The sequence below is a fragment of the Pseudomonas sp. 65/3-MNA-CIBAN-0223 genome, assembly GCF_040310425.1.
Taxonomy (GTDB): Bacteria; Pseudomonadota; Gammaproteobacteria; order Pseudomonadales; family Pseudomonadaceae; genus Aquipseudomonas; species Aquipseudomonas gregormendelii.
In genome coordinates, this window is record NZ_JBEOPV010000004.1 from 168,450 (window position 1) to 352,577 (window position 184,128).

Consider the following 184,128-nt stretch of genomic DNA (forward strand, 5'->3'; position numbering starts at 1 on the left):
ACGCCGTGACTTCGTTCCTGGTGGATCGCGACACCCCGGGCATGACCATTCGCCGCGGCCCCAAGTGCGTGAGCAACCGCGGTTACCACACCTTCGAAATGTTCTTTGACGACTGCCGGGTGCCGGCCAACAAAGTGCTCGGCGAAGTCGGCAAGGGTTGGGAAGTGGCCAACGCCTGGCTTACGGCCGGCCGGGTGATGGTCGCCGCCAACTGCGTCGGCCAGGCCCAGCGCGCACTCGACGTATCGCTGCAATGGGCGGCGGATCGCAAGCAGTTCGGCCAGCCGATCGGCACGTATCAGGGCATCTCGTTCAAGCTTGCCGATATGGCCACGCAGATCCGCGCGGCGGAACTGCTGACCTTGCATACCGCGTGGAAAATGGACCAGGGCACCATGACCGATGGCGAAGCCGGCATGGCAAAACTGTTCGCCAGCGAAGTGCTCGGACGCACCGCCGATGAGGCGGTGCAGATATTCGGCGGCATGGGCCTGATGGATGAAGGACCGGTGGAGCGCATCTGGCGTAACGCGCGGATCGAGCGCATCTGGGAAGGCACCTCGGAAATCCAGCGGCACATCATTTCCCGTGAACTGCTGCGGCCGCTGTTGCGCTGATCGTCCTGGAGAATTGCCATGTCGCAGACTATTCGTGACAACCTCAAGCGCCTGCTTGCCCCACGCCATTTGGCATTCGTCGGCGGTCGCAGCATGGCCCGTGCGCTCAAGCGCTGTGCCGAAGGCGGCTACCAGGGGCAGATGTGGCTGGTGAACCCGCAACATGAAAGCCTCGAAGGTGTGCCCTGTGTGCGCAGCATTGCCGAGCTGCCCTGTGGCCCGGACGCGGTGTTCATCGCGACCAATCGTGAGCTGACCCTCACCGCCGTGGCGCAGTTGGCCGCGAAGGACGCGGGTGGCGCGATCTGCTACGCCTCCGGGTTCGCCGAGACCGGGGCGCAAGGCCAGGCCTTGCAGCAACAGCTGCTGCAGGCAGCCGGCCAGATGGCCTTGCTCGGTCCCAATTGCTACGGCCTGCTCGACTACTTGCACAGCTCGGCCCTGTGGCCGGTGGCTCATGGCGGCAAGCCAGTGGAGAAGGGCGTCGCCGTGCTGACCCAGAGCGGCAACTTCGCCTACAACCTGTCCATGAGCGACCGTTCACTGCCGGTGGCCTACATGGCATCGGTGGGTAACCAGGCGCAACTGGGCGTCGCCGAATTGATGGACGTATTACTCGATGAGCCGCGGGTCACGGCCATCGGCCTGCACCTTGAAGGGCTGAAGAACGTGCCGGGTTTCGCCCGCGCCGCGCACAAGGCGCTCGAAAAGGGCATTCCGATCATCGCGCTGAAAACCGGCGTGTCGCAGATCGGTGCCGAACTGGCCCTCAGTCACACCAGTTCGCTGTCAGGTTCCGATGCGCTCTACGACAGCCTGTTTGCACGCTTGGGCGTCATCCGGGTCAGCGGGCCGGTGAGCTTCGTCGAAACCCTCAAGGCCGCCGCTTGCGGAAAACTCCCCGCAGGCGACAGCCTGATCGCCCTGGCCTGTTCCGGTGGTGACGCTGGCCTGATTGCCGACTACGCCGAACGCAATGACCTGACGTTGCCCAAGCTCGACGACACCCAGCGTGAAGAACTCGCGCAGGTGCTGCCCAGTTACGCCAACCTGGTCAATCCGCTGGATTTCACCACTGCGATCTGGGGTGACGGCGAAGCCTTGAACCGCATGCTCGACAGCGCCCTGCGGACCGAGGCCGACGCGGCCATGCTGGTGCTCGATTATCCGGCGGAATCGACCGGTGAACGCAAGGAATGCGACCTGTTGCTTGAGCTTTATTGTGCCGCGCTGGTGCGTCACGGCAAGACCGGTTTTGTCACCTCGGCGTTCCCCGAGCTGCTGCCGGCCAGCGCCCGCGAGCGCCTGCATGCCCAGGACGTGGCGGCGCTGCAAGGGGTCGAAGATGGCCTGGCCGCCTGGGGCCGCATTGCCGGTTATCAGCGTAATCGCCAGGCACTGCTGGCGCTCGGCGAGTCGGCACTGGTACCGCTGTGCCCTCGAGCTTTGACGGGTGAAGGTCGCCTGCTCAACGAGTGGGATTCGAAACAGGCGTTGCGCGCATTTGGCCTGCCGACGCCCAACGGTGTGCTGAGCACGCCGGCGAATGCACTGGTCGATGCCAATGGGTTGGGTTACCCGCTGGTGCTCAAAGCCGTCAGTGCACAACTGCCCCACAAAACCGAGGCCGGTGCGGTCGCGCTCAATCTGAAGGACGCCGCCGCCCTGAGCGCCGCGTTGCAAAAAATGCACGCGAGCATCGCCGATTACGCTCCGCACGTGCCCTTCGATCAGGTGCTGCTGGAACCCATGGCCACGCCGCCCCTGGCTGAACTGATTGTCGGCATCAAGCGCGAAAATGACTTTTGCCTCGCGTTGGTTATCGGCGCCGGGGGCATTTTGGTGGAGCTGCTCAAGGACAGTCGCAGCCTGCTGCTGCCGACCACCGACGGCGCCATTCGCCGCGCGGTGCTGAGCCTGCGCAGCGCCGGTTTGCTGCAAGGTTTTCGCGGCCGTGAAGCGGCCGACCTGGACGCGCTGGTGGCGGCGATCCGCGCCGTGGCGGACTACGCCTGCGAAAACGCCGACGCCCTGCTGGAACTCGATGTGAACCCATTGTTGGTCGGCGCCCACGGCACGACTGCGGTCGATGCGTTGATTCGCCTCGGCCACGAGTGAGGATATGAACATGCAAACCAAGACATTGACCGGTGGCCAGGCCCTGGTGCGACTGCTGGCCAACTACGGCGTCGACACCGTGTTCGGCATTCCCGGCGTGCATACCCTGGAGCTGTATCGGGGCCTGCCGGGCAGCGGCATTCGCCATGTGCTGACCCGACACGAACAGGGTGCCAGCTTCATGGCTGACGGTTATGCCCGGGTCAGCGGCAAACCGGGCGTGTGCTTCATCATCACCGGGCCGGGCGTGACCAACGCGGCGACCGGCATCGGCCAGGCGTACGCCGACTCGATTCCGATGCTGGTGATCTCCAGCGTCAACCACACGGCCAGCCTCGGCAAGGGCTGGGGCTGTCTGCACGAAACCCAGGATCAGCGCGCCATGACTGCGCCGATTACCGCGTTCTCGGCGGTGGCGTTGAGTGCCGAGGACCTGCCCGAATTGATCGCCCGCGCCTATGCCGTGTTCGACAGCGAACGCCCGCGCCCGGTACACATTTCGGTACCGCTGGACGTGCTGGCGGCGCCAGTGAATCGCGACTGGAGCAACGACGTGGTACGGCGTCCGGGACGCGGACCGGCCTCGAACACGGCCATGGAACACGCCGCGACCAAGCTGCAAAACGCCAAGCGACCGATGATCATTGCCGGTGGCGGCGCCCTTCACGCGACGCAGGAGCTGCAAACCATCAGCACCCGACTGGCCGCGCCGCTGTTCACCAGCGTCGCCGGCAAAGGGCTGTTGCCAACGGATGATCCGCTCAACGCCGGTTCGAGCCTGTGCATCGAGCCCGGCTGGAACCTGATCGCCGAAGCCGACGTGGTGTTGGCGGTCGGTACCGAAATGGCCGACACCGATTTCTGGCGCGAGCGCTTGCCGTTGACCGCCGAACTGCTGCGGGTGGACATCGATCCGCGAAAATTCAACGACTTCTATCCTTGTGCTGTGGCTCTGCAAGGCGACGCGCAACAGACGCTCGCCGGCCTGCTGGAGCGTCTGCCCGCCACCGACCGTGATGCCAACGCAGCAATCGCCAGCGTCGCGAAACTGCGTGATGCGGTGAAGAACAGCCACGGCCCGTTGCAGTCGATTCACCAGGGCATTCTTGAGCGCATTGCCGCCGAGCTGCCGGACAACGCCTTCATCAGCACCGACATGACCCAGTTGGCCTACACCGGCAACTACGCCTTCAACAGCCGCGCCCCGCGCAGCTGGTTGCACCCGACCGGCTACGGCACCTTGGGTTACGGCCTGCCGGCCGGCATCGGCGCCAAGTTTGGCGCGCCCAATCGGCCGGGGCTGGTGCTGGTCGGCGACGGTGGTTTCCTCTACACCGCGCAGGAACTGGCGACGGCGGTCGAGGAACTGGACAGCCCGCTGGTCGTGTTGCTGTGGAACAACGATGCCCTGGGGCAGATCCGCGACGACATGCTGGGCCTGGACATCGAACCCATCGGCGTGTTGCCGCGCAATCCGGATTTCGCCGCCCTCGGGCGCGCGTTCGGCTGCACCGTCACCCAGCCGCAAAGCCTGGCCGAGTTGCAGACCGATCTGCGCCATGGCTTCAAGCGTAACGGCGTCACCCTGATCGAGCTCAAGCATGCCTGCGCGCATTGATTTTCATTTTTTTGGGCTTTTTTAAAAGGAGCAGGCCATGCGTTTTTCCGATCTGACCCAACGAATCGCCGGTGACGGCGCCGCTGCCTGGGACATCCATTACCGCGCGCTGGCGCTGCAGGAACAGGGCGAAGACATTCTGCTGTTGTCCGTGGGCGATCCGGATTTCGACACCCCGGTGCCGATTGTCCAGGCGGCCATCGACAGCCTGCTTAATGGCAACACTCACTACGCCGACGTGCGCGGCAAACGCACCCTGCGCGAAGCCATTGCCAGGCGGCACCAGCAACGCAGCGGCCAGGCGGTGTCGGCCGACCAGGTCACGGTGCTTGCCGGTGCCCAGTGCGCGCTGTTTTGCGTGGCCCAGTGCGTGCTCAATCCAGGCGATGAAGTGATAGTCGCCGAGCCGATGTACGTGACCTACGAAGCGGTGTTCGGGGCCTGCGGTGCGGTGGTGATCCCGGTGCCGGTGCGGCCCGAGAATGGCTTCCGGGTATTACCCGAAGACGTTGCGGCGCGCATCACCCCGCGGACTCGCGCGCTGGCGCTGAACAGTCCGCACAATCCATCTGGCGCCAGCCTGCCGCGCACCACCTGGCAGGCACTGGCCGGGCTGTGCATCGACCATGACCTGTGGTTGATTTCCGATGAGGTCTACAGCGAATTGCTGTTCGAGGGCGAGCACGTCAGCCCGGCCAGTTTGCCGGGCATGGCCGAGCGCACCGCGACGCTCAACAGCCTGTCGAAATCCCACGCCATGACCGGCTGGCGAGTCGGCTGGACGGTGGCGCCGCCGGCGTTGGCGCAGCACCTGGAAAACCTTGCGCTGTGCATGTTGTATGGCTCCCCCGAATTCATTCAGGACGCTGCCGTGGTGGCGCTGCAAAGCAACCTGCCGGAGTTGCAGGCCATGCGCGATGCCTATCGCCAGCGACGCGATCTAGTCTGCGCCAGCCTTGCCGACTGCCCCGGCGTGCGCCCCCTGACGCCCGATGGCGGGATGTTCGTGATGGTCGACATACGCGAAACCGGGCTCAGCGCCCAGGCATTCGCCGACCGTCTGCTCGACCGCCATGGCGTCTCGGTCCTGGCCGGCGAAGCCTTCGGCCCCAGTGCCGCCGGGCATATACGCCTGGGCCTGGTGGTGGGGGCAGAACACCTGAGTGACGCCTGCCAGCGCATCGCCCGCTGCGCCAGTGAACTGATGGAGACCCGACACTATGCATGATTACACAGCGCTGTTTATCGATGGCCGCTGGCAGGCGCCGTCAGGGCAGGGCGTCGCCCAGGTGATCAACCCGGCAACCGAGACCGCCGCCGGTTCAGTGCCGCTGGGCGATGAACGGGATGTCGACAACGCGGTAGCCGCGGCTCGGCGTGCTTTCGGTTCATGGTCTCGCACACCTTCAAGCGTGCGCGCCGGCTACATCCGCGCGCTGGCCGGGCAACTGCGCGAGCGTGCCGACGAAATGGCCGCAGTGATCACTGCGGAACTGGGCATGCCGGTGCAGTGGTGCCGTGCGGTCCAAGTGGACGGGCCCATCGAGGGGCTTGAGCAATACATCGAACTGGCCGGCCTGATGGATGAAGTCCGCGAGGTCGGCAACTCATGGGTGGTGCGCGAGGCGGTGGGCGTTTGCGCGTTCATCAACCCTTGGAACTACCCGCTGCATCAGTTGATCGGCAAACTGGCACCGGCGCTGGCAGCCGGGTGCACCGTGGTGGTCAAGCCGAGCCAGGAAACACCGCTGCATGCGTTCTTCCTGGCGCAGATGATCGAGGAAATCGGCTTGCCTGCGGGGGTGTTCAACCTGGTCAGCGGGCCGGGTGCGAAAGTCGGAGAAGCGCTGGCCAGGCATCCGGACGTGGACATGGTGTCGTTCACTGGCTCCACCGGCGCTGGCGTTCGTGTGGCCCAGGCGGCGGCGCCGTCGGTCAAGCGCGTATGCCTGGAACTGGGCGGCAAGTCGCCGCTGCTGATCGCCGAGGATGCCGACCTGGCCGCAGCGGTGCGCTATGGCGTTCAGGACGTGATGATCAACTCTGGCCAGACCTGCACTGCACTGACCCGCATGCTGCTGCCGGCGAGCCGTTACGCCGAGGCTGTGGAAATCGCCATCGCCGAGGCCCAAAGCCTGCGCATGGGCGATCCGCTGGACCCGCAGAGCTTCCTTGGGCCGATGTGTTCTGCGGCCCAGCGGCGCACCGTGCGCGACTACATCCAGGTCGGCCAGCAGGAAGGCGCACGGCTGGTGCTCGGTGGCGAGACTGACGAATTCGAGCGCGGGTTCTACGTCAGTCCGACGCTGTTCGCTGACGTCGACAACCGCATGCGCATCGCCCAGGAAGAAATCTTCGGGCCGGTGCTGTGCCTGATTCCGTACGCCGATGAAGCGCAGGCGATCCAAATGGCCAACGACTCGCCTTTCGGCCTGTCCAGCGGCGTCTGGACCGGCAGCCGGGAGCGGGCCCTGGGATTGGCGCGGCAGCTGCGTGCCGGGCAGTGTTTTCTGAACGGCGCGGCGTTCAACTATCAGGCGCCATTCGGTGGCTACAAACAGTCAGGCAATGGTCGTGAATGGGGGGAGGAAGGACTTAACGAATTCGTCGAAGTGAAGGCGATCCAGGTATGACTCCCCCCAACGTGCCAGCATTCAAGGAATACCCATGAAAGTATTGATCGTTCACGCCCATCCCGAACCCAACTCGTTCACCGCAGCCCTGCGTGACCAGGCTGTCGCGACACTCCAGGCCCAGGGGCACGAGGTCAAGGTCAGCGATCTGTACGCGATGAACTGGAACCCGGTGGCCAGCGCCGATGATTTTTCCTCGCGGGACAATCCCGACTACCTGGTGTACGCCCTGGAGCAACGCCTGGGCGTCAAGAGCCAGTCCCTGGCGCCGGATATCCAGCAGGAACTCGACAAACTGCTGTGGGCTGACTTGCTGATCCTCAACTTCCCGATTTTCTGGTTCTCCGCACCGGCCATGCTCAAGGGCTGGATCGATCGGGTGCTGGTGTCCGGCGTGTGTTATGGCGGCAAGCGTTTTTACGACCAGGGCGGTTTGAGCGGCAAGAAGGCGCTGGTGACAGTCACCCTCGGCGGGCGCGAGCACATGTTCGGCGAGGGCGCGATTCACGGTCCGCTGCAAGACATGCTGCGTCCTATCCTGCGAGGCACCCTGGCCTACGTCGGCTTCGACGTTCTGCAACCCTTTGTCGCCTGGCACGTGCCTTACATCAGCGACGAGGCCCGCAAGGGTTTCCTGCACGATTACCAGCAGCGCCTGGAGCACCTGAGCGACGAGCAACCACTGACGTTCCCGCGCCTGGCGCAGTTCGATGAGGCCCTTTATCCGCTACCCGTGTGAGTGCAAGTCACGCCGCTGGCGTTCATGCCGATGGACGCCAGGCCCCAGGTCTTCCTACACTGCCCGCAGTTCAGGGGGACAAGGGGGCAATGGATGAATCGCAATGAGCTACGCAAGGCCGACATCAACCTGATGGTGGTGTTCGAGACATTGATGCTTGAACGCAACGTCACGCGGGTTGCCGAGAAGCTGTTTCTCGGTCAACCGACCATCAGTTCGGCGCTCAACCGCCTGCGCACGATGTTCAACGACCCATTGTTCATTCGGGTCGGCCATCGCATGGAACCCACCGCCCGCGCCGAAGAGTTAATCAAGTATCTTTCGCCGGCCCTGGATTCGCTGTCGATCGCCCTGAGCCTGACCCACGATTTCGATCCCGCAGTGAGCACCATGACCTTCCGCATCGGCCTGTCTGATGACGTCGAATTCGGCCTGCTGCCGCCGCTGTTGCGGGCCCTGCGCCAGGAAGCGCCGAAAGTGGTGTTCGTGGTGCAGCATGTCGACTACTGGCGCATTCCCGACTTGCTGGCGTCTGGCGACATCACCGTCGGCATCAGCCAGACCCGCGGCCTGCCGGCCAACGCCAAGCGCAAATTGCTGCGGCACATCCAGCCCAGCATCCTGCGCGCCGATGCGTCCGACACCCCGCTGACCCTGGACGAATACTGCGCGCGTCCCCACGTGCTGGTGTCCCACACCGCCAACGTCAGCGGCTACGCCGATGAATGGCTGGCAGAGATCGGCCGCACCCGCCAGGTCGTGCTGTCCGTGCCGCAATACAGCTCCTTGCCCGCGCTGTTGGCCGGCACCGACCTGATCGCCAGCCTGCCGGACTACGCGGCCGAAGCCATGGCCGCGTCCGGTGCACTGTTCAAAGAGCCATTCCCGTTCAAGACTCCGACCCTCGACCTGTCGATGGTCTGGCTCAGCCACGTCGACACCGACCCGGCCGAACGCTGGCTGCGCAAACGCCTGGAAACCTTCATGAGCGCGACCGATCTTATGCCCCCAGCGCCGTGAGCCCGTAAACTCTGTGCTATACGTACGACCCTCCCGCCACTCCAAAGAGCATTCGACATGCCCCACCTGCACATGGAATACACCGCCAACCTGCCAGGCCTGAACGCCGACGTCGCCTTGATCCGGCTGAACAACACCTTGGTGGGCTCCGGCCAGTTCGCTGCCGAATTCGACATCAAAAGCCGCGCGATCAAAGTCGAGACCTTCAAGGTCGGCACTGCCATGGCCGAGCGTGGCTTCGTGCATGTGAAGCTGGCGCTGCTCAGCGGGAGATCGCCGCAGATCAAGAAGCAACTGTCGGAGAGCCTGTTGGCGGTGGTGCAGGATTTGTGTGAATGGCCGGTGGGGGTGGACGTGCAGTTGTGCGTGGAGATTCTGGATATTGATCGGGAGTCTTATGCGAAGACGGCGGTTGGGCACTGATTGGGTTGGAGCTGTCAGCCAGTTATCTTCACTTGGGATTGGAACAGGCTCACCCATCACAGTGTGAGCCCTGGTCCTTGCGCTACTTGCTCTGCCGGTCACATGCCAGATCGATCTGCTCGCGTAACCAGGCATTAGCGCCATCTTTCTCCATTCCCTGATGCCACTGCATATCCAGGCAAAAACCTGGCAACCCAACCGGCGCTTCGCAACACCCAAACCCGCCATCGCCAGCAAGCGCCTGTTGAATACTCTTCGGCAACATCACCACGAACTCCGTCCCCTTGATCATCTTCAACGCCGCGCCATAACTGTTGGCCCGCGCTACGATCTGGCGACTGCGCCCCTGTTGCGCCAGCCAGCCGTCGACCATGTTGCTGCTGGAAGTCCACGGGGTGGGGAACACGTGGCGGCGTTCGACGAGTTCGTCCAGGCTCAACCGGGGCTCGCCGGGGGCGGCGGGTTTGTCGAAGACGCAGACCAGTTGATCTTCCAGCAGCGTCGCCGACTTGATGTCGCCGTGGCTGCGATGGAAGTTCGGGCCGAAGCAGATCACCAGGTCGAGGCTGCCGTCGCGCAGGGCTTGGGCCGGGATGTCGGATTCGAGTTTGTGCACGTTGACGGTCACCGGCCAGTCGGCAAACGCGAAGTGCTTGAGCAGGCGTGGCAGGATCAGTTGTTCGAAATATTCCGGGGCGCACAGGTTGAAGGTGGTTGGCCGCAGGGCGGGGTCGAAGGTCGTTGAGCCGGCTTGGCACAGGTTGATGTGTTCGAGGACTTTCAACACGTGCGGGTACATGCTGTCGGCTTTGTAAGTGGGCTGCATGCCGGAACGACTGTAGAGGAACAACTCATCGGCAAAAGCCGCGCGAAGTTTTTTCAGGCAGTAGCTCACAGTCGACTGGCTGACGCACAGGGCTTCGGACACGGCGGTGACGTTGTGTTGCTGGTACACGGCAACGAACACCATGAGGTCCTGCATGTCGAGCTTTCTAAGTACGTTGCTGTTGAGCATCCATTGCGTCTCGCAGTCCTTGTTGCGCAGGTGGGCGCAACGGTCTGCGAAGGATCCTAACGGATCGACGGATTCAGGAGAATCGTCCTTCAGTGAATGTGTCGAGCGTAGTGCCGGGGATCGAAGCGCAGGACCATCAGGATCATCAGTGCCACGACGGCAGTCAGGGCCCACCAGGCCCACTCGAAGCTGCCCAGATGATCGCGAATCATACCCGCGAGCAGCGGCGAGACACCGGCGATCAGGTAGCCGATGCCCTGCACGAACGCGGTCAGGCTTCCCGCACGTTGCGGGTTGTCCAAGTGATCCATGGACACGATCAGGCTCATTGGAAACAGCCCGCCAATGCCCAGCCCCAGCAGGCATGGCCACATCAGGCTCAGGTGCTGCGGGCTGAGGATCAGCCCGCAGAAACCCGCCATGATCAGTCCCAGCAACACCACCAGCACCAGGCGGCGGTCACGGCTGCGGTTGGCGATGGCCGGGGTGGCCAGGCCGGACAGCACTTCCATGGCTGTCAGGAAACCCAGAAGCAAGCCGGCGTCCTGTTCGCTCCAGCCTTTTTCCACATAGTACGGCGCCAACCAGGCCAGCACGCAAGTGTAGGACGCGGTGCCCAGGCCAAAGAAGATGGCGAGCAGCCAGGCGCGGGAATTGTTGAAAAAAGACTGCCTGGTGGCCGACTTTGATTCGATCAGCGATTGCTGCGCGGGCTGTGCCATCCAGAAAATCAGGGCGACCACCGCGAGCGCGGCCCAGACTGCCAGGCCGACTCGCCAGCTACCAGTGCGAATCATCACCAGCGGGGCAAAGGCGGCGGCGATGGCCGCGCCGCCCATGATCGAGGTGACATAGAGGCCCATGCACAGGGCGACGTTGTCCCTGAAGCGCGACTTGATCAGGGCTGGCATCAACGCCTGAATCAGGGCAATGCCCACGCCTGCCAGCACGGCGCTGAGAATCAGTTCGGCTGCGGAGTCGAGGAATAGTCGTGATGCGGTAGCCACACCGATGATCAGCAGGGAAAGGACCACGGTCCGTTGTTCGCCCAGGCGCTGGCTGACGCGGATGCCGAAGAACATCGCCACACCCATCGCCATCACCGGGAGCATGGTCAGCAGCGACGCCAGACTGAAACTCAGTTCAATGTCCCCACGAATCGCCGACAGCAACGGGCCGATGGCGGCCATGGAGGGGCGCAGGTTGAGCGCAACCAGGACGATGGCGAACATTAGTAGAAGGGCGGGGCGGGCGGTGGTGCGGACGGTTTCCATGGATCGGACCTTAAATGAGCAGGTGCCGATTAAGCAGGCGCGAGTTGGCGGGCGGCAAATCAGAAAGTCGGCTTTGGTATTTGGAAATTAAATAGTGCTGATTGTTTAGCCAACCCACACCCAAGGTTCTTCAAATGCCGATTTAATACCCCAACCACCCGTGTGACGCTGCTGTTATCTGTTTTGCACGGTTTGTCCTATGGACGGTTGCCCCGTCACACTTCCTTCCGAACTGGCCTTCTGGGCGCTGTGGCACTGCCGTCACGCGCGCCCGCCGGATTTCTGCGTTCTGCGTTGATTCATCAATAACCGGTCCCGGCTCGTTTCGGGATCAATCGGGCAGCGCGTGCGCGCTTGCCTGACACGCAAACAAGAGAAATCCCATGAGCAGTGCCACGACCGCCTTCGCCACACAGCAGGAAGCCCTGACCTTTCTGGAACAGAATCCGGACATCGAGATGTTCGAGCTGTTTATCCTCGACAACAATGGAGTACCGAGGGGCAAGTTGCTGCACCGCGATGAACTGCTGGCGGTGTACGCCACTGGCCGTCCGCTGCCGAGCACTATCCTTGGCCTGACCATCAATGGCGATGACGTGGAAAACTCCGGGCTGGTGTGGGACGTGGGTGACATCGATTGTCGCGCCTACCCGATCAGCGGCAGCCTGACGCGCATGCCGTGGCGCTTGATTCCGACGGCGGCGGTGCAGGTCAGCATGCACCCCACCGAAGGAATGCCGGCGACCATTGCCGACCCGCGGCATCTGCTGGCCAAAGTGATTGAGGGCTTGCAGGCCGACGGTTATTACCCGGTGATGGCGGCGGAACTGGAGTTTTATCTGCTGGATCAGCAGCGCGACGGTAACGGGCGCCCACAGCCGGCGCGGGACGTCGACGGCGGTCGCCCACGGGGTACTCAGGTCTATGGCCTGCGCGAGCTCGAGCAGATTGAGCCGTTCCTGGCCGATCTCTACAGCGCCTGTAAACTCCAGGGCATTCCGGCGCGTACGGCGATTTCCGAATACGCGCCCGGGCAGGTGGAAATCACCCTCGAACACCGCACCGATGCGCTGCAGGCCATGGACGAAGCGGTGCGCTACAAGCGGCTGGTCAAGGGTGTGGCGCACAAGCACGGGATGACGGCGTGTTTCATGGCCAAACCGTTCGATGACCTGGCGGGCACCGGGATGCACATGCACGTCAGCCTGGCGGACTGCGAGGGTAACAACCTGTTTGCCAGCGAAGCGGCGGACGGCACGCCGCTGCTCAGGCATGCGGTCGGCGGCATGCTAAGCACCTTGCTGGATTCGTTGCTGTTGTTTTGCCCGAATGCCAATTCCTATCGCCGCTTTCAGACCAACAGCTACGCGCCGCTGGCCGCTACCTGGGGCGTGGACAATCGTACGGTCAGCTTGCGCGTGCCCGGCGGCCCGGCGTTTTCCCGGCATATCGAGCATCGCATTTGTGGCGCTGATGCCAACCCGTACCTGGCGGCGGCGGCGATCCTGGCCGGTATCCATCGCGGCATTCTTGAACAACTCGACCCCGGGGCGCCGGTGGAAGGCAATGGCTATGCCCAGGCCAAGGAATTACTCCCCACTGACTGGCTGACCACCCTGCGCGCGCTGGAAGCGTCGAGTTGGGCGCGGGAGGCGTTCGGTCCTGAGTTCCTCGGGGTTTACCTGGCGGTTAAACGGGCCGAGTACCGGCAATTCATGGGCGAGGTCGGCGAACAGGACTGGCGCTGGTACTTGCACCAGGCCTGAATCATTCTCAAATACACTGCAAGTTTGACCCCTGTGCCATTAGCCAACTAATCGTTGGCTAATTTTTCACAAAAAATTGATGGTTGGCTGCCTAGAGTTAACGTCGCCGGGATAAATGATTTTTTCACATTTGTCCCAAGCGCCTCTCTTCAGGAACTGCCGAAATCATGTTGAAGTTAAAAGCCGTTCGCCCCGAGTGGGTGACACTTGCTGCCAGTGTCTTTTTATTAACAGGTTTTAATTTCGTACTGTGGCAGCACCTGGCCGAGATTACCGCCAACGACGGCCAGGGGCTGGCGATGCGGATCGCGTTCGGGGTGATGATCCTGGCGGCCTTCAACATCGTGCTGACGTTGCTGGCGTTTCGGCCTGTCCTGAAACCTGCACTGACGCTGATCTTCCTGTGCAGCGCCGGGGTGGCGTACTTCATGAGTCAATATGGCGTGCTGATGGACATTGGCATGCTGCGTAACTTTGCCCAGACCAACGCAACGGAAGTTCGCGATTTACTGTCAATTAAGTTGCTGGCTTATATATTGTTGCTTGGGGTTTTACCCTCCTGGTTGTTGTGGAAACTGCCTGTCAATTATCGGCGTTGGCACCGCGAGCTATTAAGCAAAGGTTTGGTAAGTGTGGCCTCGGCTGCGGTCATTGGAGCGATTGCGCTTATCAACTATCAAGGCCTGTCCTCCTTGTTTCGCAATCACCATGAATTGCGCCTGATGGTGGTGCCAAGTAATTACATTGCTGCCTCGCTTGGCTTTATTAAGGAGCAGGTGGTGACGGCACAGCGCCCCTTTGTGAAGATTGGCGAAGACGCCCAGCGCAACCCTGCCTGGCAAACCCACGGCCGCAAATCACTGACGGTGCTGGTGGTGGGCGAAAGTGCCCGGGCGGAAAACTTCGGCATTCTTGGGTACGGTCGCGATACCACGCCCAAACTTGGTAAGGAGGCGGGCCTGATCGCATTCACTGATGTGCATTCCTGCGGCACTGAAACGGCTGTCTCCGTGCCGTGCATGTTTTCCAACATGGGCCGCAAGGGTTACAACGCAAGCCAGGCAAAGAGCGAAGAGGGCCTGCTGGATGTGCTCAAGCGGGCAGGGCTGGACGTAATCTGGCGTGACAATCAGTCGGGATGCAAAGGCACCTGCGACCGCGTCACCTTTGAAGACGTCAGCAATCTGCAGACGCCCGGCTTATGCGCCAGCAGTGAATGCCGCGATGAAATCCTGCTGCAGGGCCTGCAGCATTTCATCGACTCCCTGGACAAGGACACCGTGCTGGTGTTGCACCAGATGGGCAGCCATGGCCCGGAATACTTCAAGCGTTACCCCAAGGAATACGAACACTTCACCCCTGTTTGCGAAAGTAATGCGCTGAACAATTGCAGTCGCGAAAGTATCATCAATGGCTACGACAACACCCTGGTGTATACCGACCATGTCCTGTCTTCGCTGATCGACGTATTGCGCAGCAATCAGGACAAAGTCGACACGGCGATGCTCTATCTGTCGGATCACGGCGAATCCCTGGGTGAGTACAACCTGTTCCTGCATGGCACGCCTTACATGCTCGCACCGGACCAGCAAAAGCATGTGGCGATGCTGGCCTGGTTCTCCGACAGTTATCAGAAGTCGTTTTCGGTGGACACTCACTGCCTGCAGCTAAGTCGTGACAAACCCCTGAGCCAGGACAACCTGTTTCACTCGATGCTGGGCCTGCTGCAGGTCAACAGCAAGGTCTACGACCAGGACCTGGATATGTTTGCCGGCTGTCGCGGTGCGGTGATCGATGGAGTGCTGGCTAAACAGTAGGGCAAGCGAAGCGGCCTGCACCCCGTAAACCTCCGCCCGTCAGACATTTCTTGCCGTCATGTACATCTTTTCGCTAAAGCTCTTGTTCAGTGGAGGCGCGGAAATCGCCGGGGGCGATATATACTGCGCGCCATTCTTCAAGGGAGAGCCGTGTGGCCATCGATATTCATTGGATTCGCGACAACGATAGCCTCGGTCGCTTTTGCGCCGAATGGCAGCAACTGCCCTACGTTGCCCTCGACACCGAATTCATGCGGGTCGACACCTTTTACCCGATTGCAGGCCTGCTGCAGATCGGCGATGGCGTACGCGCTTACCTGATTGATCCGTTGACCATCGACAACTGGCAGCCGCTGGCCGCATTGCTGGAAAACCCGGCGGTGGTCAAGGTGGTGCACGCGTGCAGCGAAGACCTCGAGGTGTTGCTGCGCCTGACCGGCAGTCTGCCGGCCCCGCTGTTCGACACTCAACTGGCGGCCGCGTACCTGAACCTGGGCTTCTCCATGGGTTATTCGCGGCTGGTGCAGGAAGTGCTGGGGATCGACCTGCCCAAGGGCGAGACTCGTTCGGACTGGCTGCAACGTCCACTTTCCGACACTCAGATCAGCTACGCCGCGGAAGACGCCCTGCATCTGGCGGAAGTTTTCGTACGGCTGCGTCCGAAGCTGTCTGAAGACAAATACAACTGGGTTCTGGAAGATGGTGCCGAACTGGTCGCCAACTTGCGTCGGGAGATCGATCCGTACGAGGTCTACCGCGAAGCCAAGCTGGCCTGGAAGCTGTCCCGTGCCCAACTGGCCGTGTTGCGTGAATTGTGCGCCTGGCGCGAGCGCGAAGCCCGCGCCCGTGATCTGCCGCGCAACCGTATCGTGCGCGAGCATTCCCTGTGGCCGCTGGCGCGTACCCAACCGGACAGCCTGGGCGCGCTGGGCAAGATCGAGGACATGCACCCGCGTACCGTGCGTCAGGACGGCGAGTTTCTGCTTGATCTGATCAAACGCTCAGGCAGTGTGTCGCCTGATCAATGGCCGCCTGCCGTGCCTGAGCCCTTGCCGGTGGACGCTGCCGTGCTGGTCAAGCAACTGCGTGCGATCGGCCAGGCCGAAGCCGAACGCCTGAACATTGCGCCGGAACTGATGCTGCGCAAGAAAACCCTGGAAGCCTTGCTCAAGAGCGGCTTTCCCAATGGTCCCTACCAATTGCCTGATTCGCTGCGTGGCTGGCGCCGCGAATTGATGGGCCAGGCGCTGCTCGACAGCCTGGCCACCGCCGGAGAACAGCCTTGAAACGTATTTGCTCCATTTATCGAAGCCTGAAAAAGAACGAGATGTATCTCTATGTGCTCAAGAGCGATGCCCTGGAGCGCGTTCCGGAAAGCCTGATGGCGGCGTTCGGCAAGCCGCACCACGCGTTCGACCTGGTGCTCACGCCTGAGCGCAAGCTGTCGCGCGAGGACATCACGGTGGTGCTGGAAAACCTCGACAAACAGGGTTACCACCTGCAAATGCCGCCCGCTGAAGACGAGTACATCGAGCACCTTCCGGAAGAGTTGCTGCGACGCAACGACCCGATGTAATCGGCCAAGGCTGCGAGCTTCCCTGAAACACTGGAATTGATATCTGGCGATGACCGCGCGATGGAGGCTGACTCCAGCGGCGGTTGTCCGCACTGTTTTCGAAAGGTTTGAACCATGCGCGTTCTGATTGCTGAACACGACCATCCTGTGTACGCCCAACTGTTGCGCCAGGCCGCGCCTGAGCTGGAAGTGCTGACCAGTGGTGACTCCGCCGAACTGGCCAGCCAGGCTGCCGACTGTCCGGTCTGGCTGGGCCAGCCGGATCTGCTGGCCAACCTGCTGCGTCAGGGCCACCAACCACAATGGCTGCAGTCGACCTGGGCGGGAATCACACCGCTGCTCGCCGACGGCTTGCCACGGCACTACCGTCTGACCCGGGCGGTGGGGATTTTTGGCCAGGTCATGGCCGAGTACGTACTGACCTATCTGCTGGGTCACGAGCGCGAGGTGCTGCCCCGCCTGGTCAGCCAGGTCGAGCGCAAGTGGGACAGTCGCCAGGGCCAGAGCCTGGCGGGTCGCAAGGTGTTGATCGTCGGCACTGGCGACATCGGCCAGACCGTTGCCCGTTTTCTGCAGCCCTTTGGCGTCGAGTTATACGGCATCGCCAGCGAAGCCCGCGAGCAGGCACCATTTGTCGAGGTCGGCACCCTGTCGGACCTGCCTCGGCTGGTGGGTGAAGTGGATTACGTGATCAACCTGTTGCCGAACACGCCTCACACCCACGATCTCTACGATGCTGCGCTGTTCAAGCAATTCAAGCCCACCGCGTTGTTCCTCAATGTGGGTCGTGGAGTCGCGGTAGTGGATGCCGATCTGGTGGAAGCCTTGAAGGAAGGGCATCTGGCCGGCGCGGTCATCGACGTCTGCCGCCAGGAGCCATTGCCGCAGCGGCATCCGTTCTGGACAGCGTGGGGCTTGCTGCTGACCGGCCACAGCTCGGCACCGACCTCACCTTCGATGATGGTGCAACTGTTCGTCGAGAATCTGCGGGCGTACCAGGCGGGCGAAGCGTTGCGCGGGGAAGTGGATTTCAGTCGCGGGTATTGAGTCGTCTCCAAAAAGGTCGCAGCCTGCGGCAACTCCTACAGGGCCATGTGTTGTCCACCTGTAGGAGCTGCCGCAGGCTGCGATCTTTTGCTTTTAGAGGGTGAAATCTCCCTCAGCCGCCAACTCGGCCAACGGCCGACGCGGGCTTGGCAACTCGCGTGCCTGCAGGTATTCCGCCAGGGTCGCCTTATCCCCCAACTTGCCCACAGCCACCGCCGCGTGCAGGGCATAACCCTCGGGGATGTTCAGTTCCTTGCGGGTCAGCGCCTGGTCAAACCCGGCCATGCCGTGAGTGTGCCAACCGCTGATGCTCGCTTGCAGGGCCAGATGCCCCCAGGCCGAACCGGTGTCGAACGTGTGCCACAGCGCCGGGGTTTCTTCACTGGCGCCCGGGGCGGTGAAGCTGGTCTTGGAGATCACAATGATCAGTGCTGAGGCGTGTTGCGCCCAGCTGCGGTTGAATTCGTTCAGCAGGCCGAGGTAACGCTCCCAGTTTGGCGTGTCGCGACGTGCGTACAGGAACCGCCACGGCTGCGAGTTGTAGGCCGAGGGCGCCCAGCGTGCGGCTTCGAAGAAGCTCAGCAGGGTTTCCTCGGGAATGGCTTCGCCGGTGAATGCGCGGGGCGACCAGCGGTCGGTGAACTGCGGGTGGATAGCGTAATCGGCAACACGCGGGTTGGCACTCATCGACAGATTCCTTGCTTGGTATGAAAGTGGGCGACGCAAAACCCTACGTGGCGGCGTCAAAACTGACAAGTGAGTTCTACCGGCAGTCGCCAATGCTTGGCCCGCAGGGCGTGTGGCACTAGACTGGCGGCCTTTTCACCACCTGATGTCGATGCTCGAACCATGGCCGCCAAAGTCGAACCGTTCTGGATAAGCAAAACCCTCGATCAACTCGATCAAGAGGAATGGGAATCGCTGTGCGACGGCTGCGGCCTGTGCTGCCTGCAAAAGCTCGAAGATGAAGATGACAACAGCGTCTATTACACGCGAATCGCCTGCAAGTTACTGGATTTGAAGACCTGCCAGTGCAGTGATTACCCGAACCGTCGAGCTTCGGTGCCAGACTGCATCCAGCTCACGCCTGGCAAGGCCGACGAGTTCAAATGGCTGCCGCCGACCTGCGGTTACCGCCTGGTCAGTGAGGGCAAGGACCTGCCGCTCTGGCACCATCTGGTCTGCGGTGATCGCGATGCGGTGCACCATGAACGCATTTCACAATCAGGGCGCATGCTGGCCGAAGGCAGCGTGGCCGAAGACGATTGGGAAGACCATCTGATTTTCCGCGCGGGTTGATTGTCCGCTCGCCACAAGGAGAGTGTATGGCTGTGGGATTGCGCCAGGCGTTGGCGGTGGGGCTGCTGGCCCTGAGTTCATCGGTGTGGGCGGCGAAGAAAGTCGATCTCGATTACCACGTGCGCCTGTTGCCGCAAAGTGACGAGGCCGAGGTGCGGCTGACACTCGCCCAGGGATCTACCGTCCGTAGCCTGGATTTCGACCTGGGCGATGGCAGCCATTACAGCGACTTCAAAACCGACGGCCAGTGGCAACTCGTGCCGGGCAAGCAAACGCGCGGCATTTGGCGACCGGCTGCCGACAAGTCCAGCCTGACCTATCGTGTGCGCATCAGTCATGGTCGCAAGGGCGGCAGCTTCGAGACGCGCATGACGCCCACCTGGGCGCTGATGCGCGGTGACGATCTGGTGCCCGCCGCCAGGCTCGATCAGCAGGATGGCATCGAGCTGGTGTCTCGCCTTGAGTTCGAGTTGCCGACGGGCTGGAACAGCGTGGAGACCGCCTGGCCGCGGATCGGCCGGAACAAATTCCGCATTGATAACATCTCCCGGCTGTTCGACCGACCCACAGGATGGATGCTCGCCGGCCACCTGGGGACTCGTCGCACACGACTTGGGGAAACCGAGGTCACGGTGGCGTCTCCCCAGGGGCAGGGCATGCGGCGTATGGATGTGCTGACGCTGCTGACATTCATCTGGCCCCAGGTCCAGGCGATGTACCCTCGGCATCCGACCAAACTGCTGATCGTCGGCGCCAGCGACCCTATGTGGCGCGGGAGTCTGGCCGCACGTGAATCCATATACCTCAACTCCCGGTTGCCGCTGGTCAGCGAAAGCGGCAGCAGTGCACTGGTGCGCGAATTGGCCCAGCTGTTTGCACGCATCAATGATAAGCAGCGCAGCGACTGGATCAGTGAGGGGTTCGCCGAGTACTACGCCATCGAACTGGTGCGCCGGGCTGGCGGCATGAGCGATGAGCGGTATGCCAGCTTGCACAAAAAATTGGCGCGAGAGGGCGAGAAGGTGAAGACCCTGCGCGGCGAGCAGGTCGATTCGGCGCAGATTGGCAGGGCGGTGTTACTGCTGGGGGAGCTGGACCAGGAGATACGCATCAAGACCCGCAACAAGCGCTCGCTGGACGATGTGCTGCGCGGGGCGATGCGATTGGAAAGTGTGGATACCAGGGAATTTGTGCAGTTGGCCGAGAGTGTGATTGGCGAGCCTTCCAAGGTTTTGGATACTGAGTTGCTCCAGTAGATCTAAAGATCGTCCGGACGCGGCCCGAGCCTTCGGACGATCTTTTGCTCTTAAACCCTTAAACCCCAGTCTTCGGCGAAACCAGCGAATCATTGCCAGTCACAGTAGCCGTACTGGTCGCTGCCTCGGCGTTCTTCTTCAACTGGGTCAATTCTGCCCCGGCGCGCTCGATCTTCGCCCGAACGTTGTTCATGTCCTGGCGACTCTTTTCCAGCAGGCTCTTGGCCGAACTGTGCCCGGTGATACCGCGGGCCAGGGCCACGCCGCCGATCGCCACCTGGATCAAACCAAAAATCCCGCCGCGACGCAGGCCTTTGCCCATCATCACCACGCCGCCGGCGAGTGAGCCGATGCGTTCCCAACCGTGAACGTTCTGCTCGGGGTAGGTTTGGAACGGGGTGGATTCAATGCGCTGTACGCGTTTGAGTTCGCTCATGATCTGTCTCCTGGCTGGATGGACTGCTTCAAGAATAGATAATTAAGCTGACTGCCATCGCGGGCGGCTTGTTCCATCGGATGTGCAGCAATTTAGCGAAATTTCGCCCCGGAGCGGGTGTTCAGGCCTTTGGCCATGCGGTCGTAGAGCACCACGTTAACGGTTGCTGCGAGGTTCATGCAGCCGGTTGTCGGGATGTAGACCACGTCTTCACACCAGTCACGTATCTCCTTGTCCAGCGAGCCGTCTTCCGGGCCGAAGATGTACAGGGCGCGATCGGGATGGGTGTACTCAGGCAGGGCGCGGGCACCTTCGACCAGTTCAACCGCCACCGGGACGCAACCCAGGGGCAGGATTTTTTTCAGGTCATCGATGCCAATCAGCGGGATATCGTAGTGGACCCGCTTGGTGTCGGTGACGAAATCAGCGGCGCGTTCATAGCGCTTGCCGGTGTAGAAAACCGAGGCCACGCCATAGCAGCCGGCGGCGCGCATGACCGAACCGACGTTTTCCGGTGACTTGGGGTTATACAAACCAATGCAGCTGTACCGTTTGTCTGCCACGAGCGGGGTGCCTTCGGGAAAAAACGGCGATTATACGGGGATTGGGGCAGGGGTGCTGGTTTGAAGCACTGTTGTGGACGGGCTTGCTCGCGAAGGGGCCAGCCCAGTCTATGACTACCTTCAGTCTTCCTTCTTCATCAACCCTGCCAGCGCCGCGAACGGGTTGTGCGTCGCCTTGGCAATCTTCGGCGAGCTCAACGAACCCTCGCTGAAATACTGCTGGTCGGTGTACCGCGAGTGCTCATTGTCATGGCAATACAGGCACAGCAGCTCCCAGTTCGAGCCGTCCTGGGGGTTGTTGTCGTGGTTATGGTCACGGTGATGCACGGTCAATTCGCTAAGGCGCTTACCGGAAAATTCTCGGGTGCAGCGGCCACACACGTGCGGGTACATCTTCAGGGCCTTGTCGCGGTACCCCATTTCCTTGTCGCGCTGGTTATCGGCGAGGATGCGGTCCAGCTTCGAGGTGTTGGTCGGGGTTGTTGACGAACTCATGGGTTCACCTTTGTAAAAAAGACTGATGACGGTTATGAACAGAGTTTAGCTCAGCCCTTGAGCTTCTCGGCAATCCAGATGGTGTGGCGGGTGCCTTTGTTGCCGTGGGCAAAGACCTGGACTTCCTCGGCCTTGAACCCGGCCTTCTTCAGTTTGTCGGAAAACTGCCGGTCGGCACTCGCCGACCATACGGCCAGCACGCCTTTGGGCCGCAGGGCCTTGGCGCATGCGCTCAAGCCGCCAGCGGAGTACAGCCAGCTGTTGGCCTTCTGGGTCAGGCCTTCGGGGCCGTTGTCGACGTCCAGCATGATCGCATCGAAGCCCTGAGGTTCGGCCTGCAGCACTTTGGCGACATCTTCCAGGCGAATCACCGTGCGCGGGTCGAGCAGCGGGTTACCGGATTTTTCGCCCAGCGGCCCACGGTTCCATTCGACCACGCCTGGCACCAGTTCGGCGACCACCACTTCAGCCGTCTTGCCCAGGTGCTTGAGCGCCGAGGCGAGGGTAAAGCCCATGCCCAGGCCGCCGATCAAGACCCGCGAATTCGGCCGTCCGGCGACTTTGCGGCAGGGGATTTCAGCCAGCGCATCCTCGGAGCCGTGCATGCGGGTGTTCATCAACTGGCCGCCGTCACCCCCCTGGATCTTGATGACGAAGTCCTCGCCGTACTCGAACAGGCACAGGGCACCGCCATTTTCAGGGATGGGGGTGGTGTCGAGCAGTACGAAACGTTTCATGTGGCTCTCTTGAAAAATTGGCTTGAGAAGAATTGGCATGGGGGAGGGCAAACGCGCGCAGTTGGGAGTAGCCTGAGACCAGACAACAAGGCTAACGGAGCCATTGATGAAGCGCACCATTCTAACGGTCATTGCCTTGGCCGCGCTCTCGATAACTGCAGTGCAGGCCCAGGAGCTGCAAACCATTCCCACCAGCCCTGCGCCAATGCCCGGCTCGCCGGGCACCGCGACACCGACTCCCTACCCACAGATCACCCCGACCAGCGTGCCCAAAGCGGGCCCTGGCAGCGGCAGCGCGCCGTTGTTGCCGCCGATCGAAATGCCCAACCCGCCCAAGGACCAGACGTTGCCGGGCCTTGAGCAAAACAGCACCAAAATCAAATCCCCCGGCGGATAACCAACGGTTGTAGCCGCTGGCCAACTGTGGGAGCCAAGCTTGCTCGCGATAGCGGGGTGACTGTCAGCATCAATGCTGGATGCGAAACCGTCATCGCGAGCACGCTGTGTTCCCACTTCGCCAGCGGCTACAGGAAAAAGCCAGGGGTGTCAGGCGATACCCAGCACCTTGAACACGAATGCGTATTCGAGTGCCACATCGCGCAAGCCCTGGTAACGCCCGCTCATCCCGCCATGCCCGGCTCCCAGCTCAGTCTTGAGCAGCAGTGGATTGGCGTCGGTCTTGGTGGCGCGCAACTTGGCCACCCACTTCGCAGCCTCCCAATACTGCACGCGGCTGTCGTTGTAGCCGGCAATCACCAGGGTGGCTGGATAAGCCTGGGCGGTAATGTTTTCGTAAGGTGCATAAGCCTTGATGCGTTCGTACACCTCGGGTTCTTCAGGGTTGCCCCACTCGTCGTACTCGGTGACGGTCAACGGCAGATCCGGGTCGAGCATGGTGTTAAGCACGTCGACGAACGGCACTTCGGCGATGGCCGCGCCAAACAGCTCGGGCCGCTGGTTGAGCACCGCGCCGATCAACAGGCCGCCGGCGCTGCCGCCGCTGATCGCCAACTGCGGGGCGGTGGTGTAGCCATTGGCAATCAAGTGCTCGGCGCAGGCGATGAAGTCGCTGAAGGTATTGTGCTTGTGCTCCTGCTTGCCTGCGCGGTACCAGGCTTCACCGAGTTCGCCGCCGCCGCGCACGTGGGCAATGGCGAACGCGACTCCGCGATCCAGCAGGCTCAGGCGCGCGTGGGAGAACCATGGGTCGAGGCTTTCGCCATATGCGCCGTAGCCGTACAAGTACAGTGGAGTCGGTTGGCCCAGGGCCTCACGCTTGACTACCAGGCTGATCGGCACCTGTGTGCCGTCGGGTGCCGTTGCCCACAGGCGCTGGCTGACGTAGGCATCGGCGTCGAACGGGCCGAGTACCGGGGTTTGCTTGAGCACCTGCTGCTCACCCGTGGCAAGGTCCAGCTGGCGGATCTGCGCCGGCCGGTTCAGTGCTTCGTAGCGCAGGCGGATCCGCTCGCTGGCGAACTCCAGGCTGTTCTGCACGTGAAGGCTGTAGGCCGCGTCGGGCAATTGCACGCGGTAGCTGGGCAGATCCTGTGGGTGCACTTCAATCACCGGCAGCCCGCCGACCCGCAGGCTCAAGGTCATGGCTGCGGCATTAAGGCTCATGCCATCGATCATGGTCAGGTGGCTGTGGGGAATCAGGTTCTGCCATTGTTCCTCGGTCGGGGCCACACCCGTGTCGTCAGCGTGGTACAGGGCGAAGTTGATGCCGTCGCGGTTGGTGCGGATAAACCAGCTCCACTGGCCATCAAGCGCGCCGTGGTCGACATCGTACTCATGGCCTTCCCGGCGCGGCGCCACGCAAGTGAAGCCTTGTTGTGGCTGCGCGGCATCCAGCACCCAGACTTCGCTCGTGGTCTTGCTGCCCAGCGCCAGGAGCAGTTGCAGCTCGGAACTGGAGCGGTAGCAATGCAGGAAGAATCGCCCGTCCGGTTCATGGAACACTTCTTCGGCCGCCGTGCCGTCGAGCCGGTAGCGGTATAGCTTGTGCGGGCGATGGGTGTCGTCAAGCTCGCCGAAGAACAGGGTCAGGCTGTCGTTGGCCCAGGTCATGCTGCCGTCACAGTCCTCGAACTCCAGTTCGCTGACGCGACCATTGGACAATTCCTTCACGAACAGCGTGTAGATCTCATCGCCCGTGGAGTCAATGCTGTAGGCCAGGCGCTGGTGGTCCGGGCTGATGCTGAACGCGCCCAGGGAAAAGAAGCCACCCTTGGCCAGTGCGTTGGGGTCGAGCAGCAGTTGTTCCTGGCTTTCGTCGAGCTGCAGGCTGTCATCGGCCGGGCGCGGGCAACGGTAATGACGCGCGTACTCGTCACCGGCAGTGGTGCGGGTGTAATACAGGTACGGGCCCCAGGGGGAGGGCAGGGACAGGTCGGTCTCGAGGATCCGGCCCTTGATCTCTTCGAACAGGCTTTCACGCAGCCCGGCCTGATCGGCGGTCTGTGCTTCCTGATAATGGTTTTCAGCCTTCAGATAGTCGAGCACCGGGCCGGTGTCGCGTTCCTGCAGCCAGGCATACGGGTCTGGACCTTCAGCCTTGTGGGCAATGGGTGCGTCTTGAATGTTGGCGGATGGCGGCATGAAGGGCTCTCGGACGATGTACGGAATAGGGCTGTGCAGGCACTGTCTGTTGGGTTGCAGCACTGTGGGAGCAAAGCTTGCTCGCGATTGTGCACCAGCATTCACAATCGATTTCGATTGGGCTGACGTCATCGCGAGCAAGCTTTGCTCCTACAGGAGACAAGCCGGACGGGCGAAAAGTCGTTACTATAAGCGCCTCTTTGCCTGCCTTGCCATGGACACCATGACCGAGAATGACTATCTGATCGCCTGGGGCCTCTACGCCTTTGCCGCTTTGGGCTGCCTGCTGGTATGGATGCGCATGACCCGCTGGATGTGGCGTTGGCTGCGCGAGCCGCTGCGGCTGCTGGTGGCTGTGTTGCTGTTCAGCCCGACCGTGGTCGATCCGGTGAAGGCCAAAGTGGCCCCAGCCGTCGCCATCACCGCTCTGGACCTGATGTTCAAGGTGGGTAACAACGCCTGGCGAGCAATCAGCGACCTGTTTATGTACGGGATGCTCGCCTTCGGCGTCTATCTGGTTTACGTGGCGATCCGTTTCGCCATGGAACGCTCAGCCCGGGCCCGCAAGGCACAGGCCGATGCTGCCAAGGCTGCCGCCCGGGCCGATGAGCCTGAAGACGAGCACCTGTTCGGTGGTGCCGGCGATGATCGCTATGGTCGGCCCCCGGTACCCGGCAACCCCCAGCGTTTGCGGGTCGAACCCCGTCTGTAGACGTGCCCCCGCCTTTCATCGAGAGTCCGAGCATGTGTGAGTTATTGGGCATGAGCGCCAATGTCCCGACCGATATCGTGTTCAGCTTTACCGGGCTGATGCAGCGCGGCGGGCGTACCGGCCCGCACCGTGACGGCTGGGGCATCGCTTTCTACGAAGGTCGTGGATTGAGGTTGTTCCAGGACCCGGCCGCGAGTTGCGAGTCTGAGGTCGCCAACCTGGTGCAGCGCTATCCGATCAAGAGCGAAGTAGTGATCGGGCACATCCGCCAGGCCAACGTCGGCAAGGTCTGCCTGTCCAATACTCATCCATTCGTCCGCGAACTGTGGGGACGCAACTGGTGCTTCGCGCACAACGGCCAGCTTGCCGATTTCCAGCCAATCACCAGCTTCTACCGCCCAGTGGGCGATACCGACAGCGAAGCGGCGTTCTGCGACCTGCTCAACCGGGTGCGCGCCGCGTTTCCGGAGCCGGTTGAAGTTAAAGCGTTGCTGCCCGACCTGGTCGCAGCCTGCGCCGAATACCGCAGCAAGGGCGTATTCAATTGCCTGCTCAGCGACGGCGACTGGTTGTTCTGCTATTGCTCGACCAAACTGGCCCAGATCACCCGCCGAGCCCCCTTTGGCCCGGCGCGGTTGAAGGATGTTGATGTGATCGTCGATTTCCAGGCGGAAACCACGCCCAATGACGTGGTCACGGTGATCGCCACCGAACCGCTGACCGAAAACGAAACCTGGACCCGCTACGAACCGGGCCAATGGAGCCTATGGCGACGCGGTGAATGCGTCAGCCAGGGCAAGACCGCATAAGGATCTTCCCGATGTTGCTCAGTTATCTAAGGCTGGTGTTGTTCGCGGCGGGCCTGTTGATCGGGGTGCAGGTGCCGGGGTTCATCAACGATTACGCCAAGCGGGTCGAGGCGCATCTGATTGAGGCGCAGACCGGCCTCAGCGGTTTCCAGGGCACGGCCAATCAGTTCTTCAAGGGCGACATGCAAGCGCTGGTGAACCACTACCGCGCCAGCGAAGACCCGATTTTCCGCAGCGATGCCGACAGCCTGAGCGCCATGCTCTCTCGCCAGCTGGCCCTCGATAAGCAATTCCAGGCCATGCAAGGCCCGTGGTACATCCGCGTACTGCAGGTCGCCCTGGCCGCTGATCCGGACATCCGCAAGGAAACCTGGAACGGCTACAGCTACCAGATTCTGCTGACGCCGGAAGCGATGATCTGGGGCATGAGCGGCGCGTTGTTGCTGTCGTTTGGTATCGAGTGCCTGTTCCGGCTGATTGATTGGGTGGTGCTGGGCGGCAAGCGTCTGCGCCAGAGCCGGCCGATTGAAGACCGGGATGTGCGCGGGCTCTGAGATCAAGAGCTAGGCCCGGCAGAAAGCATCGCGAGCAGCCTCGCTCCTACACTGGATCTGCGATGCAGCAGAAGTCCAGTGTGGGAGTGAGCCTGCTCGCGATAAGGCCCGTCCAGGCAACACAACTACTTGGACAAATACCGCATCCCTTCCTCCAGCCCGCGCAACGTCAGCGGGTACATCTGGTCGTCGATCAGGTCCCGCACAATATTGGTCGAAGACGTATAGCCCCAAGTGTCCTTCGGATACGGATTGATCCAGATGACCTTCTTGTACTTCTCCATGAAACGCTGCATCCACACGTAACCGGCTTCTTCGTTCCAGTGTTCGACGCTGCCCCCGGCCTGGGTGATCTCGTAGGGGGCCATCGCCGCATCCCCGATAAAAATCACTTTATAGTCGGCGCCGTACTTGTGCAGCAGGTCCTGGGTTGACGTGCGCTCGGACGTGCGACGCATGTTGTTTTTCCACACCGACTCATAAACGAAGTTATGGAAGTAGAAGTACTCCAGGTGTTTGAACTCGGTCTTGCAGGCCGAGAACAGTTCCTCGCAGATCTTCACGTGGGCGTCCATCGAACCGCCGATGTCGAACAGCAGCAACAGTTTGACCGTGTTGCGCCGCTCCGGACGCATCTGGATATTCAGCAACCCGGCATCGCGTGCGGTGTGGTCGATGGTGCCGTCGATGTCCAGCTCTTCGGCCGCACCCTGGCGGGCGAATTTGCGCAGCCGGCGCAGTGCGACCTTGATGTTGCGCGTGCCCAGTTCCACCGAATCATCGAGGTTCTTGTATTCGCGCTGGTCCCAGACCTTGACCGCCTTGCCTTGGCGCTTGCCCGCATCCCCGACGCGAATTCCTTCCGGGTTGAAACCGCCGGAACCGAACGGGCTGGTGCCGCCAGTGCCGATCCACTTGTTGCCACCGGCATGACGTTCTTTCTGTTCTTCGAGGCGCTTCTTGAATTCCTCGATCAGCTTGTCCAGGCCACCGAGGGACTGGATCGCCGCGCGCTCTTCGTCCGTCAGCGAGCGTTCGAACTCCTTGCGCAGCCAGTCCTCAGGAATCAATGCCTGCAGGTGGTCATCGAGCTTTTCCAGGCCGTTGAAGTACGCACCGAAAGCGCGGTCAAACTTGTCGAAATGCTTTTCGTCCTTCACCAGAATCGCCCGGGACAGGTAGTAGAACTCGTCCATGTCGGCGAAGGTCACCCGCTGTTTCAGCGCGTTGATCAGGTCCAGCAGCTCACGCACCGAGACCGGCACCTTGGCTGCGCGCATTTCATTGAACAGGTTGAGCAGCATGGCTATCGCCCTCTATCTTGTTAAAAGAGGGATCAGCGGGAGCCGCGACGGCTCATGAACGCCAGGCGTTCGAGCAGCTGTACGTCCTGTTCGTTCTTCACCAAAGCGCCGGCCAGGGGCGGAATGGCCTTGGTTGGATCGCGTTCGCGCAGCACGGCTTCGCCAATATTGTCGGCCATCAGCAGCTTCAGCCAGTCGACCAGTTCCGAGGTCGACGGCTTTTTCTTCAGGCCCGGCACCTTGCGCACATCGAAAAACACGTCCAGCGCCTCGCTGACCAGGTCCTTCTTGATGTCCGGGTAATGCACGTCGACGATCTTCTGCAGCGTGGTGCGATCCGGGAACGCGATGTAATGGAAGAAGCAGCGGCGCAGGAAGGCGTCCGGCAACTCTTTTTCATTGTTGGAGGTAATGATGATGATCGGGCGCTTCTTGGCCTTGATGGTCTCGTCGATTTCGTAGACGTAGAACTCCATCTTGTCGAGTTCCTGGAGCAGGTCGTTGGGGAACTCGATATCGGCCTTGTCGATCTCGTCGATCAGCAGGATCACCCGCTCATCGGACTCGAACGCCTCCCACAGCTTGCCCTTTTTCAGGTAGTTGCGCACGTCGTGAACCTTGTCGGTTCCCAGTTGCGAATCACGCAGGCGACTGACCGCGTCGTACTCGTACAGGCCCTGGTGGGCCTTGGTGGTGGACTTGATGTGCCAGGTGATCAGCTTGGCACCGAAGGATTCGGCCAGTTGCTCGGCAAGCATGGTCTTGCCAGTGCCCGGCTCGCCCTTGACCAGCAGTGGCCGCTCCAGGGTGATGGCGGCATTGACCGCCAGCTTCAGGTCATCGGTGGCGACATAAGCCTGGGTGCCTTCGAACTTCATCTACTAATCCTCGAACGGTGACGCCGGCCTGAGCTAAGCAGGGCGGGACGGGCGAATTAAATGTGATGCCCGACTATAACGCGCAGGCCGGTCGACTGTGAACGCAGACGGCTTATTCAGTCTCTGAATGGAGAGTCACCGGATGACTCAACCCGCATCCGGCTTCGGTCGCTCATAGCGGGCATTAAACGCCTGGACGAATCCGTTGCGCAAAATCTGCAAAAACGCCTGGAAGGCGTTGATATCTTGCCGATGCACGTTGCCGCTCAGCTCGACCCGGGTGGCGAACTGGTTCTTGACCTGGTTTTTCAGCACCGTCTCCGAGCCGCCGACGATGGCTTCCCAGACAGAGCGGAACAGGCCCTTGTCCTTGTTTTCAACGTCCTGTTGCCAGTTGAACACGTCGACATCCTTGAGCAGTGGCTTGATGTAACCCTTGAGTCGACCCTTGTTGGCTTCGGCTTCGATGACCACGTCGCCATGGCCTGCATTGAAGTCGAACTTGCCATAGGCAGAGGCGAAATCGTTCATGCGCTTGAGTTCGATGTCCCGCGCCCGCAAGCGGAAGTCGAAGTCTTCGAAGTTGCTCAACGGGTCGAAGGTCGCCGTGGTTTCCAGCGGTGCATGGCCGAGCAGCAGGGCCTTGCCCTCGAAGCGTGCGTCACGCCGGCCATCGGTATCTACCACGTTGGTCAGGTTATAGATGCTGGCATTGACCTGGGTGGCATTCATGTTCACCGGTGGCTTGGAATTGAAGTTGCGAAAGCTGATCTTGCCGTCGTTGATCTTTATTTCGTTAAAGGTGATGGGCGCCAATTTGCTCAGTTGAGCGCGCCAGTCAGTGCCCTGACCCGTCTGCGAGTTCTGTTTGTTGGCGCCGCCGTCGACGAAATTCACTTCGGGATTAAAGAACTGCACCTCGGCCACGACTGCGTGGTCGTACCACAACGAGTGCCAGCTGACGGACAGGTCGATCAGCGGCGCGTTGACGAACGGCACCGGAACCTTGCCGTCGACCTTGACGATTTTCAGCCCGTTGATCTTGTAGGCGCCGCGCCACAGCGCCAGGTCGACGTCGGTGATCTGGCCGCGGTAATCGCCCATGTCGGCCAGTTTCTCGTTCAGGTAGTCACGTACCATGTAGGGCAGGGCGATGTGCAGCGCAACCAGCAGCACCACGACCCCGGCAATGATCCATAGCGGCCAACTGTAACGACGTTTCATGAGGACAATTCTCCAGCGGTGTAAAGCCATTGACTACTGTTGCAGCAGGACGTTCGACCCGACTGGACGACCACGAGCAACAGGCTTACCTTGGAGCGCTATTTCAATGCTGTATAAGGACCCAGCCATGAGCCGTATCTTCGCTGACAACGCCCATTCCATCGGCAATACGCCCCTGGTACAGATCAACCGGATCGCCCCGCGCGGCGTGACCATCCTGGCCAAGATCGAAGGACGCAACCCCGGTTACTCGGTCAAGTGTCGGATTGGCGCCAACATGATCTGGGACGCCGAAAGCTCCGGAAAACTCAAGCCTGGCATGACCATCGTCGAACCCACCTCGGGCAACACCGGGATCGGCCTGGCGTTCGTTGCCGCGGCCCGGGGCTACAAACTGCTGCTGACGATGCCGGCCTCCATGAGCATCGAGCGACGCAAGGTGCTCAAGGCCCTGGGCGCTGAACTGGTCTTGACCGAACCGGCCAAGGGCATGAAAGGCGCGATCGAAAAGGCCGCCGAAATCGTCGCCGGCAATCCCTCCACTCACTTCATGCCTGCGCAGTTCGAGAATCCGGCGAACCCGGCGATTCATGAGAAGACAACCGGGCCGGAAATCTGGAATGACACCGACGGTGCGGTCGACGTGCTGGTAGCGGGAGTGGGAACCGGTGGAACTATCACCGGGGTTTCGCGGTATATCAAGAATACCCAGGGCAAACCGATTATCTCGGTGGCCGTGGAGCCGATGGTATCTCCAGTGATTACCCAGGCGCTGGCCGGTCAGGAGATCAAACCGAGCCCGCACAAGATCCAGGGAATCGGCGCCGGTTTTGTACCCAAAAATCTAGACCTGTCGATGGTCGACCGGGTCGAACTGGTGACCGATGAAGAATCCAAGGCCATGGCTTTGCGCCTGATGCAGGAGGAAGGCATCTTGTGTGGTATCTCCTGCGGAGCGGCGATGGCCGTCGCGGTGAGACTGGCCGAGACCCCGGAGATGCAGGGCAAGACCATTGTGGTAATCCTGCCTGATTCCGGTGAGCGTTATCTGTCGAGCATGTTGTTCAGTGATCTGTTCACCGAACAGGAAAACCAGGCGTAACAAGCATCATCACTATTTTTTTGGAATGTGCCTTTGTGGGAGTGAGCAGGCTCGCTCCCACAGGTTGCAGGTTGCAGGTTGCAGTGGGGTGCGGGGCTTGACCCAAGTCAGCCCCCGTTCAGCAACCCTGTGCTACTAAGTAATTTGTTACTGAATCCTTAACACTGAATGTCGAAATTTGCGGGTGTTTCCCGAGGCCGGTAGTGACTATCATGGCCGGCTGCCACGTCGGGTAAATGGCGTTGTGCAGAGTTGCCTATTATCAAGGAGTTGTTGATGACCTTTTCCTTTGCCGCGAAGGCATCTTTGTTGCTGCTGTTCCTGGGCAGTACCCTCTATGTGCATTTGCGCGGCAAGGCACGACTGCCGGTCCTGCGTCAGTTCGTCAATCATTCGGCATTGTTCGCCCCGTACAACGCCTTGATGTACCTGTTCTCCGCAGTGCCATCCAAACCTTACCTGGACCGCAGCAAGTTTCCAGAACTGGACGTGCTCAAGGACAACTGGCAAGTGATTCGCGAAGAGGCGATGCACCTGTTCGACGAGGGTTACATTCGCGCCGCCGAGAAGAACAACGATGCGGGTTTCGGCTCATTCTTCAAGAAGGGCTGGAAGCGTTTCTACCTCAAATGGTACGACAAACCCCTGCCTTCAGCCGAGACGCTGTGCCCTAGAACCGTGGCACTGGTCAGCAGCATTCCCAACGTCAAAGGGGCCATGTTCGCCTTGCTGCCCGGTGGCAGCCACCTGAATCCTCACCGTGATCCATTTGCAGGTTCGTTGCGCTATCACTTGGGACTGTCGACGCCCAATTCGGATGCATGCCGGATCTTCGTCGACGGCCAGGAGTACGCCTGGCGCGATGGCGAAGACGTGATGTTCGATGAGACTTACGTGCACTGGGTAAAGAACGAGACTGACCAGACTCGGGTAATCCTGTTCTGTGACATCGAGCGACCGCTGAGCAACCGCCTCATGACCCGGATCAACCGTTGGATCAGCGGCTTGCTGGGCCGTGCTACCGCGCCGCAGAACCTGGATGACGAGCGGGTGGGCGGGATCAACCAGGCCTATGCCTGGAGCAAGAATTCCAGCGATAGATTCAGTGGCGTGATCAAGCAGTGGAAGCGGCGTAATCCCAAGGCTTACAGGGTGCTGCGGCCGGTGTTGGCGGTGGTGGTGTTGGGGTTGCTGGGGTATTGGCTGTTCGGCTGAAGCCGTCCGTGAAGCCCCGAACACTTTCATTTTGCAATGATGACCGGTCCCACAGGTGGCTTCAGTGATCCACAGGTATGTGTTCACAGGAGAACCAATGTGGGAGCGGGCTTGCCCGCGATGGCATCATCAGCCTTGAACAAATCTACCGGCCAGCCCCCCTGGCCGGTTTCAACACCAGCCACAACGCCACGGCAATCAACATCCCGCCATAGATATGCGCCATCGACAACGGCTCATCGAGCAACAACGCCCCCCACAACACCCCGAACGGCGGGATCATGAAGGTCACCGTCATCGACTTCACCGGCCCGACTGAGGTCAGCAGGCGGAAGTAAATGATGTACGCGAAAGCCGTGCACCCCAGGCCCAATCCCAGCAGCGATAACCAGACATTCCAGCCGCCCCAGCTCACCGGTGGTTGGGTGATCACGCTGTAGCCGAACAGCGGCAACAGAAACAAGGTCGCCCCGAGCATGCTGCCCAGCGCCGACAGACGGCTGTCGAGGCCGCCGGCCTGATCCAGCCAGCGCCGCGCGAGAAACCCGGCGAAACCATAGCAGGTGGTGGCGAGCAGGCAGGCGAGGGCGCCCATCAGCAATTGCAGGTCGAACGCCACCGGCCCGGCACGGGTCAGGATGCCGACGCCGAACAGACCGAGAAACACTCCGCCCAATTTTGCCGAAGTGAGTTTTTCACTGAAGAACAGCCCGCCGATCAGCACGCCCATCAACGGCGTGGTGGCATTGAAAATCGCCGAGTAGCCCGCCGGCAGCACCTGCGCTGCAACCGAATAGAGGGTCGCCGGAATGCCGGAGTTGATCACCCCGAGCAGCATCACCGTCTTGAGTTTGCCCTTGAAATCCCAGCTGATGCGCATCAGTCCCAGAATCACCAACAGCCCGGCGGCGGCGATCGACACCCGCAAGAACCCGGTGGGCACGGTGCCGATGACCGGGGCGATGATGCGCATGAACAGAAAGCTCGCACCCCAAATGGCCGCCAACGACAGCATGCGAAAAATATCGACGGGGTTCACGGCACGTTCCTTCCTTGATTGGCGCGCAAGTGTCGCGCCAGTCGGGGCACAAGGCAATGGTTGCGTTGCCTAACTAAGGGCCACTAAGCTCAGGCTCCAATGACAAGAACAGCCGCCGAGGTTTTACCTATGCCGCAGCAATGGCCAGCCGCCGACATCGCCCGAATGATCCTCGATGGCTTTGACGATTACCGCGAGCATTTCCGCCAGATCACCGACGGCGCACGCGCGCGATTCGAACAGGCGCTGTGGCAGGAAACGCAATCGGCGTCCGCCGCGCGGATCAATCTCTACGAAGACAAAGTCGGTGAGACGGTGGAGCGCCTGCGCGCGTCTTTCCAGGTCGATACGTTGATGGACGTCAGCTGCTGGCCGCTGGTCAAGAGCGCCTACATCAGCCTGATCGACCTGCGCTTCGACGATGAACTGTCCGAGACCTGGTACAACTCGATCTTCTGCGGGCTGTTCAGCCATGACTTGATCAGCGACGGGTGCATGTTCATCCACACCACCCGGCCGAGCCTGCGCCGGGCCCGTGCTGCGCAAACGCGCACCTACAAGCCCCAAGGCAAGCTCTCCGGCATGCTCGCGAGCATTTTTGCCGACTACAGCTTCAGCGAAGCTTACGCCGATCTTCCTGGAGACCTGCGCCGCCTCGAGGTGCAACTGCGCGAGAACCTGCCGGACTGGGTCTGCAAGGACCCTGAACTGGCCGTCGAACTGTTTTCCTCGGTGCTGTACCGCAACAAGGGCGCGTACCTGGTTGGGCGCATCTACACCCGGGACGAGCAATGGCCGCTGGTGATACCGCTGCTGCACCGCGAAGGTCGCGGGATCCAGATCGATGCGCTGATCACCGACGAAGCCGACGTGTCGATCATTTTCTCGTTCACCCGCTCGTATTTCATGGTAGACGTGCCGGTGCCGGCGGAGTTTATCGGCTTCCTCAAGCGTATCCTGCCAGGCAAGCACATCGCCGAGCTGTACACCTCGATCGGCTTCTACAAGCATGGAAAATCCGAATTTTACCGGGCGCTTATCAACCACCTGGCTAACACCGACGACCAGTTCATCATGGCCCCCGGCGTGCGCGGCATGGTGATGAGCGTGTTCACCCTGCCGGGCTTCAACACGGTGTTCAAGATCATCAAGGACCGCTTCTCGCCGTCGAAGAACGTCGACCGTGCCACGGTGATCGAGAAGTATCGTCTGGTGAAGAGCGTCGACCGGGTAGGGCGCATGGCCGACACCCAGGAGTTCGCCGATTTTCGTTTTCCGTTGAGCAAGTTCGACCCGGCGTGCCTGGAGGAATTGCTTGAAGTGGCGGCCTCCACGGTGTCGGTGGAAGGCGACACGGTATTGATCCGCCACTGCTGGACCGAACGCCGGATGACCCCGCTCAATCTGTATCTGGAAAACGCCGATGACGACCAGGTCCGCGAAGCGCTGGAGGACTACGGACTGGCGATCAAGCAACTGGCGGCGGCGAACATCTTCCCTGGCGACATGCTGCTGAAGAACTTCGGCGTCACCCGCCACGGTCGCGTGGTGTTCTACGACTATGACGAGATCTGCTTCCTGACCGAAGCCAACTTTCGTCACATCCCGCAACCGCGTACGCCTGAAGATGAAATGGCCTCCGAGCCGTGGTATTCGATCGGGCCGTTGGATGTGTTCCCTGAAGAGTTTCCGCCGTTCCTGTTTGCCGACTCGGGGCAGAGGAAGCTGTTTGACCAGTTGCACGGCGAGTTGTACAACGCCGATTACTGGAAAAGCCTGCAGGAAGCGATTCGCGCCGGCAAAATCATCGACGTGTTCCCGTATCGCCGTAAGGGCCTCGATAACGAATAACCCCACAACCCTTGTAGGAGCTGCCGAAGGCTGCGATCTTTTGATTTTGTTTCTCAACAGCACCGAAAAAATCAAGATCAAAAGATCGCAGCCTTCGGCAGCTCCTACGCATGCCCCGCTTTGAACATCCGCAATCCATAGTAAATCTGCGACAATCGGCCCCCTGCGCCACTAGACGACCTTTGCGTACCTGATGACTGACGAATCGCCCTCCATCGACAAACTGCTGAAAAACCTCGATCACGCCATGCTCGCCGACCGCCACCGGCTGCGTCGGCAGCTGCTTGAACTGCGCAAGAAGCCAGACGAGGCCAAGCTCGCCCAATGGGTGACGCGCATGCAGGCATCCTGCGACCAGGTGCTGGCGCGGCGTGCCAGCCTGCCGGTGGTGCGATATGACGACAGCCTGCCCATTGCCGCCAAGCGCGATGAAATCAAGGCTGCGCTGCTCAAGCATCAGGTCCTGATCATCGCGGGCGAGACCGGCTCGGGCAAAACCACCCAGTTGCCGAAGATCTGCCTGGAAATTGGCCGTGGCCAGCATGGGCTGATCGGCCATACGCAACCCCGTCGGATCGCTGCGCGCAGCGTGGCGAGCCGGGTGGCTGAAGAACTGGGCACGCCGCTGGGGGCGCTGGTCGGTTATCAGGTGCGGTTCGAAGATCAAAGCGATTCCAATACGCTCATCAAGCTGATGACCGACGGCATCCTGCTGGCGGAAACCCAGAACGATCGCTACCTCGAACGCTACGACACGATCATCGTCGACGAAGCCCACGAACGCAGCCTCAACATCGACTTCCTGCTGGGTTACCTCAAAACCCTGCTGCCCCGCCGTCCGGACCTCAAGGTCATCATCACGTCGGCCACCATCGATCTGGAGCGTTTCTCCAAGCATTTCGATGATGCGCCGATCGTTGAAGTCTCGGGTCGCACCTTCCCGGTGGAAACCTGGTACCGCCCGCTGACCCTGGAGCAGGACGAAGAGGGCAATCGCGTCGAAGATGACTTGACCGTGGATCAGGCGATCCTCGCCGCCCTCGACGAAGTCGCCGCGTTCGAGCGTAGCGAGCGTAAAAGTCCCGGGGATGTGCTGGTGTTCCTGCCCGGCGAGCGGGAAATCCGCGACGCCGCCGACATGCTGCGCAAGGCCCAGCTCAAGCACACTGAAATCCTGCCGCTGTATGCACGGCTGTCACCGGCCGAACAGCAGCGCATTTTCCAGTCGCACCCGGGGCGCCGGGTGGTACTGGCTACCAACGTCGCGGAAACCTCGCTGACCGTGCCCGGCATCCGCTACGTGATCGACAGCGGCACCGCGCGCATCAGCCGCTACAGCTATCGGGCCAAGGTCCAGCGCCTGCCCATCGAAGCCATTTCCCAGGCCAGCGCCAACCAGCGTAAAGGCCGTTGCGGTCGCGTCGAACCAGGCATTTGCATCCGCCTGTACAGCGAAGAGGATTTCATCGGGCGCCCGGAATTCACCGACCCGGAAATCCTGCGTACCAACCTCGCGGCCGTGATCCTGCAGATGCTGCACCTGCGCCTGGGCGAGATCACCGATTTTCCGTTTATCGAACCGCCCGATGGCAAGGCCATCAGCGACGGTTTTAACCTGCTGCAAGAGCTCTCGGCGGTCGATCGCAACAGCCAGCTGACACCGCTCGGTCGCCAGCTGGCGCGGCTGCCCGTAGACCCGCGCATGGGCCGCATGCTGCTGGAAGCGGCCAAGCTGGGCAGCCTGCAGGAAGTGCTGATCGTCGCCAGTGCCATGTCGATCCAGGACCCGCGCGAGCGTCCACCCGAACGCCAGCAGGCTGCCGATCAGGCCCACGCGCAGTGGAAAGACGTGGACTCGGATTTCGCCGGGCTGGTCAATCTGTGGCGTGGTTTCGAGGAGCAGCGCCAGGCGCTGACCGCGAGCCCCTTGCGTAACTGGTGCCGCAAGAACTTTCTGAATTACCTGCGCCTGCGCGAATGGCGCGACTCCCATCGCCAGCTGAGCCTGATCTGCCGCGACATGCAGTTGAGCCTCAATAAAGAGCCGGCCGATTACCCGAAACTGCACAAGGCCGTGCTGTCCGGATTGCTCAGCCAGATCGGGCAGAAGACCGACGAAGGCGATTACCTTGGCGCGCGGCAGCGACGGTTCTGGATTCATCCATCGTCGGGCCTGGGCAAGAAACGTCCGCAATGGCTGATGACCGCCGAACTGGTGGAAACCACCAAGCTCTATGCGCGCATGGTCGCCAAGATCGACTCCGACTGGATCGAGCCGCTGGCCGGGCACCTGATCAAGAAAAACCACTTCGAACCCCATTGGGAGAAAAAGCGCGGACAGGTGGTGGCTTTCGAGCAAATCACCCTGTTCGGGCTGATCGTGGTCGGTCGCCGACCGGTGCACTATGGTCCGATCGATCCGGTGGTGTCGCGCGAGCTGTTCATCCGCGAAGGCCTGGTGCGCGGTGAGATCCAGTCCAAAGCCAAATGCCTGTCGGCCAATGCGCAGTTGCTGGAACAGCTCGACGAGCTGGAAGCCAAGGCCCGTCGTCGCGACATTCTGGCCGACGAAGAAACCCTGTTTGCGTTCTACGATGCGCGGTTGCCGGCGGAGATTCACCAGACCGCGACTTTCGACAGCTGGTATCGCGTCAACAGCCAGAAAGATCCGCAGTTGCTGATCATGCGCGAGGAAGACGTGCTGGCCCGGGAGGCCAGCGAAGTCACCGCACTCCATTACCCGGACACCCTGCACATTGGCGATCTGGAACTGGCCCTCAGTTACCATTTCGAACCGAACCATCCCCGGGACGGCGTGACCCTGCGGGTGCCGGCACCCTTGTTGCCGATGCTGCCACCGGAGCGTCTGGAATGGCTGGTGCCTGGCGTGATCGAGGCCAAGTGCATCGCCCTGGTGCGCAACCTGCCCAAGGCCCTGCGCAAGAACTTTGTACCGGTGCCGGACTTCGTCAAGGCCGCCCTGCAGCGCATGACCTTCGCCGAGGGCTCGTTGCCCCAGGCACTGGGTCGCGAATTGCTGCGCATGACTGGCGCGCGGGTCAGTGACGAAGCGTGGGCCGAAGCGGCGCAGCAGGTCGACAGTCATCTGCGCATGAACCTGGAAATCGTCGATGGCCAGGGCAAGTTCCTCGGCGAGGGTCGTGATCTGGCCGAGCTGACTGCGCGTTTTGCCGAGGCCAGCCAGGCCGCGCTGGCCGTACCGCAAACCGCCAAAAGCCAGCAGCCGGTAGAGGCGAAGGTGTTTGCCGCAGTGGCGGAGAAAACCCAACAGAAGATCGCCGGCCTGTCGATGACGGTGTACCCGGCATTGGTGGAGGAGGCCGGCACGGTCAAGGAAGGGCGTTTCTCGACCCCGGCCGAAGCCGAGTTCCAGCATCGTCGCGCTCTGCAGCGCCTGCTGATGCAGCAACTGGCGGAGCCGGCCAAATTCCTCCGTGGCAAGTTGCCGGGGCTGACCGAGCTGGGGTTGATGTACCGCGAAATGGGGCGCATCGACAGTCTGGTGGAAGACATCCTGTTGGCCAGCCTCGACAGTTGCATTCTCGAGGGCGAAGACCCGCTGCCGCGCGATGGCGCCGCACTCGCGGCATTGGCCGAGCGCAAACGTGGAGCCTGGACCGAACACGCCGAGCGCCTGGCGCGGTTGACCCTGGACATTCTCAAGCTCTGGCATGGTCTGCAGAAGCGCTTCAAGGGCAAGATCGACCTGGCGCAAGCCGTGGCCCTGAACGACATCAAGCAACAGCTCGGCAACCTGGTGTATCCGGGCTTTGTGCGTGAGACACCGATGCAGTGGCTCAAGGAGTTGCCGCGTTATCTGAAAGCCATCGAGCAGCGCTTCGAGAAACTAGGCGCCCAGGTGCAGAAGGATCGGGTCTGGAGTGGTGAACTGTCCGGCCTGTGGGCTCAGTACCAGACCCGCGCGAACAAGCACGCCCAGGAAGGCAAACGCGATCCGCAGCTGGAGTTGTATCGCTGGTGGCTGGAGGAATACCGGGTTTCGCTGTTTGCCCAGCAGTTGGGCACCAAGGTGCCCATCTCGGACAAGCGCCTGAACAAGCAATGGTCCCAGGTCGAGCCGTAGCCCCGGCAGCTCCTGCATGGGGCCGCCGAAGGCGATCTTTTGATCTTCCTGTGTCGCGACAAAAAATCAAAAGATCGCAGCCTGCGGCAGCTCCTACGTCGGGGCCGCGTAAAATCGTTGGGTCGTGCAATATAGGGCGAAAACTCGGTGTTTATGGCAAACTTCGCGCCTATAAACGCCGGCCCTGCGGTTTTGAGCCTTCGCGGCTACAGGCGGACCGGAATAAAGCGATGCCAGGTTTGCGTTCCACGGACGGGAATGAACCCTTTGTGTGTTGGTACGTCGGTGCCAATGCTTTCTGCCTGAACAGATTAGAGAAACGACCATGCATAATGTCGTCATCAGTGGCACCGGCCTGTACACCCCGGCCAACAGCATTTCCAACGAAGAGCTGGTGCAGTCTTTCAATGCTTACGTCGCGCTGTTCAACGCCGACAACGCCGAAGCCATCGCCCGCGGCGAAGTCGAAGCCTTGACCGAGTCCAGTGCCGCATTTATCGAAAAAGCCTCCGGCATCAAGAGCCGGTTTGTCATGGACAAGGATGGCATCCTCGATCCGCAGCGCATGGCGCCGCGCCTGCCGGAGCGTTCGAATGACGAGTGGTCGGTGCTGTGCCAGATGGCCATGGGAGCTGCCGAGCAGGCCCTGCAACGCGCCGGCAAGACCGCTGCAGACATCGACGGCGTGATCGTCGCCTGTTCCAACCTGCAACGTGCCTACCCGGCCATTGCCATCGAAGTCCAGGAAGCGCTGGGTATCCAGGGGTTCGGCTTTGACATGAACGTGGCTTGTTCTTCGGCGACCTTCGGCATCCAGGCGGCAGCCAACAGCGTACAACTGGGCCAGGCTCGGGCCATCCTGATGGTGAACCCGGAAGTTTGCACCGGCCACCTCAATTTCCGTGATCGTGACAGCCACTTCATCTTTGGTGACGCTGCCACAGCGGTGATCATCGAGCGTGCCGACCTCGCGACTTCCCAATACCAGTTTGACGTTGTTAGCACCAAGCTGCTGACCAAGTTCTCCAACAACATCCGCAACAACTTCGGCTTCCTCAACCGCGCGGCGGAAGAGGGCATTGGTGCCAGGGACAAACTGTTCGTGCAGGAAGGCCGCAAGGTATTCCGCGATGTCTGCCCGATGGTGGCCGAACTGATCGCCACTCACCTGGAAGAAAACCAGTTGAACGTGGCTGACGTGAAGCGCTTCTGGCTGCACCAGGCCAACCTCAGCATGAACCACCTGATCGTGAAGAAGCTGCTGGGCCGTGAGGCGACGGAAGAGGAAGCACCGGTGATTCTGGACACCTATGCCAACACCAGCTCGGCGGGTTCGGTGATTGCGTTTCACAAGAACCAGGATGACCTGGCGGCGGGCTCGCTGGCAGTGCTCAGCTCGTTCGGTGCGGGTTACTCGATTGGCAGCGTGATACTGCGCAAGCGCTAAACGCCCACTCCTGTAGGAGCGAGCTTGCTCGCGATGGTCGTCAACGATACCGCGGGGAGCCTGGCACCCCGCGGCGTCCTCACTACCATCGCGAGCAAGCTCGCTCCTACAGTGGGGCAGGGGAATGCGCGAGCGCAAAAAACCCGCTATGCACTATCGGACGGATGATGGGGACCGATAGCACAAAGCGGGTTTATAAACGCGACTCAGGCCTCCCTGCCCGAGCCGGACAGCGGGGTTATCAGAACTTGGCTTCAGCATCCAGTTGCAGGGTGTTGATTTTCGAGTCGCGCAAAGTGGCGTTGGTATAGTCGGATTTCGCCATCAGGTAAGTCGCGCCGAGGGAGAAGTTCTTGTCCAGCTCGTAGCTCACTTTCAACTTGCTGCCGCGCGAACCGGTGAAACCGTTGGCGAAGTCAGAGTCGGTGAAGGCGCCAACCACGGAGTTACGCTGTACATCGCGATAGTTGTAGTCCAGGCCGAAGCCGTAGACCTTGGTCTTTACACCCGCCAGCCAGCCCATGTCCTGGTCGTTGCTGGCATCCTGGTTATTGACCACCTGACCGTACAGCGACAGCGGCATCGGCAGGCCGCCGATGTCCAGCTGACCAAAGCCTTCGTACAGTTTGAACTGCTCGTTCGGGGTGTTGCCGTTGGTGGCCAGTACCGATGGGATGCTGGTGCCGCCGGCGGTGATGTCGTCGTCGTTGTCGTAGCCGTAGATGCTGCCGCCCAGGGTCAGCTTCAGGTTGTCGGTGAGGGCAAAACGCGCGCCCAACTGGCCTGCGTAAAGGCGCAGGTCGTGCTTGAATTGCACGCCTTCACCGTCGACGTTGTCCTTGAGGGTGTAGTGACCGGCGCTGCCGAACAGTTCGGTGCTCGCGCCCAACGGGTATTTGTAAGTGACGGCCAGGCCTTCGGGGCTGATATCGCTATCCCAGATGATGTCGCCCATGCTTACCCATTGCTGCGGCATCTTGCCGCCAACGATGTGCAGGTTCTTGATCGCATCGGGGTGGTAGTCGACGTAACCCTGATCCAGCCAGATCGATTTCTTGTCGAAGTAGTTGTCCAGGCTCTGGTTGGTGGAGCGCGCGTCGTCGTTGTTACCGGTAGCGATACGGATACCGGTGTCGACTTGCGGGTTGATCTCGGTGTAGGCACCCAGGCGGGCACGAACACGCTGACGATCGGAGTCGCGGTTGTTGGGAACGCCATCGTTCTTGATGGTTTCCTGGCGGAACCGCACATCACCCTTGAACTGGGTCTTGGCCGCCCAGGCCAGTTTTTGGTCGAAAGTACTCAGTGCGTCTGTTTTCTTCGCGGTGGCCGCGATCTGCTCGTTGGTCTCTTGCTGAGCCTGACGGGCAATCTGCTGGTCTTTCTGATCCCTGGCCAGCTCGGCTTGCAGTTCACTGTATTGGGCGGTGGTAATCGAGCCGTTTGCCTTGAGCATGTCGAGCAGTTTGGCGTCGACTGCGGCACTGGCCGGGACGCTCATGGCCAGCAACAGACCGCCACACAGGGCCGCCGCAGTTTTCGTGGAAGCAAGACGCATATCAATCTCCGAAGATGAGAGTGGATGACTGAGCCATCCAGGACACAACCGACCTTTGATGGACGGAAAACAGTGGCCGGGTAGAACCCGACGCTCTAAAAACAGGCGCCAGTATCGCGATCGTTTATGACAGAGCAGTGGCAAAGTGATGGCGATGCGATGACGATACGAATTCAACTGCAAGGCCCCGTCCAGAGCACTGCGGTCGGATAGGTCGTGTAGGTTGCGCCGCGATAAGCGATACTCGCGAAGCTTTCACGCATTCAGGTGAAGAGGAATTTATGCCCCTGCAGCGACTGGAAAATCTGTCCGACATTGCCCCGCGCACCTGGGATGCCCTGGTTCCGGAGGCCCAGCCGTTTTTGCGCCATGCCTTTCTCAGTGCCCTGGAAGACAGCGCCAGCATCGGCCCGCATTCGGGTTGGCAAGCCGAGCATCTGTTGCACGTAGAGGGCGACCGGCTAATCGCCGCGCTCCCCTGTTACCGCAAGTGGCACTCCTACGGCGAATACGTGTTCGATCACGCCTGGGCGGATGCCTGCGCACGGGCGGGCATCGACTATTACCCCAAGCTGTTGACAGCGGTGCCGTTCAGCCCGGTCAGCGGGCCGCGACTGCTGGCGGCCAGCGTGGAGGACGGCTTTGAATTGCTGCAGAGCCTGCCGGGTTACCTGGAAATCGAAGGCCTTTCCAGCGCCCACATCAACTTTACCGATCCCTTTACCGACGCCGCTCTGGCCCAGCAACCGGGCTGGCTGCAGCGAATCGGCTGTCAGTACCACTGGCAGAATCGCGGTTATCGGGACTTCCAGGATTTCCTCGACGCCCTCAGTTCACGCAAGCGCAAACAGATGCGCAAGGAACGCGAGCAGGTCGCGGGGCAGGGCATCGAGTTCGAGTGGCTGGAAGGGCGGCAACTGAGCGAAGCGCAGTGGGATTTTGTCTATGCCTGCTACGCCAACACGTACGCGGTGCGGCGCCAGGCGCCTTACCTGACGCGGGCGTTTTTCAGCTTGCTGGCCGAGCGCATGCCCGAGTCAATTCGGGTGGTCCTGGCCAAACAAGGTGCACGCCCGGTGGCAATGGCTTTCAGCCTGGTGGGCGGCGGCAGTTTTTACGGGCGCTACTGGGGCTGCCTGGCGGAATTTGACCGCCTGCACTTTGAGACCTGTTTCTACCAGGGCATGGATTACGCCATCGCCAATGGTTTTCAGCGCTTCGACGCTGGCGCCCAGGGCGAGCACAAGCTGATCCGCGGCTTTGAACCGGTGATCACTCATTCATGGCACTACTTGCGCCATCCCGGGCTGAAGGCTGCGGTCAAAGACTTCCTGCAACAGGAGCGTCTGGGCGTGCTGGCTTACGCCGAGGAAGCGAGGACCGCCCTGCCTTATCGACAGGAATGATCCTCGCTCCCGGTCTCAGCTGTCTTCCTTGCCCAGCCAGCGGTATGTCACCCCGCCGACCACCGCGCCGAGCAACGGCGCGACCCAGAACATCCACAGCTGTGCGATCGCCCAGCCGCCCACCAGCAGTGCCGGGCCGGTGCTGCGGGCCGGGTTGACCGAGGTATTGGTCACGGGGATCGAGATCAGGTGGATCAGCGTCAGGGCCAGGCCGATGGCGATCGGTGCGAGTCCTGCCGGCGCGCGCTTGTCGGTGGCACCGAGGATGATCAGCACGAACATCGCCGTCATCACCAGTTCGCAGACGAAGCCTGCCGCCATCGAGTACTTGCCGGGAGAGTGTTCGCCGTAGCCGTTGGAGGCCAGCCCCGTCGACAGATCGAACCCTTCCTTGCCGCTGGCGATGTAGTAGATCAACCCCGCAGCAATAATGGCGCCGACCACCTGGGCGATGATGTAGGCCGGCAATTCCCGGGCAGGGAATCGACCGCCGACGCATAAACCGACCGAAACGGCCGGGTTCAGATGACAACCGGAGATATGGCCAATGGCAAAGGCCATGGTCAGTACCGTGAGGCCAAACGCCAGGGCCACACCCAGTACCCCGATTCCCAGCGGAGAAGACGCGGCCAGGACCGCACTGCCGCAACCCCCCAACACCAGCCAGAATGTACCGAACAACTCAGTAACTGAACGTTTGAACAGAGACATGAGAGCGTCCTTGATAGGCTTGCTATCGAGACTGCATCGCGTGATGCATCCTGCAGATTTACGACAGGTTCGTCTCCAGAACCTTGGCTGAGTACAGCAGGGTTTTTGTGGAATGCCAATCTGGGAAAAACTGCCAGCGCCCGTGGTCTGGGGCCTGTGGCGGTTTAACAGGGTAGAGGGGGCCCTGTGGGAGCGAGCCTGCTCGCGATGGCGGAGTTTCAGTCAATGTAAATGCTGAACCTAAAACCGCTATCGCGAGCAGGCTCGCTCCCACAGGGGGATGGTGGCATTCAACTCAGTCGATCCCGACGAACCCACCCGTCTGGTGCTGCCACAACCGCGCATACAATCCGCCATGGGCGAGCAGTTCGGAATGGCTGCCGGTTTCGGCGATCCTGCCGTTTTCCAGGACCACCAGACGGTCCATACGTGCGATGGTCGAAAGCCTATGAGCGATGGCGATCACGGTCTTGCCCTGCATCAGGGTTTCCAGGCTTTCCTGGATCGCGGCTTCGACTTCTGAGTCCAGGGCCGAGGTGGCTTCGTCCATGATCAGGATCGGTGCGTCCTTGAGCAGCACCCGGGCAATGGCGATCCGCTGGCGCTGGCCGCCGGAGAGTTTCACCCCGCGTTCACCCACATGGGCATCAAAGCCGGTACGACCTTCAGAGTCCGACAGCAGCGGGATGAACTCATCGGCGCGGGCCTTGCGCGCCGCTTCCCAGAGTTCAGCATCGGTGGCGTCAGGTTTGCCGTAGAGCAGGTTGTCACGAATCGAACGGTGCAGCAGCGAAGTGTCCTGGGTGATCATGCCGATGCACTCGCGCAGGCTTTCCTGGCCGACTTCGGCGATGTTCTGGCCGTCGATGAGGATGCGCCCGCCTTGCACGTCATACAGGCGCAACAGCAGGTTGACCAGGGTCGACTTGCCGGCGCCGGATGGCCCGATCAGGCCGATCTTTTCCCCCGGCTTGATGGTCAGGCTGAGGTCGCCGATGATCCCGCTTTTCTTTCCGTAGTGAAAATCGACGTGCTCGAACCGCACCTCGCCATGGGGCACGGTCAGCGGCTTGGCCTGGTCGCGGTCGGTGACGCTGACCGGTTGCGCGATGGTCTGCAGACCGTCCTGGACCATGCCGATATTTTCAAAGATGCCGTTGACCACCCACATGATCCAGCCGGACATGTTGACGATTCGGATCACCAGGCCGGTCGCGAGGGCAATGGCGCCCACCGAGATCAGCGACTGGGTCCACAACCACAGCGCCAGGCCGGTGGTGCCGACGATCAGCAGGCCGTTCATGCTGGTGATGACCACGTCCATGCTGGTGACCACGCGCCCTGCGAGCTGGGCTTTTACCGTCTGTTCCTCGATGGCCTCCTTGGCGTATTGCTGTTCGAAGTTGGTGTGGGCGAACAGCTTCAGCGTGGTGATGTTGGTATAGCCGTCAACGATGCGCCCCATCAGTTTGGAACGGGCATCAGAGGACACCACCGAGCGTTCTTTGACCCGCGGCACGAAGTAGCAGAGCGCGCCAATGTAGGCCGCGATCCACGTCAGCAAGGGAATCATCAGGCGCCAGTCGGCTTCGGCGAACAGCACCAGGGAACTGATCGCATAGATCAGCACATGCCACAGCGCATCCACCGCTTGCACGGCGGAATCGCGCAGGGAGTTGCCGGTCTGCATGATGCGCTGGGCAATGCGGCCGGCGAAGTCGTTCTGGAAGAAATTCAGGCTCTGCTTGAGCACATAGCTGTGGTTCTGCCAGCGGATCAGGCTGGTCATGCCAGGGCTGAGGGTCTGGTGCACCAGCAGGTCATGCAGGCCGACGAAAATCGGCCGCAAGACCAGGGCGACCACCGCCATCCAGGCCAGCTCGATGCCGTGCTCCTGGAAAAAATTGACGTTGGGTGTGCCTTGGGTCAGGTCGATGATGCGGCTCAGATAACTGAACAGCGCCACTTCGATCAGCGCACCGATCAGGCCGACAATCAACAGGGCGGCGAAACTCGGCCAGACCTGCTTGAGGTAATAGGTGTAGAAGGGGAGAACCCGATCTGGCGGAGCCGCCGTCGGAGCATCGCGAAAAATGTCGATCAGTTGTTCAAAACGGCGATAAAGCATCGGTTCTCCGCCCGCGCACGGGCTCTCCTTTGACAGTGCGAACGGCGCCCTGAGGAGCGCCGCCCGGTACTTTCCTGCAGCTTAGTCGATGCGCTTGGCCGACTTGATGAACACAGGATCGGCAGGCACGTCTTTCATGCCGCCGCGCATGGTGGTTGGCGAGTTGACGATGATGTCGACCACGTCCATGCCCTTGACGACTTTCCCGAACACCGCATAGCCGTCGCCCTGGTCGAGGAAATCGTTGTCCTTGACGTTGATGAAGAACTGGCTGGTGGCCGAATCCGGTGCCGAGGTACGGGCCATGGAAAGGGTGCCGCGCACGTTGACCAGGCCGTTCTTGTGCTCGTTCTTGATGGACGCCTTGGTGTCTTTCTGCTGCATCTGTTGAGTGAACCCGCCGCCCTGGACCATGAAGCCGGGGATCACGCGGTGGAAAATCGTGTTGTTGTAGAAGCCGCTGTCGACGTACTCAAGAAAGTTCTTGGTACTGATCGGCGCCTTGACCGGGTCCAGTTCGATCTCGATCTGGCCATTGGTGGTTTCCAGCAGCACGTGCGGGGCCTTGGCAGGCGTGGCGGCCATCAGGTTGGCGGCAAACAGAACGGTGCCGGCGGCGAGGGCGATTTTTTTCAGCATGGGTCAGTGATCCTGAGTGTGGTGGTGTCGACTGCGGTGAGAAACTCGAGCAGGGTTTGATTGAAATGTTCGGGCTGGTCAAGCGGGGTGGCGTGGCGCGAATCGGCAATCACAACCAGCCGCGCATCAGGCAGCAGTTTTACATAGTTTTCTTTCAACGCGACCGGGGTGTAGTCACGGTCGGCGCTGATGATCAGCGTTGGACAGGAGACTCTGGAAAGTCGTTCCTGAACGCCCCAGCCGACGATGGCATCGAAGCTGGCGAGATAAGCATGTTTGTCGTTTGTTGCCCAGCGCAGGGCCATCTTCTCACGCAGGTTTGCCTGCTCCGGCTTGGGAAACAGTTTGGCGCCCAGGGCTTTGCCGATGGTGCCCAGGCTCAACGCGCGCATCAGGCTCCAGCGCTTGAACCACTGCCAGTAATCGTCGCGGCTGCGCAGCTTGACCTCTGGTGCGCTGTTGACGATGCACAGGCTTTTGAGCAGCTGCGGCTGGTCCACGGCCAACTGGAAACCGATCATGCCGCCCATCGACAGGCCGACATAATGCACGGGGCCAAGATTCAAATGCTCGATCAGGGCGACCAGGTCGGCGCTGAACCCGGCGATGCTGTAGCGCTCCCGGGGTTTTTCGGAACGGCCGTGGCCGCGGATGTCCGGGACAATCACCCGGTAGCGGGCTGATAGCGCCGGGATCTGCATTTCCCAGTCCAGGGTGCTCGAGCCGAGGCCATGAACCAGCAGCAACGGGGTGCCGTGGCCATATTCCTCATAGTGCAGGTTGCAACCTTCATGTTCGAAATAGGCCATGCAGTCACTCCATGTCAGGCTTGTTCAGGGGCCGCGAAGGGCGCATCCAGCGGCGCGGTGTCGAATGTTCGTAGCAGGTCGATGAGGATCTGCGTCGCCGGGCCCAGGGGTTTGTCCTTGTTCGAATACAGGTAGAAGCTCGGATTACGACTGCCACCCTGATCCAACGGTAGCAGCTTGAGCGAACCTTCCTTCAATTCGCGTTCGATCATGTGCCGGGGCAACCAGGCAAAGCCGAGGCCGCTGCTGACAAAAGTGGCGGCGGTGGCCAGGCTGCCTACCGTCCAGCGCTGCTCAGCCCCCAGCCAGCCGACATCCCGCGGCTGCTGGCGGCCGGAGTCGCGAATCACCACCTGCATCTGGCTTTCCAGGTCCTGAAAGCTCAATTCACGGTTCAGGCGATGCAACGAGTGATCGGGGTGGGCCACGGCGACAAATTCGACGTCGCTCAATTCCGCCCCCAGGTAGCCGGGAATGCTTAAACCGGTGATGGCCAGGTCGGCAACCCCTTCCAGCAATACTTCCTCGACGCCGGACAGCACCTCTTCGCGCAGCCGCACCCGACAGCCGCGACTTTGCGGCATGAACGCGGTCAGGGCGCGCACCAAGCGGGCACTTGGGTAGGCGGCATCCACCACCAGGCGCACTTCCGCTTCCCAGCCCTGTTCCATGTGGTGGGCCAGGTCTTCCAGCTGGCTGGCCTGTTTAACCAACTGCCGGGAGCGGCGCAGCAGCACGCCGCCGGCCTCCGTCAGCACGGCCTTGCGACCATCAATACGCAGCAGCGGCACGCCGAGCTGGTCCTGCATACGCGCCACGGTGTAGCTGACAGACGATTGCGAGCGATGCAGCGCCTCGGCGGCCTGGGCAAAACCGCCGTGATCGACCACGGCCTGCAACGTTCGCCATTGATCAAGGGTCACGCGGGGCGCTTTCATGTTGGGCTCCTGTTGTCCTAAGCTGGCAGCACTTATTGGAGACTGCCGAATGAAAAAATTCTGTTATCTGGTGCTGGCGATGTTGCCACTCACTGCGTTTGCCTATCCGATCGACGTCACCAAGCAGCTCAATGGCATGAGCATCGACTACGATGCCACTGATACCGATAGCGACATCGCCTCCATCCAGGTCAACAACTACGGCACTGTCGATGCAACCTGCAAGGTGGTCTTCACCAATGGCCCGGAAGCGCCGCGCACTCGCAAGATCGAGGTGCCCGCCGGGAAACACAGCTTCGCCACCGCCAAATTCACCCGTACCATTATCAAGATGCGCATTGAGCTGACTTGCTCCCCCAAATAACATCGTTTGGGAAACTCCTTTGGGAGCGAGCCTGCTCGCGATGGCGATTCGTCTGTAGAAACTGCTGAAACAGATACAGCGTTATCGGGGTCAGGCTCACGACCCCAGGCGCATGCCCTGAGGTTATAAACGACTTTATTGATGGGTTGTAGCAGTTATTTGCGCTTTTTCATCGATATGGTTCTGTTTAACCTTCACTCCATCGCCTTACAGCATTCTCAGATGGAGCCTACAAACCATGTCACGCGTCCTGATCATTGAAAGCAGCGCTCGTCAGCAAGATTCGGTTTCCCGCCAACTGACCCAAACCTTTATCAGCCAGTGGCAAGCCGCGCACCCGGCCGACCAGATCACCGTCCGTGACCTCGCCGTGAATCCGGTGCCGCACCTGGACAGCACGTTGCTGGGTGGCTGGATGAAGCCGGCTGACCAGCGCAATGACAGCGAACATGCCGCGCTGGAGCGTTCCAACCAGCTGACCGACGAATTACTGGCCGCCGACGTTCTGGTGATGGCTGCGCCGATGTACAACTTCGCCATTCCAAGCACCCTTAAAGCCTGGCTGGACCATGTGCTGCGTGCCGGCGTGACGTTCAAATACACCGAGAACGGCCCCCAGGGCCTGCTCAGCGGCAAGCGCGCCTACGTGCTGACCGCACGCGGTGGTATCTACGCCGGCGGCCCGGCGGATCACCAGGAACCGTACCTGCGCCAGGTGATGGGGTTCATCGGCATCAACGATGTGACCTTCATCCATGCCGAAGGCATGAACCTGGGGGGTGACTTCCAGGAGAAGGGCCTGAATCAGGCGAAAGCCAAGCTGGCCCAGGTTGCTTGATATGTTAATCGTCAGATAATCGCTGGATGTTCTAGTGACCTGGCGTGACCCCTTCAAGGCTTTTAGCGCATCGAACCTCCCTTTGCACTTCTGCTCCTGAGTGCTGCCGCCCGATTGAACGCTTTAGCGAGATCGGGCTTTTTTTTGCCTTGATGTTTTGGGTTTGCGGTGAGGGCTACCTGCGGCCGTTGATTTCTCTGTAGGAGCTGTCGAGAGAAACGAGGCTGCGATCTTTTGATCTTGCTTCGGATATATATCCATCACCCAGAAAGGGATATGCACACGAACTCAACATCGCGATAACCGAAAAAACCCGCTATCGTCGCCGCCATTCAAAACGAGGCGACCCATGGGCTATCTACTTTTCGTCACCCTGATCCAGGCGTTTTCCTTCAGCCTGATCGGCGAATACCTCGCCGGACACGTCGACAGCTACTTCGCCGTACTGGTACGGGTAATGCTCGCCGGCCTGGTCTTTATCCCCCTGACCCGCTGGCGCTCGGTTGAGCCCGCATTCATGCGCGGTATGCTACTGATCGGCGCCCTGCAGTTCGGCGTCACCTATGTCTGCCTGTACCTCAGCTTCAGGGTCCTGACCGTGCCCGAAGTGCTGCTGTTCACCATCCTCACGCCACTGCACGTGACCTTGATCGAAGACGCGCTGAACCGCCGCTTCAACCCCTGGGCCCTGGTGGCCGCACTGGTAGCCGTGCTTGGCGCCGCAGTCATTCGTTACGACCGCATCAACCCGGACTTCTTCATGGGCTTCCTGCTGCTGCAGTTGGCGAACTTCACCTACGCCGCCGGGCAAGTGCTTTACAAACACCTGGTCGCCAAACACCCCAGCGACCTGCCGCACTATCGGCGTTTCGGTTATTTCTACCTGGGCGGATTTGCCGTGGCACTGCCCGCGTTCCTGCTGTTCGGCAAAGCCGACTTCCTGCCCGAAGCGCCGCTGCAATGGGGGGTGCTGGTATTCCTCGGGCTGGTCTCGACCGCGCTCGGCTTGTACTGGTGGAACAAGGGCGCGTGCATGGTCAACGGCGGGACGCTGGCGGTGATGAACAATCTGCACGTGCCAGTGGGGCTGCTGCTCAACCTGCTGATCTGGAACCAGCATGAAGAGCTGGGACGGCTGCTCTTTGGCGGCATGGTGATTCTGGCGGCGGTGTGGATCAGCCGGCTGGGTATCAGGCCAGACCCGAAACGGGTGTAGGAGCTGCCGAAGGCTGCGATCTTCTGATGTTGAAGATCAAAAGATCGCAGGCTGCGCCAACGCCTACATCACGTGTTTTTCCGGTTCTGGAACCGCGCTCGCGCCCAGCACAGCCGGCAACAAACCCGTGCGCAAATCCCCGCCACTGGGCTGCTGATAAAGACTCAAGCCAAACTCCGGCAGCACCGCCAGCAGATAATCGAAGATATCGCCCTGGATTCTTTCATAATCAGCCCACACCGTGGTGCGGGTGAAACAGTAGATCTCCAGCGGAATGCCCTGGGCAGTGGTTTGCATCTGGCGAACCATGCAGGTCATGTTCGGCTGGACTTCCGGGTGGCTTTTCAGATACGCCAGGGCATAGGCGCGGAACGTGCCGATGTTGGTCATCCGCCGCCGGTTGGCCGACATCGCCGCGACGTTGCCCTGGGCTTCGTTCCAGGCCTTGAGTTCGGCCTGCTTGCGACTGATGTAGTCAGTCAGCAGATGCACCTGGGACAGCTTCAACTCCTCGTCATCGCGCAGAAAGCGCACGCCACTGGCGTCGATGTACAGGCTGCGCTTGATCCGTCGTCCACCGGACTGCTGCATGCCGCGCCAGTTCTTGAATGACTCGGACATCAGGCGCCAGGTCGGGATCGACACGATGGTCTTGTCGAAATTCTGCACCTTGACCGTGTGCAGCGTGATGTCGACCACATCACCATCGGCACCCACCTGCGGCATTTCGATCCAGTCGCCTACCCGCAGCATATCGTTGCTGGTCAGTTGCACGCTGGCGACAAACGATAGCAGGGTGTCCTTGTAGACCAACAGGATCACCGCCGACATGGCGCCAAGACCCGACAGCAGCAACAACGGCGAACGGTCAATCAGGGTGGCGACGATGATGATGGCGCCAAACACGTACAGCACCATTTTCGTCAGTTGCACGTAGCCTTTGATCGACCGGGTGCGGGCGTGCTCGGTGCGCGCATAGATGTCCAGCAAGGCGCTGAGCAGGGCACTGATGGCCAGCAGCAGGAAAAGAATGGTGAAGGCCAGTGCGACGTTGCCAAGGAAGACCATGCTGGTCTTGCTCAGCTCGGGCACCAGGTGCAGGCCGAACTGGATGACCAGCGACGGCGTCATCTGGGCCAGGCGATGGAAGACCTTGTTGTGCCGCAGGTCATTCATCCAGTGCATGGCGGGCTGACGCCCGAGCAGTTTGGCGGCGTGCAGGATCAGGTAGCGTGCCACTCGTCCGAGGACCAGGGCAACCACCAGCAACACCACCAGCGCCAGGCTGGAGTGCAGGAGCGGGTGCTGATCGAGCGCACCCCAGAGGTCTTGGACGTTGAGCCAGAGCTGTTTGATATCCATAAGCTAAAACGGTTCTTCTGTAAGACGCGACGGGTCGATTAGAGCATTTAAGACGCTTCATATTGCGACTGGAGACAAACAAGGCAACAAAAAAACCACTGATTAGCGCCGTTTGTATAAAGAAACTCGGCCTCGGCGCCCGAAACCGGTAACCTATGCAGCTGTTTTTTTGTATTTCTTCGAGGTAGCACCCGTGTTTTCCCAATTCGCCCTGCACGAACGCCTGCTCAAAGCCGTGGCCGAGCTTAAATTTGTCGAGCCAACGCCTGTGCAAGCAGCGGCTATTCCGCTGGCGCTCCAAGGGCGTGACCTGCGGGTGACTGCGCAAACCGGTAGCGGCAAAACCGCTGCTTTCGTTTTGCCGATCCTCAACCGTCTGATCGGCCCGGCTAAAGTCCGCGTCAGCATCAAGACCCTGATCCTGCTGCCGACCCGCGAGCTGGCCCAGCAGACCATCAAGGAAGTCGAGCGCTTTGCCCAGTTCACGTTCATCAAGTCCGGCCTGATCACTGGCGGTGAGGACTTCAAGGTCCAGGCCGCCATGTTGCGCAAGGTGCCGGACATCCTGATCGGTACGCCGGGCCGGATGATCGAGCAACTGAACGCTGGCAACCTCGACTTGAAAGAAGTCGAAGTGCTGGTGCTCGACGAAGCCGACCGTATGCTCGACATGGGCTTTGCCGAGGATGTCCAGCGTCTGGTCAAAGAGTGCACCAACCGCCAGCAGACCATGCTGTTCTCCGCGACCACCGGTGGTTCGGGCCTGCGGGAGATGGTCGCTGCGGTGCTGAACAACCCTGAGCACCTGCAGCTCAACAACGTCAGCGACCTGAACGCGACCACCCGTCAGCAGATCATCACCGCTGACCACAACCAGCACAAAGAACAGATCGTCAACTGGCTGCTGGCCAACGAGACCTACCAGAAGGCCATCGTGTTCACCAACACCCGCGCCATGGCTGACCGCATCTACGGTCGCCTGGTGGCGCAAGACTACAAAGCGTTCGTGTTGCACGGCGACAAGGACCAGAAAGACCGCAAACTGGCCATCGACCGCTTGAAGCAGGGCGGCGTGAAAATCCTGGTGGCCACCGACGTGGCCGCTCGCGGCCTGGATGTCGACGGCCTGGACCTGGTGATCAACTTCGACATGCCACGCAGCGGCGACGAATACGTGCACCGCATCGGTCGTACTGGGCGTGCCGGTAACGATGGCCTGGCGATCTCGCTGATCTGCCACGGCGACTGGAACCTGATGTCGAGCGTCGAGCGCTACCTCAAGCAGAGCTTCGAGCGCCGTACCATCAAGGAAGTCAAAGGCACCTACGGCGGACCGAAGAAGGTCAAGGCTTCGGGCAAGGCTGTTGGCGTGAAGAAGAAAAAGGTCGACGCCAAGGGCGACAAGAAGAAAACCGGCGCCAAGGCTCCGACCAAGCGCAAGATCGCCAACCGCCCGAAGACCGACGCACTGTCGCTGGTGAGCAAGGACGGCATGGCGCCGCTCAAACGCCGCAAGCCGGAAGCGCCGGCCGCTGAGTAATAAGCGGTTTCAGCGCCACATGAAAAACCCGGATTAGCGTCCGGGTTTTTTATGCCTTTAGCTTTCAGCTTTTTTCTCTGCTGAATTCAGCTCTTTGAGCCGCTGGTCAATCAACTGGCATTTGTCCGGCAAATCGGCACTGGCAGTACCCAGGTCCATCTTCTGCAACTCGTCGTTGATTTCCTTGGCCTTGGCCGGGTTCTGCTCGGTCAGCCGGGTCACTTCCTTGGCCAGCTGTTCGCGTTTGGCGGTGGCTTCTTCAGGCGTGCAGGCCCAGGCGGGCAGGGCGCAGGCAAGCGTGGCGGCAAGGGTGATTTTCAGCAATGTCTTCATGGGGCAGCCTCGTTTCCGGTGAGGGCGGTATAACGGGTTGAGCGTTTTGGTACGCAAAAAGTTCAGAAACACAGCGCGCCCTTCGTTCAACGATGGCAGCAGCTTGCCGGTGCTTGCGCCTCATAGCGGTCGTGGTGCCGCACCCACTCCATGATTTCTTCCTCATTACGGCCCTTGGGCGTGAGGTCCAGGTAATTGTATGCCCCAACCAACAGGTCGAGGCCCCGGGCATAGGTGGAGTAGGTGTGAAAAATATCCCCGGCTTCGTTGCTATAAAAGACGCTGAGGCCAGGCAGTTCTTCTTCTGGACCATCAGATTTTTCGTAGTTGTAGGTGGCTTTTCCGGCGGCAATATCCTCGGCCCGCGCGCAGACGCCAAAGTCGTAGTTAAAATCGCAACCTTCAGATGACACCCAGTCAAACTTCCAGCCCATGCGTTGCCGGAAGTTCTGGAACCGGGCATAAGGCGCGTGGGAGACCGCAACCACAGAGACGTCATGATGGGCCAGGTGCAGGTTGGCACCGTCGATGTGATCGCTCAGGAAGGAGCATCCAGGGCAACCTTCGTCCCAACCCTCGGCAAACATGAAGTGGTAGATGATCAGCTGACTGCGGCCGCCAAACAGGTCGGCCAGTTTCAGTTCGCCGCCTGGGCCCTGGAAGTGGTAGTCCTTATCGATCTTCACCCATGGCAAGGCGCGGCGTTCGGCGCTGAGTTTGTCGCGCTCGCGGGTAAAAGCTTTTTCATGGGCCAGGTGTTGCCGGCGCGCGGCGAGCCATTCTTCGCGGCTCACGACCGGATGGTTCTGAACGTTCATGGTGGGTTCTCCTTCAGGCAGCGATAGCGGGACCCATTAGTCGTCCGGCCTTCGCCCACTTCGACATACCGCCGGTCAGTGCCGCTGAAAATCCAGGCTGAACGGCTGGGACCGGTGCAGGTCACACTCTATGAAGGCCAACTCACTCTCTGGCTTGGAGGTTGAATCAGGATGACGACTTATAACTGGGATTTGATTGAATGCTTGCTGCATGAAGTGCAGAGCGATGACACAAGCTTCGCGCCACGTGCTTATGCCGAAAAATACGCGGCGGCGAAGGCGGCAGAGGGCGGGGAACCCGAAAACCTTGATCACCTTAAAGCCGTGGCAGGAGAGTACGAAAAGCTATTGCTGGCGCGCGGTTACATCGAACCTCGGCCAGAAGAGCAGGGTGGCTCGGGGTCCAACTACATCTTGACGGCGCGAGGCTCGAGTTTGTTGAGCCTGATCGACAGCAGCATTCCGGGCAATGACCACCCGCGTCAGGTGCTGGACGAGCAGGAAGATGCGCTGGATGAAGTCACGTTCGATACGGTCGCGTCGAAAGCTCAGATTGCCTGAACGCCCGCGATGCCCGTGTGGCTCAACTCTGTGGGAGCGAGCCTGCTCGCGACGCGGTATAACATTCAACTTTGATGTTGAATGGGATGACGCTATCGCGAGCAGGCTCGTTCCCACATGCAATCGTGGTATCTGAACGGGTATTTGTTCAATTTTGCTGCGCCGCTTTCAGGCATTTCAAATCGTTGAAGTCTTTCCTCACACCCTCGATCTTCTTCAATAACCGCTCGCGCTGTGCTGGCGTGCTTTCGGCCATCAAATCCACAAACAGCGATCGAGCCTGTGCTTCGGTTGCAGCGAAGGCCTGGCGATAAGCCGGCGTCCACAAACTCTCCCTGTTCACCAGCAACGTCTCGATGCGTTGCGCAAACTCCGGACTGTGGCGCTGCGCCACGGCCGCGCTGAATTGCTTCTGCCAGTGGACCCGGTTGGCGATCCATTGGGTGTTCTGGTCACCCAGAGCCGTGGACCAGGCCACTACACGTTGCTTCTGGGTCGAACTCAACGGCCCGAGCCAATCATCCAGGCGTTTCTCCATGCGCCGTGTGCGGTCCTTGATCTGTTGGTCCAGGGATGGCTTGAGGTATTCCTCCTGACGCTTGCGCTGATCCTTGGCAAAGGCTTCATTCATCTCCGCCACTTGCTTGTCGTCCAACCCCTGCAACAGCACGATGGCTGAGGGGGTGATTTCCCGGGCAGTCTGCGCGATGGCTTCCTTGGCTTCCTGGGTCCGGGCTTGCAGCGCTTCGTCGGTTACCTGATTGTTTTCGACCATGGTCTGCAGGCGATCCAGCCAGTCCAGATACCCTGGCAGTTGTGTCGTGCAGTGCCAGCTCAGGTGTTCCTTGAGGCGTTCGTTGAACCAGCCTTTCTGCTCTCCATTCATGTCCAGGTAGTCGCTGAGCGTCCAGGGAATGATCACGTCGAGGTTGCGATAGGCCAGGCCCACGCGGCTGCACGCGCCGAGGGCCAGGCTAAGGGTGAGGATGACGGCGAGACATTTAAACCAGCGCGACATGGGCGAGTCCTTGCAAAAGCCTGGCTACTTGAGGAGATTCTTATGTGATCGCAGGATCAGCCTTGCAGTTCATATCATCGGCGCACACCGCCCCGCCGCTCAGTAGAAGCTGCGCTCGGCCTTGAGGGTTACCAGCCCGTCGCACTGGCTGTTGTGTCCGGAATAGGCGGAGCAATCACTGCCGCTGAGGTTGGAATCGGTGTAGATCAGGTTCAGGTCGATGCCCATGAAGGGGCGGGAAAGCTGCACTGACCAGTCGGTAAAACTGCCGATATTGCCGCCGTCGACCGAGACCGGCGCGTTCAGCTGGTGGCTGGTGTACTTCATGCTAACCCCAATTCCAAACGGCTTGTTGCCGCCAAGATCGGCAAACACGGTGCTGTTCTGCTTGTCGGGGTCGTTGCTGAACGCGGCGCCGAAGCGGCTGCCCAGAAACGTCAGGCCGCCAAACAGCTCCTGGCTGTCGAGGGTGTCCACTTTCGGGTAGCTGTAGTGAATCATCCCGACCTCGTAACCGAGCGTCTGGTCGAAAGGCTGCTTGAAGCCCATGTAGGAATCGACTTCCAGGTTGTTACCTGTACTCAGGCCCATGCTGGGTGACCATTGGCCGACGTAGAACCCGCTGTCGTGGCTCAGGTCGAGGCCGCCATGGAATGAGCCGACGGCGGCCGGTTTGACCAGGCCCTGAGCCATGCTGCGCGAGGGCGAGGTGCCGAGTTTCAGGTCGAAGTCGCCCAACTCGCGCTGGAAGATCTGCGCATGGGCGAGCGAACACGACAGCAGGGTGCCGAGCAATATGAGTGGGGGCTTGAGCATGCGTCACTCCATGAACAGCGCGAAGCAGAAACCTGAAAGCGGCTGAAACGCTTGATCTAGACGTGTGCAAGGATACCGGCGAATAGCCGGCGCTGGAGGCCGTTCGTCGATTTTTGAGAATTGGGAGTTTGTGCGGGTATTTCGGGAGGGTTCAGTCCAAGCGCTTCGAAGCTCAAAGCGCCTATGGACCAGTTGATGCCGGTATTACTTTTTGCCCAGCGTGATCTGCTTGGACGGGCCGAACGTCTGACCGCTGACGCCTTTGGCAATTTGCTGGATCTCGCCGCCGGACTTGAGGAATGCAGCGATCTGGTTGTTGATCGATTCGCTGGTTTCAACGGCTGGAGCTGGCTTTGCTTTGCTGTTGGATGCTTTTTGACGCATGGCGGCCATTAACCTATAGAAAATTAACTTGGCCATGAATAATACAGGAAATACTTGACAATTGCTTGGGAAATATCTCCCCAATTTAATCTTGGCGGCAGTGGGATTTAAACCGGATTAATAATCTTCCGGTCGCCCTAAGCTGCTGTTTTAACTACAGACGTGTGGATGAGAAAAGGTTTTTTGTGCAGGCGATGGGCGCTGAAGCTGGGTCGGTTCGTCGGACGAGCGGCTGGTGCCGGTGAGCCAAACCCATGAAAATCAAGCTTTTGAGCTAATTTTTCGGCGCCACCGGGCCGGGCGCAGAACGCTGGCCGCAAAACCGGGTAGAATGCCGCCCACGCAATGAGGGTATTGGACATGGCTTTAATCGGGCGTTACAACAGTTTGCAAGTTGTTAAACACACTAACTTCGGTTTATATCTGGACGGTGGCGCGGATGGCGAAATCCTGCTGCCTAATCGTTATATTCCCAAAGATATTCCCAGCGAAGATGAAGATTGGCTTAACGTTTTCATTTATCTGGACAGCGATGACAAACTCATCGCAACGACCGAAACGCCGAAAGTTCAAGTCGGTGAGTTCGCTAGTTTGAAAGTTGTTGAAGTCAACAGCATCGGCGTATTTCTCGATTGGGGCCTGCCTAAAGACCTGCTGCTGCCGTACTCCGAAGAAAAACGCCAGATGACCGCCGGCGAATATGTCGTGGTGCACGTGTATCTCGACAAGCACACGCGTCGGATCACCGCCACTGCACGGCTGGATCGCTACCTGGACAAGACCCCGGCCAGCTACACTGCCGGCCAGGAAGTGGACTTGCTGGTAGCCGAAGCGACCGATATGGGTTTCAAGGCAATCATTAACAACAAGCACTGGGGCTTGATTCACAAGAACGAAATCTTTAAGTTCATGCGCGCCGGCAAGGAAGAGAAGGGCTTCATCAAGGAGGTTCGTCCCGACGGCAAGATCAGCCTGAGCCTGCAGCCGGTTGGCGAAGAAGCGGCCACCAGCCTGAACTCGAAGATCCTTGCCAAGTTGCGCGATAACAACGGTACCTTGCCGATCAGCGACAAGAGCGATCCGACCCTGATCAGCAGCATGTTCGGCGTCAGCAAAGGCAACTTCAAGAAAGCGATCGGCGCGTTGTACAAGAACGGCCAGATCGTCATTCACGCAGATCGTATTGAACTAAGCTGATGGCCGACCAGCCCCATGCTTATCAACAGGGGGATGGACGACCATGAAAAAAGAGTTATTTGCGTACGCGGGCACCTTGCTGGCGTTTCTGGTCCTGGATGGGCTTTGGCTCGGCGTGTTGATGGCGTCGAAGTACAAGGCACTGCTTGGCTCGCTGATGCTCGACAAACCGCTGCTGGGTCCGGCAGCGGTTTTCTATCTTTTGTATGTCTTCGGTTGCGTGATGTTCGTGGTATTGCCAGCCACCAGTTGGCAGCGCGCAGCGTGCATGGGCGCCTTGTTGGGCCTGGTGGCGTATGGCACGTATGACCTGAGCAACTGGGCGACGCTGAAAGGCTGGTCGGCCCAGTTGGTATTCATGGACATGGCCTGGGGCGCCTTTGCCACTTGCCTCGCCTGCACCGTTGGCTACTGGGCTGCCCGCAAGGCGCTGTGACCCTTCAACGTTGAACGATGGTTGTGCGGTCGCCCGCGCTGAACCTCGGTGCAGCATTGTCGGCGCTGCCCGACAGCGCACCCGCGATCAGCAAGCCGCTGCCGGCAACGATCAACCCAGGCTGCAAACTGCCGCTGTAATGGCTGCTTGCCGCAGCCAGCAGCGGGCCTGCGAGCTGACCTATTGCGAAGCACGCGGTCAGCAACCCCGCGTTGCGCTGAGTGGCGTGGGGTGCCAGTTCCCGCGAGCGTTGCATCACCAGTTGCATGCAGGCCAGGAACGGTCCGCCGCACAGCAGCACACCCAACGCCAGGCCCGTGCCACTGCCCAGCAGGCAGGCAAAGACGCCCGCCGCCTGCAGCCACAAGGTCGCCATCAGCCAGTGCCGGGTGGCGTTCGGATTGTGTCGGCGCAAACTCACCAGCACCACACCGGATGCAGCGGCCAGGCCGAAGCATGGCCAGAACAAATCGGCCTGCCATTGGCCCTGAAATTGCGCGCTGGCCATCTGTGAAAGGAAGGTGGCGGGAATGATGTAGCCCAAACCGTACAATCCATAGACCAGGCCCAGACGGCCGATGCCGCGGTGTGCGGTGCCTGCGTCGACGGGTGCGCTAGCCGCTGTTGCGGCTGGCCGGGGCAGGAATGGCAGGATGCCCAGCAACATCACCAGCCCGACTGCGGCATATACCAGCCACAATGTGGCCGAGGTCTGCCCCAGCAGGTTCGAGCCCAGCGCCAGCATCCCGGTCAGGAAAATGCCCAGGCCCGGTCCGGCAAATACCAGGGCACCCAGACGTGGACGACCGGCCGCGACGGCCAGGGGCTGACTCAAGGCGGTGATCATCACCAGCACCCAGGCGCTGGCCACACCGGTACCAAAGCGCAGCAACAGATGCGACCAGAAACCGTGGGCCCAGAACGACGCCAGGGTCAGCAGGACACATAGCCACAGCCCACCCTGCAACCGACTGCGGATCTGCGCAGGCCTGCGGGAAAACATCGCGTCCACGGCGCCGACGAAATAACCCAGATAATTTGCTGCAGCGATCAAACCCGCCGCAGTCAGGTCGATCTGACCTTCGCTAAGCAGGTGCGGGAGTTGGGGTGTCAAGGCGAAGCGGCCGATGCCCATGGCCATCATCAAGGCGATAAAGCTGGCAGACAAACGAATCAAGGGGGTCATGGTGGACTCCTGCTGAAGATCAATGACCGTCAGGCTAGGACTGTTTGACTTTCTTTAAAAATGAATAATAGTGAGTAACTTATTCATTTTTGGAGAATGGCGTGGAATTCATTCAACTGCGCATCTTCCAGGCAGTCGCCGAGGAGGGTTCCATTACCCGAGCCGCAGAGCGTTTGCATCGGGTGCCGTCAAACCTGTCGACGCGGCTCAAGCAATTGGAAGAGCAACTCGGTGTAGAGCTTTTCCTGCGCGAACGTCAGCGTTTGCAGCTGTCGCCTGCAGGAAAAGTTCTGCTGGACTACACCGGCAAGCTGTTCAGCCTGCACGATGAGGCGCAGGCGGCCGTGCAAGGCGGGCAGCCGGCGGGCGATTTTGTGCTCGGTACCATGTACAGCACGGCCGCGATTCACCTTCCGGCTTTGCTGGCGCGCTATCACCGCAGTTACCCGGCGGTGAACCTGCAGGTGCAATCCGGTCCCAGCGGTGAGCTGCTGGAAGGGTTGTTGACCGGTCGGCTGGATGCGGCACTGGTAGACGGCCCGCTGGAACTGGCCGGCCTCGACGGCTTGCCACTGTGCGACGAACGACTGGTGCTGATCAGCGAGGCTGACCATCCGCCGGTGCGCAGCGCGCTGGATGTGCAGGGGCGTTCGGTGTTCACGTTTCGTCAGGGGTGTTCCTACCGCATGCGCCTGGAGGCCTGGTTCGCCCATGATCATGCAGCCATGGGGCGGGCCATGGAGATTGAGAGTTACCCGGGCATGCTCGCCTGTGTGATCGCAGGCTCTGGCGTGGCGCTGATGTCGGAATCCATGCTCGCCAGCTTGCCAGGGCGCGAAAGCGTGGCCGTGCACCCGTTGGCCGAACCGTTTGCCAGTGCGACTACTTGGCTGATGTGGCGCAAGGGCATGGTCGGGGCCAATCTGAATGCATGGATAGAACAGCAGCAGGCGGTCTACCCGGGGCTTTCGAAGGCGGAGCAGGCGTTTGCTTGAACTATCCGAGCGGGATTTGGATCAATTCAGTAACAGATCATTGTTTCTTTTGCCGAGCATTGCGCAGGACTTCGGACTATTATCAGTGCGAAGCGACTTCAGAATTCCGGTCGCTCGGCACTACCCTGAAGGGGGCACCATGAAAGAGAAAATCCAAAACTGGCTGCACGACCTGGGTGTCGCACTCGGTTTGATCGAACCGCCTCTGCAACCTGTGCCTATCCGTACAGACGACGAACAGCGTCGACGCCAGCCGCGCCGCCGTTAATCGTGGTTGCAGGCGCTCGCTTGCTCGCGATGGTCGCGAATGATCACACGGGCAGGCTGGCAGGCTGCATGCGCCGCTCGATCCATCGCGAGCAAGCTTTGCTCCCACGGACGCCCTCAGGTTTCCCATCGCCAGCAGAGCACCCGTAATCCTAGCTCCCGCAATCCTCCGCCAAGCAACCTGATGTATCCCCATCTCAATCAAAACGGCTCAGATCATTGGCCGTTTTTGCGTTTCTGAGCATCCAGCTTCCCGCCAGTAAACGCGGTCCATCCTGGTTTTACTCTTCCAGTACAGCAGGCCGATTCCGATTCCGAATCCGCGCTGTCGCTGTTCTGCCATGATCTTTTCGGCGGGCGAAAAAAAACGGGTGTGGCAACCGACGCCACACCCGTCGAAGAAAACATTTAGTCAGTTGTGCGCTATCAGATCGCGCTCGCCACCACTGAAGGGCGACGGGACGCCAGGCTCACCACCACAAAGCTCACCAGGCCGACAGCCAGGCTGTAGTAGATCGGCGTGTTGGCATCCAGGCCATCCTTGAACATGAACAGCAGTGCGGTGGCAAAGCCCAGGCCCATGCTGGCAATGGCGCCGGCGGTGGTTGCGCGTTTCCAGAAAATGGCCCCCATCAGCGGGATCAGCATGCCACCCACCAGCAGGTTATAGGCGAGGGTCAGTGCGCTGATGACGTCGTTCACCACCAAGGCGATACCCAGCACGGCGATGCCGGTCAGCAGGGTAAACAGCCGGTTGATGCCCAGGCTCGACTGTTTGCCGCCACGCAGCTTTGGCAGCAGGTCTTCGGTCAGTGTGGTGGACGCCGCGAGGAGGCCGGCGCTGGCGGTGGACATCATGGCGGCCAGTGCGGCAGCGATGACCAGGCCACGGATGCCGTCCGGCAACGACAGTTTGACGATGGCTGCGAAGGCGTTGTTGACGTTGTCCAGGTCCGGGATCAACACGTGGGCGGCCATGCCGATCAGGGCGCAGGCCAGTCCGTAGAGGATGCAGTAGAAGCCTGCGAAAGTACCGGCGTACTGGGCAATCTTCGCGGTCTTCACGGTGAACACCCGCTGCCAGATGTCCTGGCCGATCAGGATCCCGAAGAAGTAGATCATGAAGTAGGTGATGATGGTGTCCCAGCCGATGGTGGTGAAGCTGAAGGCGGTCGCCGGCAGTTTCAGCACCAGTTCATCCCAGCCGCCAACGCGGTACAGGCAGATGGGAAGCAGGATGAACATCAGGCCGACGGTCTTGATCACGAACTGGACGATGTCAGTCAGGGTCAGGGACCACATGCCGCCGATCGCCGAATAGACCACCACCACGCCGCCGCCCAGCAGCACCGAGATCCAGAAGGGCAGGTCGAACAGCACTTGCAGGACCGTGCCGATTGCCAGGATCGAGGTCACGCCGATCATCAGCGCGTACGCCAGCATGATCGCCGCACTCGCGGAGCGGGCCATCGGGTTGTAGCGTTTTTCCAGCACCTGGGTAACGGTGTAGATCTTCAGCTTGAGCAGCGGCTTGGCGAGGAACAGGTTCAGCGCCACGATCCCGCAGCCCAGTGCCGCGCAAAGCCAGAACCCGGAAATACCGTGGACATAACCCAGGCGCACGGTGCCGACGGTGGACGCACCACCCAGGACGGTCGCGGCCATTGTGCCCATGTACAGGGTCGGGCCGAGATTGCGACCGGCAACCAGGTAGTCTTCGTTGGTCTTGGCCTTGCGCATGCCGAAGTAGCCGAGGACCAGCATTGCGGCGGCGTATATGAGAACGACGAATAAATCCAAAGCCATGATGGCGTGTCTCCGATTGTCTTTTTTATGGTGAAACAAAAATGGTTCTGTGGTGCTGCTCGGTCCCCGCAGGCAACTCATTCCCTGTGGTAGCAAGGCTTGCCCGCGATAAACGATGACGCGGTCCAGCTATAAATCGCGGCGCCTCAATCGCGGGCAAGCCTTGCTCCCACAGGTCTTGCATCAAGCGGCGCTATGCCTTCGCTGCGTAAATCATCCGGGCCAAACACCGCCTTGGGCTCCGGGAACAGGCTCAGCAGGACCAGGTACACCACCGACGCCAGGCCCAGGGTGACCGGCAGGCTAATGTCGATGCCGTCGGCCAGGTTACCCAGCGGTCCAACGAATTGGCCGGGCAGGTTGACGAAGCACAGCCCCACCAGCGCACTCGGGATCCAGGCCCCCAGGCCGCGCCAGTTCCAGCCGTGGGTGAACCAGTAGCGGCCACCTTTTTCGCCTCGGGTGAATACCTGCAGGTCATCCGGGCAGTAGAAGCCACGGCGCACCACCAGGCCGATAATCATGATCACCATCCATGGCGTGGTGCAGGTGATGATCAGTACGGCGAAGGTCGATACGCTTTGCACCAGGTTGGCGGCGAAGCGACCGATGAAGATGAAGGCAATCGACATCACCCCGATCAGCAACGTGGCCTTGACCCGTGACAGCACTCGCGGAAACACACTGGACATGTCCAGCCCGGTGCCATAAAGGGAAGTGGTGCCTGTGGACATGCCGCCGATCACCGCGATCAGGCACACCGGCAGGAAAAACCAGCTAGGCGAGACCGCCAGCAGACCGCCTACATAGTTATTGGCCGCGATGTAATCCGGCGCCTTGATCGCCACGATGGTGGCAGTGGCCAGGCCGAACAGGAACGGGATCAGGGTGGCAAGCTGTGCCGCGATCACTGCAAACATGATCCGGCCTTTCGGGGTTTCGCGTGGGATGTACCGCGACCAGTCACCGAGAAACGCGCCGAAGGATATCGGGTTGCTCATGGCCACCAGCGCTGCGCCGATAAAGGCTGCCCAGAAGCCGGCCTGACCCAGGGCCACGGTGCCGGCGAACTGGCTGTCGAAGGTCGGGGCAAACGCGAAGATGCCGAGCAGGAACAGCGCGCTGGCCGCCCATACCGCAATGCGATTGACCCACAGCATGAAGCGGAAACCGTAGATGCACACGGTCAGCACCAGGATGGCGAACAATCCGTAGGCCAGGCCCAGACTCAGGTCGGTTTCCGGCAGGCCGATCAGGCGTTTGGCGCCACCGATCAGCGCATCACCCGAGCTCCACACCGACAGTGAGAAGAAGGCGATGGCGGTCAGCAACGACAGGAACGAACCGACGATCCGGCCGTGCACGCCGAAGTGCGCACCGGAAGACACGGCGTTGTTGGTGCCGTTGATCGGGCCGAACAGGCCCATGGGTGCAAGGATCAGCGCGCCAAGCACGACGCCCAGCACGATCGCCCATACACCGGCCTGGAAGGACAGGCCAAACAACACCGGAAAGCTGCCGAGCACGGCGGTCGCAAAAGTGTTGGCGCCGCCGAAGATCAGGCGAAACAAATCGCCGGGACGGGCATCGCGTTCGTGATCCGGGATCTGTTCGACCCCGTTTGTTTCGATGCTGCTAAGGCTTTTTTCGTTGTTGTTGTTATTCATGATCTGCTCCGATCATAAAGGCGCGCTCATCGTGTGTGAGCGTCACCTGTTTGGCTAAGGGGGTGGCAGCCCTTCCGGCATCGCGGATAAATGTTCGTGGCAGGCCAGCCAATGGCCTTGTTGTTCTTGGCCAGACGAGTGTTTTCTGAAAACAATCGTCTCGCGCTCCTGGCTGAAGTGTTGCTCCCCTTGCATGCGCAGCTCGGTGGCCACGTCATGGATGAAAATCGCCACGTCACCCTGCAGGCTGACGAAAGCGTTGCTTGAAGTGCACGAAAGCACCTCGAAGCCATCCTCGCGGCGCCAGGTGTCCCACAACGCCTGATAGGCATCGCGCGACAGCAGGGGCTGTTCGAGGGTGTAGAAGACGAAGCTGGCATCGGCGCTGAAGGCGCCGAAATAGGCTTCGCGATCGTTACCGGCAAAGGCCGACACCAGATCGGCGGCGGCTTGCAATACTTGATCGCGTTCGTTCATGACCCGTCCTCAGCGATGAACCACGCCAGGCAGCACGCAAAGCATTTCGTACAGCAGGTTGGCGGCCAGCAGCGAGGTATTACCGGTGGTGTCATAAGCGGGCGAGACTTCTACCAGATCGCAGCCGACCAGGTCGAGGCCTTGGCAGCCGCGCACGATCTCGATCGCCTGAATGGTCGTCAGTCCGCCAATTTCCGGGGTGCCGGTGCCTGGCGCCCAGGCCGGATCGATGCCGTCGATGTCAAAACTCAGGTACACCGGGCCGCCACCCACTTTCTCGCGCACTTCAGCCATCAGCGGCGCAAGAGATTTGTGCCAGCACTCTTCGGCCTGCACGACGCGAAAGCCCTGGTTGCGGCTCCAGTTGAAGTCGTCGGCGGTGTAGCCCTGGGCGCGCAGGCCGATTTGTACTACGCGGTCCGGGTCCAGCAGGCCTTCTTCGACTGCGCGACGGAACGTGGTCCCGTGGGCGATTTTTTCGCCGAACATGTGATCGTTGACATCGGCATGGGCGTCGATGTGCACCAGGCCGACTTTGCCGTGCTTTTTATGGATGGCACGCAGGATCGGCAGGGTGATGGTGTGGTCGCCGCCCAGGGTCAGCGGGATCACGTCGTGTTCGAGGATGTTGTCGTAGGATTCTTCGATGATCCGTACGGCATCGAGCAGGTTGAAGGTGTTGATCGCCACGTCGCCGATGTCAGCCACCGATAGCGAATCGAACGGAGCGGCGCCGGTCGCCATGTTGTAAGGGCGAATCATGACCGATTCGGCGCGGATTTCCCGAGGCCCGAAACGTGTACCAGGGCGCAGGGAGGTACCGATGTCCAGGGGCACGCCAACGAAGGCAGCGTCCAGACCGGCAGCGGTCGGCACATGGGGAAGTCGCATCATGGTGGCGATGCCGCCGAAGCGCGGCATTTCGTTGCCGCCCAGTGGTTGGTGAAGAATCTTGTCCACGGGTTCAGGCCTCATCATTTTTTTGTATTAGGCGCCGATTCTGCGAAATGTAGTGGCGGGGAAGAATCGCTACGCACAAATACTTAGTTCAGATTTTTCTAAACTAATGGAAAATGGCGGCGGTAAATTTAACGGCTGATGGCAGGAGCTGCCGCAGGCTGCGATCTTTTGATCTTCATTCTTCGTGGCCTTGTACTGCCGAAAGTCAAAAGATCGCAGCCTGCGGCAGCTCCTACAGGTAGCTGCCGCGAATCCGGAGTTCCCATGGCCAACGCTTTACCCGACCTGAAACTGCTGCGCATTTTTGTCAGCGTGGTTCGCCATCAGGGGTTTGCCACTGCCCAGCAGGAGCTCAACCTCTCGACTTCGGCCATCAGCACTTACATGAGTCAGCTCGAAGCCGCCCTCGGCCTGGTGCTCTGCCATCGCGGGCGTGGCGGTTTCAGCCTGACCAGCAAGGGTGAGCTGTTCCACCAGGAAACCTTGCGGTTGCTGGCCGAGCTCGAAGGATTCGAGCAATATGCCGCCGCACTCAAGGGCGAGTTGCGCGGCACGCTGAACCTGGGGGTCATCGACTCCACCGTCAGCGACAAGGCCCTGCCGTTCGCCGAAGCCATCGGCGCCTACAGCCAGGAGCACCCGGCCGTGCATCTGCACTTGTCGGTCATGAGCCCCTACGAGCTGCAACTCGGCGTGCAGGACAATCGACTGGACCTGGCCATCGGTGCATTTTCCACGCGCATGAGCGGGCTGGTGTACATGCCGCTGTACCGCGAGCAGCACTGGTTGTACTGCAGCAGCCGGCACCCGCTGTTCACCGAACGACGTATCCCCGAGCAGGTCATTACCCAGCAGCGCATGGTCGGCCGGGGGTACTGGAGCCAGGCGGAACTGGCGCGCCACGGCTTCAAACACAGCGCCGCCACCGTGGAGAGCATGGAGGCGCAGTTGATCCTGGTGCTGTCTGGCGCCTACATCGGTTACTTGCCCGAACACTACGCCCAGGCCTGGGCCGATAAGGGCGATTTGCGGGTGTTGCTGCCGGCGACTTTTGGTTATCAGGCGCCATTTTCCATGATCGTGCGCCGTGGCCGCAGCCGCGAACCGCTGATCCAGACCTTCCGCGATCTGCTCAAAGCGCAACTCAATCAGGCTTGAAATAATGTCCAGAATCCATTGCCCGCGCTGCATGCGCCCAGAAGCCCATTGCCTGTGCCTATTGATCCCGAGCCTCGACAGCCGTACCCGGGTGCTGGTGCTGCAGCATCCGAGTGAAGTAAACCACGCGCTGAATACCGCACGTTTGGCCGCGCTTGGCTTGACCAATGCCGAGCTGATCGTGGGCGAAGTGTTCGCGGATCTGCCGGCGTTGTTGAATCAACCGGGGTACCAGGCGCGGCTGCTGTTTCCGGGCGAGGATACGCAGACGCTGCAGGGCTATGGCGCAGATGATCAGCCGCTGTTGCTGGTGGTGCCGGACGGTACCTGGCGCAAGGCGCGCAAGCTGCTGCACCTCAATCCGCTGCTGGCGACATTGCCACGGGTGACGCTGGCGCAGGGCGGAGTGTCGCGGTATCGATTGCGCAAGGCGCCGGGGCCGGGGGCTTTATCGACGGTGGAGGCCATCGCGCAGGCGTTGCAGGTGCTGGAAGCGCCGATGTCCTTTGAGCCATTGCTGAAGCCGTTCGAGGCGTTGATCGAGGGGCAGATCGCGGCGATGGGGGAGGAGGTTTTTTTGCGTAATCATGGGCCGAATTAGGCGTTGCTCGTGCCGGCCTCTTCGCGGGCTTGCCCGCGAAGACGGTAGAGCTATCACCACAACTCCAGGCCAGAACCTACCGCTCGCGCATCGCCTCGGTCCGCGCCTTCAGCACCGGCTTGAGCAGGTAGTCCAGCACACTCTTCTCACCGGTGATGATGTCCACCGTCGCCACCATCCCCGGGATGATCAGTAACGGCTTCGCATCCCCACCCAAGTGGTTCTTGTCGGTGCGCACCTGGATCAGATAAAAGCTGTTGCCCTTGTCATCGGTAATAGTATCTGCGCCAATCAACTCCAGCTTGGCGCTCAAGCCGCCATAAATGGTGTAGTCGTAGGCGCTGAACTTGACCATCGCCCGCTGCCCCGGATGCAGAAACGCCACGTCCTGCGGACGGACCTTGGCCTCGATCAGCAGGTTGTCTTCCAACGGTACGATTTCCACCATGTCGCTGCCGGGCTGGACCACGCCGCCGATGGTGTTGACCTTCAGCACCTTGATGATCCCGTGAACCGGCGAGACCACCGTGGTGCGGGTGACGCGGTCATCGATGGCGATGCTCGAAGCGGTAATTTTTGAAAGGTCGGTGCGTTTCTCGTTGAGCTCCTTGGCAGCGTCCGAACGGAAAGATTGTTCGGACTCGTCAATCTTGCTCTTGATTTCAGCGATCGCCGATTCCGCCCGAGGAATGGCCAGGGTCGTGGCGTTCAACGAGCCGCGAATTTCCACCGCGCTGCGCTTGAGTCGCAGGATTTCTACGGGGGACACGGCACCGGTGCCGACCAGCGGTGCTGACATGTTCATCTCTTGCTGCAGTAGGGCCAGGCTCGAACTGAATTGCCCTTGTTTCGAGCGAAACTCCGCCAGTTCCTGGGTTTTTTGCCGCAGCTGTTCGCTGAGCGTGCGCTGTTCACTGGCCAGTCGACGCTGCCGTTGCTCGTAGAGCGAGCGCTCGTCCTCGGCCACCTGCGGCGCCTTGGCGATCACCTCGGCCGACAACTTGAAGGGCCGCCCTTCGGCCTCGGCGGACAGGCGTTCAACCTGGGCGGTCAAGGCATACCGATCGGCCTCGCTTTCACCCTTGTTCGATAGAAAGCGGGTGTCATCCAGGCGCAGCAAGGTATCGCCCTTGTTCACCATCTGCCCCTCGCGGACAAAGATCTCGGTGACGATGCCGCCTTCCAGGTTCTGAATCACCTGGACCTTGCTTGACGGAATCGCCTTGCCTTCGCCCATGGTGACTTCCTGGAGCACGGCGAATTTGGCCCAGACCACGGCGCTGACGATCAGCCCCGCCGCCAGCCACACGGTGATCCGCGACCAGCGCGGGGAATCCTGCAGCGTCGCGCCGGCGGTCTCCGGCATGAACTCGCTCTCGGCGCTTTTCCTGAAACTGCCGAAATAACCGCGCGGCTTTGCGTCGGGCGAGTCGGATGATGATCGGGCCATGGGCAACTCCTAGACCGCTGCAGAGCCGACGCGGCCCTTGCGCAGTGCATCGATGACCGCTTCTTTCGGACCGTCGGCGACGATCCGTCCGTTGTCCAGCACCACCAGCCGATCCACCAGGCTGAGCATCGAGGTCCGGTGGGTGACCAGCAGCAGGGTCTTGCCCTGGACCCAGCCGTGGAGTTTCTGGCGCAGGACGTCTTCGCTGCTGTTGTCCATGGCGCTGGTGGGCTCGTCGAGCAGCATGATCGGTGGGTCGAGCAACAAGGCCCGGGCCAGCAGCACGGCCTGGCGCTGGCCGCCGGACAGCAACTGGCCGCGTTCACCTACCGGCCGGTCGAAGCCTTGCGGGTGTTGGCGGGCGAGCTCTGTGACGCCGGTGAGTTCTGCCACTTCGAGCATTCGCGAATCACTGACATAGCGGGCGCCCAGGGTCAGGTTATCGCGCAGGCTGCCGGCCAGCAGCGGCAAGTCATGGGCAACGTAGCCGATCTGCTGGCGCAAGTCGGCGACGTCCAGTTGCCGCAGGTCCAGGCCGTCGAGTAGCAACTGGCCTTCTTCCGGGGTGTAGAAACCCATCACCAGGCGGGCGAGGGTGCTTTTGCCCGAGCCGCTGCGGCCGATAATGCCGATGCGCTCACCGGGTTTCATGCTGAAACTGACGTTGTGCAGCGCCGGGGCACTCTGGCCGTTGTAGTGAAAGGTCACGCCACTGACGTCGAGGGCGCCTTGCAGTTGCGTGCGCTCCAGCGGCCGTTGCCGGGCGTCGCGCTCCTGGGGCAGCCCCATCAGCGCATCGGTACTTTTCATGGTCAACTGCGCTTGCTGGTAACGCGTGATCAGGCCGGCAATCTGCCCGAGCGGTGCCAGCACCCGGCTGCCAAGCATGTAGGTCGCCACCAGCGCACCAACGCTGAGGTTGCCGGCAATGATGCTGTAGACCCCGGCGACGATGGTCGCCATGCCGGAAAATTGCTGGATGAACAGGGTGCCGTTGGTGGCCAGGGCCGAGAGATTGCGGGCGTGGCTGTCGAGGCGGGTCAGGGCGCCGTGGGTGGTTTCCCATTTGTGCTGGCGCTCGCTTTCGGCGCTGCAGGCCTTGAGGGTTTCCAGGCCGCCCAGGGTTTCAATCAGCAGGGCCTGGCGTTCCGCACCCAGGGTCAGGCTTTTTTGCACGGTGTCGCGCAGGCGTGCCTGGATGATCATCGCGAAGATGATGGTGATCGGAAATGCCAGCAGCGGGATCACCACCAGCCAGCCGCCCAGCAGACCGATCACCACCAGCATGAGCACGGCGAATGGCAGGTCGATCAGGCTGGTGAGGGTCACGGCGGTGAGAAACTCACGCAGGCCCTGGAAGTCATGGATGCTCTGGGCAAACCCGCCGATGGTGGCCGGCCGTGCCTTCATCGACATGCCAGTGATGCGCTCGAACAGAGTGGCCGAGAGAATCACGTCGGTTTTCTTCCCGGCGGTGTCCAGCAAGTGCGCGCGCACCACGCGCAGCACCAGTTCAAAACCGGTGCCGATCAGCAAGCCGATGGACAGCACCCACAGGGTCGATGTGGCCTGGTTCGGCACGACCCGGTCGTAGGTCTGCATGACGAACAGCGGCACCATCAGGCCCAGGAGGTTGATCAGGAAGCTTGCCAGGATGGCGTCGCTGTACAGCCATTTGGACAGTTTCAGTGTGTCGCGAAACCAGGCTTCCACCCGGGGTACCAGGGGCGAGCGCAGGTCTTCAAGTTCATGGCGTGGCCGGGCAAACAATGCCTGGCCGCTGTAATTTTCAGTCAGCTCTTCACGGCTGACCCATTGTTCGCCACCGTCGGCTTCGCTGGGCAGGATGAGCAGGCGGCCATCGTCTCCCAGACGTCGCAGAACGGCCGTGCGGCCGTTGCCGAGTATCAGCATCACGGGCAGGTTGAGAGGGGAAATATCCGCCAGGTCCCGGCGCAGCACGCGCGCCTGCAAACCGGCCCGGGCTGCTGCGCGGGGCAGCAGGTCCAGGCTCAGGCGTTGTTTGTTCAGGGGCAGCCCGGCACTCAGGCTGGCGCGACTGACCGTCGCGCCGTGGAGTTTGCAGAGGATCAACAGCCCGTCAAGAAGCGGGTCGTCGAAGCCAAGACGCGGATCGACACCAGTGTTGCCGGTTTCCATGCTGGTCAAATTGATCGCTCCAGGTGAACGGGCTGCCACATCAACACAACATACTGTGTAGGAGCCTGGGGCAGCTCCTACACCGGCACTTACCTCAGTTCAGGCAAGCGGGCTTCATTCTTCACTTCGGTCTGGGCGATCGCATCGGCAGGCAGCACCACGCGTTGTTTGCTCAGCAACAGGCCCATGTTCGAGAGGATGCGGTACATCGAGTATTCCTCGGTGTAGCGAACTTCGGTGTAGCGACGGTTGGCGTTGTAGAGCTCGTTCTCACTGTCGAGCACGTCCAGCAGGGTGCGCTGGCCGAGGCCGAACTGATCCTGGTAGGCCGCACGTACGCGTTTGGTCGTTTCGGCGTACTCGCGCGCGGTCGGCGTCTGCTTCTTCGCGTTGAGCATGGCGTTCCAGGCCAGGTGGATATTTTCGTTGAGCTGGCGCAGGGCGTTGTTGCGGATGTCCATGGCCTGGTTGATCTGGTGCGCGTTGGACTGCAGGCGGGCCTTGTCGCTGCCGCCGCGGAACAGGTTGTAGTTCATCACCACACCGACCCGCCACTCGTTGTCGTGACCTTCATCGCCCTGCACGTTGTTGTTCGCGCCCACTGCCGCTTCAGCGTCGAAGCGTGGGAAGAACGGCGACTTGGCAACTTCGTACTGGCTCTCGGCGGACTGCACGTCTGCCTGGGCGGATTTCAGGTACGGGTTATTCTCCACCATGCTCTGCTGGGCTTCCTGCAGGGTAGCGGGCAATTCACCGCGGGTCGAAGGCAGGGTTTCCAGTTCATCCGGCAGGCGACCTACCACGGCGTAGAAGTTCGATTCGGCGTCGGCCAGGTCGACTTCGGCGGTGTCCAGGTTGTTTTGCGCCAGTGCCCGACGAGCGGTGGACTGGTCGGCGTCGGCGGTGCTGCCGATACCGCGCTCGGTGCGCAGGCCGATCTGGTCGTTGACGCGCAGGTGAGCTTGCAGGTTGTTCTTGGCCAGGGTCACCAGTTCGCGACGCTTGAGCACTTCGAGGTAGACCTCGATGGTCCGCAGGGCCAGGTCCTGGGCAGTGCCCTGGGCGTAATAGGCCCGGGAATTGACCACACCCTTGGTGCGTTCGACTTCGTTGGCGGTGTTGAAACCGTCAAACAGCATCTGCCGCAGGCGCAGTTCCGACTGGGTGTAAGTCAGGACCTCCGTGTTGTGATTGCCCTGTGCACGGGTGTTGGTGTTATCGCTGTAGCCGCGGCCGTAAGCAGCGTTCAGATCGACAGATGGATAGAAGCCCCCTTTGGCGATTTTGACTTCTTCGTCCGCGGACAGCCGCGCGTCCACGCGTGACGCAAGTTCCGGGTGAGTTGCAATAGTGCTTTGGATGGCCTCGGTCAAGGACATGGCCTGGGCCTGTGAAGTGCAGGCCATGGCCAGCAAAATCGCGCTGCAGAGGGGGGTTAAAACGCGCATGGGTGTATCTCCCTGATTCCTAATGATGCTTATCAGTCGCCAAATATTTGACGGCATTTATAGTGAAAACCGTTTCAAGCTTGTAACAACAGAGCTAAGAACATTCTAGAGCAAAGCTAAGAAATTTTTCTCATAAGTCTTATGCCAAAAAAAACTTATGCGCTCTGAAAAATCCAGCACATTGTTCACTCGTGGAACCCTTGTATTACGAGCTCTAGGGAGCTTGCAAGGGCAAATCGAAAGTTCCATCCATTTATCGATAACGGACGATGGAGTGCTGGAGGGGAAGGAGGCGGGGCAGTTTTTGGGTGACATTTTTTTGTCACTTGGTCGGTTCAGAACTGTAACGCATCGCTGGCAGGTGATCATTTTTGCCGATTAGTAGCCCAAAGCCATTGAATGTATTGGGTTTATTTGAATCAGGCGCTGATTGCCCATACGCGACAGGCTTGGCGAGAAAGTCGCCAGGGCCACGGTTGACCCGGAATTATCCGGGAAAAAACTCGTAGCCCGGTAGACGATTCACCCGGTAACTGGCTTTTTTCCATGAGCACAATCTTCGCAAAAAACAGGCTGCCGGCAACGGTTGGCAGCGGAGGAAATGCACATGGCTACGCTCATCGGTATCGTCACTAAAGTCATTGGTCAGGTGGTTGCTGTAGCGGGTGACGGCACCCGACGCGCGCTGGTCGAGGGCGATCGGCTGTTTGCCGGCGATCAATTGGTCACCGGGGCCGAAGGGGCGGTGGCGGTGAAGCTGCAGAACGGCCAGGAACTGACGCTTGGACGTGGCAGCAGCCTGCAAATGACCTCGCAACTGCTCGCGCACCAGGCGCCCCATGTGCAGACGCCGGAAGCCGTGGCGCCCAGCGAGGCGCAGCTGACCGACGTCGAACGCCTGCAGAAAGCCATCGCCGCTGGCGAAGACCCGACGCAAACCGGTGAGGCCACTGCGGCCGGGCCAACGGGCAGCACCGCTGCCGGAGCCCTGGGCGGCGGCCACAGTTTTGTCCAGCTCGAAGAAGTGGCAGGCCGGGTCGATCCGACTGTGGGTTTCCCGACGGCAGGATTCAACGGCATTCCAGAGTTTCCCCTGGAGCGTATCTTTAACGATCCCGACAACAGCCTCGATAACCTGGACAACGTCACACCCCCCGTCGTCGTCCCACCGTTGGTCGTGAACAACCCCGTCATCCTTGGCGGCCTGAATACCTCGGGCGGCGAGCTGACCCTCAACGAGGCCAATCTTCCCGACGGCACGGCCAGTAACCCCTCGGCCCTGACCCAGAACGGCACCTTCACCGTGACTGCGGCCGATGGCCTGCTCAACCTCAACGTGGGCGGGATCAGCGTGTTCAGCGGTGGCGTGGCGGCAGGCTTCCCGCAATCGATCACCACGCAGCTGGGTAACACGCTGACGATCACCGGCTATGACCCGGCCACTGGCGTGGTGAGCTACAGCTACACCCTCAATGGCAACGACACCCATTCGGCGGGTGATGGCGCGAACTCCCTCAGCGAACAATTCACCGTGGTGGCGGGCGACACCAATGGCGACACGGCCACCGGTTCCCTGGACATCAACATCACCGACGATGCGCCAACAGCGATCGACGACAGCAACGCCAATACCGCTTCGGAAACCCTGTTGACCCTGACCGGTAGCGTGCTGCCCAACGATATCCAGGGTGCTGACCGCATTCCCACCGGCCCTAATAGCGGACCGGTAATCGGTGGTACGTTCACCGGCACCTACGGCACCCTGGTGCTCAATCCGAACGGCACTTACACCTACACGCTGAACCCTAATGACGCCGACTTCAAAGCCCTGCACGGTGGTGGCAGCGGCACGGAAAGCTTCGTCTACACCCTCACCGATTCGGATGGTGATACCAGCACCGCAACGCTGGTGCTGAACATTCACAACAACGATGACCAGATCGATATCGGCGGGCTCGGCGTGTCAGGCGGCGAGCTGTCCGTCTACGAGAAAAACCTGGGCGACGGCAGCGCGCCGGATGCTGGCGCGCTGACCCAAAGCGGCACCTTTACCATCACCGCCCTCGACGGTGTGCAGAGCCTGAGCATTGGCGGGATCAGCGTGGTGAGCGGTGGCGTCAGCGCAGGTTTTCCGCAATCAATTACCACCCCGCTGGGCAGTACGCTCACCATCACCGGTTACGACAGCGCAACCGGCGTGGTCAGCTACAGCTACACCCTGGCCGACAACGAAACCCATGCCAATGCCGATGGTGCGAATAATCTGTCGGAGCAGTTTGCAGTCACCGTGGTCGATGACAACGGCACAACCGCCAATGCCAGTCTCGACGTCAACATCGTCGACGACCTGCCCAAAGCCGTGGATGACAGCAACGCCAATACCGCCTCGGAAACCCTGCTGACCCTCAATGGCAATGTGCTGACCAACGACGTGCAAGGCGCTGACCGGGTACCCACCGGGGAAAACGCCGGCCCGATCACGCCCGGCACCTTCACTGGGGTCTATGGCACCCTGGTGCTGAACGCCAATGGCACTTACACCTACACGCTGAACACCAGCGACGCGGACTTCAAGGCGCTGCACGGCGGTGGCAACGGCACTGAAACCTTCGCCTACACCATCACCGATTCCGACGGCGATACCAGCACCGCGAACCTGGTGCTGCAGATCCATAACAACGATGATCCAGTGACCCTCGACGGTTTGAACGTCAACGGTGGCGAGCTGACGGTCTACGAGAAAAACCTCGGCGACGGCAGCGCGCCGGATGCCCCTGCGCTGACCCAGACCGGCACCTTCACCATCACCGCGCTCGACGGCGTGCAGACCCTCAGCGTCGGCGGCCTGAACGTGGTGGTCGGTGGTGTGAGCGCCGGCTTCCCGCAGTCGATCGTCACTCCGCTGGGCAGCACCCTGACCATCACCGGCTTTGACAGCGCAACCGGCGTTGTCAGCTACAGCTACACCCTGGCCGATAACGAAGCCCATGCGAACGCCGGCGGCGCGAACAACCTGTCCGAGCAGTTTGCAGTGACCGTGGTCGATGACAACGGCACCACCGCCAATGCCAGCCTCGACGTCAACATCGTCGACGACTTGCCCAAAGCCGTGGATGACAGCAACGCCAATACCGCCTCGGAAACCCTGCTGACCCTCAATGGCAATGTGCTGACCAACGACGTGCAAGGCGCTGACCGGGTAACAACCGGGGAGAACGCCGGCCCGATCACGCCCGGCACCTTCACTGGGGTCTATGGCACCCTGGTGCTGAACGCCAATGGCACTTACACCTACACGCTGAACACCAGCGACGCGGACTTCAAGGCGCTGCACGGCGGTGGTAACGGCACTGAAACCTTCGCCTACACCATCACCGATTCCGACGGCGATACCAGCACCGCGAACCTGGTGCTGCAGATCCATAACAACGATGATCCAGTGACCATCGACGGTTTGAACGTCAACGGTGGCGAGCTGACGGTCTACGAGAAAAACCTCGGCGACGGCAGTGCTCCGGATGCCCCTGCGCTGACCCAGACCGGCACCTTCACCATCACCGCGCTCGACGGCGTGCAGACCCTCAGCGTCGGCGGCCTGAACGTGGTGGTCGGTGGTGTGAGCGCCGGCTTCCCGCAGTCGATCGTCACTCCGCTGGGCAGCACCCTGACCATCACCGGCTTTGACAGCGCAACCGGCGTGGTCAGCTACAGCTACACCCTGGCCGATAACGAAGCCCATGCGAACGCCGGCGGCGCGAACAACCTTCCCGAGCAGTTTGCAGTGACCGTGGTCGATGACAACGGCACCACCGCCAATGCCAGCCTCGACGTCAACATCGTCGACGACCTGCCCAGGGCGGTGGATGACAGCAATGCCGGCACCGCCTCGGAAAGCCAGCTGTCCCTTAACGGCAACGTGCTGACCAATGACGTGCAGGGCGCTGACCGGGTACCGACCGGGCCAAGCGCCGGGCCGATCACCTCAGGCACATTCGTAGGCACCTACGGCACCCTGGTGCTGAACGCCAATGGCACTTACACCTACACGCTGGACACCAACGACGCGGACTTCAAGGCCCTTGAAGGTCGCGGCAAAGGCACTGAAACCTTCGCCTACACCATCACCGACGCCGACGGCGATACCAGCACCGCCAATCTGGTGCTGCAGATCCATAACAACGATGACCCGGTGATCATCGGCGGCCTGGACGTCAACGGCGGCGAACTCACCGTCTACGAGAAGAACCTCGACTGGGGCACCAACCCCGACGCGCCGGCGCTGACCCAGTCCGGTACCTTCACCGTCACGGCACTCGACGGCCTGAACTCCCTGGTCGTGGGTGGCTTCGCGGTGGTCGCCAACGGCGAGGTGGTCGGCTTGCCGCACACCGTGGTAACGCCGCTGGGTAACTTCCTGACGATCAACGGCTTTGATCCCGTCACGGGCGTGCTCAGCTACAGCTACACCCTGGTGGGCAGCGAAACGCATCCAACGGCCGACGGCGCCAACGCCATCGTCGAGAATTTCGACGTGGTGGCGCACGACAACGATGGCAGTACTGCGTCGGGCCAGATCAACGTCAACATCATCGATGATTTGCCGAGCGCCAATCCGGACTTCAAGCATGTGCAAGAGGGCGGGACGGTCGGCACCAACGTCCTGGTCAATGACATCGGCGGCTCCGATGGCCCGGCGGCTACGGGTGCAGTGGTCGGCGTGCGTGCCGGCAGCGACACCTCGACCTCGGCCAGCGGTGGCCTCAACACCAATATCAATGGCGCCTACGGTTACCTGACCCTGGACGCCAACGGCAACGCCATCTATCACAGCAACCCGAACAGCGTCAGCGGGCCCGGTGCGATCGATGTATTCACCTACACCGTGCGCGATGCCGATGGCGATGAGAGCACCACCACGCTCACCATCGACGTCTACAACAGCTGCCTCAAGGCAGTGTCCGATACCGACGTAACGGTCTACGAAAAAGCCCTCGATCTGAGCAAGGACGGTCAGGACCTGGCGGCAGGCACAGTCGCAGGCAGCGATCCGGGCAATACCGGGGAAACCGCTTCCGGCACACTGGTGGGCTCGGTCACTGGCGCCGTGGGTGCGATCACCTACGCCCTGGTCGGCAGCGCCACGGGCAGCCATGGGCAGATTCAGCTCAATGCCGACGGCACCTACACCTACACCCTGACTTCGCCGGCCAGCACCACCCCGCACGCCAACGATGGCCCCAATGCCCTGAGCGAAACCTTCACCTACCAGGCCACCGATTCCCTGGGCAACATCACCACCAGCACCATCGTGGTGAACATAGTCGATGACGTGCCAAAGGCTGTGGACGACAGCAACGCCGACAATGCATCGGAAACCCGCCTGACCCTCGACGGCAATGTCCTGACCAATGACGTGCAAGGCGCGGACCTTGTCGCGACCGGCCCGAACACCGGCCCAGTCACGCCGGGTACATTTACCGGCACTTACGGCACCCTGGTGCTGAACGCCAACGGCACGTACACCTATACGCTGGACACCAACGACGCGGACTTCAAGGCCCTGGAAGGTCGCGGCAAAGGCACTGAGACGTTCGCCTACACCATCACCGATGCCGACGGCGATACCAGCACCGCCAACCTGGTGCTGCAGATCCATAACAACGATGACCCGGTGATCATCGGCGGCCTGGACGTCAACGGCGGCGAACTCACCGTCTACGAGAAGAACCTCGACTGGGGCACCAACCCGGACGCGCCGGCGCTGACCCAATCCGGGACCTTCACCGTCACGGCACTCGACGGCCTGAACTCCCTGGTCGTGGGTGGCTTCGCGGTGGTCGCCAACGGCGAGGTGGTCGGCTTGCCGCACACCGTGGTGACGCCGCTGGGTAACTTCCTGACGATCAACGGCTTTGATCCCGTCACGGGCGTGCTCAACTACAGCTACACCCTGGTGGGCAGTGAAACGCATCCAACGGCTGACGGCGCCAACGCCATCGTCGAGAATTTCGACGTGGTGGCGCACGACAACGACGGCAGTACTGCGTCGGGCCAGATCAACGTCAACATCATCGATGATTTGCCGAGCGCCAATCCCGACTTCAAGCAGGTGCAGGAGGGCGGGACGGTCGGTACAAACGTCCTGGTCAATGACATCGGCGGCTCCGACGGCCCGGCGGCCACGGGTGCGGTGGTGGGCGTGCGCGCAGGAAACGACACCTCGACCTCGGCCAGCGGTGGCCTCAACACCAATATCAATGGCACCTACGGTTACCTGACCCTGGATGCCAACGGCAACGCGACCTACCACAGCCGGCCGGACTCGGTGGGCGTAGCGGGCGCCACTGACGTGTTCACCTACACCGTGCGCGATGCCGATGGCGATGAAAGCACCACCACCCTCACCATCGACGTGTCCAACAGTAGCATCAAGGCCGTGTCCGACACCGACGTGACGGTCTACGAAAAAGCCCTCGACCTGAGCAAGGATGGCCTCGACCTCGCGGCCGGCACCGTGGTCGGCAGCGATCCGGGCAATACCGGCGAAACTTCCACGGGAACACTGGTCGGTTCGGTCACCGGGGCTACCGGCGCAATCACCTACACCCTGGTCAGCAGTGGCACCGGGGCCTACGGGCAAATGCTCCTCAACCCCAACGGCACCTACACCTACACATTGACCTCGGCGCCGAAAACCTCGCCGAACGCCAACGACGGGCCCAACAGCCTGAGCGAAAGCTTCACCTACAAGGCCACCGATGCCCTGGGCAACACCACCACCAGCACCATCGTGGTGAACATCGTCGATGACGTACCCAAGGCCGTCGCTTCCGAGCGTTCGGTGGCGGCGGTGGAAATCGATTCCAACCTGCTGTTGGTGATCGACGTGTCCGGCAGTATGGCCGATGCGTCCGGCGTGCCTGGCCTGTCGCGCCTGGCCCTGGCCAAGCAGGCGATCAGTGCCTTGCTCGACAAGTACGACGACCTTGGCGACGTGAAGGTGCAGATCGTCACTTTCAGCAGCAACGCCACCGACAAGACCGCGATCTGGGTTGACGTGGCAACGGCCAAGTCGATCATTTCCGGCCTGACGGCGGGCGGCGGGACCAACTACGATGCCGCCGTGGCAACCATGAAGACCGCGTTCAACACGGCCGGCAAACTGACCGGCGCGCAGAATGTCGGCTATTTCTTCTCGGACGGCAAACCCAACGAAGGTGACATCAACGCGGCCGACGAGGCTTCGCTCAAAGCCTTCCTCGACGCTAACAACATCAAGAACTACGCAATCGGCCTGGGTAATGGCGTCAGCAATGCCTACCTCGACCCAGTGGCCTATGACGGCAGCACCCACACCAACACCAATGCTGTGGTGGTGACCGATCTCAACCAGCTCAACTCGGTACTCTCGGGCACCGTGCAGGGGGCCCCGGTCACGGGCACCTTGCTGGAGGGCGGAAACTTTGGTGCCGATGGCGGTTTCATCAAGTCCATCGTCGTCGATGGCACCACCTACACTTACGACCCTAAAGCGTTGAACAACCAGGGTTCGCTGATTTCCAGCGGCGGGGACAACCACGGCACTTTCAACACGGTAAACAACTCCCTGAGCATCGCCACCAATAACGGCGGTACGCTGGTCATCAACCTCGACAGCGGTGAGTACAACTACACCTCGCAGAAAGCCACGAACGTGGTGATCACCGAAAATATCGGCTTCACCGTCAGCGACAACGACGGCGACCTGGCGAGCTCGACCCTGGTGGTCAAGGTCGTGCCGAACGCCGCGCCCGTGGCCGTCGACGACCACATCATCACCAACGTGCTGTCCGGCAGCGTGGTGGTACCTGGCGAATTGTTGCTGGCCAACGACACTGATCCCGAAGGCGATACCCTCACCGCAGCGCCGACTACTTTCAACACCGGCTGGGTGGCCAGGGGCGCGGACTTTGTCGGCACCGGCGCGATCAACTTCAAGGGCAGCAACAACACCGCAGCGAACCAGAACCTGGCGGATGTGCGCGGGTCCTTCGCGGCCAATACCGCAGCGATGACAGCGGTGCTGGTGATCAGCGGTTATCTGGGCTCTGTCACCACTTCCAATGCCAATGATGAAGACCTCATCACGGTGAAACTCAAGGAGGGTGAGACCCTTAATCTGGATCACAACCTGGCGGGCGGTCGGATTGCCATGGAGTACTCGCTCAATGGCGGTGCGTTCATGACCCTTGCCGATGGCGCTACCATCACGGCCGATGCCGATGGCACGTACAAGATCCATGTCACCAACATCACCAATTCCGGCGGTGGCGTCGGTGCCAACAATGCCGAAAACTACGAGCTGACCATGACGGTCAACTACGCCGGTGCCCATGACGTCACCCCGGACTTCAACGGCGCCTACAGCGCCAACGACACCCATGGTGGCAGCGACACGGCGAATGTGACCATCAGCTACCAGGACGGCCACACCCTCACGGGTACCGCGGGTGACGACGTTCTGGTGGCCGGCACCGGCAACAACATGCTCAATGCCGGCGATGGCAACGACGTGTTGACGGCGGGTACCGGTAACAACGAACTGCACGGGGGGGCTGGCAACGACCTGCTGTTCAGCGGGGCAGGCAACGATCTGCTGGACGGCGGCGCTGGTATCGATACTGTCAGCTACGCCCATGCCACCAGCGGTGTCACCGTCGACCTGGGCCTGCTCACTGCGCAAAACACCGGAGGCGCCGGCACTGATACCCTCACCGGGCTCGAGAACCTCACCGGCTCCAACTTCAATGACAGCCTGATGGGCGACAACAACAGCAACATCATCACTGGCGGCCTGGGCAACGACGTCCTCAACGGCGGTGGCGGCGATGACTTCCTCATCGGCGGCCTGGGCAACAACACCCTCACCGGCGGCGCTGGCGCGGATACCTTCCAGTGGCTCAAAGGCAACTCCGGGCATGACCTGGTCACCGATTTCACCCCAGGCACCGACAAGCTCGACCTGTCGCAACTGCTGCAAGGTGAAAACGGCACGGCGGCTTCGCTGGATGATTACCTGCACTTCAAGGTTGTCGGCAGCGGCGCTTCGGTCCTGACCAGTATCGACGTCAGCGCCATGGCCGGCGCCACGCCGAACCAGACCATTGACCTTGCCGGTGTCAACCTCGCCAGCCACTACGGCGTCACGCCGGGGGCGGGTGGTGTGGTGGCCGGGGGGCATGACGCGGCGACCATCATCAACGGGATGTTGAATGATCACTCGTTGAAGGTGGATACGGTTTGATCTGAAGGGTGAAGGAGCGAGGCTGATCTCCTGTAGGGGCAAGGCTTGCCCGCGATAGCGATCTTGAAGACGCTATCGCGGGCAAGTCTTGCTTCCACCGTGGAGGGCAGCTACCCCGTCACATTGGCTCAGGCGGCCCGATGAACCTGCCCATGACCCCATACACCCCTAATTCCCTGATCGTCGCAAACTCTCCCTGGGTCTCGACCATCTCCGCAATCAACGGCAAATCAATACTGTTGGTTGCCCGGAAGATCGCATTAATGAACAGGCGCTTGTCGCCCTGGCGATCTATACCCCGGATATACGCACCATCAATCTTCAAGTAAGCCAACCCCAGCTGTGTCAGGTTGCCGATCTGGCTGAAGCTGCCGCCAAAATGCTGCAGCCCGACGCGATAGCCGGTGTCGAGCAGGCTATGACACAAGCGTTGCAACTCCAGCGGGGGCGGCAGTTGGCGTTCGTCGATTTCCAGCGTCAGCAGCGGCGCCAGATCGGGTAACGATTCGAGCATGTCGAGTATCTTCGCCAACTGCGCCGGATCGCGCAGGGTGCTGCCAGACAGGCTCAATGCCAGCGGCCAGCGATTGACGACAAGGTAATCCAGGGTCGCTTCGAGCATCGCCAGGTCCATGCGCGCCGACCAGCCCAGACGCTCTATCCAGGGCAGGAAATGTCCGGCGGCGATCGCCTCGCCGCTGGGGTCGAGCAAGCGTGCCAGCACTTTGTGGTGAAGCACCTGGCTGGTGTCGGCGCATTGCACCACCGGCTGAAAGTACAGCTGCATGCTCCCCTGCGTCAGGGCTTCGTCGATCCAGGTGCGCCAGTCGTGCTGGGACTGGTTCGGCGCGCAGTCACCGTCGTCCAGGTATGTCCACGGCCGCTCGGGGTGTTGCCGGGCCTGAGTCAGGGCTTGATCCAGGCGCAGCAGCACCGCATTGGCGGATTCTCCCGGGCGATAGGGGACGATGCCCAGGTGCGCCACTGGCATGCTGTCACTGGCGCCGGTCAGGCGCAGGTTTTCCAGGGTGGCACTGACTTCCGCGACCAGGCGGGCGGCGTCCGCCTGGCCCAATCCAGGTGTCAGCAAGCTGAACTCTCCGCCACGATTACGCGCAGCCAGCCAGGTACGGCGCTCGGGTAATCCGCAAAGACGCTTGAGCAATTCGGCGACTGCGCTAATCAACGCATCGGTGCGCTGTCCGCCCATGCGCTGATTGAGCCCCGCCAGGTCATTGATCCGCAGCATCAGCAAATGGCCCTCACTGCTCTGCTCGGCCATCAGCAAATGATCCGCCAGTTGCTCGTCCAGTAATCGCCGGTTGGCCAGCCCGGTGAGGCCGTCGAGGTAGGATTCGGCGCGCAGTTTTTCGCTGCGAGCGGCTTCTTCGGCGAACAGCGCCTTGAGCTTTTCGACCATCTGATTCATCGCCAGCACCACGCGTTTCAATTCCGGGGTGCGGGGCAATTTCGTCAGGCTGCGAAATTCGCGCTTGCTGATGGCTTCGGCCTGTTTGACCATCTTGTCCAGCGGGCGCAATTGCCGGCGCAGCAGCCAGCCGCCGAACACCGCGCTGAGCAGCCCGCAGATGAGCAACCAGATCAGGCTGCCCAATGTACTGTCCCAGAGCTTGGCCAGGGCAAATCGCGGGTTGCTCAATACTTCGATCCGGGCGAATTGCTCCCAGCCGCGCATGATCAACGCTTCGCCTCCCTGGGGACGCAGGTCGACCAGCCTGGTGAACCAGCCGGGCACACGTTCGCCGCGGGCCTGGGCGCTGCGCTCCACTAACACCTGCTCATCGGCAATGCTCACCACGCGGATGCTGGTGAAGTAGCCACTGTCGAAAATCGAGCTGACCATCAACTCCATCATCGCCGGATCGTCTACTTGCGCGGTCAATGACAACCCCAGCGCCGTCGCCGCGTCCTGGGCGTGCGAGCGCAACTGGCCGAGCATCTGGTCGCGGGAGCTTTCCAGGCTGACAAAAAAGCTGCCGCTGAACGCCACCAGCAGGAACAGGCAAATGGCGAGAAACAATTGTTTGCGCAGTGACATAAGACGCTCCTTGCGAGACCTTGCGAGGACGACTAGCCGTCGCCCACGGCGAAACCTTCAACCTGCATTTTTTTCAACACATCCTGCCAGCGCGACAACTTTTTCGAGTCGCTGGAACGCTTGCCCCCGTTAGCCCCCGGCAGGTACAGCCCCTCGGCATTGAATGCGTAGACCGGTAGCAGGTCCTTGCGCCTTGAAGCGGGGGAGATCTCGCCCACCAGGTTGTCCAGCACCAGCGGATCGGCCGTGGGGCTGCTGTAGAAGGTCAGTACCATGTGCGCCTGGTTCTGGGTCAGGGCTTTAACGTAGGTGATGCGCAATTTGTCGCTGGGAATGCCGAGATGGCGCAGGCTGAAATACTTGGCCAGGGCGTAGTCCTCGCAGTCGCCCGCGCCCTTGACCAGGGATTCAACGGGGGTGGCCCAGTAATCGATCTGGCGCCAGATGCGCGTATCGTCCTGGAAAGTCAGTTGCTGGTTGAAAAAGCGGTTGACCGCATTGAGTTGCTCGCGCTCGGGCTGATCCTGTTGACTTTGCAGCAATTGGCTCCAGGCCTCTATCCGTCTTTGCGCGGGACCCTGCGCGCCGTATCGGGCCTGGGCGTTCTGCAAGACCTGCGCATAATCCCAGCTGGCGAACACCGCACCGAGGCCCGGCATCAGCCAAAATGCCAGCAGCAGCCATCCGCCGAACCGAAGTCGGAGCGTTGACCATCCTGGACTACGCCGGCGACGGGGCATGTCGGGCTGCTCGGGGTGCAGATGGATGGAGTCTAGGCGGTGTTTGCAGGGGAAGAGGGCAGATCGTCGGTTGGCAATGCAGTTGCAGTGAGTCTCAGGGATGCTGTGACGAGGTGATCAGGGCTTGCGCAGGGTTTTCTGTCTGAGGATGTAAATAGTCACCAGCACCGCACTGGTCAACATGAAGCCCCGCGCCCACGGCATCGGCACCAGATAGCAGGAAAACCCGATGCTCAACCACATCAGCCCGATGGCGTAGACCTTGCCCTTGAGCGGAATGCCCTCACCGTCAAGGTAACCGCGGATCCACGGCCCAAGGCGCGGATGCTCCACCAGCCAATGGTAAAAGCGCGGTGAACTGCGGGCAAAACAGGCAGCGGCCAGCAACAGGAAGGGGGTCGTGGGCAATACCGGCAGGAAGATCCCGATCACCCCCAACGCTACGCTGAGCCAGCCGATGGCCAGCAGCCCGTAGCGCAACATCAGGGAGCGGTTGCCTATGGGATTGTCCATAGGCAGAACCTTAGTGGTGACGAGGCTTGAGGATGGCCGGTTTTTCGTCAGGCGCGTTGCACAGCAGGTACAGCGCGGTCAGGGCTTCCGGGATCTGCACGATCATGTCGTCCATCAGGTTGGCATCGGCGGCGATATCGGAGAATTCCGGTTGCTCGTCGAACAGGCCCGAACCGACCATGATCGGCAGCAGCATTTCGCTGACTTCGTCTTCAGCGGTCTCAAACCAGGCGGCTTCACGCAGGAACACGCCTTCCATGAAGCCGATGCACCAGCCGCGCAGGTCGGAATCATCCGGGTCTTCGCCAAGATCGAGTTCGCAAGGCAGCTCGAATTCTTCATCGGAAGCCAGCTGGCGAGCGATGTGGGCTTTGAGTGCCAGCAGGGTGGATTCGATGGCCTCACGCTCGGTGTCGTCGGCGTAATGCGGCTCTTCGGCGAACAGGGCATCGATCCATTCACGGTCCGGTACGGTTTCGGAGCAGATCGACAGGGCCGTGAGGTAGCCGTGGGCGGCCACGTAGTCCAGCGCCTCGTCATGCAGTTCATCGGCGTCGAGGAAGACTTGCAGGCGGGTTAGTTGCTCAGCGAAGGACATTAAAGGGCTACCTTGGGAATTAAACAGATGCGGGAATTCTAGGCCTTCTTGAGCAGTCAGGCCAGCCGCGCGGCACATTTGCCCCCTCTGGGCTCGTTTTTCCATATGCGCTCTGTAGGAGCTGTCGAGTGAAACGAGGCTGCGATCTTTTGATCTTGCTTTGTGTACATATCCATTGCTGCGGTAATGGCTGCTTATGGTTCCGCCCTTAAGGCGGGTCACTTTTGATAGAGCCTGCGCGGCCCGGCGAAAAGTAACCAAAACGCTCTTGCCCCACCACTCGGCACCTCGCCTAGGCTCGGTGTGCCCTCACTCCGGCATTGCTCCGCGGGTCGCCGCGATGGGCCATCCCTGGCCCAGCGCGGCTAAACCGGCATCCTTGCCGGTTTCCCCGCTGCGCAATGCCTGCGTTCGGCCAGCGTGGTTTAACGGGGCGCCTGCGATCAAGAGCCTCGCCGTGGCGGCCTCTGGGCCGACCAAGGCATCACGCCGGCGCGCTGCGCTTCTATGATTGTGCACTGCCTCCGGGCTGGAGTTGTTCCTGAGTAGGAGCTGTCGAGTGAAACGAGGCTGCGATCTTTTGATCTTGTTTTGTGTGCAGATCCATTGCTGCGGTAACGGCGGCTTAGGGTTCCGCCCTTACGGCGGGTCACTTTCGAAGAGCGCGAAAGTAACCAAAGCGCTCTTGCCCCACCACTTGGCACCTCGCCTGGGCTCGGTGTGCCCTCACTCCGGCATTGCTCCGCGGGTCGCCGCGATGGGCCATCCCTGGCCCAGCGCGGCTAAACCGGCATCCTTGCCGGTTTCCCCGCTGCGCAATGCCTGCGTTCGGCCAGCGTGGTTAACGGGGCGTCCGCGATCAAGAACCGGGCCGTGGCGGCCTCTGGGCCGACCAAGGCAACAAGCCGGCGCTGCGCTTCTCTGATGTGCACTGCCTCCGGGCTGGTGTTGTTCCTGTGGGAGCAAAGCTTGCTCGCGATAGCTGGGGGGCAGTCAGCATCAATGTTGGATGCGAAAACCGTCATCGCGAGCAAGCATTGCTCCCACAGATATCAATCCCTCCACAGATATCGAACTCTCTACAGATTTCGAACCTCCACAGAGATGACTTCCCAGAGGGATCACTTCCCAAGGAATTCGCCTTCCTCGGATACCACCTCACAGGTGTCATTTCATATCCAGAAAAGGTTCACGACCCAACAAGCGAAGCGCGCTTGCTTGATGCCTTGGTCGGCCCGAAGGCCGCCACGGCTCGGTTCTTGATCGCGGACGCCCCGTTAACCACGCTGGCCGAACGCAGGCATTGCGTAGCGGGTAAACCGGCAAGGATGCCGGTTTAGCCGCGCTGGGCCAGGGATGGCCCATCGCGGCGACCCGCGGAGCAATGCCGGAGTGAGGGCACACCGAGCCTAGGCGAGGTGCCAAGTGGTGGGGCAAGAGCGCTTTGGTTACTTTCGCGCTCTTCGAAAGTGACCCGCCGTAAGGGCGGAACCATAAGCAGCCATTACCGCAGCAATGGATATGCACACAAAGCAAGATCAAAAGATCGCAGCCTCGTTTCACTCGACAGCTCCTACACACCAACAACACCACCCGCCGCACCCACAGCACCCACCAATGAAGTGTTTGTCCCAATGTGTCTACTCAGCGGCACCCTTTGAACCGGAGGGGTCGGGTATACTCCCGCGTTTTGCGATGCCCTGCCGGCGTCATGGCTGAGATGGACAGCGTCATGCAATCCGCACTTACGATTTGTTCAGTGCAGACCGCGCGATTCTGAACCAGCCTTGCAGGGATGTTTCGGTGATTTTTGGAGTTTTTATGCTCGAACAGGCTCAACGCGTCCTCAAGGACATCTTCGGCTACGACAGCTTTCGTGGCCGCCAGGGTGCGATCATTGAGCGCGTGGCCAGTGGTGGCGACGCCCTGGTGCTGATGCCTACCGGCGGCGGCAAGTCCCTGTGCTTCCAGGTACCGGCATTGCTGCGCGAAGGCCTGGCCGTCGTGGTCTCGCCGCTGATCGCGTTGATGGACGATCAGGTCGCCACCCTCGAAGAACTGGGTGTTGCCGCCGCTGCGTTGAACTCCACGCTGAGCGCCGAACAGCAACGGGACCTGGCTAACCGCATCAAGCGCGGTGAGGTGAAGATGCTGTACCTCGCGCCAGAACGCCTGGTTCAGCCGCGGATGCTGGCATTCCTGCAAAGCCTGGAAATCGCCCTGTTCGCCATCGATGAAGCACACTGCGTATCGCAATGGGGTCACGATTTCCGCCGCGAATACCTGCAATTGGGCCAACTGGCCGAGCTGTTCCCCAACGTCCCGCGCATCGCACTGACTGCCACCGCCGACAAACGCACCCGCGAAGAAATCGTCGATCGCCTGCACTTGCAGGACGCCGAGCGTTTCCTGTCGAGTTTCGACCGCCCGAACATCTTCTATCGCATCGTCCCCAAGGAGCAGCCGCGCAAGCAGTTGCTGGCGTTCCTGGCCGAGCGGCGCAGCGATGCCGGCATCGTTTACTGCCTGTCGCGCAAGAAAGTCGACGAAGTCGCGGTATTCCTCAGCGAGCAGGGGTTTCCGGCGCTGCCTTATCACGCCGGGCTGCCCAACGAAACCCGCTCCCATCACCAGAGGCGCTTTCTCAACGAGGAAGGCCTGATCATGGTGGCCACCGTGGCGTTCGGCATGGGGATCGATAAACCCAACGTGCGTTTCGTCGCGCACCTGGACTTGCCCAAATCCCTGGAAGCGTACTATCAGGAAACCGGTCGCGGCGGGCGTGATGGCCTGCCGGCTGATGCCTGGATGGCTTACGGCCTGCAAGACGTGGTGATGCTCAAGCAGATGTTGCAGAACTCCGAAGGCGACGAGCGTCACAAGCGCCTGGAGCAGCACAAGCTCGACGCCATGCTTTCGCTCTGCGAAGAAACCCGCTGCCGCCGGCAAACCTTGCTGGCCTATTTCGACGAAGATATGCCGCAGCCGTGTGGCCATTGCGACAACTGTGTCGATGGCGTGCAGACGTGGGACGCGACCGAGCCGGCTCGCCAGGCCCTTTCGGCGATCTTCCGCACCGGCCAGCGTTATGGTGTGGGGCATCTGGTGGACGTGTTACTGGGCAAGGACAATGAAAAGGTCCGCAGCTTTGGGCATCAGCACCTGTCAGTGTTTGGTGTCGGCAAGGCGATGGGCGAGAGCGAATGGCGATCGCTGTTTCGCCAGCTGGTTGCCCGCGGGCTGGCGGACATCGACCTCGAAGGTTATGGCGGCCTGCGGTTGAGCGCCACTTGCCGGCCGCTGCTCAAGGGCGAAGTGACCCTGGAGCTGCGCCGCGACCTCAAGCCGCAAACGACTGCGAAAAGCAGCAAGAGCCAGGCGAGCCAGCTGGTTCGTGGTGAGGAACGCGAGCAGTGGGAAGCCTTGCGCGCGTTGCGTCGCAAGCTTGCCGAAGAGCACGGGGTGCCACCGTACGTCATCTTCCCGGATTCGACCCTGCTGGAAATGCTGCGCAGCCAACCGGGCTCCATGGCCGAGATGGCACGGGTCAGCGGCGTCGGCGCGCGCAAGCTGGAGCGTTACGGGGAGGCATTCCTCGAAGTGCTGGGCGGCCAGGCCGAGGCGCCAAAAGTGGTGGCCGACCTGCGCCACGAGTTGATCACACTGGCCCGCGCAGGCATGACGCCACTGCAGATCGCCGGCCAGTTGCAGTGTTCGGAAAAGAATGTGTACACCCTGCTTGCCGAGGCGATTGGCAAGCAACACTTGTCCCTGGAGCAGGCACTGGATTTGCCTGAGGAATTGATGGGCGAAATACAGGATGCTTTTCTCGACGGTGAAGGCGAGTTGCCACCGGTTGTGGAGATCGCAGCAATATTTGCCGGACGGGTTCCAGAGGGCGTGTTGTACTGCGTCCGGGCGGCACTGCAGTCGGAATTCGAAATTTGAAACAACCCTTGCTTTGATGTAACGATTCAGTACAAAGCGAGCCTTGCGTCATGTCATCGGCCATGCTTAGCTGACTAATAATTAGGTTTTCTCTATTTCAGTCTAACCATGAGTTTTTTATGCCGTTAACCGATCAACACCGCTTTGGCATGCAGTTGGCGCAGGTGTCCCGTGGCTGGCGAGCCGAACTGGACCGTCGCCTGGCGGGCCTGGGATTGTCCCAGGCCCGTTGGCTGGTGCTATTGCACCTCGCGCGTTTCGGAGAGCCGCCGACCCAACGAGAGTTGGCGCAAAGCGTTGCCGTAGAAGGTCCGACCCTGGCCAGATTGCTCGACAGCCTCGAAAGTCAGGGTCTGGTCCAGCGCCAGGCAGTGGTGGAAGACCGCAGGGCGAAGAAAATCGTCCTCTGCGCCCCGGCCCGTCCGTTGATTGAACAGATTGAAACCATTGCCAACCAGCTGCGCCAGGAACTGTTTGAAGGCGTTGATGAGGCGGAATTGAAGATATGCATGCGAGTTCACGGGCATATCCTGGCCAACCTGGAAAAATCCTGACTCGTTGCTTCGTGCAGGACTTTTGAGATCGCCCGTTGGGCGGACTATAAAGAACTACTATGCATTATCGCGTTCGTACCGGATGTGCGAACGCGTACGGTTGGTTCTGGTTATCTAAGGGATGCTCATGCTTGAGAGTTTGCACGTTGTCTTGCGGTGTGGCACCAGGCTGCTGCTGGTGGGTGGCGCTGTGTGTTACTCGGCATTGGCGCCTGCGCTGGGGTTGGGTGAAATCACCCTGCATTCCGCGCTGAATCAGCCGTTGCGGGCAGACATCGCGCTGGTGGACGCGGCGGGGCTCGAAGAGGGCGACCTGTCGGTCAACCTTGCTACGGCGGACGAATTCAGCCGCGCGGGTGTTGAACGCGTGTTTTTTCTCAACGACCTGAAGTTCACCCCAATCCTCAAGGGCAATCGCAGCCTGATCCGGGTGAGCTCCAATAAAGCGGTCAATGAACCCTTCCTGAATTTCCTGGTGCAGCTCAATCAGCCCAATGGGCGGGTGCTGCGCGAATACACGGTGTTGATCGATCCTCCTGGCGCGCCGGGTGTTGTTCCTGTGGTCGATGAACCCGCCGCCACCACGCCAAACTCTCCGTTTCCTGCAGTCAAGCCTGCGGCAGCCACGCCAGCGCCAGCGCCGAAAAAAGCTGCTGCGCCCAAGGCCGAGGCTGTTGCCCCGGTAGCGGAAATTGACCCCGCTGCAGAGCAGCTGGCTGCCAGCGTCCTGCAAAACCAACAACTGCAAGCGACCATCACTGAGCTGAATGCGCGGCTGCAGGCACAGGACGAACAGATTGCCGCCCACAAGAAGCAGGTGATCGAACTGCAAACCCGGTTGGCCGAACTGCAACAGGCACCGCCCGCGGCACCTGTTGCCGTGGCACCGCCGGTAGTCGCCGTTGAACAGCCTGATGCCAATCAATGGCCAATGATTCTCGGCGTTCTGGCCCTGGCGGTCCTGGTACTCCTGGGTTTGTTCATGCGGCGCCAACGCCAACGCCAACGCCAACAGGCGGATGAGGTGGCGCAGGAGGCTCCCGTGCCTGCTTCCCGGCCTGAGTCCGTGGCTGATGATCCTGTAGGAATGCAGGCACCGCCGGCCAAATCGGCGGCTGATCACCAAGAGGATGCGCCGTCGGGCGACGTGCTGGAGGGCGTGGGTATCTACATGGCCTATGGCCGATTTTCCGAGGCGGCCGGTTTGCTGCGCGAGGCGCTGGCCAAAGAGCCACAGCGCACTGATCTAGCCGTGCAACTGCTGGAAGTGCTCGGCAAACAAGGCGATGTGGCGGCCTATAACGCCCAGGAAACCCAGCTGCGCGACTCAGGATTTGACCCACAGGCCCTGCAGGACATTCGCAGCCGACACCCGAAAATGCACAACGTGACGCCGCTGGCTGCTGCGCCGGTTGTCGCTTCAGTGATCGCCGCAGCGCCCGTTGTTGCCCAGGGCGATGAGTTCCAGTTGAATCTGGATGACCTGTCGATGGACGCCAATTGGGACCTGATCAGCCCCTTCGACAGCGCTCCGCCGCCACCCGCACTTCCAGAAGAGCCGGCGTTTCACTCCAACCTCCACATCTTGCCCGAGGTGTTCGAAATGCCCGAGGAGCCGTCACTGGGCGAACCCGAGCTGGAGTGGGATGCGCCAGCGGATTCCCAGGGGCTGGACGACGATTTCCTCGCCGAATTCGGTGACCCGGACTCATCGCTGGAAATTGAGCCCTTCAGTCTTGAACCGGACAACGCCGGCAAACTCGAACAGGCTCAGACCTGTATTGATGACGGCGATCTGGACAGCGCGATTGAGCTGCTCAACGAGCTGCTCAAGGATGCCGATGAGCCACTCAAGCAGACCGCGCGGAGTTTGTTGGCCGGCATTCGCTGATAGTGCATGTGTCGTTATCAATGTGGGAGTGAGCCTGCTCGCGATAGCGGTGGGTCAGTCGACATAAATAGCGACGGACCAGCCGCAATCGCGAGCAGGCTCCCTCCCACAGGCTTCAGAATGTTTGCCCCAGGTTCAGGTACACGGCCTGCTCATCGGCATCGTTAAAGCCGTAACTGAAGTTCAGCGGACCCAAGGGCGTGTCGAAGCCGATGAATACGCTGGCGGCATTGATGTAGCCACTGTCGAACTCATTGTCGTTGTTCCACGCCCGACCTCGTTCCAGTGACCCACCGGCATACAGCGGGAAATCGAGCGGCAGGTACGAGCGCGGTGTCAGGCGTCGATAGTAGACGGCGCGCATCAGGCTGATGTTCTGCCCGGAAATCGCATCCTCCCTGAAACCCGATAACTGCCGTGCTCCGCCGAGCAGGAAGCTGGAAGTCACCACATTGGCGTCATTGAGCGTGCGCCCGTAGCGGCCGCCGAGAATGAAGGTGTCCGGGCCGTGGCTGAGGGCCTTGTCCAGCGCGACTTCCCATTGTCGATAGCGATTGTCCGAGCCCAGGCCGGGTTCGTACTGCCGCAAGGCCAGGCCGAAGTCTTCGCCTTCATGGGGGAAGTAGACGTTATCCAGTGAATCGAACGAGTACTTCACTTCATAAAACCCTTCGTTGAAGCTTTCGCTGGGCAGGTCCTGGTCGCCAATGCGCACGTCTGCCTTGCCCCAGGCTTCGCCAACACCCAGGCGCACTTCGCCGCTGTTGCCGATCTGGCGGCCTACGTTCAGGCCAAAGCCGTAGCGCTCAACCCGGTATTGGGCGATCGGATCGTTGTCCAGGGTGGCTTCGACGTTCTGCGCGTCAAAGGCGGCGTAGGGCGCAATGAAATATCGCGATCCGACATCCAGTGGCTGGTAGAACTCGCTGTACAGTTCCTGGCGGTCGCCGATCTGCGCGCGGGTCAACCATTCGGCACCCAGGCGGTTGATGCCGTTGACGCGGTAACTGGCGCCCAGGTTGAACGCACTGTCGCCGCGCATATCGTCCGAGAGGTTCAAGCCCAGCCGCAGGTAATCCGTGCCGCTGCGCTTGCCGCGGGCAGTGATGATCAGGGTGTGGTTAGTGCCCTTGTGGGCGACTCGGTATTGCACCTGCTCGAAGTAGTCCAGGCCATACAAGGTGCCCATATCGGTTTGCAGGCGTCCCAGGTCCAGTGGTTGACCAATGTGCTGGCGAATGTAGTACCGAATGACATCATCGCCGACTTTCGAGTCATTCTCGACCTTGATTGCGGTGATGATCGGCGTGCGCTCACTGGGCTCACGGGCGGCGCTCAGCTCCGGATCCAGCGGCTGCGACGGCTTGAGCTGCGCCAGGCGTGCATCGAGAATCCTGGTTGCGCGATAGCCTGCCTCGATCATTTCTTCGGCACGACCAAAGTCGGTCACCCCAACACTCGCCAGTGACGGCTGGATCAGGATGTCGTCCGGGTGCAAGGCGGCGAGCTGTTCTTCGGAGTTGCGGCGGGTCATCAAGGTTATCGACTGGTTCAGCACGTCGACCACGGTGGTCAGTTGTTTGCTGTTGCGCAGGGGCGTGCCGATGTCGACCACGATCGCCACGTCGACCCCCATTTCCCTGGCGACATCCAGCGGGATGTTATCGGTCATGCCGCCGTCCACCAGCAGGCGCCCATCCAGTTCGACAGGGGCGAACACCGCCGGGATCGACATGCTGGCGCGAATCACCTGAGGCAGGTGACCCTTGCGAAACACCACCTTCTCACCACTGGCAATGTCGGTGGCGACCGCGCGGAAGGGTATGGGCAGCTTGTCAAAATCCCGGGTATCGCTGGCATGGGCCAGCAGGCTTTCCAGCATCAAGGCAAGGTTCTGGCCCTGGATGACCCCGAGCGGCAAGCCGAGGCTGCCGTCGTCGCGAAAACTGAGTTTCTGCTTCACCAGGAAGTCGCGATCATCCTGCTTGCGCCGGAACGGCACGTCAGCTCTGGGCGGCGCATCCGACAGGGCCTGCTGCCAATCAATGTTGAGGGCGAGCTTTTCCAGCTCATCGATCTTGTACCCGGATGCGTATAACCCGCCCACCACCGCACCCATGCTGGTGCCGGCGATGGCATCGATCTGGATGCCTTGCTCCTCCAGCGCCTTGAGCACACCAATGTGCGCCAGGCCTCGGGCTGCGCCACCGGACAGCACCAGGCCGACTTTTGGTCGGGGGGCCTCGGCGGCCTGGACGATCATGGGCAGCAAGCAGAGCAGCAGGCAGGACAGAAGATGGCGCATCATGAATCTCGGGACCAGCGGAAAAGGTCGCTATTATAGCGGCGCCCCTCGCCTCTGGAGTCTCGTCAATCATGCCTGCCAGCAAACCGGAAATTGTCATCACCTATTGCACCCAGTGCCAGTGGTTGCTGCGCGCAGCCTGGCTGGCCCAGGAACTGCTCAGTACCTTTGGTGACGACCTGGGAAAGGTGTCGCTGGTGCCCGGCACGGGTGGGGTATTCCATATTTCTTGTGATGGCGTGCAGCTTTGGGAGCGCAAGAGTGACGGCGGTTTTCCCGAGGCCAAGGTGTTGAAACAGCGGGTCCGGGATCAGATTGACCCCGACCGCGACCTCGGTCACAACGACCGGACTCAGTGAGAGGCTGCCTCTGCAGCAACGGTTTTCTTGTCTGACCCGCCGGCAAGACGGCTGGAGACCACAATCGCCACGATGATCAACGCGCCGCCGAACAGCATGCGTGGCGTGGGATTTTCGTTGAACAGCAGCCAGGCCATGGTGATGCCGTATACCGGTTCCATGGCGAACACCACTGCGGCGGTGCGAGCCTTGATCACCGCCAGGCTGGCGACGAACAGGCTGTGAGCGACACCGGTGCAGAAGATTCCGAGCAGGCTGATCCACAGCCAGTCCAGGGCGCGCACTCCGCTCAATTGCGGTGCGGCCACCGGCAGCAGGCACAGCGCGACCACCACGTTCTGGCACAGCGCGGCCTGCACCGGCGGAATCCGTGAGGAACTGGCGCGGTTGGTCAACGACAATAAAGCGAAGAGCAAGCCCGAACCCACTGCCCACAGCAGGCCGGTGGTGGCGCCGCTGGCGAGGTCGAAATCAGGCGTGACCAGCACCAACCCGATACTCACCAGCACCACCAGGAGAATTTCGTTGGCGCGAATTCGCTCGCGGAAGATCAGTCCTTCGAGGATCACGGTAAAAGCCGGGAAACTGGCGAATCCCAACGTCGCAATCGCCACACCGGCAACCTTCACCGCGATGAAAAAGCTTACCCAGTGCCCGGCCAGCAGTACGCCGCTGAGTAGCAATCGGCGCCAATCCACGGCTTCGAGAGGTTGCCAGCGGGTGGCACTGGCGAAGCGCGCAAACACCGCCAAGGCGAGCACCGCGAATGCCGCGCGGCCAAAAACGATTACGGCCGGGGAGGCTGCCGCGAGTTTGCCGAACACGCCGGTCAGGCCGAACATCAGTGCACCAATGTGCAGGGCGCCAAGGGCGGTACGGGGAGTCATTGCAGATCCTTGATCGATGTGTGAGCACGGCCGATACAGCTCCTACAGTAGACCGTGGAGGAGCCGTATACGTCTGTCGCCAGACTAGCGTCTTTTGTCGCCGCCCTCGCGTCGCAGTTTTCCCGGAGAGGCGCCGAACTCGCGCAACACCGCGGCGGCGAATGCACTTTGCGAGCTGTAGCCGACCCGGCTGGCGATTTCGCCGATAGGCAGCACGGTGTCGCGCAACAGCTCGACAGCCCGGTGCAGGCGGCGGCTGCGGATGTAATCCATCGGCGTCTGCCCGCATTCGGCGACGAAGCGGGCATGCAGGCGGGCGCTGGACAAGTCGGCGATGCGGGCGAGGTCAGCGACCTGCAGGGGATAGGCCGCGTGCTGGTCGATGTGCGCATTCAACGCCGCATAGGGCAGGCGACGCCCCCCCATGACCTCGGGTTTGACGTTATTGAGACTGGCCAGCAACAGCACGGCACCCTGTTGCGCAATCAGCGGGTCGTCGACCTGGCTGCCCGCCAGCCAGCTCACCAATTGGCTCTGCCCGGCATCGAGGGGCAGGCGTGCGGCGCTGTCGAGCAGGCGTCGGCTGGCGTCGGCATGCTCACCCAGGGACTGCGCCACCCATTGATCGCTCGGTATATCCAGCACCAGGCAACGGCTGCCGTTGGCACTGTTGCAGGCGTGATGAAAACCGGAAGGCACCACCACAAAACTCTGCTGTATCACCTGGCTGCCATGCCCGCCCACCTCGAAATCCAGCGCCCCCGACAACCCGAACACCAACTGCGCATGGTCGTGGCTGTGGATGATCAGGTCCTTGGTGTATTGGCGGAGCGTGAGGATCGGTCTCATCGCAGGTCTCCCGGGCAAGGTGGGCATTCTACACCGCGTTGGCCGCCCGGCGTTGTCACAGGACTGACGCGTCATTGTCATGGGCGATTCACCCGCCCGGCGCACAGTTGCCCAAACCATCGTGGAGCGTTGCCAATGACCAGTGCCGAGCTCGCCAGACCCGGTCGCAAGCAGCGGGTGCGGACCTTGTGGATTTCCGACGTGCATCTGGGCACCCGGGACTGCCAGGCCGAGCACCTGAGCACATTTCTCAAGGGTTACCACGCGGACAAGGTCTACCTGGTCGGCGACATCATCGATGGCTGGAAGCTGCGTAGCGGCATGTACTGGCCCCAGGCGCACACCAACGTCATCCGCCGCCTGCTGACCATGAGCAAGCGCGGCACCGAGGTGATCTACGTGACGGGCAACCACGATGAATTCCTGCGCCGTTACTCGAAGTTGATCCTGGGCAATATCCAGTTGGTCGACGAGGCGGTGCACGTCACGGCGGATGGCCGGCATCTGCTGGTGATCCACGGCGACCAGTTTGATGTGATCACCCGCTACCACCGCTGGCTGGCGTTTCTTGGGGACTCGGCCTACGAATTTACCCTGACGCTCAACCGCTGGCTGAATCACTGGCGCGCCCGCTATGGATATGGGTACTGGTCGTTGTCGGCCTACCTCAAGCACAAGGTGAAAACCGCGGTCAGCTTTATCAGTGATTTCGAGGAGGCTATCGCCCACGAGTGCGTGAAGCGCGAGTTGCACGGCGTAGTGTGCGGGCACATTCACCATGCCGAAATCCGCCGGGTGGGCGGCGTGGATTACTTGAACTGCGGGGATTGGGTTGAGTCGTGCACGGCGCTGATCGAGCACTGGGACGGCTCGATCGAGTTGTATCGATTGGCGGACGCACAGGCGCGGGAAGAGCAGATGACGGCGCAGAAGGTGGGTGAGCCTGCCTGAGATCAGAAGATCTTTTGATTCTAGGCTGGTGAGTGCTCATGCATCGCCGCCTTGTAGATCGAGTTCTTCGGCTGCGCAAACAGGCGCTCCATCATCGGCTCGAAGAAGCTCAGCGGCAGCGTTTCGTAGGCGGGGTCAAACGCCGCCGCATCATATTTGGCACAGAAATCAATGGTCGCCTGATACTGCGGATGACCACTGAATTGCTCGCGCAGATGCCGATCCATACCCAAGTGATGAAAAAAGTAGTAACCCTGGAAAATCCCGTGCTTTTCCACCATCCACAAATTCTCGGTGCTGACGAATGGCTTGAGGATCGCCGCAGCAATGTCCGGATGATTATAGGAGCCCAGCGTATCGCCAATGTCATGCAACAGCGCACACACCACATATTCCTCATCACGGCCGTCGCGCCAGGCACGTGTTGCGGTTTGCAGGGAGTGGGTCAGGCGATCCACGGGAAAACCACCGAAGTCACCCTCGAGCAGCGTCAGGTGGGCCACGATCCGTTTCGGTAACTGCCTGGCGTAGGCACTGAAGTCGGCAGCGATGATTGCCCAGTCTTCCTGGGTGCCGTCCTGCATGTGGGTGAAGCGGGCATTGGCATTCATCGACTGTCCTCGAATAGCGGGTGATTCCTAGAACGGCACGCGACCCAGGATCATGTCGCGGTACATGACAAAATCGCCGAGCAGGCTGTAAAAGGGATGCTGGAAGGTCGCGGGACGATTTTTCTCGAAAAAGAAATGCCCGGCCCAGGCGAAGCTGTAACCGGCCAGCGGCAGGCTCAACAGTAATAGCCAGGCGCCTTTGCCGATGGTCATGGCCAGAATGAAAATAACCAGGGTGGTGCCGATGAAGTGCAATCGTCGGCAAGTACTGTCGCTGTGCTCGCTGAGGTAATACGGGTAGAACTCGGCGAAGCTGTTGAAACGTTTGATGTTTTCCACGACAACGGTCTCTGTGGTTATTGTTCTGGCGCCAAGTTGTTCTGCGGGTAGCTTATTTAAGTCTAGAGTGATCATTGGCATCAGCCAGTGACAATAGGCGCCACTTTAGTATCCTTCGGTAAACCTGACGCCGTAGACGGCTCACCAAGACAGTAAACGCCATGAGCGAAAGAACGACTTCTGCAAGCTGGGCGATGGGGATTGTCAAGGCACTGGAAATGGACGGCCTGGATTGTCGGGTCCTGTTCAGGCAGCTGGGGCTGGACTACGCGGCCCTGACCGACCCGGATGGGCGCTTTACCCAGGACTCCATGACACGACTGTGGCAACGCGCGGTCGAGCTGTCGGGTAACCCGGCGATCGGCCTGAACATGGGCAAAGTGGTGCGGCCGGCATCCTTTCATGTGGCGGGCTACGCCTTGATGTCGAGCCAGACTCTGGTTGAAGGTTTTCAGCGCCTGGTGCGTTATCAACGGATCATCGCCGAAAGTGCCGACCTGAGTTTCCGCCTGCTGGACCAGGGTTATGCGCTGATCCTGACGGTGCATGGCGACCATCTGCCGCCGACCCGGCAAAGCGCCGAGGCTTCCCTGGCCTGCGCCCTGGGGCTGTGCAACTGGCTGACCGGGCGAACCCTGCAACCCCGCAAGGTGATGTTCCAGGGTGAGCACCCCGTCAACCTTGAGCCCTATACCCAAACATTCCACGCCCCGCTGGTATTCAGCGCGCCCTATGACGCGCTGATTTTCGAGCGCGCCGACATGGAGGCGCCGCTGCCTACGGCCAATGAAGCGATGGCGGCGTTGCATGACCGGTTTGCCGGCGAGTACCTGGCGCGGTTTTCCGAAAGCCGAGTGACCCACAAGGCGCGTCAGGTGTTGTGCCGGCTGCTGCCGCAGGGCGAACCCAAGCGCGACACCGTGGCGCAGACGCTGCACCTGTCGCAGCGCACCTTGCAGCGCCGGTTACAGGAAGAGGGCACCAGTTTCCAGGCCTTGCTCGACGATACTCGCCGCGAGATGGCCGAGCAGTACCTGGCCCAGCCCAGCATGACCCTGCTGGAAATTGCCTACCTGTTGGGTTTCGCCGACCCCAGCAACTTTTTCCGCGCGTTCCGCCGCTGGTTTGACGCCACGCCGGGAGAGTACCGGGCACGGTTGACGGGCACGCCTGGGCCGGTCAGTGACGCCAAAACGCCGGAATACACAACACAAACACCGTGATGATCTCCAGTCGGCCCAGCAACATGCCGAACGACAGGATCCACTTGGCGGCGTCGGGCAGCGTCGCGAAGTTGCCCGCCGGGCCAATGGTCTCACCCAGCCCCGGGCCGACGCCGGACACGGTACTGGCTGCGCCTGTCAGCGCGGTCATCCAGTCCACTCCCAGCAGCGAAAGCAGCAGGGCGATGACGCAGATGGTGATGGCAAAGAAGAACGAGAAGGTCAGGATCGACCGCACGATCTCTTCGTCGAGCCGGTGTCCGTTGTACTTCTGCTTGATCACTGCGCGCGGGTGAATCAATTGGTTAAGGTTGGCCTTGAGCAGGATATAGGCGACCTGAAAGCGGAAGATCTTGATCCCGCCAGCGGTCGAGCCTGAGCAACCACCGACAAACCCCAGGTAGAAAAACAGCATCAGCGAGAAATTGCCCCACAGGCTGTAGTCTCCCAGGGCAAATCCGGTCGTGGTGACCACCGAGGTCACGTTCAGCGCCACGTGGCGCAGGGCCTCCAGCCAGTGCAGCTGGGTGGTCCACCAGTACCAGGTGCCGAGCACCAGCCAGGTCACCAGCAACATCCCGAGCAGACCCTGAACCTGCTGATCCTTGATCAAGGCGCGCCGGTTGCCGCGCAGGGTCGCCACGTACAAGGTGAATGGCAGGCTGCCGAGGATCATGATGACGATCGCCACCCAATGCACAGCGGGCTGTGTCCACTTGGCCAGGGAAAGGTCGGAGGTCGAGAAGCCCCCGGTGGAAATGGCCGACATCGCATGGTTGATGGCATCGAAGGGGCTCATCCCGGCCCACCAGAAGGCCAGGCTGCCGAGGATGGTGATGCCGACATAGGCTGCAACAATAAGACGCGCCACCATGTGCGAGCGGGGCATGACTTTTTCGGAGCGGTCCGAGGATTCAGTCTGGAACAGGCGCATGCCACCGATGCGCAGCAACGGCAGGATCGCCACTGCCATGCCGATAAAGCCGATGCCGCCGATCCAGTGCAGCAACGAGCGCCACATCAGGATCCCGGGGGACATCTTGTCCAGGCCGTTGAGCACTGTCGACCCGGTGGCGGTGATGCCGGACATGCTTTCAAAGAATGAGTCGGTGTAGCTGATGTGCTGGGTCAGCAGGAACGGCAGCGCGGCGAATATGCACACCACCAGCCAGCTGCTGACGGTCAGCAGGTACATGTCCCGCGGGCGCAGGTGTATGTGTTCGGGGCGACCGGGGATGACCAGCGCCAGGCCGGCGACGAAGGTGATCATGCTGGCCCAGAGGAACGACGGCAGGTCGCTGGTGCGGTCGAAAATCACCAGCGTGGCCATGGGCACGACCATGGCGATGGCCAGGGTGATCAGAAAGATGCCGATGATGAAACCAATGATCCGTAAGGTCGGCAACGCCATGAAGTCCGCTCGGGCTGAAATAGGGAAGGGCGCCATTCTACCTGTGGGGCAGGGCATGTAAACCGGCATCCCTGCGGCAGTTACCGCTAGAATAGCCAAACATTTTTCATTGGAGGTGGCCGATGCAGGCTCTCGACGCTTTGCTCAACCGTGTTTCCGTTCCCCGACTGCTCGACCCGGCACCGACCGCCGAGCAGCGTGAGGCCCTGTTCGCCGCAGCCATGCGCGCACCGGACCACGGTCATTTGCAGCCTTGGCGGTTTCTGACCATCGAGGGTGCTGCACGGGAGCAGATGGGCGAGCTGCTGGCTGAGGCGGCGAAGCAACAGGACAGCGAAGTGTCTGAAGCCGCGGTGGATAAGGCGCGCAACGGGCCGCTGCGAGCGCCGCTGGTGGTCGTGGTGATCGCGCGATTGCAGGAACACGTGAAGTATCCGAAATCCGAGCAGCTGCTGGCTGCGGGTTGCGCGGCCCATGGCATCCTGCTGGCCGCCTATGCCCAGGGGATTGGCGCGGTGTGGCGCACTGGCGACCTGGCGTATTCGCCCCACGTGGCCAAGGGCTTGGGTTTGGCGGAGGGGGAGGAAGTCATTGCGTTTCTCTACCTGGGCACGCCGCAGAAAGAACCGCGGGTGGCGGAGAAAGTGAACCTTGATGAGTTCGTCAGCGCCTGGCCGGGCAAGCGCTGAACATCGACAGATCGCAGCCCCATTTCAAAGACGGCGCGTTCTGTAGGAGCTGTCGAGTGAAACGAGGCTGCGATCTTTCCGACAACACCGCTATCGCTACGGCTGGACCACGGCCCCTGGCACCAACGGCAATTCGAGACTGGCAATGAACCCGCCTTGCGGATGATTGCTTAGCACCAGACTCCCGCCATGCCGCTCCGCCGCTCGGCGCGCAATCGCCAGACCCAGGCCATGCCCTGCGGCAGTCTGTCCCGGCGCCCGATAAAACGGCTCTCCCAGCTGACTCAGATGCACGGCCTCCACGCCGGGGCCGTGATCGCGCACGCTGATCACCATCCGCTCGCCCTGCCGGGTCGCCCGCATTTCTATCGATTGCCCGGGCGGATTGAATCGTTGGGCGTTGCGCAGCAGATTATCCACCGCACGTTCAATCATCGTTGGCCAGCCCTTGAGGCTGAGCGCCGAGTCGGCTTCCAGGCTTACGGGCTGTTCCGGCGAATTCAGCTGGGCATCTTTTTGCAGGGTTTGCAGCAGCGCATGCAGATCAACGTCTTCGGCGCTGGCATTGTCGGCATCGACCCGCGCCAGGACCAGGATTTCGCTGATCAGCGCCTCCAGTCGGTCGCACTCGCGGGTCAGGCGAGGCCAGAGCTTCTGCCGTTCTTCCGGGTTGGCCCGCTCGGCCAGCGCCAGGGCGATACGCAGTCGGGCGAGGGGCGAGCGCAGTTCGTGGGACACATCGCGCAGCAATTGCCGCTGGCTGCCGATCAGGCTTTGCAGGCGCGCACCCATGCGGTTGAAATCATTGGCCAGTACGCCGAATTCGTCGCGGCGATTGGCTAGTTTGACCAGGCTGTTCTGTTGGTAGGTGGTTTGCCCCAGGTCATGCACGGCCCCGCGTAAGCGGCTGAGCGGGCGGGTGATCGACAGGGTCACGAACAGGCTGAACAGGGTGAGTACCACCAGCGCGATGCCTAGCGCACTCAAGGGCCACAGCAGGCTTTCGCGGTGCCAGGAGTCGAGTTCCGGGTGCGGGATGCGGTAGATCAGCAAGTAGGTGTTGCCGGTTTTTTCGCTGGTGTACTCGTCGGTCAGGCGCCGCCAGGGCAGGCGTCGATCACCGTCGTTCTGGCGTGCTTCGAACGCTGCGGCGCGACGCGGGAAAGTGCCGCGAACCACCGGATCGCCGCTCTCGTTCAGCACCTGGACGTCGATATGGTATTGGCGCTTGCGCTGTTCAAGGATGTCTTGCGCGGCTTCTTCGCCCTGGGCTTCGAAGGTTTGCGTCCACTGTTCGGCCAGGGTGTTGAGGCCCGGGTGGCGGCTGAGGATCCATGCGTCCTGGTTGAGCATGTGCCCCAGCAGTATGGAAAGCCCTGCAACCAGAGCGATGGCTAGCCAGAAGCTGGCCAGGATACGCCAGAACAGTGAACGCACAGAAAGTCCTCAGCAGACACGAATTAACACTGTAGGAGCGAGCTTGCTCGCGAAAAACGCAGGTACGACGTGGGCTGTCTGATATCCCGCGTTTTCGTTGACGATTTTCGCGAGCAAGCTCGCTCCTACAAAAAACAGGACCCAACGGTGGGGGCCGTTGGGTCTGTGGTCAGCGTATTATTGCGCTTTTTGCGGTTGCTGCGCTTTCCACGCCTTGAACTCGGCCCATTCGGCGCGACGTTCAGCTTTTTTCTTCTGCATCTCGTCGAATTGCTTCTGCTGATCCGGTTTCAGCAGGGCGCGGACGTCCGCTTCGGCCTTCTTGTGGTTGGCGGCCATTTCATCTTTCATGGCTTTCTGGTCGGCCGGGGAGAGTTTCTCCAGGTACTTGTCGACCACTTGCTTACGCTCGTGCATCTGCTCGCCCATGATCTTGCGGATCTGCTCGCGCTGTTCGCGGCTCAGGTCAAGTTGGCCGTAGGGGCCTTTGCCGTGCATGCCGTGCATCTGACCGCCGTGGCGCGGGCCATCCATCGGACCACCCATCGGGCCGGCGCCTTCAGGCATCGCCATGGCAACGGTCGGCAGGGCGGTGGCGAACATCAGAGCGATAAGAGTCTTGCGCATGGTGAATCTCCTTGTCTCGTTCCCGGTACGTTCCGGATGAGTACAGATTATCGAGACCAAGGTAAGCGGCGGTCAGTGGAGCGTAAAGCCTGTGTAAAGAGCATTTTGGCCCGGCCTGACAAACCAGTTAACCACCTGATCCCCCGGACTCATGATCTCACCGATCTCTGATCTCGCCGAACCCCTGATTTCCCCTGGCTCCTGATTTCGCAGAACCCCGTAGGAGCCTTCGGCAGCTCCTACCGGGAGCGCGATTTATGTCGATCGCAAGGGGGCGCTTCAGAGACTGTAATAGTACCCACGGCTGCGCAACGCAATGATGCGCGGGCGGCCGTCGGGGTGAGGGCCGATCTTTTTGCGCAGGTTGCTCACGTGCATGTCCAGGCTGCGATCGTACAGGGTCAGTTTGCGGCCCAGGGCGATCTGCGCCAGTTCCTGTTTATCCAGCGGCTCGCCCGGTTGCTTGAGCAGCGCTTCGAGCAGGCGGCTTTCGGAAACCGTGAGGGTGAACTCCTGTTCGTCGATGCTGACCACGCCTCGCGCCGGGCTGAAGCACAGGTCGCCCAGTTCCACCTGGCTGGACACCGCCGCCGGATGACTGCGCCGTAGCACCGCGCGCAGGCGGGCGGTCAGTTCCCGCGGGTCGCAGGGTTTGGCCAGGTAGTCGTCGGCACCCAGTTCCAGCCCAAGAATCCGGTCCAGGGGTTCGCCACGGGCCGAGAGCATCAATACCGGCAGGTCCGGATGATCGCTGCGCAACTGCTTGAGCAACTCCAGCCCGCTGCCGTCCGGCAACATGACGTCCAGCACCACCGCTGCGGGAGAAGTTTCGGTCAGGGCCCGGCGGGCACTCTGGCCATCGTGGCAGGCACGGACCTGAAAGCCTTCCTGGCCCAGCCAACTGCACAGGAGCTCACACAGCTCCTGGTCATCATCAATTAATAACAGCTCGCTCATGAATCACTCAATTTAGCCATTGCCGAGGTTTTTCGACTTGCTCCGATGGCGAAGATACCGCACAGCAGGGCCAACCGCGCAACTCCCGCCTGATTCCAATCGGTTATTGGGCAGGTTGTCGGCAGGTAAACGGGAAGGATGAGCGATTGAGAACACGATGAACCCGGGAAGGTTCATCGTGGGGGACAAACTAAGGCAGGACTTGCTTGAACGGCTTGACCGAAACGTTGGCGTACACGCCCGCGGCGATGTAGGGCTCGGCGTCGGCCCAGGCCTGGGCGGCATTCAGGGAGTCGAACTCGGCGACGATCAGGCTGCCGGTGAACCCTGCAGCGCCCGGATCATTGCTGTCGACCGCCGGGTGCGGCCCGGCCAGTACGATTCGGCCTTCGCCCTTGAGCTGTTGCAGGCGCTCAAGGTGGGCAGGCCGCGCGGCCAGGCGAGCTTCCAGGGAGTTGGCGACGTCTGTGGCAATGATTGCGTAAAGCATGTCAGTCCTCGGTTTTTGGCGTTGTGGTATCGGTGTCGTGCAGGTGGCGCGACAGGTAGATGCCCTGTGCGACCAGGAACAACAATGTCATGCCCAGGCTGCCGAAAACCTTGAAGTCGACCCAGTAGCTCTGGAACGTGAACGCGACAAACAGGTTGGCGGCTCCGCAGAACAGGAAAAAGCCGATCCATGCGATGTTCAGGCGAGTCCAGACCGGGTCTGGCAGGGTCAATGCATGGCCCATGATGCGCTTGATCAGCAGGCGGTCGCCGATGAAATGACTGCCGATGAACGCCAGGGCGAACAACCAGTTGACCACCGGTGCCTTCCATTTCAGGAAGGTTTCGCTATGAAACGCCAGGGTCATGCCCCCGAACACCAGGCAGGCGATAAGGGTCAGCCACTGGCTCTTCTCCAGCTTGCGCTGGCTGATGAACAGGGCGCCGTAGACCACCAGGGAGCTGATGATCAGCATCGCGGTGGCGCTGTAGATACCGCCTACAGTCAACTCATGGCCGGCGATGTCGACGACCCGTGGATCAAGTTTGTAGACGATGAAAAACAGGAGAAGCGGGATGAAATCGATGAATTGTTTCACAGTGGCAGCCAGAAGCAGGATGTGGCGGCATAATAACAAACATATGGGCGCGCGATAGCGCCAGCTGATTTGAGGTAACACTTCCCCGTGAATGTTGATCTGCACTGCCATAGCACGGCTTCCGATGGCGCCCTGGCGCCGGCGATTCTGGTTGCGCGTGCGTTCGAGAAAGGCGTGCGAGTCCTGGCCTTGACCGATCACGACACCCTTGAAGGGCTGGATGAAGCCCGCACGGCCGCCACGGCGCTGGGCATGCAGTTGGTCAATGGCGTCGAATTGTCCTGCACCTGGGGCGGCGCGACCATTCATGTGCTGGGTTACGGGTTCGATGTAAATGCGCCATCGCTGGTCGAAGCTATCGCCCGGTTGCACGATGGCCGCTGGTTACGGTCCGAGGAAATAAGCCGCAAGCTGGCGCTCAAGGGCATGCCGGGCGCGCTCGAAGGCGCACGGGCCATCCAGCAGGAGTTGGGCGACAGTGGCAACGCGCCGGCCCGTCCGCATTTTGCCGACTGGATGGTGCGCGAAGGTTTCGTCAAGGATCGCGCCGAGGCGTTCCGCAAATGGCTGGGTGCCGGCAAGTTGGGGGACGTCAAGCAGCATTGGCCGACCCTGGAAGAAACGGTAGAAACCCTGCGCGCGGCGAAAGCCTGGGTCAGCCTGGCGCACCCATGGCACTACGATTTCACTCGCAGCAAGCGTCGTCGGCTGATTTCTGACTATATTCAAGCAGGCGGCCACGCCATAGAAGTGGTCAATGGCCATCAGCCCGCCGAACAGGTCGGCAGCCTGGCGATTCTTGCTCGTGAGTTCGGTCTGCTGGTCAGCGCCGGCAGTGATTTCCATGGCCCTGGAGGCTGGTCCGAGATCGGCGAATATCGCCCGCTTCCGGAGGATCTGCCGCCACTTTGGTCTCGATTCAAACATGACCCAATTATTGCCGCCGTCTGAACAGGTAGAGAATGTGAGTCAATTTTTCCAGATTCATCCGGAAAACCCGCAAGCGCGCCTGATCAAACAGGCGGTCGAGATCATCCGCAAAGGCGGGGTGGTCATTTACCCCACGGACTCGTCCTATGCGATTGGTTGCCAGATTGGCGACAAGAATGCGGTTGAGCGTGTGCGTCGCTTGCGTCAATTGGATGAAAAGCACAATTTTGCGCTGATTTGCAGCGATCTTTCGCAATTGGGCCTGTTCGCCAAGATTGATACCGGTACGTTTCGCCTGCTGAAGGCCCATCTTCCGGGCCCCTACACTTTCATTCTCAACGCGACACGGGAAGTCCCGCGGCTGTTGCTGCACCCGAAAAAGCGCACCATCGGCCTGCGTGTGCCGAGTCATCCGATTGCCCTGGCCTTGCTCGCAGAGCTGGGCGAGCCGCTGATGAGCGTGACGCTGATCATGCCGGGTGACACCGATCCCTTGACTGACCCGTACGAAATGCGCCAGCTGCTCGAGCATCAGGTCGACCTGATCATCGACGGCGGCGTCGGCGGGATCAAGGCCTCCACCGTGATCAGTCTTGCCGATGGCGAGCCGGAAGTGATCCGCGTCGGCTGCGGCGACCCTGCGCCGTTCATGGCCGAAGCCTAGATGTCGGCAGTAGAGCCCGTCGACACTCAGGCCGGCGCCCAACAGGAGCTGCCTTTCGCCATGGTCTATGGCCAGGCGGTAATGGAAATGCCGCTGGACCTGTACATTCCGCCGGATGCTCTCGAGGTCTTTCTCGAAGCCTTCGAAGGCCCCCTCGATTTGCTGCTGTACCTGATCCGCAAACAGAACATCAACATTCTCGACATTCCGGTCGCGGAAATTACCCGCCAGTACATGGGCTATGTCGAGTTGATGCAGTCGGTGCGCCTGGAGCTGGCGGCCGAATACCTGGTGATGGCCGCGATGCTGGCCGAGATCAAGTCGCGGATGCTGTTGCCTCGGGCGGAGTCGATCGAGGCCGAGGAAGACGATCCCCGCGCCGAACTGATCCGGCGCTTGCAGGAGTACGAACGGTTCAAGGCCGCAGCCGAAGGCATCGATGGCCTGAGCCGGGTTGGTCGCGATGTCGTGGTGCCCAGGCTTGATGCCCCCGAGGCGCGGGCGCGCAAGCTGGTGCCGGACGTCAGCCTGGCGGAGTTGCTGATGTCCATGGCCGAGGTGCTGCGCCGGGGCGACATGTTCGAAAGTCACCAGGTCAGTCGCGAAGCCTTGTCCACCCGCGAGCGCATGAGCGATGTACTGGAGCGGCTCAAGGGCGGCGGGTTCGTGCCCTTCGTCGAGCTGTTCACCGCCGAGGAAGGGCGCCTGGGGGTGGTGGTGACCTTTATGGCGATCCTCGAACTGGTCAAGGAATCCCTGGTCGAGCTGGTGCAGAATGAGCCGTTCGCGCCGATCCACGTGCGGGCCCGAGCCGAATAACGAGTTGAATCATGAACCTGACTGAACCCCGCGAGCTGGCACCACTGCTTGAAGCCTTCCTGTTGGCCTCGGGAAAACCGCAATCGCTTGAACGTCTGTTTGAACTCTTCGAAGAGGCCGAGCGCCCGGAGCCACCGGTCTTCAAGAAGGCCCTGACGATTCTGGCCAAGTCCTGTGATGGTCGTGCCTTCGAACTCAAGGAAGTCGCCTCCGGCTATCGCCTGCAAATCCGCGAAAAATTCTCGCCGTGGGTCGGGCGCCTGTGGGAAGAGCGCCCGCAGCGCTATTCCCGGGCCATGCTCGAAACCATGGCGTTGATCGCCTATCGCCAGCCGATCACCCGGGGTGAAATCGAGGACGTGCGGGGTGTGGCGGTCAACAGCCACATCGTCAAGACCCTGCTTGAGCGCGAGTGGATCCGCATCGTCGGCTACCGCGACGTGCCCGGCAAACCGGCGATGTTCGCCACCACCAAGGCGTTTCTCGACCATTTCAACCTGAAGAATCTGGACGATCTGCCACCCTTGGCAGAGCTGCGCGAGCTGGAGCCCGACCCGGTGCTCGACTTCGACGACGCCCCCGTACCTGCCAGCCTGCAAGAGCTGGCCGACGCCAGTGCCGAACCGGAGGAGCCCAAGGAGGAAACCAGTTTCCATACCTTGCTGCTGGAACTGGACACCATGGAGGAGGGGCTCAAGACCGATTTCGATGATCTGTTGCGCGATGGTGCGGTGACCCAAAGTGATGAGTTTCAGGATCAGCCTGAATCTGAATCCGAGATTGAGCCTGAGATGGAAGTTGAGGTTGAGGTTGAGCCAGAACCTGCGATTGAAGTTGAACTTCACGCCGAGCCTGACGCCACACTCGAAGAGGAACCGGACGACGATGTGCTTGGCGTTGCCGAAGCTCGCGAAAAACTACTGGCCGCCGTCGCTGCCCTCGAACAGCACAAACCGGAGCCCGAATCTGAGTTGAGTGACGAGGAAGCCGAAGCCCGCGCTCTGGCCGAAGCCATCGAAGCTGAACGCCGCGAATTCGAAGACTGAGGTGCTGCCAAAAGATCGCAGCCTTCGGCAGCTCCTACAGGACCGCGTTTGCCACCGGTATCAATTTGTACCCGGTCATGTAGGAGCTGCCGCAGGCTGCGATCTTTTGACTTTAATTTTTGAGGCCTCAAGTGAGCTCAACCAAAGACCCCTGCATCAGCGTCTGCAAATTCACCGACGACATCTGCATCGGCTGCGGCCGCAGCAAGCGCGAGATCAAGTCGTGGAAGAAGCTCGACAAGGTCGACAAGCGCACCGTGCTCGCCGAAGCCGCGTTACGCCTGATCGCGCTCGGCCCTACCGCTCGGCGCAAAAGCAAATAACCTGGTCTGCCTGCGCTAGTCTCTGATGCGTAAATCCGCGCATGCGCGTATGATTCGCGACCCTTCGGCGATCCCTTCGCCCAAGTACCAGATAGACAACGCTTCAGGAGGCCTTATCAGCGCTTCCTGAACAGACCACACCGGGAGGTGCCCAGATGAGTATCAACGACCAGAAAGACGACCAGGAAATCGGCCCAGCAGGCGAAAAACTGCAGAAGGTCCTCGCCCGTATCGGCGTAGGCTCGCGCCGTGACGTGGAAGCGTGGATCAGCCATGGCCGCATCAAGGTCAATGGCAAAGACGCCACCCTTGGTCAGCGCGTCGACCTGCATGACGCCATCACCATCGATGGCAAGGTGATCAAGCGCGAAGAGGCCGCCGAGTCGGTTCGCCGCGTGATCATGTACAACAAGCCCGACGGTGAAATCTGCACCCGCAATGACCCGGAAGGCCGTCCAACCGTTTTCGACAAGATGCCGCGCCCGAAAGAAGGTCGCTGGATCAATATCGGCCGCCTGGACATCAACACCACCGGTCTGCTGATGTTCACCACTGACGGTGAGCTGGCCAACCGCCTGATGCATCCTTCCTACGAGATGGACCGTGAATACGCGGTACGTGTGCGTGGCGAAGTGGATGACGAGATGATCGAGCGCTTGAAAGCCGGGGTTGTCCTCGAAGACGGCCCGGCCAAGTTCACTGACATCAAGCAGGCGCCAGGTGGCGAAGGCTTCAACCACTGGTACCACTGCGTGGTGATGGAAGGTCGTAACCGCGAAGTTCGTCGTCTGTGGGAATCCCAGGGCCTGGTGGTCAGCCGCCTGAAACGCGTGCGTTTCGGTCCGGTGTTCCTCAACTCCGACCTGCCGATGGGTCGCTGGCGCGAAATGAGCCAGTACGAAGTCGACATCCTCAGTGCCGAGGTTGGCCTGACGCCTGTGGCCATGCCGCAGATGAACGCCAAGAGCAAAGACAAGCTCGAGCGGATGCAGCGCAAGTCGTCGCGTCCGATGGGCACCACCGAGCGTGTACGGACCCTGCGTCCAGCCGCCGGTGCTCCAGCTGCCAACCCGCGTCCGGCCCGTGAGCCGCACATCGAAGGCGAACGTCCGGCCCGCAAGCCGGCGGCTCCTCGCGCCGATGGCGAGCGCGGGCCACGCACGCCGCGTCCGGCCAATGGCCGTACCGAGCGCGGTGAAGGCCGTGGCGCGCCAGCCGGTGGTCGCAGTGATCGCGGCGCTCCCGCCGGTCGCGGTACGCCAGTGGCGGATCGTCCAGCGGACACCAAGCGTCCAGCCAAGCCAGCCGCGAAAAAGCGTCCGGGCATTGTCCTGGTCGACAAGGATGCGCCATCAGGCAAGCGCCGTGGCGCGCCGGCCGGTTCGGGTCAGCGTCCGGGCTTCGGGCGTCGCAAGCCGGAGTGAAGCAGCGGTAAGCTTCAAGCGGTAAGTCGTCAGTGAAAAGCGCCATCCTTCGGGGTGGCGTTTTTTTTGTCTGGCTCAAATGCTGCGGCGCCTGGCAGTCCGCCTTCGCGAGCACGTCGCACCGTCGCTCCCACAGGGTATTGGAGGTGGACGCAGCATTTGTGTTCGGCGGATATCCCTGTGGGAGCCGGGCTTGCCCGCGATGGCACCAGCGAAGACACCAAAGCATGTCGATTGGAAATCCGTCGTTACACGCTGTAACGAGATCTTGACGAATTACCCAGTGCTTCAGCTACTTCCCGCCGGGTGTAAGGAAATCCTTCCGCTAGCCCAGACCTTATGGATTCCCAAGCCCTCTATCGCGCTTGTTTCAACCTCCATAGCAGGATCAGATGCGCCCCATGCCTGCCGTGCAGGTGCATAAAAATAAGGAGGCGCAATGAACGCCGTGACCCAACTCCACCTCTCTCCGAGGGGCGATTTTCCTGTCGTCCCCGTCGAAGACCTGCAAAGGTCTGAATCAGTTTTTGCAGCCGTCCGGCACTGCCGGGGCGGACACAGGCAATCCCGGCAAATGACACGCTGATCCAGCGGGTCTGGCAGCAGGGGGTTACAGGTGTACAATGCGCCGCGTTTTAACTGTGACTTCCTGCGCACCAGCGCAAACCTCAGGGCTATCCGCCTTGTTAACTCCGTTGCGCCACAAGCGCGTCGGGTTCGATTTCGTCACAGATAAAAACAAACAGGTGACGCATGAACGTTGTAAATACGCTGAACTCCTGGTGCTTGCGCTGGGGTTTGATCGGCGCTGCTTGAAATCGCAACCCGAGCAGCACGTCTACTGAACATCATCAAACCTTGCGTGAGACCCTTTTCATGAGTGGACAAAACTCGCATTCAGGCGAGCTGAAACGCGGCCTGAAAAATCGCCATATTCAACTGATCGCCCTCGGTGGGGCGATCGGTACCGGACTGTTCCTCGGCTCGGCCGGGGTGCTTAAATCCGCCGGCCCGTCGATGATCCTCGGCTACGCCATCTGCGGCTTCATCGCATTCATGATCATGCGCCAGCTTGGCGAAATGATCGTCGAAGAGCCGGTTGCCGGTTCGTTCAGCCACTTTGCGCACAAATACTGGGGTGGTTTCGCCGGCTTCCTGTCGGGCTGGAACTGCTGGATCCTGTACATCCTGGTGGGCATGTCGGAGCTGACTGCCGTCGGCAAGTACATCCACTATTGGGCGCCGGACATCCCTACCTGGGTTTCGGCGGCCGGTTTCTTCGTCCTGATCAACCTGATCAACCTGGCCAACGTCAAGGTGTTCGGCGAGGCAGAGTTCTGGTTCGCGATCATCAAGGTCGTGGCGATCGTCGGCATGATTGCCCTGGGCAGCTACCTGCTGGTCAGCGGCAACGGCGGGCCGCAGGCGTCGGTGAGCAACCTGTGGTCCCACGGCGGCTTCTTCCCCAATGGTGTCAGCGGGCTGGTGATGGCCATGGCGATCATCATGTTCTCCTTCGGCGGCCTGGAAATGCTTGGCTTCACCGCAGCAGAAGCAGACAAGCCGAAAACCGTGATCCCGAAAGCCATCAACCAGGTGATCTACCGGATCCTGATTTTCTACATCGGTGCATTGGTCATCCTGCTGTCGCTGACCCCATGGGACAGCCTGCTGGAAACCCTGAACGCCTCCGGCGATTCCTATAGCGGCAGCCCGTTCGTGCAAGTGTTCTCGATGCTGGGCAGCAACACGGCGGCGCATATCCTCAACTTCGTGGTGTTGACGGCGGCATTGTCGGTGTACAACAGCGGCACCTACTGCAACAGCCGCATGCTGCTGGGCATGGCCGAGCAGGGCGATGCCCCGAAAGCCCTGGCGAAGATCGACAAGCGCGGCGTGCCGGTGCGTTCGATCCTGGCCTCGGCGGCGGTCACGCTGATCGCGGTGTTGCTCAACTACCTGATTCCTCACAGCGCGCTTGAGCTGCTGATGTCGCTGGTGGTGGCCACCCTGGTGATCAACTGGGCGATGATCAGCTTCTCGCACTTCAAGTTTCGCCAGCACATGAACAAAACCAGCCAGACGCCGCTGTTCAAGGCGCTGTGGTACCCGTACGGCAACTACATCTGCCTGGCGTTCGTGGTGTTTATCCTTGGCGTGATGCTGTTGATCCCGGGCATCCAGGTCTCGGTGTACGCGATCCCTGTATGGCTTGCCTTCATGTGGATCTGCTATGGCATCAAGAACAAGCGCAGCGCACGGCATGCCTTGCAGCCTGCCGTGAAGTAACGCGGTACGCAGAAACAACAAACCCGGCCATGTGCCGGGTTTTTTTGCAGGTGAGCAGCATAATCTGTGGGAGCTCGCTCCCACAGGGTATCCTGCACCTTCTGAATACGGACACTTTTACCATGCTGGAGATTTCCAACAACGTGCACCTGCCGGATGCCGAGATCGAGCTGACGGCCATTCGCGCCCAGGGCGCCGGCGGGCAGAACGTCAACAAGGTCTCCAGCGCCATGCACCTGCGCTTCGACATCCCCGCGTCTTCATTGCCCGAGTTCTACAAGGAGCGGCTGCTGGCGCTGCGCGACAGTCGCATCACCAGCGATGGCGTGCTCATCATCAAGGCCCAACAGTACCGCACGCAGGAAGCCAATCGCGCCGATGCGTTGGAGCGCCTTGTCGAGCTGATCCAGAGCGCCACCAAGGTCGAAAAGAAGCGCCGCCCGACCAAGCCGACCCTTGGCTCGAAAAAACGTCGCCTCGAGTCCAAGACCAAACGCGGCAGCATCAAGGCCGGGCGCGGCAAGGTCGACTTCTAGCGGGCGTCCCGTTGTTCCCGGTACTTCGGCGCCTGGCGGTACAGATAGATGCTCAGGGCCAGACCGCTAAGGGCGGCAAGCGCGGCGAACAGGAAGATCGAGGCAAAGCCGAACCCTGCGGCGATGGCACCGGCCAATGGCCCGGTGATCCCCAGTGACAGGTCGATAAACAACGAATATGCGCCCACTGCTGCCCCGCGGCTCGAAGCCGGCACCAGGTTCACGGCTTCCACGCCCAGCGCCGGGAACACCAGGGAGAAGCCAAATCCGCTAAGCGCTGCGCCGGCCAGGGCCCAGTGTGCATCCGGTGCCAGCCACAGCAGCAATAGGCCCAGGGTTTCCACCGACAGGCAGGCAATCGCCACGCGAAAGCCCCCGAGGCGGTTGATCAGGTTGCCGAACAGCAGGCGCGCGCCAATGAAGCTGGCACCGAACAGGCTCAGGCAAAGCACGGCGTTGTTCCAGTTTTGCGTGGCGTAATACAGGGTAATGAAGGTGGCGATGGTGCCAAACCCGATGGAGCCCAACGCCAGGCCACAGCCGTGAGGCAACACCCGCCCCAGCACGTGCATGAACGGCAAGCGCTCGCCGATCACGATCGGCGCGGCGGTCTTTGGCCAGGCCAGGGCCAGGCCGATCACCGCCAGCAGCACGATACTCACGCCCATGCTCCACAAGCCCAACTCCCTCACCAGCAGCACACCCAGCGGCGCGCCGACAGCCAGTGCGCCGTAGCTGGCGATGCCGTTCCAGGAGATGACTTTGGCGGTATTCGCCGCACCGACCCGGCCGATGCCCCAGCCGATCGAACCGGAGCCGACCAGGCTTTCGGCGCTGCCGAGCACCAGGCGGCCAATCAACAGGCTGATCAGACTCACCATCGGCAGGCTTTGGGTCCAGGCTGAAATCAGCATGAACACCCCGCTCAGGCCGCAGCCGGCAAGGCCGTACATGACTGCCAGCTTGCTGCCCTTGTTGTCGATGATTTTGCCGGCGTAGGGTCGGCTGAGCAGGGTGGCCAGGTATTGCACGCTGATCACCAGCCCGGCGATCACGGCACCAAAGCCCAGGTCGCTGTGGACATAGCCCGGCAGTACCGCCAGGGGAATGCCGATGTTCAGGTAGCCGATGAAGGTGAAGAGGACGATGGAGACAACTTGCAGCGTGACCGCCAGGGGGCGCTGGTTTTCAGACATGGGTAAAGATCCACGGCAAAGCAGGATAGATAGGCTGCTTATGATAGCGGTGGGAGGGGGCGCAGGTCGTGAAAAAGTAAAACTATTTGCCGGGCGGGGTTGAGTCGGTCGTGGCCGGGGCAACCAGTTGCGTCGTGACCAGGGCGGCCAGGGCGTTTTCCTGGGTGCCGAAACGGGCGAGCAGGGCGGCCTGTTTTTCGGCGGAGAGGCGATTCCAGATAGCGATCATTTTCTCGGCGGTGCCGATCAGGACGCTGGCCTGGTTCTCGTTAAAGTCGTCGTTCATGCGCGGCTCAGGGTCCAGGCGGTGTGGAAAGCGCATGTTAGCGCTTTCCACACGGTCTGGCATTGCCGGTGTCTCAGTCTTCGCTGTCAGCCTTGCGACTGTCAGATGCTTCTTTCGGCTCGGGCTGTTGGGCGCCGGCTTGCTGCGTGGTTGTCTGCTCAGTTTCGTGCAGGCTTGGGAAGGGGAGATTAGGGATCTCGTGCATGTTTCGCGCTCCTCGCAAAGTCTGTTGATAGATCTGGTAGATCCGCGCTTTTACAAAGCTTGGGCAGGATACAGCAGGAGAAATGACAATTAGAGTTTTATCTGGAATTTCTGCGACAGATGGCCGCAGGGGGGGGCGCTCGATCTTGCGATGGTTCCCCGCAGGAGCTGCGTAGGAGCTGCCGAGCCTGCGAGGCTGCGATCTTTTGATTTTGTGTTGAAGGGCAACATCAAAAGATCGCAACCTCGCAGGCTCGACAGCTCCTACGGGGTTGTTTTGCAAACAGGGCTATTTGCAACCAGGGTTACTTGCAGACCTCGGCGATGGCCTCGGCCAGCAGGTCCAGGCGCGTTGCATCGATGCCGGCCACGTTCGCCCGGCCGGTGCCGACCATATAGACGCTGTGGTGGTCACGTAGATTTTTCACCTGCTCCGGCGACAGGCCGGTATAGGAGAACATCCCGCGCTGAACGCCGATGTGGGCAAAACGCTCGCGCAAACCGTGAGGCTCAAGCGCCTCTACCAAACCGCTGCGTAACTGCGCAATGCGCAGGCGCATGGCTTCCACTTCGTCGGCCCACAAGCTTTTCAACTCAGGGTCGCCAAGGATGGTCGCCACCACTGCAGCGCCATGATCCGGCGGTGTCGACCACAGGTTGCGAGCAATGTTGGCCAGCTGGCTGCGTATGTCCACCAGCTTGTCAGCGCTCTGGGCGCAAACAATCAGCGCGCCGGTGCGATCGCGGTACAGGCCGAAGTTCTTCGAGCAGGAACTGGTGATCAGCACTTCCGGCAACTCGGCGGCGAACAGTCGGGTTGACCAGGCATCCTGCTCCAGGCCATCACCAAAACCCTGGTAGGCGAAGTCGATCAGCGGCAGCAGGTCGCGGCTGCGCACGATGTCCAGCACCCGCCGCCAGTCGTCATGGGACAGATCAAAACCGGTCGGGTTGTGGCAGCAGGCGTGCAACAGCACTACGTCGCCCTTGGGCACTTCACGTAGTACCGCCAGCATGGCCTCGACGTCGAGACGGTTATCGCTGCCCACGTACGGGTAATGGCTGACCTTCACCCCGGCTGCCGCGAAAATCGTTTCATGGATCGGCCAGGTCGGGTTGCTCAGCCACACGCCACGGCCCGGCAGGCACTGGGCAATGAAGTCGGCGCTTAGGCGCAGTGCCCCGGTGCCGCCTGGGGTCTGCGTGGCCCCCGCGCGCTGCCCGGCGATCAACGGGGAGTCGGCGCCCAGCACCAGCTCGTTGATCACCTTGCCAAACGCCGGCTCGCCATGACCACCGATGTAGGTCTTGGTGGATTGCTTGTCAACCAGTCGCGCCTCGGCGAGTTTCACCGCTTGCGGGATTGGCGTCAGGCCGTGGGCGTCTTTATAGACGCCCACCCCGAGGTCGAATTTGCGCGGGTTGGGATCCTGCGCATACGCCTCCATCAACCCCAGGATCGGATCGCCAGGCACCCGGCCGATCGAGTCGAAATGCATTATTTGCGGCCCTCGGCGTCCTTGGCCACTTCGTCGGTGCGCGCGGCCATGATGAAGTCGTTGCGGTGCAGGCCCTTGATGGAGTGGCTCCACCAGGTCACGGTGACTTTGCCCCACTCGGTGAGCAGGCCCGGGTGGTGACCCTCCGCCTCGGAGATTTCACCGACCGCGTTGGTGAACGCCAGCGCATGCTTGAAATTCTTGAACAGGAAGACTTTTTCCAGCTGCATGATGCTGTCGCGAACTTCGATGTTCCAGTCCGGGATCTGCTTGAGCAATACCGGCAATTCTTCGTCGCTGACCTGAGGTGCGCCGGCTTGGCAGGCTTCGCAGTGGGCTTGGTTCAGAGCGTTCATGGTGTATTCCTGAATTCGATTCTTGTTTGAAATTACTATCTTTGCGCGCAAGTCGCGAGCGGGATCTGCTCAGGCCGCTTTTGGCTTGGGCGGAAATTTTGGTGCGTGCAAGCCCAGCTGCATGCCTTGCTTGACCATGCCCATGATGTCCTCGTGGGCCAGGTCGAACAGGCGCTTGAGGTTGGGCAGCACGAAGTACAGGGGCTGCAGGATGTCGATGCGGTAAGGCGTGCGCATGCATTCCAGCGGGTCGAAGGCTTGATGTTCAGGCTCATCGGACAGGCAGTAGACGGTTTCTTTCGGTGAAGAAAGGATACCGCCGCCGTAGATGCGCTGGCCCTGGGGCGTGTCGACCAGGCCGAACTCGATGGTCATCCAGTACAGGCGCGCCAGGTACACCCGTTCTTCCTTGGTCGCCTGCAGGCCAAGCTTGCCGTAGGTGTGGGTGAATTCGGCGAACCAGGGGTTGGTCAGCAGCGGGCAGTGGCCAAATATCTCGTGGAAAATATCCGGCTCTTGCAGGTAGTCCAGCTCTTCGCGAGTGCGAATGAAAGTGGCCACCGGGAACTGCTTGTTGGCGAGCAATTCGAAGAAAGTTTGGAAGGGAATCAGCGCAGGCACCCGGGCCACCTGCCAGCCGGTGGTTTCACCGAGCACCTTGTTGATCTCGCCCAGTTGCGGGATGCGGTCGTGGGGCAGACCGAGTTTTTCGATACCGTCCAGGTATTCCTGGCACGCACGACCCTCGATCACTTTCAGTTGGCGAGTGATCAGCGTGTTCCACACCGCGTGTTCTTCGGCGGGGTAATCGATAAAACCTTGCGCATCGGGCTCGCGAGCCACGTATTGCGTCTGCTTCATGCTGCTCTCCTGCTAGGGGAAATTCGTTCTTGTTATGTCCAGCTATGGACTTACAAATACCCCAGGATTTTCGGATGTGCAGCCCCGTGCGCGAGGTGTAGGGAGCAAAAACCAGTGCTTTTCGTAAACTTTTCGTTACGCAATGGCAGTTGTAGCGTAGCTGTTGAGTTTTCTGGTTTGAAAAGCGCCCTGTGTGTCACATAATCTTTACGACTATCTGAGCGTCGCAGCAAAAAACCGCTCCTGCGGCCACCGCAATCCCCCTGTGGGAGCGGGTCGAGCTTGGCATGATTTCCTTAACCGCTTTTCGAGCCTTTATATGCGTATCAAAGTCCACTGCCAGAACCGCATCGGCATCCTGCGCGACATCCTCAACCTGCTGGTGGAGTACGGGATCAACGTCGCGCGTGGCGAAGTCGGGGGTGAGCACGGTAATGCGATCTACCTGCACTGCCCGAACCTCATCAACCTGCAGTTCCAGGCGCTGCGGGCGAAGTTCGAATCGATCCCCGGGGTGTTTGGCGTCAAGCGCGTAGGGCTGATGCCCAGCGAGCGCCGGCACATGGAGCTCAATGCGCTGCTCGGCGCGCTGGAGTTTCCGGTGCTGTCGATCGATATGGGCGGTTCGATCGTCGCGGCCAACCGGGCCGCCGCACAGCTGCTCGGTGTGCGGGTGGACGAGGTGCCGGGCATCCCGTTGTCCCGTTACGCCGAGGATTTCGACCTGCCGGAACTGGTACGTGCCAACAAGTCGCGGATCAACGGGCTGCGGGTCAAGGTCAAGGGCGACGTGTTCCTGGCCGACATCGCGCCATTGCAATCGGAGCATGACGACAGCGAGGCCATGGCCGGCGCGGTATTGACGCTGCATCGCGCGGATCGGGTAGGTGAACGCATCTACAACGTGCGCAAGCAGGAACTGCGGGGGTTCGACAGCATTTTCCAGAGCTCGAAGGTTATGGCCGCCGTGGTCCGCGAAGCCCGGCGCATGGCGCCCCTTGACGCACCGTTGTTGATAGAAGGCGAAACCGGCACCGGCAAGGAGTTGCTGGCGCGGGCCTGCCACCTGGCAAGTCCCCGCGGCCAGTCGCCGTTGATGGCGCTCAACTGTGCGGGGCTGCCGGAGTCCATGGCCGAGACCGAATTGTTCGGCTACGGCCCTGGCGCATTCGAAGGCGCCCGTGCCGAAGGCAAGCTCGGGCTGCTGGAGCTGACTGCCGGCGGTACGCTGTTTCTCGATGGTGTCGGTGAAATGAGCCCGCGCTTGCAGGTGAAATTGCTGCGCTTCCTGCAGGACGGATGCTTTCGTCGGGTCGGCAGTGATGAAGAGGTGTACCTCGATGTGCGGGTGATCTGTGCGACCCAGGTCGACCTGTCGGAGCTGTGCGCTCGCGGGGAGTTCCGCCAGGATCTGTACCACCGCCTGAACGTCTTGTCGTTGCACATCCCGCCACTGCGCGAATGCCTGGACGGCTTGACGCCCCTGGTCGAGCACTTCCTGGACCAGGCCAGCCGGCAGATCGGTTGTCCGCTGCCGAAACTGGCGCCGGCGGCGATGGAGCGGCTCAGTCATTACCATTGGCCGGGCAACGTTCGGCAATTGGAGAATGTACTGTTCCAGGCGGTGTCCTTGTGCGAAGGCGGCACGGTCAAGGCCGAGCACATCCGCCTGCCGGACTACGGCGTGCGTCAGCCGCTTGGCGATTTTTCTCTGGAAGGCGGGCTGGACGAGATTGTCGGGCGCTTCGAGAAGGCGGTGCTGGAGCGTCTGTATTCAGAACATCCGAGCAGCCGGCAGTTGGGTAAACGCCTGGGGGTTTCGCATACCACCATTGCCAACAAGCTGCGTGAGTATGAGGTGGGCAAGGACAGCAGCACTTAAAGTCAAAAGATCGCAGCCTCGTTTCACTCGGCAGCTCCTACGGGGATCAGGTATTCATGTAGGAGCTGCCGAGTGAAACGAGGCTGCGATCTTTCGCTCTATTGCCGCGAAGCGGCACAACACCGCCGGTTTTTCGACTTCACCCCATTCCTTCACTCCTCTCCAAACCCCTCAAGCCCCCTGTTTGCCGGGCCCCGCGCCGCCAGAAAATAGTTGGTCTGCAAATTGCTTATGGCTCAGCAGTACAGCGGTGGGCGGCAAACGTCCGGCATGCAGAGGAAAGAGTGTGGATAAGTACCTTTATGTAGCTATGACCGGCGCCAGCCAGAATGCACTGGCGCAGAAGGCTCATGCGAACAACCTCGCGAACATCTCCACCAACGGTTTCCAGAAAGACCTGGAGCAGGCGCGCTCGATGCCGGTGTTTGGTGACAGCTTTCCGGCGCGTGCGTTTGCCATGTCCGAGCGTCCGGCCACCGACTTCTCCGCAGGTTCGCTGGTGGAAACCGGCCGCGACCTCGACGTTGCCGTACAGGGCAATGGCTGGATTGCCGTGCAGAACCCCGATGGCGGTGAAAGCTATGTGCGCACCGGCAGCCTCAACGTCGACGCCCTGGGCGTATTGCGCGCCGGCAATGGTATGCCGGTGATGGGCAATGGCGGGCCGATTGCCGTGCCGCCCGAGCAACAGATCGAGGTGGGCGAGGATGGCACCATCAGCATTCGGGCGATGGGCGAAGGCCCGCGCGTGATGGCCGAAGTCGACCGCATCAAGCTGGTCAACCCTGACTTCCGGAACATGACCAAAGGCCTGGACGGTTCGATCCACACCAAGGACGGTCAGCCGGCGCAGGCGGATGCCAACGTCAAGCTGGTGTCCGGTTTCCTCGAGTCGAGCAACGTCAACGCCGTGGAAGAAATGACCTCGGTGCTGGCCCTGGCCAAGCAGTTCGAATTGCACATCAAGATGATGAACACCGCCAAAGAAGACGACCAGGCCATGGCTCGGGTCTTGCAGATCAGCTAATTACCAGAACGTCGCGCCGTAAAACAGGCGCACGAGGAGAATCGAATGCTTCCGGCTCTATGGGTTGCCAAAACGGGTCTGTCCGCCCAGGACACCAACCTGACCACCATTTCCAACAACCTGGCGAACGTGTCGACCACGGGTTTTAAACGTGATCGCGCCGAGTTCCAGGACCTGCTGTATCAGATCAAGCGTCAGCCTGGCGCCCAGTCGACCCAGGACAGCGAATTGCCGTCGGGTCTGCAAGTGGGTACTGGTGTGCGCATCGTCGGCACCCAGAAAAACTTCACCGCCGGCAGCCTGCAAACCACCGAGCAGCCGCTGGACATGGCCATCGACGGTCGCGGTTTCTTCCAGATCCTGCAGCCGGATGGCACCACGTCCTACACCCGAGACGGTACTTTCCACCTGGACTCCAACGGCCAGATCGTCAATGCCAGCGGCTTCGCCCTGGAGCCGGCCATTGTCATCCCGAACGACGCCCAGACCTTCACGGTCGGCCGTGACGGTACCGTGTCGGTCACCGTTCCTGGCAACGCCGCTTCCCAGGTGATCGGCAACCTGCAGACCGCCGACTTCATCAACCCGGCCGGCCTGCAAGCCGTGGGCAACAACCTGTTCCTGGAAACGGCCGCCAGCGGCGCGCCGCAGGTTGGCACCCCGGGCCTCGCCGGTTTTGGTACCACGCTGCAGAACACCCTGGAAACCTCCAACGTCAGCACCGTTGAGGAGATGGTCAACATGATCACCACCCAGCGCGCCTACGAGATGAACTCCAAGGTGATCTCCACCGCCGACCAGATGCTCTCGTTCGTAACGCAGAATCTGTAATCAAGAATATGGGGCGGCCACGCGGTCGCCTGCAACACCGTGAGGTAGGGTCATGAATCGCTTCGTATCTGTTCTGGCACTGAGTGGCATCACCGCACTCGCGGGCTGTGTCGCGCCTGCGCCGCGGCCCAATGACCCTTACTACGCACCGGTGTTGCCGCGCACACCACTGCCGGCTGCCGCCAACAATGGCTCGATCTACCAGGCCGGCTTCGAACAGAACCTGTACAGCGACCGCAAGGCGTATCGCGTCGGTGACATCATCACCATCACGCTGAACGAGCGCACCCAGGCCAGCAAGAACGCCAACTCCCAGGTGGGCAAGACCAGCAAGACCGACATTGGCCTGAGCTCGTTTTTCGGTGGTGGCCTGAACACCAACAACCCGGTCGGTGGCGGTGACCTGAGCCTGGACGTCGGTTATTCCGGCGACCGTGCGACCAAGGGCGACAGCAAGTCCGGGCAGAGCAACAGCCTGACCGGCTCCATCACCGTGACCGTCGCCGACGTATTGCCCAACGGCATCATCGCCGTACGCGGCGAGAAGTGGCTGACCCTCAACACCGGCGATGAGCTGGTGCGCATCGCCGGCATGGTCCGCGCCGATGACATCGCCACCGACAACACCGTGTCGTCGACCCGGGTTGCCGATGCACGTATTACCTACTCGGGCACCGGTGCCTTTGCCGATGCGAGTCAGCCAGGCTGGTTCGACCGTTTCTTCCTCAGCCCGCTGTTTCCTTTCTAGGTGGCTATCAAGTTGAGCATGTTGAACTTCAAACGCCTGATGGTGGCCGCCCTGATGCTCTCGGCTGCGTTCAGCGCGCAAGCCGAGCGGCTCAAGGACATCGCCAGTATTTCTGGCGTGCGTTCCAACCAACTGATCGGCTACGGCCTGGTGGTCGGGCTTAGCGGCACCGGCGACCAGACGACGCAGACCCCGTTCACCCTGCAGACTTTCAACAACATGCTCTCGCAGTTCGGCATCAAGGTGCCGCCGGGTTCGGGCAACGTGCAGTTGAAAAACGTCGCGGCGGTGTCGATCAGCGCCGACTTGCCGGCGTTCGCCAAGCCGGGTCAGCAGATTGACATCACTGTAGCGTCCATCGGCAACTCCAAGAGCCTGCGCGGCGGTACCTTGCTGCTGACGCCACTCAAAGGTATTGACGGTAACGTCTACGCGATCGCCCAGGGTAACCTGGTGGTCGGCGGTTTTGATGCCGAGGGCCGCGACGGTTCGAAGATCACCGTCAACGTCCCGTCGGCGGGGCGCATTCCCGGTGGTGCATCGGTCGAGCGGGCGGTGCCAAGTGGTTTCAACCAGGGCAACAGCCTGACCTTGAACCTCAACCGTTCGGACTTCACCACCGCCAAGCGCATCGTCGACAAGATCAACAACATGCTCGGCCCGGGTGTGGCCCAGGCCATCGACGGCGGCTCGATCCGCGTCAGTGCGCCACTGGACCCGAGCCAGCGCGTGGACTACCTGTCGATCATCGAGAACCTCGAAGTCGATCCGGGCCAGGCGGTGGCCAAAGTCATCATCAACTCGCGCACCGGCACCATCGTGATCGGCCAGAACGTGAAAGTGTCCCCGGCCGCCGTGACCCACGGCAGCCTGACCGTGACCATCACCGAAGACCCGATCGTCAGCCAGCCGGGCCCGCTGTCCAATGGCCAGACGGCCGTGGTGCCACGCTCGCGGGTCAACGCCCAGCAGGAAGCCAAGCCGATGTTCAAGTTCGGCCCGGGCACCACCCTCGACGAAATCGTGCGAGCGGTGAACCAGGTCGGCGCCGCACCGGGTGACTTGATGGCCATCCTCGAAGCACTGAAACAGGCCGGCGCACTGCAAGCCGACCTGATCGTGATCTGAGGACTGCGCCCATGGATATGTACAAGAGCGGTCTGGTCAGCAGCAGCGATTCGGGGTCCTACTCGGACTTGAATCGCCTCAACCAGCTAAAGGTCGGCGACAAGAACAGCGACGCGAACATGCGCAAAGTGGCGCAGGAGTTCGAGTCGCTGTTCCTCGGTGAAATGCTCAAGTCCATGCGCTCGGCCACCAACGCGCTGGGCCAGGACAACCCGCTCAACACCGCCGAAGCCAAGCAGTACCAGGAAATGTACGACCAGCAGCTGGCCGTTTCCATGTCCCGCGAAGGCGGCGGTATCGGCCTGGCCGATGTGTTGATGCGTCAGATGTCGAAGAACAAACCCATGGCCCCGGGTGAAGCGGCGGCAGCGTCCGCCGCCAAGCAAGCCGAGGCCAAAGCCGCCGTGGAAACGCCAATTGCCGCCGGCACGGCTGCCACCCACGGACCCTTGTCGCGCCTCAATGGCCAGCGCCCGTTGTGGGCGTCGCGATCGATCCATGCACCGCAGGCAGCAGGCGAGGGCGCGCATCGCAATGACATGGCGCTGATCAACCAGCGCCGCCTGGCGTTGCCGCCGAAGCTCGCAGACCGCCTGCTCGCCGGCCTGGTGCCATCGGCCGCGACGCCGGCTGCGACTGCGACGACAGCGGCGACCGCCATCAACAAAATCGACGTGCCCACGATCAGCCCGACCGGTTCCGGCTCGCTGTACAACGGCGACTGGCTGACCGCGCAAACCGAAGCACCGGCCAGCGGTCGCCTGCAGGTCTACGGCCGGGCCATGGCGCAGATCCCGCTGGCACCGCCAAAGAAAGCCTTCAGCTCCGCCGACGAATTCGTCAACGCCATGCTGCCCATGGCCAAGGAAGCCGCCGACCGCATCGGCGTCGATCCGCGTTACCTGGTGGCCCAGGCCGCCCTCGAAACCGGCTGGGGCAAATCGGTCATGCGCGCCCAGGATGGCAGCAGCAGCCACAACCTGTTCGGCATCAAGGCCAGCAGCAACTGGAAGGGCGATTCAGCCCGGGCCATCACCAGCGAATTCAGAAACGGCGAGATGGTCAAGGAGACGGCGCAGTTCCGATCCTACGACTCCTACAAGGACAGCTTCCACGACCTCGTGACGCTGCTGCAATCCAACAATCGCTATCAAGATGTTGTGAAGTCTGCCGATAACCCCGAACAATTTGTACGCGAGTTGCAGAAGGCCGGCTACGCAACCGACCCGAACTACGCCAGCAAGATTTCGCAAATAGCCAGGCAGATGACGAGTTATCAGAACTACGCTGCGGCGGGCGTTTCCATTACGCCTTTATAGGCACAAGGTATAAGGTCTGAACCATGAGTTTGCTCAATATCGGGATGTCGGGTCTCAACGCCAGTCAGGTGTCGTTGGCGACTGTCGGCAATAACATTGCCAACGCCAACACCGCCGGCTATTCACGCCAGCAGACCATTCAGACCAGCAATGCCTCGAACCTCAATGGCGGGGTGTTCATCGGCAGTGGCACGACCCTGGCGGATGTGCGTCGGGTATATAACGCCTATCTCGATCAGCAGCTGCAGACCAGCACTTCGCTGAGCAACGATGCCAACTCCTACCTTGAGCAGGTGAACCCGCTCGACAAGCTGTTCTCGGACAAAACCACCGGCATCAGTGCGGTGTTGAGCAGCTTCTTTGCTGCCGTGCAGACCTCGGCCGCCACGCCCAGCGACACGGCTGCGCGGCAGTTGCTGCTGACCAATGCGCAGACCCTGAGCAACCGCTTCAACGCGTTGTCGTCGCAGATGCAGCAGCAAAACGAAGGCATCAACAGCCAGCTGACCACCATGACCGAAAAGGTCAATCAGCTGACGTCCTCCATCGCCTCGCTGAACCAGCAGATTTCCCAGGCCGGCAGCTCGAACGGCAGCGGCCCGAACAACCTCCTCGATGCGCGTAACGAAGCCCTGCGCACACTCAATGAACTGGTCGGCGTGACCGTCCAGGAACAGAACGGCAGCTACAACGTATCCCTCGGTACCGGCCAGTCGCTGGTGTTGAGCAACACGTCCAACACCCTGACGACCGCCCGCACCGGCATCGACAAGAACCAGGTAACTATCCAGGTCAAATCGCCGTCTTCAGTGAGCGATGTGACCTCTGTCGTCAGCGGCGGCAAGATCGGCGGACTGCTGCGCTACCGCGACGACGTGCTGGTGCCGGCAATGAACGACCTGGGCCGCACCGCCATCGTGGTCGCCGACAAGATCAACCGCCAGTTGGGCCAGGGCCTCGACGCCAATGGCGAATTCGGCGCATCGCTGTTCTCCAGCATCAACAGTGCCGCAGCGATCAGCCAGCGCAGTCTCGCCGCCTCGAGCAATAGCGCGGGCTCGGGCAATCTCGACGTCACCATCACTAACTCCAGTGCGTTGACCGCCTTCGATTACGAAGTGACGTTCACCGCTGCGGACAAGTACACGGTCAAGCGCTCCGACGGCAAAAGCATGGGCAGTTTTGATCTGAACCCGGCGGCCGAGATCGATGGGTTCAAGCTCAATCTCAATGGCGCTGCCCTGAGTGCGGGCGATACCTTCAAGGTGATCCCGACGCGCACCGGTGCCAGCAATATCACCACCCAGATGACCGATTCCAACAAGCTGGCCTTTGCCGGCGCCCTGGTCGCGACCAGCAACACCGGCAACGGCGGCACTGGCGCCTTGACCGCGCCCGCGCTGACCGTGCCAATGGACATCTACGCCGGCGCCGACCTGGCCGACCTGCAGGCCGGGATCAAGAATTCGATGCCGGTGACCCTGACCTTCAAGGACGCTGCCGGCGGCAGCCAGGGCTACGAAGTGTTCAACGCCAAAGGCCAGAGCATTGGCATCGGCACCATCGTGCCGGGGCAGGGCAACGACCTGACGATCAACGTGCCGATGCTCGACGCGACAGGCACGGCGATCCCTGGCAAATCGTTTTCCTTCAACACCACGGTCAGCGGCTCGCCGTCGAAGAACGACAAGTACGAAGTCGCCTTCAACGTCGACGGCAAGAAAGACAACCGCAACGCCAACGAATTGTTGGGCCTGCAAACCAAGGCCACGGTCGGCGTCAGCGGCGGGAATGCCGGGATGAGCATGACCACCGCCTACAGCCGCCTGGTGGAACAGGTCGGCGCCAAGGCCAGCCAGGCCCTGGGTGACAGCACCGCCAGCGGGGCGATCCTGGCCCGCGCCAAGTCCGAAGTCGCCTCCGTGTCCCAGGTTAACCTGGACGACGAGGCCGCCGACCTGGTCAAGTTCCAGCAGTACTACACCGCGTCGTCGCAGATTATCAAGGCCGCGCAAGAAACCTTCAGCACGCTGATCAACAGTCTTTAAGGGAGTCTTCGACGATGCGAATTTCTACAGCCCAGTACTTTGAGACGAGTGCGGCCAAGTACCAGAACAACTTCTCCTCGATTGTGAAGACTCAGGAGCAGATCACTTCGGGCGTGCGTATTCAAAGTGCCGGTGATGATCCTGTCGGGGCTGCGCAGTTGTTGATGTTGCAGCAGCAGAAGGCGATGCTGGGGCAATACAGTACCAATATGGGCAGCATCAAGAGTTCGCTGTCTAACCAGGAGAGCGTCCTTGAAAGCCTGAATACCTCGATACAGCGCGGTCGCGAACTGGCGCTGCAGGCCGGCAACGGTGGCTACAGCGATGCTGATCGAAAGTCGATTGCCAGCGAAATCGGTGAGATCGAAGAGCAAGTATTGGGCCTGCTCAATAGCAAGGACCCGTCCGGCAACTACATGTTCTCCGGCTCGAAAACCCTGACTCCCCCCTATGTGCGCAACAACGATGGCACCTACTCTTATCAGGGTGATGACAACCAGTTGAGCTTGCAAGTCTCTGACATCTTGTCGATTGCGACCAACGACACCGGTAAGAGCGTCCTCGAGTCGGCCACGAACTCAGGTCGCACCCAGGCGGTACTCGATCCTTCCAAGCCTAATGACGGTACGGTTTCAGTGTCGGCAGGCCTGATGAAATCGAATGCGGCCTACACCAAGAACTTTGCTGCGGGCGAGCCTTACGAACTGAAGTTCGTCGACAGTACTCACTACACCATCGCTGATAAGGATGGTAACGACGTGACCACCGAAGTGTCCGGCAATGGCACTTTCGATGCGAGCAAGCAGGGTGGCTCGACCATCAATTTGCGCGGAGTGGAGTTCGACATCACGCTGCGACTAAAGGCGCCTATCGATCCGGTGACCACGTTGCCGATGACGCCTGATGAAGAAGTGAAGGATCACATTTTTTCGCTGGGCACCAAGCCTGACAGCTTTAACTCTTCACGCACGCCGAGTAATACCTCGACTGCTCAGATCACCGGTTCTGGCGTCTCCAGCCAATCTGACTACGTCAACGGATTTCCTAACAGCGGCGTGGTGGTCAAATTCACCGATGCAACAAACTACGAAGTCTTTGCCCAGCCAATGGGCTCGGACAGCAAGCCAATCGGTGGTGGGGTGCTGGCTGCGGGCTCGATCACTGTAGCGGGAGTCAAGCTCGACTTCACCGGCGCCCCGGCAGCAGACGATCAATTCGTAGTAGGTGCCAGCAGCCATAAAACTCAGAGTGCACTGGATACATTGAGTCAGTTGCGCCAGGCGCTCGAAACACCTGCCGACGGCAATGATCTGGCTCAGATCAAGCTCAAGGACGCGGTGAATGCGGCAATCAGTAACCTGTCCAACTCCAGCGAGCAGATCGACAACGTTCGCGGGTCGATTGGGGCTCGATTGGGTGCGATTGACATCCAGAGCGCCGAAAACACCAGCATCGGTCTGGTAAACACCAGTACCCAGGCCGCCATTGGCGATACTGACGTGGCAACAGCATCTATCGACCTGGCCTTCCAGCAATCCTTGCTGCAAGCCTCCCAGCTGGCGTTCGTGAAAATCGCTCAATTGAGCCTGTTCAACAAGCTGTAACCCTCCTTGATTCCCGGCACCCCAGGGTGCCGGCGATGTCTCATTGACGCTCTTGTCTCCCTTCGTTTGATCTTTTTTACCCTCCAGTCGGCGGTCGATCGCCTGTTTGTGACTGGATGTTTGGTATAAGCCACGCATAATGCGTGACCTGCGAGTCATAAAGCGCATCTTCACTGTATTGTGTAAAAAAGGATGGGCAGGGGGCTGACCCTTGTCGGGCGTGTTTTCCGGATTGGCGGAGCGCCTGCGCCGTATTTTTTCACTCGGCGAAGTCCAGTATTGTCAGTACCTCTCGGTCTTGCGAGCGGTGATCTCCAGCTATTTAGTATTGGGAAGCCATAATGATTGGCATAAAAAGCATTGCCAGCTACGTGCCAGCGAGTGGGCTGGATAACTATGCTCAGGGTGCGAAGTTCGAAAAGGATGAAGAATTCATCCTTGGAAAAATCGGCTCGGCGTTCCTGCCGCGCAAGGACGCTGCCCAGGAAACCTCCGACCTGTGTGTCGAGGCCGCCAACGCGTTGTTCGCCAACAACCCGCAGCTCGATCGTCAAGCCATCGACGTATTGATCGTCGTCACCCAGAACGGTGACGAAGAAGGGCTGCCGCACACTTCAGCGATCGTCCAGGACAAGCTCGGCCTGTCGACCAACGTCGCAGCCTTCGACATCTCCCTTGGGTGCTCGGGTTATGTCTATGGCATCTACGCCATCAAGGGCTTCATGGAAGCTACAGGCCTGAAGAATGGCCTGCTGATCACCGCCGACCCGTATTCGAAGATCGTCGACCCTGAAGACCGCAACACCACCATGCTGTTCGGCGACGCCGCCACGGCCACCTGGATGGGTGAAGATGCAGCCTGGCAGCTCGGCAAAGCCAAGTTCGGCACCGACGGCTCCGGTGCTCCGCACCTGAAAGTCACCGACGGCGTGTTCTATATGAACGGCCGGCAGGTGTTCAACTTTGCCCTGCTCAAGGTGCCGGCGCATCTGCACGAGCTGCTCGATGAGTCTGGCCTGAAGTCTCAGGACATCGATGCGTTCTGCATCCACCAGGGCAGTGCGGCCATCGTTGACGCCGTGGCACGGCGTTTCGAAGGCGAGCCGGAGAAGTTCATCAAGGACATGGTCGAGACCGGCAACACCGTGTCGTCGAGCATTCCGCTGCTGCTGGAAAAGCACATGTTCGACTCCAGCTGGAAGCGCGTAGCGATCAGTGGTTTCGGTGTGGGCCTTTCCTGGGGTTCGGCAATTATTCACCGCCCCTGACGCGCCAGTTAAATAACGCCAAAAAAACGCCCATGGCCGCGAGGTCATGGGCGTTTTTGCTTTCTGGCGTGTCGATGTAAGCGCTTGAATCGCAAGGAGTGGCACGGTGCTAGTAAAAAAAATCAAAAAAGCGCTCAAGCAACCTGCTTTTACGACGATAACTATTACGAAGGTTCTCTAGGCCACACCCGGCGGTTGCCAGGGCCGGAAGCCGCAGCACCCAACCAACGAGGAATTCGTCATGTCTTTATCTGTTAATACCAACATCACCTCCCTGGGCGTTCAGAAAAACCTGAACAAGGCTTCCGATGCTCTGAGCACCTCGATGAGCCGTCTGTCTTCCGGCCTGAAAATCAACAGCGCTAAAGACGACGCTGCCGGCCTGCAAATCGCTAACCGTCTGACCAGCCAGATCAATGGTCTGAACGTTGCCGTGAAAAACGCCAACGACGGTATCTCCATCGCCCAGACTGCTGAAGGTGCGATGCAAGAATCCACTAGCATTCTGCAGCGTATGCGTGAGCTGGCTCTGCAATCGGCGAACGGCTCGAACAGCGATGACGACCGTACTTCCCTTAATCAGGAATTCACCGCACTCACGGGTGAGCTGAACCGTATCGCCAGCACCACGACCTTCGGCGGTCGCAATCTACTTGACGGTTCTTTTTCAAGCACCACTTTTCAAGTTGGCTCTAGTGCAAACGAAACCATCTCGTTCGGCATGGGCAATTTGAGCTCAACTGGCCTGAAAGGTTCTTACAGCGAATCAGCAGCCACGACTGCCGTGACCAAGATGCAGGCTTCCGTGACTAACAGTGCTACCTTTTCCCAAGGTGGTGCTTTCACTACAGTGGCTGCTGGTCCTGCTCAGACGTTGACCATCGGCAGCACTGATATCACCCTGGCTGCCGGTACGGATGCAGCAGCGGCGACTGGCTTAATCAACGCCAAAACCGCCGAAACAGGTGTTACCGCTGTCAATAATGCCGGTGTCCTGACACTGGTTTCGAAGAACTCCTTCGATGCCAAGAACAGTGCTGCAAACATGGGCCTCACTACAACAGCTTCCACCGCAACTGCTGCAACCACCGCAGCGTCAGCGGGCTCCATTACCATAAATGGCCAGCCTATCGCCTTCGCAGCTGGCGCCACTATGGCCAGCATCGCCACTACCATCAATACCGCAGCAACCGTAACACTCACTGGCGTAACGGCCGCTGTGGATGCCAACAATCGCCTCGTACTGACCTCCAAAGACGCGGCAGGCGCAGGCACGGGCCGTGCTATTGCTTTGAGCGATACCGCAGGCAACGCGGGCTCCTTGGCCACCCTCGGCCTGAAAGCTGATACCAACGAAGCCAAGCTGGTAGCTGACACTTCCATCAACCTGAATGGCGTGGAGGTCAAGGTCAAGGCGGGCAACAACATGGACGATATCGTTAGCGCGATCAACAGTGCTAGTACGGGCGTGACCGCAAGCCGTGTCAACTCGGCTACCGGTAACAAACTGGCGTTGACGTCCGATAGCGACATCAAAGTGGCTGAAGGCAGCGCTGGTACTGGCTTGTTAGCCTTGGGTCTGACCGCTGCAACGACTTCTGCGGTCGAGCAGAAAACCACCGTCTCCGACTTAAGCATCCTGTCGGCCGCCACTTCCCAGCAGGCCATTCAGGCACTGGACAAGGCGATCCAGCAAGTCGACAGCCAGCGCGCCCAGCTTGGTGCGGTACAGAACCGCTTTGACAGTACTGTATCGAACTTGAACAGTATCTCGGAAAACACTACTGCTGCCCGTAGCCGTGTACAAGACGCTGACTTCGCTGCGGAAACTGCTGAGCTGACCAAGCAACAAACCCTGCAACAGGCTTCCACCGCGATCCTCTCCCAGGCTAACCAACTGCCATCCGCAGTACTGAAGCTGCTTCAGTAATCAGCGCGTCTGGTCAGTGAAAAGGAAGGGCGCGTCTAACGCGCCCTTTTGTTCATTCCGCTGGTTGTTCATGTGAGGTTACGGCAATGGACATGAGTGTGACGTCAAGTCAGTCGCAACCGGTTAGCGCGTTGCAAGCGACAAACAACGCCAAACCCTCGGCGCAGTCCGCCGATGTGAGTTCAGTAGCAAAGATGGAACCGCCCAAACGGGCAGAATTGGAACAAGCGGTAACCGATATCCGCGACTTCGTGCAGGCGACTCAGCGCAATCTGGATTTCTCGATTGATGACTCTACTGGCAGAATCGTGGTCAAAGTTATCGCTACGGAGAGTGGTGAAGTGATTCGCCAACTGCCTTCGGAGGCGGCTTTGAAATTAGCCGCCAGCTTGAGTAGCGCCAGCAGCCTGTTGTTCGACGAAAAAGTCTGACTTGGCACGTGTTTTGATGTTGGCTGGTATTGGTGAATCGTTCGTCAAGAACATGGCGATCGTCCGGGAAGGAGAGAAACATGGCAAGTTCAACCGTCAGTGGCATTGGGTCAGGGATCGATACCCAGAAAATTGTCACCGCCTTGGTCGATGCCGAAAAAGCGCCAAAGCAGGCGCAGATCGACAAGAAGACCGCTTCGACCAGCACCACGCTGTCTGGCATCTCCGTGATCAAAAGTGCACTGGACACCTACCGGGCAGCGATTGCCAAGCTCAATACCGCAACATCCTTTGGCAGCATTTCCGGGGCGTCTTCCGATGAGAAGATCGCCAAGACCAGCATCAGCGATGGGGCCACCAATGGCACCTACGCATTGGAAGTGACCAAGCTCGCCACGGCTTCGAAAGTGTCCACGGCGGTATTTGCCGGGGGCGCTTTGAGCGTTGTGAATACCGGCACCACGGCCACCACGCTGACCATTTCTCAGTCGGGCACTGACTATAACGTCAGCATCGAACCTGGTGCGACTTTGCAAGAGACCCGGGATGCAATCAATAGCCAGCTCAAGTCGAAGAACATCAGCGCCAACATCCTGACTGATGCCAATGGTTCGCGACTGGTATTGAGTTCGGCGACCACCGGCAAGGGCACGGACCTCACCCTCAGTGGCTCTGACGAGCTGACCAAGGACTACACGGTCACCACGGTTCCGCAGAACTCCGAGTACACGCTGGATAACGTGCAGATGGAGTCGGCATCCAACTCGATCAGCTCGGCGGTCAGTGGGGTTAATCTGGAGCTGATCACCGAGGGAAAGTCCACCATCACGGTGTCGACCAGCACCGATAAGCTGAAGACTTCTGCGCAAGCTTTCGTGTCGGCCTATAACGCGCTCCTGACCGTGATCAATTCCCAGACAAAGGTCACGACATCCGCCACTGCTACCGGCGGCGCTTCCACCACGGGTGGTGCGTTGACCGGTGATGCTACGATGCGCAGCCTGGTGACTTCGGTGCGCAATGAGTTGGTCGGTGGCGAGGCAGGCTCAGGTGCCAGCGGCCTGAGCATGCTGTCGCAGTTAGGGATCAACACCAATAAGAGCACCGGCCTGCTGGATCTTGACGATGCCAAGTGGGACAAGGGCGTAAGTGCATTTCGGTCCGAGGTCGCCGAGCTGTTCACCGGCAAAGACGGCTTGATCAATCGCATGACCAGCGCCACCGATAGCTATGCGCGAACGGGGGGGGTCCTGGCTCAGCGCCAGACTAGCCTGACTGAATCGCTGGACTCGCTCAAGGATGATCAGGAGAGCTTGACCCGTCGTATCGCCAGCCTGCAAGCCACCCTGACGGCCAAGTACACCGCGATGGATACCCTGGTTGCCCAGTTGAACGCGAGCTCCAAGAGCATCATGACCACGCTCAACGCGCTGAACAAAGTCAACGCCGACTGATGATTGCCTGACCGACAACCCGGACTCCTGTGCTCAGGCGCTCCGGGTTTTTTTTGTCTGGCGCGCCGCTCCAAGACTAAAGTTCTGCCGGCTTGGGTCGATAAAAAGTCATGGTAGATAATTGACCGTTTACAGTTTTTCAAGGAATCGAACATGAACCCTATGAGAGCCCTACGCCAGTATCAGAGCGTTAACTCGCACGCGCAGACTTCCGAGGCTAGCCCGCACCGCCTGGTGCAGATGCTGATGCAAGGCGGCCTTGATCGTATTGCCCAGGCAAAGGGCGCGCTGGAGCGCAACGATACTGCTGGCAAGGGCCTGTGCATCGGCAAGGCCGTGGCGATCATCGGTGGTTTGCGTGAGGGCCTGGACCCAGAGAAATCGCCAACGCCTTTGGCAGATCTCGACAGTCTTTACGACTACATGATGCGTCGCCTGACGGAGGCGAACATCAAAAGCGATCCGCTCATTCTCGACGAGGTCGCCGGGTTGCTCAGCAACATCAAGGAAGGATGGGATGCCATCGCGCCCTGATGGTCTTCGCTTTAATTCTCGAGGAACAACGCCATGAGTCAAGCATTGCAACGGATTGAACAAACCCGCGAAGCGCTCATCGATGCGCTGGCCGAGCGTGATTGGGATGCGATTGGTGAGCTGGATACGGCCTGCCGGGAATGCGTCGACGAAGTGCTGAGCGAAGCGCCAGTCGACGAGGAGGCGGTGCGGACCAATCTGGAAAGCCTGCTGGCGGTGTACAAGGATTTACTGACGGCGACGATGGGCGAGCGTCAGGCGATAGTAGACGAGATGTCGCAGATCACCCAAGCGAAGAGTGCGGCGAAGGTTTACCATCTGTTTGGCTAATTAATCCCCGGTTAATCCAGACATCTGCGCCATATATTTGACTATGCACGGTTTTTTGACTTAACTAGTGGCTGTTTACTGATTTCAGGCGTCTCATAGGCTTAACAGGTCTGCAAGCGTCTAGCTTGCCCACTCATTTCGGGCATCGAGTTGACTAGGGAAGTTGCTATTGCATGTGGCGTGAAACCAAAATTCTGCTGATTGATGACGATAGCGTCCGCCGCCGCGACCTGGCGGTGATTCTTAATTTTCTCGGTGAAGAAAATTTGCCCTGCGGAAGCCATGACTGGCAGCAGGCTGTGGGCTCTCTATCGTCTAGTCGTGAAGTGATCTGTGTCCTTATCGGGACGGTCAATGCTCCTGGTGCACTTTTGGGCTTGCTTAAGACACTCTCAACCTGGGATGAGTTCCTTCCGGTTTTGTTGATGGGCGATAATTCTGCCAGCGACTTGCCTGATGACCAGCGTCGACGCGTGCTGTCGACCCTGGAAATGCCGCCCAGCTACAGCAAATTGCTCGACTCCCTGCACCGTGCCCAGGTCTATCGCGAGATGTACGACCAGGCCCGCGAGCGCGGTCGGCATCGCGAACCCAATCTGTTCCGCAGCCTCGTCGGCACCAGCCGGGCGATCCAGCATGTGCGCCAGATGATGCAGCAGGTGGCTGACACCGACGCCAGCGTGCTGATCCTTGGCGAGTCGGGCACCGGCAAGGAAGTGGTGGCGCGCAACCTGCACTACCACTCCAAGCGTCGTGACGCGCCGTTCGTGCCGGTCAACTGCGGGGCGATCCCGGCCGAGTTGCTGGAAAGCGAATTGTTCGGCCACGAGAAGGGCGCGTTCACCGGGGCGATCACCAGTCGTGCTGGTCGCTTTGAGCTGGCTAATGGCGGCACGCTGTTCCTCGACGAAATCGGCGACATGCCGCTGCCGATGCAGGTCAAGCTGCTACGCGTGCTGCAGGAACGCACCTTTGAGCGCGTGGGTAGCAACAAGACCCAGAGCGCCGATGTGCGCATCATTGCCGCGACCCACAAGAACCTCGAAAGCATGATCGAGATCGGCACCTTCCGCGAAGACCTCTACTATCGCCTGAACGTGTTCCCGATCGAGATGGCGCCGCTGCGTGAGCGCGTCGAAGACATCCCGCTGCTGATGAACGAACTGATCTCGCGCATGGAGCACGAGAAGCGCGGTTCGATCCGTTTCAACTCGGCGGCGATCATGTCGCTGTGTCGTCACGGCTGGCCGGGCAACGTCCGCGAGCTGGCCAACCTGGTGGAGCGCATGGCGATCATGCATCCGTACGGGGTGATCGGCGTGGTCGAGTTGCCGAAGAAATTCCGTTACGTCGACGACGAAGACGAGCAACTGGTCGACAGCCTGCGCAGCGACCTGGAAGAGCGGGTGGCCATCAACGGCCATACCCCGGACTTCTCCGCCAATGCCCTGCTGCCGCCGGAAGGTCTGGACCTCAAGGACTACCTCGGTGGCCTGGAACAAGGGCTGATCCAGCAGGCGCTGGATGATGCCAATGGCATCGTGGCGCGCGCCGCTGAACGCTTGCGTATTCGTCGAACCACCCTGGTGGAGAAGATGCGCAAGTACGGCATGAGCCGGCGTGATGGTGATGAACAGGCAGATGATTGACGCCTGTTTTTCAAGTCATTCATTTATAGGCGGTTTTTTTTAGGCACGGGTATTGCTACATCCCTCGCAACGTTCCGTTTAACTGACGGTCAGCCAAGCGAGAGTGCCCGATGCCCCAAGCCGCCCAGATGTCTCCTGTCCCTGATGCTTCGGGGCCACTGTCGTCCGTAGAGCAGGCCAGCCGGCTGGGTCTTGAGCAGTCGTTTGCGCTGTTCAACCAGATGTCGAGCCAGTTGACGGATTCCTACAGCATGCTCGAAGCCCGGGTGACCGAGCTCAAGGGCGAGCTGGAAGTGGTCAGCGCCCAGCGCATGCAGGAACTGGCGGAAAAAGAACGCCTGGCCAACCGCCTGCAAAACCTCCTTGATCTGTTGCCCGGTGGCGTGATTGTCATCGACGCCCAGGGCATCGTGCGCGAAGCCAATCCTGCGGCCTGTGAGTTACTTGGCCTGCCTCTGGAAGGCGAGTTGTGGCGCCAGGTGATTGCCCGCTGCTTTGCGCCGCGTGAGGACGATGGGCATGAAATCTCCCTCAAGGACGGTCGGCGCCTGTCGATCTCGACCCGCTCGCTGGATGCCGAGCCGGGCCAGTTGGTGCTGCTCAACGACCTGACTGAAACCCGTCACCTGCAGGACCAGTTGGCCCGGCATGAGCGCCTCTCGTCCCTGGGGCGGATGGTCGCTTCCCTGGCGCATCAGATCCGCACGCCCTTGTCCGCCGCCTTGCTTTACGCCAGTCACCTGACCGAACAGGAGCTGCCCGTCGCCACGCAACAGCGCTTCGCCGGGCGTTTGAAAGAGCGGCTGCACGAGCTGGAGCATCAGGTGCGCGACATGCTGATTTTCGCCCGAGGCGAACTGCCGCTGACCGACCGAATCACCGCCAAAATGCTCATGCAGTCGCTTCAGGCGGCGGCCCAGGCGCATGTGCAGGGTCTGCCGATTCGCTGGCAATGCGATAGCCATGCCGGTGAGTTGCTGTGCAACCGCGACACCCTGGTGGGGGCGATCCTCAACCTGATCGAGAATGCCATCCAGGCCAGCGCCACGGACGTGCGATTGAAGGTGCATCTCTATGCCCGGGGCAACCACCTGCGGGTGGCGATCAGCGACAGTGGCAGCGGCATCGATCCTGCGGTGCTGGCGCGTCTGGGCGAACCTTTTTTCACCACCAAGGCCACCGGAACGGGCCTGGGCCTGACCGTGGTCAAGGCAGTCGCCCGTGCGCATCAGGGAGAATTGCTGCTGCGCTCGCGACCCGGTCGCGGCACGTGTGCGCAGGTGATCCTGCCGCTGTTTTCCAATGAACAACCCCCCTGCAGGAGCGAGCTCGCTCGCGAAAAACGAGAGAGCGCCACGGAGACTCTGGTCCCCGCCGCAATCGAAAACGTCCATCGCAAGCAGGGAGCGAAGTAACCCAAATGCCAATCAAGGTTCTGCTGGTCGAGGATGACCGGGCTCTGCGCGAAGCGCTGGCCGATACCCTGCTGCTCGCGGGGCACGATTACGTCGCCGTCGGCTCGGCAGAAGAGGCCCTGACGGCCGTCACCAAGGATGCGTTCAACCTGGTGCTCAGCGACGTCAACATGCCGGGCATGGATGGTCATCAACTGTTGAGCCTGTTGCGTGCGCGGCAGCCGCAGCTGCCTGTGTTGCTGATGACGGCCCACGGTGCGGTCGAGCGTGCGGTGGATGCCATGCGCCAGGGCGCGGTGGACTATCTGGTCAAGCCGTTCGAGCCCAAGGCGCTGCTCGATTTGCTGGCGCGGCACGCCTTGGGCAGTGTCCCAGCCGAGGGCGAGGGGCCGATTGCGTTCGAGCCGGCCAGCGCCCAGCTGCTGGACCTGGCCGCTCGCGTGGCCCGCAGTGATTCCACCGTGCTGATTTCCGGCGAGTCCGGAACCGGCAAGGAAGTGCTGGCGCGCTACATCCATCAACACTCCCATCGGGCTACCCAGCCGTTTATTGCAATCAACTGCGCGGCGATCCCCGACAACATGCTCGAGGCCACGTTGTTTGGCCACGAAAAGGGCTCGTTCACCGGCGCGATTGCCGCGCAGGCGGGCAAGTTCGAGCAGGCGGATGGCGGCACTATCCTGCTCGACGAGATATCCGAGATGCCCATGGGGCTGCAGGCCAAGCTTCTGCGGGTGTTGCAGGAACGCGAGGTCGAGCGGGTGGGTGCGCGCAAGCCGATTTCCCTGGATATCCGGGTGGTCGCCACCACTAACCGCGACCTGGCTGCGGAAGTGGCGGCGGGGCGCTTCAGGGAGGATCTGTACTATCGACTGTCGGTGTTCCCGCTGGCCTGGCGCCCGTTGCGCGAACGGACCGCCGACATTCTGCCGTTGGCTGAGCGTCTGCTGGCCAAACACGTCAATAAAATGAAGCATGCGGCGGCCAGGCTTTCGCCAGAAGCGCAGGCGTGCCTGATCGCTTATCCGTGGCCGGGGAATGTGCGCGAGCTGGATAACGCCATCCAGCGGGCGTTGATCCTGCAGCAGGGCGGGTTGATCCAGCCTCAGGATTTCTGCCTGGCCGGGCCGGTTGCCTGTGCGCCGTTGCCGGCATTGGCGGCGCCGCTGCCCCTGGTCGAGGCCGAGTCCGCCGGGGCGCTGGGGGATGATCTGCGCCGACGCGAGTTCCAGATGATCATCGACACCCTGCGCACCGAACGTGGCCGGCGCAAGGAAGCCGCCGAACGCCTGGGCATCAGCCCGCGCACCCTGCGCTACAAACTGGCGCAGATGCGCGATGCCGGGATGGACGTGGAAGCTTACCTGTTCGCCACCTGATCCCGGATAACCTGATTTGTGATCAGTGCCCACATAGCTGGCACCCTTGTTGCTACCACCTGTATACCCGCCGAGTGAGCGTCAAAAAATTGCGGGTAGTCATTGGGAGTGGAACATGAGCCAAGGTATTGAATTTAATCGGTTGATGCTGGATATGCGAGCCATGCAAATGGACGCCATGTCTGCGCCTAAAGCGACTGCCGCCGTGCCTCAACTGCCGGGCAGCAGCTTCTCCGATATGCTCGGCCAGGCCGTCAATAAAGTGAACGAAACCCAGCAGGCGTCCAGCCAGCTGTCCACCGCGTTCGAGATCGGTAAAAGCGGTGTCGACCTGACTGACGTGATGATCGCCAAGGAAAAAGCCGGCGTGTCGTTCCAGGCCATCACCCAGGTGCGCAACAAGCTGGTCCAGGCGTATCAAGACATCATGCAGATGCCGGTTTAAGGACGATATTGAGTCATGGCAGAAGCAGCCAGCGATAACGTTCCGGCCAAGGCCAGCGCAATAGACGGCAAACCGCCGCTGTTCGGCTTGTCCTTCCTGGAAAACCTTTCCCAGATGACCATGTTGCGTCAGGTCGGCCTGTTGGTCGGGCTGGCAGCGAGCGTGGCCATTGGCTTTGCCGTGGTTCTGTGGTCCCAGCAACCGGATTACCGTCCGCTGTACGGCAGCCTCGCCGGAATGGACGCCAAGCAAGTGATGGACACACTGGCGGCCGCTGACATTGCCTACTCCGTCGAACCCAATTCCGGCGCCTTGCTGGTCAAGGCCGAAGACCTGTCCCGCGCGCGGCTCAAGCTCGCGGGCGCTGGTGTCACTCCCAGCGACGGCAATATCGGCTTTGAAATCCTCGACAAGGACCAGGGCCTGGGCACCAGCCAGTTCATGGAAGCCACCCGTTATCGTCGCGGCCTCGAAGGCGAACTGGCGCGCACCATCTCCAGCCTGAACAACGTCAAGGGTGCCCGGGTGCACCTGGCCATTCCGAAAAGCTCGGTGTTCGTGCGCGACGAACGCAAGCCGAGCGCCTCGGTACTGATCGAACTGTACTCCGGCCGCTCCCTGGAGCCTGGCCAGGTGCTGGCGATCATCAACCTGGTGGCGACCAGCGTGCCTGAGCTGAGCAAGTCCCAGGTCACCGTGGTCGACCAGAAAGGCAACCTGCTATCGGACCAGGCGGAAAATTCCGAGCTGACCATGGCCGGCAAGCAATTCGATTACAGCCGCCGCATGGAAAGCATGCTGACCCAGCGCGTGCACAACATCCTGCAACCGGTGCTGGGTAACGATCGCTACAAGGCTGAAGTGTCCGCCGACGTGGATTTCAGCGCCGTCGAATCGACCTCCGAGCAGTTCAATCCGGACCAGCCGGCGTTGCGCAGCGAGCAGTCGGTGAACGAACAACGCACCACCAGCAATGGTCCGCAAGGCGTACCGGGGGCCCTGAGCAACCAACCGCCATCGCCGGCGTCCGCGCCTGCAACCACCGGTGGCGCTACCGCTTCTGCCGGCATGGTGCAGCCCGGCCAGCCGCTGCTGGACGCCAACGGCCAACAGATCATGGACCCTGCCACCGGTCAGCCGATGCTGGCGCCTTACCCGGCAGACAAGCGTCAGCAGTCCACCAAGAACTTCGAGCTCGACCGTTCCATCAGCCACACCAAGCAGCAGCAGGGGCGGTTGAATCGCTTGTCGGTGTCGGTGGTGGTGGACGATCAGGTCAAGATCAACCCGGCCAACGGTGAAACCAGCCGCGCGCCGTGGACCGCCGACGAATTGGCGCGCTTCACCCGTCTGGTGCAGGACGCGGTCGGCTTCGACGCCAGCCGTGGTGACAGTGTGAGCGTGATCAACATGCCGTTCTCAGCCGAGCGCAGCGAAGTGATTGCCGATGTGCCGTTCTATTCCCAGCCGTGGTTCTGGGACGTGATCAAGCAAGTGCTGGGCGTGTTGTTCATCCTGGTGCTGGTGTTTGGTGTGCTGCGCCCGGTGCTCAACAACATCACCAATGGCGGCAAAGGCAAGCAGCTGGTCGGCATGGGCAGCGACGTCGAGTTGGGTGGCATGGGCGGCCTGGATGGCGAACTGGCCAACGACCGCGTCAGCCTCGGCGGTCCGCAGAGCATCCTGCTGCCGAGTCCGAGCGAAGGCTATGATGCACAGTTGAACGCAATCAAGAGTCTGGTGGCAGAAGATCCGGGTCGTGTGGCCCAGGTCGTGAAAGAGTGGATTAACGCAGATGAGTGATAACCGAGCCGTTGCCGCCAAACTGTCCAAGGTCGACAAAGCCGCGATCCTGCTGCTGTCCCTGGGCTCTACCGATGCTGCGCAGGTGTTGCGCCACATGGGGCCCAAGGAGGTCCAGCGTGTGGGCGTGGCCATGGCGCAGATGGGCAACGTGCACCGCGAGCAGGTCGAGCAGGTGATGAGCGAGTTCGTCGACATCGTCGGCGACCAGACCAGCCTGGGCGTCGGTTCTGACGACTACGTGCGCAAGATGCTCACCCAGGCCCTGGGCGAAGACAAGGCCAACGGCCTGATTGACCGGATCCTGCTGGGGGGCAACACCAGCGGCCTCGACAGCCTGAAATGGATGGAACCGCGCGCTGTCGCCGACGTGATCCGCTACGAGCACCCACAGATCCAGGCGATCGTCGTGGCGTATCTCGACCCGGACCAGGCTGGCGAAGTGCTGGGCAATTTCGACCACAAGGTGCGCCTGGACATCATCCTGCGCGTATCCTCGCTTAATACCGTGCAGCCGGCGGCGCTGAAGGAACTCAACCAGATTCTCGAGAAGCAGTTCTCCGGCAACTCCAACGCCTCGCGCACCAACCTCGGTGGCATCAAGCGCGCAGCCGATATCATGAACTTCCTCGACAGCTCGATGGAAGGGCAGTTGATGGACTCGATCCGCGAAGTCGACGAAGACCTGTCCGGTCAGATCGAAGACCTGATGTTCGTGTTCAACAACTTGGCCGATGTCGACGACCGCGGCATCCAGGCGTTGCTGCGCGAAGTGTCCTCCGACGTACTGGTGCTGGCCCTCAAGGGTTCGGACGAGAACGTCAAGGAGAAGATCTTCAAGAACATGTCCAAACGAGCGGCCGAACTGTTGCGCGACGACCTCGAGGCCAAGGGCCCGGTGCGCGTCAGCGACGTGGAAACCGCACAGAAAGAAATCCTCACCATCGCCCGCCGTATGGCCGAAGCCGGAGAAATCGTTCTCGGCGGGAAGGGCGGCGAAGAGATGATCTAAGGTCACCATGTCGACCAAACACGATGAGTCCCAGACTGACCTGATCCGTGCCAAGGACGTCAGCACTGTTGATATCTGGTCCCTGCCCAGTTTCGATCCCTACGTCCCCGCGCCCGAGCCGGAACCTGTGCCCGAGCCTCCGGAAATGGAGGAGGTGCCGCTCGATGAGGTCCAGCCAATGACCCTCGAAGAGCTCGAGAGCATTCGCCAGGAGGCCTACAACGAAGGCTTCGCCACGGGCGAGCGCGAGGGTTTCCACAGCACGACGCTCAAGGTTCGCCAGGAAGCCGAAGCGGCGCTGTCGGCCAAGGTCGGCGCGCTGGAAAAGCTCATGGGTCAGTTGTTCGAACCGATTGCCGAGCAGGACACCCAGATCGAAAAATCTTTAGTCGACCTGGTGCAGCACATCACCAAACAAGTGATCCAGCGCGAACTGGCGATCGATTCGACCCAGCTTGAACACGTCATGCGCGATGCCCTGAAGCTTTTGCCGCTGGGCGTGGGGAACGTGCGGCTGTACATCAATCCGCAGGATTTTGAACAGGTCAAAGCCCTGCGCGAGCGTCATGAAGAAACTTGGCGCATCGTCGAGGACGACACCTTGTTGCCCGGTGGTTGCCGGGTCGAGACCGAACACAGTCGCATCGATGCCACGGTGGAAACACGCCTGGCGCGGGTCATGGCCAAGCTGTTCGATCAACTTCACGAACAGGCCCTGCATCCTGCTGCCCCGGACTTGAGCGTGGAGCTGTCGGGGCGCAATCCGCCGCCAGTCGCCCCGGCGGCGGACGAACCTGATGCGCCTTGATCGCACCAGCTTCGCCAAGCGCCTGGGCAGTTACGCCGAGGCCACGCAACTGACCGGCGGCCCGATCCTGGAAGGCCGCCTGCTGCGCATGGTCGGCCTGACCCTCGAAGCCGAAGGCTTGCGCGCCGCCATGGGCAGCCGCTGCATGGTCATCAACGACGACAGTTACCAGCCAGTGCAGGTGGAAGCCGAAGTCATGGGCTTCTCCGGCAACAAGGTGTTCCTGATGCCGGTAGGCAGCGTCGCCGGTATTGCGCCGGGCGCCCGGGTGGTGCCGCTGGCCGATGCCGGTCGCTTGCCGATGGGCATGAGCATGCTCGGGCGGGTACTGGACGGCGCCGGTCGTGCGCTTGACGGCAAGGGCGGGATGAAAGCCGAGGACTGGGTGCCGATGGATGGCCCTACGATCAACCCGCTCAAGCGCGAGCCGATCAGCGAGCCGCTGGATGTGGGCATCCGCTCGATCAACGGATTGTTGACCGTGGGGCGCGGCCAGCGTCTGGGTCTGTTTGCCGGTACCGGCGTGGGCAAGAGTGTGCTGTTGGGCATGATGACCCGCTTTACCGAGGCCGACATCGTGGTCGTCGGCTTGATCGGCGAGCGCGGACGGGAGGTGAAGGAATTCATCGAGCACATCCTTGGCGAGGAAGGGCTCAAGCGTTCAGTGGTGGTGGCTTCGCCGGCGGACGATGCGCCGTTGATGCGCCTGCGTGCCGCGATGTACTGCACGCGCATCGCCGAGTATTTCCGCGACAAGGGCAAGAATGTCCTGTTGCTCATGGATTCCCTGACCCGATTCGCCCAGGCCCAGAGGGAAATCGCCCTGGCCATTGGCGAACCGCCGGCGACCAAGGGCTACCCGCCTTCAGTGTTTGCCAAGTTGCCGAAACTGGTCGAGCGCGCGGGTAATGCGGAGAAGGGCGGGGGCTCGATCACCGCGTTTTATACGGTGCTGTCCGAAGGCGATGACCAGCAGGACCCGATTGCCGACTCCGCACGGGGCGTGCTCGACGGTCACATCGTGCTGTCGCGGCGCCTGGCCGAGGAAGGTCACTACCCCGCTATCGATATCGAGGCGTCCATCAGCCGGGTCATGCCGTCGGTGGTGACGCCGGAGCACATGACCCGGGCGCAATACTTCAAGCAGCTGTGGTCGCGTTATCAACAGAGTCGCGACCTGATCAGCGTCGGCGCCTACGTGGCCGGCGGTGACCGCGAGACCGACCTGGCGATTGCCCTGCAACCGCAGCTGGTCAAATACCTGCGCCAGGGCTTGAACGACAACATCAGCCTGGGTGAGAGCGAAGCCTATCTTGGCTCGATCTTCGCCCCGGCGGCCGGCGGCTAACCGGCCATGGCCCAGAGTCGAGCTTCGCGCCTGGCGCCCGTGGTGGACATGGCCGAGAAGGTCGAGAAAGCCGCGGTGCAGCGCCTTGGGCATTTTCAGGGCCAGGTGCGCCTGGCCGAAAGCAAGCTCGCCGACCTTGAAGCCTTCCGTCTCGATTATCAGGAGCAATGGATCGTGCGCGGCAGCAGTGGGGTGTCCGGCCAGTGGTTGCTCGGCTATCAGGGGTTTCTCGCGCAACTGGGCACTGCTATCGATCAGCAGCGGCAAAGCCTGGCCTGGCACCAGAACAACCTGAACAAGGCACGCGACACCTGGCAGCAGGCCTATGCCCGAGTGGAAGGGCTGCGCAAACTGGTGCTGCGCTACATGGATGAGGCGCGCCGCCTGGAGGACAAGCGTGAGCAGAAGCTGCTGGATGAATTGTCCCAGCGGCTGCCGCGGCAAAACCCTTATTAATCTCCGCCCCTTTTGATCTTGCTCCTGTCACCACCAAATGCTACACCTTGTACTAGCAAGTTCCCCCAAGACAAGGAAGCCAACAATGTCAGTCGTCTCAGAAGTTTCCCCGGATGGGCAAAAACTGACGATATCGATCAAGGGTCGTTTCGATTTCGCCAAGCATCAGGAGTTTCGCCAGTCCTATGAGGACAGGAATCTCAATGCTGTGGTGGTGGATCTGAAGGAGGCCACCTACCTCGACAGCTCCGCCTTGGGCATGCTGCTGTTGCTGCGCGATCACGCTGGCGGCGACCAATCCGACATTCGCGTGGTCAACAGCAGCATCGACGTGAAGAAAATCCTCGCCATTTCCAATTTCGACAAACTGTTCGACATCAGTTGAATTCGGTGCAGTCGCCGCTTGAAGCACTGACGATCCTGATCGCCGAGGACAGTGCGGCCGATCGCCTGTTGCTCTCGACCATCGTCCGCCGCCAGGGCCATGCGGTGTTGACCGCCTCCAACGGCGCCGAGGCAGTCGAAGCGTTTCGTTCGCAGCACCCGCAGCTGGTGTTGATGGACGCCATGATGCCGGTGATGGACGGTTTCGAAGCCGCACGACAGATCAAGGCGCTGGCCGGGGAAACCCTGGTGCCCATCATCTTTCTGACCTCGCTCACCGAAAGCGAAGCCCTGGCGCGCTGCCTGGAGGCTGGCGGTGACGATTTTCTGGCGAAGCCCTACAATCAGGTGATCCTCGCCGCCAAGATCAAGGCAATGGACCGCTTGCGCCGCTTGCAGGCCACGGTGCTGGAGCAGCGTGACCAGATCGCCCGGCACCACGAATACCTGCTCAACGAGCAGCGCGTGGCCAAGGCGGTGTTCGACAAGGTGGCGCATTCCGGATGCCTGAACGCCCCCAACATCCGCTACCTGCAATCGCCGTATGCGTTGTTCAACGGCGATCTGCTGCTGGCCGCGTTTACCCCGGCCGGTGACATGCACGTGCTGCTGGGGGACTTCACCGGCCATGGCTTGCCTGCGGCCGTTGGCGCCATGCCTCTGGCCGAGGTCTTCTACGGCATGACTGCCAAGGGTTACGGGCTCTCGGAAACCCTGCGCGAGATGAACGCCAAGCTCAAGCGCATCCTGCCGGTGGACATGTTCTGCTGCGCGACGTTGCTGCGCCTGAGCTTCCAGAGCCGCTCGGTGGAAGTCTGGAATGGCGGCATGCCCGACGGCTACCTGCACCGGATCGCCACTGGCGAGCGCACGCCGTTGCCGGCCAGGCATTTGCCGCTGGGGGTGCTGAGCCCGCAGGCGTTTGACGATCGCACCGAAGTGCTGCCCATGGCGGTGGGTGATCGGGTGTTCCTGTTGTCCGATGGCGTGATCGACACCTGCGATGCCAACGAACAGCTGTTCGGAGTGGAGCGCCTGCAGCAAGTGTTTGCCGCCAACCGGCAGCCGGATGCACTGTTTCAGGAAATCGAGCAGGCATTGGGCGATTTTCGCGGGCAAGCCCGGGACGATGTCAGTCTGCTCGAAGTCAGCCTGATCGACGCGGCGCAGATGCGCCCACCGACACTGGTCTACTCCGACAGTGGGCAGTCGTGCCCGCTGGACTGGTCCGTCAGCTTCGAATTTCGCGCCGACTCGCTCAAGCGCTTCAATCCACTGCCCTACCTCCTGCAAATGCTCAGCGAAGTGCACGGCCTGCGGGCCCAGAGCGGAGCGATGTACAGTGTGCTGGCGGAGCTGTATTCCAATGCCCTGGAGCACGGCGTGCTCGGGCTCGATTCCAGTCTCAAGCGCGATGCCCTGGGATTTGCCCGCTATTATCAGGAGCGCGACACGCGCCTGGATGCCCTGGACGCAGGTTACGTGCGCGTGCACCTGCAGGTGGTGCCGGAGGGCGAGGGCGGTTGCCTGACCATTCGGGTGGAAGACAGTGGCAAGGGATTTGATGTGGTGCGGGTGATCGAGCGACCGCTGGACAGTGTCCGTTTGTCGGGACGTGGTATCAGCCTGGTCCGACAATTGGGGCGTAATGCCCGGTGGTCCGACGATGGTCGCAGTGCTCACGTGGAGTTTTTCTGGGAGGCTCTGGCATAATCCTGCCCATTCTTGATCAAGGAGTGAACAAGTGGATTCCCCACATCTGAATCGCGACGTTTTGCGCGCCTTGCAGGAAGTCATGGAAGATGAATATCCGATGTTGCTGGATATCTTCCTTGCCGACGCCGAAGAGCGGTTGGTTATCTTGCGCGGGACGCAGGATGCCGCGCAGCTGATGGAAACTGCACACAGTTTTAAAGGCAGTTGCAGCAACATGGGGGCGGTTCGCCTTGCAGAGTTATGCAATGAGCTGGAGCAGCGCGCCAAAAACGGTAGAAACAGCGAACCTGCCGAGCTGGAAAAACTCGTCCATGCGATCGGCTCCGAATTTGCCTTGGTTCTTCCTCTCTATCAGGCCGAGCGCTCCCTCGCAGGCAGTCACATCACGCGGTCCGTCTAGCGTCAGTTCAGTAAACCTGGCTCGACCTTTGCAGTAATCCACCCACTTGTATCATCGACCACAGTGCGGCGGAGACTGTCCCATGCCCGTTACCCCGAATTTGCTGCTTCAGGCCGCCGCCAAGGCCAAGGCTCAACCCGCATCCGCCAATCCCTTGGCGTCGCCCGCCGAGCCGGCGGGCAAGGCCTCGAGCTTCGCTAACGTGTATGCCCGGCAGGAGCGAACCAGTCCTGCTGACGGGTTTGACACTGCTGCCCGGACGGTGCGCGACAAGTCGCCTGACTTCGCTGCAAAAAAGGACTTGGGCAACGACAAGTCTGCCGCCGCGAAACCTCAAGTTGCCGATAGCGGCAAATCCTTGCCCGCCGATAAACCGGCGCAGGTCGACGATAAGGTCGCCAGTGACGAGACCGGCGACACAACGGTTGCGGCTGACCCTGCAACTGCAACTGCGTCCGTGGTTGAGTCGCAGCCCGCCGCCCCTGTGGCCGCCACCGAGCCTGCGCTCGACCCCGCTACAGCCGCAGCACTGGCGGCTGCAGCCGTCGCTGCCGACCCTGATTTCGATCCTGAAGCCGACCCCCTCGATGCGCTTCCAGCCGTGCGCATGGCCCTGGAGCAGAGCGGGCATGTGTCCGCTTCCAGTCAGGCGCAAGCCAAGGCTTCCCCGGCCCAGGCAGACGGCGAGTCGACTTCGGCGCAGAATTTCGCCTCCGGCCTGGCCAATATGCTGGACGTGCAAGCCGGCAAGGACAGTACCAGCCAGGGAGGAGAGAAGGCCTTCAGCGGCCTGATCGATGATGGCCTCAAGGACTTGAAAGCCTCGACCAGCGACACCCGCGTCGAAGATTTCGCCAACCGCCTGGCTGCACTGACCCAGGCGGCCACCCCCAAGACCGCCAACGCGATCCCGGTAAACCAGCCGATCGCCATGCACCAGAGCGGCTGGACCGAAGAAGTGGTCAACCGCGTGATGTATCTCTCCAGCGCCAACCTCAAGGCGGCCGATATCCAGTTGCAGCCGGCCGAGCTTGGCCGCCTGGACATCCGGGTGAACATGGTGCCTGACCAGCAGACCCAGGTGACCTTCATGAGCGCCTATCCCGGCGTTCGCGAAGCGCTGGACGGGCAAATGTACCGGCTGCGCGAGATGTTCGTGCAGCAGGGCATGGGGCAGGTCGACGTCAATGTCTCCGACCAGTCCCGGGGCCAGGATCAGCAACAGGCCCAGCAGAGTCAGGCTGGGCGCGCAGAAGCCGGTGGCGGTCGTCTGGATGCCATGGATGAAGACCTCGCCCCGGCGGTTGCGCAAGTGGCCGCAGCCACCAGCGTGATCGGCTCCAGTGCAGTCGACTATTACGCCTGAAATTGGGCGGTGCCCTTTCAAAAGATCGCAGCCCTGCCGCAGCTCCTACAGTGGGATGGTGTACACGCTGTAGGGGCTGCCGCAGGCTGCGATCTTTTGCGCTTCCATCCCCACTCAATTTTTCCTACATGGCATAACACTTGCTCTTGCCTTCCCGTGCAACTGTGAAACCCCGAATAGTGACGGATTATTGGCATGGCGAAGAGCGACGCAGCAGTAAAAGACCCTGCAACCAAAGGCAAACTCAAGCTGATCATCCTGGTCGTGGTGGCGTTGCTGCTGGCGATCGGCGTGTCCGTGGGGGCGACCTGGTTCTTCATGCACAGCCCCGAAAGCAAGCCTGCCGTCGTTGCCGAAACCGCCGTGGCGGGCAAGCAGGCGGCGGTCTTCGAGCCTTTGCTGCCGGCGTTCGTTTCCAACTACAACCAGAACGGCCGCCAGCGCTACATGCAGGTGAGCATCACCATGATGGGTCGCAACCAGGCTGACATGGAAGCGCTCAAGGTGCACATGCCGGTCATCCGCAACAACCTGGTGATGCTGTTCTCCGGGCAGGATTTCGCCACCCTGGCCTCGCCGGTCGGTCAGGAAATGCTGCGTCAGAAGGCCACCGCCAGCGTCCAGGAAGTGGCGCAGAAAGAACTCGGCAAGGTCGCCATCGAGCAGTTGCTCTTCACTAATTTCGTACTGCAGTAGGAACACGACATGGCCGTGCAGGACCTGCTGTCCCAGGATGAGATCGATGCGCTGTTGCATGGCGTCGACGACGGTCTGGTACAGACCGACAACACCTCTGAACCCGGTGCTGTCAAAAGCTACGACCTGACCAGCCAGGATCGCATCGTCCGTGGACGCATGCCGACCCTGGAAATGATCAACGAGCGTTTCGCGCGGTACACCCGCATCAGCATGTTCAACTTGCTGCGCCGCTCGGCAGACGTGGCGGTCGGTGGCGTGCAGGTGATGAAGTTCGGCGAATACGTGCACTCGCTGTACGTGCCGACCAGTCTTAACCTGGTCAAGATCAAACCGTTGCGCGGCACTGCCTTGTTCATTCTCGACGCCAAGCTGGTGTTCAAGCTGGTGGACAACTTCTTCGGCGGCGACGGTCGCCACGCCAAGATTGAAGGTCGCGAATTCACTCCGACCGAGCTGCGCGTGGTGCGCATGGTGCTGGAGCAGGCCTTCATCGATTTGAAGGAGGCCTGGCAGGCAATCATGGAAGTCAACTTCGAGTACATCAACTCGGAAGTGAACCCGGCCATGGCCAACATCGTCGGGCCGAGCGAGGCGATTGTGGTGTCGACTTTCCATATCGAACTCGATGGCGGTGGCGGCGACCTGCACATCACCATGCCGTACTCGATGATCGAGCCGGTGCGCGAGATGCTCGATGCCGGCTTCCAGTCGGACCTCGACGATCAGGACGAGCGCTGGGTCAACGCCCTGCGCCAGGACGTGCTGGACGTCGACGTGCCGATTGGTGCCACTGTTGCCCGCCGTCAACTGCGCCTGCGGGACATCCTGCACATGCAGCCGGGGGACATCATTCCGGTGGACATGCCGGAAACAATGATCATGCGCGCCAATGGCGTGCCTGCGTTCAAGGTCAAGATGGGCTCGCACAAAGGCAACCTCGCGTTGCAGGTGATCGAGCCGATCGAGCGCCGGTGATCGGCGTCTTTATTCGTTTTTAACTGACGGCGTCCATCCGAGATGGGCGCTCGCCGAGGACACATGATGGCTAGCGATATGAATTCCCAGGACGACCAGGCACTGGCTGATGAATGGGCTGCGGCCCTGGAAGAATCCGGTGATGCTTCGCAGGACGAGATTGACGCGCTGCTGGCTGCTGATTCCGGCAGCTCGCCGTCCAATCGCCTGCAAATGGAAGAGTTCGGCGCCTCGCCGAAAAACCACGAGCAAGTGACCCTCGACGGTCCGAACCTGGACGTGATCCTCGATATTCCGGTGTCGATTTCCATGGAAGTGGGCAGCACCGATATCAATATTCGCAACCTGCTGCAGCTCAACCAGGGCTCGGTGATCGAACTCGATCGCCTGGCCGGTGAGCCGCTGGACGTGCTGGTCAATGGCACGCTCATCGCCCACGGCGAAGTGGTGGTGGTCAACGAGAAGTTCGGCATCCGCCTGACGGACGTGATCAGCCCAAGCGAACGCATCAAGAAGCTGCGCTGAGTGAACAGGGTCCTGGGTTTTTTGTTGGCATTGCCCTTGAGCGCCCTGGCGGCCGAACCGGTGGCCACGGCTGCCGCGACGCCGGCGGTGGGCAGTGGGGTGGCGGGGCAATTGACGCAGTTGGTGTTCGGCTTGCTGCTGGTGCTGGGGCTGATCTTCTTCCTCGCCTGGTTGCTGCGTCGGGTGCAGCAGGCAGGCCCTGCCGGCAAAGGCCAGGTGATCGAACTGATCGGTTCGCGCGCACTCGGTCCGCGTGATCGCTTGATGCTGGTGCAAGTGGGCAATGAGCAGATCCTGCTCGGCTTGAGCCCTGGCAGCATCACCGCCTTGCATGTGCTCAAGGAGCCGGTGCAGGTGCCGGCCAGTTCGGAAAAAGCCACCCCGGAGTTCGCCCTGCGCCTGATGGAGCTGATGGGCAAGGACCAGAAGGATAAGAAGTAATGGGTGCGCTACGCATCGTCTTGACGCTGGCCTTGCTGCTGGCTGCACCACTGGCATTGGCCGCCGATCCGTTGTCGATCCCGGCCATCACGCTCGGCACCAATGCCGACGGCGCCCAGGAGTACTCGGTCAGCCTGCAGATCCTGCTGATCATGACGGCGCTGAGTTTCATCCCGGCGTTTGTCATGCTGATGACCAGTTTCACCCGGATCATCATCGTCTTCTCGATCCTGCGCCAGGCCCTGGGCCTGCAGCAGACGCCGTCGAACCAGATCCTCACGGGCATGGCGCTGTTCCTGACCCTGTTCATCATGGCGCCGGTGTTCGACCGGGTTAACCAGGATGCCCTGCAGCCGTACCTGGCCGAGAAACTGACCGCCCAGGATGCCGTGGCCAAGGCCCAGGTGCCGATCAAGGACTTCATGCTGGCGCAGACCCGCAGCAGCGACCTTGAGCTGTTCATGCGCCTGTCCAAGCGCACCGACATCGCCTCCCCGGATCAGGCCCCGCTGACTATTCTGGTGCCGGCATTCGTCACCTCCGAGCTCAAGACCGCGTTCCAGATCGGCTTTATGATCTTCATTCCGTTCCTGATCATCGACCTGGTCGTGGCCAGTGTGCTGATGGCCATGGGTATGATGATGCTGTCGCCGCTGATTATTTCCCTGCCGTTCAAGATCATGCTGTTCGTGCTGGTAGATGGCTGGGCACTGATCATCGGCACGCTCGCCAGCAGCTTCGGCGGTGTGTCGCCATGACGCCGGAAGTAGCGGTAGACATCTTCCGCGAGGCGCTGTGGCTGACCACCATGATGGTGGCCGTGCTGGTGATCCCGAGCTTGCTGGTGGGGTTGCTGGTGGCGATGTTCCAGGCAGCGACCCAGATCAACGAACAAACGTTGAGCTTCCTGCCGCGACTGCTGGTGATGCTGGTCACGCTGATCGTTGCCGGGCCGTGGCTGGTGCAGACCTTCATGGAATACATCCTGCAGTTGTACGGCAGTATTCCCCAGGTCATTGGCTAAGCCATGCAGTCGCTGCTGCAACTGACCGATACCCAGATCAGCACCTGGGTGGCGACCTTCATGTTGCCGTTGTTTCGCGTCGGCGCGCTGCTGATGGTTATGCCCATTGTCGGCACGACCCTGGTGCCCACTCGCGTGCGCCTGTACTTCACGCTGGCCATTACCGTGGTGATCGTCCCGGGCCTGCCGCCGATGCCGCCGGTGAATGCGCTGGACCTCAGTGGCCTGCTGCTGATCGCCGAGCAGATTCTCATCGGGGCGATCCTGGGCTTTGCCTTGCAGCTGTTTTTCCAGGCATTCGTGGTCGCCGGGCAGATCGTCTCGATTCAGATGGGCATGGGCTTCGCCTCGATGGTCGACCCCACCAACGGCGTCTCGGTGGCGGTGATCGGGCAGTTCTTCACCATGCTGGTCACGCTGCTGTTCCTGTCCATGAACGGCCATCTGGTGGTGTTCGAAATCCTCACCGAAAGCTTCACCACCTTGCCCGTCGGCAGTGGCCTGATGGTCACCCATTTCTGGGAGCTGGCGGGCAAGCTGGGCTGGGTCCTGGGGGCCGCATTGCTGCTGGTATTGCCGGCGATCACGGCGCTGCTGGTGGTCAACATCGCGTTTGGCGTGATGACCCGGGCCGCGCCGCAGCTCAACATCTTCTCCATCGGCTTCCCGCTGACCCTGGTGCTCGGGCTGTTCATCGTCTGGGTCGGGCTTGCCGACATCATCAATCAGTATCAACCACTGGCCTCCGAGGCCCTGCAGTGGTTGCGCGAACTGGCACGGGCGCGCTGAGCCATGGCAGAGAGCGAGAGCGGTCAGGACAAGACAGAAGACCCCACGGAGAAAAAGAAAAAGGACGCCCGGGAGAAGGGCGAGATCGCCCGTTCCAAAGAGCTCAACACCCTGGCCATCATGCTCGCCGGTTCGGCCGCGCTGCTAATCTTCGGCGGCGCGCTTGCCCAGGAAATGATGGACCTGATGCGCATGAATTTCTCGCTGTCGCGCGAAGTCATCCTCGACCAGCGGTCCATGGGGACCTTCCTCCTGCATTCAGGGCTGATCGCCTTGCTGGCCATCCAGCCGGTGATGATCACGCTGTTGCTTGCGGCCCTGATCGGCCCGATTTCCCTGGGTGGCTGGCTGTTCTCCGCCGGCACCATGGCGCCCAAGTTCAGCCGCATGAACCCCGGCGCCGGGCTCAAGCGCATGTTCTCGTCGAAGGCCGTGGTAGAGCTGCTCAAGGCCCTGGCCAAGTTCTTCATCATCCTGTTCGTGGCCCTGGCCGTGTTGTCCTCGGACATCGACGACCTCTTGCGCATCGCCCACGAACCGCTGGACATGGCGATCATCCACAGCCTGCAGGTGGTCGGCTGGAGCTCGTTGTGGATGGCTTGCGGCCTGATCATCATCGCCGCCGTGGACGTGCCGGTGCAGCTGTGGGAAAGCGCCAAGAAACTGAAGATGACCAAGCAGGAAGTGCGCGACGAGCACAAGGACCAGGAAGGGCGGCCGGAGGTCAAGCAGCGCATTCGGCAACTGCAGCGCGACATGTCCCAGCGCCGGATGATGGCGGCCATTCCTGATGCCGACGTGGTCATCACCAACCCGACTCACTACGCCGTGGCGCTCAAGTACGACCCGGACAAGGGCGGGGCGCCGATGCTGGTGGCCAAGGGCAGCGATTTCCTGGCGTTGAAGATGCGTGAAATTGCCGTGGCGAATAATGTGCTGCTGCTGGAATCGCCGGCGTTGGCGCGGTCGATCTACTACTCCACGGAGCTGGACCAGGAAATACCCGGTGGCTTGTACCTGGCCGTTGCCCAGGTACTGGCGTATGTCTATCAGATTCGCCAATACAAGGCAGGCAGGGGCAAGCGCCCGGACCCGCTCAAGGATGACTTGCCGATTCCGCCGGACCTGCGGCGCGATTCTTGAGTTGTGTGCCGGTGATGCCGGCCCCCTCAGAAGCAGGAATAGCCGCCAAATCACCCGTCGACACACAACCTGTGGGAGCGGGCTTGCCCGCGATGAGGCCCGCCCAGGCAACACCACAATTCCTGAATAAACCCCTCTGCTTCAACACTCCGCGAAAGTTGGAAGGTTTCTTGCAATAGCGGCTTTGCGCCTGCTTCTGGCGTCAAAAGTTTGCTTTACAGGAACGAGGAAAATCGGTGGATCGCTCTCAGTTATTCAACAGTGCTCGCACAAACGTTGCCGACTTAAGTCGGGGCAATCTGGGCGTGCCGTTGTTGCTGCTGGTCATGCTGGCGATGATGATGTTGCCGATGCCGCCGTTCCTGCTTGACGTGTTCTTCACGTTCAACATTGCGTTGTCCATCGTGGTCCTGCTGGTGTGCGTCTACGCGTTGCGGCCGCTGGATTTTGCGGTATTCCCCACCATCCTGCTGGTGGCGACGCTGCTACGGCTGGCGTTGAACGTGGCCTCCACACGCGTGGTGATGCTGCACGGCCAGGACGGTCACGCCGCTGCGGGCAAGGTGATCCAGGCCTTCGGTGAGGTGGTGATCGGCGGCAACTACGTGGTCGGTATCGTGGTGTTCGCGATCCTGATGATCATCAACTTCGTCGTGGTGACCAAGGGTGCCGGGCGGATTTCCGAGGTGAGCGCACGTTTCACCCTCGATGCGATGCCCGGCAAGCAGATGGCGATCGACGCCGACCTCAATGCCGGTTTGATCGACCAGAACCAGGCCAAGGCGCGCCGTTCGGAAGTGGCCCAGGAAGCCGAGTTCTACGGTTCTATGGACGGTGCCAGCAAGTTTGTGCGCGGTGACGCCATTGCCGGCCTGTTGATTCTGTTTATCAACCTGATCGGCGGCATTGCGGTGGGTATCTTCCAGCACGGCATGACGTTTGCCGACGCCGGTAAGGTGTACGCGCTGCTGACCATCGGTGACGGTTTGGTGGCGCAATTGCCATCACTGCTGTTGTCCACCGCAGCGGCAATCATGGTGACCCGTGCTTCCGGTTCGGAAGACATGGGCAAACAGATCAGTCGCCAGATGTTCGCCTCGCCCAAGGCCCTGGCCGTGGCCGCCGGCTTGATGGCGGTGATGGGTCTGGTGCCCGGCATGCCGCACTTTTCCTTCCTGAGCATGGCGGCGCTGGCGGCAGGTGGTGCGTACCTGTTCTGGAAGAAGCAGAACGGCGTCAAGGTGCAGGCCTTGGAAGAGGTCAAGCGCCAGCAGGAACTGCTGCCATCGCCGGCCCGCGCCCAGGAAACCAAGGAACTTGGCTGGGACGACGTGACGCCGATCGACATGATTGGCCTGGAAGTGGGCTATCGCCTGATTCCGCTGGTCGACCGCAATCAGGGTGGGCAGTTGCTCGCGCGGATCAAGGGCGTGCGCAAGAAGCTGTCCCAGGACCTGGGTTTCCTGATGCCCACTGTGCACATTCGTGACAACCTCGACCTGGCGCCGAGTGCCTATCGCCTGACCCTGATGGGCGTGATCCTGGCCGAGGCGGAGATTTACCCGGACCGCGAACTGGCGATCAACCCGGGGCAGGTCTACGGCACGCTCAACGGCATCACCGCCAAAGATCCGGCTTTTGGTCTGGAGGCGGTCTGGATTGAAGTCAGCCAGCGTGCCCAGGCGCAGTCGCTGGGATACACTGTGGTCGATGCCAGTACAGTAGTGGCCACTCACTTGAACCAGATTCTGTACAAGCACTCCAGCGAGCTGATCGGGCACGAAGAAGTGCAGCAACTCATGCAATTGCTGGCCAAAAGCTCGCCCAAGCTGGCAGAAGAGCTGGTGCCGGGCGTGGTGTCGCTGTCGCAGTTGCTCAAGGTGCTGCAGGCTTTGCTCGCCGAACAGGTGCCGGTTCGGGACATTCGCAGCATCGCCGAGGCCATCGCGAACAACGCGGCCAAGAGTCAAGATACCGCCGCGTTGGTGGCTGCCGTGCGGGTCGGCGTATCCCGCGCAATCGTCCAAAGCATTGTAGGTACTGACTCCGAGCTGCCAGTTATCACGCTGGAGCCAAGGTTGGAACAGATATTGCTCAATAGTCTGCAGAAGGCAGGACAGGGCTCGGAAGAGGGCGTCCTGCTGGAGCCAAGCATGGCTGAGAAGCTGCAGCGCTCGTTGATCGATGCTGCGCAGCGTCAGGAAATGCAAGGTCAACCGGTGATTCTGCTGGTGGCCGGTCCGGTTCGCGCGATGCTCTCGCGGTTCGGTCGGCTGGCAGTCCCGGGTTTGCACGTGTTGGCGTATCAGGAAATCCCTGACAACAAGCAAGTGACCATCGTTGCGACAGTAGGGCCCAACGGCTGAGGTAGTGGTTTATGCAAGTTAAGCGTTTTTTCGCCGCCGATATGCGTCAGGCCATGAAACTGGTTCGTGACGAGCTGGGCGCCGATGCCGCGATCATCGGCAACCGCCGAATCGCCGGCGGCGTGGAGCTGACGGCTGCCCTCGATTACAAGCTGTCGGCGCTGGCACCGCGGGTTCCGAACATGGAACTCGAGGACGAATTGCGCAAGACCCAGTCGCGGATCGTCACCGCCCAGGCCGAACTGAGCCTGCGCAGCGAAGGCGAGAGCGACAAGGCCACCAATCGCCAGCTGTTCGCCGGCTTGCCCCTGACTGCCGCCGAACCGCTGGTCGAACCCACCTACACCGAGTCTGCACGCCCGGCGCCGGCGCCCGCTGCCACTGGCGGTGTCGATCCGCGTGCATTTGACTCGATGCGCTTTGAACTCAACAGCCTGCGCGAACTGATGGAAGTGCAGTTGGGCTCCCTGGCGTGGAATCAGCTGCAAGGCAGCCGCCCGGCCCAGGCCAACCTGTGGCGCCGGCTGCAACGCATTGGCCTGTCCGGTCCGCTGTCGCGGGATCTGCTGGCAATGATCGGCGACATTGACGAGCCTCGCCAGGCCTGGCGCATGCTGCTGGCGCACCTGGCGCGGATGATCGCCACACCGGAAATCGAACCCCTGGAAGAGGGTGGCGTGATTGCCATGGTCGGCCCTGCCGGCATGGGCAAGACTACCACCCTGGCCAAACTCGCTGCCCGCTACGTGCTCAAGTACGGCGCGCAGAACATTGCGCTGGTGAGCATGGACAGCTACCGGATCGGCGCCCAGGAACAGCTCAAGACCCTGGGCCGCATCCTCAATGTGCCGGTGACTCATGTCGACCCGGGGCAGTCGCTGGTGCAGGCGCTGGAGCCTTTGTTGCGCAAGCGTGTGGTGTTGATCGATACCGCCGGCCTGCAGGCCAGCGATCCGGCACTGCGCATGCAGCTCGAAAGCCTGGCCGGACGTGGCATCAAGTCAAAAAATTACCTGGTCCTCGCAACCACCAGCCAGAAACAGGTTCTAACCGCCGCTTATCACAGTTACAAGCGCTGCGGGCTCGCCGGCTGCATCCTGACTAAACTGGATGAAACGGCCAGTCTGGGCGATGTGTTGAGCCTGGCCATCAGTCATGAACTGCCGGTGGCCTACCTGACCGATGGGCCACGGATCCCGGATGACTTGCATCTGCCGCGGCGTCATCAATTGGTCAGTCGCGCAGTCAGCGTGCAAATGCAGGAAGAACCCAGCGAAGAAGCCATGGCTGACATGTTCGCTGATATTTACCACAGTCCCACCAAGCAGGTTGGCTGAGGTATTAATGAATCGTTTTTGTACCTACATCGATGGTCTGCCATGCATTGTTCAGATGATGAACGCGCAGCCAGTAATGTGGCCTCCGTCTATGCAAGACAAGGTAAAGAAATAACATGGGCAGCATGCATCCCGTACAGGTGATCGCGGTGACCGGCGGCAAAGGTGGCGTCGGCAAAACTAACGTGTCAGTGAACTTGTCGCTGGCTTTGGCTGAGCTCGGACGGCGCGTCATGCTTCTGGACGCCGACCTTGGGCTGGCGAACGTCGACGTCCTTTTGGGGCTGACACCCAAACGTACCCTGGCCGACGTGATCGAAGGCCGCTGTGAGCTGCGCGACGTTCTGTTGCAAGGCCCGGGCGGCATTCGTATCGTGCCGGCCGCGTCCGGCACCCAGAGCATGGTGCACCTGACACCGGCTCAACACGCCGGCCTGATCCAGGCCTTCAGCGACATCGGCGATAACCTCGATGTGCTGGTGATCGACACGGCTGCGGGCATTGGTGATTCGGTGGTCAGCTTTGTGCGCGCCGCCCAGGAAGTCCTGCTGGTGGTGTGCGACGAGCCGACCTCGATCACTGACGCCTATGCGTTGATCAAGTTGCTCAACCGCGACTACGGCATGAACCGCTTCCGCGTCCTGGCCAATATGGCCCAGAGCCCGCAGGAAGGGCGCAACCTGTTCGCCAAGTTGACCAAGGTCACGGACCGCTTCCTCGACGTCGCCCTGCAATATGTCGGCGCGGTGCCATACGACGAAAGCGTGCGCAAGGCCGTGCAAAAACAGCGTGCGGTTTACGAAGCGTTTCCGCGTTCCAAATGTTCGCTGGCGTTCAAGGCGATCGCGCAGAAGGTCGATACCTGGCCGCTGCCGGCGAACCCGCGCGGGCACCTGGAATTTTTCGTTGAGCGCCTCGTACAACAAACGGCAGGGCCGGTGCTATGACCGCCAGTGGCTATAACCTCTACAAGATATCGGCCCGCGATGCGCAGTGCGAGCTGATCGAGCGTTACGCGCCACTGGTAAAACGGATTGCCTACCACCTGTTGGCGCGTTTGCCGGCCAGTGTCCAGGTCGAAGACCTGATCCAGGCCGGGATGATCGGCCTGCTTGAAGTATCCACCAAATACGACGCCAGTAAAGGCGCGAGTTTCGAGACGTACGCGGGCATTCGAATCCGCGGCGCGATGCTCGATGAAGTGCGCAAGGGGGACTGGGCGCCACGTTCGGTCCACCGCAATACCCGAATGGTCAGCGACGCAATTCGCTCGATTGAAGCTAAAACAGGTCGCGACGCTAAAGATCACGAAGTTGCGGCCGAACTCCAATTGAGTCTTGACGATTATTACGGGATTTTGAACGACACCCTGGGCAGCCGCCTCTTCAGTTTCGACGACCTGTTGCAGGACGGCGAACACGAAGGGCTGCACGAGGATGGCGCAAGTGCTCATACGGAGCCGTCGCGTGACCTGGAAGATGAACGCTTCCAGGCCGCGCTGGCGGACGCGATTGCCAATTTGCCGGAGCGTGAGCGACTGGTGTTGGCGCTGTACTACGACGAAGAGCTGAACCTCAAGGAAATCGGTGAGGTCCTGGGTGTCAGCGAATCGCGGGTCAGCCAGTTACACAGCCAGTGCGCGGCCCGTTTGCGGGGGCGTTTGGGGGAGTGGCGAGCGCGCTGAAGGCAGTGTGGGGACACTGCGAACGGGCTGGCGGGTGTTAAACGCGCCGGTCGCGATCTGTTGTGCTCCAGACAGTCATCGAGTGTTTTGCCGGATTGAATGAAATGGCGTGTCCAGGTGCTGGACGCGTTTAAGACTGCTTGGAGGTCGAATTGGACAAGAACATGAAAATCCTCATCGTTGATGACTTCTCAACGATGCGGCGGATCATAAAAAACCTGTTGCGTGACCTTGGGTTCACCAACACGGTCGAGGCGGATGACGGCACTACGGCCATTCCGGTCCTCAACAGCGGCAGCATCGACTTTCTGGTAACGGACTGGAACATGCCCGGCATGACCGGCATCGATCTGCTGCGCCACGTGCGTGCCGACGAAAAGCTCAAGCACCTGCCAGTGCTGATGGTGACCGCCGAAGCCAAGCGCGAGCAAATCATTGAAGCAGCCCAGGCCGGTGTTAACGGCTATGTGGTCAAGCCCTTCACGGCCCAGGCGTTGAAAGAAAAAATCGAAAAGATTTTCGAACGCATAGGCTGAGTCACTGCGCCACGGGGGAGCTATGGAGCAAAAAGAAATTTCACAGGGCGATTTCGAATCGACCCTGAAAAAACACGCCGTCGAATTGGTCGAGAGCCTTGAAAAAGGCAAGTTCGGCGACGCCGTGCAACTGATCCATGAGCTCAACCAGACCCGTGACCGCGGCCTGTACCAGGAGGTGGGCAAGCTCACCCGCGAGTTGCATAGCGCGATCGTCAATTTCCAGATTGATCCGAATATGCCGCAAGCCGAGGAGGTCTCTCAGATCACCGACGCCACCGAGCGCCTGGGGTACGTGGTCAAGCTCACCGAAGCCGCCGCCAACCGCACCATGGACCTGGTGGAAAACGCCACGCCGCTGGTTAACAGCCTGAGCCAGGAAGCCGAGGCCTTGAGCACGGACTGGGGACGGTTCATGCGCCGCGAAGTCGGGGCCGAAGAGTTCCGCGAGCTTGCCCGGCGGGTCGACGGTTTCCTGACACGCAGCAGCGAAGACAATCGCGTGGTGGCGGGCAACCTCAACGACATTCTGCTCGCTCAGGATTACCAGGACCTCACCGGCCAGGTGATCAAGCGCGTGACTCAATTGGTCACCGAAGTTGAAAGCAATCTGCTCAAGCTCGTGCTGATGGCCAGTCAGGTGGACCGCTTTGCGGGCATCGAACATGACCGTCAAGCGATGCACGCGGAAAAAGATCCACAAAAACATCTCTCTCAGGGTGAAGGTCCGCAGATTCATGCCGATAAAAGAGAAGACGTTATGTCCGGTCAGGACGATGTGGACGATTTGCTATCCAGCCTTGGATTTTAGACCTGTAGGAGCACCCCATTAATGAGCTTCGGCGCCGATGAAGAGATCCTTCAGGATTTCCTGGTTGAGGCCGGCGAGATTCTAGAGCAACTGTCCGAACAACTGGTCGAGCTGGAAAGCCGACCGGATGATGCGGATTTGCTCAATGCAATTTTTCGCGGTTTTCACACTGTAAAAGGGGGCGCCGGCTTCCTCCAGCTCAACGAGCTGGTGGAGTGCTGTCACATCGCCGAGAACGTGTTCGACATCCTGCGCAAGGGTGAGCGTCGCGTCGACTCGGAACTGATGGACGTGGTTCTCGAAGCACTGGACGCGGTGAACGGCATGTTCACCGAAGTCCGCGAGCGCAGCCCGATCACGGCGGCCACGCCTGAGTTGCTGGCAGCCCTGGCCCGTCTGGCCGAGCCGCAATCGGCCGACGAAGCCGCACCGGTTGCCGAAGTGGCGCCGGTGGCAGAAAGCACATCGGGTGACATCACCGACAACGAATTCGAGCAACTGCTGGACTCGTTGAACGCCGTCAAGGCCCAGGCCGAGGCGGCGCCTGCCGCACCAGCACCCGTCAGCACCACGGCTGCAGCCAGCGACGAAATCACCGACGACGAGTTCGAGTCGTTGCTCGATCAGTTGCACGGTAAAGGCCAGTTCGCCATCGACGCCGTGGTTGCCCCGGCGGCACCTGCCGCACCGGCTGCACCAAAGGCCGCAGGCGACAGCTCGGACATCACCGACGAAGAATTCGAAGCACTGCTCGATCAGCTCCATGGCAAGGGTAACTTCGCCGTCGAAGCGCTGGAGTCGGCGATTGCGTCGGCGCCCGTCGCGGCAGCACCAGTCGCCGCCGCAGTGGGCAGCGACCTGATCTCCGATCACGAATTCGAAGCGCTGCTCGACGAATTGCACGGTAAAGGCAAGTTCTCCGAAGTCGGCACGGCTACGGTCGCTGCCAGTGCTGCTGTAGCCGCGCCGGTAGCCAAGGCCGCAGCGCCCAAGCCGGTGGCGAAAGCCCCTGAGCCAAAAGCCGAAGCCGCCAAGCCTGCCCCGGCTCGCGCACCGGCCACGCCGCCGGCGGAAAAGCCGGCCAGCGAAGCCGAGACTACCGTGCGGGTCGATACCGCGCGCCTCGACGAAATCATGAACATGGTCGGCGAACTGGTGCTGGTGCGTAACCGCCTGGTGCGCCTGGGTGCCAACAGCGCCGACGAGGCAATGTCCAAGGCCGTGTCCAACCTCGACGTGGTCACGGCGGACCTGCAAACCGCGGTGATGAAGACCCGCATGCAGCCAATCAAGAAGGTCTTCGGGCGTTTCCCGCGCCTGGTTCGCGACCTGGCTCGCCAGCTCAAGAAAGAGATCAACCTGGAACTGGTCGGCGAAGAAACCGACCTCGACAAGAACCTCGTCGAGGCCCTGGCCGACCCGCTGGTCCACTTGGTACGCAACGCCGTCGACCACGGTATCGAGTCGCCGGAAGAGCGCGAAGCCGCGGGCAAGTCCCGTGGTGGCAAGGTCATTCTTGCGGCCGAGCAGGAAGGCGACCACATCCTGTTGTCGATTTCCGATGACGGCAAAGGCATGGACCCCAACATCCTGCGCGCCATTGCGGTCAAACGCGGGGTCATGGACAAGGACGCCGCCGATCGCCTGAGCGACACCGAGTGCTACAACCTGATTTTTGCCCCGGGCTTCTCGACCAAGACCGAGATCTCCGACGTGTCAGGGCGTGGCGTGGGCATGGACGTGGTGAAAACCAAGATCTCCCAGCTCAACGGCTCGATCAACATTTACTCGGCCAAGGGCCAGGGCTCGAAGATCGTCATCAAGGTGCCGTTGACCCTGGCGATCATGCCGACGCTGATGGTCATGCTCGGCAACCAGGCGTTCGCGTTCCCGCTGGTGAACGTCAACGAGATCTTCCACCTCGACCTGTCGCGCACCAACGTGGTCGATGGCCAGGAAGTGGTGATCGTGCGCGACAAGGCGTTGCCACTGTTCTACCTCAAGCGCTGGCTGGTCGCTTCCGCCGCTCATGAAGAGCAGCGTGAAGGCCATGTGGTGATCCTTTCGGTGGGCACCCAGCGGATCGGCTTTGTCGTCGATCAACTGGTAGGCCAGGAAGAAGTGGTCATCAAGCCATTGGGCAAGATGCTCCAGGGAACCCCGGGCATGTCGGGCGCCACCATCACCGGTGATGGCCGTATTGCGCTGATTCTCGATGTTCCGAGCATGCTCAAGCGTTACGCCACCCGGCGTATTTGATTCTGGTGGAGCAGGGCGATCGCGCCTTCGCTCCATCTAACGGAGTGTTTATGGCAGTCAAGGTCCTGGTGGTGGACGATTCGGGTTTTTTCCGTCGCCGCGTCTCGGAAATTCTTTCGGCGGATCCGAACATCCAGGTCGTCGGTACCGCGACCAACGGCAAAGAGGCGATCGACCAGGCGTTGGCCCTCAAGCCGGATGTGATCACCATGGACTACGAGATGCCCATGATGGACGGCATCACGGCGGTGCGGCACATCATGCAACGCTGCCCGACCCCGGTATTGATGTTCTCCTCGCTGACGCACGAAGGCGCCCGGGTCACCCTGGATGCGCTGGACGCTGGTGCGGTGGATTTCCTGCCGAAGAATTTCGAAGACATCTCGCGCAACCCGGACAAGGTCAAGCAACTGCTGTGCGAGAAGATCCATACCCTCTCGCGCAGTAATCGGCGCGCCGGTGCCTACAGTGCGCCGGCCCCCGTTGCCGCGCCCGTAGCCGCACCTGCGCCCGCGCCGTCGAGCGTTGGCAGTTACAGCAGCAGTGCGCCTGCGCGTCCGGCACCGGCACCGATTGCCTCGCGCGCCCCGGCCCCGGCCCCGTCGTCGCCTGCCCCCAAGCGCAAGGGCTATAAGCTGGTGGCAATCGGTACGTCCACTGGCGGCCCGGTCGCGCTGCAACGGGTACTGACCCAGTTGCCCGCGAATTTCCCGGCGCCCATCGTGCTGGTGCAGCACATGCCGGCGGCGTTTACCAAGGCCTTTGCCGAACGCCTGGACAAACTCTGCCGCATCCACGTGAAGGAAGCCGAAGACGGCGACATCCTGCGTCCGGGCCTGGCGCTGCTGGCGCCGGGCGGCAAGCAGATGATGATCGACGGTCGTGGCGCGGTGAAGATTCTGCCGGGCGACGAGCGCCTCAACTACAAGCCGTGCGTGGACATCACCTTCGGTTCGGCGGCCAAATCCTACGGTGACAAAGTTCTGGCGGTGGTACTGACCGGCATGGGGGCCGACGGCCGCGAAGGCGCGCGCCTGCTCAAACAGGGCGGCAGCACCATCTGGGCCCAGGATGAAGCCAGCTGCGTGATCTACGGGATGCCCATGGCCATCGTCAAGGCCGAGCTCGCCGACGCGGTGTACAGCCTGGACGAAATCGGCAGGCACCTGGTCGAGGCGTGTGTCTGATGGATGTACTGAGCCTCATCGGGATCATCATGGCGTTCGTCGCCATCATCGGCGGCAACTACCTGGAAGGTGGTCACCTCGGCGCACTGGCGAACGGTCCGGCGGCACTGATCGTTATCGGCGGTACCGTCGGTGCGGCGCTGCTGCAGTCGCCGATGAGCGCCTTCAAGCGCGCGATGCAAATCCTGGTGTGGATTCTGTTCCCGCCGCGGGTCGACCTGGCCGGTGGCGTCGATCGCGTGGTCAACTGGAGCCTCACCGCCCGCAAGGAAGGGCTGCTGGGCCTGGAAGGGGTGGCCGACGCCGAACCCGACAACTACTCGCGCAAGGGCTTGCAACTCCTGGTCGATGGCGCAGAGCCTGAGGCCATCCGCAGCATCCTCGAGGTCGATTTCTATACTCAGGAAAGCCGGGACATCGAGGCGGCCAAAGTCTTTGAAAGCATGGGCGGCTACGCGCCGACCATCGGCATCATCGGTGCGGTAATGGGCCTGATTCACGTCATGGGCAATCTGGCCGATCCGTCGCAACTGGGCAGCGGCATTGCCGTTGCGTTCGTTGCCACCATCTACGGCGTGGCCAGCGCCAACCTGGTGCTGTTGCCCATCGCTGCCAAACTCAAGGCCATCGCCCTGCGGCAGTCGCGTTATCGCGAAATGTTGCTGGAAGGCATTCTGTCGATCGCCGAAGGTGAAAACCCTCGCTCTATCGAATTGAAGCTCCAGGGCTTCATGGATTGATGGGGGTTATGGAAGATGGCACGTCGCCGGCAACCTGAAGAACATGTGAACCATGAGCGCTGGCTGGTTTCCTACGCCGACTTCATCACGCTGCTGTTCGCGTTTTTCGTGGTGATGTACTCGATCTCGTCGATCAACGAAGGCAAGTACAAGGTGATTTCCGAGGCGCTGATCGGCGTGTTCAACGACTCCGATCGAGCGCTGAAACCCATCCCCATCGGCGATGAACGCCCCAAGACCGTGACCCCCGCCAAGCCTCTGGTCAAGGACAGCGAGCAGGTCGACGCCGGCATCGCGCAGGCGGGTGAAAACCCTCTGCAAAGCATTGCCGATGATATCAGTGCCGCGTTCGGCGACCTGATCAGCTCCAACCAGATGACCGTGCGTGGCAACGAGTTGTGGGTGGAGATCGAACTCAATTCCAGCCTGTTGTTCGGCAGCGGCGACGCCATGCCCAGCGACATCGCCTTTAACATCATCGACAAGGTCGCGGCCATCCTGAAGCCGTTCGACAACCCCATCCATGTCGAGGGCTTTACGGACGATCAACCGATTCGGACCGCGCAATACCCCACCAACTGGGAGCTGTCTTCTGCCCGCTCGGCGAGCATCGTGCGCATGCTGGCGATGCAGGGAGTGAACCCGGGGCGTCTGGCGTCGGTGGGTTATGGCGAGTTCCAGCCGGTGGCCAATAACGCCACCGCTGAAGGCCGCGCGCGCAACCGGCGGGTGGTGCTGGTGGTGTCACGAAACCTGGATGTACGGCGCAGCCTGACAGGCACCGGTACCGCCAATGCACAACCGGATGCTGCATTGAAGCGTGCTGGCACACAAACTGCACCTGCACCGGTCAAGCCGCCGGGACGAGAGAGCGCCGTCAATTCTCCGTCACCCGCATTAACACGCTGAGCTATTTCTCGGTCGGCATTTCGACCGGGAGGAATCATTCGAATGAGAGTCTGGGCAGTCGCCAATCAAAAGGGTGGTGTTGGTAAAACCACATCCTCCATCGCTTTAGCCGGGTTGCTGGCCGAGGCGGGCAAGCGTGTGGTCGTGGTCGACCTCGATCCCCACGGCTCCATGACCAGCTATTTCGGGTATGACCCCGACGCCCTGGAGCACAGCAGCTACGACCTGTTCCTGCACAAGGGCAGCGTCCCCGCCGGGTTGCCGGGTCAACTGTTGTTGCCCACCAGCCATGAGAGCATCTCGCTGCTGCCTTCGAGCACCGCCCTGGCGACCCTGGAACGCCAGTCGCCGGGCCAGAGTGGCCTGGGCCTGGTGATCGCCAAGAGTCTGGCGCAGTTGTGGCAAGACTTCGATTACGCGGTCATCGACAGCCCGCCGCTGCTGGGGGTGCTGATGGTTAACGCCCTCGCCGCGAGCCAGCAGTTGGTGATCCCGGTGCAGACCGAGCATCTGGCCGTCAAGGGCCTGGAACGCATGGTCAACACCCTGGCGATGATCAACCGTTCGCGCAAACAGCCGCTGCCGTTCAGCATCGTGCCGACCCTGTTCGATCGACGGACCCAGGCGTCCATTGGCACGCTGCGAGTGGTGCGCGACATGTTCCCGGAAGAAACCTGGCAGGGTTATATCCCGGTCGACACGCGCCTGCGTGATGCCAGCCGTGCCGGTCTCACGCCGTCGCAGTTCGATGGCAAGAGCCGCGGCGTATTGGCGTATCGCTCGTTGCTCAAGCATTTGCTGGAGCAGCAGCTTGTCCCGGCGGTGGCGTAGATGAACCCGATCCCAGCAGGAGCTGCCGCAGGCTGCGATCTTTCGATCTTGCCTGCCGGCATCCTTGAAAAAAGCCAGATCGGCAGATCGAAACCTGCGGCAGCTCCTACGGTGGAGGTGTGTCTGTGAATCGGCCGGTCAAGATCACGTCACGTCCGCAACTGGCGTTGCAGTCCTACCTGGACAGCCTGCTGATGGACGCGACCGAAGACCTGCCGGTTGAAGTTCAAGCGCCTGTTGAAGCGGTCGAAGTCGAAGCGACTCTGGACGAGTTCCAGGCGGCAGTGCTTGAAGAGCAGGTCCGGGATGCGCGTAAGCCAGAGGCGGTTGTTGCTCCGGTAGTGGCTGCGGTTGAAGAGGTTCAGGTTGAGCAGGCCAGGGTAGTGCTGGTAGAAGCACCTGCGCTGGCCCTGGCATCCGTGTCGACCATCGCGCCGCTGCTTCAGGCCCTGGTTCCACCGGTTGTCGAAGTCCACCTGCCGCCCGGTAACAGGCTGCCGCCGGCGGACAGCAATGGCAGGCCCGCCTGGGCCGCCGAGCCCTTCGAATGCCTGTTGTTCGATGTGGCCGGGTTGACCCTGGCGGTGCCGCTGGTGTGCCTGGGCTCGATCTACTCGCTGGAAGGCCATGAGCTGACACCCTTGTTCGGCCAGCCGGATTGGTTTCTCGGGATTCTGCCGAGCCAGGCCGGTAACCTGAAAGTCCTCGATACCGCGCGCTGGGTCATGCCCGACCGCTACCGCGACGATTTTCGCCAGGGCCTGCAATACGTGATTTCGGTCCAGGGTTACGAATGGGGGCTGGCGGTGCATCAGGTCAGCCGCTCCCTGCGCCTGGACCCGAATGAAATCAAATGGCGCAGCCAGCGGGGCCAACGCCCCTGGCTGGCCGGTACCGTGATTGAACACATGTGTGCGTTGCTTGATGTTGCCGAGTTGGCGGAGTTGATCGCCAGCGGCGGGGCAAGGCACATGGGCGGCAAAAAGCCAGCCCACACACCGACATAACAAACAGGCAGCGACCTATCGAGGGCCGCTGTGCCGAACACACACCGCCACGGCGGTTTTTTGAGGGGTCAGGGTATGAATGACAAGGCGACGGCGGCAAAGGGTTCTGAAGATCCGATCCTGCAATGGGTAACCTTCAAGCTGGACAATGAAACCTACGGCATCAACGTAATGCGCGTTCAGGAAGTACTGCGCTACACCGAGATCGCGCCGGTTCCGGGTGCCCCAAGCTACGTGCTCGGCATCATTAACCTGCGCGGTAATGTCGTCACCGTGATCGACACCCGTCAGCGCTTCGGCCTGATGAACGCCGAGATCAGCGACAACACCCGCATCGTCATCATCGAAGCCGACAAGCAAGTGGTCGGGATCATGGTCGACAGCGTGGCGGAAGTGGTTTACCTGCGTCAGTCGGAAATCGAAACCGCGCCTAACGTCGGGAATGAAGAGTCCGCCAAGTTCATTCAGGGCGTGTGCAACAAGAACAACGAACTGCTGATCCTGGTCGAGCTGGACAAGATGATGAGCGAAGAAGAATGGTCGGACCTGGAGAACATCTGATTGATTCTTGAGGTCGCGGTCATTGTCCTGTTCCTTTTGTGGGCAGGCACCCTGGCAATGTTCCTGGCGTACGTGCGTACGCAAAAACCGCTCGCGGCGAAACAGGTCGAGGGCGACGCGCTGCGCGATCAGCGGATCAAGGACCTGACCCGACGCGTCGAGAACTACCAGGACGGTAACGTGCGCATGGGCCAGGAACTGCAGGAACTGCGCGCGGTAGTCGGGCCAATACCGGACAAGCTGGTGGCGCTTGAGCAGCGCGACCCGTCGAGCCTGTCCTTTGCCCAGGCAGCGCGCCTGGTTGGCATGGGCGCCAGCGCCGAAGAGCTGACGGCGTCCTGTGGCCTGACCCAGGCCGAGGCGGAGTTGATGCGCAAGTTGCACAAGAGCTGATAGATCAAAAGATCGCAGCCTCGTTTCACTCGACAGCGCCTACGGGACTGTAAGCGTTCCACTGTAGGAGCTGCCGAGTGAAACGAGGCTGCGATCTTTTACAAACGGCACCTCAATAATCATCCCCACGTGCAGTCACGTCCTTCTCCACCATCGGCGCATCCGGATCCTGCCCTTGCGGAAATTTCCCCTTCAACCTCCAGGCAAACGCAATAATCTCCGCAATCGTTCGATACAACTCTTCCGGAATACTCTCGCCCAACTCCATTCGCGCCAGCAACTTCACCAGTTCGGCGTTCTCGTAGATGGGTACTTCGTAATCACGGGCAATCTTCAGGATGGCTTCGGCCAGGGCATCGTCGCCTTTGGCCGTGAGCGTCGGGGCGTGGGTGCCGTCGTACTTGAGGGCGATGGCCTGGCGTGGGGTGTCGGAATGGCTCATGCGGTTTCATCCACCCAGCGTTGTTCGAGACGGGTTTGCGGGCCTTGGGGTGGGGTTCCGAGGTGACAGTCGATGTCGCCCACGTTCAGGCCAGAATCGAGCAGTTGTTGCCGCAGGGCTGCCAGGTTGCTTTCGATCAGGCTGGCGGTGTACGGCCGCTCGGCCCACAGCTGGCCAGACAGGCTGCCACTGATCAGCTGGGCCTGAACCTGCAACGGCCCCAGCGGTTCCATGTCGAACGCCAGCTCGACTCGCCACAGTTGCTGCTTGGGTGGGCGTTCTTCATGACGATCTTTTGGCTGTTCTTTTTCCGGCGCGTCTTCACGCTGGAATTTGACCTGCAGCGGCACAATGTCCTGCAGGTTGCGCATCGGGATTTCCAGCTGCCAGGTACTCATCAAGCGCCCGTCGGCGGTCACCCCTGTCTGTTCCAGGCTCGACAGCTGGTGACTTTGCAGGCGCGATACTGCAGCGGCCGCCAAGCGCAGCAGGTGTTCGAGATCATCCTCACCTTCGGCACTCTGCAACAGGCGATCGGTCAGGGGAAAGCTGGTCGGCGAGGGCTTGGCGCTCACCTGGCTGAGCATGCCCAGGGCATTGCGCATGAAGCTCGGCATGGCCTGGGCCAGGGTGTTGGCGGCAATGATCGCGTTCATGTGCGTGTTGGGGGCCGGGCTCAGTTGGGCGATCAGCCTGAGCAGATCACCTTTCATATCCGGGGCCAGCGACGGATTCAGCCCGCCCAGGAGCTTTGATTCGAGGAACACGCCGCTGTTCGCCAGGGCCAGCGCCAGGCCTTTCGGGCTGCTCAATTGCTGAATATCCGGCAGACCAGCGAGCAGCTTTTCGGCAGCGGCGCGCAAGTCGCTGGAGGTCTGGCTCCCGGCGGGCAGGTTCTGCAGAAGCTTCAGCAGGCCGTCCAGGGAGCCTTGCCGGCTGTGCTGGCTGGCCAGTTGCTGGGTCACTGCCAGTTGCTCCGAGCGGCTGCCGAGCGGGACGAATTTGAGTGTCTGGCTGTCTTGCACCAGGGCGCTGAGCAAAGTGCCGATGCGCAGTGGCGTCGGGCTGTCGATGCTCAAGGTACTGCCGCTCAGAGCAGTGTTGAGCAGGCCGACCATTGAGCGATACACCGTGGGCTGGCCGGATTCCTGCGGCAGCACCTGGGACGTCAGGACCTTGCCTTGCAGCAGCGTGCCGGCGGGCAATTGCGCCGGGTTGAGGCGGGTGAGGGTGGCCGCGCCAGAGGCGAGGGCCTGTTGCAGGGTGATCGCCAGGTTGCCCGCCGAGGGTTGTGTGATTGCCAGGCTGGAGCCTTGGGGCAAAGGCTGGGCACTGATGGCTTGGAGCGTCGTCTGGCGCCCGTTCTCCAAGGTGATCTTGAGCAGCAATTGAAAGGCCTGGTCGGCCTGCTTGAGTGACAGCACTTCGGCGTTGGCGGATTGGCCGGCGGATATCAGGCCCTCCATGGGTGTCAGCAACTTGAGCAGTTCGCCGCCGGTTTGCGGGCGTGAAGTGGCCGGCGCATTCTGCAAGATCGGGAGGATGTTCATTTCGCCTGTCATACGCGGTCACAACCTGAGGAAATTGCACTCTTGAGAGTAGGGGATGGCATGTATAATGCCGCCCCGTCGTCTATGGGGCGCGCGAAACAATGCATTTGTTTGACGCAGTTCCCCATAACGGGCCGCCAATGCATTTATCCTGCATCTCTTTAGCGGCCGCAATACCGCCGACTTGAACCGTAAAGGCCCGTGATCTCTTGACCAGTCCAGTCCTGCAAACCGTTGCCCTTGCCTGTGAGCGAGACCTTCGGCTGCTTTTCGAAAATCTCGAATTGAGACTGGCCAGTGGCGAAATGGTGCAAATCAGCGGGCCCAACGGCAGTGGCAAGACCAGTTTGCTGCGGCTTTTGTCAGGATTGATGCAGCCGACTGCCGGTCAAGTGCTGCTCAATGGCCAGCCGCTCAGCGAGCAACGGCACGAACTGGCACGCAACCTGTTGTGGATTGGCCATGCCGCCGGGATCAAGGACCTGTTGACTCCGGAAGAGAACCTGAGCTGGCTCTGCGCCCTGCATCAACCTGCCTCCCATGAAGCCATCTGGCAGGCGCTCGGCGCCGTCGGGCTGCGTGGCTTCGAGGATGTGCCCTGTCACACCCTGTCCGCCGGCCAGCAGCGGCGTGTGGCGCTGGCGCGGTTGTACCTGGACAGTCCGCCGTTATGGATTCTCGATGAACCCTTCACCGCGCTGGACAAACAGGGCGTGGCGCAACTCGAGGAACACCTTGCAGCCCACTGTGAGCAGGGCGGCATGGCCGTACTGACGACCCACCACACGCTGAGCCGTATGCCGGCCGGCTACCGCGACATTGATCTGGGGAACTGGGCCGTATGAGTGTTTTTGGCCTGTTGGTTGCCCGCGAGGCGCGCTTGCTGTTCCGTCGTCCGGCCGAACTGGCCAATCCGCTGGTATTTTTCGCCATCGTGGTTTCACTGTTCCCTTTGGCGGTCGGGCCCGAGTCTCAATTGTTGCAAACCTTGTCTCCGGGACTGGTCTGGGTAGCAGCCCTTTTATCGGTTTTGCTCTCGCTGGACGGGCTCTTCCGCAGTGATTTCGAAGATGGTTCCCTTGAACAGTGGGTCCTTTCGTCGCACCCCCTGGCCCTTCTGGTTTTAGCCAAGGTACTGGCACACTGGGCCTTCTCCGGCCTGGCTCTGGTTTTGCTCGCACCACTGCTGGCGTTAATGCTCGGATTGCCTGCCGCCTGTCTGCCGGTGTTGCTGCTTTCCTTGTTGCTGGGTACACCAGTGCTGAGCCTGCTGGGTGCAGTGGGCGCGGCGTTGACCGTGGGTTTGAAGCGTGGTGGCTTGCTGCTGGCGCTTTTGATACTGCCGCTGTACATCCCGGTATTGATTCTCGGCAGTGGCGCCTTGCAGGCGGCACTGATGGGCATGCCGGCGACCGGTTATCTGTTGTGGCTTGGTAGCCTGACCGCCTTGGCGATAACCCTTACACCCTTTGCAATAGCTGCTGGCCTGAAGATCAGCGTCGGCGAATAATAATGAGGTCTGGTCATTTTTTGATCGTTTTCTTTTGAAAAAAAGGCAGACCCTTGGCTCTTCATAGCGAAGAGCAACCGTGATGGAAACAGTAATGAACTGGACCTGGTTTCATAAGCTCGGCTCACCCAAATGGTTCTACGGCATCAGCGGCAAACTGCTGCCGTGGTTGAGCATCGCGGCGTTGCTGCTGATAGGTATTGGCGTGGTCTGGGGCCTGGCCTTCGCGCCGCCCGACTATCAGCAAGGCAACAGCTTTCGCATCATCTATATCCATGTACCGGCTGCCATGCTGGCGCAGTCGATCTATGTGATGCTGGCGGTGTGCGGCATCGTCGGGCTGGTATGGAAGATGAAACTGGCCGACGTCGCCCTGCAGTGCGCTGCGCCCATCGGCGCCTGGATGACCGCCGTGGCGCTGGTCACCGGCGCGATCTGGGGCAAGCCGACCTGGGGCTCGTGGTGGGTCTGGGATGCGCGACTAACGTCCATGCTGATCCTGCTGTTCCTGTACTTCGGTCTCATTGCGCTGGGCAACGCCATCAGCAATCGTGAGAGCGCCGCCAAGGCGTGTGCGGTGCTGGCGATTGTCGGGGTGATCAATATCCCGATCATCAAGTATTCGGTGGAGTGGTGGAACACCCTGCACCAGGGCGCCACCTTCACCCTGACCGAAAAGCCGGCGATGCCCGCTGAAATGTGGCTGCCGCTGCTACTGACCGTGCTGGGTTTCTATTGCTTCTTCGGCGCGGTGCTGTTGCTGCGCATGCGCCTCGAAGTGCTCAAGCGCGAAGCCCGGGCCAGTTGGGTGAAAGCCGAAGTGCAGCACAGCCTGGAGGCCGCGCGATGAGTTTTGCTTCATTCGGCGACTTCCTCGCCATGGGCCATCATGGCCTGTATGTCTGGTCAGCCTACGGCATCTGCCTGGCAGTGTTGGCCCTGAACGTGGCGGCGCCGATCCTGGCCCGCAAGCGGTATCTGCAACAAGAGGCGCGTCGTCTGCGCCGGGAGAACGGCAAGTGAATCCGCTGCGCAAAAAGCGTCTTATCATCATTCTCGCGATCCTGGTCGGGGTTGGCGCTGCTGTCGGCCTGGCCCTGAGCGCCCTGCAGCAGAACATCAACCTGTTCTACACACCGACCCAGATCGCCAGCGGCGAAGCCCCGCAGGACACGCGCATTCGCGCCGGTGGCATGGTCGAGGCCGGTTCGCTGAAACGTTCCGGCGATTCCCTGGACGTGAAATTCAACGTCACCGATTTCAACAAGACCGTGACCATCAGCTACCGCGGCATCCTTCCCGATCTGTTCCGTGAAGGGCAGGGGATCGTGGCGTTGGGCAAGCTCAACGCCGAGGGCGTGGTGGTGGCCGACGAAGTGCTGGCCAAGCACGATGAAAAATACATGCCGCCGGAAGTGACCAAGGCCTTGAAAGACAGTGGCATGTCGGCACCTACTCCTGCGAAAGAGGGCTAACTGATGACTGCTGGACTCTATAGCGCCGGGTTGTACATCCCGGAACTGGGCCACCTGGCCATGATCCTGGCGCTGTGTTTTGCCCTGGTTCAGTCGGTAGTGCCCTTGCTCGGCGCCTGGCGCGGCGATCGCCTGTGGATGAGCCTCGCGCAACCTGCGGCCTGGGGACAGTTCGCGTTCCTGCTGTTTGCCTTTGGTTGCCTGACCTATGCGTTCATGGCGGACGACTTCTCCGTGGATTACGTCGCCAGCAACTCCAACAGCGCGTTGCCGTGGTACTACAAATTCAGCGCCGTGTGGGGCGCGCACGAAGGCTCGCTGCTGCTTTGGGCATTGATCCTGGGCGGCTGGACCTTCGCTGTATCCGTGTTCTCACGGCAACTGCCGCAGGTGATGCTGGCCCGGGTGCTGGCGATCATGGGCATGATCAGCACGGGTTTCCTGCTGTTCCTGATCCTGACGTCCAACCCGTTCGCACGCATCCTTCCGCAAATCCCGGCCGACGGTCGTGACCTCAACCCGTTGCTGCAGGACATCGGCCTGATCGTTCACCCGCCGATGCTGTACATGGGTTACGTGGGCTTCTCGGTAGCGTTCGCGTTCGCCATCGCCGCGCTGTTGGGCGGTCGTCTTGATGCAGCCTGGGCGCGCTGGTCGCGTCCGTGGACCATCGTCGCCTGGGCCTTCCTCGGAATCGGCATCACCCTGGGCTCCTGGTGGGCCTATTACGAGCTCGGCTGGGGTGGCTGGTGGTTCTGGGACCCGGTGGAAAACGCCTCCTTCATGCCTTGGCTGGTCGGCACCGCACTGATTCACTCATTGGCCGTCACGGAAAAACGTGGCGTGTTCAAGAGCTGGACCGTGTTGCTCGCCATCGCTGCGTTCTCCCTGAGCCTGCTGGGAACCTTCCTGGTGCGTTCCGGGGTTCTGACCTCGGTGCACGCGTTCGCCTCTGATCCGGAGCGCGGCGTGTTCATCCTGATTTTCCTGCTGTTCGTGGTCGGTGGTTCGCTGACGCTGTTCGCCCTGCGTGCGCCGGTGGTGAAGAGTCAGGTCGGCTTCAACCTCTGGTCCCGGGAAACCCTGTTACTGGGCAACAACCTGGTGCTGGTGGTGGCGGCTTCGATGATCCTGCTCGGCACCTTGTACCCGTTGATCCTGGACGCCATGACCGGGGCCAAGCTGTCGGTCGGCCCGCCGTATTTCAACGCGCTGTTTATCCCGCTGATGGCACTGCTGATGGTGGTCATGGCCATTGGCATGCTGGTGCGCTGGAAAGACACGCCGGTCAAATGGCTGGTGGGCATGCTCACTCCGGTGTTGCTGGGCAGCGCTGCTTTAGCCGTGATCGCTGGCGTCGCCTATGGCGATTTCAATTGGGCCGTGATCGCGACCTTCATGCTTGCGGCCTGGGTGTTGCTGGCCGGCGTGCGCGACATCTTTGACAAGACTCGTCACAAGGGCCTGATCAAGGGCCTGCCGACCCTGACCCGCAGCTACTGGGGCATGCAGATCGCGCACCTGGGCATCGCCGTGTGTGCCCTGGGCGTGGTTCTGTCGAGCCAGAACAGTGCCGAGCGCGACCTGCGCCTGGCGCCGGGTGAATCCATGAGCCTGGGCGGTTACCAGTTTGTATTCGAAGGTGCCAAACACTTCGAAGGCCCGAACTTTACCTCCGACAAGGGCACCGTTCGGGTGATCAAGGACGGCAAGGAAATCAGCGTGCTGCACCCGGAAAAACGCCTGTACACCGTGCAGAACTCGGTCATGACCGAGGCGGGGATCGATGCCGGTTTCACCCGTGACCTCTACGTCGCCCTAGGCGAACCTCTGGGCGATGGTGCCTGGGCCGTACGCGTCCACGTCAAGCCGTTCGTGCGCTGGATCTGGTTCGGCGGATTGCTGACCGGTTTCGGCGGATTGCTGGCGGCGCTGGACCGGCGTTATCGGGTCAAGGTCAAAAGCCGCGTGCGTGAAGCGCTGGGCATGTCGGGAGCCACTGCATGAGACGTTGGTTGATGTTGCTGCCGCTCGCGATTTTCCTGGTGGTGGCGGTTTTTCTGTACCGCGGGTTGTACCTGGACCCGGCCGAGCTGCCGTCGGCGATGATCGGCAAGCCGTTCCCGGAGTTCTCGCTGCCTGCGGTGCAGGGTGACAAGACGCTGACCCGGGCAGACATCCTTGGCAAGCCGGCGCTGGTCAACGTGTGGGGCACCTGGTGCATTTCCTGCCGCGTCGAGCACCCGGTACTGAACAAGCTGGCCGAGAAGGGCGTGGTGATCTACGGCATCAACTACAAGGACGTCAACGCCGACGCCTTGAAGTGGCTGGCGGAGTTTCACAACCCTTACCAGCTGGATATCCGCGACGACGAAGGTACCCTGGGCCTGAACCTCGGTGTCTACGGCGCACCGGAAACCTTCTTTATCGACGCCAAGGGCATCATCCGCGACAAGTTCGTGGGGGTCATCGACGAACAGGTCTGGCGCGAAAAACTGGCCGCCAAGTATCAGGCGCTGGTCGACGAGGCCAAGCCATGAAGCGCTGGATTGCCGCCGCAGTGCTGGGCTTGAGCATGGCCGGGATGGCTCATGCGGCCATCGACACCTATGAGTTCGCCAAGGAAGGTGACCGCGAGCGTTTTCGCGAACTGACCAAGGAGCTGCGGTGCCCCAAGTGCCAGAACCAGGACATCGCCGACTCCAACGCGCCGATCGCCGCTGATCTGCGCAAAGAGATTTTCCGCATGCTCGGCGAGGGCAAGGACAACCAGCAGATCATCGACTTCATGGTCGATCGCTACGGTGATTTCGTCCGTTACAAACCCGCGCTGAATGCCAAGACCGCACTGCTCTGGTTCGGCCCCGCCGGCTTGCTGCTGGGCGGTTTTGTGATCATTGCCGTGATAGTTCGCCGTCGTCGCGTCCTGCGCACCGATAGCCCGGACTCGCTTTCCGTGGATGAACGCGAGCGCCTCGACCACCTGCTGGATAAAACCAAGAATGATTGATTTCTGGCTCGCTGCAGGTCTGCTGCTTCTGGTTGCCCTGAGTTTTCTGTTGATCCCTGTTTTGCGCGGCCGTCGCGCCCAGCTTGAAGAGGATCGTACTGCCCTGAACGTCGCGTTGTATCAGGAACGCGTGGCTGAGTTGCAAACTCAGCAGGAAGAGGGCGTGCTCAACGCTGCGCAAATGGACACCGGTCGTGCCGAAGCCGCCCGTGAGCTGCTGGCTGATACCGAAGGCGTCGCGGCACCGCGTGTTTCGCGCCTGGGCAAACCATGGCCGCTGCTGGCGGCGATTCTGGTGCCGGTGCTGGGCCTTGGTCTGTACCTGCACTTCGGTGCCAGCGACAAAGTCGAGCTGACCCGTGAATTCGCCCAGGCTCCGCAGTCCATGGAAGAGATGACCTCGCGCCTGGAGCGCGCGGTCGCGGCTCAGCCCGATTCTGCGGAAGGCCTGTACTTCCTGGGTCGTACCTACATGGCCCAGGACCGTCCTGGTGATGCGGCAAAGATGTTCGAACGCACCGTGGCGCTGGCCGGTCGTCAACCTGAGCTGCTCGGCCAATGGGCGCAAGCGCAGTACTTTGCCGACGGCAAGAAATGGTCGGACAAGGTACAGGCCTTGACTGACGAAGCATTGAAGGCCGATCCGAAAGAAGTCACCAGCCTGGGGCTGCTGGGTATCGCGGCATTCGAGGGCGAGCGCTATCAGGACGCCATCGATTACTGGAACCGGCTGCTGGCGCAATTGCCGCCCGAAGACAATTCCCGTGCAGCCCTGCAAGGCGGGATCGCCCGGGCCAGCGAGAAACTCGAAGCCGGCGGCGGCAAAGTTGCCCAGGCGCCGGTCGCCAAGGCGGCACTGTTGAAAGTCACGGTGGACCTTGCCCCCGAGTTGAAGGCCAAGGTGCAGCCCGGTGACAGCGTGTTCATTTTTGCCCGCGCAACGTCCGGCCCTCCGGCACCTTTGGCGGCCAAGCGCCTGACTGTGGCCGACTTGCCCGCGAGCGTCGAACTGGGTGATGCCGACGCGATGATGCCGCAGTTGAAACTGTCCAACTTTCCTGAAGTCCAACTGGTTGCGCGAATCTCCCGTGCCGGTCAACCGACTGCCGGCGAGTGGATCGGTCGCAGCCAGCCACTGGCCAGCAGCACCTCAGCGCCACAAAAACTGACCATCGACAGCCCGGACAAATAACAGGAACCGCCTATGACCGCCATCGCCCGTATCACCCTGCTCAGTATGGTCCTGGGGTTAAGCGCTTGTGCGGTCCAGCGGCCCGAACCTGCGCCGTTGCCGCCGATCCCGCCATCGCAGCCCAAGCCGACCCCCTCGACTTCACCTGCGCCGAGCAAACCGAACGTCCCGGCCAAACCGGCCAAGCCAATACCGCGCACTTCGGCGAGCTTCGCGCCGCCACCGGGTGGCAACAGCCATTGGGATGCCAAGCTCGGCGTGTATGTGCTCGATGACCAGACCAATACCTTCTATCGCCAGCGCACCTATTATCGCTGGAGCAACGGCTGGAGCCGCTCTGTCAGCCCGAATGGTCCATGGGAAGACACTGACATCCACGGCGTGCCCAGTGGTTTGGGCCGGCAGTTCAAGTGACGCAAAGGCGACCTCAGGGTCGCCTTCTTGATTGCCCCACGTGTACCCAACCCTGCGAAAAATGAAGAGAGTGAATGGATGGCAGGCAGGTTGATCTATCTCATCGGACCTTCAGGTTCGGGCAAGGACAGCCTGCTGGATGCCGCGCGAACGCGGTTGGCCGAACGTAACTGCCGCATCGTGCGGCGCGTGATTACCCGCTCGGCTGAAGCCCTGGGTGAGTCGGCGCTGGGCGTGAGCCTGGATCAATTCACCCGGCTCGAGGCCCGGGGCGAGTTTGCACTGAGCTGGCGCGCCAACGGGTTGTGCTACGGCATCCCCCGTGAAATCGACGATTGGCTGGCCGCAGGACAGAACGTCCTGGTCAATGGCTCGCGCGGTCATCTGCCGGCAACCCGGCAGCGTTATCCGGATTTGCTTGTCCTGTTGCTGACCGTGGAGCAGAGCGTGCTGCGTGAGCGTTTGCGGGCCCGCGGGCGTGAATCGGTCGAAGAGATCGAGGCGCGGCTGGCGCGCAATGCGCGGTTCAGTGAACAGGTACTTGCGGAGCACGATCCGGCGCTGTGTGTGATCGATAACTCGGGGGCGCTGGAGGATACGGTTGAGTGCTTGTTGAGGTGTATTGACGGAGAGTCGACTGCATCCACCCCGCACCAATAGTCTGATAGCCGCTCGGCCAGTAATTTGATTCCCCAGAATCACATACTGCAAAACACCCGCCCGTGAAAATTCGAATTTTTGTGCTTGAATAAAGATAACTCTAGGGTTATCTTTATTTTGGTGTGGCAAGGAGGCTCGCGGTGCAGAGCAGATTATTGATCAAGGAGCTGGAGGAGGCAGGTTGGGTGCTGGATCGGGTTACTGGCAGTCATCACGTCTTCACTCACCGTTACAACCCGTACACCATCCCCGTGCCGCATCCGAAAAAGGATTTGCCGGTGGGCACGGTCAAGAGCATCAGGAGGCGTGCGGGGCTCGACTACCCGACGGCCAATTGCGCAGGAGATCCATAATGCAATACCCAATCTGTATCGAGTGGGGCGACGAGAACACCGCCATCGGTATTCAGATCCCCGATATTCCTGGCGCAGTGACGGCCGGAGATACCTTTGAAGATGCTTACAATGCGGCCGTCGAGATCGCCCACATCATGCTGCAGGAGATTGCCAGTGGAGGGGACACGATTCCCATGCCGACCTCCGCAGCCGAGCACCGTGGTAATCACGACTTTGCAAACATGGGGTGGGGCATGCTGGAGCTGGATATCTCGCCATACATGGGCAAGACCGAGAAGGTCAACGTGACACTTCCCGGGTACGTCATCCAGCGCATTGATCGCTACGTGCGCGACCACAACATCAAGAGCCGCTCGTCCTTCCTTGCCGATGCTGCGATGGAAAAGCTGGTTCGCCAATGATTGCGACTACCAGCGCGCGGGCAGCAGTGCGCCTGCCCGCAACACTTGGTGCTTTACGCGGCTGCCAGTGAGCGTTTTTCTGAAACACTCAGGAACCGCAACAACGCCAGAACAGGAAAAGCGCTGCCAACAATCACGATCCACAACCAGCCGCCGTGTTCATACACCGCACTCGCCACCGAGGAGCCAAACGCGCCGCCGATGAAGATGCTGGTCATGTACAAGGCGTTCAAGCGGCTACGGCTCTTGGCGTCCAGGGCATACACCGCACGTTGGCCCAGCACCATGTTCATCTGCACACAAAAATCCAGCACCACGCCGGTCACCGCCAGGCCTATGACGCTGTAGAGCGGGTGGATGAAGGCCGGCAGGAAACTCAGGCTGGCGAACACCAGGGCCAGCAGTGAGGCGATGCGCGTGTGCCCGGCATCAGCCAGACGCCCGGCGATGGGGGCCGCGATTGCACCGATGGCGCCGACCAGGGCGAAAATGGCGATCTGGGTTTGCGACAATCCATGATTACGCGCCAGCTCCAGCGGCACCGCGGTCCAGAACAGGCTGAAGGTTGCAAACATGCAGCCCTGGTAGAACGCGCGCTGACGCAGCACTGGCTGATTACGCAGCAGCGTCCACAGCGAGCCAAGCAGTTGTCCGTAGGACGCGCTGTGATCAGGCTTGCGCTTGGGAATGGTCAGGGCCAATACGACGCTGATTGCCGCCATCAACACCGCGGCAATCACGAACATCGCACGCCAGCCGAAGTGGTCCGCGATCACACTGGAGACCGGCCGTGCCAACAAGATCCCCAGCAACAAACCGCCCATGATCCCGCCGACCACGCGCCCACGGGATTCCTCCGGGGCCAGGTGTGCGGCGAGGGGGATCAGGATCTGCACTGACACCGAACTGAAGCCCACCAGCAATGAGATCAGCAGGAACAGGTTCGGCTGATCGGTAAACGCCGCGCCCAGCAGGCTGGCAATGGCCACCAGCGTGGTGATGATCATCAACCGCCGATTTTCCAGCAGATCACCCAGAGGAACCAGGAAAAACAGCCCCAGCGCGTAACCAATCTGCGTCAATGAAACGATCAGGCTGGCCATGGTGCTGGTCAGGCCGATGTCCGGCGCGATCAGGCCAATGATCGGCTGGGCATAGTAGATGTTGGCCACGATCGCGCCACAGCAAAAGGCAAATAGCAGGACCATGCCGCGGGTCATCGTCGCGGTGCCCTGAGGCACTGGGTTCGCTGGAGTCATGAGGTGTCTCGTGAACAATTGAGGAATGTGTGCAGGCTAAGCGGCAGGGCGGAGGGGTGGAAGCGATTTTGGAGTGATAGTAATCATGCCCTTGCGCAATGATTGAGGAGCAACCGCGTGCCTTACTAAGGCTGATGATACATTTACTTACATGTGCTGCCATAGCGAACATGACCATGCAGCACTTGTGTTCGGCGGACATCTCTGTGGGAGCGAGCCTGCTCGCGATGGCGTCTGCACATTCGACAACGATGCGGCAGGGAGATTGCCATCGCGGGCAAGCCTTGCTCCCACGGTAGTGCTGGTGGACGCAGCATTTATGTACGGCGCAGATCACTGTGGGAGCCAGCCTGCTGGCGATGGCGTCTGCACATTCGACATTGATGTGGCAGGGAGATTGCCATTGCGGGCAAGCCCGCTCCCACAGGGTAGTGCTGGTGGACGCAGCATTTATGTACGGCGCAGATCACTGTGGGAGCCGGGCTTGCCCGCGATGGCGTCTGCACATTCGACATTGATGTGGCAGGGAGATTGCCATCGCGGGCAAGTCCGCTCCCACAGGGTAGTGCTGGTGGACGCAGCATTTATGTACGGCGCAGATCACTGTGGGAGCCAGCCTGCTGGCGATGGCGTCTGCA

The 184,128-nt window shown here is 60.9% G+C and carries 168 protein-coding genes and 3 pseudogenes (1 of these 171 cut by a window edge); 114 read left to right on the forward strand and 57 right to left on the reverse strand.

Annotated elements, in window-relative coordinates; all coding sequences use genetic code 11:
- The 8 genes from AAEZ09_RS05820 to AAEZ09_RS05855 all read left to right on the forward strand — a co-directional run.
- Window positions 1-617: the 3' portion of an acyl-CoA dehydrogenase family protein gene (locus AAEZ09_RS05820; RefSeq protein ID WP_350598569.1), read on the forward strand. Its footprint begins 544 nt before the window's first position; the window shows 617 of its 1,161 coding nt (coding positions 545-1,161); its start codon lies off the left edge, out of view; its stop codon occupies window positions 615-617.
- A gap of 18 nt (window positions 618-635) precedes the next feature.
- Complete coding sequence (locus AAEZ09_RS05825; protein ID WP_350598571.1) at window positions 636-2,735, forward strand: acetate--CoA ligase family protein; 2,100 nt, start codon at window positions 636-638, stop codon at window positions 2,733-2,735.
- 10 nt (window positions 2,736-2,745) lie between these two features.
- Window positions 2,746-4,353: a 5-guanidino-2-oxopentanoate decarboxylase gene (locus tag AAEZ09_RS05830; protein ID WP_350598574.1), complete on the forward strand. Its 1,608-nt coding sequence runs from the start codon at window positions 2,746-2,748 to the stop codon at window positions 4,351-4,353.
- A 37-nt stretch (window positions 4,354-4,390) separates the two neighbouring features.
- Window positions 4,391-5,581, forward strand: a complete 1,191-nt coding sequence (locus AAEZ09_RS05835; RefSeq protein ID WP_350598576.1) for a pyridoxal phosphate-dependent aminotransferase — start codon at window positions 4,391-4,393, stop codon at window positions 5,579-5,581.
- Entirely contained in the window at window positions 5,574-6,986 is a 1,413-nt protein-coding gene (locus AAEZ09_RS05840; protein WP_350598578.1) for an aldehyde dehydrogenase family protein, read from the forward strand. Before AAEZ09_RS05835 ends, AAEZ09_RS05840 begins: the two co-directional genes overlap by 8 nt.
- Window positions 6,987-7,020: 34 nt before the next feature.
- Window positions 7,021-7,725, forward strand: a complete 705-nt coding sequence (locus tag AAEZ09_RS05845) for an NAD(P)H-dependent oxidoreductase (RefSeq protein ID WP_205891884.1) — start codon at window positions 7,021-7,023, stop codon at window positions 7,723-7,725.
- Window positions 7,726-7,818: 93 nt separating this feature from the next.
- Window positions 7,819-8,745 (forward strand): LysR substrate-binding domain-containing protein, encoded by a 927-nt coding sequence (locus AAEZ09_RS05850; protein ID WP_045058745.1) that lies wholly within the window; start codon window positions 7,819-7,821, stop codon window positions 8,743-8,745.
- A gap of 57 nt (window positions 8,746-8,802) precedes the next feature.
- Window positions 8,803-9,168 (forward strand): 5-carboxymethyl-2-hydroxymuconate Delta-isomerase, encoded by a 366-nt coding sequence (locus tag AAEZ09_RS05855; RefSeq protein WP_045058744.1) that lies wholly within the window; start codon window positions 8,803-8,805, stop codon window positions 9,166-9,168.
- Window positions 9,169-9,250: 82 nt separating this feature from the next.
- Here AAEZ09_RS05855 and AAEZ09_RS05860 read toward each other — a convergent pair whose 3' ends face one another.
- Window positions 9,251-10,183, reverse strand: coding sequence for a LysR family transcriptional regulator (locus AAEZ09_RS05860; protein WP_350598581.1), 933 nt, complete (start codon window positions 10,181-10,183; stop codon window positions 9,251-9,253).
- 89 nt (window positions 10,184-10,272) lie between these two features.
- A complete protein-coding gene (locus tag AAEZ09_RS05865; RefSeq protein ID WP_350598583.1) occupies window positions 10,273-11,457 on the reverse strand; it encodes a cyanate transporter in 1,185 nt (394 codons plus the stop codon).
- 383 nt (window positions 11,458-11,840) lie between these two features.
- Between AAEZ09_RS05865 and AAEZ09_RS05870 the strand changes: the two genes are divergently transcribed.
- From AAEZ09_RS05870 to AAEZ09_RS05890, 5 genes are all read left to right on the forward strand, one after another.
- The gene (locus AAEZ09_RS05870; RefSeq protein ID WP_350598585.1) at window positions 11,841-13,223 is read left to right on the forward strand and encodes a glutamine synthetase family protein; all 1,383 of its coding nucleotides are present in this window, start codon (window positions 11,841-11,843) and stop codon (window positions 13,221-13,223) included.
- Window positions 13,224-13,390: 167 nt separating this feature from the next.
- Complete coding sequence (locus AAEZ09_RS05875) at window positions 13,391-15,040, forward strand: phosphoethanolamine transferase (RefSeq protein WP_350598587.1); 1,650 nt, start codon at window positions 13,391-13,393, stop codon at window positions 15,038-15,040.
- 152 nt (window positions 15,041-15,192) lie between these two features.
- The gene (rnd, locus tag AAEZ09_RS05880) at window positions 15,193-16,326 is read left to right on the forward strand and encodes a ribonuclease D (protein ID WP_205891888.1); all 1,134 of its coding nucleotides are present in this window, start codon (window positions 15,193-15,195) and stop codon (window positions 16,324-16,326) included.
- Window positions 16,323-16,616, forward strand: a complete 294-nt coding sequence (locus tag AAEZ09_RS05885) for a YcgL domain-containing protein (protein WP_008036150.1) — start codon at window positions 16,323-16,325, stop codon at window positions 16,614-16,616. The genes rnd and AAEZ09_RS05885 overlap by 4 nt, the downstream gene beginning before the upstream one ends.
- A gap of 114 nt (window positions 16,617-16,730) precedes the next feature.
- On the forward strand, window positions 16,731-17,663 hold the full coding sequence (locus tag AAEZ09_RS05890; protein WP_045058738.1) for a D-2-hydroxyacid dehydrogenase: 933 nt from the start codon (window positions 16,731-16,733) through the stop codon (window positions 17,661-17,663).
- Between the two features lie 93 nt (window positions 17,664-17,756).
- Here AAEZ09_RS05890 and AAEZ09_RS05895 read toward each other — a convergent pair whose 3' ends face one another.
- Window positions 17,757-18,350, reverse strand: coding sequence for a nitroreductase family protein (locus AAEZ09_RS05895; RefSeq protein WP_045058737.1), 594 nt, complete (start codon window positions 18,348-18,350; stop codon window positions 17,757-17,759).
- Window positions 18,351-18,512: 162 nt separating this feature from the next.
- Between AAEZ09_RS05895 and AAEZ09_RS05900 the strand changes: the two genes are divergently transcribed.
- Both AAEZ09_RS05900 and AAEZ09_RS05905 read left to right on the forward strand, forming a co-directional pair.
- A complete protein-coding gene (locus AAEZ09_RS05900; protein WP_045058736.1) occupies window positions 18,513-18,962 on the forward strand; it encodes a YcgN family cysteine cluster protein in 450 nt (149 codons plus the stop codon).
- A 26-nt stretch (window positions 18,963-18,988) separates the two neighbouring features.
- The gene (locus AAEZ09_RS05905) at window positions 18,989-20,218 is read left to right on the forward strand and encodes a hypothetical protein (RefSeq protein WP_350598590.1); all 1,230 of its coding nucleotides are present in this window, start codon (window positions 18,989-18,991) and stop codon (window positions 20,216-20,218) included.
- A gap of 58 nt (window positions 20,219-20,276) precedes the next feature.
- Here the strand turns inward: AAEZ09_RS05905 and AAEZ09_RS05910 are convergent, their stop codons facing one another.
- From AAEZ09_RS05910 to AAEZ09_RS05925, 4 genes are all read right to left on the reverse strand, one after another.
- A complete protein-coding gene (locus tag AAEZ09_RS05910; RefSeq protein ID WP_045058734.1) occupies window positions 20,277-20,654 on the reverse strand; it encodes a YgaP family membrane protein in 378 nt (125 codons plus the stop codon).
- A 92-nt stretch (window positions 20,655-20,746) separates the two neighbouring features.
- A complete protein-coding gene (locus AAEZ09_RS05915) occupies window positions 20,747-21,217 on the reverse strand; it encodes an RNA methyltransferase (protein WP_045058733.1) in 471 nt (156 codons plus the stop codon).
- 120 nt (window positions 21,218-21,337) lie between these two features.
- Entirely contained in the window at window positions 21,338-21,712 is a 375-nt protein-coding gene (locus tag AAEZ09_RS05920) for a YajD family HNH nuclease (protein ID WP_045058732.1), read from the reverse strand.
- A 50-nt stretch (window positions 21,713-21,762) separates the two neighbouring features.
- A complete protein-coding gene (locus tag AAEZ09_RS05925; RefSeq protein WP_045058731.1) occupies window positions 21,763-22,449 on the reverse strand; it encodes a spermidine synthase in 687 nt (228 codons plus the stop codon).
- 106 nt (window positions 22,450-22,555) lie between these two features.
- Between AAEZ09_RS05925 and AAEZ09_RS05930 the strand changes: the two genes are divergently transcribed.
- Window positions 22,556-22,846, forward strand: a complete 291-nt coding sequence (locus AAEZ09_RS05930; protein ID WP_122837854.1) for a hypothetical protein — start codon at window positions 22,556-22,558, stop codon at window positions 22,844-22,846.
- A 149-nt stretch (window positions 22,847-22,995) separates the two neighbouring features.
- Here the strand turns inward: AAEZ09_RS05930 and AAEZ09_RS05935 are convergent, their stop codons facing one another.
- Window positions 22,996-25,050 (reverse strand): S9 family peptidase, encoded by a 2,055-nt coding sequence (locus tag AAEZ09_RS05935; protein WP_350598594.1) that lies wholly within the window; start codon window positions 25,048-25,050, stop codon window positions 22,996-22,998.
- A gap of 214 nt (window positions 25,051-25,264) precedes the next feature.
- Here AAEZ09_RS05935 and AAEZ09_RS05940 point away from each other — a divergent pair, with 214 nt between their 5' ends.
- Genes AAEZ09_RS05940 through AAEZ09_RS05950 form a run of 3 tightly spaced genes read left to right on the forward strand, consistent with a single transcriptional unit; the run spans window position 25,265 to window position 27,125 of the window.
- Window positions 25,265-25,762, forward strand: coding sequence for a hypothetical protein (locus tag AAEZ09_RS05940; RefSeq protein ID WP_045058728.1), 498 nt, complete (start codon window positions 25,265-25,267; stop codon window positions 25,760-25,762).
- Between the two features lie 32 nt (window positions 25,763-25,794).
- Window positions 25,795-26,571, forward strand: a complete 777-nt coding sequence (locus tag AAEZ09_RS05945; protein WP_350598597.1) for a class II glutamine amidotransferase — start codon at window positions 25,795-25,797, stop codon at window positions 26,569-26,571.
- Between the two features lie 11 nt (window positions 26,572-26,582).
- The gene (locus AAEZ09_RS05950; RefSeq protein ID WP_350598599.1) at window positions 26,583-27,125 is read left to right on the forward strand and encodes a DUF2937 family protein; all 543 of its coding nucleotides are present in this window, start codon (window positions 26,583-26,585) and stop codon (window positions 27,123-27,125) included.
- A 125-nt stretch (window positions 27,126-27,250) separates the two neighbouring features.
- Here AAEZ09_RS05950 and AAEZ09_RS05955 read toward each other — a convergent pair whose 3' ends face one another.
- From AAEZ09_RS05955 to AAEZ09_RS05965, 3 genes are all read right to left on the reverse strand, one after another.
- Window positions 27,251-28,429: a vWA domain-containing protein gene (locus AAEZ09_RS05955; RefSeq protein WP_045058725.1), complete on the reverse strand. Its 1,179-nt coding sequence runs from the start codon at window positions 28,427-28,429 to the stop codon at window positions 27,251-27,253.
- A gap of 32 nt (window positions 28,430-28,461) precedes the next feature.
- Complete coding sequence (locus AAEZ09_RS05960; RefSeq protein ID WP_045058724.1) at window positions 28,462-29,307, reverse strand: AAA family ATPase; 846 nt, start codon at window positions 29,305-29,307, stop codon at window positions 28,462-28,464.
- 147 nt (window positions 29,308-29,454) lie between these two features.
- Window positions 29,455-30,531, reverse strand: a complete 1,077-nt coding sequence (locus tag AAEZ09_RS05965) for a DUF748 domain-containing protein (RefSeq protein ID WP_205891892.1) — start codon at window positions 30,529-30,531, stop codon at window positions 29,455-29,457.
- A 127-nt stretch (window positions 30,532-30,658) separates the two neighbouring features.
- Here AAEZ09_RS05965 and cysK point away from each other — a divergent pair, with 127 nt between their 5' ends.
- Both cysK and AAEZ09_RS05975 read left to right on the forward strand, forming a co-directional pair.
- Window positions 30,659-31,633, forward strand: coding sequence for a cysteine synthase A (gene cysK, locus AAEZ09_RS05970; RefSeq protein ID WP_045058722.1), 975 nt, complete (start codon window positions 30,659-30,661; stop codon window positions 31,631-31,633).
- Window positions 31,634-31,909: 276 nt separating this feature from the next.
- Window positions 31,910-32,848 (forward strand): aspartyl/asparaginyl beta-hydroxylase domain-containing protein, encoded by a 939-nt coding sequence (locus AAEZ09_RS05975; protein ID WP_045058721.1) that lies wholly within the window; start codon window positions 31,910-31,912, stop codon window positions 32,846-32,848.
- Window positions 32,849-32,993: 145 nt separating this feature from the next.
- Here the strand turns inward: AAEZ09_RS05975 and AAEZ09_RS05980 are convergent, their stop codons facing one another.
- Complete coding sequence (locus tag AAEZ09_RS05980) at window positions 32,994-33,887, reverse strand: DMT family transporter (protein WP_350598602.1); 894 nt, start codon at window positions 33,885-33,887, stop codon at window positions 32,994-32,996.
- 129 nt (window positions 33,888-34,016) lie between these two features.
- Between AAEZ09_RS05980 and aceK the strand changes: the two genes are divergently transcribed.
- From aceK to AAEZ09_RS05995, 3 genes are all read left to right on the forward strand, one after another.
- Window positions 34,017-35,738 (forward strand): bifunctional isocitrate dehydrogenase kinase/phosphatase, encoded by a 1,722-nt coding sequence (aceK, locus tag AAEZ09_RS05985; protein WP_350598605.1) that lies wholly within the window; start codon window positions 34,017-34,019, stop codon window positions 35,736-35,738.
- A 193-nt stretch (window positions 35,739-35,931) separates the two neighbouring features.
- Window positions 35,932-39,843, forward strand: a complete 3,912-nt coding sequence (gene hrpA / locus AAEZ09_RS05990; RefSeq protein WP_350598606.1) for an ATP-dependent RNA helicase HrpA — start codon at window positions 35,932-35,934, stop codon at window positions 39,841-39,843.
- A 325-nt stretch (window positions 39,844-40,168) separates the two neighbouring features.
- A complete protein-coding gene (locus AAEZ09_RS05995) occupies window positions 40,169-41,290 on the forward strand; it encodes a beta-ketoacyl-ACP synthase III (RefSeq protein ID WP_350598609.1) in 1,122 nt (373 codons plus the stop codon).
- A 241-nt stretch (window positions 41,291-41,531) separates the two neighbouring features.
- On the opposite strand, the gene AAEZ09_RS06000 is transcribed toward AAEZ09_RS05995, so the two are convergent.
- Entirely contained in the window at window positions 41,532-42,848 is a 1,317-nt protein-coding gene (locus AAEZ09_RS06000; RefSeq protein ID WP_045058716.1) for a putative porin, read from the reverse strand.
- Between the two features lie 281 nt (window positions 42,849-43,129).
- Here AAEZ09_RS06000 and AAEZ09_RS06005 point away from each other — a divergent pair, with 281 nt between their 5' ends.
- Window positions 43,130-44,254 carry a GNAT family N-acetyltransferase gene (locus AAEZ09_RS06005; RefSeq protein WP_205891899.1) on the forward strand — a complete coding sequence of 375 codons (1,125 nt, stop codon included), beginning with the start codon at window positions 43,130-43,132 and terminating at the stop codon, window positions 44,252-44,254.
- A gap of 15 nt (window positions 44,255-44,269) precedes the next feature.
- Here AAEZ09_RS06005 and aqpZ read toward each other — a convergent pair whose 3' ends face one another.
- From aqpZ to AAEZ09_RS06030, 5 genes and pseudogenes are all read right to left on the reverse strand, one after another.
- The gene (aqpZ, locus tag AAEZ09_RS06010) at window positions 44,270-44,965 is read right to left on the reverse strand and encodes an aquaporin Z (RefSeq protein ID WP_045058714.1); all 696 of its coding nucleotides are present in this window, start codon (window positions 44,963-44,965) and stop codon (window positions 44,270-44,272) included.
- Window positions 44,966-45,260: 295 nt separating this feature from the next.
- Window positions 45,261-47,093, reverse strand: a complete 1,833-nt coding sequence (locus AAEZ09_RS06015; RefSeq protein WP_205891901.1) for an ABC transporter ATP-binding protein — start codon at window positions 47,091-47,093, stop codon at window positions 45,261-45,263.
- An 81-nt stretch (window positions 47,094-47,174) separates the two neighbouring features.
- Window positions 47,175-47,732 carry a peptidylprolyl isomerase gene (locus tag AAEZ09_RS06020; protein WP_205891902.1) on the reverse strand — a complete coding sequence of 186 codons (558 nt, stop codon included), beginning with the start codon at window positions 47,730-47,732 and terminating at the stop codon, window positions 47,175-47,177.
- A gap of 3 nt (window positions 47,733-47,735) precedes the next feature.
- Window positions 47,736-48,541: pseudogene (locus AAEZ09_RS06025) on the reverse strand (alpha/beta fold hydrolase).
- A gap of 14 nt (window positions 48,542-48,555) precedes the next feature.
- Window positions 48,556-49,479, reverse strand: a complete 924-nt coding sequence (locus tag AAEZ09_RS06030) for a PA3225 family LysR-type transcriptional regulator (protein ID WP_205891904.1) — start codon at window positions 49,477-49,479, stop codon at window positions 48,556-48,558.
- A 49-nt stretch (window positions 49,480-49,528) separates the two neighbouring features.
- On the opposite strand from AAEZ09_RS06030, the gene AAEZ09_RS06035 reads away from it, so the two are divergent.
- The 3 genes from AAEZ09_RS06035 to AAEZ09_RS06045 all read left to right on the forward strand — a co-directional run bounded on the left by AAEZ09_RS06035 (window position 49,529) and on the right by AAEZ09_RS06045 (window position 51,897).
- A complete protein-coding gene (locus AAEZ09_RS06035) occupies window positions 49,529-49,843 on the forward strand; it encodes a hypothetical protein (protein ID WP_045058709.1) in 315 nt (104 codons plus the stop codon).
- A gap of 238 nt (window positions 49,844-50,081) precedes the next feature.
- Complete coding sequence (locus tag AAEZ09_RS06040; RefSeq protein WP_350598614.1) at window positions 50,082-50,681, forward strand: FMN-dependent NADH-azoreductase; 600 nt, start codon at window positions 50,082-50,084, stop codon at window positions 50,679-50,681.
- Window positions 50,682-51,030: 349 nt separating this feature from the next.
- The gene (locus AAEZ09_RS06045; protein WP_122837882.1) at window positions 51,031-51,897 is read left to right on the forward strand and encodes a carboxylate/amino acid/amine transporter; all 867 of its coding nucleotides are present in this window, start codon (window positions 51,031-51,033) and stop codon (window positions 51,895-51,897) included.
- Window positions 51,898-51,960: 63 nt separating this feature from the next.
- On the opposite strand, the gene AAEZ09_RS06050 is transcribed toward AAEZ09_RS06045, so the two are convergent.
- Window positions 51,961-53,259, reverse strand: coding sequence for a mechanosensitive ion channel family protein (locus AAEZ09_RS06050; protein ID WP_350598616.1), 1,299 nt, complete (start codon window positions 53,257-53,259; stop codon window positions 51,961-51,963).
- Window positions 53,260-53,452: 193 nt separating this feature from the next.
- On the opposite strand from AAEZ09_RS06050, the gene AAEZ09_RS06055 reads away from it, so the two are divergent.
- Complete coding sequence (locus tag AAEZ09_RS06055; RefSeq protein WP_045058699.1) at window positions 53,453-54,799, forward strand: DEAD/DEAH box helicase; 1,347 nt, start codon at window positions 53,453-53,455, stop codon at window positions 54,797-54,799.
- A gap of 57 nt (window positions 54,800-54,856) precedes the next feature.
- Here AAEZ09_RS06055 and AAEZ09_RS06060 read toward each other — a convergent pair whose 3' ends face one another.
- Both AAEZ09_RS06060 and AAEZ09_RS06065 read right to left on the reverse strand, forming a co-directional pair.
- Entirely contained in the window at window positions 54,857-55,132 is a 276-nt protein-coding gene (locus AAEZ09_RS06060) for a hypothetical protein (RefSeq protein WP_045058698.1), read from the reverse strand.
- An 86-nt stretch (window positions 55,133-55,218) separates the two neighbouring features.
- A complete protein-coding gene (locus AAEZ09_RS06065) occupies window positions 55,219-55,950 on the reverse strand; it encodes a DUF899 domain-containing protein (RefSeq protein WP_350598619.1) in 732 nt (243 codons plus the stop codon).
- Window positions 55,951-56,121: 171 nt separating this feature from the next.
- On the opposite strand from AAEZ09_RS06065, the gene AAEZ09_RS06070 reads away from it, so the two are divergent.
- On the forward strand, window positions 56,122-56,511 hold the full coding sequence (locus tag AAEZ09_RS06070) for a hypothetical protein (RefSeq protein ID WP_045058696.1): 390 nt from the start codon (window positions 56,122-56,124) through the stop codon (window positions 56,509-56,511).
- A gap of 148 nt (window positions 56,512-56,659) precedes the next feature.
- On the opposite strand, the gene AAEZ09_RS06075 is transcribed toward AAEZ09_RS06070, so the two are convergent.
- From AAEZ09_RS06075 to AAEZ09_RS06085, 3 genes are all read right to left on the reverse strand, one after another.
- Window positions 56,660-57,529 (reverse strand): DUF6279 family lipoprotein, encoded by an 870-nt coding sequence (locus AAEZ09_RS06075; RefSeq protein WP_045058695.1) that lies wholly within the window; start codon window positions 57,527-57,529, stop codon window positions 56,660-56,662.
- Window positions 57,530-57,628: 99 nt separating this feature from the next.
- Window positions 57,629-58,345 (reverse strand): TorF family putative porin, encoded by a 717-nt coding sequence (locus AAEZ09_RS06080; RefSeq protein WP_350598622.1) that lies wholly within the window; start codon window positions 58,343-58,345, stop codon window positions 57,629-57,631.
- A 204-nt stretch (window positions 58,346-58,549) separates the two neighbouring features.
- Complete coding sequence (locus tag AAEZ09_RS06085; protein WP_177328536.1) at window positions 58,550-58,738, reverse strand: PFL_1563 family small protein; 189 nt, start codon at window positions 58,736-58,738, stop codon at window positions 58,550-58,552.
- A 351-nt stretch (window positions 58,739-59,089) separates the two neighbouring features.
- Between AAEZ09_RS06085 and AAEZ09_RS06090 the strand changes: the two genes are divergently transcribed.
- The gene (locus AAEZ09_RS06090; protein WP_045058693.1) at window positions 59,090-59,926 is read left to right on the forward strand and encodes a CvfB family protein; all 837 of its coding nucleotides are present in this window, start codon (window positions 59,090-59,092) and stop codon (window positions 59,924-59,926) included.
- Between the two features lie 43 nt (window positions 59,927-59,969).
- Window positions 59,970-60,362, forward strand: a complete 393-nt coding sequence (locus AAEZ09_RS06095) for a DUF2177 family protein (protein WP_045058692.1) — start codon at window positions 59,970-59,972, stop codon at window positions 60,360-60,362.
- Between the two features lie 4 nt (window positions 60,363-60,366).
- Here the strand turns inward: AAEZ09_RS06095 and AAEZ09_RS06100 are convergent, their stop codons facing one another.
- On the reverse strand, window positions 60,367-61,548 hold the full coding sequence (locus AAEZ09_RS06100) for an MFS transporter (protein ID WP_350598625.1): 1,182 nt from the start codon (window positions 61,546-61,548) through the stop codon (window positions 60,367-60,369).
- Window positions 61,549-61,649: 101 nt separating this feature from the next.
- On the opposite strand from AAEZ09_RS06100, the gene ptrR reads away from it, so the two are divergent.
- Both ptrR and AAEZ09_RS06110 read left to right on the forward strand, forming a co-directional pair.
- On the forward strand, window positions 61,650-62,543 hold the full coding sequence (ptrR, locus tag AAEZ09_RS06105) for a putrescine utilization regulator PtrR (RefSeq protein WP_350598627.1): 894 nt from the start codon (window positions 61,650-61,652) through the stop codon (window positions 62,541-62,543).
- Between the two features lie 139 nt (window positions 62,544-62,682).
- Window positions 62,683-62,811, forward strand: a complete 129-nt coding sequence (locus tag AAEZ09_RS06110; RefSeq protein WP_003184145.1) for a PA1414 family protein — start codon at window positions 62,683-62,685, stop codon at window positions 62,809-62,811.
- 425 nt (window positions 62,812-63,236) lie between these two features.
- Here the strand turns inward: AAEZ09_RS06110 and AAEZ09_RS06115 are convergent, their stop codons facing one another.
- The 4 genes from AAEZ09_RS06115 to speB all read right to left on the reverse strand — a co-directional run bounded on the left by AAEZ09_RS06115 (window position 63,237) and on the right by speB (window position 67,720).
- A complete protein-coding gene (locus AAEZ09_RS06115) occupies window positions 63,237-64,616 on the reverse strand; it encodes a sodium:solute symporter family protein (protein WP_205891911.1) in 1,380 nt (459 codons plus the stop codon).
- 146 nt (window positions 64,617-64,762) lie between these two features.
- On the reverse strand, window positions 64,763-66,283 hold the full coding sequence (locus AAEZ09_RS06120; RefSeq protein WP_045058688.1) for a purine-cytosine permease family protein: 1,521 nt from the start codon (window positions 66,281-66,283) through the stop codon (window positions 64,763-64,765).
- 54 nt (window positions 66,284-66,337) lie between these two features.
- Complete coding sequence (locus AAEZ09_RS06125) at window positions 66,338-66,760, reverse strand: YybH family protein (protein WP_350598630.1); 423 nt, start codon at window positions 66,758-66,760, stop codon at window positions 66,338-66,340.
- A 9-nt stretch (window positions 66,761-66,769) separates the two neighbouring features.
- Window positions 66,770-67,720 carry an agmatinase gene (speB, locus tag AAEZ09_RS06130; protein ID WP_045058686.1) on the reverse strand — a complete coding sequence of 317 codons (951 nt, stop codon included), beginning with the start codon at window positions 67,718-67,720 and terminating at the stop codon, window positions 66,770-66,772.
- Between the two features lie 264 nt (window positions 67,721-67,984).
- Here speB and AAEZ09_RS06135 point away from each other — a divergent pair, with 264 nt between their 5' ends.
- A complete protein-coding gene (locus AAEZ09_RS06135) occupies window positions 67,985-68,878 on the forward strand; it encodes a LysR family transcriptional regulator (protein WP_045058685.1) in 894 nt (297 codons plus the stop codon).
- A 4-nt stretch (window positions 68,879-68,882) separates the two neighbouring features.
- The gene (locus AAEZ09_RS06140) at window positions 68,883-69,479 is read left to right on the forward strand and encodes a tRNA-uridine aminocarboxypropyltransferase (protein WP_350598632.1); all 597 of its coding nucleotides are present in this window, start codon (window positions 68,883-68,885) and stop codon (window positions 69,477-69,479) included.
- Window positions 69,480-69,555: 76 nt separating this feature from the next.
- Here AAEZ09_RS06140 and AAEZ09_RS06145 read toward each other — a convergent pair whose 3' ends face one another.
- The 3 genes from AAEZ09_RS06145 to AAEZ09_RS06155 all read right to left on the reverse strand — a co-directional run bounded on the left by AAEZ09_RS06145 (window position 69,556) and on the right by AAEZ09_RS06155 (window position 74,537).
- Window positions 69,556-70,929, reverse strand: a complete 1,374-nt coding sequence (locus AAEZ09_RS06145; protein WP_045058683.1) for an HlyD family type I secretion periplasmic adaptor subunit — start codon at window positions 70,927-70,929, stop codon at window positions 69,556-69,558.
- Window positions 70,930-70,938: 9 nt separating this feature from the next.
- On the reverse strand, window positions 70,939-73,098 hold the full coding sequence (locus AAEZ09_RS06150; protein ID WP_205891913.1) for a type I secretion system permease/ATPase: 2,160 nt from the start codon (window positions 73,096-73,098) through the stop codon (window positions 70,939-70,941).
- A gap of 80 nt (window positions 73,099-73,178) precedes the next feature.
- Entirely contained in the window at window positions 73,179-74,537 is a 1,359-nt protein-coding gene (locus AAEZ09_RS06155; protein ID WP_205891914.1) for a TolC family outer membrane protein, read from the reverse strand.
- A gap of 607 nt (window positions 74,538-75,144) precedes the next feature.
- Between AAEZ09_RS06155 and AAEZ09_RS06160 the strand changes: the two genes are divergently transcribed.
- Window positions 75,145-83,820: a retention module-containing protein gene (locus AAEZ09_RS06160; protein ID WP_350598636.1), complete on the forward strand. Its 8,676-nt coding sequence runs from the start codon at window positions 75,145-75,147 to the stop codon at window positions 83,818-83,820.
- 118 nt (window positions 83,821-83,938) lie between these two features.
- On the opposite strand, the gene lapD is transcribed toward AAEZ09_RS06160, so the two are convergent.
- From lapD to AAEZ09_RS06180, 4 genes are all read right to left on the reverse strand, one after another.
- A complete protein-coding gene (gene lapD, locus AAEZ09_RS06165; RefSeq protein WP_350598638.1) occupies window positions 83,939-85,879 on the reverse strand; it encodes a cyclic di-GMP receptor LapD in 1,941 nt (646 codons plus the stop codon).
- Window positions 85,880-85,911: 32 nt separating this feature from the next.
- Window positions 85,912-86,619 carry a cysteine protease LapG gene (gene lapG, locus AAEZ09_RS06170; RefSeq protein ID WP_350598640.1) on the reverse strand — a complete coding sequence of 236 codons (708 nt, stop codon included), beginning with the start codon at window positions 86,617-86,619 and terminating at the stop codon, window positions 85,912-85,914.
- A gap of 117 nt (window positions 86,620-86,736) precedes the next feature.
- Window positions 86,737-87,132, reverse strand: coding sequence for a YbaN family protein (locus AAEZ09_RS06175; protein ID WP_045058677.1), 396 nt, complete (start codon window positions 87,130-87,132; stop codon window positions 86,737-86,739).
- A 10-nt stretch (window positions 87,133-87,142) separates the two neighbouring features.
- On the reverse strand, window positions 87,143-87,730 hold the full coding sequence (locus AAEZ09_RS06180; protein WP_045058676.1) for a UPF0149 family protein: 588 nt from the start codon (window positions 87,728-87,730) through the stop codon (window positions 87,143-87,145).
- Window positions 87,731-89,551: 1,821 nt separating this feature from the next.
- Between AAEZ09_RS06180 and recQ the strand changes: the two genes are divergently transcribed.
- From recQ to AAEZ09_RS06195, 3 genes are all read left to right on the forward strand, one after another.
- On the forward strand, window positions 89,552-91,678 hold the full coding sequence (recQ, locus tag AAEZ09_RS06185) for a DNA helicase RecQ (RefSeq protein ID WP_350598644.1): 2,127 nt from the start codon (window positions 89,552-89,554) through the stop codon (window positions 91,676-91,678).
- A 119-nt stretch (window positions 91,679-91,797) separates the two neighbouring features.
- Window positions 91,798-92,232, forward strand: a complete 435-nt coding sequence (locus AAEZ09_RS06190) for a MarR family transcriptional regulator (RefSeq protein ID WP_045058845.1) — start codon at window positions 91,798-91,800, stop codon at window positions 92,230-92,232.
- A gap of 127 nt (window positions 92,233-92,359) precedes the next feature.
- A complete protein-coding gene (locus AAEZ09_RS06195; RefSeq protein WP_350598645.1) occupies window positions 92,360-94,123 on the forward strand; it encodes a motility hub landmark protein FimV in 1,764 nt (587 codons plus the stop codon).
- Window positions 94,124-94,238: 115 nt separating this feature from the next.
- Here the strand turns inward: AAEZ09_RS06195 and AAEZ09_RS06200 are convergent, their stop codons facing one another.
- On the reverse strand, window positions 94,239-96,428 hold the full coding sequence (locus AAEZ09_RS06200; RefSeq protein ID WP_045058846.1) for a patatin-like phospholipase family protein: 2,190 nt from the start codon (window positions 96,426-96,428) through the stop codon (window positions 94,239-94,241).
- 71 nt (window positions 96,429-96,499) lie between these two features.
- On the opposite strand from AAEZ09_RS06200, the gene AAEZ09_RS06205 reads away from it, so the two are divergent.
- Window positions 96,500-96,787, forward strand: a complete 288-nt coding sequence (locus AAEZ09_RS06205; protein ID WP_205891920.1) for an Rdx family protein — start codon at window positions 96,500-96,502, stop codon at window positions 96,785-96,787.
- On the opposite strand, the gene AAEZ09_RS06210 is transcribed toward AAEZ09_RS06205, so the two are convergent.
- Both AAEZ09_RS06210 and AAEZ09_RS06215 read right to left on the reverse strand, forming a co-directional pair.
- Window positions 96,781-97,674 carry a DMT family transporter gene (locus AAEZ09_RS06210; protein WP_350598648.1) on the reverse strand — a complete coding sequence of 298 codons (894 nt, stop codon included), beginning with the start codon at window positions 97,672-97,674 and terminating at the stop codon, window positions 96,781-96,783. The genes AAEZ09_RS06205 and AAEZ09_RS06210 overlap by 7 nt on opposite strands.
- Window positions 97,675-97,758: 84 nt before the next feature.
- Window positions 97,759-98,523, reverse strand: a complete 765-nt coding sequence (locus AAEZ09_RS06215) for a helix-turn-helix transcriptional regulator (RefSeq protein ID WP_205891922.1) — start codon at window positions 98,521-98,523, stop codon at window positions 97,759-97,761.
- 135 nt (window positions 98,524-98,658) lie between these two features.
- Between AAEZ09_RS06215 and AAEZ09_RS06220 the strand changes: the two genes are divergently transcribed.
- Entirely contained in the window at window positions 98,659-99,474 is an 816-nt protein-coding gene (locus tag AAEZ09_RS06220; protein ID WP_045058850.1) for a UDP-2,3-diacylglucosamine diphosphatase, read from the forward strand.
- 20 nt (window positions 99,475-99,494) lie between these two features.
- On the opposite strand, the gene AAEZ09_RS06225 is transcribed toward AAEZ09_RS06220, so the two are convergent.
- The gene (locus AAEZ09_RS06225; protein ID WP_350598651.1) at window positions 99,495-100,085 is read right to left on the reverse strand and encodes an HD domain-containing protein; all 591 of its coding nucleotides are present in this window, start codon (window positions 100,083-100,085) and stop codon (window positions 99,495-99,497) included.
- Between the two features lie 27 nt (window positions 100,086-100,112).
- A complete protein-coding gene (locus tag AAEZ09_RS06230; RefSeq protein ID WP_045058852.1) occupies window positions 100,113-100,424 on the reverse strand; it encodes an Mpo1-like protein in 312 nt (103 codons plus the stop codon).
- 161 nt (window positions 100,425-100,585) lie between these two features.
- Between AAEZ09_RS06230 and AAEZ09_RS06235 the strand changes: the two genes are divergently transcribed.
- Entirely contained in the window at window positions 100,586-101,647 is a 1,062-nt protein-coding gene (locus AAEZ09_RS06235) for an AraC family transcriptional regulator (protein WP_350598653.1), read from the forward strand.
- Here the strand turns inward: AAEZ09_RS06235 and AAEZ09_RS06240 are convergent.
- Window positions 101,604-103,058 (reverse strand): TrkH family potassium uptake protein, encoded by a 1,455-nt coding sequence (locus AAEZ09_RS06240; protein ID WP_045058854.1) that lies wholly within the window; start codon window positions 103,056-103,058, stop codon window positions 101,604-101,606. The two genes, AAEZ09_RS06235 and AAEZ09_RS06240, sit on opposite strands and share 44 nt — an antisense overlap.
- Window positions 103,059-103,180: 122 nt before the next feature.
- On the opposite strand from AAEZ09_RS06240, the gene AAEZ09_RS06245 reads away from it, so the two are divergent.
- On the forward strand, window positions 103,181-103,747 hold the full coding sequence (locus AAEZ09_RS06245) for an NAD(P)H nitroreductase (protein ID WP_350598656.1): 567 nt from the start codon (window positions 103,181-103,183) through the stop codon (window positions 103,745-103,747).
- A 96-nt stretch (window positions 103,748-103,843) separates the two neighbouring features.
- Here the strand turns inward: AAEZ09_RS06245 and AAEZ09_RS06250 are convergent, their stop codons facing one another.
- The 6 genes and pseudogenes from AAEZ09_RS06250 to AAEZ09_RS06270 all read right to left on the reverse strand — a co-directional run bounded on the left by AAEZ09_RS06250 (window position 103,844) and on the right by AAEZ09_RS06270 (window position 107,856).
- Window positions 103,844-105,184, reverse strand: a complete 1,341-nt coding sequence (locus AAEZ09_RS06250; protein ID WP_350598658.1) for a sensor histidine kinase — start codon at window positions 105,182-105,184, stop codon at window positions 103,844-103,846.
- A 177-nt stretch (window positions 105,185-105,361) separates the two neighbouring features.
- A complete protein-coding gene (locus AAEZ09_RS06255; RefSeq protein WP_122837915.1) occupies window positions 105,362-105,811 on the reverse strand; it encodes a Spy/CpxP family protein refolding chaperone in 450 nt (149 codons plus the stop codon).
- Between the two features lie 279 nt (window positions 105,812-106,090).
- A complete protein-coding gene (locus tag AAEZ09_RS06260) occupies window positions 106,091-106,768 on the reverse strand; it encodes a response regulator transcription factor (protein ID WP_122837916.1) in 678 nt (225 codons plus the stop codon).
- A 7-nt stretch (window positions 106,769-106,775) separates the two neighbouring features.
- Window positions 106,776-106,857, reverse strand: a pseudogene (locus AAEZ09_RS29385) (translation initiation factor 2); the annotation flags it as partial.
- A gap of 101 nt (window positions 106,858-106,958) precedes the next feature.
- Complete coding sequence (locus tag AAEZ09_RS06265) at window positions 106,959-107,258, reverse strand: YciI family protein (protein ID WP_350598661.1); 300 nt, start codon at window positions 107,256-107,258, stop codon at window positions 106,959-106,961.
- 1 nt (window position 107,259) lies between these two features.
- Entirely contained in the window at window positions 107,260-107,856 is a 597-nt protein-coding gene (locus AAEZ09_RS06270; RefSeq protein WP_122838617.1) for a septation protein A, read from the reverse strand.
- An 87-nt stretch (window positions 107,857-107,943) separates the two neighbouring features.
- Here AAEZ09_RS06270 and AAEZ09_RS06275 point away from each other — a divergent pair, with 87 nt between their 5' ends.
- From AAEZ09_RS06275 to arfB, 8 genes are all read left to right on the forward strand, one after another.
- Window positions 107,944-108,807, forward strand: a complete 864-nt coding sequence (locus AAEZ09_RS06275) for a PHP domain-containing protein (protein ID WP_045058861.1) — start codon at window positions 107,944-107,946, stop codon at window positions 108,805-108,807.
- Window positions 108,808-108,820: 13 nt separating this feature from the next.
- Entirely contained in the window at window positions 108,821-109,450 is a 630-nt protein-coding gene (locus AAEZ09_RS06280) for an L-threonylcarbamoyladenylate synthase (RefSeq protein WP_045058915.1), read from the forward strand.
- Entirely contained in the window at window positions 109,451-110,269 is an 819-nt protein-coding gene (locus tag AAEZ09_RS06285) for a segregation and condensation protein A (protein ID WP_045058862.1), read from the forward strand.
- A gap of 11 nt (window positions 110,270-110,280) precedes the next feature.
- Window positions 110,281-111,315 carry an SMC-Scp complex subunit ScpB gene (gene scpB / locus AAEZ09_RS06290; RefSeq protein ID WP_205891928.1) on the forward strand — a complete coding sequence of 345 codons (1,035 nt, stop codon included), beginning with the start codon at window positions 110,281-110,283 and terminating at the stop codon, window positions 111,313-111,315.
- A gap of 131 nt (window positions 111,316-111,446) precedes the next feature.
- Window positions 111,447-111,638 carry a DUF1289 domain-containing protein gene (locus tag AAEZ09_RS06295; protein WP_045058864.1) on the forward strand — a complete coding sequence of 64 codons (192 nt, stop codon included), beginning with the start codon at window positions 111,447-111,449 and terminating at the stop codon, window positions 111,636-111,638.
- A gap of 155 nt (window positions 111,639-111,793) precedes the next feature.
- Window positions 111,794-113,062 carry a 23S rRNA pseudouridine(2605) synthase RluB gene (gene rluB, locus AAEZ09_RS06300; RefSeq protein WP_045058865.1) on the forward strand — a complete coding sequence of 423 codons (1,269 nt, stop codon included), beginning with the start codon at window positions 111,794-111,796 and terminating at the stop codon, window positions 113,060-113,062.
- 876 nt (window positions 113,063-113,938) lie between these two features.
- Window positions 113,939-115,351 carry an amino acid permease gene (locus AAEZ09_RS06305; RefSeq protein ID WP_045058866.1) on the forward strand — a complete coding sequence of 471 codons (1,413 nt, stop codon included), beginning with the start codon at window positions 113,939-113,941 and terminating at the stop codon, window positions 115,349-115,351.
- A 122-nt stretch (window positions 115,352-115,473) separates the two neighbouring features.
- Window positions 115,474-115,887 (forward strand): alternative ribosome rescue aminoacyl-tRNA hydrolase ArfB, encoded by a 414-nt coding sequence (gene arfB, locus AAEZ09_RS06310; RefSeq protein WP_045058867.1) that lies wholly within the window; start codon window positions 115,474-115,476, stop codon window positions 115,885-115,887.
- Here arfB and AAEZ09_RS06315 read toward each other — a convergent pair.
- From AAEZ09_RS06315 to phhA, 6 genes are all read right to left on the reverse strand, one after another.
- Window positions 115,884-117,083, reverse strand: a complete 1,200-nt coding sequence (locus AAEZ09_RS06315; protein ID WP_350598664.1) for an MFS transporter — start codon at window positions 117,081-117,083, stop codon at window positions 115,884-115,886. The two genes, arfB and AAEZ09_RS06315, sit on opposite strands and share 4 nt — an antisense overlap.
- 82 nt (window positions 117,084-117,165) lie before the next feature.
- A complete protein-coding gene (locus AAEZ09_RS06320) occupies window positions 117,166-117,369 on the reverse strand; it encodes a hypothetical protein (protein ID WP_350598725.1) in 204 nt (67 codons plus the stop codon).
- 73 nt (window positions 117,370-117,442) lie between these two features.
- On the reverse strand, window positions 117,443-117,574 hold the full coding sequence (locus AAEZ09_RS06325) for a hypothetical protein (RefSeq protein ID WP_263868325.1): 132 nt from the start codon (window positions 117,572-117,574) through the stop codon (window positions 117,443-117,445).
- Between the two features lie 304 nt (window positions 117,575-117,878).
- Window positions 117,879-119,072, reverse strand: a complete 1,194-nt coding sequence (locus tag AAEZ09_RS06330; protein ID WP_045058869.1) for an amino acid aminotransferase — start codon at window positions 119,070-119,072, stop codon at window positions 117,879-117,881.
- Window positions 119,072-119,428, reverse strand: a complete 357-nt coding sequence (locus tag AAEZ09_RS06335) for a 4a-hydroxytetrahydrobiopterin dehydratase (RefSeq protein ID WP_045058870.1) — start codon at window positions 119,426-119,428, stop codon at window positions 119,072-119,074. The genes AAEZ09_RS06330 and AAEZ09_RS06335 overlap by 1 nt, the downstream gene beginning before the upstream one ends.
- A 69-nt stretch (window positions 119,429-119,497) precedes the next feature.
- On the reverse strand, window positions 119,498-120,289 hold the full coding sequence (phhA, locus tag AAEZ09_RS06340; protein WP_122837927.1) for a phenylalanine 4-monooxygenase: 792 nt from the start codon (window positions 120,287-120,289) through the stop codon (window positions 119,498-119,500).
- Between the two features lie 319 nt (window positions 120,290-120,608).
- Between phhA and AAEZ09_RS06345 the strand changes: the two genes are divergently transcribed.
- From AAEZ09_RS06345 to AAEZ09_RS06585, 49 genes and pseudogenes are all read left to right on the forward strand, one after another.
- Complete coding sequence (locus AAEZ09_RS06345; RefSeq protein WP_045058872.1) at window positions 120,609-122,171, forward strand: sigma-54-dependent phenylalanine hydroxylase transcriptional regulator PhhR; 1,563 nt, start codon at window positions 120,609-120,611, stop codon at window positions 122,169-122,171.
- Window positions 122,172-122,457: 286 nt separating this feature from the next.
- The gene (locus AAEZ09_RS06350) at window positions 122,458-123,198 is read left to right on the forward strand and encodes a flagellar basal body rod protein FlgF (protein ID WP_045058873.1); all 741 of its coding nucleotides are present in this window, start codon (window positions 122,458-122,460) and stop codon (window positions 123,196-123,198) included.
- A gap of 45 nt (window positions 123,199-123,243) precedes the next feature.
- A complete protein-coding gene (gene flgG / locus AAEZ09_RS06355; protein WP_045058874.1) occupies window positions 123,244-124,029 on the forward strand; it encodes a flagellar basal-body rod protein FlgG in 786 nt (261 codons plus the stop codon).
- 52 nt (window positions 124,030-124,081) lie between these two features.
- Window positions 124,082-124,777 carry a flagellar basal body L-ring protein FlgH gene (gene flgH, locus AAEZ09_RS06360; protein WP_045058875.1) on the forward strand — a complete coding sequence of 232 codons (696 nt, stop codon included), beginning with the start codon at window positions 124,082-124,084 and terminating at the stop codon, window positions 124,775-124,777.
- Window positions 124,778-124,795: 18 nt separating this feature from the next.
- Window positions 124,796-125,905 (forward strand): flagellar basal body P-ring protein FlgI, encoded by a 1,110-nt coding sequence (locus tag AAEZ09_RS06365; protein ID WP_045058876.1) that lies wholly within the window; start codon window positions 124,796-124,798, stop codon window positions 125,903-125,905.
- A gap of 11 nt (window positions 125,906-125,916) precedes the next feature.
- Window positions 125,917-127,224 carry a flagellar assembly peptidoglycan hydrolase FlgJ gene (gene flgJ, locus AAEZ09_RS06370; RefSeq protein ID WP_350598668.1) on the forward strand — a complete coding sequence of 436 codons (1,308 nt, stop codon included), beginning with the start codon at window positions 125,917-125,919 and terminating at the stop codon, window positions 127,222-127,224.
- Window positions 127,225-127,247: 23 nt separating this feature from the next.
- A complete protein-coding gene (gene flgK / locus AAEZ09_RS06375) occupies window positions 127,248-129,272 on the forward strand; it encodes a flagellar hook-associated protein FlgK (RefSeq protein ID WP_350598669.1) in 2,025 nt (674 codons plus the stop codon).
- Window positions 129,273-129,286: 14 nt separating this feature from the next.
- The gene (locus AAEZ09_RS06380; protein WP_205891935.1) at window positions 129,287-130,876 is read left to right on the forward strand and encodes a flagellar hook-associated protein 3; all 1,590 of its coding nucleotides are present in this window, start codon (window positions 129,287-129,289) and stop codon (window positions 130,874-130,876) included.
- 341 nt (window positions 130,877-131,217) lie between these two features.
- Window positions 131,218-132,144: a ketoacyl-ACP synthase III gene (locus tag AAEZ09_RS06385; protein ID WP_350598672.1), complete on the forward strand. Its 927-nt coding sequence runs from the start codon at window positions 131,218-131,220 to the stop codon at window positions 132,142-132,144.
- A 241-nt stretch (window positions 132,145-132,385) separates the two neighbouring features.
- Window positions 132,386-134,074, forward strand: a complete 1,689-nt coding sequence (locus AAEZ09_RS06390; RefSeq protein ID WP_350598674.1) for a flagellin N-terminal helical domain-containing protein — start codon at window positions 132,386-132,388, stop codon at window positions 134,072-134,074.
- An 86-nt stretch (window positions 134,075-134,160) separates the two neighbouring features.
- Complete coding sequence (locus tag AAEZ09_RS06395) at window positions 134,161-134,505, forward strand: flagellar protein FlaG (protein ID WP_350598676.1); 345 nt, start codon at window positions 134,161-134,163, stop codon at window positions 134,503-134,505.
- 80 nt (window positions 134,506-134,585) lie between these two features.
- Complete coding sequence (gene fliD / locus AAEZ09_RS06400; protein ID WP_350598678.1) at window positions 134,586-135,959, forward strand: flagellar filament capping protein FliD; 1,374 nt, start codon at window positions 134,586-134,588, stop codon at window positions 135,957-135,959.
- Between the two features lie 153 nt (window positions 135,960-136,112).
- Window positions 136,113-136,493, forward strand: a complete 381-nt coding sequence (fliS, locus tag AAEZ09_RS06405; RefSeq protein WP_045058884.1) for a flagellar export chaperone FliS — start codon at window positions 136,113-136,115, stop codon at window positions 136,491-136,493.
- A gap of 33 nt (window positions 136,494-136,526) precedes the next feature.
- Entirely contained in the window at window positions 136,527-136,823 is a 297-nt protein-coding gene (gene fliT / locus AAEZ09_RS06410; RefSeq protein ID WP_045058885.1) for a flagellar protein FliT, read from the forward strand.
- A 173-nt stretch (window positions 136,824-136,996) separates the two neighbouring features.
- Window positions 136,997-138,472: a sigma-54 dependent transcriptional regulator gene (locus AAEZ09_RS06415; protein ID WP_045058886.1), complete on the forward strand. Its 1,476-nt coding sequence runs from the start codon at window positions 136,997-136,999 to the stop codon at window positions 138,470-138,472.
- 128 nt (window positions 138,473-138,600) lie between these two features.
- Window positions 138,601-139,767 (forward strand): annotated as a pseudogene (locus tag AAEZ09_RS06420) (sensor histidine kinase); the annotation flags it as partial.
- A 125-nt stretch (window positions 139,768-139,892) separates the two neighbouring features.
- On the forward strand, window positions 139,893-141,266 hold the full coding sequence (locus AAEZ09_RS06425; protein WP_205891939.1) for a sigma-54-dependent transcriptional regulator: 1,374 nt from the start codon (window positions 139,893-139,895) through the stop codon (window positions 141,264-141,266).
- Window positions 141,267-141,381: 115 nt separating this feature from the next.
- Window positions 141,382-141,711 carry a flagellar hook-basal body complex protein FliE gene (gene fliE, locus AAEZ09_RS06430; protein ID WP_045058888.1) on the forward strand — a complete coding sequence of 110 codons (330 nt, stop codon included), beginning with the start codon at window positions 141,382-141,384 and terminating at the stop codon, window positions 141,709-141,711.
- Window positions 141,712-141,726: 15 nt separating this feature from the next.
- Window positions 141,727-143,514 (forward strand): flagellar basal-body MS-ring/collar protein FliF, encoded by a 1,788-nt coding sequence (gene fliF, locus AAEZ09_RS06435; RefSeq protein ID WP_205891940.1) that lies wholly within the window; start codon window positions 141,727-141,729, stop codon window positions 143,512-143,514.
- Complete coding sequence (fliG, locus tag AAEZ09_RS06440; RefSeq protein WP_045058890.1) at window positions 143,507-144,526, forward strand: flagellar motor switch protein FliG; 1,020 nt, start codon at window positions 143,507-143,509, stop codon at window positions 144,524-144,526. Before fliF ends, fliG begins: the two co-directional genes overlap by 8 nt.
- Window positions 144,527-144,533: 7 nt before the next feature.
- Window positions 144,534-145,334 carry a flagellar assembly protein FliH gene (gene fliH, locus AAEZ09_RS06445; protein WP_045058891.1) on the forward strand — a complete coding sequence of 267 codons (801 nt, stop codon included), beginning with the start codon at window positions 144,534-144,536 and terminating at the stop codon, window positions 145,332-145,334.
- Entirely contained in the window at window positions 145,324-146,682 is a 1,359-nt protein-coding gene (gene fliI / locus AAEZ09_RS06450) for a flagellar protein export ATPase FliI (RefSeq protein WP_045058892.1), read from the forward strand. Before fliH ends, fliI begins: the two co-directional genes overlap by 11 nt.
- Window positions 146,683-146,688: 6 nt before the next feature.
- A complete protein-coding gene (gene fliJ / locus AAEZ09_RS06455; protein ID WP_045058893.1) occupies window positions 146,689-147,138 on the forward strand; it encodes a flagellar export protein FliJ in 450 nt (149 codons plus the stop codon).
- A gap of 85 nt (window positions 147,139-147,223) precedes the next feature.
- Window positions 147,224-147,523, forward strand: coding sequence for an STAS domain-containing protein (locus AAEZ09_RS06460; RefSeq protein ID WP_045058894.1), 300 nt, complete (start codon window positions 147,224-147,226; stop codon window positions 147,521-147,523).
- On the forward strand, window positions 147,520-149,235 hold the full coding sequence (locus AAEZ09_RS06465) for an ATP-binding SpoIIE family protein phosphatase (RefSeq protein ID WP_350598684.1): 1,716 nt from the start codon (window positions 147,520-147,522) through the stop codon (window positions 149,233-149,235). The genes AAEZ09_RS06460 and AAEZ09_RS06465 overlap by 4 nt, the downstream gene beginning before the upstream one ends.
- Before the next feature lie 31 nt (window positions 149,236-149,266).
- Window positions 149,267-149,638 (forward strand): Hpt domain-containing protein, encoded by a 372-nt coding sequence (locus AAEZ09_RS06470; protein WP_350598686.1) that lies wholly within the window; start codon window positions 149,267-149,269, stop codon window positions 149,636-149,638.
- Between the two features lie 82 nt (window positions 149,639-149,720).
- Window positions 149,721-151,004 carry a flagellar hook-length control protein FliK gene (locus AAEZ09_RS06475; protein ID WP_350598689.1) on the forward strand — a complete coding sequence of 428 codons (1,284 nt, stop codon included), beginning with the start codon at window positions 149,721-149,723 and terminating at the stop codon, window positions 151,002-151,004.
- Window positions 151,005-151,199: 195 nt separating this feature from the next.
- The gene (gene fliL / locus AAEZ09_RS06480; protein WP_045058897.1) at window positions 151,200-151,700 is read left to right on the forward strand and encodes a flagellar basal body-associated protein FliL; all 501 of its coding nucleotides are present in this window, start codon (window positions 151,200-151,202) and stop codon (window positions 151,698-151,700) included.
- A 9-nt stretch (window positions 151,701-151,709) separates the two neighbouring features.
- Window positions 151,710-152,678 (forward strand): flagellar motor switch protein FliM, encoded by a 969-nt coding sequence (gene fliM, locus AAEZ09_RS06485; RefSeq protein WP_045058898.1) that lies wholly within the window; start codon window positions 151,710-151,712, stop codon window positions 152,676-152,678.
- Between the two features lie 66 nt (window positions 152,679-152,744).
- Entirely contained in the window at window positions 152,745-153,203 is a 459-nt protein-coding gene (fliN, locus tag AAEZ09_RS06490) for a flagellar motor switch protein FliN (protein ID WP_045058899.1), read from the forward strand.
- Window positions 153,204-153,644: a flagellar biosynthetic protein FliO gene (fliO, locus tag AAEZ09_RS06495; RefSeq protein ID WP_122837947.1), complete on the forward strand. Its 441-nt coding sequence runs from the start codon at window positions 153,204-153,206 to the stop codon at window positions 153,642-153,644.
- A complete protein-coding gene (gene fliP, locus AAEZ09_RS06500; protein ID WP_205891945.1) occupies window positions 153,644-154,402 on the forward strand; it encodes a flagellar type III secretion system pore protein FliP in 759 nt (252 codons plus the stop codon). The genes fliO and fliP overlap by 1 nt, the downstream gene beginning before the upstream one ends.
- Window positions 154,399-154,668 (forward strand): flagellar biosynthesis protein FliQ, encoded by a 270-nt coding sequence (fliQ, locus tag AAEZ09_RS06505; protein WP_007948918.1) that lies wholly within the window; start codon window positions 154,399-154,401, stop codon window positions 154,666-154,668. Before fliP ends, fliQ begins: the two co-directional genes overlap by 4 nt.
- Window positions 154,669-154,671: 3 nt before the next feature.
- A complete protein-coding gene (fliR, locus tag AAEZ09_RS06510) occupies window positions 154,672-155,457 on the forward strand; it encodes a flagellar biosynthetic protein FliR (RefSeq protein WP_045058902.1) in 786 nt (261 codons plus the stop codon).
- Between the two features lie 3 nt (window positions 155,458-155,460).
- Window positions 155,461-156,600, forward strand: a complete 1,140-nt coding sequence (gene flhB / locus AAEZ09_RS06515) for a flagellar biosynthesis protein FlhB (protein WP_205891946.1) — start codon at window positions 155,461-155,463, stop codon at window positions 156,598-156,600.
- 236 nt (window positions 156,601-156,836) lie between these two features.
- Entirely contained in the window at window positions 156,837-158,966 is a 2,130-nt protein-coding gene (gene flhA, locus AAEZ09_RS06520; RefSeq protein WP_350598693.1) for a flagellar biosynthesis protein FlhA, read from the forward strand.
- Window positions 158,967-158,977: 11 nt separating this feature from the next.
- On the forward strand, window positions 158,978-160,303 hold the full coding sequence (flhF, locus tag AAEZ09_RS06525) for a flagellar biosynthesis GTPase FlhF (protein ID WP_350598695.1): 1,326 nt from the start codon (window positions 158,978-158,980) through the stop codon (window positions 160,301-160,303).
- Between the two features lie 116 nt (window positions 160,304-160,419).
- Window positions 160,420-161,250, forward strand: coding sequence for a flagellar synthesis regulator FleN (gene fleN, locus AAEZ09_RS06530; RefSeq protein ID WP_045058906.1), 831 nt, complete (start codon window positions 160,420-160,422; stop codon window positions 161,248-161,250).
- On the forward strand, window positions 161,247-161,987 hold the full coding sequence (fliA, locus tag AAEZ09_RS06535) for an RNA polymerase sigma factor FliA (RefSeq protein WP_045058907.1): 741 nt from the start codon (window positions 161,247-161,249) through the stop codon (window positions 161,985-161,987). Before fleN ends, fliA begins: the two co-directional genes overlap by 4 nt.
- Window positions 161,988-162,151: 164 nt before the next feature.
- Entirely contained in the window at window positions 162,152-162,523 is a 372-nt protein-coding gene (locus AAEZ09_RS06540; protein ID WP_003183998.1) for a chemotaxis response regulator CheY, read from the forward strand.
- 22 nt (window positions 162,524-162,545) lie between these two features.
- The gene (locus tag AAEZ09_RS06545) at window positions 162,546-163,334 is read left to right on the forward strand and encodes a protein phosphatase CheZ (protein ID WP_045058908.1); all 789 of its coding nucleotides are present in this window, start codon (window positions 162,546-162,548) and stop codon (window positions 163,332-163,334) included.
- Between the two features lie 21 nt (window positions 163,335-163,355).
- Window positions 163,356-165,593 carry a chemotaxis protein CheA gene (locus tag AAEZ09_RS06550; RefSeq protein WP_045058909.1) on the forward strand — a complete coding sequence of 746 codons (2,238 nt, stop codon included), beginning with the start codon at window positions 163,356-163,358 and terminating at the stop codon, window positions 165,591-165,593.
- 50 nt (window positions 165,594-165,643) lie between these two features.
- Window positions 165,644-166,780 (forward strand): protein-glutamate methylesterase/protein-glutamine glutaminase, encoded by a 1,137-nt coding sequence (locus AAEZ09_RS06555; RefSeq protein ID WP_350598701.1) that lies wholly within the window; start codon window positions 165,644-165,646, stop codon window positions 166,778-166,780.
- Entirely contained in the window at window positions 166,780-167,520 is a 741-nt protein-coding gene (locus AAEZ09_RS06560) for a flagellar motor protein (protein WP_045061205.1), read from the forward strand. Before AAEZ09_RS06555 ends, AAEZ09_RS06560 begins: the two co-directional genes overlap by 1 nt.
- 15 nt (window positions 167,521-167,535) lie before the next feature.
- Window positions 167,536-168,429, forward strand: coding sequence for a flagellar motor protein MotD (gene motD, locus AAEZ09_RS06565; protein WP_045061204.1), 894 nt, complete (start codon window positions 167,536-167,538; stop codon window positions 168,427-168,429).
- A 42-nt stretch (window positions 168,430-168,471) separates the two neighbouring features.
- A complete protein-coding gene (locus AAEZ09_RS06570) occupies window positions 168,472-169,260 on the forward strand; it encodes a ParA family protein (RefSeq protein WP_122837957.1) in 789 nt (262 codons plus the stop codon).
- Window positions 169,261-169,385: 125 nt separating this feature from the next.
- A complete protein-coding gene (locus tag AAEZ09_RS06575; RefSeq protein WP_045061202.1) occupies window positions 169,386-170,267 on the forward strand; it encodes a CheW domain-containing protein in 882 nt (293 codons plus the stop codon).
- 75 nt (window positions 170,268-170,342) lie between these two features.
- On the forward strand, window positions 170,343-170,828 hold the full coding sequence (locus AAEZ09_RS06580; protein WP_007946765.1) for a chemotaxis protein CheW: 486 nt from the start codon (window positions 170,343-170,345) through the stop codon (window positions 170,826-170,828).
- Window positions 170,829-171,221, forward strand: coding sequence for a DUF2802 domain-containing protein (locus AAEZ09_RS06585; RefSeq protein ID WP_045061201.1), 393 nt, complete (start codon window positions 170,829-170,831; stop codon window positions 171,219-171,221).
- Between the two features lie 112 nt (window positions 171,222-171,333).
- Here the strand turns inward: AAEZ09_RS06585 and AAEZ09_RS06590 are convergent, their stop codons facing one another.
- Entirely contained in the window at window positions 171,334-171,663 is a 330-nt protein-coding gene (locus AAEZ09_RS06590) for an EscU/YscU/HrcU family type III secretion system export apparatus switch protein (protein ID WP_045061200.1), read from the reverse strand.
- A complete protein-coding gene (gene fliK, locus AAEZ09_RS06595; protein ID WP_350598706.1) occupies window positions 171,660-173,225 on the reverse strand; it encodes a flagellar hook-length control protein FliK in 1,566 nt (521 codons plus the stop codon). The genes AAEZ09_RS06590 and fliK overlap by 4 nt, the downstream gene beginning before the upstream one ends.
- 197 nt (window positions 173,226-173,422) lie before the next feature.
- Between fliK and ccmA the strand changes: the two genes are divergently transcribed.
- The 13 genes from ccmA (at window position 173,423) to AAEZ09_RS06660 (ending at window position 182,231) form a co-directional block, all read left to right on the forward strand.
- Complete coding sequence (gene ccmA, locus AAEZ09_RS06600) at window positions 173,423-174,058, forward strand: cytochrome c biogenesis heme-transporting ATPase CcmA (protein ID WP_350598708.1); 636 nt, start codon at window positions 173,423-173,425, stop codon at window positions 174,056-174,058.
- Window positions 174,055-174,723, forward strand: coding sequence for a heme exporter protein CcmB (gene ccmB / locus AAEZ09_RS06605; RefSeq protein WP_045061197.1), 669 nt, complete (start codon window positions 174,055-174,057; stop codon window positions 174,721-174,723). The genes ccmA and ccmB overlap by 4 nt, the downstream gene beginning before the upstream one ends.
- A gap of 94 nt (window positions 174,724-174,817) precedes the next feature.
- Window positions 174,818-175,573 carry a heme ABC transporter permease gene (locus tag AAEZ09_RS06610; protein ID WP_045061196.1) on the forward strand — a complete coding sequence of 252 codons (756 nt, stop codon included), beginning with the start codon at window positions 174,818-174,820 and terminating at the stop codon, window positions 175,571-175,573.
- A complete protein-coding gene (gene ccmD, locus AAEZ09_RS06615; protein WP_008055370.1) occupies window positions 175,570-175,746 on the forward strand; it encodes a heme exporter protein CcmD in 177 nt (58 codons plus the stop codon). Before AAEZ09_RS06610 ends, ccmD begins: the two co-directional genes overlap by 4 nt.
- Window positions 175,743-176,198, forward strand: coding sequence for a cytochrome c maturation protein CcmE (gene ccmE, locus AAEZ09_RS06620; protein WP_045061195.1), 456 nt, complete (start codon window positions 175,743-175,745; stop codon window positions 176,196-176,198). Before ccmD ends, ccmE begins: the two co-directional genes overlap by 4 nt.
- A gap of 3 nt (window positions 176,199-176,201) precedes the next feature.
- Entirely contained in the window at window positions 176,202-178,205 is a 2,004-nt protein-coding gene (locus AAEZ09_RS06625; protein ID WP_045061194.1) for a heme lyase CcmF/NrfE family subunit, read from the forward strand.
- Window positions 178,202-178,738, forward strand: coding sequence for a DsbE family thiol:disulfide interchange protein (locus AAEZ09_RS06630; RefSeq protein ID WP_122837966.1), 537 nt, complete (start codon window positions 178,202-178,204; stop codon window positions 178,736-178,738). Before AAEZ09_RS06625 ends, AAEZ09_RS06630 begins: the two co-directional genes overlap by 4 nt.
- Complete coding sequence (locus AAEZ09_RS06635) at window positions 178,735-179,208, forward strand: cytochrome c-type biogenesis protein (RefSeq protein ID WP_045061192.1); 474 nt, start codon at window positions 178,735-178,737, stop codon at window positions 179,206-179,208. Before AAEZ09_RS06630 ends, AAEZ09_RS06635 begins: the two co-directional genes overlap by 4 nt.
- Window positions 179,201-180,400, forward strand: a complete 1,200-nt coding sequence (gene ccmI, locus AAEZ09_RS06640; RefSeq protein ID WP_350598713.1) for a c-type cytochrome biogenesis protein CcmI — start codon at window positions 179,201-179,203, stop codon at window positions 180,398-180,400. Before AAEZ09_RS06635 ends, ccmI begins: the two co-directional genes overlap by 8 nt.
- Window positions 180,401-180,412: 12 nt before the next feature.
- Window positions 180,413-180,814: a hypothetical protein gene (locus AAEZ09_RS06645; RefSeq protein WP_350598716.1), complete on the forward strand. Its 402-nt coding sequence runs from the start codon at window positions 180,413-180,415 to the stop codon at window positions 180,812-180,814.
- Between the two features lie 78 nt (window positions 180,815-180,892).
- Window positions 180,893-181,474: a phosphonate metabolism protein/1,5-bisphosphokinase (PRPP-forming) PhnN gene (phnN, locus tag AAEZ09_RS06650; protein WP_350598717.1), complete on the forward strand. Its 582-nt coding sequence runs from the start codon at window positions 180,893-180,895 to the stop codon at window positions 181,472-181,474.
- Between the two features lie 140 nt (window positions 181,475-181,614).
- Window positions 181,615-181,827, forward strand: a complete 213-nt coding sequence (locus tag AAEZ09_RS06655; protein ID WP_045061188.1) for a type II toxin-antitoxin system HicA family toxin — start codon at window positions 181,615-181,617, stop codon at window positions 181,825-181,827.
- Window positions 181,827-182,231, forward strand: a complete 405-nt coding sequence (locus AAEZ09_RS06660) for a type II toxin-antitoxin system HicB family antitoxin (RefSeq protein ID WP_045061187.1) — start codon at window positions 181,827-181,829, stop codon at window positions 182,229-182,231. Before AAEZ09_RS06655 ends, AAEZ09_RS06660 begins: the two co-directional genes overlap by 1 nt.
- Before the next feature lie 53 nt (window positions 182,232-182,284).
- Here the strand turns inward: AAEZ09_RS06660 and AAEZ09_RS06665 are convergent, their stop codons facing one another.
- Window positions 182,285-183,490, reverse strand: coding sequence for an MFS transporter (locus tag AAEZ09_RS06665; protein ID WP_350598720.1), 1,206 nt, complete (start codon window positions 183,488-183,490; stop codon window positions 182,285-182,287).
- Window positions 183,491-184,128 lie beyond the last annotated feature (638 nt).

What these genes read in the sequence shown, in the direction of transcription:
- AAEZ09_RS06120 (WP_045058688.1), bottom strand. Translation starts at nt 66,283, where the DNA reads ATGAATAACAACAACAACGAAAAAAGCCTTAGCAGCATCGAAACAAAC.
- AAEZ09_RS06325 (WP_263868325.1), bottom strand. Translation starts at nt 117,574, where the DNA reads ATGCACGAGATCCCTAATCTCCCCTTCCCAAGCCTGCACGAAACTGAG.
- AAEZ09_RS06200 (WP_045058846.1), bottom strand. Translation starts at nt 96,428, where the DNA reads ATGCGCCATCTTCTGTCCTGCCTGCTGCTCTGCTTGCTGCCCATGATC.
- AAEZ09_RS06555 (WP_350598701.1), top strand. Translation starts at nt 165,644, where the DNA reads ATGGCAGTCAAGGTCCTGGTGGTGGACGATTCGGGTTTTTTCCGTCGC.
- AAEZ09_RS06320 (WP_350598725.1), bottom strand. Translation starts at nt 117,369, where the DNA reads ATGAACGACGACTTTAACGAGAACCAGGCCAGCGTCCTGATCGGCACC.
- fleN (WP_045058906.1), top strand. Translation starts at nt 160,420, where the DNA reads ATGGGCAGCATGCATCCCGTACAGGTGATCGCGGTGACCGGCGGCAAA.
- fliL (WP_045058897.1), top strand. Translation starts at nt 151,200, where the DNA reads ATGGCGAAGAGCGACGCAGCAGTAAAAGACCCTGCAACCAAAGGCAAA.
- fliK (WP_350598706.1), bottom strand. Translation starts at nt 173,225, where the DNA reads ATGACAGGCGAAATGAACATCCTCCCGATCTTGCAGAATGCGCCGGCC.
- AAEZ09_RS05825 (WP_350598571.1), top strand. Translation starts at nt 636, where the DNA reads ATGTCGCAGACTATTCGTGACAACCTCAAGCGCCTGCTTGCCCCACGC.
- rluB (WP_045058865.1), top strand. Translation starts at nt 111,794, where the DNA reads ATGAGTATCAACGACCAGAAAGACGACCAGGAAATCGGCCCAGCAGGC.
- AAEZ09_RS06020 (WP_205891902.1), bottom strand. Translation starts at nt 47,732, where the DNA reads ATGCTGAAAAAAATCGCCCTCGCCGCCGGCACCGTTCTGTTTGCCGCC.
- AAEZ09_RS06220 (WP_045058850.1), top strand. Translation starts at nt 98,659, where the DNA reads ATGACCAGTGCCGAGCTCGCCAGACCCGGTCGCAAGCAGCGGGTGCGG.
- AAEZ09_RS05940 (WP_045058728.1), top strand. Translation starts at nt 25,265, where the DNA reads ATGGACACCATGACCGAGAATGACTATCTGATCGCCTGGGGCCTCTAC.
- AAEZ09_RS05900 (WP_045058736.1), top strand. Translation starts at nt 18,513, where the DNA reads ATGGCCGCCAAAGTCGAACCGTTCTGGATAAGCAAAACCCTCGATCAA.
- aceK (WP_350598605.1), top strand. Translation starts at nt 34,017, where the DNA reads ATGCCGCAGCAATGGCCAGCCGCCGACATCGCCCGAATGATCCTCGAT.
- AAEZ09_RS06060 (WP_045058698.1), bottom strand. Translation starts at nt 55,132, where the DNA reads ATGAAGACATTGCTGAAAATCACCCTTGCCGCCACGCTTGCCTGCGCC.
- AAEZ09_RS05830 (WP_350598574.1), top strand. Translation starts at nt 2,746, where the DNA reads ATGCAAACCAAGACATTGACCGGTGGCCAGGCCCTGGTGCGACTGCTG.
- flgH (WP_045058875.1), top strand. Translation starts at nt 124,082, where the DNA reads ATGAATCGCTTCGTATCTGTTCTGGCACTGAGTGGCATCACCGCACTC.
- AAEZ09_RS06265 (WP_350598661.1), bottom strand. Translation starts at nt 107,258, where the DNA reads ATGCTTTACGCAATCATTGCCACAGACGTCGCCAACTCCCTGGAAGCT.
- AAEZ09_RS06365 (WP_045058876.1), top strand. Translation starts at nt 124,796, where the DNA reads ATGTTGAACTTCAAACGCCTGATGGTGGCCGCCCTGATGCTCTCGGCT.
- AAEZ09_RS06175 (WP_045058677.1), bottom strand. Translation starts at nt 87,132, where the DNA reads ATGGACAATCCCATAGGCAACCGCTCCCTGATGTTGCGCTACGGGCTG.
- ccmB (WP_045061197.1), top strand. Translation starts at nt 174,055, where the DNA reads ATGAGTGTTTTTGGCCTGTTGGTTGCCCGCGAGGCGCGCTTGCTGTTC.
- AAEZ09_RS06045 (WP_122837882.1), top strand. Translation starts at nt 51,031, where the DNA reads ATGGGCTATCTACTTTTCGTCACCCTGATCCAGGCGTTTTCCTTCAGC.
- fliD (WP_350598678.1), top strand. Translation starts at nt 134,586, where the DNA reads ATGGCAAGTTCAACCGTCAGTGGCATTGGGTCAGGGATCGATACCCAG.
- AAEZ09_RS05910 (WP_045058734.1), bottom strand. Translation starts at nt 20,654, where the DNA reads ATGAGCGAACTCAAACGCGTACAGCGCATTGAATCCACCCCGTTCCAA.
- AAEZ09_RS05945 (WP_350598597.1), top strand. Translation starts at nt 25,795, where the DNA reads ATGTGTGAGTTATTGGGCATGAGCGCCAATGTCCCGACCGATATCGTG.
- AAEZ09_RS06560 (WP_045061205.1), top strand. Translation starts at nt 166,780, where the DNA reads ATGGATGTACTGAGCCTCATCGGGATCATCATGGCGTTCGTCGCCATC.
- AAEZ09_RS06425 (WP_205891939.1), top strand. Translation starts at nt 139,893, where the DNA reads ATGCCAATCAAGGTTCTGCTGGTCGAGGATGACCGGGCTCTGCGCGAA.
- AAEZ09_RS05850 (WP_045058745.1), top strand. Translation starts at nt 7,819, where the DNA reads ATGAATCGCAATGAGCTACGCAAGGCCGACATCAACCTGATGGTGGTG.
- AAEZ09_RS06155 (WP_205891914.1), bottom strand. Translation starts at nt 74,537, where the DNA reads ATGCGCGTTTTAACCCCCCTCTGCAGCGCGATTTTGCTGGCCATGGCC.
- AAEZ09_RS05840 (WP_350598578.1), top strand. Translation starts at nt 5,574, where the DNA reads ATGCATGATTACACAGCGCTGTTTATCGATGGCCGCTGGCAGGCGCCG.
- phnN (WP_350598717.1), top strand. Translation starts at nt 180,893, where the DNA reads ATGGCAGGCAGGTTGATCTATCTCATCGGACCTTCAGGTTCGGGCAAG.
- AAEZ09_RS05860 (WP_350598581.1), bottom strand. Translation starts at nt 10,183, where the DNA reads ATGCTCAACAGCAACGTACTTAGAAAGCTCGACATGCAGGACCTCATG.
- fliP (WP_205891945.1), top strand. Translation starts at nt 153,644, where the DNA reads ATGGGTGCGCTACGCATCGTCTTGACGCTGGCCTTGCTGCTGGCTGCA.
- AAEZ09_RS06075 (WP_045058695.1), bottom strand. Translation starts at nt 57,529, where the DNA reads ATGTCGCGCTGGTTTAAATGTCTCGCCGTCATCCTCACCCTTAGCCTG.
- AAEZ09_RS06035 (WP_045058709.1), top strand. Translation starts at nt 49,529, where the DNA reads ATGAAAAAATTCTGTTATCTGGTGCTGGCGATGTTGCCACTCACTGCG.
- AAEZ09_RS06260 (WP_122837916.1), bottom strand. Translation starts at nt 106,768, where the DNA reads ATGAGCGAGCTGTTATTAATTGATGATGACCAGGAGCTGTGTGAGCTC.
- AAEZ09_RS05925 (WP_045058731.1), bottom strand. Translation starts at nt 22,449, where the DNA reads ATGAAACGTTTCGTACTGCTCGACACCACCCCCATCCCTGAAAATGGC.
- AAEZ09_RS06205 (WP_205891920.1), top strand. Translation starts at nt 96,500, where the DNA reads ATGCCTGCCAGCAAACCGGAAATTGTCATCACCTATTGCACCCAGTGC.
- AAEZ09_RS06395 (WP_350598676.1), top strand. Translation starts at nt 134,161, where the DNA reads ATGGACATGAGTGTGACGTCAAGTCAGTCGCAACCGGTTAGCGCGTTG.
- AAEZ09_RS06460 (WP_045058894.1), top strand. Translation starts at nt 147,224, where the DNA reads ATGTCAGTCGTCTCAGAAGTTTCCCCGGATGGGCAAAAACTGACGATA.
- fliA (WP_045058907.1), top strand. Translation starts at nt 161,247, where the DNA reads ATGACCGCCAGTGGCTATAACCTCTACAAGATATCGGCCCGCGATGCG.
- fliI (WP_045058892.1), top strand. Translation starts at nt 145,324, where the DNA reads ATGCGCCTTGATCGCACCAGCTTCGCCAAGCGCCTGGGCAGTTACGCC.
- AAEZ09_RS06225 (WP_350598651.1), bottom strand. Translation starts at nt 100,085, where the DNA reads ATGAATGCCAATGCCCGCTTCACCCACATGCAGGACGGCACCCAGGAA.
- AAEZ09_RS05870 (WP_350598585.1), top strand. Translation starts at nt 11,841, where the DNA reads ATGAGCAGTGCCACGACCGCCTTCGCCACACAGCAGGAAGCCCTGACC.
- AAEZ09_RS06580 (WP_007946765.1), top strand. Translation starts at nt 170,343, where the DNA reads ATGAATGACAAGGCGACGGCGGCAAAGGGTTCTGAAGATCCGATCCTG.
- AAEZ09_RS06315 (WP_350598664.1), bottom strand. Translation starts at nt 117,083, where the DNA reads ATGTCTGAAAACCAGCGCCCCCTGGCGGTCACGCTGCAAGTTGTCTCC.
- AAEZ09_RS06050 (WP_350598616.1), bottom strand. Translation starts at nt 53,259, where the DNA reads ATGGATATCAAACAGCTCTGGCTCAACGTCCAAGACCTCTGGGGTGCG.
- AAEZ09_RS06145 (WP_045058683.1), bottom strand. Translation starts at nt 70,929, where the DNA reads ATGGCCCGATCATCATCCGACTCGCCCGACGCAAAGCCGCGCGGTTAT.
- AAEZ09_RS06000 (WP_045058716.1), bottom strand. Translation starts at nt 42,848, where the DNA reads ATGCGTCTTGCTTCCACGAAAACTGCGGCGGCCCTGTGTGGCGGTCTG.
- fliF (WP_205891940.1), top strand. Translation starts at nt 141,727, where the DNA reads ATGGCAGAAGCAGCCAGCGATAACGTTCCGGCCAAGGCCAGCGCAATA.
- AAEZ09_RS06610 (WP_045061196.1), top strand. Translation starts at nt 174,818, where the DNA reads ATGAACTGGACCTGGTTTCATAAGCTCGGCTCACCCAAATGGTTCTAC.
- AAEZ09_RS06550 (WP_045058909.1), top strand. Translation starts at nt 163,356, where the DNA reads ATGAGCTTCGGCGCCGATGAAGAGATCCTTCAGGATTTCCTGGTTGAG.
- AAEZ09_RS06080 (WP_350598622.1), bottom strand. Translation starts at nt 58,345, where the DNA reads ATGCTCAAGCCCCCACTCATATTGCTCGGCACCCTGCTGTCGTGTTCG.
- AAEZ09_RS06635 (WP_045061192.1), top strand. Translation starts at nt 178,735, where the DNA reads ATGAAGCGCTGGATTGCCGCCGCAGTGCTGGGCTTGAGCATGGCCGGG.
- AAEZ09_RS06660 (WP_045061187.1), top strand. Translation starts at nt 181,827, where the DNA reads ATGCAATACCCAATCTGTATCGAGTGGGGCGACGAGAACACCGCCATC.
- flgJ (WP_350598668.1), top strand. Translation starts at nt 125,917, where the DNA reads ATGGATATGTACAAGAGCGGTCTGGTCAGCAGCAGCGATTCGGGGTCC.
- AAEZ09_RS06115 (WP_205891911.1), bottom strand. Translation starts at nt 64,616, where the DNA reads ATGGCTTTGGATTTATTCGTCGTTCTCATATACGCCGCCGCAATGCTG.
- AAEZ09_RS05935 (WP_350598594.1), bottom strand. Translation starts at nt 25,050, where the DNA reads ATGCCGCCATCCGCCAACATTCAAGACGCACCCATTGCCCACAAGGCT.
- AAEZ09_RS06385 (WP_350598672.1), top strand. Translation starts at nt 131,218, where the DNA reads ATGATTGGCATAAAAAGCATTGCCAGCTACGTGCCAGCGAGTGGGCTG.
- AAEZ09_RS06125 (WP_350598630.1), bottom strand. Translation starts at nt 66,760, where the DNA reads ATGAACGAACGCGATCAAGTATTGCAAGCCGCCGCCGATCTGGTGTCG.
- aqpZ (WP_045058714.1), bottom strand. Translation starts at nt 44,965, where the DNA reads ATGTCTCTGTTCAAACGTTCAGTTACTGAGTTGTTCGGTACATTCTGG.
- AAEZ09_RS06335 (WP_045058870.1), bottom strand. Translation starts at nt 119,428, where the DNA reads ATGAACGCTCTGAACCAAGCCCACTGCGAAGCCTGCCAAGCCGGCGCA.
- ccmI (WP_350598713.1), top strand. Translation starts at nt 179,201, where the DNA reads ATGATTGATTTCTGGCTCGCTGCAGGTCTGCTGCTTCTGGTTGCCCTG.
- fliQ (WP_007948918.1), top strand. Translation starts at nt 154,399, where the DNA reads ATGACGCCGGAAGTAGCGGTAGACATCTTCCGCGAGGCGCTGTGGCTG.
- hrpA (WP_350598606.1), top strand. Translation starts at nt 35,932, where the DNA reads ATGACTGACGAATCGCCCTCCATCGACAAACTGCTGAAAAACCTCGAT.
- flhB (WP_205891946.1), top strand. Translation starts at nt 155,461, where the DNA reads ATGGCAGAGAGCGAGAGCGGTCAGGACAAGACAGAAGACCCCACGGAG.
- AAEZ09_RS06345 (WP_045058872.1), top strand. Translation starts at nt 120,609, where the DNA reads ATGCGTATCAAAGTCCACTGCCAGAACCGCATCGGCATCCTGCGCGAC.
- recQ (WP_350598644.1), top strand. Translation starts at nt 89,552, where the DNA reads ATGCTCGAACAGGCTCAACGCGTCCTCAAGGACATCTTCGGCTACGAC.
- AAEZ09_RS06040 (WP_350598614.1), top strand. Translation starts at nt 50,082, where the DNA reads ATGTCACGCGTCCTGATCATTGAAAGCAGCGCTCGTCAGCAAGATTCG.
- AAEZ09_RS06070 (WP_045058696.1), top strand. Translation starts at nt 56,122, where the DNA reads ATGACGACTTATAACTGGGATTTGATTGAATGCTTGCTGCATGAAGTG.
- AAEZ09_RS05855 (WP_045058744.1), top strand. Translation starts at nt 8,803, where the DNA reads ATGCCCCACCTGCACATGGAATACACCGCCAACCTGCCAGGCCTGAAC.
- AAEZ09_RS06630 (WP_122837966.1), top strand. Translation starts at nt 178,202, where the DNA reads ATGAGACGTTGGTTGATGTTGCTGCCGCTCGCGATTTTCCTGGTGGTG.
- AAEZ09_RS06140 (WP_350598632.1), top strand. Translation starts at nt 68,883, where the DNA reads ATGTCCAGAATCCATTGCCCGCGCTGCATGCGCCCAGAAGCCCATTGC.
- fliS (WP_045058884.1), top strand. Translation starts at nt 136,113, where the DNA reads ATGAACCCTATGAGAGCCCTACGCCAGTATCAGAGCGTTAACTCGCAC.
- AAEZ09_RS05865 (WP_350598583.1), bottom strand. Translation starts at nt 11,457, where the DNA reads ATGGAAACCGTCCGCACCACCGCCCGCCCCGCCCTTCTACTAATGTTC.
- AAEZ09_RS06475 (WP_350598689.1), top strand. Translation starts at nt 149,721, where the DNA reads ATGCCCGTTACCCCGAATTTGCTGCTTCAGGCCGCCGCCAAGGCCAAG.
- AAEZ09_RS06235 (WP_350598653.1), top strand. Translation starts at nt 100,586, where the DNA reads ATGAGCGAAAGAACGACTTCTGCAAGCTGGGCGATGGGGATTGTCAAG.
- AAEZ09_RS05995 (WP_350598609.1), top strand. Translation starts at nt 40,169, where the DNA reads ATGCATAATGTCGTCATCAGTGGCACCGGCCTGTACACCCCGGCCAAC.
- fliH (WP_045058891.1), top strand. Translation starts at nt 144,534, where the DNA reads ATGTCGACCAAACACGATGAGTCCCAGACTGACCTGATCCGTGCCAAG.
- AAEZ09_RS06180 (WP_045058676.1), bottom strand. Translation starts at nt 87,730, where the DNA reads ATGTCCTTCGCTGAGCAACTAACCCGCCTGCAAGTCTTCCTCGACGCC.
- AAEZ09_RS05895 (WP_045058737.1), bottom strand. Translation starts at nt 18,350, where the DNA reads ATGAGTGCCAACCCGCGTGTTGCCGATTACGCTATCCACCCGCAGTTC.
- AAEZ09_RS06645 (WP_350598716.1), top strand. Translation starts at nt 180,413, where the DNA reads ATGACCGCCATCGCCCGTATCACCCTGCTCAGTATGGTCCTGGGGTTA.
- AAEZ09_RS05965 (WP_205891892.1), bottom strand. Translation starts at nt 30,531, where the DNA reads ATGAAACGTCGTTACAGTTGGCCGCTATGGATCATTGCCGGGGTCGTG.
- AAEZ09_RS06030 (WP_205891904.1), bottom strand. Translation starts at nt 49,479, where the DNA reads ATGAAAGCGCCCCGCGTGACCCTTGATCAATGGCGAACGTTGCAGGCC.
- AAEZ09_RS05835 (WP_350598576.1), top strand. Translation starts at nt 4,391, where the DNA reads ATGCGTTTTTCCGATCTGACCCAACGAATCGCCGGTGACGGCGCCGCT.
- AAEZ09_RS05975 (WP_045058721.1), top strand. Translation starts at nt 31,910, where the DNA reads ATGACCTTTTCCTTTGCCGCGAAGGCATCTTTGTTGCTGCTGTTCCTG.
- AAEZ09_RS05930 (WP_122837854.1), top strand. Translation starts at nt 22,556, where the DNA reads ATGAAGCGCACCATTCTAACGGTCATTGCCTTGGCCGCGCTCTCGATA.
- AAEZ09_RS06255 (WP_122837915.1), bottom strand. Translation starts at nt 105,811, where the DNA reads ATGCGCAAGACTCTTATCGCTCTGATGTTCGCCACCGCCCTGCCGACC.
- AAEZ09_RS05905 (WP_350598590.1), top strand. Translation starts at nt 18,989, where the DNA reads ATGGCTGTGGGATTGCGCCAGGCGTTGGCGGTGGGGCTGCTGGCCCTG.
- AAEZ09_RS06110 (WP_003184145.1), top strand. Translation starts at nt 62,683, where the DNA reads ATGAAAGAGAAAATCCAAAACTGGCTGCACGACCTGGGTGTCGCACTC.
- fliJ (WP_045058893.1), top strand. Translation starts at nt 146,689, where the DNA reads ATGGCCCAGAGTCGAGCTTCGCGCCTGGCGCCCGTGGTGGACATGGCC.
- AAEZ09_RS06380 (WP_205891935.1), top strand. Translation starts at nt 129,287, where the DNA reads ATGCGAATTTCTACAGCCCAGTACTTTGAGACGAGTGCGGCCAAGTAC.
- phhA (WP_122837927.1), bottom strand. Translation starts at nt 120,289, where the DNA reads ATGAAGCAGACGCAATACGTGGCTCGCGAGCCCGATGCGCAAGGTTTT.
- AAEZ09_RS06240 (WP_045058854.1), bottom strand. Translation starts at nt 103,058, where the DNA reads ATGGCGTTGCCGACCTTACGGATCATTGGTTTCATCATCGGCATCTTT.
- fliM (WP_045058898.1), top strand. Translation starts at nt 151,710, where the DNA reads ATGGCCGTGCAGGACCTGCTGTCCCAGGATGAGATCGATGCGCTGTTG.
- AAEZ09_RS06285 (WP_045058862.1), top strand. Translation starts at nt 109,451, where the DNA reads ATGTCGGCAGTAGAGCCCGTCGACACTCAGGCCGGCGCCCAACAGGAG.
- AAEZ09_RS06625 (WP_045061194.1), top strand. Translation starts at nt 176,202, where the DNA reads ATGACTGCTGGACTCTATAGCGCCGGGTTGTACATCCCGGAACTGGGC.
- AAEZ09_RS05890 (WP_045058738.1), top strand. Translation starts at nt 16,731, where the DNA reads ATGCGCGTTCTGATTGCTGAACACGACCATCCTGTGTACGCCCAACTG.
- AAEZ09_RS06545 (WP_045058908.1), top strand. Translation starts at nt 162,546, where the DNA reads ATGGAGCAAAAAGAAATTTCACAGGGCGATTTCGAATCGACCCTGAAA.
- ccmD (WP_008055370.1), top strand. Translation starts at nt 175,570, where the DNA reads ATGAGTTTTGCTTCATTCGGCGACTTCCTCGCCATGGGCCATCATGGC.
- AAEZ09_RS06195 (WP_350598645.1), top strand. Translation starts at nt 92,360, where the DNA reads ATGCTTGAGAGTTTGCACGTTGTCTTGCGGTGTGGCACCAGGCTGCTG.
- flgK (WP_350598669.1), top strand. Translation starts at nt 127,248, where the DNA reads ATGAGTTTGCTCAATATCGGGATGTCGGGTCTCAACGCCAGTCAGGTG.
- AAEZ09_RS05845 (WP_205891884.1), top strand. Translation starts at nt 7,021, where the DNA reads ATGAAAGTATTGATCGTTCACGCCCATCCCGAACCCAACTCGTTCACC.
- AAEZ09_RS06305 (WP_045058866.1), top strand. Translation starts at nt 113,939, where the DNA reads ATGAGTGGACAAAACTCGCATTCAGGCGAGCTGAAACGCGGCCTGAAA.
- AAEZ09_RS06415 (WP_045058886.1), top strand. Translation starts at nt 136,997, where the DNA reads ATGTGGCGTGAAACCAAAATTCTGCTGATTGATGACGATAGCGTCCGC.
- fliG (WP_045058890.1), top strand. Translation starts at nt 143,507, where the DNA reads ATGAGTGATAACCGAGCCGTTGCCGCCAAACTGTCCAAGGTCGACAAA.
- AAEZ09_RS06210 (WP_350598648.1), bottom strand. Translation starts at nt 97,674, where the DNA reads ATGACTCCCCGTACCGCCCTTGGCGCCCTGCACATTGGTGCACTGATG.
- cysK (WP_045058722.1), top strand. Translation starts at nt 30,659, where the DNA reads ATGAGCCGTATCTTCGCTGACAACGCCCATTCCATCGGCAATACGCCC.
- AAEZ09_RS06215 (WP_205891922.1), bottom strand. Translation starts at nt 98,523, where the DNA reads ATGAGACCGATCCTCACGCTCCGCCAATACACCAAGGACCTGATCATC.
- lapD (WP_350598638.1), bottom strand. Translation starts at nt 85,879, where the DNA reads ATGTCACTGCGCAAACAATTGTTTCTCGCCATTTGCCTGTTCCTGCTG.
- AAEZ09_RS06135 (WP_045058685.1), top strand. Translation starts at nt 67,985, where the DNA reads ATGGCCAACGCTTTACCCGACCTGAAACTGCTGCGCATTTTTGTCAGC.
- AAEZ09_RS06160 (WP_350598636.1), top strand. Translation starts at nt 75,145, where the DNA reads ATGGCTACGCTCATCGGTATCGTCACTAAAGTCATTGGTCAGGTGGTT.
- AAEZ09_RS06085 (WP_177328536.1), bottom strand. Translation starts at nt 58,738, where the DNA reads ATGGCCGCCATGCGTCAAAAAGCATCCAACAGCAAAGCAAAGCCAGCT.
- AAEZ09_RS06095 (WP_045058692.1), top strand. Translation starts at nt 59,970, where the DNA reads ATGAAAAAAGAGTTATTTGCGTACGCGGGCACCTTGCTGGCGTTTCTG.
- AAEZ09_RS06665 (WP_350598720.1), bottom strand. Translation starts at nt 183,490, where the DNA reads ATGACTCCAGCGAACCCAGTGCCTCAGGGCACCGCGACGATGACCCGC.
- motD (WP_045061204.1), top strand. Translation starts at nt 167,536, where the DNA reads ATGGCACGTCGCCGGCAACCTGAAGAACATGTGAACCATGAGCGCTGG.
- AAEZ09_RS06090 (WP_045058693.1), top strand. Translation starts at nt 59,090, where the DNA reads ATGGCTTTAATCGGGCGTTACAACAGTTTGCAAGTTGTTAAACACACT.
- AAEZ09_RS05875 (WP_350598587.1), top strand. Translation starts at nt 13,391, where the DNA reads ATGTTGAAGTTAAAAGCCGTTCGCCCCGAGTGGGTGACACTTGCTGCC.
- AAEZ09_RS05920 (WP_045058732.1), bottom strand. Translation starts at nt 21,712, where the DNA reads ATGAGTTCGTCAACAACCCCGACCAACACCTCGAAGCTGGACCGCATC.
- AAEZ09_RS06570 (WP_122837957.1), top strand. Translation starts at nt 168,472, where the DNA reads ATGAGAGTCTGGGCAGTCGCCAATCAAAAGGGTGGTGTTGGTAAAACC.
- flgG (WP_045058874.1), top strand. Translation starts at nt 123,244, where the DNA reads ATGCTTCCGGCTCTATGGGTTGCCAAAACGGGTCTGTCCGCCCAGGAC.
- AAEZ09_RS06390 (WP_350598674.1), top strand. Translation starts at nt 132,386, where the DNA reads ATGTCTTTATCTGTTAATACCAACATCACCTCCCTGGGCGTTCAGAAA.
- AAEZ09_RS06245 (WP_350598656.1), top strand. Translation starts at nt 103,181, where the DNA reads ATGCAGGCTCTCGACGCTTTGCTCAACCGTGTTTCCGTTCCCCGACTG.
- AAEZ09_RS05960 (WP_045058724.1), bottom strand. Translation starts at nt 29,307, where the DNA reads ATGAAGTTCGAAGGCACCCAGGCTTATGTCGCCACCGATGACCTGAAG.
- arfB (WP_045058867.1), top strand. Translation starts at nt 115,474, where the DNA reads ATGCTGGAGATTTCCAACAACGTGCACCTGCCGGATGCCGAGATCGAG.
- fliN (WP_045058899.1), top strand. Translation starts at nt 152,745, where the DNA reads ATGGCTAGCGATATGAATTCCCAGGACGACCAGGCACTGGCTGATGAA.
- flhF (WP_350598695.1), top strand. Translation starts at nt 158,978, where the DNA reads ATGCAAGTTAAGCGTTTTTTCGCCGCCGATATGCGTCAGGCCATGAAA.
- fliR (WP_045058902.1), top strand. Translation starts at nt 154,672, where the DNA reads ATGCAGTCGCTGCTGCAACTGACCGATACCCAGATCAGCACCTGGGTG.
- AAEZ09_RS06015 (WP_205891901.1), bottom strand. Translation starts at nt 47,093, where the DNA reads ATGCTTTATCGCCGTTTTGAACAACTGATCGACATTTTTCGCGATGCT.
- AAEZ09_RS06100 (WP_350598625.1), bottom strand. Translation starts at nt 61,548, where the DNA reads ATGACCCCCTTGATTCGTTTGTCTGCCAGCTTTATCGCCTTGATGATG.
- AAEZ09_RS06540 (WP_003183998.1), top strand. Translation starts at nt 162,152, where the DNA reads ATGAAAATCCTCATCGTTGATGACTTCTCAACGATGCGGCGGATCATA.
- AAEZ09_RS06590 (WP_045061200.1), bottom strand. Translation starts at nt 171,663, where the DNA reads ATGAGCCATTCCGACACCCCACGCCAGGCCATCGCCCTCAAGTACGAC.
- AAEZ09_RS05950 (WP_350598599.1), top strand. Translation starts at nt 26,583, where the DNA reads ATGTTGCTCAGTTATCTAAGGCTGGTGTTGTTCGCGGCGGGCCTGTTG.
- scpB (WP_205891928.1), top strand. Translation starts at nt 110,281, where the DNA reads ATGAACCTGACTGAACCCCGCGAGCTGGCACCACTGCTTGAAGCCTTC.
- AAEZ09_RS06330 (WP_045058869.1), bottom strand. Translation starts at nt 119,072, where the DNA reads ATGCATTTCGACTCGATCGGCCGGGTGCCTGGCGATCCGATCCTGGGG.
- lapG (WP_350598640.1), bottom strand. Translation starts at nt 86,619, where the DNA reads ATGCCCCGTCGCCGGCGTAGTCCAGGATGGTCAACGCTCCGACTTCGG.
- AAEZ09_RS06190 (WP_045058845.1), top strand. Translation starts at nt 91,798, where the DNA reads ATGCCGTTAACCGATCAACACCGCTTTGGCATGCAGTTGGCGCAGGTG.
- AAEZ09_RS06065 (WP_350598619.1), bottom strand. Translation starts at nt 55,950, where the DNA reads ATGAACGTTCAGAACCATCCGGTCGTGAGCCGCGAAGAATGGCTCGCC.
- fliE (WP_045058888.1), top strand. Translation starts at nt 141,382, where the DNA reads ATGAGCCAAGGTATTGAATTTAATCGGTTGATGCTGGATATGCGAGCC.
- AAEZ09_RS06005 (WP_205891899.1), top strand. Translation starts at nt 43,130, where the DNA reads ATGCCCCTGCAGCGACTGGAAAATCTGTCCGACATTGCCCCGCGCACC.
- fliT (WP_045058885.1), top strand. Translation starts at nt 136,527, where the DNA reads ATGAGTCAAGCATTGCAACGGATTGAACAAACCCGCGAAGCGCTCATC.
- AAEZ09_RS05955 (WP_045058725.1), bottom strand. Translation starts at nt 28,429, where the DNA reads ATGCTGCTCAACCTGTTCAATGAAATGCGCGCAGCCAAGGTGCCGGTC.